At 73.4% G+C, this 230686-nt stretch carries 197 protein-coding genes, 2 tRNA genes, 3 pseudogenes and 2 riboswitches (2 of these 204 cut by a window edge); of the genes and pseudogenes, 123 read left to right on the forward strand and 79 right to left on the reverse strand.

The annotated features are described in order from the left end of the window. The 4 genes from qcrA to JE024_RS25545 form a co-directional block, all read left to right on the forward strand. Positions 1 to 484, forward strand: the 3' portion of a protein-coding gene (gene qcrA / locus JE024_RS25530) for a cytochrome bc1 complex Rieske iron-sulfur subunit (RefSeq protein ID WP_205375827.1). It extends 593 nt beyond the left edge of the window; 484 of the gene's 1077 nt are visible here — the last part of the coding sequence; its start codon lies off the left edge, out of view; its stop codon occupies positions 482 to 484. Then, the gene (gene qcrB / locus JE024_RS25535; RefSeq protein WP_205375828.1) at positions 481 to 2106 is read left to right on the forward strand and encodes a cytochrome bc1 complex cytochrome b subunit; all 1626 of its coding nucleotides are present in this window, start codon (positions 481 to 483) and stop codon (positions 2104 to 2106) included. The genes qcrA and qcrB overlap by 4 nt, the downstream gene beginning before the upstream one ends. Positions 2107 to 2248: 142 nt before the next feature. Beyond that, positions 2249 to 3313, forward strand: a complete 1065-nt coding sequence (trpD, locus tag JE024_RS25540; RefSeq protein ID WP_205375829.1) for an anthranilate phosphoribosyltransferase — start codon at positions 2249 to 2251, stop codon at positions 3311 to 3313. A 73-nt stretch (positions 3314 to 3386) separates the two neighbouring features. Continuing rightward, a riboswitch (SAM riboswitch) is annotated at positions 3387 to 3504 on the forward strand. Between the two features lie 183 nt (positions 3505 to 3687). Further along, positions 3688 to 5133, forward strand: a complete 1446-nt coding sequence (locus JE024_RS25545; RefSeq protein ID WP_244883072.1) for an aminotransferase class V-fold PLP-dependent enzyme — start codon at positions 3688 to 3690, stop codon at positions 5131 to 5133. 4 nt (positions 5134 to 5137) lie between these two features. Here the strand turns inward: JE024_RS25545 and JE024_RS25550 are convergent, their stop codons facing one another. The 7 genes from JE024_RS25550 to JE024_RS25580 form a co-directional block, all read right to left on the reverse strand. Continuing rightward, positions 5138 to 6298 (reverse strand): glycerate kinase family protein, encoded by a 1161-nt coding sequence (locus tag JE024_RS25550; protein WP_205375830.1) that lies wholly within the window; start codon positions 6296 to 6298, stop codon positions 5138 to 5140. Between the two features lie 118 nt (positions 6299 to 6416). Continuing rightward, entirely contained in the window at positions 6417 to 7838 is a 1422-nt protein-coding gene (locus tag JE024_RS25555; RefSeq protein WP_205375831.1) for an SLC13 family permease, read from the reverse strand. Positions 7839 to 7925: 87 nt separating this feature from the next. Next, complete coding sequence (locus JE024_RS25560) at positions 7926 to 8585, reverse strand: response regulator transcription factor (protein ID WP_205375832.1); 660 nt, start codon at positions 8583 to 8585, stop codon at positions 7926 to 7928. Continuing rightward, positions 8582 to 9952 (reverse strand): sensor histidine kinase, encoded by a 1371-nt coding sequence (locus JE024_RS25565; RefSeq protein WP_205376725.1) that lies wholly within the window; start codon positions 9950 to 9952, stop codon positions 8582 to 8584. The genes JE024_RS25560 and JE024_RS25565 overlap by 4 nt, the downstream gene beginning before the upstream one ends. 49 nt (positions 9953 to 10001) lie before the next feature. Beyond that, positions 10002 to 10316: a small hydrophilic protein gene (locus tag JE024_RS25570; RefSeq protein ID WP_205375833.1), complete on the reverse strand. Its 315-nt coding sequence runs from the start codon at positions 10314 to 10316 to the stop codon at positions 10002 to 10004. 143 nt (positions 10317 to 10459) lie between these two features. Beyond that, positions 10460 to 10741, reverse strand: coding sequence for an Lrp/AsnC family transcriptional regulator (locus JE024_RS25575; RefSeq protein ID WP_065488891.1), 282 nt, complete (start codon positions 10739 to 10741; stop codon positions 10460 to 10462). Between the two features lie 56 nt (positions 10742 to 10797). After that, complete coding sequence (locus JE024_RS25580) at positions 10798 to 11535, reverse strand: rhomboid family intramembrane serine protease (protein ID WP_205375834.1); 738 nt, start codon at positions 11533 to 11535, stop codon at positions 10798 to 10800. Between the two features lie 150 nt (positions 11536 to 11685). Between JE024_RS25580 and JE024_RS25585 the strand changes: the two genes are divergently transcribed. The 5 genes from JE024_RS25585 (at position 11686) to JE024_RS25605 (ending at position 17254) form a co-directional block, all read left to right on the forward strand. Beyond that, positions 11686 to 11928 (forward strand): hypothetical protein, encoded by a 243-nt coding sequence (locus JE024_RS25585; RefSeq protein ID WP_147990240.1) that lies wholly within the window; start codon positions 11686 to 11688, stop codon positions 11926 to 11928. Positions 11929 to 11966: 38 nt separating this feature from the next. Continuing rightward, the gene (locus JE024_RS25590; protein ID WP_205375835.1) at positions 11967 to 13331 is read left to right on the forward strand and encodes an NYN domain-containing protein; all 1365 of its coding nucleotides are present in this window, start codon (positions 11967 to 11969) and stop codon (positions 13329 to 13331) included. Between the two features lie 319 nt (positions 13332 to 13650). After that, on the forward strand, positions 13651 to 14676 hold the full coding sequence (locus tag JE024_RS25595; RefSeq protein WP_205375836.1) for a C40 family peptidase: 1026 nt from the start codon (positions 13651 to 13653) through the stop codon (positions 14674 to 14676). Between the two features lie 228 nt (positions 14677 to 14904). Then, positions 14905 to 15939, forward strand: a complete 1035-nt coding sequence (locus tag JE024_RS25600) for a C40 family peptidase (protein WP_205375837.1) — start codon at positions 14905 to 14907, stop codon at positions 15937 to 15939. A gap of 82 nt (positions 15940 to 16021) precedes the next feature. Next, positions 16022 to 17254, forward strand: coding sequence for a hypothetical protein (locus JE024_RS25605; protein ID WP_205375838.1), 1233 nt, complete (start codon positions 16022 to 16024; stop codon positions 17252 to 17254). Here JE024_RS25605 and JE024_RS25610 read toward each other — a convergent pair. Next, positions 17211 to 18440 (reverse strand): glycosyltransferase 87 family protein, encoded by a 1230-nt coding sequence (locus JE024_RS25610; RefSeq protein ID WP_205375839.1) that lies wholly within the window; start codon positions 18438 to 18440, stop codon positions 17211 to 17213. The two genes, JE024_RS25605 and JE024_RS25610, sit on opposite strands and share 44 nt — an antisense overlap. 94 nt (positions 18441 to 18534) lie before the next feature. Here JE024_RS25610 and JE024_RS25615 point away from each other — a divergent pair, with 94 nt between their 5' ends. Continuing rightward, positions 18535 to 19677: a glycosyltransferase family 4 protein gene (locus JE024_RS25615; RefSeq protein ID WP_205375840.1), complete on the forward strand. Its 1143-nt coding sequence runs from the start codon at positions 18535 to 18537 to the stop codon at positions 19675 to 19677. A 181-nt stretch (positions 19678 to 19858) separates the two neighbouring features. Here the strand turns inward: JE024_RS25615 and JE024_RS25620 are convergent, their stop codons facing one another. Then, positions 19859 to 21655 (reverse strand): AMP-dependent synthetase/ligase, encoded by a 1797-nt coding sequence (locus JE024_RS25620; RefSeq protein WP_205375841.1) that lies wholly within the window; start codon positions 21653 to 21655, stop codon positions 19859 to 19861. Positions 21656 to 21954: 299 nt separating this feature from the next. On the opposite strand from JE024_RS25620, the gene JE024_RS25625 reads away from it, so the two are divergent. From JE024_RS25625 to JE024_RS25650, 6 genes are all read left to right on the forward strand, one after another. Beyond that, positions 21955 to 22710: a metallophosphoesterase family protein gene (locus JE024_RS25625; RefSeq protein ID WP_205376726.1), complete on the forward strand. Its 756-nt coding sequence runs from the start codon at positions 21955 to 21957 to the stop codon at positions 22708 to 22710. A 127-nt stretch (positions 22711 to 22837) separates the two neighbouring features. Further along, a complete protein-coding gene (locus JE024_RS25630; protein WP_205375842.1) occupies positions 22838 to 23287 on the forward strand; it encodes an SRPBCC family protein in 450 nt (149 codons plus the stop codon). Next, positions 23287 to 24471, forward strand: coding sequence for an ArsA family ATPase (locus tag JE024_RS25635; RefSeq protein ID WP_205375843.1), 1185 nt, complete (start codon positions 23287 to 23289; stop codon positions 24469 to 24471). The genes JE024_RS25630 and JE024_RS25635 overlap by 1 nt, the downstream gene beginning before the upstream one ends. A 65-nt stretch (positions 24472 to 24536) precedes the next feature. Continuing rightward, positions 24537 to 24977, forward strand: a complete 441-nt coding sequence (locus tag JE024_RS25640; RefSeq protein ID WP_205375844.1) for a DUF5304 domain-containing protein — start codon at positions 24537 to 24539, stop codon at positions 24975 to 24977. Positions 24978 to 25042: 65 nt separating this feature from the next. Beyond that, positions 25043 to 25984: an ROK family glucokinase gene (locus JE024_RS25645; RefSeq protein ID WP_205375845.1), complete on the forward strand. Its 942-nt coding sequence runs from the start codon at positions 25043 to 25045 to the stop codon at positions 25982 to 25984. A gap of 73 nt (positions 25985 to 26057) precedes the next feature. Beyond that, on the forward strand, positions 26058 to 26819 hold the full coding sequence (locus JE024_RS25650; RefSeq protein ID WP_205376727.1) for an endonuclease/exonuclease/phosphatase family protein: 762 nt from the start codon (positions 26058 to 26060) through the stop codon (positions 26817 to 26819). An 82-nt stretch (positions 26820 to 26901) separates the two neighbouring features. On the opposite strand, the gene JE024_RS25655 is transcribed toward JE024_RS25650, so the two are convergent. Both JE024_RS25655 and JE024_RS25660 read right to left on the reverse strand, forming a co-directional pair. Then, positions 26902 to 27468, reverse strand: coding sequence for a hypothetical protein (locus JE024_RS25655; protein WP_205375846.1), 567 nt, complete (start codon positions 27466 to 27468; stop codon positions 26902 to 26904). Continuing rightward, on the reverse strand, positions 27461 to 28267 hold the full coding sequence (locus JE024_RS25660) for an alpha/beta hydrolase (RefSeq protein ID WP_205375847.1): 807 nt from the start codon (positions 28265 to 28267) through the stop codon (positions 27461 to 27463). The genes JE024_RS25655 and JE024_RS25660 overlap by 8 nt, the downstream gene beginning before the upstream one ends. A gap of 194 nt (positions 28268 to 28461) precedes the next feature. Between JE024_RS25660 and JE024_RS25665 the strand changes: the two genes are divergently transcribed. The 5 genes from JE024_RS25665 (at position 28462) to JE024_RS25685 (ending at position 33431) form a co-directional block, all read left to right on the forward strand. Next, positions 28462 to 29214, forward strand: a complete 753-nt coding sequence (locus JE024_RS25665) for a lysophospholipid acyltransferase family protein (RefSeq protein WP_205375848.1) — start codon at positions 28462 to 28464, stop codon at positions 29212 to 29214. Between the two features lie 34 nt (positions 29215 to 29248). Continuing rightward, positions 29249 to 30454: a MacS family sensor histidine kinase gene (gene macS / locus JE024_RS25670; protein WP_205375849.1), complete on the forward strand. Its 1206-nt coding sequence runs from the start codon at positions 29249 to 29251 to the stop codon at positions 30452 to 30454. Next, positions 30451 to 31125, forward strand: coding sequence for a response regulator (locus JE024_RS25675; RefSeq protein WP_205375850.1), 675 nt, complete (start codon positions 30451 to 30453; stop codon positions 31123 to 31125). The genes macS and JE024_RS25675 overlap by 4 nt, the downstream gene beginning before the upstream one ends. Positions 31126 to 31267: 142 nt before the next feature. After that, positions 31268 to 32296, forward strand: a complete 1029-nt coding sequence (locus JE024_RS25680; protein WP_205375851.1) for a 6-phosphofructokinase — start codon at positions 31268 to 31270, stop codon at positions 32294 to 32296. A 124-nt stretch (positions 32297 to 32420) separates the two neighbouring features. After that, positions 32421 to 33431 (forward strand): 2-hydroxyacid dehydrogenase, encoded by a 1011-nt coding sequence (locus JE024_RS25685; protein WP_205375852.1) that lies wholly within the window; start codon positions 32421 to 32423, stop codon positions 33429 to 33431. Positions 33432 to 33471: 40 nt separating this feature from the next. On the opposite strand, the gene JE024_RS25690 is transcribed toward JE024_RS25685, so the two are convergent. From JE024_RS25690 to JE024_RS25695, 3 genes are all read right to left on the reverse strand, one after another. After that, the gene (locus JE024_RS25690; protein WP_205375853.1) at positions 33472 to 35391 is read right to left on the reverse strand and encodes an anthranilate synthase family protein; all 1920 of its coding nucleotides are present in this window, start codon (positions 35389 to 35391) and stop codon (positions 33472 to 33474) included. 100 nt (positions 35392 to 35491) lie between these two features. Continuing rightward, positions 35492 to 35593, reverse strand: a complete 102-nt coding sequence (locus tag JE024_RS42660; RefSeq protein ID WP_507232746.1) for a trp operon leader peptide — start codon at positions 35591 to 35593, stop codon at positions 35492 to 35494. Between the two features lie 67 nt (positions 35594 to 35660). Next, complete coding sequence (locus JE024_RS25695) at positions 35661 to 38450, reverse strand: N-acetylmuramoyl-L-alanine amidase (protein ID WP_205375854.1); 2790 nt, start codon at positions 38448 to 38450, stop codon at positions 35661 to 35663. 160 nt (positions 38451 to 38610) lie between these two features. On the opposite strand from JE024_RS25695, the gene JE024_RS25700 reads away from it, so the two are divergent. Both JE024_RS25700 and JE024_RS25705 read left to right on the forward strand, forming a co-directional pair. Further along, positions 38611 to 39963: a class II 3-deoxy-7-phosphoheptulonate synthase gene (locus JE024_RS25700; protein ID WP_205375855.1), complete on the forward strand. Its 1353-nt coding sequence runs from the start codon at positions 38611 to 38613 to the stop codon at positions 39961 to 39963. A 162-nt stretch (positions 39964 to 40125) separates the two neighbouring features. Next, entirely contained in the window at positions 40126 to 40392 is a 267-nt protein-coding gene (locus JE024_RS25705) for a (2Fe-2S)-binding protein (protein ID WP_372449839.1), read from the forward strand. A 97-nt stretch (positions 40393 to 40489) separates the two neighbouring features. Here JE024_RS25705 and bfr read toward each other — a convergent pair whose 3' ends face one another. Next, positions 40490 to 40969 (reverse strand): bacterioferritin, encoded by a 480-nt coding sequence (gene bfr, locus JE024_RS25710; protein WP_018486665.1) that lies wholly within the window; start codon positions 40967 to 40969, stop codon positions 40490 to 40492. A gap of 153 nt (positions 40970 to 41122) precedes the next feature. Here bfr and JE024_RS25715 point away from each other — a divergent pair, with 153 nt between their 5' ends. Further along, positions 41123 to 41755, forward strand: a complete 633-nt coding sequence (locus tag JE024_RS25715; protein ID WP_205375857.1) for a sulfite oxidase-like oxidoreductase — start codon at positions 41123 to 41125, stop codon at positions 41753 to 41755. A 13-nt stretch (positions 41756 to 41768) separates the two neighbouring features. On the opposite strand, the gene JE024_RS25720 is transcribed toward JE024_RS25715, so the two are convergent. The 6 genes from JE024_RS25720 to thiO all read right to left on the reverse strand — a co-directional run bounded on the left by JE024_RS25720 (position 41769) and on the right by thiO (position 47808). Next, the gene (locus tag JE024_RS25720; protein ID WP_205375858.1) at positions 41769 to 42374 is read right to left on the reverse strand and encodes a DUF4396 domain-containing protein; all 606 of its coding nucleotides are present in this window, start codon (positions 42372 to 42374) and stop codon (positions 41769 to 41771) included. 89 nt (positions 42375 to 42463) lie between these two features. Continuing rightward, positions 42464 to 43312: a deoxyribonuclease IV gene (locus JE024_RS25725; RefSeq protein ID WP_205375859.1), complete on the reverse strand. Its 849-nt coding sequence runs from the start codon at positions 43310 to 43312 to the stop codon at positions 42464 to 42466. A gap of 225 nt (positions 43313 to 43537) precedes the next feature. Further along, the gene (gene pknB / locus JE024_RS25730; protein ID WP_205375860.1) at positions 43538 to 45493 is read right to left on the reverse strand and encodes a Stk1 family PASTA domain-containing Ser/Thr kinase; all 1956 of its coding nucleotides are present in this window, start codon (positions 45491 to 45493) and stop codon (positions 43538 to 43540) included. A gap of 132 nt (positions 45494 to 45625) precedes the next feature. After that, the gene (locus JE024_RS25735; protein WP_205375861.1) at positions 45626 to 46420 is read right to left on the reverse strand and encodes a thiazole synthase; all 795 of its coding nucleotides are present in this window, start codon (positions 46418 to 46420) and stop codon (positions 45626 to 45628) included. A 3-nt stretch (positions 46421 to 46423) separates the two neighbouring features. Next, entirely contained in the window at positions 46424 to 46624 is a 201-nt protein-coding gene (gene thiS / locus JE024_RS25740; RefSeq protein WP_205375862.1) for a sulfur carrier protein ThiS, read from the reverse strand. Next, positions 46621 to 47808: a glycine oxidase ThiO gene (gene thiO, locus JE024_RS25745; protein WP_205375863.1), complete on the reverse strand. Its 1188-nt coding sequence runs from the start codon at positions 47806 to 47808 to the stop codon at positions 46621 to 46623. The genes thiS and thiO overlap by 4 nt, the downstream gene beginning before the upstream one ends. Next, positions 47805 to 47919, reverse strand: a riboswitch (TPP riboswitch). It overlaps the preceding gene by 4 nt. Positions 47920 to 48004: 85 nt before the next feature. On the opposite strand from thiO, the gene JE024_RS25750 reads away from it, so the two are divergent. The 6 genes from JE024_RS25750 to JE024_RS25775 all read left to right on the forward strand — a co-directional run bounded on the left by JE024_RS25750 (position 48005) and on the right by JE024_RS25775 (position 53006). After that, positions 48005 to 48346, forward strand: coding sequence for an avidin-fold protein (locus JE024_RS25750; protein ID WP_205375864.1), 342 nt, complete (start codon positions 48005 to 48007; stop codon positions 48344 to 48346). A gap of 161 nt (positions 48347 to 48507) precedes the next feature. Beyond that, the gene (locus tag JE024_RS25755) at positions 48508 to 49701 is read left to right on the forward strand and encodes an NAD(P)/FAD-dependent oxidoreductase (RefSeq protein ID WP_205376728.1); all 1194 of its coding nucleotides are present in this window, start codon (positions 48508 to 48510) and stop codon (positions 49699 to 49701) included. Between the two features lie 147 nt (positions 49702 to 49848). Beyond that, the gene (locus tag JE024_RS25760) at positions 49849 to 50214 is read left to right on the forward strand and encodes an Rv2175c family DNA-binding protein (protein WP_205375865.1); all 366 of its coding nucleotides are present in this window, start codon (positions 49849 to 49851) and stop codon (positions 50212 to 50214) included. Positions 50215 to 50326: 112 nt separating this feature from the next. Next, positions 50327 to 50971, forward strand: coding sequence for a thiamine phosphate synthase (thiE, locus tag JE024_RS25765; protein ID WP_205375866.1), 645 nt, complete (start codon positions 50327 to 50329; stop codon positions 50969 to 50971). 169 nt (positions 50972 to 51140) lie between these two features. Continuing rightward, positions 51141 to 52058, forward strand: a complete 918-nt coding sequence (gene metF, locus JE024_RS25770) for a methylenetetrahydrofolate reductase [NAD(P)H] (RefSeq protein ID WP_205375867.1) — start codon at positions 51141 to 51143, stop codon at positions 52056 to 52058. A 51-nt stretch (positions 52059 to 52109) separates the two neighbouring features. After that, the gene (locus JE024_RS25775; RefSeq protein ID WP_205375868.1) at positions 52110 to 53006 is read left to right on the forward strand and encodes a hypothetical protein; all 897 of its coding nucleotides are present in this window, start codon (positions 52110 to 52112) and stop codon (positions 53004 to 53006) included. Positions 53007 to 53055: 49 nt separating this feature from the next. Here JE024_RS25775 and JE024_RS25780 read toward each other — a convergent pair whose 3' ends face one another. The 7 genes from JE024_RS25780 to JE024_RS25810 form a co-directional block, all read right to left on the reverse strand. Then, positions 53056 to 54549, reverse strand: coding sequence for a phytoene desaturase family protein (locus tag JE024_RS25780; RefSeq protein WP_205375869.1), 1494 nt, complete (start codon positions 54547 to 54549; stop codon positions 53056 to 53058). A gap of 29 nt (positions 54550 to 54578) precedes the next feature. Beyond that, positions 54579 to 55199: a DUF4126 domain-containing protein gene (locus tag JE024_RS25785; protein ID WP_205375870.1), complete on the reverse strand. Its 621-nt coding sequence runs from the start codon at positions 55197 to 55199 to the stop codon at positions 54579 to 54581. 363 nt (positions 55200 to 55562) lie between these two features. Continuing rightward, complete coding sequence (locus tag JE024_RS25790) at positions 55563 to 56177, reverse strand: TetR/AcrR family transcriptional regulator (RefSeq protein WP_205375871.1); 615 nt, start codon at positions 56175 to 56177, stop codon at positions 55563 to 55565. 29 nt (positions 56178 to 56206) lie between these two features. Beyond that, a complete protein-coding gene (locus JE024_RS25795; protein WP_205375872.1) occupies positions 56207 to 58294 on the reverse strand; it encodes a YhgE/Pip family protein in 2088 nt (695 codons plus the stop codon). Continuing rightward, on the reverse strand, positions 58266 to 59264 hold the full coding sequence (locus JE024_RS25800; protein ID WP_205375873.1) for an ATP-binding cassette domain-containing protein: 999 nt from the start codon (positions 59262 to 59264) through the stop codon (positions 58266 to 58268). Before JE024_RS25800 ends, JE024_RS25795 begins: the two co-directional genes overlap by 29 nt. A 243-nt stretch (positions 59265 to 59507) precedes the next feature. After that, a complete protein-coding gene (locus JE024_RS41240) occupies positions 59508 to 60815 on the reverse strand; it encodes an MASE1 domain-containing protein (RefSeq protein WP_307840715.1) in 1308 nt (435 codons plus the stop codon). 52 nt (positions 60816 to 60867) lie between these two features. Continuing rightward, positions 60868 to 61707 (reverse strand): PP2C family protein-serine/threonine phosphatase, encoded by an 840-nt coding sequence (locus JE024_RS25810; protein WP_205375874.1) that lies wholly within the window; start codon positions 61705 to 61707, stop codon positions 60868 to 60870. A 164-nt stretch (positions 61708 to 61871) separates the two neighbouring features. Between JE024_RS25810 and JE024_RS25815 the strand changes: the two genes are divergently transcribed. The 3 genes from JE024_RS25815 to JE024_RS25825 all read left to right on the forward strand — a co-directional run bounded on the left by JE024_RS25815 (position 61872) and on the right by JE024_RS25825 (position 64022). Next, on the forward strand, positions 61872 to 62417 hold the full coding sequence (locus JE024_RS25815; protein WP_205375875.1) for an SAV_6107 family HEPN domain-containing protein: 546 nt from the start codon (positions 61872 to 61874) through the stop codon (positions 62415 to 62417). 246 nt (positions 62418 to 62663) lie between these two features. Further along, entirely contained in the window at positions 62664 to 63380 is a 717-nt protein-coding gene (locus JE024_RS25820; RefSeq protein WP_205376730.1) for a class I SAM-dependent methyltransferase, read from the forward strand. 246 nt (positions 63381 to 63626) lie between these two features. Further along, positions 63627 to 64022 (forward strand): SCO2097 family morphological protein, encoded by a 396-nt coding sequence (locus tag JE024_RS25825; RefSeq protein ID WP_205375876.1) that lies wholly within the window; start codon positions 63627 to 63629, stop codon positions 64020 to 64022. Positions 64023 to 64648: 626 nt separating this feature from the next. Here the strand turns inward: JE024_RS25825 and JE024_RS25830 are convergent. From JE024_RS25830 to JE024_RS25845, 4 genes are all read right to left on the reverse strand, one after another. Next, positions 64649 to 67153, reverse strand: coding sequence for a transglutaminase TgpA family protein (locus JE024_RS25830; protein ID WP_205375877.1), 2505 nt, complete (start codon positions 67151 to 67153; stop codon positions 64649 to 64651). Continuing rightward, positions 67150 to 68526, reverse strand: coding sequence for a DUF58 domain-containing protein (locus JE024_RS25835; protein ID WP_205375878.1), 1377 nt, complete (start codon positions 68524 to 68526; stop codon positions 67150 to 67152). The genes JE024_RS25830 and JE024_RS25835 overlap by 4 nt, the downstream gene beginning before the upstream one ends. After that, a complete protein-coding gene (locus JE024_RS25840) occupies positions 68526 to 69572 on the reverse strand; it encodes an AAA family ATPase (protein ID WP_205375879.1) in 1047 nt (348 codons plus the stop codon). Before JE024_RS25840 ends, JE024_RS25835 begins: the two co-directional genes overlap by 1 nt. Before the next feature lie 200 nt (positions 69573 to 69772). Continuing rightward, entirely contained in the window at positions 69773 to 70318 is a 546-nt protein-coding gene (locus JE024_RS25845; protein ID WP_205375880.1) for a beta-class carbonic anhydrase, read from the reverse strand. 346 nt (positions 70319 to 70664) lie between these two features. Between JE024_RS25845 and rsmH the strand changes: the two genes are divergently transcribed. The 16 genes from rsmH to JE024_RS25925 all read left to right on the forward strand — a co-directional run bounded on the left by rsmH (position 70665) and on the right by JE024_RS25925 (position 88490). Continuing rightward, positions 70665 to 71639: a 16S rRNA (cytosine(1402)-N(4))-methyltransferase RsmH gene (gene rsmH, locus JE024_RS25850; RefSeq protein ID WP_205375881.1), complete on the forward strand. Its 975-nt coding sequence runs from the start codon at positions 70665 to 70667 to the stop codon at positions 71637 to 71639. Between the two features lie 55 nt (positions 71640 to 71694). Next, positions 71695 to 72207 carry a cell division protein FtsL gene (ftsL, locus tag JE024_RS25855; RefSeq protein WP_244883074.1) on the forward strand — a complete coding sequence of 171 codons (513 nt, stop codon included), beginning with the start codon at positions 71695 to 71697 and terminating at the stop codon, positions 72205 to 72207. 4 nt (positions 72208 to 72211) lie between these two features. Then, complete coding sequence (locus JE024_RS25860; RefSeq protein ID WP_205375882.1) at positions 72212 to 74167, forward strand: peptidoglycan D,D-transpeptidase FtsI family protein; 1956 nt, start codon at positions 72212 to 72214, stop codon at positions 74165 to 74167. A gap of 15 nt (positions 74168 to 74182) precedes the next feature. Continuing rightward, positions 74183 to 75883 carry a UDP-N-acetylmuramoyl-L-alanyl-D-glutamate--2,6-diaminopimelate ligase gene (locus JE024_RS25865; RefSeq protein ID WP_205375883.1) on the forward strand — a complete coding sequence of 567 codons (1701 nt, stop codon included), beginning with the start codon at positions 74183 to 74185 and terminating at the stop codon, positions 75881 to 75883. A gap of 4 nt (positions 75884 to 75887) precedes the next feature. Beyond that, positions 75888 to 77306 carry a UDP-N-acetylmuramoyl-tripeptide--D-alanyl-D-alanine ligase gene (locus JE024_RS25870; protein ID WP_205375884.1) on the forward strand — a complete coding sequence of 473 codons (1419 nt, stop codon included), beginning with the start codon at positions 75888 to 75890 and terminating at the stop codon, positions 77304 to 77306. Further along, on the forward strand, positions 77303 to 78373 hold the full coding sequence (gene mraY, locus JE024_RS25875) for a phospho-N-acetylmuramoyl-pentapeptide-transferase (protein ID WP_205375885.1): 1071 nt from the start codon (positions 77303 to 77305) through the stop codon (positions 78371 to 78373). Before JE024_RS25870 ends, mraY begins: the two co-directional genes overlap by 4 nt. After that, the gene (gene murD / locus JE024_RS25880) at positions 78355 to 79782 is read left to right on the forward strand and encodes a UDP-N-acetylmuramoyl-L-alanine--D-glutamate ligase (RefSeq protein ID WP_205375886.1); all 1428 of its coding nucleotides are present in this window, start codon (positions 78355 to 78357) and stop codon (positions 79780 to 79782) included. The genes mraY and murD overlap by 19 nt, the downstream gene beginning before the upstream one ends. Positions 79783 to 80007: 225 nt before the next feature. Continuing rightward, positions 80008 to 81339: a putative lipid II flippase FtsW gene (gene ftsW / locus JE024_RS25885; protein WP_244883223.1), complete on the forward strand. Its 1332-nt coding sequence runs from the start codon at positions 80008 to 80010 to the stop codon at positions 81337 to 81339. Between the two features lie 6 nt (positions 81340 to 81345). Further along, the gene (murG, locus tag JE024_RS25890) at positions 81346 to 82440 is read left to right on the forward strand and encodes an undecaprenyldiphospho-muramoylpentapeptide beta-N-acetylglucosaminyltransferase (protein ID WP_205375888.1); all 1095 of its coding nucleotides are present in this window, start codon (positions 81346 to 81348) and stop codon (positions 82438 to 82440) included. Between the two features lie 13 nt (positions 82441 to 82453). Beyond that, positions 82454 to 83266: a cell division protein FtsQ/DivIB gene (locus tag JE024_RS25895; RefSeq protein WP_205375889.1), complete on the forward strand. Its 813-nt coding sequence runs from the start codon at positions 82454 to 82456 to the stop codon at positions 83264 to 83266. Between the two features lie 285 nt (positions 83267 to 83551). Beyond that, positions 83552 to 84751, forward strand: coding sequence for a cell division protein FtsZ (ftsZ, locus tag JE024_RS25900; RefSeq protein ID WP_205375890.1), 1200 nt, complete (start codon positions 83552 to 83554; stop codon positions 84749 to 84751). Continuing rightward, positions 84748 to 85497: a peptidoglycan editing factor PgeF gene (gene pgeF / locus JE024_RS25905; RefSeq protein ID WP_205375891.1), complete on the forward strand. Its 750-nt coding sequence runs from the start codon at positions 84748 to 84750 to the stop codon at positions 85495 to 85497. The genes ftsZ and pgeF overlap by 4 nt, the downstream gene beginning before the upstream one ends. Further along, a complete protein-coding gene (locus JE024_RS25910) occupies positions 85494 to 86213 on the forward strand; it encodes a YggS family pyridoxal phosphate-dependent enzyme (protein ID WP_205375892.1) in 720 nt (239 codons plus the stop codon). Before pgeF ends, JE024_RS25910 begins: the two co-directional genes overlap by 4 nt. Before the next feature lie 124 nt (positions 86214 to 86337). Beyond that, positions 86338 to 86943: a cell division protein SepF gene (locus JE024_RS25915; protein WP_147990296.1), complete on the forward strand. Its 606-nt coding sequence runs from the start codon at positions 86338 to 86340 to the stop codon at positions 86941 to 86943. Between the two features lie 70 nt (positions 86944 to 87013). Continuing rightward, positions 87014 to 87310, forward strand: coding sequence for a YggT family protein (locus JE024_RS25920; protein ID WP_018848748.1), 297 nt, complete (start codon positions 87014 to 87016; stop codon positions 87308 to 87310). 49 nt (positions 87311 to 87359) lie between these two features. Beyond that, positions 87360 to 88490, forward strand: a complete 1131-nt coding sequence (locus JE024_RS25925; protein ID WP_205375893.1) for a DivIVA domain-containing protein — start codon at positions 87360 to 87362, stop codon at positions 88488 to 88490. 506 nt (positions 88491 to 88996) lie between these two features. Here JE024_RS25925 and ileS read toward each other — a convergent pair. Beyond that, the gene (gene ileS, locus JE024_RS25930; protein ID WP_205375894.1) at positions 88997 to 92149 is read right to left on the reverse strand and encodes an isoleucine--tRNA ligase; all 3153 of its coding nucleotides are present in this window, start codon (positions 92147 to 92149) and stop codon (positions 88997 to 88999) included. 576 nt (positions 92150 to 92725) lie between these two features. Here ileS and JE024_RS25935 point away from each other — a divergent pair. From JE024_RS25935 to JE024_RS25955, 5 genes are all read left to right on the forward strand, one after another. Further along, a complete protein-coding gene (locus JE024_RS25935) occupies positions 92726 to 93574 on the forward strand; it encodes a TraR/DksA family transcriptional regulator (RefSeq protein WP_205375895.1) in 849 nt (282 codons plus the stop codon). 248 nt (positions 93575 to 93822) lie between these two features. After that, the gene (lspA, locus tag JE024_RS25940; protein ID WP_205375896.1) at positions 93823 to 94383 is read left to right on the forward strand and encodes a signal peptidase II; all 561 of its coding nucleotides are present in this window, start codon (positions 93823 to 93825) and stop codon (positions 94381 to 94383) included. Positions 94384 to 94400: 17 nt separating this feature from the next. Continuing rightward, positions 94401 to 95342 carry an RluA family pseudouridine synthase gene (locus JE024_RS25945; RefSeq protein ID WP_187740015.1) on the forward strand — a complete coding sequence of 314 codons (942 nt, stop codon included), beginning with the start codon at positions 94401 to 94403 and terminating at the stop codon, positions 95340 to 95342. After that, positions 95339 to 95818 carry a GNAT family N-acetyltransferase gene (locus tag JE024_RS25950; protein WP_205375897.1) on the forward strand — a complete coding sequence of 160 codons (480 nt, stop codon included), beginning with the start codon at positions 95339 to 95341 and terminating at the stop codon, positions 95816 to 95818. The genes JE024_RS25945 and JE024_RS25950 overlap by 4 nt, the downstream gene beginning before the upstream one ends. Before the next feature lie 218 nt (positions 95819 to 96036). Further along, on the forward strand, positions 96037 to 97623 hold the full coding sequence (locus JE024_RS25955) for a Na+/H+ antiporter (RefSeq protein WP_205375898.1): 1587 nt from the start codon (positions 96037 to 96039) through the stop codon (positions 97621 to 97623). Between the two features lie 53 nt (positions 97624 to 97676). Here the strand turns inward: JE024_RS25955 and JE024_RS25960 are convergent, their stop codons facing one another. Beyond that, positions 97677 to 98846 carry a mechanosensitive ion channel family protein gene (locus JE024_RS25960; protein ID WP_205375899.1) on the reverse strand — a complete coding sequence of 390 codons (1170 nt, stop codon included), beginning with the start codon at positions 98844 to 98846 and terminating at the stop codon, positions 97677 to 97679. Between the two features lie 108 nt (positions 98847 to 98954). Here JE024_RS25960 and JE024_RS25965 point away from each other — a divergent pair, with 108 nt between their 5' ends. After that, positions 98955 to 99533, forward strand: coding sequence for a dienelactone hydrolase family protein (locus tag JE024_RS25965; protein ID WP_205375900.1), 579 nt, complete (start codon positions 98955 to 98957; stop codon positions 99531 to 99533). 68 nt (positions 99534 to 99601) lie between these two features. Here the strand turns inward: JE024_RS25965 and JE024_RS25970 are convergent. Then, positions 99602 to 99919, reverse strand: a pseudogene (locus JE024_RS25970) (M43 family zinc metalloprotease); the annotation flags it as partial. Here JE024_RS25970 and JE024_RS25975 point away from each other — a divergent pair. Continuing rightward, the gene (locus tag JE024_RS25975; RefSeq protein WP_205375901.1) at positions 99848 to 99994 is read left to right on the forward strand and encodes a hypothetical protein; all 147 of its coding nucleotides are present in this window, start codon (positions 99848 to 99850) and stop codon (positions 99992 to 99994) included. The pseudogene JE024_RS25970 and the gene JE024_RS25975 overlap by 72 nt on opposite strands. A gap of 50 nt (positions 99995 to 100044) precedes the next feature. On the opposite strand, the gene JE024_RS25980 is transcribed toward JE024_RS25975, so the two are convergent. The 4 genes from JE024_RS25980 to JE024_RS25995 form a co-directional block, all read right to left on the reverse strand. Beyond that, entirely contained in the window at positions 100045 to 101688 is a 1644-nt protein-coding gene (locus tag JE024_RS25980) for an alkaline phosphatase D family protein (RefSeq protein ID WP_205375902.1), read from the reverse strand. A 126-nt stretch (positions 101689 to 101814) separates the two neighbouring features. Further along, positions 101815 to 102630, reverse strand: a complete 816-nt coding sequence (locus tag JE024_RS25985) for a DsbA family protein (protein WP_205375903.1) — start codon at positions 102628 to 102630, stop codon at positions 101815 to 101817. 66 nt (positions 102631 to 102696) lie between these two features. Then, positions 102697 to 103389: a hypothetical protein gene (locus tag JE024_RS25990; protein ID WP_205375904.1), complete on the reverse strand. Its 693-nt coding sequence runs from the start codon at positions 103387 to 103389 to the stop codon at positions 102697 to 102699. 63 nt (positions 103390 to 103452) lie between these two features. Further along, positions 103453 to 104799 (reverse strand): DUF2252 domain-containing protein, encoded by a 1347-nt coding sequence (locus tag JE024_RS25995; RefSeq protein ID WP_205375905.1) that lies wholly within the window; start codon positions 104797 to 104799, stop codon positions 103453 to 103455. Positions 104800 to 105005: 206 nt separating this feature from the next. Between JE024_RS25995 and dnaE the strand changes: the two genes are divergently transcribed. Further along, on the forward strand, positions 105006 to 108545 hold the full coding sequence (dnaE, locus tag JE024_RS26000) for a DNA polymerase III subunit alpha (protein ID WP_205375906.1): 3540 nt from the start codon (positions 105006 to 105008) through the stop codon (positions 108543 to 108545). 90 nt (positions 108546 to 108635) lie between these two features. Here dnaE and JE024_RS26005 read toward each other — a convergent pair whose 3' ends face one another. After that, positions 108636 to 108806: a hypothetical protein gene (locus JE024_RS26005; protein WP_205375907.1), complete on the reverse strand. Its 171-nt coding sequence runs from the start codon at positions 108804 to 108806 to the stop codon at positions 108636 to 108638. A 312-nt stretch (positions 108807 to 109118) separates the two neighbouring features. Between JE024_RS26005 and JE024_RS26010 the strand changes: the two genes are divergently transcribed. Genes JE024_RS26010 through JE024_RS26025 form a run of 4 tightly spaced genes read left to right on the forward strand, consistent with a single transcriptional unit; the run spans position 109119 to position 112894 of the window. Then, positions 109119 to 110390, forward strand: coding sequence for an NYN domain-containing protein (locus JE024_RS26010; RefSeq protein WP_372449840.1), 1272 nt, complete (start codon positions 109119 to 109121; stop codon positions 110388 to 110390). Between the two features lie 11 nt (positions 110391 to 110401). Then, positions 110402 to 111385: an ABC transporter ATP-binding protein gene (locus tag JE024_RS26015; RefSeq protein WP_244883075.1), complete on the forward strand. Its 984-nt coding sequence runs from the start codon at positions 110402 to 110404 to the stop codon at positions 111383 to 111385. Further along, the gene (locus JE024_RS26020; RefSeq protein WP_205375909.1) at positions 111382 to 112206 is read left to right on the forward strand and encodes an ABC transporter permease; all 825 of its coding nucleotides are present in this window, start codon (positions 111382 to 111384) and stop codon (positions 112204 to 112206) included. The genes JE024_RS26015 and JE024_RS26020 overlap by 4 nt, the downstream gene beginning before the upstream one ends. Positions 112207 to 112240: 34 nt before the next feature. After that, complete coding sequence (locus tag JE024_RS26025) at positions 112241 to 112894, forward strand: ABC transporter permease (protein WP_205375910.1); 654 nt, start codon at positions 112241 to 112243, stop codon at positions 112892 to 112894. 33 nt (positions 112895 to 112927) lie between these two features. On the opposite strand, the gene ybaK is transcribed toward JE024_RS26025, so the two are convergent. The 4 genes from ybaK to JE024_RS26045 form a co-directional block, all read right to left on the reverse strand. After that, positions 112928 to 113425: a Cys-tRNA(Pro) deacylase gene (gene ybaK, locus JE024_RS26030; RefSeq protein ID WP_205375911.1), complete on the reverse strand. Its 498-nt coding sequence runs from the start codon at positions 113423 to 113425 to the stop codon at positions 112928 to 112930. Between the two features lie 17 nt (positions 113426 to 113442). Next, positions 113443 to 114183 (reverse strand): LON peptidase substrate-binding domain-containing protein, encoded by a 741-nt coding sequence (locus JE024_RS26035; protein ID WP_205375912.1) that lies wholly within the window; start codon positions 114181 to 114183, stop codon positions 113443 to 113445. A gap of 5 nt (positions 114184 to 114188) precedes the next feature. Continuing rightward, a complete protein-coding gene (locus JE024_RS26040; protein WP_205375913.1) occupies positions 114189 to 115223 on the reverse strand; it encodes a hypothetical protein in 1035 nt (344 codons plus the stop codon). Between the two features lie 122 nt (positions 115224 to 115345). After that, positions 115346 to 116944: an oxidoreductase gene (locus JE024_RS26045; protein ID WP_205375914.1), complete on the reverse strand. Its 1599-nt coding sequence runs from the start codon at positions 116942 to 116944 to the stop codon at positions 115346 to 115348. Between the two features lie 202 nt (positions 116945 to 117146). Here JE024_RS26045 and hisD point away from each other — a divergent pair, with 202 nt between their 5' ends. The 9 genes from hisD to JE024_RS26090 all read left to right on the forward strand — a co-directional run bounded on the left by hisD (position 117147) and on the right by JE024_RS26090 (position 124346). After that, the gene (gene hisD, locus JE024_RS26050) at positions 117147 to 118469 is read left to right on the forward strand and encodes a histidinol dehydrogenase (RefSeq protein ID WP_205375915.1); all 1323 of its coding nucleotides are present in this window, start codon (positions 117147 to 117149) and stop codon (positions 118467 to 118469) included. Continuing rightward, positions 118466 to 119587 carry a histidinol-phosphate transaminase gene (locus JE024_RS26055; protein WP_205375916.1) on the forward strand — a complete coding sequence of 374 codons (1122 nt, stop codon included), beginning with the start codon at positions 118466 to 118468 and terminating at the stop codon, positions 119585 to 119587. Before hisD ends, JE024_RS26055 begins: the two co-directional genes overlap by 4 nt. Next, positions 119584 to 120186: an imidazoleglycerol-phosphate dehydratase HisB gene (hisB, locus tag JE024_RS26060; RefSeq protein WP_205375917.1), complete on the forward strand. Its 603-nt coding sequence runs from the start codon at positions 119584 to 119586 to the stop codon at positions 120184 to 120186. The genes JE024_RS26055 and hisB overlap by 4 nt, the downstream gene beginning before the upstream one ends. A gap of 4 nt (positions 120187 to 120190) precedes the next feature. Beyond that, positions 120191 to 120358, forward strand: a complete 168-nt coding sequence (locus tag JE024_RS26065; protein ID WP_187283383.1) for a CG2302 family histidine operon protein — start codon at positions 120191 to 120193, stop codon at positions 120356 to 120358. 4 nt (positions 120359 to 120362) lie between these two features. Continuing rightward, entirely contained in the window at positions 120363 to 121007 is a 645-nt protein-coding gene (gene hisH / locus JE024_RS26070) for an imidazole glycerol phosphate synthase subunit HisH (protein WP_205375918.1), read from the forward strand. Beyond that, positions 121004 to 121732 (forward strand): bifunctional 1-(5-phosphoribosyl)-5-((5-phosphoribosylamino)methylideneamino)imidazole-4-carboxamide isomerase/phosphoribosylanthranilate isomerase PriA, encoded by a 729-nt coding sequence (priA, locus tag JE024_RS26075; protein ID WP_205375919.1) that lies wholly within the window; start codon positions 121004 to 121006, stop codon positions 121730 to 121732. The genes hisH and priA overlap by 4 nt, the downstream gene beginning before the upstream one ends. Continuing rightward, complete coding sequence (locus tag JE024_RS26080) at positions 121729 to 122133, forward strand: RidA family protein (protein WP_205375920.1); 405 nt, start codon at positions 121729 to 121731, stop codon at positions 122131 to 122133. The genes priA and JE024_RS26080 overlap by 4 nt, the downstream gene beginning before the upstream one ends. Continuing rightward, the gene (gene hisF / locus JE024_RS26085; RefSeq protein WP_205375921.1) at positions 122130 to 122885 is read left to right on the forward strand and encodes an imidazole glycerol phosphate synthase subunit HisF; all 756 of its coding nucleotides are present in this window, start codon (positions 122130 to 122132) and stop codon (positions 122883 to 122885) included. Before JE024_RS26080 ends, hisF begins: the two co-directional genes overlap by 4 nt. Positions 122886 to 123095: 210 nt before the next feature. Next, the gene (locus JE024_RS26090) at positions 123096 to 124346 is read left to right on the forward strand and encodes an MFS transporter (protein ID WP_244883077.1); all 1251 of its coding nucleotides are present in this window, start codon (positions 123096 to 123098) and stop codon (positions 124344 to 124346) included. Between the two features lie 233 nt (positions 124347 to 124579). Here JE024_RS26090 and JE024_RS26095 read toward each other — a convergent pair whose 3' ends face one another. Further along, complete coding sequence (locus tag JE024_RS26095; RefSeq protein ID WP_205375922.1) at positions 124580 to 125212, reverse strand: TIGR03085 family metal-binding protein; 633 nt, start codon at positions 125210 to 125212, stop codon at positions 124580 to 124582. 165 nt (positions 125213 to 125377) lie between these two features. Here JE024_RS26095 and hisI point away from each other — a divergent pair, with 165 nt between their 5' ends. The 11 genes from hisI (at position 125378) to lgt (ending at position 134780) form a co-directional block, all read left to right on the forward strand. Next, on the forward strand, positions 125378 to 125749 hold the full coding sequence (gene hisI, locus JE024_RS26100; protein ID WP_244883224.1) for a phosphoribosyl-AMP cyclohydrolase: 372 nt from the start codon (positions 125378 to 125380) through the stop codon (positions 125747 to 125749). A gap of 11 nt (positions 125750 to 125760) precedes the next feature. After that, on the forward strand, positions 125761 to 127245 hold the full coding sequence (locus JE024_RS26105) for an anthranilate synthase component I (protein ID WP_205375924.1): 1485 nt from the start codon (positions 125761 to 125763) through the stop codon (positions 127243 to 127245). A gap of 17 nt (positions 127246 to 127262) precedes the next feature. Beyond that, a complete protein-coding gene (locus tag JE024_RS26110) occupies positions 127263 to 127916 on the forward strand; it encodes a TIGR02234 family membrane protein (RefSeq protein ID WP_205375925.1) in 654 nt (217 codons plus the stop codon). Positions 127917 to 128043: 127 nt separating this feature from the next. Further along, positions 128044 to 128295: an HGxxPAAW family protein gene (locus tag JE024_RS26115; RefSeq protein WP_205375926.1), complete on the forward strand. Its 252-nt coding sequence runs from the start codon at positions 128044 to 128046 to the stop codon at positions 128293 to 128295. 36 nt (positions 128296 to 128331) lie between these two features. Next, complete coding sequence (locus JE024_RS42360) at positions 128332 to 129201, forward strand: DUF2752 domain-containing protein (RefSeq protein WP_372449841.1); 870 nt, start codon at positions 128332 to 128334, stop codon at positions 129199 to 129201. Positions 129202 to 129317: 116 nt separating this feature from the next. Beyond that, entirely contained in the window at positions 129318 to 130127 is an 810-nt protein-coding gene (trpC, locus tag JE024_RS26125; RefSeq protein ID WP_205375927.1) for an indole-3-glycerol phosphate synthase TrpC, read from the forward strand. A gap of 7 nt (positions 130128 to 130134) precedes the next feature. Further along, positions 130135 to 130416, forward strand: a complete 282-nt coding sequence (gene trpM / locus JE024_RS42140) for a tryptophan biosynthesis modulator TrpM (RefSeq protein WP_307840716.1) — start codon at positions 130135 to 130137, stop codon at positions 130414 to 130416. A 254-nt stretch (positions 130417 to 130670) separates the two neighbouring features. Further along, positions 130671 to 131963, forward strand: a complete 1293-nt coding sequence (trpB, locus tag JE024_RS26130; RefSeq protein WP_205375928.1) for a tryptophan synthase subunit beta — start codon at positions 130671 to 130673, stop codon at positions 131961 to 131963. Then, the gene (gene trpA / locus JE024_RS26135) at positions 131960 to 132775 is read left to right on the forward strand and encodes a tryptophan synthase subunit alpha (RefSeq protein ID WP_205375929.1); all 816 of its coding nucleotides are present in this window, start codon (positions 131960 to 131962) and stop codon (positions 132773 to 132775) included. The genes trpB and trpA overlap by 4 nt, the downstream gene beginning before the upstream one ends. 63 nt (positions 132776 to 132838) lie before the next feature. Further along, a complete protein-coding gene (locus JE024_RS26140; protein WP_205375930.1) occupies positions 132839 to 133687 on the forward strand; it encodes a thioredoxin domain-containing protein in 849 nt (282 codons plus the stop codon). Between the two features lie 106 nt (positions 133688 to 133793). Then, positions 133794 to 134780 carry a prolipoprotein diacylglyceryl transferase gene (lgt, locus tag JE024_RS26145; protein ID WP_205375931.1) on the forward strand — a complete coding sequence of 329 codons (987 nt, stop codon included), beginning with the start codon at positions 133794 to 133796 and terminating at the stop codon, positions 134778 to 134780. A 123-nt stretch (positions 134781 to 134903) separates the two neighbouring features. On the opposite strand, the gene JE024_RS26150 is transcribed toward lgt, so the two are convergent. From JE024_RS26150 to JE024_RS26180, 7 genes are all read right to left on the reverse strand, one after another. After that, positions 134904 to 135704: an HpcH/HpaI aldolase/citrate lyase family protein gene (locus JE024_RS26150; protein WP_205375932.1), complete on the reverse strand. Its 801-nt coding sequence runs from the start codon at positions 135702 to 135704 to the stop codon at positions 134904 to 134906. Further along, the gene (locus tag JE024_RS26155; RefSeq protein ID WP_205375933.1) at positions 135701 to 136915 is read right to left on the reverse strand and encodes a CaiB/BaiF CoA transferase family protein; all 1215 of its coding nucleotides are present in this window, start codon (positions 136913 to 136915) and stop codon (positions 135701 to 135703) included. Before JE024_RS26155 ends, JE024_RS26150 begins: the two co-directional genes overlap by 4 nt. Beyond that, entirely contained in the window at positions 136912 to 137799 is an 888-nt protein-coding gene (gene rbsK / locus JE024_RS26160) for a ribokinase (RefSeq protein ID WP_205375934.1), read from the reverse strand. The genes JE024_RS26155 and rbsK overlap by 4 nt, the downstream gene beginning before the upstream one ends. After that, on the reverse strand, positions 137796 to 139502 hold the full coding sequence (locus JE024_RS26165; RefSeq protein ID WP_205375935.1) for an ADP-ribosylglycohydrolase family protein: 1707 nt from the start codon (positions 139500 to 139502) through the stop codon (positions 137796 to 137798). The genes rbsK and JE024_RS26165 overlap by 4 nt, the downstream gene beginning before the upstream one ends. Further along, positions 139499 to 140692 carry an ADP-ribosylglycohydrolase family protein gene (locus JE024_RS26170; protein WP_205375936.1) on the reverse strand — a complete coding sequence of 398 codons (1194 nt, stop codon included), beginning with the start codon at positions 140690 to 140692 and terminating at the stop codon, positions 139499 to 139501. Before JE024_RS26170 ends, JE024_RS26165 begins: the two co-directional genes overlap by 4 nt. A gap of 202 nt (positions 140693 to 140894) precedes the next feature. Continuing rightward, positions 140895 to 142262: an ADP-ribosylglycohydrolase family protein gene (locus JE024_RS26175; protein ID WP_244883078.1), complete on the reverse strand. Its 1368-nt coding sequence runs from the start codon at positions 142260 to 142262 to the stop codon at positions 140895 to 140897. Further along, the gene (locus JE024_RS26180; RefSeq protein WP_244883079.1) at positions 142259 to 143314 is read right to left on the reverse strand and encodes an ADP-ribosylglycohydrolase family protein; all 1056 of its coding nucleotides are present in this window, start codon (positions 143312 to 143314) and stop codon (positions 142259 to 142261) included. Before JE024_RS26180 ends, JE024_RS26175 begins: the two co-directional genes overlap by 4 nt. A gap of 233 nt (positions 143315 to 143547) precedes the next feature. Between JE024_RS26180 and JE024_RS26185 the strand changes: the two genes are divergently transcribed. The 4 genes from JE024_RS26185 to JE024_RS26200 all read left to right on the forward strand — a co-directional run bounded on the left by JE024_RS26185 (position 143548) and on the right by JE024_RS26200 (position 151826). Further along, positions 143548 to 144276 carry a VIT1/CCC1 transporter family protein gene (locus tag JE024_RS26185; protein WP_205375937.1) on the forward strand — a complete coding sequence of 243 codons (729 nt, stop codon included), beginning with the start codon at positions 143548 to 143550 and terminating at the stop codon, positions 144274 to 144276. 500 nt (positions 144277 to 144776) lie between these two features. Next, positions 144777 to 149336 carry a glutamate synthase large subunit gene (gene gltB, locus JE024_RS26190; protein WP_205375938.1) on the forward strand — a complete coding sequence of 1520 codons (4560 nt, stop codon included), beginning with the start codon at positions 144777 to 144779 and terminating at the stop codon, positions 149334 to 149336. Then, positions 149329 to 150789: a glutamate synthase subunit beta gene (locus JE024_RS26195; RefSeq protein WP_205375939.1), complete on the forward strand. Its 1461-nt coding sequence runs from the start codon at positions 149329 to 149331 to the stop codon at positions 150787 to 150789. Before gltB ends, JE024_RS26195 begins: the two co-directional genes overlap by 8 nt. 296 nt (positions 150790 to 151085) lie before the next feature. Next, positions 151086 to 151826: a VWA domain-containing protein gene (locus JE024_RS26200; protein ID WP_205375940.1), complete on the forward strand. Its 741-nt coding sequence runs from the start codon at positions 151086 to 151088 to the stop codon at positions 151824 to 151826. A gap of 24 nt (positions 151827 to 151850) precedes the next feature. Here the strand turns inward: JE024_RS26200 and JE024_RS26205 are convergent, their stop codons facing one another. Beyond that, complete coding sequence (locus tag JE024_RS26205; protein WP_205375941.1) at positions 151851 to 152141, reverse strand: hypothetical protein; 291 nt, start codon at positions 152139 to 152141, stop codon at positions 151851 to 151853. A 390-nt stretch (positions 152142 to 152531) separates the two neighbouring features. Here JE024_RS26205 and JE024_RS26210 point away from each other — a divergent pair, with 390 nt between their 5' ends. Then, positions 152532 to 152735, forward strand: a complete 204-nt coding sequence (locus tag JE024_RS26210; RefSeq protein ID WP_005318814.1) for a cold-shock protein — start codon at positions 152532 to 152534, stop codon at positions 152733 to 152735. 97 nt (positions 152736 to 152832) lie between these two features. Further along, complete coding sequence (locus JE024_RS26215) at positions 152833 to 154674, forward strand: DEAD/DEAH box helicase (protein WP_244883080.1); 1842 nt, start codon at positions 152833 to 152835, stop codon at positions 154672 to 154674. 421 nt (positions 154675 to 155095) lie between these two features. On the opposite strand, the gene JE024_RS26220 is transcribed toward JE024_RS26215, so the two are convergent. Both JE024_RS26220 and JE024_RS26225 read right to left on the reverse strand, forming a co-directional pair. Then, positions 155096 to 156664 (reverse strand): ankyrin repeat domain-containing protein, encoded by a 1569-nt coding sequence (locus JE024_RS26220; protein ID WP_205375942.1) that lies wholly within the window; start codon positions 156662 to 156664, stop codon positions 155096 to 155098. Positions 156665 to 156688: 24 nt separating this feature from the next. Beyond that, entirely contained in the window at positions 156689 to 157582 is an 894-nt protein-coding gene (locus JE024_RS26225) for a hypothetical protein (RefSeq protein ID WP_205375943.1), read from the reverse strand. Between the two features lie 261 nt (positions 157583 to 157843). Between JE024_RS26225 and JE024_RS26230 the strand changes: the two genes are divergently transcribed. Next, positions 157844 to 158617: a serine protease gene (locus JE024_RS26230; protein ID WP_205375944.1), complete on the forward strand. Its 774-nt coding sequence runs from the start codon at positions 157844 to 157846 to the stop codon at positions 158615 to 158617. Positions 158618 to 158803: 186 nt separating this feature from the next. On the opposite strand, the gene JE024_RS26235 is transcribed toward JE024_RS26230, so the two are convergent. Then, entirely contained in the window at positions 158804 to 160579 is a 1776-nt protein-coding gene (locus tag JE024_RS26235; protein WP_205376737.1) for a glycoside hydrolase family 35 protein, read from the reverse strand. A gap of 218 nt (positions 160580 to 160797) precedes the next feature. On the opposite strand from JE024_RS26235, the gene JE024_RS26240 reads away from it, so the two are divergent. From JE024_RS26240 to JE024_RS26260, 5 genes are all read left to right on the forward strand, one after another. Further along, positions 160798 to 161685, forward strand: coding sequence for a helix-turn-helix domain-containing protein (locus JE024_RS26240; RefSeq protein WP_205375945.1), 888 nt, complete (start codon positions 160798 to 160800; stop codon positions 161683 to 161685). A gap of 11 nt (positions 161686 to 161696) precedes the next feature. Then, on the forward strand, positions 161697 to 162023 hold the full coding sequence (locus JE024_RS26245) for a chorismate mutase (RefSeq protein WP_205375946.1): 327 nt from the start codon (positions 161697 to 161699) through the stop codon (positions 162021 to 162023). A 135-nt stretch (positions 162024 to 162158) separates the two neighbouring features. Next, positions 162159 to 164681 carry an aminopeptidase N gene (gene pepN / locus JE024_RS26250; protein ID WP_205375947.1) on the forward strand — a complete coding sequence of 841 codons (2523 nt, stop codon included), beginning with the start codon at positions 162159 to 162161 and terminating at the stop codon, positions 164679 to 164681. Between the two features lie 408 nt (positions 164682 to 165089). Beyond that, complete coding sequence (locus tag JE024_RS26255) at positions 165090 to 166463, forward strand: pyridoxal phosphate-dependent decarboxylase family protein (RefSeq protein ID WP_205375948.1); 1374 nt, start codon at positions 165090 to 165092, stop codon at positions 166461 to 166463. Then, on the forward strand, positions 166463 to 167902 hold the full coding sequence (locus JE024_RS26260; RefSeq protein WP_205375949.1) for a lysine N(6)-hydroxylase/L-ornithine N(5)-oxygenase family protein: 1440 nt from the start codon (positions 166463 to 166465) through the stop codon (positions 167900 to 167902). Before JE024_RS26255 ends, JE024_RS26260 begins: the two co-directional genes overlap by 1 nt. Before the next feature lie 49 nt (positions 167903 to 167951). Here the strand turns inward: JE024_RS26260 and JE024_RS26265 are convergent, their stop codons facing one another. After that, positions 167952 to 169760 (reverse strand): bifunctional metallophosphatase/5'-nucleotidase, encoded by a 1809-nt coding sequence (locus JE024_RS26265; RefSeq protein ID WP_205375950.1) that lies wholly within the window; start codon positions 169758 to 169760, stop codon positions 167952 to 167954. Positions 169761 to 169882: 122 nt separating this feature from the next. On the opposite strand from JE024_RS26265, the gene JE024_RS26270 reads away from it, so the two are divergent. Together JE024_RS26270 and pyk are read left to right on the forward strand one after the other, a co-directional pair. Next, on the forward strand, positions 169883 to 170557 hold the full coding sequence (locus JE024_RS26270; RefSeq protein WP_205375951.1) for an SIMPL domain-containing protein: 675 nt from the start codon (positions 169883 to 169885) through the stop codon (positions 170555 to 170557). 155 nt (positions 170558 to 170712) lie between these two features. Next, the gene (gene pyk, locus JE024_RS26275; RefSeq protein WP_205375952.1) at positions 170713 to 172140 is read left to right on the forward strand and encodes a pyruvate kinase; all 1428 of its coding nucleotides are present in this window, start codon (positions 170713 to 170715) and stop codon (positions 172138 to 172140) included. Positions 172141 to 172353: 213 nt separating this feature from the next. Here pyk and JE024_RS26280 read toward each other — a convergent pair. Beyond that, a tRNA-Leu gene (locus JE024_RS26280) sits at positions 172354 to 172436 on the reverse strand. Positions 172437 to 172527: 91 nt separating this feature from the next. Between JE024_RS26280 and JE024_RS26285 the strand changes: the two genes are divergently transcribed. From JE024_RS26285 to JE024_RS26310, 6 genes are all read left to right on the forward strand, one after another. Next, positions 172528 to 173184, forward strand: a complete 657-nt coding sequence (locus tag JE024_RS26285) for an ANTAR domain-containing response regulator (protein ID WP_205375953.1) — start codon at positions 172528 to 172530, stop codon at positions 173182 to 173184. A 687-nt stretch (positions 173185 to 173871) separates the two neighbouring features. Beyond that, a complete protein-coding gene (locus JE024_RS26290) occupies positions 173872 to 175029 on the forward strand; it encodes a branched-chain amino acid ABC transporter substrate-binding protein (protein WP_205375954.1) in 1158 nt (385 codons plus the stop codon). 198 nt (positions 175030 to 175227) lie between these two features. Further along, complete coding sequence (locus JE024_RS26295) at positions 175228 to 176151, forward strand: branched-chain amino acid ABC transporter permease (protein ID WP_205375955.1); 924 nt, start codon at positions 175228 to 175230, stop codon at positions 176149 to 176151. Next, positions 176148 to 177533 (forward strand): branched-chain amino acid ABC transporter permease, encoded by a 1386-nt coding sequence (locus JE024_RS26300; protein WP_205375956.1) that lies wholly within the window; start codon positions 176148 to 176150, stop codon positions 177531 to 177533. Before JE024_RS26295 ends, JE024_RS26300 begins: the two co-directional genes overlap by 4 nt. Then, positions 177533 to 178624 (forward strand): ABC transporter ATP-binding protein, encoded by a 1092-nt coding sequence (locus JE024_RS26305; protein WP_205375957.1) that lies wholly within the window; start codon positions 177533 to 177535, stop codon positions 178622 to 178624. Before JE024_RS26300 ends, JE024_RS26305 begins: the two co-directional genes overlap by 1 nt. Further along, positions 178621 to 179385 (forward strand): ABC transporter ATP-binding protein, encoded by a 765-nt coding sequence (locus JE024_RS26310; RefSeq protein ID WP_205375958.1) that lies wholly within the window; start codon positions 178621 to 178623, stop codon positions 179383 to 179385. The genes JE024_RS26305 and JE024_RS26310 overlap by 4 nt, the downstream gene beginning before the upstream one ends. A 115-nt stretch (positions 179386 to 179500) precedes the next feature. On the opposite strand, the gene JE024_RS26315 is transcribed toward JE024_RS26310, so the two are convergent. Together JE024_RS26315 and JE024_RS26320 are read right to left on the reverse strand one after the other, a co-directional pair. Continuing rightward, positions 179501 to 179959, reverse strand: coding sequence for a PaaI family thioesterase (locus tag JE024_RS26315; protein WP_205375959.1), 459 nt, complete (start codon positions 179957 to 179959; stop codon positions 179501 to 179503). Positions 179960 to 180011: 52 nt separating this feature from the next. Beyond that, complete coding sequence (locus JE024_RS26320; RefSeq protein ID WP_205375960.1) at positions 180012 to 182291, reverse strand: FdhF/YdeP family oxidoreductase; 2280 nt, start codon at positions 182289 to 182291, stop codon at positions 180012 to 180014. A gap of 122 nt (positions 182292 to 182413) precedes the next feature. Between JE024_RS26320 and polA the strand changes: the two genes are divergently transcribed. After that, on the forward strand, positions 182414 to 185122 hold the full coding sequence (gene polA, locus JE024_RS26325) for a DNA polymerase I (protein ID WP_205375961.1): 2709 nt from the start codon (positions 182414 to 182416) through the stop codon (positions 185120 to 185122). Here the strand turns inward: polA and JE024_RS26330 are convergent. Then, positions 185035 to 185943, reverse strand: a complete 909-nt coding sequence (locus JE024_RS26330; RefSeq protein ID WP_205375962.1) for a DUF4184 family protein — start codon at positions 185941 to 185943, stop codon at positions 185035 to 185037. The two genes, polA and JE024_RS26330, sit on opposite strands and share 88 nt — an antisense overlap. Positions 185944 to 186173: 230 nt before the next feature. Here JE024_RS26330 and JE024_RS26335 point away from each other — a divergent pair, with 230 nt between their 5' ends. After that, entirely contained in the window at positions 186174 to 187898 is a 1725-nt protein-coding gene (locus JE024_RS26335) for a lytic transglycosylase domain-containing protein (RefSeq protein ID WP_205375963.1), read from the forward strand. 277 nt (positions 187899 to 188175) lie between these two features. Here JE024_RS26335 and JE024_RS26340 read toward each other — a convergent pair whose 3' ends face one another. Next, positions 188176 to 190800 carry an ATP-dependent RNA helicase gene (locus JE024_RS26340; protein ID WP_205375964.1) on the reverse strand — a complete coding sequence of 875 codons (2625 nt, stop codon included), beginning with the start codon at positions 190798 to 190800 and terminating at the stop codon, positions 188176 to 188178. A gap of 209 nt (positions 190801 to 191009) precedes the next feature. Beyond that, positions 191010 to 191828 carry a class I SAM-dependent methyltransferase gene (locus JE024_RS26345; RefSeq protein WP_205375965.1) on the reverse strand — a complete coding sequence of 273 codons (819 nt, stop codon included), beginning with the start codon at positions 191826 to 191828 and terminating at the stop codon, positions 191010 to 191012. Between the two features lie 350 nt (positions 191829 to 192178). Between JE024_RS26345 and rpsA the strand changes: the two genes are divergently transcribed. Then, positions 192179 to 193675 carry a 30S ribosomal protein S1 gene (rpsA, locus tag JE024_RS26350; RefSeq protein ID WP_187739947.1) on the forward strand — a complete coding sequence of 499 codons (1497 nt, stop codon included), beginning with the start codon at positions 192179 to 192181 and terminating at the stop codon, positions 193673 to 193675. Positions 193676 to 193781: 106 nt separating this feature from the next. On the opposite strand, the gene JE024_RS26355 is transcribed toward rpsA, so the two are convergent. Further along, positions 193782 to 194750 (reverse strand): right-handed parallel beta-helix repeat-containing protein, encoded by a 969-nt coding sequence (locus JE024_RS26355; protein WP_205375966.1) that lies wholly within the window; start codon positions 194748 to 194750, stop codon positions 193782 to 193784. A 241-nt stretch (positions 194751 to 194991) separates the two neighbouring features. Here JE024_RS26355 and JE024_RS26360 point away from each other — a divergent pair, with 241 nt between their 5' ends. The 3 genes from JE024_RS26360 to JE024_RS26370 all read left to right on the forward strand — a co-directional run bounded on the left by JE024_RS26360 (position 194992) and on the right by JE024_RS26370 (position 197146). Then, entirely contained in the window at positions 194992 to 195933 is a 942-nt protein-coding gene (locus JE024_RS26360; RefSeq protein WP_205375967.1) for a PAC2 family protein, read from the forward strand. A 134-nt stretch (positions 195934 to 196067) separates the two neighbouring features. Continuing rightward, complete coding sequence (coaE, locus tag JE024_RS26365) at positions 196068 to 196670, forward strand: dephospho-CoA kinase (RefSeq protein ID WP_205375968.1); 603 nt, start codon at positions 196068 to 196070, stop codon at positions 196668 to 196670. 110 nt (positions 196671 to 196780) lie between these two features. After that, positions 196781 to 197146, forward strand: a complete 366-nt coding sequence (locus tag JE024_RS26370) for a tetratricopeptide repeat protein (protein WP_205375969.1) — start codon at positions 196781 to 196783, stop codon at positions 197144 to 197146. Positions 197147 to 197226: 80 nt separating this feature from the next. Here JE024_RS26370 and JE024_RS26375 read toward each other — a convergent pair whose 3' ends face one another. Then, a complete protein-coding gene (locus tag JE024_RS26375; RefSeq protein WP_205375970.1) occupies positions 197227 to 197484 on the reverse strand; it encodes a DUF6343 family protein in 258 nt (85 codons plus the stop codon). A 209-nt stretch (positions 197485 to 197693) separates the two neighbouring features. Here JE024_RS26375 and JE024_RS26380 point away from each other — a divergent pair, with 209 nt between their 5' ends. From JE024_RS26380 to JE024_RS26390, 3 genes are all read left to right on the forward strand, one after another. Beyond that, positions 197694 to 198749 carry a slipin family protein gene (locus JE024_RS26380; RefSeq protein ID WP_244883081.1) on the forward strand — a complete coding sequence of 352 codons (1056 nt, stop codon included), beginning with the start codon at positions 197694 to 197696 and terminating at the stop codon, positions 198747 to 198749. Positions 198750 to 198943: 194 nt separating this feature from the next. Further along, complete coding sequence (locus tag JE024_RS26385) at positions 198944 to 201814, forward strand: SCO1167/SCO6262 family helicase (protein ID WP_205375971.1); 2871 nt, start codon at positions 198944 to 198946, stop codon at positions 201812 to 201814. Further along, entirely contained in the window at positions 201811 to 203079 is a 1269-nt protein-coding gene (locus tag JE024_RS26390; protein ID WP_205375972.1) for an SWIM zinc finger family protein, read from the forward strand. Before JE024_RS26385 ends, JE024_RS26390 begins: the two co-directional genes overlap by 4 nt. A gap of 153 nt (positions 203080 to 203232) precedes the next feature. Here JE024_RS26390 and JE024_RS26395 read toward each other — a convergent pair whose 3' ends face one another. Next, the gene (locus JE024_RS26395; protein WP_372449842.1) at positions 203233 to 203736 is read right to left on the reverse strand and encodes a DUF3574 domain-containing protein; all 504 of its coding nucleotides are present in this window, start codon (positions 203734 to 203736) and stop codon (positions 203233 to 203235) included. Between the two features lie 363 nt (positions 203737 to 204099). Here JE024_RS26395 and JE024_RS26400 point away from each other — a divergent pair, with 363 nt between their 5' ends. Further along, complete coding sequence (locus tag JE024_RS26400) at positions 204100 to 204828, forward strand: chaplin (RefSeq protein ID WP_205375973.1); 729 nt, start codon at positions 204100 to 204102, stop codon at positions 204826 to 204828. 490 nt (positions 204829 to 205318) lie between these two features. Here the strand turns inward: JE024_RS26400 and JE024_RS26405 are convergent. Further along, positions 205319 to 206066 (reverse strand): annotated as a pseudogene (locus tag JE024_RS26405) (DUF2293 domain-containing protein). Positions 206067 to 206101: 35 nt separating this feature from the next. Here JE024_RS26405 and JE024_RS26410 point away from each other — a divergent pair. Further along, positions 206102 to 207082 carry a D-2-hydroxyacid dehydrogenase family protein gene (locus JE024_RS26410; protein ID WP_205375974.1) on the forward strand — a complete coding sequence of 327 codons (981 nt, stop codon included), beginning with the start codon at positions 206102 to 206104 and terminating at the stop codon, positions 207080 to 207082. A gap of 11 nt (positions 207083 to 207093) precedes the next feature. Here the strand turns inward: JE024_RS26410 and kilB are convergent, their stop codons facing one another. Then, the gene (kilB, locus tag JE024_RS26415; RefSeq protein ID WP_205375975.1) at positions 207094 to 207552 is read right to left on the reverse strand and encodes a plasmid transfer protein KilB; all 459 of its coding nucleotides are present in this window, start codon (positions 207550 to 207552) and stop codon (positions 207094 to 207096) included. Between the two features lie 62 nt (positions 207553 to 207614). On the opposite strand from kilB, the gene JE024_RS26420 reads away from it, so the two are divergent. Next, positions 207615 to 208346 carry a DUF7873 family protein gene (locus JE024_RS26420; RefSeq protein ID WP_205375976.1) on the forward strand — a complete coding sequence of 244 codons (732 nt, stop codon included), beginning with the start codon at positions 207615 to 207617 and terminating at the stop codon, positions 208344 to 208346. Between the two features lie 31 nt (positions 208347 to 208377). Continuing rightward, positions 208378 to 208464 (forward strand) — tRNA-Phe (locus JE024_RS26425). 285 nt (positions 208465 to 208749) lie between these two features. On the opposite strand, the gene JE024_RS26430 is transcribed toward JE024_RS26425, so the two are convergent. After that, on the reverse strand, positions 208750 to 209961 hold the full coding sequence (locus JE024_RS26430) for a pyridoxal phosphate-dependent aminotransferase (RefSeq protein ID WP_205376739.1): 1212 nt from the start codon (positions 209959 to 209961) through the stop codon (positions 208750 to 208752). A 69-nt stretch (positions 209962 to 210030) separates the two neighbouring features. On the opposite strand from JE024_RS26430, the gene JE024_RS26435 reads away from it, so the two are divergent. Together JE024_RS26435 and JE024_RS26440 are read left to right on the forward strand one after the other, a co-directional pair. After that, entirely contained in the window at positions 210031 to 210699 is a 669-nt protein-coding gene (locus tag JE024_RS26435; protein WP_205375977.1) for a winged helix-turn-helix transcriptional regulator, read from the forward strand. A gap of 138 nt (positions 210700 to 210837) precedes the next feature. After that, a complete protein-coding gene (locus tag JE024_RS26440) occupies positions 210838 to 211476 on the forward strand; it encodes a nucleoside/nucleotide kinase family protein (RefSeq protein WP_205375978.1) in 639 nt (212 codons plus the stop codon). Between the two features lie 117 nt (positions 211477 to 211593). Here the strand turns inward: JE024_RS26440 and JE024_RS26445 are convergent, their stop codons facing one another. From JE024_RS26445 to JE024_RS26465, 5 genes are all read right to left on the reverse strand, one after another. Continuing rightward, complete coding sequence (locus tag JE024_RS26445) at positions 211594 to 212538, reverse strand: carbohydrate kinase family protein (protein ID WP_205375979.1); 945 nt, start codon at positions 212536 to 212538, stop codon at positions 211594 to 211596. Further along, positions 212535 to 213458, reverse strand: a complete 924-nt coding sequence (locus JE024_RS26450) for a pseudouridine-5'-phosphate glycosidase (RefSeq protein WP_205375980.1) — start codon at positions 213456 to 213458, stop codon at positions 212535 to 212537. The genes JE024_RS26445 and JE024_RS26450 overlap by 4 nt, the downstream gene beginning before the upstream one ends. 130 nt (positions 213459 to 213588) lie before the next feature. Continuing rightward, positions 213589 to 214833, reverse strand: coding sequence for an MFS transporter (locus JE024_RS26455; RefSeq protein ID WP_205376740.1), 1245 nt, complete (start codon positions 214831 to 214833; stop codon positions 213589 to 213591). Between the two features lie 208 nt (positions 214834 to 215041). Continuing rightward, positions 215042 to 215572, reverse strand: a complete 531-nt coding sequence (locus tag JE024_RS26460; protein ID WP_205375981.1) for a methylated-DNA--[protein]-cysteine S-methyltransferase — start codon at positions 215570 to 215572, stop codon at positions 215042 to 215044. A 136-nt stretch (positions 215573 to 215708) separates the two neighbouring features. Beyond that, a complete protein-coding gene (locus tag JE024_RS26465) occupies positions 215709 to 216596 on the reverse strand; it encodes a glycerophosphodiester phosphodiesterase (RefSeq protein ID WP_372449843.1) in 888 nt (295 codons plus the stop codon). Between the two features lie 349 nt (positions 216597 to 216945). Here JE024_RS26465 and JE024_RS26470 point away from each other — a divergent pair, with 349 nt between their 5' ends. From JE024_RS26470 to JE024_RS26495, 6 genes are all read left to right on the forward strand, one after another. After that, positions 216946 to 217818 carry an MHYT domain-containing protein gene (locus tag JE024_RS26470; protein ID WP_205375982.1) on the forward strand — a complete coding sequence of 291 codons (873 nt, stop codon included), beginning with the start codon at positions 216946 to 216948 and terminating at the stop codon, positions 217816 to 217818. 332 nt (positions 217819 to 218150) lie between these two features. Then, on the forward strand, positions 218151 to 220277 hold the full coding sequence (gene uvrB, locus JE024_RS26475) for an excinuclease ABC subunit UvrB (protein WP_205375983.1): 2127 nt from the start codon (positions 218151 to 218153) through the stop codon (positions 220275 to 220277). Between the two features lie 134 nt (positions 220278 to 220411). Next, positions 220412 to 220990 (forward strand): TerD family protein, encoded by a 579-nt coding sequence (locus tag JE024_RS26480; RefSeq protein ID WP_104789925.1) that lies wholly within the window; start codon positions 220412 to 220414, stop codon positions 220988 to 220990. Between the two features lie 170 nt (positions 220991 to 221160). Beyond that, on the forward strand, positions 221161 to 223104 hold the full coding sequence (locus JE024_RS26485; protein WP_205375984.1) for a TerD family protein: 1944 nt from the start codon (positions 221161 to 221163) through the stop codon (positions 223102 to 223104). Positions 223105 to 223353: 249 nt separating this feature from the next. Then, on the forward strand, positions 223354 to 224373 hold the full coding sequence (locus JE024_RS26490; RefSeq protein WP_205375985.1) for a TerC family protein: 1020 nt from the start codon (positions 223354 to 223356) through the stop codon (positions 224371 to 224373). Positions 224374 to 224612: 239 nt separating this feature from the next. Continuing rightward, complete coding sequence (locus tag JE024_RS26495; RefSeq protein ID WP_244883228.1) at positions 224613 to 225287, forward strand: alpha/beta family hydrolase; 675 nt, start codon at positions 224613 to 224615, stop codon at positions 225285 to 225287. Between the two features lie 35 nt (positions 225288 to 225322). Here the strand turns inward: JE024_RS26495 and JE024_RS26500 are convergent. Further along, a pseudogene (locus JE024_RS26500) lies at positions 225323 to 225511 on the reverse strand (MBL fold metallo-hydrolase); the annotation flags it as partial. A gap of 15 nt (positions 225512 to 225526) precedes the next feature. Between JE024_RS26500 and JE024_RS26505 the strand changes: the two are divergent. Beyond that, on the forward strand, positions 225527 to 227071 hold the full coding sequence (locus JE024_RS26505) for a recombinase family protein (RefSeq protein ID WP_372449844.1): 1545 nt from the start codon (positions 225527 to 225529) through the stop codon (positions 227069 to 227071). A gap of 71 nt (positions 227072 to 227142) precedes the next feature. On the opposite strand, the gene JE024_RS26510 is transcribed toward JE024_RS26505, so the two are convergent. The 4 genes from JE024_RS26510 to JE024_RS42665 form a co-directional block, all read right to left on the reverse strand. Further along, the gene (locus tag JE024_RS26510) at positions 227143 to 227721 is read right to left on the reverse strand and encodes a recombinase family protein (protein ID WP_205375989.1); all 579 of its coding nucleotides are present in this window, start codon (positions 227719 to 227721) and stop codon (positions 227143 to 227145) included. Between the two features lie 238 nt (positions 227722 to 227959). Continuing rightward, positions 227960 to 228328: a hypothetical protein gene (locus JE024_RS26515; protein ID WP_205375990.1), complete on the reverse strand. Its 369-nt coding sequence runs from the start codon at positions 228326 to 228328 to the stop codon at positions 227960 to 227962. 676 nt (positions 228329 to 229004) lie between these two features. Further along, positions 229005 to 230660 (reverse strand): DNA primase family protein, encoded by a 1656-nt coding sequence (locus JE024_RS26520; protein ID WP_205375991.1) that lies wholly within the window; start codon positions 230658 to 230660, stop codon positions 229005 to 229007. Continuing rightward, a protein-coding gene (locus JE024_RS42665; protein WP_507232747.1) for a DUF2742 domain-containing protein crosses the window boundary here: on the reverse strand, positions 230660 to 230686 show its 3' portion. 378 nt of this gene lie beyond the right edge of the window; 27 of the gene's 405 nt are visible here — the last part of the coding sequence; its start codon lies beyond the right edge, outside the window; its stop codon occupies positions 230660 to 230662. The genes JE024_RS26520 and JE024_RS42665 overlap by 1 nt, the downstream gene beginning before the upstream one ends.

Genomic DNA, 230686 nt, shown 5'->3' on the forward strand with positions numbered 1-230686 from the left:
CAAGCTCCGCAAGACGCTGTGGGCCAAGGGCAAGCTGCTCATCAACATGAACACCAACGAGCCGCTGCGTCCCGAGGACGTCGTCGTCGGTTCGCTCACCTTCGTCAAGCCCGAGGGCCTGGAGGAGAGCAACCACGACTTCAACAACGAGATCGCCAAGGCCGCCGTCATGATCGTCCGGATCCAGCCGGAGGAGATCAAGGACAAGCGCGAGCTCGAGTGGTCCGTCGACGGCATCGTCGCGTACTCGAAGATCTGCACCCACGTCGGCTGCCCGATCAGCCTGTACGAGCAGCAGACGCACCACGTCCTCTGCCCGTGCCACCAGTCCACCTTCGACCTCTCCGACGGCGCCCGCGTCATCTTCGGTCCGGCCGGTCACCCGCTCCCGCAGCTGCGGATCGGCGTGAACGCCGAGGGCAACCTCGAGGCGCTCGGCGACTTCGAAGAGCCCGTCGGTCCTGCCTTCTGGGAGCGCGGATGAGCACTGTGACAGACACGAAGAAAAAGGCACCGGCCGGCGAGAAGGTCGCCGACTGGGCCGACGGCCGGCTCGGGATCTACTCCCTGGCCAAGGCCAACATGCGCAAGATCTTCCCGGACCACTGGTCCTTCATGCTCGGCGAGATCTGCCTCTACAGCTTCATCATCATCATCCTCACGGGTGTGTACCTGACGCTGTTCTTCCACCCGAGCATGAACGAGATCGAGTACCACGGCTCGTACGTGCCGATGCAGGGCATCCGGATGACCGAGGCGTACGCCTCGACGCTGGACATCAGCTTCGACGTCCGCGGTGGTCTGCTCATCCGGCAGATCCACCACTGGGCCGCGCTGATCTTCCTCGCCGGCATGTTCGTGCACATGATGCGCGTCTTCTTCACCGGCGCGTTCCGCAAGCCGCGTGAGATCAACTGGCTGTTCGGCTTCCTGCTGTTCGTCCTCGGCATGTTCACCGGTTTCACCGGCTACTCGCTCCCGGACGACCTGCTCTCCGGCACCGGTGTCCGCTTCACGCAGGGCGCGATCCTGTCGGTGCCGATCGTCGGCACCTACATCTCGATGTTCCTGTTCGGCGGGGAGTTCCCGGGCCACGACATCATCGCCCGGTTCTACTCGATCCACATCCTGCTGCTGCCGGGCATCATGCTCGGCCTCGTGGTGGCCCACCTGATCCTGGTCTTCTACCACAAGCACACGCAGTTCGCGGGTCCCGGCAAGACCAACAAGAACGTCGTCGGCATGCCGCTGCTGCCGGTCTACATGGCGAAGGCCGGAGGCTTCTTCTTCCTGGTCTTCGGTGTCATCGCGATCATCTCCGCGCTGTTCACGATCAACCCGATCTGGGCGCTCGGCCCCTACCGGCCGGACCAGGTGTCCACCGGCGCGCAGCCCGACTGGTACATGGGCTTCGCCGAGGGTCTGATCCGTGTGATGCCGGGCTGGGAGATCAACCTGTGGGGCCACACGCTGGTCCTGGGCGTGTTCGTCCCGCTGGTCGTCTTCGGTGTGGTCCTCGGGGCCATCGCGATGTACCCGTTCATCGAGTCCTGGATCACCGGCGACAAGCGCGAGCACCACATCCTGGACCGCCCGCGCAACGCCCCGACGCGCACCGCCCTCGGTGTCGCCTGGGTCGTCGGCTACGTGATCATGCTGCTCGGCGGCGGAAACGACATCTTCGCGACGCACTTCCACATGTCGATCAACGCGATCACCTGGTTCGTGCGCATCACGTACTTCGTCGGGCCCGTCCTCGCGTTCATCATCACCAAGCGGATCTGCCTGGGTCTCCAGCGCCGCGACAAGGAGAAGGTGCTGCACGGACGCGAGTCCGGCATCATCAAGCGCCTGCCGCACGGTGAGTTCGTCGAGATCCACGAGCCGCTGGGTGCGGGCGACCGATACAAGCTGACCGCCCACGAGCAGTACAAGCCCGCGGAGATCGGCCCCACGGTCGACGAGAACGGCGTGAAGCGCAAGGTCGGCGTCATGGAGAAGATGCGCGTCCGGCTGAGCAAGTCGTACTACGGCGGCGACAGCCAGATCGCCAAGCCGACCGCCGACGAGTACAAGGAGATCACCAGCGGCCACGGCCACCACTGATCACCTGACCTGAGAGTCGCCACACGCCCCCCAGGGGGCACCGAAGGGCCCCGTCCATCCGCTGGACGGGGCCCTTCGGCGTGCCCGGGGCTGGATAGGGTGGAGACCATCCTGTTCGTAGCTGTGGACCCTGGAGCGGACCATGAACGTTGTGACCCCGATCGGCGGCGACAGCGTGGCGGCACACTCCTGGCCCAAGGTGCTGGACGCCCTGCTGGACAACCGCGACCAGAGCGCGGACGCGACCGCCTGGGCCATGGACCGCATCCTCAGCGGGGAGGCGACCAACGCGCAGATCGCCGGCTTCGTGACCGCGCTGCGGGCCAAGGGCGAGACCGTGGAGGAGATCTCCGGCCTGGTCCGCACCATGTACGAGCACGCCAACCTGATCGACGTGCCCGGCCCCAGCGTCGACATCGTCGGCACCGGCGGCGACGGCGCCCGGACGGTCAACATCTCCACCATGTCGGCGATCGTCGTCGCCGGCACCGGGGCCAAGGTCGTGAAGCACGGCAACCGCGCCGCCTCCTCCGCGAGCGGCTCGTCCGACGTGCTGGAGAAGCTCGGCGTCAATCTGGAGCTGACCCCCCGGCGGGTGGCCGAGGTGGCCGCGGAGGCGGGCATCACCTTCTGCTTCGCGGTCAAGTTCCACCCGGCGCTGCGGCACGTCGCCGTCGCCCGCAAGGAGCTCGGCATCCGCACCGTCTTCAACTTCCTCGGCCCGCTCACCAACCCCGCCCGGGTCACCGCGCAGGCCACCGGTGTCGCCGACACCCGGGTGGCTCGGATCGTCGCGGGCGTGCTCGCCGAGCGCGGCTCCTCCGCGCTGGTCTTCCGCGGCGACGACGGACTGGACGAGCTGACGACGACGGCCACCTCCCGGGTCTGGGTCGTCCGCGACGGCTCCGTGGACGAGCGGTCCTTCGACCCGCGGGACATCGGCATCGGCCTGGTGCCGGTGGAGGCCCTGCGCGGCGCCGACGCCTCCTACAACGCCGATGTGGCGCGCCGGCTGCTGGCCGGCGAGCAGGGCCCCGTGCGGGACGCCGTCCTGCTGAACTCCGCCGCCGCCCTCGCGGCCCTGGAGCCCACCGGTGCCGGTCTGGAGGAGCGGCTGGCGGCCGGGGTCGAGCGGGCCGCCGAGTCCATCGACTCGGGCGCCGCCCGGGCGACGCTGGAGCGCTGGGTGGCCGCGAGCAACGCCTGACGGCGCCGGGCGCGGTCCGGATCGTGGACCGCGCCCTTGCACAGGCGGGGACATGTGGCAGGATGCTCCCCAAGGTCATGAGTGACAGCGACTACGGCCCCGGCCCGCTGTCCGGCAACCCTCCGTCCGTGGCGGGGTGCCCCGGGTGAAGACCAGGCCGCAGGCAGCGAGGTCTGCGGCAAGCGCGGACCCCTTCACGGCTCTGGGGTCCTGGTCCTCGAGGAGCTGTCCCGTGAGCAAGCGAATGCGCTAGGGCGTTTCCGCCCCTTCTCCACCCTCCGCACGGTGATCCCCGTGCGTCGAGGCATCACACCCGTACCCCTTCCACGGGTGAGCAGAAGCCAATTCGCCCTTCTCCGCCGGGAGTTACCGCCATGTCCGTGCGCCCTGACGCCGTCGCCACCGTCGCCCCCGTTGCCACCGCCGAGCCCGCCACCACCGTCGTCCCCGCCCCGGTCGCCGCCGCCGCGTCCGACGCCGAACCCTGCTGCGCCGCACCGCTGCCGGTCCTCGGCCGCGACGTCACCGTGCCGCTGGTGACCGGCGGCGAGGTCACCTACGCCGCCCTCGACTACGCCGCCAGCGCCCCCGCCCTCCAGCGCGTGTGGGACGACGTGGCCGCGTACGCCCCCTACTACGGCAGCGTCCACCGCGGCGCCGGGTACCTCTCGCAGCTCTCCACCGACCTGTTCGAGAACAGCCGCCGCACGGTGCACGAGTTCCTCGACTGCCGCGACGACGACCAGGTCGTCTTCACCCGCTCCACCACCGACTCCCTCAACCTGCTCGCCGCCGCGCTGCCCGCCGGGTGCCGGGTCTTCGTCTTCGAGACCGAGCACCACGCCTCGCTGCTGCCCTGGAGCGACGCCGACGTCACCTACCTCGACGCGCCCCGCACCCCGGCCGACGCGGTGCGCACCCTGGAGCGGGCGCTCGCCGACCGGGAGCCGTACGGCCCCGCCCTGGTGTGCGTCACCGGCGCCTCCAACGTCACCGGCGAGCTGTGGCCGGTGCGCGAACTCGCCGCCGCCGCGCACGCCCACGGCGCCCGGATCGTGCTCGACGCGGCGCAGCTCGCCCCCCACCACCCGGTGTCCGTGCGGGACCTGGACGTCGACTGGGTCGCCTTCTCCGGGCACAAGCTGTACGCGCCCTTCGGCTCCGGGGTGCTCGCCGGACGGGCCGACTGGCTCCAGGCGGCCGAGCCCTACCTCGCGGGGGGCGGCGCCTCCCGCACGGTGGCCCGGCGCGCCGACGGCGGGGTGGACGTCGAGTGGCACACCACGGCCGCCCGCCACGAGGCCGGCTCCCCGAACGTGATCGGCGTCTACGCGATCGCCTCCGCCTGCAAGGCCCTCACCGAGGCCGGTTTCGACGCGCTGGTCGCCCGCGAGCGGCACCTGATCGACACGGTGCGCGCCGGTCTCGCCGAGGTGCCCGAGGTGCGGGTGCTCTCCCTCTTCGGCGACGACGCGCCCCGGGTCGGCGTCATCTCCTTCGTCGTCGACGGCTGGAACAGCTCGCACTTCGCCGCCGCGCTGTCCGCCGAGTACGGGATCGGTGTCCGCGACGGACTCTTCTGCGCCCACCCGCTGGTGCGCACCCTGCTCGGCAGCGACCCGCAGGACGTCGGCGAGTGCGGCGCCCCGGACGCGGCCCCGGGGGAGCGGTCGCTGAACGCGATCCGGGTCAGCTTCGGCGCCGGCACCCCCGACGAGCACGTCGAGCGCTTCGTGACGGCGGTGCGGGAGCTGGTGAGCCAGGGCGCGCAGTGGAAGTACCGCACCGAGAACGGCCGCTGCGTGCCGGACCGCGGCTGAGCCCTCAGGCCGCGAGCCGGGTGCCCACCAGGACCATCCGCAGGGTGCGTTCGGCGGCGTCGGCGAGGAACTCGCCCGCGCGGTCCAGTGCTTCGGGCAGCGCCACGGGCGCGGGCAGGATCGACCCGTAGGCGTCCACTCCCGCGGCCGTGACCTCGTCGACCCCCTGGCCGAGGGTGCCCGCCAGCGCCAGCACGGGCACGCCCAGGGCCTTCGCCCGGCGGGCCACCTCGGCGGGCACCTTGCCGCGCACGGTCTGCCGGTCGAGCGAGCCCTCGGCGGTGATGACCAGGTCGGCGCGGGCGAGCCGGGCGTCGAGGTCGACGTGGCCGAGCAGGACCTCGAAGCGCGGCAGCAGCCGGGCGCCGAGCGCGGCGAGGCCCGCGCCGAGCCCGCCCGAGGCCCCCGTGCCGGGCGCGGTCCGCGGGTCGACCCCGGGCGCGAGGTCGCGGGTCAGCACGGCTGCCCACTGCTCCAGGGCCGCCGACAGCCGCTCGACGTCGGCGGGGCCGGCGCCCTTCTGCGGCCCGAAGACCCGGGCCACCCCCCGCTCGCCGCAGAGCACGTTGTACGGATTGCAGGCCACCAGGATCTCCGCCCGGCGCAGCCGCGGGTCCAGCCCCGAGGCGTCGATCCGCGCGAGCCGGGCCAGCGCCGCCCCGCCGTGCGGCAGTTCGCGCCCCTCGGCGTCCAGCAGCCGGGCGCCGAGGGCCTGGAGCGCCCCGGCGCCGCCGTCGCTGGTGCCGGAGTCGCCGCAGCCCACGAGGATCCGCCGGGCACCGGTGCCGAGGGCCGCCCGGATCAGTTCGCCGACGCCGAAGGTGGTGGTGGCGCACGGGTCGCGGCGGTCGCGGGGCACCATGCCGAGGCCGGCGACGGCGGCCATCTCCACGACGGCGGTGCCGTCGCCGAGCACGGCGAAGTGGGTGCGCACCGGCAGCCCGACGGGCCCGGTCGCCGTGCACGGCACCAGCCTGCCGCCGGCCGCCTGGGCCAGCGCCTCCGCGGTGCCCTCGCCGCCGTCGACGAGCGGGATCAGGTCGAGTTCGGCGTCGGGGACCACCCTGCGCAGGCCCTCGGCGATGGACAGGGCCGCCTGACGGGCGGACAGGGACTCCTTGAAGCCGCTCGGTGCGACGGCGACACGGTAGGGGCGGTGGCTCATGGCGGGGCCTTTCGTGTGGATCCCGGCGGGTCCGGGGGCCGGCCGCGCCCCGGGGCGCGGGAGAGCTGCCGGTGCGGTGCCCCGGCAGGGGGCGGGGAGCGGCCGGGGCCGCCGGCCCCTACTCCTGGAGGACGGGCACGCCGAGCAGCGGCCAGACGAGGAGCACGAACAGCAGCACCACCGCCGCGCTGAGCGGCGCGAGGAGCGCCGAGAGCCGGAGCAGGTCGCGCGGGGTGAAGGTGGGCACCTTCTCCGGTGGTTCGAAGAAGAGGGCGACGGGCTTGGCCGAGGCGGGCAGGGTGTGGCAGAAGCCCGCGGCGGCCGTCGACGCCAGCGCGGCGGCCACCGGGTTGACGCCCGAGCCGACGGCCGCCGCCACCACCAGGGGCACCAGCACCGAGGAGCGGGCCGAGCGGGACTGGAGCACCAGATGGGCCGCCGTGCTGACGAGCACGACCACGGTGAGGAAGAACCACGGCGGCAGCGAGCCGGGCAGCCCGCCCACCAGATGGCCCGCGGCGCCCGAGTCGACCAGCGCCACGCCCATCGCGGTGGTCGCCGCCATGAACAGCAGCAGCGGCCAGGGCACCGTCCGCAGCCCGTCCTTCAGCCGCACCGTGCCGAGCGCGGGGGAGGCGGCGACGACGGCGCCGATCAGCGCGACCAGCGCCGGCGGCACCCCGTGCAGCGGTTCGCTGCACCACAGGGCGACCACGGTGGCGAGCAGCACCGTGCAGCGGGCCTCCGCCGTGCTGAGCGGTCCGGTGACGGGGGTGGGGGAGTGCTCCTGGAGCTGGGCGGCCGTGATCCGGACGGGCCCGGAGCGGTCGGCGCGGGAGGTCGTCGTCAGCAGGACCGCCTCGGCCGCCAGGTGCGAGGCGACCACCGCGAGCGGCAGCCCGAGCACCAGCCATTCGACGAAGCCGATCCGCTGACCGGTCTGCTCGAACAGCACGCCCACCGTGATCAGGTGCGCGCCCGCGCCGATGAGGGTGGCCACCGCGGAGAGCAGGATCACCGTGGGGAAGAGCAGCGCCAGCATCACCACCAGCCGCCGCCGCTCCGCCAGCGCCCGGGCGAGCGCCAGGAACACCGGCAGCGCGAGGGCCGCCCGGCCGGAGGTGGCGGGTACCGCGAACGCGGTCACCACCAGCGCGGCCGTGGTCAGGTGCACGAGCTGCCGCACGCTGCGCGCCCCGCTCACCAGGAAGGCGGCCGCCCGTCCCGCGAGCCCGGTCCTGGTGACCGCGGCGGCGATGACGAACGCGCAGATCAGCAGCCAGATCGTCGCGTCCCCGAGGGTGGCGAAGAGGGTGTCGGAGCTGATCACGCCGGTCGCGGTGAGCGCCAGGCCGGCGCCCAGGGCGACATAGGTGTCGTCGACCGGGGCCGCGATCCAGGCGCAGGTGGCGAGCGCGAAGACGGCGAGGGTGAGCCGGGCGTCACCGCCCAGCGACGGGAAGGTGCCGGGGACGGCGAGCACGGCGCAGATGCTGAGCGCCGCGCAGAGCCAGGCCGCCTGGCGCAGGGAGAGGTTCACGGCATTCAGTCTTCGGCCCGGCCGTGAGCCGCCGATGAGCCGTCGATGAAGGGAAGTTCATCCCCCGGCCCGCGCCGCGGGCGCGGGTCAGGGCAGCCGGTAGCCCATGCCCCGTACCGTCTCCAGCCGGTGCGCGCCGAGCTTCTTGCGCAGCGCCCTGACGTACACGTCCACGATGTTGGAGCCCGGGTCGAAGTCGTAGCCCCAGACGTGGGACAGGATCTGCTCCCGGGACAGCACCTGCCCCGGATGCCGCAGGAACAGCTCCAGCAGCACGAACTCACGGGCCGTCAGGTCGACGGTGCGCTCCGCCGCCCGGGCCCTGCGGGTGCGCAGGTCGAGGGTGAGGTCACCGCTGCGCAGCACCGTGACCTCGGGCGCGCGGGCCGCGGTGCGCAGCCGCAGCCGCACCCGGGCCAGCAGTTCCTCGAAGCGGAACGGTTTGGTCATCCAGTCGTCGGCCCCGCCCTCCAGACCGGCGACGGTGTCCCGCACCGAGTCGCGGGCGGTGAGCACGACCACGGGCAGGGTGACCCGGGCCTCGCGCAGTTCCCGCAGCACGGTGAACCCGTCGCGTCCGGGCAGGCCGATGTCCAGCAGCATCAGGTCGAAGCCGCCGCTGACGGCGTAGTCGAGCGCGGTGTCGCCGTCGGCGGCGACGGTGGTCGTGAAGCCGTTGGCCCGCAGCCCCTTCTCCACGAAGGAGGCGATCCGGTCCTCGTCCTCGGCGATCAGAATGCGGTTCACAGGGCTTCCTCCATGACGAGTACGAACACGGCGCCGCTGCCCGCGCCCTCGGCGGGGCGCAGTTCCACCCGGCCGCCCCGGTGGCCCTCGGCTATGGCGCGGACGATGGACAGGCCGAGCCCCGCGCCGCTGGTGCGGGCGCCGCGGCGGGCCGTGCCGCGGCGGAACCGTTCGAAGATCACCTCGGCGTCCTGGGGCTGCACACCCGGTCCGCTGTCCGCCACGTACAGCTCGACGCGGCCCTCCTGCTCGCGGGAGCCGATGCGGATCCTGGCCCCGGGCACGGTGTGCTGCACGGCGTTCTGCGCGAGCTGCACCATGGCCTGGGTGATGCGCTGCGGGTCGAGCCAGGCCTCCCGGTCGGCGACCTGGTCGAGCACCCAGTCGCGTTCGCCGAGCGCGCGTGCCTTGACGAAGACGTCCGCGGTCAGCTCGCCGAGCTGGACGGGTTCGGGGCGGACGAAGTCCGGCCGCTCGGCCTTCGCCAGCAGCAGCAGGTCCTCCACGATCCGGCTCATCCGGTCCAGCTCGTCGGTGACCAGCCGGACGGTCTCGCGCTGCTCCGCCGGGTCGTCGCCCATCAGCTCCAGATGGCCGCGCACGATGGTGATCGGGGTGCGCAGCTCGTGCCCGGCGTCGTCGACGAACTGGCGCTGCCCGGCGAACGCGCTCTCCAGCCGGTCCAGCATGGCGTTGAAGGTCTCGGCGAGCGCGGCGATGTCGTCGCGGCCCTGCACGGGGATGCGCCGGGTCAGGTCCTGCTCGGTGAGCTTCTCGGCGGTGGCCCGGACCACCCGCACGGGTGCCAGGATGCGGCCGGCGACCGCCCAGCCGATGCCGGTCACGGTGATCAGGGCGACCCCGGAGATGGCGAGCAGGGTGCGGAACGCCTCGTCGGCGATGGCCCGCTCGCTCTCGGAGTGGAAGGCGACGACGAAGGCGGCCTCGGCGCCGGGGGCGGCGGCCCGGATCGGCACCTTCGCCCAGCGGACCTCGCCCTGGGGCCGGGACAGCACCCCGGCGCCGCCCTCCGCGTCGAGGATCGCGGTGAGCGAGGCCCGGTCGGGGTGGAGGGCGATGTCGGGACGGATCTCGCGGGACTGCCGGATCACATGGACGCGCTGCCCGGGGGCCCGGGTCAGGCCGAGCAGTTCCTCGTCCGGGTCGGAGTACTGGCGCTGGAGGAAGACCCTCAGCAGCTTGTCCGGGTCCGTGAAGGTACGGCCGGTGTCCGGGTCGACACCCTGCGGCACGAAGTTCGCGAACTCCTGGGTCTCCTGGGTGAGGAGCTGGTTGATCCGGTGGTCGATGTCGCGCAGCAGCAGCGACCTGGTGGTCATGGCGACGGCGGCGAGCGCCACCGTCATGACCAGCAGGAGCCAGAGCAGGATGCGGACCCGTGCGGATATCCGGCGGTCAGTTCTCTTCACCGGCGTCGTCGGCGTCGTCGTTGCTGTCGTCGTCGTCGGTCGCCGCCGGCCCGGGGACGACCGCGTCGCCGGTGGGCGCGGGGGTCGTCGGGACGCCGGACGGGCCCGACGGCGTGCCCGAGGGGTTCCCCGTGGGGTCCGCCGAGGGCGGCGGGGCGGGGCGCGGGGTCGCGTCCAGCTCGACCGCGGGCGGGACCTCGGGGGTCCCGGGCGCGTCGGTCAGGGCGTAGCTGGTCGCGGCGATGCCGAGCGGGATGGCGACGACTGCGGCGAGCGTCACCATGCGGTGGGTGAAGGCCATGCCCGTCATCCTGCGCGGCGCCGGGAAACGCCGGATGAGGCGGGGATGAGGATTCCTTCATGTGCGGAGCGGCGGGCCTGTGTGTGCGGCGGCCATGTGCGGTGCGGCGGGCCCGCCGGGGGCGCGGATCCGGCCGGACGGCCTCAGGCGTCGAGGCCGATGGCGAACGCCGCCTCCAGGTCGTGCTGGGAGTAGGTGCGGAACGCGACATGGGTGTCGGTGCCCTCCACACCCGGGATCTTGCTGATCCGGCCGGGGATCACGTCCGCCAGGTCGTCGTGCCTGGCCACGCGCACCATGGCGATCAGGTCGTAGGTCCCGGTGACGGAGAAGACCTCGCTGACGCTGTCCAGCGCGGCGATCGACTCGGCGATCTCGGGGATGCGGTCCACGCTGGTCTTGATGAGCACGATCGCGGTGATCACGGCTGTCCTTCTCCCTCGGTGGCCGCTGCAGATGAGCCGCTGCAGACGGGGCCAGCCTACTCGCCGGCCGGGCGGCTCCGGCCGGGGGAAGCGCCGGGCGCGGGGCGCCGGAACCGGGCCCACGCCCACAGGAAGCCGGCGGAGAATCCGGCCAGGTGCGCCAGGTACGCCACTCCGGGCCCGCTCCCGGCGTTCTGGGCCGCCACCCACTGGAGGGCGAACCAGAAGACCAGCACCGCCCAGGCGGGGAAGCGCAGCGGCAGGAACAGGAGAAAGGGGAAGAGGCTGGTGACCCTGGCGCGGGGGAAGAGGAAGAGGAACGCGCCGAGCACCGCCGAGATCGCCCCCGAGGCGCCCACCAGCGTCTGCGCCGACTCCGCGTTGGCGACGGCGAACGCCAGCAGCGCCACGTAGCCGGTGGCCAGATAGAAGAGGGCGAAGCCCACACGCCCCATCCGCTCCTCCGTCATCGCGCCGAAGACGTAGAGGAAGAGCATGTTGCCCAGCAGATGGAGCCAACTGCCGTGGATGAACAGCGCGGTGAGGGGGGTGAGCAGGGCCCGGGGATCGGCGGACATCAGTTCGGCCGGGATCACCCCCCAGCGCTCGAAGTACGCGGCCTGCGCCGCCAGCACCTCGTCGCCGATGCCGTACGCCGGGTTCAGACCCGAGACGGGACTGACGGCGAACACCGCGCAGCACAGGGCGATCAGCCCGTACGTCACCGACGGGCCGCTCACCGCCGACCGGAGCGCACCGCGCGCCGCCTCCGCCGAGACCCACCGACTGATCATGGACAGAGCATGGCGTAGCGGGACCGAACGGTACAGAGCGCCTCGCCGTGACCACGCGTACCCGTGAGGCCGTAGGGTTGCAGGCAGTACATCCGCAGTTCGACGGCGCACCGCGGGTACCCGGTTCCGTACGACGAAAAGGACGGCACGATGACGACGGTTCCCTCGCCGACAGCCGACACCAGGTGGCGCTGCACGCTCTGCGGCAACCTCACGCGCTTCGACGTCACGCGGTCGTCCAAGGTCGTCGAGTACGTCCATCTGGACCTCGCGGGCGAGCCGACCGTCGAGGAGCGGGACGTCGTCAGTGAGACCATCGAGTCGGTCCGCTGCCGCTGGTGCAACGCGGTGGACCAGATCGAACTGGTGGACAGGCCGGGCGCCGCTTCCTGAGAGGGGCGGCCCCGCACGGGTGGCAGGGGTGACGGATCGTGGAGCAGCCCGCGAGTGGCGCGGAGCCGGCCGGCGCGGCCGGTGACGCCGCCGAGGCGCTCGACCGGCCCCTGCCGGAGGGTGTCAGGCGCCGTGTCGTCGCGCTGGTCTCGGACGCCTTCGGCGGTCTGACCGTCACCGAACTGCCGCCCCAGCTCCGGCAGTACGCCCGCTTCACCCCGAGCCGCCGCGCCAAGTTCGCCGGGAACGCGATGGCCGCGGCGCTGGAGAACGACCCCGTCTTCCGGCAGCGGATCGGCGAGCGGCTCGGCAAGGGCCAGCCCGAGCTCGCCGGTGCCCTGGAGTCCGGGGCCCCGCCCGCGGCCGCCGATCCGGTGGACGTGGCGGCCGCCGCCTATGTGCTGAGACCCACCGGATGGGTGAAACTCGTCGCCGCCGCGGGCGAGGAGGTCCAGCGGGCGGACGCCGAGCGGGCCGACGAGGAGGGCCGGCGCGAGCTGGAGCGGCTGCGCGAGGAACTGGCCGAGGCCCGCACCCAGATCAAGTCGGAGACCGACCGGCTGCGCGCCGAGCTGGAGGCCGCCCGCAAGGACGGCGAGTCGCTCGCCCGCAAGCTGCGCAGCGCCCAGGCCGACCTCAAGCGCGGCGAGGCGGCCCTGCGCCGCAGCGCGGGCGAGACCGAGTCGGTGCGGGCGCAGGCGGCGGCCCAGGTGTCGGCGGCCGAGAGCGAGACCCGGCGGCTGAAGGCCCGCCTCGGGGAGGCGGAGGCCGCGGTGGAGGCCGGGCGCCGCGCGGCGCGCGAGGGCCGCTCCGTCGAGGACATGCGGCTGCGGCTGCTGCTGGACACCGTGCTGGACGCCGCGCAGGGGCTGCGCCGCGAACTGGCGCTGCCGCCGGCGGGGATGCACCCCGCCGACACCGTGGACGCCGTCGAGCCGGGCCGGATGTCCCCCAAGGACATCGCCAACCGGGCCCTGTCGGAGACGGACCCGGCCCTGCTGGACCAGTTGCTCGCGCTGCCCCAGGCCCATCTGGTGGTCGACGGCTACAACGTCACCAAGACCGGCTATCCCACCATGCCGCTGGAGAAGCAGCGGCTGCGGCTGCTCGGCGGTCTCTCGGTGCTGGCCGCGCAGACGGGCGCCGAGGTCACCTGTGTCTTCGACGGCGCCGAACTGGCGGCGCCGGTCCTGCTGGCGCCGCCGCGCGGTGTGCGGGTGCTGTTCTCCAAGGCCGGGGTCACCGCCGACGAGCTGATCCGCCAGCTGGTGCGCGCCGAGCCGCCCGGCAGGCCCGTGGTCGTCGTCTCGACCGACCGCGAGGTGGCCGACGGGGTCGCCAAGGCGGGGGCGCGTCCGGTTGCGTCCGCCCTGCTCCTCAAGCGGCTTTCGCGCGTCTCGTAACATCCGTACGCAATGCCCGGATTGGGCTCGATGGCGGGGGACGGTGCGTCAAGTGGCCGCTACTGCACGTGTGATGTGAGTAAAGAATGCCCTCGCGGGCCGAGATTTTTCCTATGAGGATTTGAACTGATCACAAGAAGGTCACTAGGGTCGGCCTTCGAACCTTCGCGCGGTTGATCACCCACCCGGGGTGGCAGCGAAGGAACCGCCGAGTTCGTGCAGTTCGACCCTATTTCCCCCAGGGACCCGACGTGCGGACGCCGGGGTCCCGACCCCCCACTGCCCGGTAGGCGGCTCGAGGAAGAAGGAGCTCGCCTTCGTGGCGTCCCACCGTCGTCCCAAGCAGCCGAGCCGCACCCGTGTGACCGTGCTCACCGCGACCGCCGCAGCCGCCGTCGCCCTCTCCGCCCAGACCGCTCAGGCCGACCCGAAGCCGACCAAGAGCGAGGTCAAGGAGAAGGTCGACAAGCTCTACGAAGAGGCGGAGCAGGCCACCGAGAAGTACAACGGGGCCAAGGAGAAGCAGGAGAAGCTCAACGAGGAGATCGGCGCGCTCCAGGACAGGGTCGCGCGCGGTCAGGACGAGCTCAACACCCTGCGCGACAGCCTCGGTTCGGTCGCGAGCGCCCAGTACCGCTCCGGCGGGATCGACCCCTCGCTCCAGCTCTTCCTCTCCGGCGACCCGGACACCTACCTGGACAAGGCCTCGGCCCTGGACCAGCTCGGCGCCAAGCAGACCGACGCCATCCAGGACATCCAGGCCAAGCAGCGCACCCTCGCGCAGCAGCGCCAGGAGGCCCAGGGCAAGCTGACGGACCTGGCGGACACCCGCGAGGAGCTCGGCAAGAAGAAGAAGGAAGTCCAGGGCAAGCTCGCCGCCGCGCAGAAGCTGCTCAACTCCCTGACCGCCGCCGAGCGCGCCTCCCTCGCCGCCGACGACACCCGCGCCAACCGCGCCAGCTCCCGCGCCGACCTGGGCAACTCCGTCCCGGCCTCGCAGCGCGCCGCCGCCGCCTTCGCCGCCGCCCAGTCCAAGATCGGCACCCCGTACGTCTACGGCGCCTCCGGCCCGAGCTCCTTCGACTGCTCCGGCCTCACCTCCTGGGCGTACGCGCAGGCCAACGTCTCCATCCCGCGCACCTCGCAGGCGCAGGCGAACGCCGGCACCCGCATCTACTCGCAGGGCCAGCTCCAGCAGGGCGACCTCGTCATCTTCTACGGCGACCTGCACCACGTCGGCTTCTACGCCGGCAACGGCCAGGTGCTGCACGCCCCGAAGCCGGGCGCCAACGTGCGCTACGAGTCGATCAACAACATGCCGTTCCAGTTCGGCGTGCGTATCTGACGGAACGTCCGGCACGGGGTGGGAGCGACTCCCACACCCGTCCGAACGGGGGAATTCCGTCGCTTCCCGCTGACCCCGCGCCCCGCCGGTGACCTGTGGTTCCGGCGGGGCGTCACTGTGCGTGCCCAGGGCGGTCGTTGGCCGCCGTGTGGTCGCCCGGCTACTGTCTGCCGCGCAACACCCCCAGTCCTTCGCGTTCAGCGACGTGTGCGGAAGGGAGCGCGGCCCGTGGTCTCCCACCGCCGACCCTCACAGACCGGTCTCGCATCGAGTGCCCGGACCACCGTGCTGTCCGCCGCCGCGGCGGCGACGGCCGCCGCCGGCCTCGGCGCGACGCCCGCGGGGGCCGAACCCCGCGAGCCCGCCCGGGCCACCCGCGCCCAGGTCGACCTGCTCCACCAGCAGGCGGAGCAGGCCACCGAACGCTTCAACAAGGCCCGCGAGGACGTCGGACGGCTGCGCGAGCGGGTCGCCCACGCCCAGGACAGCGTCGCCCGCGGGCAGGAGCGCATCAACCGGATGCGGGAGGAGCTGGGCACCGTCGCCGGCGCCCAGTACCGCTCCGGCGGCGTCGACCCCGCGCTCGAACTCCTCCTCTCCGCCGACCCGGACACCTACCTGGAACGGGCCTCCCTCCTCGACCGCGCCGGCGACCGCCAGGCGCACACCCTGCGCCAACTCCGGCGCGAACAGCGCGACCTCGGCCAGGAACGCGCCGAGGCCGACCGCGACCTCACCGAACTGGAGCGCAGCCGCGCCGAGGTCGCCCGGCACAAACGCGGCGTCGAGCGCAAGCTCGCCGAGGCCCGCCGGCTGCTGAACAGCCTCACCGACGCCGACCGCGCCGCCTTCGACCGCGCCTCGCGCGGCGGCCGCGACGGCGCCCTGCCCGGCCTCGACGGCCTCACCGCGAGCTCCCGGCACGCCTCGGCCGCCGCGCTCGCCGCCCGCGGCGCGGTGGGCCGCCCGTACGTGTGGGGCGCCAACGGGCCCTCGGGCTTCGACTGCTCGGGCCTGGTGCAGTGGTCCTACGCCCAGGCGGGGGTGGGCCTGCCGCGTACCTCCCAGGCCCAGGCGAACGCCGGCCGCCGCGTCCCGCTCTCCGAGGCGCGCCCCGGCGACATCGTCACCTACCGCGGCGACGCCAGCCATGTCGGGATGTACATGGGCAACGGGCAGGTCGTCCACGCGCCCTACCCGGGCGCCTCGGTGCGCTACGACCCGGTCGGGATGATGCCGATCCACGCCGTCACGCGCGTCTGACCGCCGCCGGCGGGGCCCGTGCGGGCCCCCGGAGAGGCGCTCGGGCCGCCCCCTCGCCGCCGGGTTACGTACGATCGGCAGCGTGGCAGGTCAGGGGCGCGCGGCGCGCACGGCGGCACGGCGTACGGCGGGGCTCGGCCTCGCCGTGATGCTGCTGCTGCCCGCGTGCACCTCCGACACCGCCCCCGTGGACCCGACCGCCGATGCCGTACGGCGCACCCTGGACGCCCGCGCGGACGCCGTCGTCCGCCACGACCGGGACGCCTGGCTCGCCGTCCTCGACCCCGGGGCCACCGCCCTGCGCGAGGCCCAGGGCACCGAGTTCGACAACCTCGGCGACGTGCCCGTCGGAAGCTGGGAGTACCGCGTCGAGGGCGTCCGCCACCAGGACGGCAGGGCCGTCGCCGACACCGAGCTGCGCTACCGCATCGACGGCTACGACCCGGCCCCCGTCGTCGCCTCCCGCATCGTGGAGCTGACCGAACGCGACGGCCGCTGGTACATCACCGCCGACCGGCCCGGCAGCGGGGCCCCTCAGCAGCTCTGGCAGCAGGGCGACGTGGAGGCCGTGCGCGGCGCCCGCAGCCTGGTCCTCGGCGTCGGGCAGGACCCGGAGCGGCTGCGCGACCTGGCCCGGGCCGCCGACCTCGCGGTGCCCGCGGTCGGCGACGCCTGGCCCGGGGAGTGGGCGGGCCGGGTGGTCGTCCTCGTACCGCCGTCGCTGGAGGACATGGGGCGGCTGCTGGGCGCCCCCGCGGCCGGGTACCGGGGCATCGCCGCCGTGACCACCGGCGAGAGCGGCGGCGGCCCGGACGCGCCCGCCGACCGGGTGGTCGTCAACCCCGAGGCGTACGGGCTCCTCGGCGCCTTCGGCCAGGACGTCGTGCTCACCCACGAGACCGTCCACGTCGCCACCCGGGCGCACACCTCCGCCGCCACCCCCATGTGGCTCTCCGAGGGCTTCGCCGACTGGGTCGCCTACCGCGGCAGCGCCCGCGGCGCCGAGGAGATCGCGCCCGAGCTGCGGGACGCCGTCCGGGCCGGCGATCTGCCGGCCACGCTCCCCGACGACGGGGCGTTCTCCTTCGGCGGCGACGCCGAAGCGCTGGCACGGGCCTACGAGGGCGCCTGGCTGGCCTGCGAGCTGATCGCCGAGCGCTGGGGCGAGGAGCGTCTCACCGACGTCTACCGCACCGTCGGGGAGGCCGAGCACCGCGACGGAGCCGTCGAGCACGCCCTGGCCCGGGAGCTGGGCGTCACCGTGGAGGACTTCACCGCGCAGTGGCGCGACCATCTGCGCGAGCGGCTGGGCTGACCCCGGCCGGGGCCGCCGCCGGGCCCCGCCACAGCCGCCGCCCGGCGACCACGGCCGCCGCCACCAGCAGCCCGTTGCGCGCCACGAGCAGGCCGATCCCCAGCGCGTCGCTCGCCACCACATGGCCGAACCAGACCGGGAACTCCAGCACGGTCACCGCGGTGGCGGCCAGCACCAGCAGAGCGGGACGGCCCATCCGGGTCTCCGGGCGCACCAGGCACACCGCCGCGAGCCCCACCAGCCAGACCAGGTACTGCGGGCTGATCACCCGGCTGGTGACCGTGAACAGCAGCACCGCGGTGAACGCCGCGTCCGCCGTCGTGGCCGGCCCCCACTCGCGCGCCCGCAGCCGCCACACCAGCAGCCAGACGAGCGCGGCCGCGCTGAGCGCCAGCGCGAGGGTGCTCACCAGCCCCACGTACGGGCCCATGAACTCGACCGAGCCGTAGTTCAGCAGCACCTCGCCGCGCCACCCCAGATGCCGGGCCACGTGGAAGACCAGCGCGCCCAGCGACTCGACCTCGGTGCCCCGGTCGCGCTGGAAGCCGAGGAAGGCCGTCGCGCCCGGCATCGCCAGGGCGAAACCGGCCGTCAGGGCCGCCGCCGTCACCGCCGCCGTCCCCCACGCCCGCCGGGACGCCCGGCCGCGCTCCACCCCCACCAGCAGCAGCACCGGCCACACCTTCAGCAGCGCCCCGAACGCCGCCAGCGCGCCCAGCACCCGGGGCCGCCGGGCGCCCGCGAGCAGGGCGGCCACCGCGACCGCCGTGACCATCAGGTCGTACCGGGCGTACACCGTCGGCCCGAGCAGCGGCACCCCGGCCACCCATGTCCACAGGGCCCACGGCGCGGTCCCCGGGCGCCGCGCGGCCCGCAGCATCAGCAGGACCAGCAGGTCGCACAGGAACACCAGCACGTAGAAGGCCGTGTCGTACGGCAGCCACGGCAGCAGCCCTGGGGAGAGGATCGCGAGCGCGGCGGCCGGCGGGTACTGCCAGGTGACGTCGTCCAGCGGGAACGTGCCGGTGCGCAGCACCTCGTACCAGCCCCGGTAGATCACCGACACGTCGGTGGTGACGTCCGGCCCCGGGAAGGTGAGCGGCCCGAGCACGAACAGCAGCAGGGCCGTCCGGGTCAGCACCCACACCGCCAGGGGAAGGGCCGTGCCCCGGGGCGCCCTCGCCATCCGCTGCCTCTCCGTCGCCCGCCGCCGTGGCTGCCCATCATGCCGGGCGGGGCCCCTGAGGCCGTGCAAGGCGCATTCGGTACTGTCGGCGGCGATGCACAAGACGCTGATCGTGACGAACGACTTCCCGCCCAGGCCGGGCGGCATCCAGGCCTTCCTGCACAACATGGCGCTGCGGCTGGACCCGGGCCGGATCGTCGTCTACGCCTCCACCTGGAAGCGCGGGCGCGAGGGCGAGGAGGCGACGGCGGCCTTCGACGCGGAGCAGCCGTTCACCGTCGTGCGCGACCGCACGACGATGCTGCTGCCCACCCCGCGGGTCACCCGGCGGGCCGTGGGCCTGCTGCGCGAGCACGGCTGCGCGTCCGTGTGGTTCGGGGCGGCCGCGCCGCTCGGACTGATGGCCCCGGCCCTGCGCCGGGCCGGCGCCCGGCGGATCGTCGCCACCAGCCACGGCCACGAGGCGGGCTGGGCGCAGCTCCCCGCGTCCCGGCAGCTCCTGCGCAGGATCGGCGAGGGCACGGACACGATCACCTATCTGGGCGAGTACACCCGCTCGCGGATCGCCGCCGCGCTCACCTCCGAGGCCGCCGCCCGCATGGTGCAGCTCCCGCCCGGCGTCGACGAGAAGACCTTCCACCCCGGCTCCGGCGGCGACCGGGTCCGCGAGCGCCTCGGGCTCAGCGACCGGCCCGTCGTCGTCTGCGTGTCCCGGCTGGTGCCGCGCAAGGGCCAGGACACGCTGATCGAGGCGATGCCGGCGATCCTGGCGGAGGTGCCGGACGCGGTGCTCCTCGTCGTGGGGGGCGGCCCCTACGAGAAGGACCTGCACGCCCTCGCCGAGCGCACCGGCGTGGCGGACTCGGTGCGCTTCACCGGGGCGGTGCCCTGGTCGGAGCTGCCCGCGCACTACGGCGCCGGCGACGTCTTCGCGATGCCGTGCCGCACCCGGCGCGGCGGACTCGACGTGGAGGGCCTCGGCATCGTCTACCTGGAGGCCTCGGCGACCGGCCTGCCGGTCGTCGCCGGCGACTCCGGCGGCGCGCCGGACGCCGTGCTCGACGGCGAGACGGGGTGGGTCGTGCGCGGCGGCGAGCCCGCCGAGTGCGCCGAGCGCGTGGTGGCCCTGCTCCGGGACCCGGACCTCCGCCGCCGCATGGGCGAGCGCGGCCGCGCCTGGGTCGAGGAACGCTGGCGCTGGGACCTCCTCGCGGAGAGGCTGCGCGAGCTGCTCTGAGGGGGGTGTCGCCGGGGGCTCCGGTTACCGGGGTGCTCGCCTGTCGGGGTGCCTGCTTGTGGGGGTGCCTGCTTGTCGGGTGGGCCGCCTCCGCCGCACCGTCGCCCGCGGGCGCGCCGCCTCTCCGGGGGCTCCGCCCCCGGAGAGGCGCGCCTCGAACGCCGGCGGGGCTGGGGGCGCGTCAGCCGCGGTACAGGGACTCGATCTCGTCCGCGAAGTCCTTCGCCACCACGTTCCGCTTCAGCTTCAGCGACGGCGTGATGTGCCCCGCCTCCTCCGTGAACTGCGTCGCGAGGATGCGGAACTTGCGGACGGACTCCGCCTTGGAGACCGCCGCGTTGCCGTCGTCGACGGCCCGCTGGATCTCGGCGAGGAGCTGCGGGTCCTCGCGCAGGGCGGCCGCCGTGGAGCCGGCGGGCTTGCCGTGGTCGGCGGCCCAGCGGACGAGGAAGTCCTCGTCGACGGTGACCAGCGCGCCCACGAACGGGCGGCCGTCGCCGACGACCATGCACTCGGCGACGAGCGCGTGCGCCCGGATGCGGTCCTCGATGACCGCGGGGGCGACGTTCTTGCCGCCGGCGGTCACCAGGATCTCCTTCTTGCGGCCGGTGATGGCGAGGTAGCCGTCCTCGTCGAGGGTGCCGATGTCGCCGGTGTGGAACCAGCCGTCGGCGAGCGCCTCCGCGGTGGCGGCCTCGTTGTCCCAGTAGCCGGAGAAGATGTGCTCGCCGTGCAGCAGGACCTCGCCGTCGTCGGCGATGCGCACGACCGAGCCGGGCAGCGGCTGGCCGACCGTGCCGATCTTCTGGCGGTCCCACGGGTTGAACGCGGTGGCCGCGCAGGACTCGGTGAGCCCGTAGCCCTCCAGCACGGTGAAGCCGATGCCGCGGAAGAAGTGGCCGAGCCGCTCGCCGAGCGGGGCGCCGCCGGAGATGGCGTACTCGCCGCGTCCGCCGAGGACCGCGCGGAGCTTGCCGAAGACCAGCTTGTCGAAGAGCTTGTGCTTCAGCCGCAGGCCGAGGGAGGGGCCGGACGGCGTCGCCAGGGCCTGGCTGTAGGCGATCGCGGTGTGCGCGGCCTTGTCGAAGATCTTGCCCTTGCCGTCGGCCTGGGCCTTGGCGCGGGCCGAGTTGTAGACCTTCTCGAAGACGCGCGGCACGCCGAGGATGAGCGTCGGCCGGAAGGACGCCAGCTCGTCGGTGAGGTTCTTGATGTCCGGTACGCAGCCCAGCTTGATGGGCGCCATCACCGAGGCGACCTCGACCAGGCGGCCGAAGACGTGCGCGGTGGGCAGGAACAGCAGGACCGAGCACTCGCCGGTGCGGAACAGCGGCTTCAGGCGCTCCACCACGTTGCCGCACTCGGCGAAGAACGCCCGGTGGGTGAGCACACAGCCCTTGGGGCGGCCGGTGGTGCCGGAGGTGTAGACGATGGTGGCCGGGTCGTCCGCCTTGGCGGAGGAGCTGCGCTCGTCGACGACCTCGTCGGTGACCGAGGCGCCCGAGGCCTCCAGCTCCGCGACCGCGCCGGCGTCGAGCTGCCAGACGTGGCGCAGCTCCGGCAGGGTGCCGCGGACCGACTCCACGGCGGCGGCGTGCGCCTCGCTCTCGACGACGACGGCGACGGCGCCGGAGTTGCCGAGGATCCACTGGACCTGCTCGGCGGAGCTGGTCTCGTAGACGGGGACGGTGACCGCGCCCGCGCTCCAGATCGCGAAGTCGAGCTGCACCCACTCGTAGCGGGTGCGCGACATCAGGGCGACCCGGTCGCCGGGGCGGATGCCGGCGGCGATGAGCCCCTTGGCGGCGGCCCGCACCTCGGCGAGGAACCGCACGGCGGTGACGTCGGTCCACGCTCCGGCGACCTTGCGGCTCATGACGGCCACGTCTGGATGCTGAGCGGCATTGCGGCGGATGAGATCCGTCAGGTTGCCGTCCGTCGGGACCTCGTACAGGGCCGGAAGGCTGAACTCGCGCAAGACTGCTGCTCCTCATCGGGCTCCGGCGCCACGGCTCTGTGTGATGCACCGGCTGCGGTCCACGTCGGGCAGGTGCTCGGTGGGGATGAGCACGACTGGACTTCCCGGACGTTACCCATCAGTAGACGGTTCCCGGTAGGGGGTCCCGGCCAATGTTCCCTGCGTCACACGGCTGCGGCTGGACGTCGGGGAAAGTATTCCATCCTCAGATGTCGGGCGAGTAACCGCAGGTAGAGCCCTCTGTCCAGGGCGTGTGGACGGGTCGTAGGGTGCTCGCCATGGCAGGTATGCGAGTGAACGTGGTCAGCGATGTGCACGGCAATGCGAAGGATCTCGCCACCGCGGGCGACGGCGCGGACGCCCTGATCTGCCTCGGCGACCTCGTGCTCTTCCTCGACTACGCCGACCACTCCCGCGGCATCTTCCCCGAGCTGTTCGGCACCGCCAACGCCGACCTGATCGTGGAGCTGCGCACCGCCCGCCGCTTCGACGAGGCCCGCGAGCTGGCCCGCGGCCTGTGGGCCGGGCTCGGCATCGACCGGGAGACGGCCGTCGTCTCCGCGGTACGGCGGCAGTACGCCGAGCTGTTCGCCGCCTTCCCCGCCCCGACGTACGCGACCTACGGCAATGTCGACATCCCGACCCTGTGGCCCGAGTTCGCCCTGCCCGGCACCACCGTCCTCGACGGCGAACGGGTGGAGATCGGCGGCCGGGTCTTCGGATTCGTCGGCGGCGGCCTGCGCACCCCCATGCGCACCCCGTACGAGATCTCCGACGAGGAGTACGCGGCCAAGGTCGAGGCGCTCGGCGAGGTCGACGTGCTCTGCTCGCACATCCCGCCGGAGGTGCCCGACCTCACCTACGACACGGTGGCCCGCCGCTTCGAGCGCGGCAGCCGCGCCCTGCTCGACGCGATCCGGCGGACCAGGCCCCGGTACGCCCTCTTCGGGCACGTCCACCAGCCCCTGGCGCGGCGCATGCGGATCGGCGCCACCGAGTGCGTCAACGTGGGGCACTTCGCCTCCACGGGGAAGCCGTGGACCCTGAGCTGGTGACGGCACGGCGGCGGCCGGGCGATCGGCGGGGTGGTGAGGGCACCGCGACAGCGGGTCACGAGGGCGCGGTAGCCTGCACACCACCACCCGACCCCGGACATCACCGCACTGTTGAGGAGCCGCAGCGATGGCGGAACACACCAGCTCGAGCATCACCATCGATGCGGCGCCGGCCGACGTCATGGGCGTGATCTCCGACTTCGCGCGCTACCCCGAGTGGACCGGCGAGGTGAAGGAGGCCGAGGTGCTCGCCACCGACGCCCAGGGCCGCGCCGAGCAGGTCCGGCTCGTCCTCGACGCCGGAGCGATCAAGGACGACCACACCCTCGCCTACACCTGGCACGGCGACAACGAGGTGAGCTGGACGCTGGTGAAGTCCCAGATGCTCCGGGCCATCGACGGCTCCTACAGCCTCGCGCCCGTCGGCGGCGGCGACCGCACCGAGGTGACCTACCGGCTCACCGTCGACGTCAAGATCCCGATGCTCGGCATGATCAAGCGCAAGGCGGAGAAGGTCATCATCGACCGCGCCCTCGCCGGTCTGAAGAAGCGCGTCGAGAGCGGCGCAGCCGCCTGATGTTCCGGGTCCTCGTCACCGGCCTCGGCGGCGCGGGCCGCACGACCGTCGCGGCGGCCACGGCGCTCGCCGCCGCCTCGTCGGGCCACCGCACCCTGCTGCTCTCCGCGGGGGCCGACGCCGTGCTCGGCGTCCCCGTCGGCGGGCCGCCCGAGCGGCCCGACCGGGTCGCGGACGGCCTGTGGGCGGCCCGCGTCGACGCCGCCGGCGACTTCCGCGCCGAGTTCCTCGACCTCCAGGACCGCGTCTCGGCCGCCCTGGACCTGCTCGGCGCCACCCCCTTCGAGGACGAGGAGCTGACCGAGCTGCCCGGCAGCGGCGAGTTCGCGCTGCTGCGCGCGCTGGCGACCGCCTCCCGGGGCGACTGGGACGTCGTCGTCGCCGACCTGCCCCCGCTCGACGAGGCCGTGGCCCTGCTCGCCCTGCCCGAGCGGCTCCGCCGCTATCTGCGCCGGCTGCTGCCGCCCGAGCGGCAGGCCGCCCGCGCGCTGCGGCCCGTGCTCGCCCAGCTCGCCGGCGTCCCCATGCCCGCGCAGTGGCTGTACGAGACGGCCGCACGCTGGGACAGCGCGCTCGCGGACGTCCAGGCCGCCGTCGAGGACCCGGGCACCCGGCTCACCGTCGTCGCCGAACCGGGCCCCGCCGCCGCGGAGCGGCTGCGCGCCGTGCGCCCGGGCCTCGGTCTCTTCGGCCACGCCGTGCACGCCGTGGTCGCCAACCGTCTGGTGCCCGGTGACTCCGCGGACCCCTGGGTGGCCTCCCTCGCCGCCCAGCAGGCCCAGTGCCTCAAGGAGTGGGACGGGCTCTGGCCCCCGGCGGCCGCCGTCGGCTCCCTGCCGCACCTGGGACGCGACCCGCGCGGCCTCGCCGACCTCGCCCGGCTGGCCGCCCTCCCCGTCCTCGCCCCGCCCACCGCCGCCGGTGCCCGCGAGGGCCTCCCCGAGCCGGTGCACGGCGACGGCGGCACCCTCGTCTGGCACCTGCCGCTGCCCGGCGCCGTCAAGGAGGAGCTGTCCCTGGTACGCCGTGGGGACGAACTCCTCGTCACCGCCGGTCCGTTCCGCAGGATCCTGCCGCTGCCGCCCGTGCTGCGCCGCTGCACGGTGGCCGGCGCGGGTCTCGCCGACGGGACGCTGGGCGTACGGTTCACGCCGGACCCCGGTCTCTGGCCGCGGACACGCTGAGGACGGCGGGGCCGTTCGGGTACCGTCGAAGACAAGCAACCCTCAGCCTGCCGCAGGAGTACGCCATGAGCGATGCCACCGAGCGTCCCGACGTCGACGACGACGCGTGGGCCACGGCGTGCGAGGAGGACTTCCGCGCCGAGCAGGCCCGCCGCAGGGCCGAGTCCGGGCAGTCGCCCGACTCCGCGGCCGAGGAACTCCGCAAGCTGCTGGGCGCCGTCGCCGACAAGGTGAGCGCCTTCCAGTCGTCGCTGCCGGGCAGGGCGGCGCAGAGCGCCGTGCACCAGTTCGTCAGCCAGGCCAAGGCCGCGGTCGAGCCCGTGATCGAGCGGAACCCGCAGGTCTTCGACCACCTCGCGGCGGCCGGCGGCGAGCTGCTGGCCGCCTACCGTTCCGCGGTGCAGTCGCAGGAGAGCCGCTGGACCAAGCAGAGCGGGCCCGCCGAGAAGCGCGACGACCCGCGCGACGAAGGGCCCGGCCCGAGCGAGCACATCGACCTCGACTGACCTTCGGGGCCCCGCCCTCGGGTACCGTTGCCCCTAGCGGGGCTCGACCGAATACTGAGGGACACATGGGACTCACCATCGGCGTCGACATCGGCGGCACGAAGATCGCGGCGGGCGTGGTCGACGAAGAGGGCACCATTCTCGAGACGCACACCGTGCCCACGCCGTCGACTCCCGAGGGCATCGTCGACGCGATCTGCTCGGCCGTCGCCGGTGCCGGCGGGGGGCACGAGATCGAGGCCGTCGGCATCGGCGCGGCCGGATACGTCGACGACAAGCGCGCCACCGTCCTGTTCGCGCCCAACATCGACTGGCGGCACGAGCCGCTCAAGGACAAGGTCGAGCAGCGCGTCGGCCTCCCCGTCGTGGTCGAGAACGACGCGAACGCGGCGGCCTGGGGCGAGTACCGGTTCGGTGCCGGGCAGGGACACGACGACGTCATCTGCATCACCATCGGCACCGGTCTCGGCGGCGGCATCATCATCGGCAACAAGCTGCGCCGCGGACGCTTCGGCGTGGCCGCCGAGTTCGGCCACATCCGGGTGGTGCCCGACGGCCTGCTGTGCGGCTGCGGCAGCCAGGGCTGCTGGGAGCAGTACGCCTCCGGCCGGGCCCTGGTCCGGTACGCCAAGCAGCGGGCCAACGCCACCCCGGAGAACGCCGCCGTACTGCTCGGGCTCGGCGACGGCACCGTCGACGGGATCCAGGGCAAGCACATCAGCGAGGCCGCCCGGCAGGGCTGCCCGGTGGCCGTCGACTCCTTCCGGGAGCTGGCCCGCTGGGCCGGCGCGGGGCTGGCCGACCTGGCGTCGCTGTTCGACCCGTCGGCGTTCATCGTCGGCGGCGGGGTCTCCGACGAGGGCGACCTCGTCCTCGACCCGATCCGCAAGTCCTTCCGCCGCTGGCTGATCGGCGGCCACTGGCGGCCCCACGCCCAGGTGCTCGCCGCCCAACTCGGCGGCAAGGCCGGTCTTGTGGGCGCCGCCGACCTGGCCCGCCAGGGCTGAGTCCCACCGCCGTGTGCCCGCCGCGTCCTCACCGGATCGCGGCGGGCACCGTCGTATCTTGATCCGCATGGCCATGAGCGTGAACGAGCTGCCCGCGCTGCCCAACTCCCGTACGGAGGAGGACGGTTCGGCCGTCATCCGGGTACTGGGCTACAACATCCGGTCGCTGCGCGACGACGAGGAGGCCCTCGTCCGGGTCATCCGCGCCTGCGCGCCCGACCTCGTCCTCGTGCAGGAGGCCCCGCGCTTCTTCCGCTGGCGCAAGCACGCCGCCCGCCTCGCCGCCGCCGCCGACCTGGTGATGCTCTCCGGCGGGGCGACCGCCGCGGGCCCGCTGCTGCTCTGCTCGCTGCGGGCGACGGTGGAGCACACCGAGGACATCCTGCTGCCGCTCACCCCGCGGCAGCACCGGCGGGGGCTCGCCACGGCGGTGGTCCGCTTCGGCGGGGCGCGGCTCGGCGTGGTGAGCTGCCATCTGAGCCTGACCTCCGCCGAGCGCTTCGACCAGGCGCGGATGCTGCTGGACCACCTCGCGGCCCTGGACGTGCCGCACGCGGTCGTCGCCGGGGACATCAACGAACGCCCCGACGGCCGCAGCTTCCGGATGCTCGCCGGGGAGCTCCAGGACTGCTGGACGGTGAACCCGTGGGGTGCGGAGCACACCTCCACGCCGGCCGACCCCCACCAGCGGATCGACGCCGTGTTCGCGACCGAGGGGGTGGAGGTCCTGGGCTGCGGCGTCCCCCGGGGCCTGCCGGGGGTCACCCCCGAGGACCTGCGCGCCGCCTCCGACCACCTGCCGGTCCTCGCGGCCCTGCGCGTCCCGGCCTCCTGACACCCCGCGGCGGTGCCGGGGACACGCGAGGGGCGGGCCGGGGACCTCGTCCCCGGCCCGCCCCTCGGAGGGCGGCGCCGCGCTACACGACCGCGCCGCGCCCCGGGTCGTCCATGTCCTCGTCGTCGTCGGGCGACATCCGGGCGACGAGGGTGGCGAAGCCGCCCAGGAAGCCGCCGACGCAGACCGTGGTCAGCCACCACGTCATGTCCCAGCGCAGCAGCACCGCCAGCAGCATCAGCACCGGGCCGCCGATCACCGCCAGCCAGGCGAACTTCGCCGTGACGTCGGCCTCCGGCAGGGGAGGCGGCTCGGGCGGCACGAAGTGGCCCTCGTCCGACTCGTCGAGGTCCTCCTCCCGGGCCTGGGCGACCTGGTAGTCGCGGGGGCCCGCGACGCCCGGCGCGAAGGTGATCGAACTGCCCAGCGCGGGCTTCTCCTCCGGTTCCTTGTCCGCCGCCGTGTCCCGGGACGCGTCGGGCGCGTCGTTCGTCTCGGTCTCCAGCAGTGCGAGGTCCTCCACCGACTTGAACGGCTTCGCCCCCGGCGGGTCGGCCGGTTCCTCTCCGTATCCCGCGACGATGGCGGCCCAGGCGGCCTCCTCGTCGATCGGCTGCGGCTCTCGGTCCGCGTCGTGCTGTTCAGCCACCGGTCGTACTCCCTCCCCGTGCCTCGGCTGCGCGGGACCCGGCGGTCCCGGCCTCCGGAGCGAGCCGGCCGATGAACGCGTAACTCTCCTCGAAGATCCGCTCCGCATCGTTGTCCAACGTCGCGACGTGGTAGCTGTGTTCCAGGAGGACCTCGGTGACATCCGTGGAGGACACCCGGCGCAGGATCCGCGCGGAGTCCGCGGGGGGCACCACATGGTCCTCGGGGCTGTGCAGCAGCAGCATCGGCTGGGTCACCTGGGGGAGCTCGCCGTCGACCAGCCGGAAGAACCGGCGCACCGAGTGGGCCGCGTGCAGCGGCACCCGGTCGTAGCCGACCTCCTCGACGCCCTGCCTGGCGATGTCGCTGGTCAGCCCCTTGGTGGAGGGCACGAGGTGGCGGACGGCCGGCAGCAGCGAGGCCATCGCGCCGTGCACCTTGTTCGCCGGGTTGACGACGACGACGCCGCGTACGGCGTCCCCGTGCCGCGCCGCCAGCCGCAGGGTCAGCGCGCCGCCCATGGAGAGGCCGAAGACGAAGACCACCCGGCAGCGCTCGCGCAGGGCGCCCAGCTCGCGGTCCACCTCCGCGTACCAGTCCTGCCAGCCGGTCACCTGCATGTCCTGCCAGCGGGTGCCGTGCCCCGGCAGCAGCGGCAGCGACACCGACAGGCCGCGCTCCGCCAGGTACTCGGCCCAGGGACGCAGCGACTGCGGTGAACCGGTGAATCCGTGACAGAGAAGGACGCCGACCTCGCCGCCGTCGTGGCGGTACGGCTCGGCTCCGGGAAGGACCGGCACCGGGGTCTCCTGTTCGTGAGGTGTGCGGAGCGTACGGGGGACGCGCTGGGCCGAAGGCCCGAAGGGTGTACTTCACGGTACGCGACCGGGCGGACACCGACCAGGGCCGTCACGGCCCGGGCCGTGACCGGAAAGGGGGATCGGCCGCCCGTACGGGATAAAGTCTGTTCGAGAACACACAGGAGGATTTCGAGTTGATCTACGGCGCCATGAAGTTCTCCATCGGGGGATCGCTGAAGCTCGCCTTCAGGCCCTGGGTGGAGGGCCTGGAGAACATTCCGGCCGAGGGCCCCGCGATCCTCGCGAGCAACCACCTGTCCTTCTCGGACTCCTTCTTCCTGCCCGCGGTGCTCGACCGCAAGGTCACCTTCATCGCCAAGGCCGAGTACTTCACCTCGCCCGGGGTCAAGGGCAGGCTGACCGCCGCCTTCTTCAAGGGCGTCGGGCAGCTCCCGGTCGACCGCTCGGGTGCCCGGGGCGCCGGCGAGGCGGCGATCAAGGCGGGCATCGAGGTCGTCGAGTCGGGCGGCCTCTTCGGCATCTACCCGGAGGGCACCCGCTCGCCCGACGGGCGGCTCTACCGCGGCAAGCCCGGCGGCCTCGCCCGGGTGGCGCTCGCCACCGGGGCGCCGGTCATCCCCGTCGCCATGATCGACACGGAGAAGATCCAGCCGCCCGGCAAGGTCGTCCCCAAGCTGATGCGCCCGGGCATCCGGATCGGCGCGCCGCTCGACTTCAGCCGTTACCACGGCATGGAGGGCGACCGCTTCATCCTGCGCTCGGTGACCGACGAGGTCATGTACGAGATCATGAAGCTCTCCGGCCAGGAGTACGTCGACATCTACGCCACGGCCGCCAAGCGGGCCATCGCCGAGGCGGAGAAGGCGGAGAAGGCGGCCCGGGCCGAGGCCGAGAAGGCGCAGAAGTCGCAGCGGCCGGCCGCGTAGCGGGACCCGTCGCGGGGACCTGGGGGTGGGGGAGATGACCGGACGCGAACGCGTCGTGCGGATGTCGGTGGAGCTGCCGCTGTGGCGCGCGCTCGTCGGCTACCGCCTGCTGACCATGGTGTACGCGGTGCTGCTCTTCGTCTTCTCCCGGGAGAAGTTCGAACGGCCCCAGGTCGCGGTCGGCTTCCTCGCCGTGATGGTCGTCTGGACCCTGGCCACGCTGCCCCGGGTGAAGAACGCGGCCCGCTGCACCCGCCCGTTCCTGATCGCCGACCTCACCGTGGCGCTCACCGGCATCCTGCTGACACCCCTCGCCGACGAACAGGCGCAGAGCGTGGACGGCCCCACCCTGCCGTCGATCTGGACGGCGGGCGCCGTGCTCGCCTTCGCGCTCAAGGGCGGCTGGCGGTGGGCCGGCATCGCCTCGTCGCTGGTCGCCGTCGCCAACATCGTCGAACGCGGCGAGCCGAGCCGGGACACCCTGCACAACGTGCTGCTCGTCTGGGTCGCCTCCATCGCCATCGGCTACGTCGTCGAGGTCGCCCGGGCGTCCGAGCGCACCCTCGCCCGGGCGCTGGAGATCGAGGCGGCGACCCGGGAGCGCGAGCGGCTCGCCCGGGACATCCACGACAGCGTCCTCCAGGTGCTGGCCATGGTGCAGCGGCGCGGCACGGCGCTCGGCGGCGAGGCCGCCGAGCTGGGCCGGATGGCGGGCGAGCAGGAGGTCGCGCTGCGCAGCCTGGTCGCCGGCGGGCTGGTGCCCCCGTCCCGGCTGAGCGACGACGAGTCGCTGGGGGCCGTCGTGCGCACCGTGGAGGTGCCGGACGACGACGATCCGGGCCCGGTCGACCTGCGCACCCTGCTGACGCCGCACGCCGGCGCCCGGGTGACCCTGTCCGAGCCGGGCGCCCCGGTGCTGCTGGAGCGCCCGGTCGCCCGGGAACTGGCGGCGGCGGCCGCGGCCGCGCTGGACAACGTGCGCCGGCACGCGGGACCGGACGCCCAGGCGTGGATCCTGGTCGAGGAGTGGCCGGGCGAGGTGATCGTCACCGTCCGCGACGACGGGCCGGGCATCGCGGCGGGCAGGCTCGCCCAGGCCGAGGGCGAGGGGCGGCTGGGGGTGGCCCAGTCCATCCGCGGCAGACTGCGTGACCTGGGCGGCACGGCCGAGCTGATCTCGGTACCCGGCCAGGGCACCGAGGTCGAGTTGAAGGTTCCACGGGGGAAGGCGGAGAGATGAGCGAGACGCAGACGATCAAGGTGATGGTCGTCGACGACCACCCGATGTGGCGGGACGCGGTGGCCCGCGACCTGGCGGCGGCCGGCATGGAGGTGGTGGCCACGGCGGGCGACGGCGCCCAGGCGGTCCGCCGGGCCAAGGCGGTCGTCCCCGATGTGCTGGTCCTCGACCTCAACCTGCCCGAGCTGCCGGGCGTGCGGGTCTGCAAGGAGCTGGTCGCCGCGCTGCCGGGGCTGCGGGTCCTGGTGCTCTCGGCCAGCGGGGAGCACGCGGACGTGCTGGAGGCGGTGAAGTCGGGCGCGACCGGCTATCTGCTGAAGTCGGCCAGCACCGAGGAGCTGACGGACGCGGTCCGGCGCACCGCGGTCGGCGACGCGGTCTTCACCCCGGGGCTCGCCGGCCTCGTCCTCGGCGAGTACCGCCGGCTGGCCTCCGAGCCCGGCCCCGCCCCCGGGGCCGACCAGCCGAAGGCCCCGCAGCTCACCGACCGGGAGACCGAGGTGCTGCGCCTGGTCGCCAAGGGGCTGTCGTACAAGCAGATCGCCGAACGGCTGGTGATCTCGCACCGCACCGTGCAGAACCACGTGCAGAACACGCTCGGCAAGCTCCAGCTCCACAACCGCGTCGAGCTGGTGCGGTACGCCATCGAGGCCGGCCTGGACGACGTCTGACGGGCACGGCCCGGGGCCGGACGGGGGCGCGGGCGCCCCGCCGGCCACGCGCCCGGGAATTCGCCATTCGCCGCATATCCGAGTGACCTGGCTCACCATGAGCGTGACGGTTATCGGGCTCACCCGGCGAAGGGAAGCTTCCATGCGCGTCGGAGTACTGACCGGGGGCGGCGACTGCCCCGGTCTCAACGCTGTCATCCGCGGTCTCGTCCGCAAGGGCGTCCAGGAGTACGCGTACGAGTTCGTGGGCTACCGCGACGGCTGGCGCGGACCCCTCGAAGGCGATCTGATCCCGCTCGACATCCCCGCCGTCCGGGGCATCCTGCCCCGCGGCGGCACGATCCTCGGCTCCTCGCGCACCAACCCCCTGGGGCAGCCCGACGGCATCCGCCGCATCAAGGACAACCTCGCCAAGGACGAGATCGACGCCCTGGTCACCATCGGCGGCGAGGACACCCTGGGCGTCGCGGCCAAGCTGTACGAGGAATACGGCATCAAGTGCGTCGGGGTGCCGAAGACCATCGACAACGACCTCTCCGCCACCGACTACACCTTCGGCTTCGACACCGCCGTCGGCATCGCCACCGAGGCGATCGACCGGCTCCACACCACCGCCGAGTCGCACATGCGCGTCCTGGTCGTCGAGGTGATGGGCCGTCACGCGGGCTGGATCGCCCTGCACTCCGGTCTCGCGGGCGGCGCCAACGTCATCCTGATCCCCGAACAGCGCTTCGACGTCGAGCAGGTGTGCGCCTGGGTGTCCTCCCGCTTCCGGGCGAGCTACGCGCCGATCGTCGTGGTGGCCGAGGGCGCGATGCCGCAGGACGGCGACGCGGTCCTCAAGGACGGCTCGCTCGACTCCTTCGGCCATGTGCGGCTCTCCGGCGTCGGCGAGTGGCTCGCCAGGGAGATCGAGCGGCGGACCGGCAAGGAGGCCCGGACGACGGTTCTCGGCCATGTGCAGCGCGGCGGCACCCCGAGCGCCTTCGACCGCTGGCTGGCCACCCGCTTCGGGCTGCACGCCGTCGACGCCGTGCGCGACGGCGACTTCGGCATGATGGTCGCGCTGCGCGGCACCGACATCGTCCGCGTCCCGATCGCCGAGGCCACCGCGCGGCTGAAGACCGTGGACCCCGCCCTGTACGAGGAGGCCGGCGTCTTCTTCGGCTGAACCGCGCCGGGCCGTGCGCCCTTCCCGCGCCGCGGGCCGTATATTCGCGATGTCCGGTCCGCCCGCATTCGCGCCGTACGGCTCGCGGTACGCGTCACCCGCAGTACGCACCAGGGGAGAAACCGTGGAAGTCCTTGCCTTCGGGGTCCAGGCCGACGAGAAGCCGCTGATCGAGGCGGCGTTCGACGGACACCACGAGGTGCGCTGCGTCGGTGTCTTCCTCGACGCGGACACCGCGGCCATGGCGGCGGGCTACGAGGCGATCTCCACCAGCGTGAACGCCCGCCTGGACGCCGGGGTCCTCCAGACCCTGGCCGTCGGCGGCACGGCGATGATCGCCCAGCGCTCCACCGGCTTCAACAACATCGACCTCGACGTCGCCGAACGCCTCGGACTGACCGTGGCCCGGGTGTCGTACTACTCCCCGTACTCCGTGGCCGAGTTCGCCTGGACGCTGGCGATGGCGGTCAACCGGCGGATCGTCCGCGCGTCCAACCGGACCCGGGACTTCGACTTCCGCCTCGACGGGCTGATGGGACGCGACCTGCGCGGCCGCACCGTCGGCGTGGTCGGCACCGGCAAGATCGGCGAGGCGTTCGCCCGGATCGCCCACGGCTTCGGCATGCGCCTGCTGGGCTGGGACATCGCCCCCAACCCCGCCTGCGCCGAACTGGGCATGACCTATGTGCCCAAGGAGGACCTGTTCGCCGCCTCCGACGTGATCAGCCTCCATGTGCCGCTGCTGCCCGCCACCCAGCACCTGATCGGCGCCGACGCGCTCCGCCTGATGAAGGACGACGCCATCCTGGTGAACTCCAGCCGCGGCGGCCTGATCGACAGCGAGGCCCTCGTCACCGAGCTGCGCAAGGGCCGCTTCACCGGCGTCGGGCTCGACGTCTACGAGGCGGAGGCCGGGCTGTTCTTCCTCGACAAGTCGCTGGAGGCCGTCGACGACGACACCCTCGCCCGGCTGGTCACCTTCCCCAACGTGGTGGTCACCTCCCACCAGGCGTACTACACGACGGACGCGGTCACCCAGATCGTGGACACCACCGTCGCCAACATCGACGACTGGGCGGCCGGCAGGCGCAGCGAGAACGTGCTGGTCCCCGCCGCGCCCGCGCCCCCGGCCTGAGCGGGGCACCGCGCCCGGCCGGGCCGGCCGGGCCGGCCGGTCAGCCCACCAGGACACCGGCCAGCAGCGTCGCCGTGAGCGCGGCGCCGTTCATCGTCAGCACCGACTCGGGGTGGAACTGCACCCCCGCGAAGCCCTCGCCGCGCAGCGCGTGCACATCGCCGCTCACCGGGTCGCGGCTCAGCTCGATCCGGTGCATCGCCAGCTCCGCCGCCGTCCGCTCGTCGCAGCGCGCGGTGAAGCTGTTGTAGAACCCGACCGTCTCGGGCCGCCCGAAGAAGTCGATCCGCTCCTGCGCGCCCTGGTGGGGGGCGTCCTTGCGGATGATGTCCAGCCCCAGCTCCGCCGCCAGCAGCTCGTGCCCCAGGCAGACGCCGAGCAGGGAGGGGCGGGCCGCGGTGCCCGGGACGGGCGGCAGGGCCCCGGGCCGGTGGCCCGTCAGCAGATCGCGGGTGAGCCCCCGCAGGAACGCCATCCGGGGGTCGGTGACGTCCGACGGGTCGCCCGGACCGGGCCCCAGGACGACCGGTCCCCGGTGGGCGAGCGCCGCCTCCCGCAGTCCCGGCGCGTCGAAGCGCGCCACGGTCACCTCCAGCCCGGTCGAGCGCAGCAGATGCGCCAGCATCGCCGTGAAGGTGTCCTCGGCGTCCACCACCAGGCAGTGCCCTTCGAGATCGGCCGACCGCTGCTGCATCCGCAGCCAGAACGGCGCGAGCTGGGACCTGCGGGCGTCCAGCGCCGCGCGCACCCGCGGGTCGTCCGCCAGCCGGGGCGGCTCCCCGTCGCCCGCGGGCCGCCCCGGCCGCACGCCCAGCGCGGCGAGCACCGCCGCGGCCTTGGCGTGGGTCTCGGCCACCTCGCCCAGCGGATCGGAGTGCCGCACCAGGGTCGCGCCCACCGGCACCCGCAGCGCGCCGTCCGCGCCGATGTCGGCGGTCCGGATCAGGATGGGGGAGTCCAGCGTCTGCGCGCCCGTCGCGTCCCGCCCGATCAGGGCCAGCGCCCCCGCGTAGTAGCCGCGGGCCACCCCGTCCGGGCCGACCGGCTCGTGGCGTTCGATGACCCGGCAGGCGTTCTCCAGGGGAGAGCCGGTCACCGTGGCCGCGAACATCGTCTCCTTCAGCACCTCCCGCACGTCCAGCGAGGACCGGCCGCGCAACTCGTACTCGGTGTGCGCGAGATGGGCCATCTCCTTCAGCCGCGGCCCGACGACCACCCCGCCCATGTCGCCGACCGTGCACATCATCTTCAGCTCCTCGTCGACCACCATGGAGAGCTCCTCGCGCTCCTTGCGGTCGTCCAGGAAGGCCAGCAGCGACTCGGCGTCGGGGCCGCCTTCCGGGTAGCGGAAGGTGCCGCTGATCGGGTTCATCACGACCGTCCCGCCGGACATCCGCACATGGACCTCGGGGCTCGCCCCGACCAGCGTGCGCTCGCCGGTGTGCACCACGAACGTCCAGTACGCGCCCCGCTCGCCGGCCAGCAGCCGCCGGAACAGGGCCAGCGCGTCCGCCCGCCCGAAGCCGGGGATGCTCCCGGTGAAGGTCCGCCGGATGACGAAGTTGGCGCCCTCGCCCCGGCCGATCTCCTCCTCGATCACCCGCCGCACGACACGGGCGTACTCCTCGTCGCCGGTGTCGAACGCGCCGCCCTCGACGCGCACCTCGTGGCGGGGGAGCGCCTCCAGCGCCTCGGCGAGGGGGAGTTCACGGGTCTCCTCGGCCACCAGCACGGCCAGCGGCGTGCCGTCGTCGGTCACCCGGAAGCCGCGCTCGGCGATCTGACGGAACGGGACGAGCGCCAGCGCGGGTGTGTCGCCGACCGGGATGTCGGCCAGGCGGCCCACCTCGTGGACGGCGCCGATCAGCACCTCGACGGTGTCGTGGTCGCGCCCCGGCGTCCTGCGGTGCAGCAGGGCGAACGGGGGGCAGTCGTCGTCGAGCAGTCTGCCGATGGTCATGCGGGGTGTTCCTTCCGGGTGGGAGGAACGGCCGCGGTCCCCGGAGAAAAGGGAGAAGGCCGCCCCTCGGGCGGCCTTCGTGATCCGGTGCTGCGCGCGATCAGGAGGTGGGCCGCCGAAGAGCGGGCCACCACCAGTTCTGGATCTGCTGCGCGAACATGACGCCGACCCTAACGCATCCGCCCGCGTCCGCGGGGCGCATCCCGTGGGAGGGACGGCCCCGCAGGCGCGGGCGGAGTGCTGCGGGCGGGCGGCGGGGCCGCCTCCGGTCAGATCAGGTTGTTGTAGATCTGCCAGCCGCCGCCGACCGAGGACCGGGCGGCGAAGGGGGCGGCCGGGTTGCCGGTGCCCTTGTAGAACCAGAGCGCCCCGGACGGCTCACGGCCGATCATGTCGGGGAAGCCGTCCTTGTTCAGGTCGCCGGTGGCCACCAGCGCGTTGAACATGTTCCAGCCGCCGCCGACCCGGACGCGCTTGGCGTACGGCGCGGTCGCGTTGCCGGTGCCCTTGTAGAACCACAGGTAGCCGGCGGTGTCGCGGCCGACGGCGTCGGTCTTGCCGTCCTTGTCGAGGTCGCCGAGGGCGAGGAGCATGTTGTAGGTCTGCCAGCCGTCGCCGATCTTCACCCGGCGGGCGAAGGGGGCGGCCGGGTTGCCGGTGCCCTTGTAGTACCAGAGCGCCCCGGACGGCTCACGGCCGAGCATGTCGGCGAGAGAGTCGCCGTCGAGGTCCTGCGACCCGACGATCATGTTGAACATGTTCCAGCCGGGACCGACCGCGACCCGCGCCTTGAACGGCTGGTTCCTGTTGCCGCTGCCCTGGTAGTACCAGAGGTTGCCCGAGGCGTCCCGCGCCACCAGGTCGCCGGTGCCGTCGGCGCGCAGCGGACCGAAGTCGGTGATCGCGGTGAAGCCCTGCCAGCCGCCGCCGATCCGGTAGCGGGAGTAGAACGGCGTCGTCGCGCTGCCGGTGCCCTGGTACTGGTACAGCGAACCGGAGGCGTCGCGGGCGAGCGCGTTGAAGCGGGTGGTGCCGTTGTCCGGGGCTGCGGGCGCGGCCTCGGTCAGGTCGGTGGACTTCACCCAGGCGAGCCGGTGGTTGTAGCGGATCGGGACGTAGGTGTCCGTCTTGCCGACCACCCGCACCTGCGCGGAGCCGAAGAAGTCGTCGCCCACGACCGCGTCGCCGGCCTTGGCGTACGCCTGGCCGCTCGCGACCGTGTACTTGGACAGGTGCGCCGGGTTGTCCGTCGGCGCGGACTGGCCGGTGCCGGTGTAGGCCGACGCCTCCGGGAAGGTGCGGCCGTAGATCTTCGCCCCGGCCACGGGCTTGACCAGGGTCCCTCCGGTGACCGGAGCGGTGTACTGGCCGCCCGGGTTGCGGAACCACGCCTTCTTCCCGCCGTACCAGATCGCCGTCCAGTCGTTCTTGGCCTCGGCGACGACGTAGGTGCCGCCCGCGACGACCTTGTTGCCCCAGTTCGGTCCCTCGGACCAGAGGTAGGACGGGAAGTACGGGTCGGTGATCGTCGCCGACGAGGTGGACGCCGAGGAGTAGAGGTACAGGAAGTTCGACGGGCGCGCGGCGACCGGCTTGGACGCGCCGCCGTAGGTCAGCGTGGGCTGGTTCGCCGTGGTGAACGGCGGCACCACGCGGACGAGCTGGCCCGCCTTGAGCGGACCGCCCGCGCCGCCGGCGCCGGTGGGCGCGCCGAGCAGCGACATGTAGTGGTTCCAGTCCCAGTAGGGGCCGGCGTCCCAGTGCATCCCGGCGACCTTGTCGTCGAGCTGCCCGGGGACCTCGTCGTGGCCGACGATGTGCTCGCGGTCCAGCGGCACCCCGTACTTGGCCGCCAGGAACTTCACCAGCGCGGCCGAGGACTCGTACTGCGGCTCGGTGTACCAGCTGCCCGCCTTGATGGCGTAGCCCTCGTGCTCGATGCCGATGTCGTGCATGTTCGCGGTCCAGTTGCCCGCGTGCCAGGCGATGTTCTTGTTCTCGACCATCTGCGTGACCAGGCCGTCGGAGGCGCGGATCAGGTAGTGCGCGCTGCCCCGGGCCGTGGCGCTCTGGAAGGCGCTGATGGTGCCCGCGTAGCTGCCCTCGGTGTCGTGCACCACGATCCGGCGGACGTCGAAGCCGCCGGCCGCGGCGGAACGGTTCGCCAGGGTGTAGTTGCGCTGCCCGGTGCTCGGGACCTCGGCGGGGACGTAGTTGCAGTTCAGTCCGGCCGGGCACTCGGGCGTCGGCACGGCCGTGGTGCTCGCGGTCGTCGCCAGCGGCACCTTCGACGGCTTGACCGGGTTCACCGAGGGGTCGGCGGGCAGGGTGAGCTGCTCGCCGTCGGCGGTGAGCCGCTTCTCGCCGGTGCGGATCGAGTCGAAGACGCGCTTCGCGAAGAGGTCGGCGCCCTTCTTGTCGGGCGACTGGCTGTACCGGGCCACGGCCGCGTACCACTGGTCCGCGTCGTCGGGCAGATCGCCGGTGGCCTGCTTCTGGTACTCCGCGAGCAGGGCGGCGCCGGCGCGGATGCTCTCCCCGGCGTCCGTCTTCACGGACTCCTCGGAGCCGTCGATCAGCTTCGCGGCCTCGTCCAGGGTGTGCAGCCGGGGGTCGTCGGTGTCGACCGTCTCGTCGGGCAGCGCCTTCAGGGCCGCCTCGCGGTCGAAGGTCTTCTCGATCTCGGGGTTGCCGCTCGCGTTCAGGTGCGCCAGGCGCTCCTTGGCGTCGTGCTGCTCGACGTCCCCGGGCTCGACGTTGGTGAGCCCCATGACGTTGTACGCGCCCGTGACGCTGGGCTCGCCGTCGTGCGACTCCCAGCGGGTCTGCCGGTAGGAGACCGCCATCAGCACGCTCTGGGGCACGCCGAACTCGCGGGCCGCGTCGGCGAACTGCGACTGGAGCGTCTCGGCGCGGGCCGGTCCCTTGTCGTCGCCGATCCCGACGAGGCCGGGCGAGGCCACCGCGACGGTGCCGATGGTCGCGGTGGCGACGACAGCGGCCGCCGCACCGTAAAAGAGTCGTTTCTTCTTGCGATCTCTGCGGTGACCCTGACTCACGCCCACCCCTGGTCTGTGTTGTGTTGTGTTCGGTTTCGACAGCGCGCCGCAGGGTAACACCACTCGTTCGAGCGAATGACCTCGGGGGACATTCCGGACGGCCGTCTCAGTGACTGGTCAGTGGGCCGGACACTTCCCGCGACCCCGTAATGTTGACAGCGTGACCGTGAACGCTAAGACCACCGCTACCGGTGGCAACACCTGGCGACACCTGCCCGCGGCGCAGCAGCCCGAGTACCCCGATGCCGAGGCTCTGCGCGATGTGATCGCGGACCTCGAGTCGTATCCGCCGCTCGTCTTCGCGGGCGAGTGCGACCAGCTGCGCGCCCGGATGGGAGCCGTCGCCAAGGGCGAGGCGTTCCTTCTCCAGGGCGGCGACTGCGCCGAGGCCTTCGATGCGGTGTCCGCCGACCACATCCGCAACAAGCTGAAGACCCTGCTCCAGATGGGTGCCGTGCTCACGTACGCCGCCTCGGTGCCGGTGGTCAAGGTCGGCCGGATCGCCGGTCAGTACTCCAAGCCCCGCTCCAAGCCGACCGAGACCCGCGACGGCGTCACGCTGCCGACCTACCGCGGCGACTCCGTCAACGGCTTCGACTTCACCGAGGCCGCGCGCATCCCGGACCCGGAGCGCCTGAAGCGGATGTACAACGCCTCCGCCTCGACGCTCAACCTGGTGCGCGCCTTCACCACCGGCGGTTACGCCGACCTGCGCCAGGTGCACGCCTGGAACCAGGACTTCGTGAAGTCGTCCCCCTCGGGCCAGCGCTACGAGCAGCTCGCCCGCGAGATCGACAACGCGCTGAACTTCATGAAGGCGTGCGGCACCGACCCGGCGGAGTTCCGCACGGTCGAGTTCTTCGCCTCCCACGAGGCGCTGCTGCTGGACTACGAGTCGGCCCTCACCCGGGTCGACTCCCGCACGGGCCACCTGTACGACGTCTCGGGCCACATGGTCTGGATCGGCGAGCGCACCCGCCAGATGGACGGGGCGCACATCGAGTTCGCCTCCCGGATCCGCAACCCGATCGGCATCAAGCTCGGCCCGACGACGACGGTCGACGAGGCCCTGGGCTACGTCGACAAGCTGGACCCGGAGCGCGAGCCCGGCCGGCTGACGTTCATCGTGCGGATGGGCGCCGACAAGGTCCGCGACAAGCTCCCCGAGCTGGTGGAGAAGGTCACCGCCTCCGGTGCGACCGTGGCCTGGGTGACCGACCCGATGCACGGCAACACCTTCGAGGCGGCCTCCGGGCACAAGACCCGCCGCTTCGACGACGTGCTCGACGAGGTCAAGGGCTTCTTCGAGGTCCACAAGGGCCTCGGCACCCACCCGGGCGGCATCCACGTCGAGCTGACCGGTGACGACGTCACCGAGTGCGTGGGCGGCGGCGACGAGATCTTCGTCGACGATCTGCACCAGCGCTACGAGACGGCCTGCGACCCCCGGCTCAACCGGAGCCAGTCGCTGGACCTCGCCTTCCTGGTCGCCGAGATGTACCGCGACCAGTAACGACGACACCACGACGACGGGGCGCGGATCGCTGTGATCCGCGCCCCATCGTCGTACTCCGGGCTTTTGCGCGCTCGGCGCGGCGGGTAAGGTTAGGTTAGCCTCACCGAAACAGGGAGGGGCTGACCCTTCGATCCGGCGCCGCCCCGGGAGGTGAACCGCGTGTACGTCTGCTCGTGCTTCGGCATCACGGAGAAGCAGGTCAAGGAACACGCGGCGGCCGGGGCCTGCACGCCCCGCCAGATCGCGTCGGTCTCCAAGGCGGGCACCGACTGCGGATCGTGCGTACGCCGCATCCAGGGCCTGCTCGGCCGGGGCGCCTGCCCCCGCCGTGAGCTGCTGGACCAGGGCGAGGCCGCCGGCGTACTGGCCGCCGATCCCCTGGCGCCCCCGCTGCCGGCCGCCGCCGCACTCGACGAAGCGGCCTGAGACCGCTCCGTGCGCCGAGGCGCGCCGGGCCGGTGCCGTGCGGGTGCCGCCGCCCCGAAGGACGTCACGGCAAACGCCGCCGCCGGGAAGACCGCCGTCAGCTCTCCGGCTGCTCGATGAGCTGGGCGATGTAGAGCGGTTCCCCGAGCTTCTCGACGAGTTCGAGCTGGGTGTCGAGGTAGTCGATGTGGTGCTCCTCGTCCTCCAGGATCGACTCGAAGATGTTGGCCGAGGTGATGTCCCCCTTGGCCCGCATGACCTCGATGCCCCGCTTGAGGCGGTCGATCGCCTCGACCTCCACCTGCCGGTCGGCCTGGAACATCTCCGTGACGGTCTGGCCGACGCGGACGTGGAACAGGCGCTGGTAGTTGGGCAGGCCGTCGAGGAAGAGGATCCGGTCGGTGAGGACCTCGGCGTGCTTCATCTCGTCGAAGGACTCGGCCCGGGTGTACTTGGCGAGCTTGGTCCAGCCGAAGTTCTCCTGCATCTTCGCGTGCAGGAAGTACTGGTTGATCGCGGTCAATTCGGCGGTCAGCTGCTCGTTGAGGAACTCGATGACCTCGGGGTCGCCCTGCATCGCAGAGGCTCCTTCCGCACGTATGACTGGGCAGGTCCCGCATCCTTGCATCGCGGCCGGTGACCGTCCAGTAAGTGCCTCCTTAGTAGGAGTTGCCCGAATGGGTCCGAACCTGGTCATGACCACCCCTCGCGGTCTGTCACCATGGATGACATGGGTCAGCCGGAGAGCCGGGAATACCGAGCACCACAGGGGTCCGAGCTTCCGCCGGGGCAGCGGCTGCAGCGCGGCTGGCCGGTCACCCACTACGGCCCCGTACCCAAGTTCAAGCCGGACCGCTGGGAGTTCAGGGTCTTCGGGGCCACCGCCGACGGCGACAAGCACTGCTGGAACCACGAGGAGTTCTCCGCCCTCCCGTTCGCCACCGTCGTCGCCGATCTGCACTGCGTCACGAAGTTCAGCATGCTGGGGGCCGAATGGGGCGGTGTGGCCGCCCGGACGGTGGTCGCCCTCGCCCCGCCGGCGCCGGCCGTCTCGCACGTCATGGTGTGGGCCGAGTACGGCTTCAGCGCGAACCTGCGGCTGGACGACTTCGTCTCCGAGCGCACCATCTTCGCCACCCACAAGGACGGTGAACTGCTCACCGCCGAGCACGGGTTCCCGCTGCGGCTCGTGGTCCCGCAGCTCTACGCGTGGAAGGGCCCCAAGTGGGTCCGCGGCATCGAGTACATGACCGCCGACCGGCGCGGATTCTGGGAGGAGCGCGGCTACCACAACGTCGGCGACCCCTGGAAGGAGCAGCGCTACTCCTACCAGGAGGAACCGGGGGACGGCCCGGAGCTCTGAGGCCCCGGGCGGCTCAGTGGTACCGGTGGACCACCGCGTGCCCCTTGCCGCGGCCGATCAGCCACTTGTTCACCGGGGTGGTGATCAGGAAGGCGACGAAGAAGGCGAAGGCCAGCGCGCCCCAGAACAGCGCGTCGGACAGATGGGCGTCCATGGCGCCGGGGACCAGCAGCAGGACACCGTTGTCGACGATCTCCATCACGGTGATCGAGAGGGTGTCGGCGGCCAGCGCGACGCCGACGGCGGCCCTGAGGCCCAGCCCGGCGCGGGTGACCGCCCACAGGGTGAGCGAGTAGCCGAAGAAGAAGGCCAGCACGATCGCGAGGACCATCGTGGGGGCGTTGCCCCAGCCCAGCGCCGTGCCGATGATCATGCCGAGCACCTCGCCGATGGCGCAGCCGGTGAGGCAGTGCAGGGTGGCCCGGACCGCGGTGCCCCAGCCGGTGGTGGCGTGAGCGGTGTGGTGGCCGTGGTCTCCGTGGCCGGTGTGGTCCCCGTGGGCTCCGTGCCCCTCGTGCCGGGCCCGGCCGCCGGTCTCGTCGTGACCGGTGCCGTGGCCGGTGCGGTGGCCGGTGTGGTGGTGCGACCGGTCCGGTTCGTGCTCTCCGTGCTGCTGCATGGCTCTGCCCCCACGTCGGATGACGGTTCCTGTCGAACACAGGAACCGTATACCCCCCTGGGGTATTCCCTCAAGCGGGGACACGCGGGTCAGCGCAGCGCCTTCAGCCGCGCCACGTCCGCGGCGTGCCCCTCCTTCCCGCCGGGCGTCTCGATGATCAGCGGCACCCCCGCCGTCGCCGGATGGGCCAGCAGCGCGGCGAACGGCCGCTCGCCGATCGTCCCCGCCCCCACGTTCGCGTGACGGTCCTTGTGCGCACCCGCCACGTCCTTGGAGTCGTTGGCGTGGATCAGCTTCAGCCGTCCCTCCCCGACCGTGGCCACCAGCTCGTCCAGGGTGCGCGCCACCCCGTCCGGCGCCGCGAGGTCGTGGCCCGCCGCGTGGATGTGACAGGTGTCCAGGCAGACGCCGAGCTTCGGGTGGGAGTCCAGCGCCGCGAAGTACGGGCCGAAGTCCTCGGCCAGCGCGCAGAGCGACGACCCCTGGCCGGCCGTGGACTCCAGCAGCAGGAAGGGGTCGTCGTCGTGGGTCAGCTCGTCCAGCAGCGGCAGCATCCGCTCCCGCACCTGCGCGAGCGCCACCTCCCGGGTGCGGCCCCCGGTCGCCGAGCCGGTGTGCACCACCACGCCGAGGGCGCCTATCCGCCGGGCCCGGCGCAGCGAGTGCCGCAGCGACAGCACCGACTGCTCCACCGTGGCCTCGGTGTGCGAGCCGAAGTTGATCAGGTACGGCGCGTGCACCCAGGCGGACAGCCCCTCCTCGGCGCACCCGGCCAGGAACTTCTCGTCCTCGGCGGGACGCCCCGCGGGCAGCGCCCACCCCCGGGGATTGGCGACGAACACCTGGACCGCCTCGGCCGCCAGCTCCCGCGCGTAGGCGAGACCGGTCGTGGCGAGGCCGCCGGCCACGGGGACGTGGCCGCCGACGGGGTTGCGCATGAGTGACCAGGGCCTCTCGTTCGGATCTTGGCGGGCTCGCGTGCCCTGGAACGTACTCTCCCAGCTACCGCTGGGAGGGGCCCCCATGCCGCGTTGTCGTCGGTCGCCGACGCTCCGCGTGGACTCTCCCCCTGGCCTTCGGCCGGGAGGTGCCCCCATCCTCCGCCTTGCGATCGCACGCACCAGAACTCGCTCCCTGATCCGCCCTGATCCAAACGAAAGACCCTAGAGTCCCTTGATCTTGATGACGATCTCACTGCCCTCGGGGGCCCGGCCGCCGCCCGCGACGGACTGGCTCTCCACCGTGTCGCCGAGGAACGGGAACTTCTTCTCGGCCTTCACCGTGAACCCGGCCGCCTCCAGCGCGGCGGTGGCGTCGTCCACGCCGTCGCCCACCACGTCGGGGACGGCGACCAGCCGCGGGCCCTTGGAGAGCGTCAGCGTGATCGTGTCGCCGCCCGCGAGCCGGGTGCCCTCGGCCGCCGACTGCCGGGCGACCGTACCGGCCTCGCCCGGGGAGTGGACGCGCTCGTCGGCGATCACCACCTTCAGGCCGGCCCCCTCCAGCTCCTCGGTGGCGGCCTCGGCGCTGTCACCCGTCACATCGGGGACGTCGACCGGGGCGCCGCGGCTGACCACCAGGGCGACCGCGGTGTCCGGGCCGCGGCTGCTGCCCGCCTCCGGGTCCGTGCGGATCACCGACCCCTGCTGCACGGTCTCGTCGAACTCCCGGGACACCGCGCCCGGCGCGAGACCCGCCTTGCGCAGTTCGCGCCGGGCGTCGTCGAGCGGGCGGCCGGCCACGTCGGGGACCTCCACGATCCGGGGGCCGCGGGAGACGATCAGCGTCACCGAGCCGTTGCCGCGGATGCGCGCGTTGGTGCCCGGGTCGCTGTTGATCACCGATCCGCGCGGCACCGTCTCGCTGAAGTCGTGCCGGACCGAGCGCACGTCCAGCCCGGCGGCGTCCAGCCGGCCGCGGGCGTCGCTCTCGGTCTTGCCGATCAGCGCCGGCACCCGGGTGAACTGCCCGGAGTTGATGTACCAGACGCCCGTGCCGATCCCGAGCACGGCGACGACGGCGATCACCAGCGCCAGCGTCCCGCGCCGCTGCCCCAGCGCGCCGAGCCCGGGCAGGGTCCGGCGCGGCGGACGCGACGGCGGAGCGGCCGGCGGCGGGACGGTGAGCCGGGCGGTGTGCCGGACACCCGGCTCCTCCCGGGGCACGGCGCGCGGCAGCACGTCCGTCCGCTCGTCCTCGGGCCCGGCGGCCGGCCGGGCCTCCCCGGGGCCGTCCGCGGCGAGCGTGTGCGGCGGCGCCGCGTCGAGCTGCGCGTCGTCCATGGCCGCCCGCGCCTCGCGGGCCTGCGCCAGCAGCGCGACCGCGTCGTGCGGGCGGACCTCCGGATTGCGGGCGGTCGCGCTCGCCACCAGCTCGTCGAGCTCGACGGCCAGCCCGGGGAAGGCTGCGGAAGGGGCGGGGACGTCCTCGTTGAGATGCAGATAGAGCACCTGGGCCGGCGTGTCGCCGCCGTGCGGCTTGCCGCCGGTCAGCATCTCGTACAGCACCACGCCGCAGGCGTAGACGTCGGCGCGGGTGTCGGCCGTGCCGTACTCGATCTGCTCCGGGGCGAGGTAGGAGACCGTGCCGAGGACCGTGCCCGAGGTGTTCGTCACCGAGTCCACCGCGCGGACGAGGCCGAAGTCGGCGACCTTCACCCGGCCGTCGTCCCCGATCAGCACGTTCTCCGGCTTCATGTCCCGGTGCACGAACCCGGCCCGGTGGGCCGCGCCCAGCGCGGCGAGCACCGGCTCCAGGATGTCCAGCGCCGCCCGGGGCGGCAGCGCGCCGCGCTCGCGCAGGACGTCCCGCAGGGTGCAGCCCTCGACGTACTCCATGGCGAGGTAGACGTACGCGCCCTCGGCGCCCTGGTCGAAGACGCCCACCACATTGGGGTGCGCCAGCCGGGCGACGGACTTGGCCTCGCGGATGAAGCGCTCGACGAAGGTCGCGTCCGCGGCCAGCGCCGGGTGCATCACCTTCAGCGCGAGCACGCGGTCGAGGCGGGTGTCGACGGCCCGGTAGACCGTGGCCATCCCGCCGACGGCGATGCGCCCCTCGACGCGGTAGCGGCCGTCGAGCAGCATCCCGACGAGGGGGTCCTTGAGGGTCGTGTCCACGGGGAGAGTCTACGAGCCGGTACGGGAGCGGTGGACGGGCCGGTGAGGGCTGCGACGGAGCTGTGACAGGGGACTCTCCGCCCCGTGACCCCGTGACCCCGTGCCCCCGCGCCCCCGGGCGGGGTCACGGGCTCAGAACGCGGGGCGCTCCGGATCCAGGTCCGCCCGGCCCTCGTGCGGGGAGGACGCCTCGGCGAAGTGCCGCACCGGGATCCGGCCCGCCCGGCGCGCCAGCCGGCCCGCCTCGACCGCGTGCCGCATCGCCTCCGCCATCAGCACCGGCTCCTGCGCCCGGGTCACCGCCGACGCCAGCATCACCGCGTCGCACCCCAGCTCCATCGCCACCGTCGCGTCCGAGGCCGTCCCGGCGCCCGCGTCGAGGATCACCGGCACACCGGCCTGCTCCACGATCAGCCGGAAGTTGTGCGGATTGCGGATGCCGAGCCCGGAGCCGATCGGCGAGCCGAGCGGCATGACCGCCGCGCAGCCCACCTCCTCCAGCCTCCTGGCCAGCACCGGGTCGTCGTTGGTGTACGGAAGCACCGTGAAGCCGTCGTCGACCAGCGTCTCCGCGGCCTCCAGCAGCTCGACGCCGTCCGGCAGCAGGGTGCGCTCGTCGGCCACCACCTCCAGCTTGATCCAGTCGGTGCCGAGCGCCTCCCGCGCGAGCCGGGCGGTGAGCACCGCCTCGCCCGCGGTGAAGCAGCCCGCGGTGTTCGGCAGCACCCGGATGCCCAGCCGGTCCAGCACGGACAGCACCGAGCCGTGCACCGTCGGGTCGAGCCGGCGCATCGCCACGGTCGTCAGCTCCGTGCCGCTGGCGGCCAGCGAGCGCTCCAGCACGTCGAGGCTCGGCGCCCCGCCGGTGCCCATGATCAGACGCGAGGAGAAGGCCGTGCCGCCGATGGTGAGCAGATCGTCCGCCATGGCTCAGCCCCCCTGCACCGCGGTCAGGACCTCGACCCGGTCGCCCTCGCCGAGCCGGGTCGCGGCCCACTCGCCGCGGGGCACCACGCTCTCGTTGACGGCCGCCGCCACCCCGGAGGGCGCGGCGCTCAGCGCGGCCACGACCGCGTCCAGGGTGGTGCCGGCGGCGAGCTCCCGGGCTTCGCCGTTGACGGAGATGTTCATACGGGCTGTTCCTGTCGTACGGAGGGGATGCGCGGGGGGCCGCCGGCGAAGCGGCCCGGGCGGAACGGGCGTGCCTCGTCGGGCACCTCACCGTCGGCGAGCGCGGTGGCCATCACATCGCCCGTCACCGGGGTGAGCAGCACGCCGTTGCGGTAGTGGCCGGTCGCCAGCAGCAGGCCGGGCAGCGCGGTGAAGCCCAGCAGCGGCGCGTTGTCGGGGGACGCGGGCCGCAGGCCGGCGCGGGTCTCGGTGAGCGGCAGCTCGGTGATGCCGGGCACCAGTTCATGGGCGTCGCGCAGGAGTTCGTACACCCCGCCGGCGGTGACCGAGGTGTCCCAGCCGAGCTCCTCGCTGGTCGCGCCGATCACCAGCTCGCCCGACTCCCGGGGCACCAGGTACACCTGGCTGCCGCGCACCACGGCGCGGACGGTGCGCGAGAGGAACGGCGCGAAGGCGGGCGGCACGGTCAGCCGCAGCACCTGGCCCTTGACGGGGCGCACCGGCGGCAGCACCTCGTCGGGCACCCCGTCGAGCCGGCCGCTCATGCTGCCGCCCGCCAGGACCACCTGCTCCGCCGCCAGGCGGGTGCCGTCCGCCAGCACCGCGCCGGTGGCCCGGTCGTGCTCCACGGTGAGCCGCCGCGCCCAGTGGCGCCTCAGCACGACGCCCGCCCGCTCGCAGGCCGTGACCAGCGCCGCGGCGAGCAGCCGCGGGTCCACCTGGTGGTCCCCGTCGACCCGCAGCCCGCCGCGCACACCCGGCGCGAGCATCGGTTCGAGCCGGCGGCACTCACGGCCGCTGAGCCAGGTGGACTCCAGCCCCGACCGGGTCTGCAGCGCGTGCAGTTCGCGCAGATGCGCCCGGTCGTCCGCGTCGAGGGCCACCGCGAGCGTGCCGCACGCCCGGTAGCCGACGCCCCGGCCGCTCGCCTCCTCCAGCTCCGCGGCGAAGTCCGGGTAGCGGCGCGCCGATTCGAGGTTGAGCGCGAGCAGCGTCTGCTCGCCGTAGTGGAGTTCGGTGACGGCGGCCAGCATGCCGGCGGCGACCCGCGCGGCCCCGCCGCCCGGACCCGGGTCGGCCACATGGACCGTGAGCCCCCGCCGCGCCGCGCGCCAGGCCGTCACGAGGCCGATGATGCCGCCCCCCACGACCAGGACGTCCGGCTGGTTCGCTGTACGGGACATGGGCGTCCAACCCCTCCCTTCGCCGGCATGACCCGGATCAGGTTCGTACGGTCGGAGGCCGCCCCAGCCTCCCTCTCAGCCCGGTGCGTCCGGGCTCCCGCGAGTGTCTTACGGTGGCCACCCTAAACCCCCGGCACACGGCTCGGTAAGGGAGCCGCCCGCTGCCGCGGGGCACGTACGGCACAGGAGGCCCCCCGTGGTGAGATCGCTCGACGGCCTGGTGATGGCACCGGTCGAGGACCAGTCGCCGGGCCAGGTCGGCACCCGCACCCGCTTCACGTACCACGAGCGGGACGGCCGGATCTGGGCCGGGTACGCGGGCGGCGACATCGTCCACGGGCATCTCGTCGGCACCCGCGAGGGCGACCGTCTCGACTTCCGCTACGTGCAGTTGAAGACCGACGGCACCACCTCCGGCGGGCACTGCGTCTCCGCCGTCGTGGCGCTGCCCGACGGCCGTGTGCGGCTGGAGGAGACCTGGGAGTGGGAGTCGCAGCCGGGCAGCGGCACCAGCGTCGTCGAGCAGACGGCCTCCTGACGTTCCGCCGGCCGTAGCCGGTCGCCCTCCCGTCCCGTCGCCCTCCCGTCCGGTCGTCCCGTCGGTCCGCCCACGGCGCCCGCCGGAGATTGCGGGACAGCCCTTAGGGTGGCCCGGTGGACGAGCGAATCGGCGGGACCTCGGAACGCGACGGCCGGACGGTGGTCGTGGTCGGCGCCGGCATGGCCGGGGTGCAGACGGCGGTCGCCCTGCGGGAGGCGGGCTTCACCGGACAGGTCACCCTGATCGGCGCCGAGCCGCACCAGCCGTACGACCGGCCGCCCCTCTCCAAGGCCGTCCTGCTCGGCACCGCGGAGGGCTCCGCCTTCGACATCGACTTCGACGACCTCGGCGTCGGCCTGCGCCTCGGCTGCGAGGTCACCGGTGTCCGCCCGGCCGACCACGAGGTGGACACCGAGGCCGGCCCCGTCCCGTACGACGTGCTGGTCCTCGCCACCGGCGCGGAGCCCGTCGACCTGCCCGGCGCCGAGGGGGTGCCCGGGGTGCACCTGCTGCGCACCCTCGACGACGCCGCCCGGCTGCGGCCCGTGCTGGAGAGGCGGCACGACATCGTGGTGGTCGGCGCCGGCTGGATCGGCGCCGAGTTCGCGACCGCCGCCCGGGAGGCCGGCTGCGCGGTCACCGTCGTCGAGGCCGCCGGACGGCCGCTGGCCGGCGCGCTGCCCGCCGAGGTCGTCGCGCCGATGACCCGCTGGTACGCCGAGGCCGGGGTGACCCTGCTCACCGGCGAGCGGGTGGCCGCGGTGACCGGGGAATCGGTCGTGCTGGCATCCGGGCGCACCCTCGCGGCCGACGCCGTCGTCGTCGGCATCGGAGCCCGTCCGGCGACCTCGGCGCTGGCGGGCAGCGGCATCGAGGTGGGGCCGGACGGCGCGGTCGTCGCCGACGACCGGCTGCGGACCTCCGCCCCCGGCGTCTACGCGGTGGGCGACTGCGCCTCCTACCCGTCCGCCCGCTACGGCCGGCGGCTGCTGGTGCACCACTGGGACAACGCCCTCCAGGGGCCCCGGACGGTCGCGGCGGACATCACCGGCGGCCCGGAGGGGGCCGCGGCGTACGACCCGGTGCCCTACTTCTGGTCCGAGCAGTTCGGCCGGTTCGTGCAGTACGCGGGCCACCACCAGGCCGCCGGGACCCCGCTGTGGCGAGGCGACCCCGACGCGGACGACGGCTGGTCGGTCCTGTGGCTGCGCGACGGCGCCCTGGCCGCCCTGCTCACCGTCGACCGGCCGCGGGACCTGGCCCAGGGCCGCAGGCTCCTCGCCTCGGGCGTCCGGCTGGACCCGGACCGCGCGGCCGACCCCTCGGTGCCGCTCAAGGCCGCCGCGCTCTGAGGCCGCTCACGGCCGCCGTTGCCCGGGGGCGGCCCGGCGGCGTGCGGGGAGGCGGGCGCGGGCCGGGCGACCGGGACCGGCGGATCAAGAGCCCGCTCGGAGGACGTCGGGTACCGACTGTCCGTCCAGGATGGCAGGCTTGTTCCCGTGACCGAGATTGACGCAAAAACCGATGCTCTCGTCCCCGCCTGGCTCCACCTGCCGGACATCGCGGACATGCTCGATGTCGAGGTGACGCGCGTGCGGCAGCTCGTCAAGGAGGGCCAGCTCATCGCCGTCCGCCGCGGTGAGAACCGGACCCTCCAGGTGCCCGCCGCCTTCATCGACGGCAACAAGGTGGTCAAGGGCCTCGCCGGCACCCTGACCCTGCTGCGGGACGACGGCTTCTCCGACGAAGAGATGCTGGAGTGGCTGTTCACCCCCGACCCGAGCCTGCCGGGCACCCCCGCGCAGGCCCTCGGGGAGAATCGCGGCACGGAGGTGAAGCGGCGGGCGCAGGCGCTCGCCGTCTGACACCTGCCGCAGCCCAGTTCGTCCAGCACCACCGGCACGCGGGTGCGGACCGGCCTCCCGGCCCGTCCGCACCCGTGCGCCGTCCGCCGCACCACTTCGGGGGGAAGCACCCATGTCCGTGTCCCAGCAGCTCGCCGACGCCCGGCTCTACCTGTGCACCGACGCCCGCAGGCGCCAGGGCGACCTGCCGGAGTTCCTCGACGCCGTGCTGGCCGGCGGGGTCGACGTCGTCCAGCTCCGCGACAAGGGCATGGAGGCGGGGGAGGAGCTGGAGCACCTCCGGGTCCTCGCCGACGCCTGCCGCCGCCACGGCCGCCTCCTCGCGGTGAACGACCGGGCCGACGTGGCCCACGCGATCGGCTCCGACGTCCTCCATCTGGGCCAGGGCGACCTCCCCGTGCCCGCCGCCCGCGCCATCCTCGGCGACGGTGTGCTGATCGGCCGCTCCACCCACGCCGAGGCCGAGGTGGACCGGGCCGCCGCCGAGCCCGGCGTCGACTACTTCTGCACCGGCCCCTGCTGGCCCACCCCCACCAAGCCCGGCCGCCACGCCCCGGGCCTCGGCCTGGTCCGGTACGCGGCCTCGCTCGGCACCGCCCGGCCCTGGTTCGCGATCGGCGGGATCGACGCGGGCAACCTCGACGAGGTGCTCGACGCGGGGGCCCGCCGGGTCGTCGTCGTGCGGGCGATCACCGAGGCGGACGACCCGGGGGCGGCGAGCGCGGAGCTGGCGAAGCGGATCCGGGCCCGGCTCTGACGACAGGGCCCGCCGCTGCCCGAGGACGGCGGGCCCGCTTCCGGAAAGCGCTCCCGGCGCCCCGGCGGGTGTCTCACGAGTGTCCAAGGGGTGGACGGGAGACCGGCAAACAGTGACAAAAAACCCCGATCCGGTTGGGTGACCCGCGCGGGGTGGCTAACCTGCCGTTATGGCCCTCGGCACTGCTTCCACCAGGACGGATCGCGCGCGCACCGTGCGCGACATGCTCGCCACCGGCGAGACCACGTATTCCTTCGAGTTCTACTCGCCCAAGAGCGACAAGGGCGAGCGGAACCTGTGGAACGCGCTGCGCAGGGTCGAGGCGGTCGGTCCCGACTTCGTCTCCGTGACCTACGGGGCCGGCGGCTCCACCCGCGCCGGCACGGTGAAGGCCACCCAGAAGATCGCCTCGGACTCCACCCTCACCCCGGTCGCCCACCTCACCGCCGTCGGCCACTCGGTGGCCGAACTGCGGAACATGATCGGCCAGTATGCGGACGCCGGCATCAGGAACATCCTCGCCGTGCGCGGAGACCCGCCGGGCGACCCGATGGCCGACTGGGTGAAGCACCCCGAGGGCGTCACCTACGCCGCCGAACTGGTCGAACTCATCAAGGACGCGGGCGACTTCTGCGTCGGGGTGGCCGCGTTCCCCGAGATGCACCCGCGGTCGGAGGACTGGGACACGGACATCCGGCACTTCGTGGACAAGTGCCGCGCGGGCGCGGACTACGCGATCACGCAGATGTTCTTCAGCCCGGACAACTATCTGCGGCTGCGTGACCGAGTCGTCGCCGCGGGCTGCGAGACGCCGATCCTCCCCGAGATCATGCCCCTGACCAGCGTCCGGCAGCTCGAACGCTTCCCCCAGCTCAGCAACGCGCAGATCCCCGGCGACCTGAAAGACAGGATCCTCGCGGTCAAGGACGACGCGGCCGCTGTACGCTCCATTGGCATCGAGTTCGCGACGGAGTTCTGCGCGAGGCTGCTTGCCGAGGGTGTCCCGGGGCTGCACTTCATCACGCTCAACAACTCCACCGCGACGCTCGAGATCTACGAGAATCTCGGACTGCACGAGCAGTTGTGACCGGCCGACTCCGCCCCGACCCGGGGCGGCGGCCGCTGGAGAGGGGCGGACATGGGCTGGACGGTCCTCTACATCGCGTTCGGCATCGTCGCGCTGTGGCTGCTGGGTGAGGTGCTCCTGCAGTACAAGGCGCGGCTGCGCTGGCGATTGCTCGCCTTCGGCGGCTTCCTCTGCGTCGTCATAGGCGTGCTGCTGCCGTCGGTGCTCGTGATCGCGCTCGGCGCCGCCGCCTTCGCGGTCGGGCAGACGTACGTGACGCTGTCCTTCCGCCGCGGCTTCTCCACGGGCTGGGCGATCGGCGGCAAGCCCGGCGCGAGCAGGCGCCGCAGGTCCGGCGGCGGACCGCAGGCCGAGCGCGAACCGACGCTGGAGGTCTCCGACCTCTCCTACGAGCAGGGCCCCGACGAGGGCCGCCCCGCCGCCGGCGCCCCCGAGGCCCCCGAGGTCTACGAGCCGGAGCCGATGCCCGACGACACGGGCCAGTACGGCGTCTACTCGCCCCAGGCGTACGGCCAGGACGGCGGCCACCGGCAGGGCGACCCCGGCCAGGACGCCGGCCACGGGCAGGACGGCGGCCACGCCTACGCGGCGGGGGCCGCGGGATACGGCGCGTACGACGCCTACGGCGACTACGGGCAGCAGCAGGAGGGCTATCCGTCCGCCCCGGCGGCCTCCTACGACTACGGCACCGGGCAGCAGCAGTACCCGGCCTACGACGACCCCTACGCGCAGGGCGGTCAGCAGCAGTACGCGGCCCAGGCCGGCTACTACGACGCCGGGTCCTACGCGGACCCGTACGCGCAGCACCCCACCGACACCCCGCCCGGCGGCGTGTGGGTGCCGCAGCAGCGCGACAACGGCCAGGGCGTCCCGCCGATGCCGCAGGGGCAGCCGTCCCCGTACGGCTACGACAACGGCTACGACGAGCAGCAGCAGTACCGCTACTGACCGGCCGCCGGCAAAACGCACCGGGCGCGCCGCCCGTGGCGGCGGCCGCTCACTGCGAGCCGCGGAAGCCGGACCCCTCGACGATCAGACCGGACACCAGCGCGCCGGACATGCCCGCGTGCGCCAGCCCGCCGCCCGGGTGGGCCCAGCCGCCGGCGAAGTACAGCCCGGGCAGCGGCGAGGTGTTGGCGGCCGGCAGCAGCGCGCCCGCGGCGCCGGCCAGGGCGGGCGGCGGCACCGCCGGCGACCCGGTCGCGGCGGCGACGTCGTCCGGGGTGCGCACCTCGCGCCACAGGATCCTGCCCCGCAGCCCCGGGACGGCCCGCTCCGCGGCCGCCACCATCAGATCCGCCACCCCGTCGCCGGCCTCGGCCCAGGACGTCCCCGCGGCGGGCACGGCGGGCACCGTCGCCGTCAGGGTGACGGCCTCATGGGCGTCGTCCGGGCGCAGCAGCGGATCGTCGGGGCGCAGCACCGTCACGGTGGGCCGCCGCGCGACCCGCCCGGCCGTCACGGCGTCCCACTCCCCGGCGGTGCCGTCGGCGTGCACCACCGTCCGGTGCGCGGTGTCCCCGGGGCGCGGGCCGCGCAGCGCGAGCAGCACCGTCACCCGGCCCGTCCGCACCCGCGACTGCCAGTGCGGCCACTCGTCCTGCCGCTCCCATCCGACGATCTGCTCCTCGTACAGCGAGGGGACGGGGGCGCCGGAGACCACCGCGTCCGCCTCCACGGCGCCCCCGGCGGTCGTGAGGCCGACCGCACGGCCGTCGCGCGTCTCGACGCCGGTCACCGCGCAGTCGAAGACGAAGCGCACCCCGCGCGCCAGGCACCGCGCGTGCACCGCGTCGGCGAGCGCCCGGATGCCGCCGGCCACGTACCAGGAGCCGAACGTCTGCTCCATGTAGGGCAGGACGGCGGCCGACGCGGGCGCGGTGCGCGGATCGAGTCCGTACACCGTGGCGTACGAGGCGAGCAGCGCGGCCAGGCGCGGATCGCCCAGCTCGCGCTCGCCGGCCTCGCCGAGCGTGCGCGCGCCGCGCCGCAACAGGCCCCGGCGCAGGGCCGGATAGGGGTCCTCGTGGGACGGGGAGCCGGTGGCGGGCTGCGGTTCCTCCAGCAGCGGCCGCCGCGAGCGCTCCCACGCCACACGCGCCCGGCCGAGGAACTCGCCCCAGCGCTCGCCCGATCCGGCGCCCAGGGCGGCGTCCAGGGCCGAGACGACCCCGCCGCGGGAGGCGTTGGGCAGGCTCACGGCGGTGCCGTCGGCGAAGACGTGCCGGCTCGACGGGTCCACCTGGGTCAGGGTGACGCTGCGCTCCAGCGGCTCCTTGCCCGTCTTGACGAAGAAGTCGCGCCAGACGGCCGGGAGATGGAGCAGCCCGGGGCCGGTGTCGAAGCCGAAGCCCTCGCGGGAGAATCCGCCCACCGAGCCGCCGTGGGACGCCGTGCGCTCGTACACCGTCACCCGGTGGCCCGCGGTGGCCAGCCGGGCGGCCGTCGCCATCGCGCCCATTCCCGCGCCGATCACCGCAATCCGTGCCATGCCCCGACCCTATCGACCGGGCCCCGCGCTCAGAGCCCCGGCCCGTGCCGGGCGCCCTCGCCGGCCAGGCGCCGCTCCTCCCGGCGCTGCGCCCGCCGCCGCAGGAAGCGCCGGATCCTGGACGCCAGGAAGACCACGGTCACGATGCCGGCCAGCAGCAGGCAGGCGGCGACCACCGCCGCGGCCACGGGATGGAATATCGCGAAGGTGACGATCCCCGCGACGCCCAGGTCCTCGGCGAGGCTCACGCCGATGTTGCTGAACGGCTCGGGGGAGGTGTTGACCGCCATCCTGGTGCCGGCCTTCACCAGATGGCTCATCAGCGCGGTGGAACCGCCCAGCACCCCGGCGGCGACCTCGGGCAGCGAGCCGCTCTCCCCGGCGATCAGGGCGGCCACGACGGCGCCGGCGAGCGGGCGGACGACCGTGTGGACGGAGTCCCACAGCGAGTCGACGTAGGGGATCTTGTCCGCCACCGCCTCGCAGAGGAACAGCACACCGGCGGCGATCAGCACGTCGGTGCGCTGGAGCGCGGCGGGCACCTCGTCGCTGACGCCGGTCACGCCGAAGAGGCCGAGGAGCAGGACCACCGCGTAGGCGTTGATCCCGCTGGCCCAGGCACTGGTGAAGGCGAGGGGGAGTACGGACACGGACGCGATCGTAACCAGTGCGGCCGCGCCGCGGGTGAGGACCGGGACAGCCGCCTGAGTATCCGTACCCAGCCCCCGGATGAGTAGGGGTGCGGATGGGCCACGACCTGCGGGGACGGAAGAGTAGGGGGCACGGCAGGGGCGCGGCTCCGCACCGGCGGCACGGGGCGCCGGAGCGAGGCGCACCCCGGCCGTGACGGGGAGAACGGCCGGAGAGCCCGCGACCACGGGGGAACGACGGGGGAACCGGGCTCTTCGGACCAGGGGGACAACGGGGGACAACGGGGTGCGCGCAGGGGCCCGGACCGGTCGGTGACCGGTCCGGGCCCCTGCGTCGTCCCGGCCCCGCGCCCGGGGGCGGCGTCAGTCGCGGCGGCCGCTCACCCGGCCGTGCAGCAGCAGCGAGAGCGCCCCGTGCACATCGTCCAGCGACCGTTCCCGCTGGAACGCCTGCCAGTCCAGGGCGGCCACCAGCACCATGCCGACCAGCGCGGCGGCGGTGAGCGGGATGTCGATCTCCTCGCTCAGCTCGCCCGACTCCACGCCCTCGCGCAGCACCGCCTCCACGACGGCGACGGCCTCCTGCCGGACCACCAGCAGCGTCGACTGCCAGGCCCGGTTGGTGCGCCACAGCTCCGCGACGTAGAGCTGGGTGAACGCCGGATAGCGGTCGATGAACACCAGGCCCGCGCGGATCATCCCGTCCAGCGCCTCGACCGTGGTGCCGCCGCGCTCCGACGCCTCGTCCGCGGCCTGCCGCAGGGACGCCGTCAGCAGGCCGACGCCGTGGCGGAGCAACTCCTCGAACAGCTCGGTCTTGCTCTTGAAGTTGTAGTAGACCGTGCCCTTGGCGACCCCGGCCCGCTCGGCGATCTCGTCCACCGTGGTGGCGGAGAACCCCTGCTCGGCGATGAGGGTCACCGCGGCCTCGTAGAGCTTGGCGCGGGTCGCCCGGCGTCTGGTGCTGCTGCTGTCCATGAGGTCGATTCTCACAGGTCGCAGCGCGCTCACAGGCTCAGCTCCGGGTGGAGCCGGTCCAGTGTCCACACCTGCCGGCGGCGGGCCGACAGGGCCGTCAGCGCGAGGGCCGCCGCGGTGAAGGCGGCCAGCACCGCCACCGCCTGCCAGACCGGGCCGAGCCCGCCGCCCGTGATCAGCCTGCGCAGCGCCTCCACCACGTAGCTCATCGGCAGGAACGGGTGGATCGCCTGGAAGAACGCGGGGCTCGTCTGCACGGGGTAGGTGCCGCCCGCGGAGGTGAGCTGGAGCATCAGCACGGCGAGCACCAGGATCCGCCCGGCCGCGCCGAAGCGGGCGTTGAGCCACTGCACGATCGCGGTGAAGCAGCAGGTGACCAGTGCCAGGAAGGCGACGGTGCCGGCCGCCCGCGCGGCCCGCAGGCCCAGCCCCCAGTGGAGCACCGCCATCAGCGCGGCGACCTGGAGCACGCCGACCGCCGCCACCGGCAGCCAGCCGGCCAGCGCGATCCGCCAGGCCGAGGCGCCCGCCGCGAGGGCCCGCCGGTTGAGCGGCGCGATGATCATGTAGGCGACCATCGCGCCCACCCACAGGGAGAGCGGGATGAAGTACGGGGCGAAGCCGGTGCCGTAGTTGGGGGCCTCGTGCAGGGAATCGGCCGCGAGCCGGACCGGATCGGCCATCACCTCGGTGCGGCGGTCGCGGTCGTCCTCGTCGTAGTCGGGGATCTTCCCGACGCCCGCGTTGAGGCCGCCGGCCAGCTCCTCGGAGCCGCCGGACAGCCGGAAGAGGCCGCCGTTCAGATCGCCCGCGCCCTTCTTCAGCCGGCCCACCCCGCCGTCCAGGTCCGCGGAGCCGGTGCGCGCGGTGGTGAGTCCGGTGTGCAGGGTGTCGGCGCCGCCGGCCACCTTGAGGGCACCCGCGTTGAGTTCGTTGATCTTCCCGACCGCGTACTCCAGGTCCTCGTCCAGCCGGGGCGCCCGCTCGGCGAGCAGACCGGCCTGCTTCTCCAGCGTCCGCAGGTGGCCGTCGAGAGTCTTCAGATCGCCCTTGCTCGTGGACACGAGGGCGTTGACGTCGTCGGCGACGGCCGCGACATCGGCCGCCGTGACCTCGGCGCGCTCCAGCGCGGGGCAGAACGACGGGTCCGGCAGCACGTTCTCCTCGCACCTGGTCCGGTACATCGCGCTCAGCTCGTCCGCCGACTTGTGGGCGAGCGCCGCGCTGCCCGGGGCGGTCTTCACCAGGATGCCGAGGTTGTGGCGCACGGCCCGCGAGGAGTCGGCCACCAGCCGCGCGGTGTCGCCGATCCTCTTCCCGTTGTCCTCGAGATACGGGCGGACGTCCTCGGCGACGCCGTTGACCCTGTCCGCGAGCTGCTGGGTGCCGGCCGCGACCTGCCGGGAGCCGGTCTCCAGCTCGGCGGCGCCCTTGTCGAGGCGCTTGAGGCCGCCGGCCAGCTTCCCGCTGCCGGCCTTGGCGTCCTTCAGCCCGTCCGCGAGGTCCTGCGAGCCCTTCTTCGCCCTGCCGACGCCGTCCTTCAGCTCGTCGGCGCCCTTCGCGGCCTCGGCGGTGGCGTCGTGGATGTCGGAGAACGAGATGAAGATGCGGTCCAGGAATCCGCGCGAGGCGTTCGTGGACGCCGCCGTGCGCACCTCGGAGAACACCGTCCGCGATATCTGGCCGACGATGTAGTTGTTCGCGTCGTTCGTCCGCACCCGGAGCGCGCCCGTCTCCGGGCTGTCGCCCGAACTGGAGGCGATACGGCGGCTGAAGTCCTCCGGCATGGTCAGCGAGAGGTAGTACGTGCCGTCCTCCACGCCCCTTTGCGCCTCTGCGGCGCCGACCTCGTGCCACTCGAAGACCTCGCTGTCGCGCAGGCCCTCGGTGATCTCGTCGCCCGCGTGGACCGTGCGGCCCGCGGCACTCGCCCCGCGGTCGTCGTTGACGAGGGCGACGGGGATCCGGTCGAGCCTGCCGTACGGGTCCCAGAACGACCACAGGTACAGCGCTCCGTAGAGCAGCGGCAGCAGCAGCACCGCCACCAGCGCCGCGCGCGGCAGCTTCCCCCTGCCGAACCGCTTCAGCTCAAGCGCGGCCAGTTTCGGCGAGCGCATCGGCCGCCCCCTCCTCGGTCGTGTCCTGCTCGGTGGTGGCGGTGGCGGGAGCCGCGTCGGTGCCGGGGGCGTCGCCGGTGGTGGCGGGGGTCGCCTCGGGGCCGCGGGCGGCCGCGGAGGCGGTGTCGTCGCCGGGGCCTGTTCCGGTGTCCGGTGCGGTCTCCGGTCCGGTGTCCGCTCCGGTGTCCGTTCCGGGGCCGTCGGCGGCCGGGGCCGCCGTCCCGGTGCCGGCGGGCCCCCCGTCCCCGCCGGCACCGGGGGTCTTCGCCGCGGGCGTGCCGGTGGTGCGGACCACCGTCGCGACGCCCTCGGGAGCCTGGCTGCACACGGCCAGCACCGTGGTCCCGGAGGCGGCGAGGCCGCTCAGCAGCTCCCACGCCTCGGCGCGCTCCGCGTCGGAGAGCTTGAGGTCCGTGTCGTCGACCGCCAGCAGCCGCGGCCGGCCGACGAGGGCCAGGGCGACGGAGAGCCGGAGCGCCTCCAGGCGCTCCAGGTCGCGCACCGCCGTGCGGCCCTGCTTCGGGAGGGTCTCCAGGTCGAGGCCGGCCGCCGCCAGCGCCTCGTCGAGCCGCGCCCGGGCCTCGGCCCGGGTCGCCCGCGGATGGAGCAGCGCGCGGAACGGACCGCCGAAGCGCCGCTGGAGCAGGGCGCGTTCCCGCAGGTGCTCGGCGACGGTCAGCGCCGGGTCGAGGTCGCTGACGCCCGGCACGGGACCGAGCGCGCTGATCCGCCGGACCGCCGCCATCCTGCGCGGCAGCGCCAGGCCGGCCACCTCGGCGCGGCCCTCGGACGGCCGCATCCGGCCGGTGAGGGCCAGCAGCAGACAGGTGCGCCCGGAGCCCGACGGGCCCTCGACCGCCACCAGCGTGCCCGCCGGGACGTCGAGGTCCACCGAGCGGAACGCCCATCCCCGGGGCCCCTTGAGGCCCAGCCCCTCGGCCGTGACGGCCGCTCCACGGGCGTTCTCCACGGCGCCCACCCCCTGTTTCCCCACCACTGCTTCCCCGCGGCACTCGTTTCTGCACTGACTGGTCAGTACAGAAACTACCCCTGAGTAGCCTCCGGGGGCAAAGCGGGGTCCGGCCGCACGGCGGAAACGCGCCGTGCGGCCGGACGGGACCGCTCAGCCGCCCCGCTGCCGCCTCTCGTCGTCGCGCCGGGCCTCAGCTCTCGTCGTCGCGCCGGGCCTCAGCTCTCGTCGTCGCGCCGGGCCTCAGCTCTCGTCGTCCCGCCGGGCCTCGGTTCCGCTGACGTCGGTCCTGCTCACGTCGGTGCCGCGGGCTTCGGTGCTGCGCACCTCCGCGCCCCGCACCTCCGCGCCCCGCACCTCCGCGCCCGCCGCGTCGGCGTCCCGCAGGTCCGCGTCCCGCAGGCCGGCCTCCCGGAATCCGGCGCCCTCCGCGTCGGCCGCCCGCCCGTAGGACGCGCGCCGCTCGTGCCGGTCCGGTCCCCCCGGGGACCGGACCGCCCCGGCCCCGGACTCGCCTTCCGCCCCGGCGGGGGGCTCCGCGCCGGAACCGTCCGCGACGGAGTCGCCGGCCTCGTACCCCGGCTCGTACCCGGTCCGGCCGTACGCCTCCGGGCGGGGCTCGATCTGGGCGACCACCTCGGCCAGCCGGGAGCACAGCCGCTTGATCTCCTGATGCGTCTCGTCGCGTTCGGTGACCACGGCCGCGAGCAGCAGGGCCGTGAGCGCGGCGGTCCCGTTGAACGCCTGGAGCGTCACCATGTTCGAGAACAGGTCGTGGCCGGCGAACGGCCCGCTCCCGCCCGCGGCGGCCAGGATGGCCAGCGTCGAGACCGCCAGCGTGCAGGTCGCGGCGCCGGGCTGCCGGAAGCGGTATGCCGCCCAGATCAGGAACGGGAAGACCAGGAACAGCAGCGAGGCGTTCGAGGTGCGGGTCGCCAGATGGGTCACGAGGACCGTGCCCGCCGCCAGGGCGGCCGCCTCCGCCCAGCGCGGCCACCCCGCCCCGACGGGCCGCCGCACCCTGCGCAGCATCAGCAGGAACGGGGTCACCACCAGCACGCCCATCGCGTCGCCGGTCCACCACACGGACCAGGTGGGCCAGAAGTCGCTGCCGTCGATCGCCCCCGAGACCAGCAGCACCGCCGAGCCGACCGTCGCGCTGACCAGCATCCCACCGAGGGCGCCGAGGAAGACCAGGGCGGGCACGTCCCGCAGCCGGTCCAGCTCCGTCCGGAACCCGGCCCGCCGCAGCAGCAGGTACGCGCAGACCGGGGCGAGCGTGTTGCCCGCGACGATCAGCAGCACCGCGGGTATCGAGGGGCCGAGCGACACGTTGGCGAGGAACGCGCCCAGGGCGATCCCGGGCCACACCCGCGGGCCCACCGCGAGCAGTCCGGCCACGGCCACCCCGGTGGGCGGCCACAGCGGGGTGACCTGGCCGCGCACGAGCTGCTGCTGGAGGCCCAGTTCGGCCGCCCCGTAGTAGAGCGCCGCCATCGCCGCGATCCGCAGCAGCACGAGTCCGGCCTCGCGGGACGTCAGGGCGCGCACGGCACCGGAGGCCGCACGGCGCCGGACCGCCGCGGGCCGCCGACGGGGGAGCTCAGGGCGCGGAGGCATCGGCATCCGGCCCGTCGTAGCGCACCACCAGCACGGCCGCGTCGTCACGGTGCCCCGTCAGGTCGGCCACCCGCACCACGGCCGACGCCAGCACACCGGGGTCGGCCTGCCGCCCCGCCTCCACCAGCCGCACCACCTCCGCGAGCCCGGCCTCGATCGGGTACCGGGGGCCCTCCACCACCCCGTCCGTGAGCAGGACCAGGACCCCGCCCTCGTTCAGCCGCCTGCGGGTCACCGGATAGGTCTCGCCCGGCATGATCCCGAGCGGCGCGCCCCCGAGATCGAGCGCCACCCCCGTACGGCCGCTCGCCGTCGCCCACACCATCGGCACGTGTCCGGCGCGCGACACCGTCAGATCCCGGCTGACCGGGTCGAACCGCAGGAAGCAGCAGGTTGCGAAGAGGCCGCAGCCCATCGAGATCAGCAGGTCGTTGGCGCGGGCCAGCACCTCCCGGGTGTCGGCCGTCGTCCCGGCGACCGCCCGGAGACTGGTGCGGACCTGGCCCATGAACGCGATCGCCTCGACGTCGTGGCCCTGGACGTCCCCGATCGCGAGCGCCAGCGACCCGTCCGCCATCACGAAGGCGTCGTACCAGTCCCCGCCCACGTCCAGCCCGTCCCGCGCCGGGGTGTAGCGGGCGGCGATGCGCAGTCCCGGCAGCTCCGGCAGCCCGGGCGGCAGCATGTGCCGCTGGAGGGCCATCGCGAGCTCGACCCGGGCGCGCTGGTACTTGATCCGCTCCAAGGCCTGATCGACGAGCTGCCCGAGGGTGACGAGGAGTTGCTGCGCACTGCCGGGCGGGTCGGGGTGTTCTCCACGCATGTCGGCTCCGGGGGTTTTTCACCCTCCTTCACCCTAGCCGCGACCCGTGTCCCCCTCCACAGGGAGAAGGACGGAAAAGTGCAGGTCAGGGCGATTGTCAGTGGTGGGCCTCACGATGGACACACACGGCCACAGCGCCGTCACACGACGACAGGAGGCTCGTCATGGCCAGCCACTCCGCAGCCGCCGCCGCGCGGCGCCGCGCCACCGGCCCTGCCCCCTCATCGACCGGACCGGCGCGTGACGTCCACCCGGTCCTGCGCCGGGAGTCCGCCCCGCCCGCCGCTCTCGACCTGCTCGCCCAGGCCCGTGCCGGCCTGGACGAGGCCGCGTCCCTCCCCGTCCCCAACGAGCGGTACGCCACGGCCCACCTCGCCGCCCTGCGCACGGCGGCGGCCGTGCTGGCGGCGCGCGGCCGGCCCGAGGCCAACTCCCGGCAGCGCCGGCGCATACGCAGCGTCTGGGAGGTCCTGCCGGAGACGGCGCCCGAACTGGACGAGTGGAGCCTGCTCTTCGCCGCCGGGGCCGAGCGGCGGGCGAGGGCCGAGGCCGGCATCCGGGGCGCCGCGAGCACCCGGGACGCCGACGACCTGCTGCGCGACGCGGGAATGTTCCTGCGCATCGTCGAGCGGCTGCTCGTGCTCCAGCCCGCACTGCCCCGCCCCCGGCACGACCTGCCCGATCCGGGAGGTGACGGCCCCGTGGGCTGACCGGGCGCCCGGGGCCTGCCCGGGGCCGCGCCCGGCGGGTGCCGCCGGACGGGGGCCGGGGGAGCGCGGGGGAGGAGCACGGGCCGGGTGCACTCGGGCACGGTCCGCGAAGGCAATAGGGTGGACGGCAGATCGCCAGCACAACGCCGCACACCGCCCGAGGAGCCAACTGCCGTGCCGGACCCATCTCCTGCCTCCGGTGGGGAGACCCCACCGCGACCCTCCCGCGCGTCCCTCCGCACCGCCGTGGTCTGGGAGGTCCTCCAGGAAGCCCTCGACCGCCGGGTCAAGGCCGCCGGGACGGACGGTCTGGACGTGCTCGACACCGGCGGCGGCACGGGCAACTTCGCGGTGCCCGTCGCCCGGCTCGGCCACCGGGTCACCGTCGTCGACCCCAGCCCCAACGCCCTGTTCGCGCTGGAGCGCCGCGCCGCCGAGGCCGGCGTCGCCGACCGGGTCCGCGGGGTGCAGGGCGACATCCACGGCCTGTTCGACGTGGTCGACCGCGGCGGGTACGACGCGGTCCTGTGCCACGGCGTCCTGGAGTACGTCGACGACCCGGCCGGCGATCTGCGCCACGCGGTCGAGGCGCTGCGCCCCGGCGGCGCCCTCAGCCTGCTCGCCGCCGGGCTCGGCGGCGCGGTGATCGCCCGCGCCCTGGCCGGCCACTTCGGCGAGGCCCGTCAGGCCCTGGACGACCCGGACGGACGCTGGGGCTCCGGCGACCCCGTGCCACGGCGCTTCACCGCCGACCAGCTCACCGGTCTGGTCGCCGGAGCGGGCGCCGAGGTCTCGGCCGTGCACGGCGTACGGGTCTTCGCGGACCTCGTCCCGGGCGTCCTCGTGGACACCGAGCCGGGCGCGCTGGACGCGCTGCTGAAGCTGGAGGCCGCCGCCGCGGAACTCGCGGCCTTCCACTCCGTCGCGACCCAACTGCACGTCCTGGGCGAGAAGCGCGCCTGATCAGCGGCGCAGCCGCAGATGGAGTACGCCACAGACCCCCCGATCGTGGACTTCGCCACGTATGATCGGGGGACACCGTCCGGCATGACGGATCGGAGGTTGGGGAATCAACGCCTCAGGACTTCGATCGGCATGGCGGCCCGGACTGGCGTTGGGCGAGAGGCGGGTTTCACGGGGGCGAATCCCTGCCTATCCTGAAAGGGCCGCATACCGGTCGCCCCCGCGACCGACGACGAGGAGGACTCCGTGCCGCTCTCGGAGCACGAGCAGCGCATGCTCGAGCAGATGGAGCGAGCGCTGTACGCCGAAGATCCCAAGTTCGCTACAGCGCTCGAGGGAAGCGGGCTGCGTACGTACACCCGGCGACGGGTCTACCAGGCAGTCGCAGGCTTCCTGGTGGGTATCGCGCTCCTCATGGCCGGAATGGTCGCGCAGCAGATCTGGATCAGCGTGGTGGGCTTCCTCGTGATGCTCGGCTGCGCGGTGCTGGCGGTCACCGGCTGGCGCAAGGCTCCCAAACCGGGTGAGCAGCAGACCCCGGGTGCCCCGGCCGCACGCCGGCAGCACCATCAGCGCAGGTCCATGATGAACAGGATCGAGCAGCGGTGGCAGCGCCGCCGCGACGAGCAGCAGGGCCAGTGACCCGCGTCCGCCGCCGTGTGCGGCGGACCGGCCAACGCGTCGGTTGACGCTTGCACTTATGGCTGAGGGGCGACGTGTACGCGTCGCCCCTCAGCCATGCCCGCGTTCCGCGGCCGGGGGCCGCGCGGGGACCGGGAGCCTCTGTCCGGGGGCCGGGCCCGCGTCCGGGGCCGCCCCCGTCCGGGCCCCCCGCGGGGGCCGCGCCCGAGGACCGGGCCTGCGTTTGGGGCCGGCTCGGATGCGGGCGCGGTCGCCCCGGCGCTGACTCCCCCGGGCAGGCCCCAGCCCCGAGCCGGGCCCCCGCGTCCGGGGCCGGTGCGCGCCCTGGCCCGCAGGGCCCGCGGAGCCCGTCCCGGGCCCGGTGCCGGTGCTCCACGGGCTGCGGTGCGTCGGGGCCGCCCCCGCCCGGGCTCCTGACCGTTGGTGCGGCGGCCTCCGCCCCGGGCCGACCTGCCTCCGGGACCGGATACGAGCCAGGGGGCCGGCTCGGATGCGGGCGCGGTCGTCCCGGCGCTGACGTCCCCGGGCAGGCCCCAGACCCGGCGCTGACGTCCCCGCCCGGGTCCGGCCCAGGACGCACGACGGCCCCGCCCCCACCAGGGGAGCGGGGCCCGTCGTCGCGCCGGCTAGCCGCGCTGTCTCGTCGGGCGGCGGAGCAGGGAGGTGAGCCGGTCGAGGGGGAGGCGGCGGGGCGACCAGCGGTCCGTGAGGTCCGACCAGCGCTCCGAGAGAGCCCACATCACCCGAACGGACGAACGAGGCAGCAGCAGAGCGCGCAGGCGGACCCAGGTGCTCACCTGCTCCCGCAGCCCCGACCGGATCAGCCGTGCGTCCTCGGCCAGGCCCGTGACGGGCCGGGGGTCGGGGGCGTACAGCACCTCCTCCACCGCACGGGCGGTGCGGTGCACCGCCGCCGCGGGCTCGTCCGTCAGCCCGCCCTCCGTGACCAGCCGCGCCGCCGCCCGGCGCGGGGTCAGCGACTCGTCGGGAACGATGCCCAGGTCCCAGGCGGTGTCGGTGATCTCCTGCCAGACGGCCAGGGTGCCCGCCGGGTCCTGGGGCACCGTCACCGTGCCGGTGACCTGCTTCCCGTCGGGCGTCCCGGCCGGCGGCGCCGCGCCCGGGGAACCGGGGGGCGGCGGTGCCGGCGCGCGCAGCGCGTTCAGCCGCCGGGTGCGGGCCATGATCCGCAGCAGCAGCGGCAGCAGGAGCAGCAGCACGACGGCCAGCACGCCGAGCCCGGTGAAGAGCACCGTGGTCCAGGGGAAGCCCTGGCCCTCCTGCTCCTCCACATCGCCCGGCGTCGCCGCCCCGCACTCGCCCAGACGCCGCTCGGGCTCGGGGCAGGCGTCGGGCGAGGCCGGCGCCTGGGACGGCTGGGCGCCGGTGTCCGTCTCCGGCTGCGCCGGGTCGGCCGTGTCGCCCGCCGGGGTCTCCTCCTGGGCGTACTCCGGTGTGGTGCCGCGGCTCGGGGTCGGCTCGAAGCGCGTCCAGCCGATGCCGTCGAAGTAGAGCTCCGGCCAGGCGTGGGCGTCGCGCAGGCCGACGGACATGGTGCCGTCGGACTGCGGGGTGCCCGGGGTGAAGCCCACCGCGACGCGCGCCGGGATGCCGAGCGTGCGGGCCATCGCCGCCATGGAGAAGGAGAAGTGGACGCAGAAGCCCTCCTTCTGCTCCAGGAAGCGGGTGATCGCCGCCGCGCCCGTGCCCGAACGGACCTGGGTGTTGTAGGTGAAACCGCCGTCCTCGGCGAACCACTTCTGGAGCTTGGTGGCCCGTTCGAAGTCGTTCGCCGAGCCCTCGGTGATCCGGCGGGCCGTCGCGGCGACGGAGTCCGGCAGGGAGTCCGGCACCTGGGTGTACTCGCGCTTCAGCTCCGACGGCGGGGCCAGGGCCTGGGCGAGCTGCTCCTTGGTCGGGCGGACCACCAGACTGCTCACCGAGTACTGGACGCCGCCCGTGGTCTGCCCGCGGTCGCCCACGAGCGTCCGGCCCGTGGGCTCGTAGCGCCAGCGGCCGTCGATGGTCACCTTCGTCGCCGGGTAGGGCATCGGCAGCCAGCTCTGCTTGTACGAGCCGGCCGCGGAGAGGTTCGTCCGGACCTCGGTGACGGCCACCGCGGGGCTGAGCCCGGACGGCTCGGGGAGCCGGTCCGGCACGTTCTCGACCTTGCGCTCCGAGGAGCGCCATGAGGTGCCGTCGAAGCGGTCCAGGGCGACGATCCGCAGGTACATGCCCTTGGTGTCGGGCGCGTTGGTGCGGTAGCGGAGCACCTCGCGGTTGGTCGGCTGGTTGAGGCTGTCCTGGAGCGAGACGAGGGGGTTGACGGCCGAGATCGTGCCGCCGCCGCCCGAGCCGCGGCCCGGGCCGCTGCCCGTGCCGTCGAACAGCCCGCCGTCCAGGGCGGGGAGCACGGCCGGCACCACCAGGGACACGCCGAGCGCGACCACGCCGATGCGGCGGCCCGTGCGGACCGGCGCGTGCGCGGGAGCGCTCGCGTCCAGAGCGGAACTCTGCCGGCCGCGGCCGCGCGGCGCGCCGCCGAAGACCCGGCCCCACTGGGAGAGCCGGTCGCGCCCCTCGGCGAGCAGCAGGAGCAGATAGCCCACGGCGGCCAGCACGAACCAGAGCCAGTTCGCACCGCCGTCGGACAGGCCGGCGGCGACCGTGTAGAGCGCGAGCAGCGGCAGCCCCGCGGGGGCGGCGCTGCGGTAGGTGACGGCGAGGGCGTCGACGACGAGGCCGACCACCAGCACACCGCCGATGATCATCAGCCGGATGCCGTCCGTCGCCGGGGCGGGGATGGCGTAGCGGCTGACGTCGTCGTAGCCGGCGGTGAAGAGATCGCCGAAGCGCGCGAACGCCTCCGGGCCCGGCAGCAGCCAGACCACGGCGAAGTCCCGGACGAACAGCACCGTCAGGGCGAGCAGCGTGACCAGCGCCTGGAGGGCGATCGTCAGCGGCCTGGCCAGCGGCACCCGCCGGGCCAGCGCGCCCGCCCCGCTCTGGAGCGCCAGCAGCACGGTCGCCTGGATCATCCAGCCGGACTCGTCGACCAGGGGCAGCAGGGCGCCCGCCGCCAGCAGTGTCGCCGCGTAGGCGCACAGGGCCAGCCTCACGCGACCGCTCATGACCAACCCCCTGTGTACCCGCCGGATCCGTCGGACATCCGGCTGCGTTCCTGGCCCGCCTGCTGCCACAGGTCACCGAGCGCCGCGCCGGGCCGCACGGGCAGGGCCGTCCAGCCGGCCTCGCGCAGTTGCCGCAGCCGCTTCTCGACCCCCGCGGACACCGCCCCGGTGCCCGCTCCGGAATCCGTGCGCGGAGCGTCCCAGTCCATCAGGAAGGCGACCGCGGCCCCGGTGCGCTGCCGCATCCGGGCCGCCAGTGCCGCCTGGCTCTCGTCCAGGTCGCCGAGGAAGGCGACCAGCAGTCCCTCGCCGCCGCCGCGCAGCGCGTCGTGGGCCCTGGACAGGCCCGCGCCGTCGGAGTGTTCGACGACCGCCAGGGTGTCGAGCATCAGGCCCGCGGAGTCGGCGGAGTCCTGGGGGGAGCCGGTGAATCCGTCGGCCCCCTCGCCGGGCACGGACGTCCCGGTGTCGGTCAGCAGCCGCACCGAGAAACCGCGCTCCAGCAGGTGCACCAGCGCGGACGCCGCGCCGGACACCGCCCACTCGAACGCGGAGTCGGGGCCGCCGCCCTCGTAGCCCGCCCGCCGGGTGTCCAGCAGGACCGTGCAGCCGGCCCGCTGCGGCTGCTCCTCCCGGCGGACCATGAGCTCGCCGTGGCGGGCGGTCGAGCGCCAGTGCACCCGGCGCAGGTCGTCGCCGTACCGGTAGGCGCGCGGAATGATGTCGTCGTCCCCGGCGAGCGCCAGGGAGCGCCGCAGGCCGTCGCCGTAGCCCGAGGCCTCGCCCGCCAGCCGCACGGGCGGCAGCGGCTCCGTCCGAGGGATGACGGTGAGCAGGTCGAAGGCGCTGAAGGAGCGGGTCAGTTCGCACATGCCGAAGGGGTCGCTCAGCCGGAGCTGGAGCGGGCCCAGCGGGTAGCGCCCGCGCAGGTCCGAGCGGACCCGGTAGGAGACCTCGCGCCGGCCGCCCGCCTCGACCCGGTCCAGCACGAACCGGGGCCGCGGGCCCAGCACGTAGGGCACGTGGTCCTGGAGCATCAGCAGGCCGGTGGGCATCCGCGAGATGTTGTCCATCCGCAGATGGACCCGCGCCTCGGCGCCCGCGGGCACCCGCCCCGGGGACAGCCGCCGGCTGGCGGCGACCCGGTAGCGGGTGCGGTAGAGCACCGTGACGCAGATCAGCGGGAGTACCGCCAGCAGCAGCCCGACCCGCAGCAGATCGCTCTGCCCGAGGGCGTAGGCGCAGGCCGCGGCGGCCACCCCGGCGGCGAGGAAGGAGCGTCCGCGGGTGGTGAGCCCGGACAGCGCCGCCCGCACCCCGCCCTTGTCGTCGCCCTCCGGACCGGCGGGTGCGCTGGGCCGTCCGGCGGACATCACAGCCGCCGGGCGCCGGGCTGCTGGCCGTAGAGCGGCTGCTGTCCCGGACGGCCCGGGACGTACGCGCCGTCGGCGCTGCCGGTCGTGGGCACCGGGGTGCGCTGCACGATGTCCTGCACGACCTGCTCGGCGGTGAGCCGGTTGAGCTGGGCCTGGGCGGTGGGGAGCAGCCGGTGGGCCAGCACCTGCGCGGCGAGCGCCTGGACGTCGTCGGGCAGGGCGTACTCGCGGCCGCTGAGGGCCGCGGACGCCTTGGCGGCGCGCAGCAGGTGCAGGGTGGCCCGCGGGGAGGCGCCCAGTCTGAGGTCCGGGTGGGTACGGGTGGCGGAGACCAGGTCCACCGCGTACTTCCGTACGGACTCGGCGACATGCACGCCGCGCACCGTCTCGATCAGCTTGACGATGTCGTGCGCGTGGGCGACGGGCTGGAGGTCGTCGAGCGGGTTGACCGCGCCGTGCACGTCGAGCATCTGGAGCTCGGCGCTCGCGCTCGGGTACCCGATCGACACCCGGGCCATGAATCGGTCGCGCTGGGCCTCGGGCAGCGGGTACGTGCCCTCCATCTCGACCGGGTTCTGGGTGGCCACGACCATGAACGGGTCGGGCAGCTCGTAGCTGTGGCCGTCGATGGTGACCTGGCGCTCCTCCATCGACTCCAGCAGCGCGGACTGGGTCTTCGGCGAGGCGCGGTTGATCTCGTCGCCGATCACGATCTGCGCGAAGACGGCACCGGGCTTGAACTCGAACTCCCGCCGCTGCTGGTCGAAGATCGACACACCGGTGATGTCGGACGGCAGCAGGTCGGGCGTGAACTGGATACGCCGCACCGAGCAGTCGATGGAACGGGCCAGCGCCTTGGCCAGCATGGTCTTGCCGACGCCGGGGACATCCTCGATCAGAAGATGTCCCTCGGCGAGCAGCACGGTCAGAGAAAGCCGTACGACCTCAGGCTTGCCCTCGATCACACTCTCCACCGACCGGCGCACCCGCTCCGCCGTCGATGTCAGATCAGTGAGGCTCGCTCGATCGTCATAGGTCGTCACCCGGCCCTCCTCGGCCACTTTCCTGGGCCTGCGCACCACGGACGGCGCGGCCCACCAAGAAATACGGACGCCGCCACCGGAACGTTCCGGACCGGCGTCACTTCCGCATTCTTGTTGGCCTCACCGTGTCGTGTCACTCGGCTGTGGACAACTGAGGGTGAAATGACGACTTTGATCTGATTTATCGCGTGCTCAGGTGCTCACGCAGCGGGGTCGACCTCGCGCAGCGCGCCGCTCTTCACGTCGAAGACGAAGCCGCGGATGTCGTCGGTGTGCAGCAGGAACGGCGAGGTCCGCACCCGCTGCATCGACTGCCGGACGTCCTGGTCGACGTCGCGGAACGCCTCGACGGCCCACGACGGACGCTGGCCGACCTCCTCCTCCAGCTCGTTGCGGAAGTCCTCGGTGATCGACTCCAGGCCGCAGCCCGTGTGGTGCACCAGGATCACGCTGCGGGTTCCGAGCGCCCGCTGGCTGATGGTGAGCGAGCGGATCACGTCCTCGGTGACGACACCGCCGGCGTTGCGGATGGTGTGGCAGTCGCCCAGCTCCAGGCCGAGGGCCGCGTGCAGGTCGAGCCGGGCGTCCATGCAGGCCACCACGGCCACCTGGAGGACCGGCCGGGCGTCCATGCCCGGGTCGGTGAAGGCGGCGGCGTAGCGTCCGTTGGCCTCGACGAGGCGGTCGGTCACGGTCGCGGCCCCGGGGGCGGGGGCGGCGGCGGGGGCGTTCGCAGAAGTCGACATGGCACGAAGGTAACCGTCACAAGGCGGTCGAGCTTGTAGTGAGAGCGGACAAAGAACATCAACGCGATGTGTTTGTGAGGTAACCCACAGGCCCCGCGGCGGACCCCACGACGCGCTGCCCGGTTGATTGACCGGCCGCACCTGTGGACTAAAGTGACGCGGAGTTCCGGGACGTCATCAGTGCATTCGCCGGCATCCCCGGTGAATCCCGGCATCCCGCAATCCGGATTCCGCTCCACCCCGGCAGTTTCCGCGGTTTCCGTTTCCACCGCATTCCCCGCATACCCGCGTGCGCGGCGTGACGCACGGCCCGGCCCTGCTTCACCCGCCGGACCTGAGAGGGCGCATGAGCCAGACCCGACACGTCCCGGTGATGCTCCAGCGGTGCCTGGACCTGTTGGCCCCCGCCCTCCAGCGGCCCGGCCAATCCGCCGGGACGGGCCCGGTCGTCGTGGACTGCACCCTCGGGCTCGGCGGACACAGCGAGGCCCTGCTGACCCGCTTCCCCGAGGCCCGGCTCATCGCCCTGGACCGCGACACGGAGGCCCTGCGGCTGTCCGCCGAGCGCCTGGCCCCCTTCGGCGACCGCGCCACCCTCGTGCACGCCGTCTACGACGAACTCCCCGACGTGCTCGACCGCCTCGGCGTGCCCCGGGTCGACGGTGTCCTCTTCGACCTCGGCGTCTCCTCCATGCAACTGGACGAGGCGGACCGGGGGTTCGCCTACGCCCAGGACGCCCCGCTGGACATGCGCATGGACCAGACGACGGGCGTCAGCGCGGCCGAGGTGCTCAACACCTACGCGCCCGGTGAACTGGTGCGCATCCTGCGGGCCTACGGCGAGGAGAAGCAGGCCAAGCGGATCGTCTCCGCCATCGTGCGCGAGCGCGACAGGGAGCCGTTCGCCAACAGCGCCCGGCTCGTCGAGCTGATCCGCGACGCGCTGCCCCAGGCCGCCAAGCGGACCGGCGGCAATCCGGCCAAGCGCACCTTCCAGGCGCTGCGGATCGAGGTCAACGGCGAGCTCACCGTCCTGGAGCGCGCCGTCCCCGCCGCGGTGGCCGCCCTCGGGGTCGGCGGGCGCATCGCCGTCCTGTCGTACCACTCGCTGGAGGACCGGCTGGTCAAGCAGGTGTTCGCGGCGGGCGCCGCGAACACCGCGCCGCCCGGGCTGCCGGTGGTCCCGGAGGAGTACCAGCCGCGGCTGAAGCTGCTCACCCGCGGCGCCGAACTCCCCACCGAGGAAGAGGTGGCCGAGAACCGCCGTGCCGCCCCCGCGCGTCTGAGGGCAGCGGAACGCATCCGCGAGGACGTGGCCTAGGAGCACAGAGGGCGGACGGGCGGCGCGGGCGGCACGGAGCGATGCGGAGGACACGGTGAGCACAGCGGCCAGGGAGCTGAGAGGGCGGGCCGCGCGACTGGCCCGGCTGATGCCGTCCGGGCCCAGCAGCGCCGCCCGGACCCCGTTCGTCCTGCTGGTCGTGCTGCTGCTGTCGGGCGGCCTGATCACCCTGCTGCTGCTCAACTCCTCGCTCAGCCAGGGCTCCTTCCGGCTCAGCGAGCTCAAGAAGCGGACCACCGAGCTGACCGACCAGGAACAGGCACTCCAGCGCGACGTCGACGGCCGCTCGGCCCCCGACGCGCTGGAGCGCCGGGCCAGGGAACTCGGCATGGTCCCCGGCGGCAGCCCCGCGTTCCTCGGCCCCGACGGCGCGGTCCGCGGCGTCCCCGGCCGGGTCACCGCCCAGCCGGATCCCACACCGCAGGCTGGCCCCTCGCCCACCGCGGGGCCCACCGCCACGCCCGGCACCGCGGCCACGCCCTCCGCGACCGCGCCGGGCGCCACGCCCTCCGGGCCGTCCCCGACGCCCACGACCACCGGCAGGTGACGCAGTGCCCCCCAAGGAACCTCCGCGGCGCCGCGTGCCGGGTCCCGCCCGGCGGCCCGCGCCCCCCTCGGGACGTCCGTACCGGCGCCCGCCCTCCCGCCCGGCCTCCCGGCCCGCGCCGCGCGTGATCCGGCTCGGCAGTCCGCGCCCGCGGCTGCGCCTGGTGAGCCTCGGGCTCACCCTCGTGATGATCGCGTTCGTGGTGCGGCTGCTCCAGGTGCAGGCCGTCGACGCCGAGGCGCTGGCCGCCAAGGCGGACAAGAACCGCTACGACAGCGTGACCCTCGCCGCCGAACGCGGCGGGATCACCGACCGGTCCGGCGTCGCCCTCGCCATCTCCGTCGACGCCCACGACATCACCGCCGACCCGAAGATGTTCACGCCCGAGGAGAGCAAGGCCCCCGACGCGCCGGAGCAGGCCGCCGCCCTGCTGGCGCCGATCCTCGGCACCGACGCCGCCGGCATCACCGCCAAGCTGAAGAAGCCCGGCTCCCGGTACGCCGTCCTCGCCCGGCGCCAGACGCCCCAGGTGTGGAAGCAGATCAAGGACCTCAAGAGCGTGTACGCCGAGAAGGCGGCGGCCGACCGGCGCGCGGGCGGCACGGGCGCCAACGTGCTGGCCGGCGTCTTCCAGGAGCCCAGCAGCAAGCGGGTCTACCCCAACGGCACGCTGGCCGCCGGGATACTGGGCTACGTCAACGCCGAGGGCCGGGGCGGCGGCGGCATCGAGTCGCTGCTCGACACGACGCTGGCCGGTCAGGACGGCACCGTCACCTACGTCCAGTCCGGCGGCCGGCGCATCCCGACCGCCGGGTCCAAGGAGACGCCCGCCGTCCCCGGGTCGGACGTCGAACTGACCATCGACCGGGACATCCAGTGGGCCGCCCAGAAGGCCATCGAGGACCAGGTGGCCACGTCCCGGGCCGACCGCGGCTACGTGATCGTGCAGAACACCCGCACCGGCGAGGTCCTCGCCATGGCCAACTCGCCCGGCTTCGACCCCAACGACCTCGGCCAGGCCGACGCCACCGCCATGGGCAACGCGGCGCTCCAGGACGCCTACGAGCCCGGCTCCACCGCCAAGGTCATGTCGATGGCCGCGGTGCTGGAGGAGAAGAAGGCCACCCCCGGCACCCATGTCGTCGTCCCCAACCGGCTGCACCGCGGCGACCGGCTCTTCAAGGACGACATCGACCACCCCACCTGGTACCTCACGCTCAACGGCGTCCTCGCCAAGTCCAGCAACATCGGCACCATCCTCGCCACCGGGCAGCTCGGGAAGACCCAGCAGGAGGCCAACCGGGTACTCCACTCCTACCTGCGCAAGTTCGGACTGGGCAGCACCAGCGGGCTCGGCTACCCCGGCGAGACCGCCGGCATCCTGGCCCCGCCGGCGGACTGGTCGACCTCGCAGCAGTACACGATCCCCTTCGGCCAGGGCCTGTCCATCAACGCCATGCAGGCCGCCTCCGTCTACTCCACCATCGCCAACGGCGGCGTCCGCGTCGAGCCCACCCTGGTGCGCGGCACCAAGGGCCCCGACGGCCGTTTCACCGCCGCGCCCGCGCCCGAGAAGACCCGGGTGGTCAGCGAGAAGACCGCCGACACGCTGGCGACCATGCTCGAATCCGTCGTCGACGACCGGGAGGGCACCGGCACCAAGGCGCGCATCCCCGGCTACCGCGTCGCCGGCAAGACCGGCACGGCCAACCGGGTGGACCCCGAACTCGGCCGCTACAAGGGCTACACGGCGTCGTTCGCCGGGTTCGCCCCCGCCGACGACCCGGAGATCACCGTCTACTGCGCCATCCAGAACCCCACCAAGGGCAGCTACTTCGGCGGCCAGATCTGCGGACCCGTGTACCAGAAGGTCATGGAGTTCGCGCTGAAGACCCTGCAGATCGCGCCGACCGGCAAGGCACCCGCCCGGCTGCCCGTGACCTTCGACCCCGGCGAGTGACCGGAGGAACCACCAGTGACAACGATCACCCCTGATCCCGGGAACCGCCCCGGGCCCCGCACCTCCTTTTCCCCCGGGCCGCCCGCGCCCGGTACGCTCACCGCCGTGCCACACGCTGATCAGCCCTCACCGCCCCAGCCCGCAGCCGACCGCCCGGGAGCACCCCGCCCGGACCGGCCCCGCCCCACGGACCTCGGGGAGCTGGCGGCCCGGCTGGACGTGCCGGCCCCGGCCGGGGCCCCCGTCACGGGCATCACCCACGACTCCCGGGCGGTACGGCCCGGCGACGTGTACGCGGCCCTGCCCGGCGCCCGCTTCCACGGCGCCGACTTCGCGGCCCAGGCCGCCGACCTCGGCGCCGCCGCGATCCTCACCGACCCGTCCGGCTCCGAACGCGCCGCCGCCACGGGCCTGCCCGTGCTCGTCGTCGACGACCCGCGCGGCCGGATGGGCGAACTCGCCGCCGAGATCTACGGCCGGCCGGGCGCCGATCTGCTCCAGATCGGCATCACCGGCACCTCGGGCAAGACCACCACGGCCTATCTGGTCGAGGGCGGTCTGCGCGCCGCGGGCCGGGCCACCGGTCTGATCGGCACCGTCGAGATGCGGGTCGGCGACGACCGGATCAAGTCGGAGCGCACCACGCCCGAGGCCACCGACCTCCAGGCGCTGTTCGCCGTGATGCGCGAGCGGGGCGTCGACTCCGTCGCGATGGAGGTCTCCAGCCACGCACTGGTGCTCGGCCGGGTCGACGGCTGCGTCTTCGACGTCGCCGTCTTCAACAACCTCAGCCCGGAGCACATGGAGTTCCACTCCGGCATGGAGGACTACTTCCAGGCCAAGGCGCAGCTCTTCACCCCGCAGCGCAGCCGCGAGGGCGTCGTCAACCTCGACGACGAGTACGGCCGCCGGCTGGTCGGGGAGGCGACCGTACCGGTCACCACCTTCTCCGCCGAGGGCCACCCGGACGCCGACTGGCGTGCCGAGGGGGTCGAAGTCACCGCCATCGGCTCGACGTTCACCGTCGTCGGCCCCAAGGGCGAGCGGCTGCGCGCCGCGGCGCCCCTGCCCGGCCCGTTCAACGTCGCCAACACCCTCGCCGCGATCGCCACCCTCGCCGTGGCCGGGATCGACCCGCAGACCGCCGCCGACGGCGTCGCCGCCGTCCCCGGCGTACCGGGCCGCCTGGAGCGGGTGGACGCCGGACAGCCCTATCTGGCCGTCGTCGACTACGCGCACAAGACGGACGCCGTCGAATCGGTCCTGCGCTCCCTGCGCAAGGTGACCGAGGGCAGGCTGCACATCGTCCTCGGCTGCGGCGGGGACCGGGACGTCACCAAACGCCGGCCGATGGGCGCCGCCGCCGCGCGCCTGGCCGACACCGCCGTCCTGACCTCCGACAACCCCCGCTCCGAGGACCCGCTCGCGATCCTCGCCACCATGCTCGCGGGCGCCGCCGAGGTGCCCGCGTACGAGCGCGGCGACGTCCTGGTCTTCGAGGAGCGCGCCGCCGCCATCGCCGCGGCCGTCGCCCGCGCCGGGGCCGGGGACACCGTCCTCGTCGCCGGCAAGGGCCACGAGCAGGGACAGGACATCGCCGGAGTGGTCCGCCCGTTCGACGACCGCCAGGTGCTGCGCGCGGCGATCGAGGACTCCGCCGCGCACCGGGACGCGTCGCCGGACCGCCCCGCCGGAAACGAGAACAGTCAGGGATGACCCAGTGATCGCCCTCTCACTCGCCGAGATCGCCGAAATCGTCGGCGGGAAGACGCACGACATACCGGATCCGGCCATTCTCGTCACCGGTTCCGTCGTCATCGACTCCCGTGCCGTCGAGCCCGGAAGCCTCTTCGCCGCCTTCAGCGGCGAGAAGGCGGACGGCCACGACTTCGCCGAACGCGCCGTCGCACAGGGCGCGGTCGCCGTGCTGGCCGCCCGCCCCGTCCCCGCGCCCGCGATCGTCGTCGACGACGTCCAGGCCGCGCTCGGCCGCCTCGCGCGGGCCGTGGTGGAGCGCCTGGGCACCCAGGTCGTCGCGCTGACCGGCTCGGCGGGCAAGACCAGCACCAAGGACCTCGTGGCCCAGGTGCTGCGGCGCAAGGCGCCGACCGTCTTCACCCCGGGCTCGCTCAACAACGAGATCGGGCTGCCGCTCACCGCCCTCACCGCCACGGCCGAGACCGAGCATCTCGTGCTGGAGATGGGGGCGCGCGGAATCGGCCACATCCGGTACCTCACCGGACTGACCCCGCCGCGGATCGGCCTGGTCCTCAACGTGGGCACCGCGCACATCGGCGAGTTCGGCGGACGCGAGCAGATCGCCGTCGCCAAGGGCGAACTGGTCGAGTCCCTGCCCCCGGCCGAGGAGGGCGGCATCGCCGTGCTCAACGCCGACGATCCGCTCGTGCGCGCCATGTCCACCCGTACCCGGGCCCGGGTCGTCCTCTTCGGAGAGGCCGCCGACGCCGCCGTACGTGCCGAGAATGTCCGGCTCACGGAGCACGGACAGCCCTCCTTCACGCTCCACACACCCACCGGGTGCAGTGACGTGACCATGCGGCTGTACGGTGAGCACCACGTGTCGAACGCGCTCGCCGCGGCCGCCGTCGCCCATGAGCTGGGCATGCCCGTGGACGAGATCGCCAGCGCGCTCTCGGAGGCGGGCTCCCTCTCCCGCTGGCGTATGGAGGTCACCGAGCGTCCGGACGGCGTGACGATCGTCAACGACGCCTACAACGCGAACCCCGAGTCCATGCGCGCCGCGCTGCGTGCGCTGGCCGCCATGGGCGAGGCAGCACGGGCCAAGGGGGGCCGTACGTGGGCGGTGCTCGGCATGATGGCCGAGCTCGGGGACGAGGCGCTCGCCGAGCACGACGCGGTCGGACGGCTCGCCGTCCGGCTCAATGTCGGCAAGCTCGTCGCGGTCGGGGGCAGGGAAGCGTCCTGGTTGCAACTGGGCGCATACAACGAGGGTTCGTGGGGTGAGGAGTCGGTGCACGTGTCCGACGCGCAGGCGGCGGTCGACCTGTTGCGCAGTGAGCTGCGCCCGGGTGACGTCGTGCTGGTGAAGGCGTCCAGGTCGGTGGGCCTGGAGAAGGTCGCCGAGGCGCTGCTCGAGGGTGAGGGTGCCGTCCGATGAGGCAGATCCTGTTCGCGGGAGCCATCGGTCTGTTCCTGACCCTGATCGGGACCCCGCTGCTGATCAAGCTGCTGGCCCGCAAGGGATACGGCCAGTTCATCCGCGACGACGGCCCGCGTACGCACGGCAGCAAGAAGGGGACGCCCACCATGGGCGGCATCTCCTTCATCCTCGCCACGCTCATCGCGTACGCCCTCGCCAAGGTGATCACGGGTGAGGACCCGACGTTCTCGGGCGTCCTGGTCCTCTTCCTGATGGCCGGCATGGGCCTCGTCGGCTTCCTCGACGACTACATCAAGATCGTCAAGCAGCGGTCGCTCGGCCTGCGGGCCAAGGCGAAGATGGCGGGACAGCTCATCGTCGGCATCGCCTTCGCGGTGCTGTCCCTCCAGTTCGCCGACAAGCGCGGCAACACCCCGGCCTCCACCAAGCTGTCGTTCATCACGGACTTCGGCTGGTCCATCGGCCCGGTGCTGTTCGTCATCTGGGCGCTGTTCATGATTCTCGCCATGTCCAACGGCGTGAACCTGACGGACGGCCTCGACGGTCTCGCCACCGGCGCCTCGGTGATGGTCTTCGGCGCCTACACCTTCATCGGGCTGTGGCAGTTCCAGGAGTCCTGCGCCAACGCGATGACCCTGACCAATCCCAACGCCTGTTTCGAGGTGAGGGATCCACTCGACCTCGCGGTCGTCGCCTCCGCCCTGATGGGCGCCTGCTTCGGCTTCCTGTGGTGGAACACCTCGCCCGCCAAGATCTTCATGGGCGACACCGGTTCGCTGGCGCTCGGCGGCGCGCTCGCGGGTCTCGCGATCTGCTCGCGCACCGAGTTCCTGCTCGCGCTGCTCGGCGGACTGTTCGTCCTCATCACCATGTCCGTGGTGATCCAGGTCGGTTCCTTCCGGATGACCGGCAAGCGTGTCTTCAGGATGGCGCCGCTCCAGCACCACTTCGAACTCAAGGGGTGGTCCGAAGTCCTTGTGGTGGTCCGCTTCTGGATCATCCAGGGCATGTGCGTCATCGTGGGTCTGGGCCTCTTCTACGCGGGATGGGCAGCCGACAAGTGAGCGACTGGCAGGGCAGGAAGATCACCGTCGCCGGCCTCGGCGTGAGCGGCGTCAGCGCCGCGCGCGCCCTGGCCGGGCTCGGCGCGCGGGTGACCGTCGTCGACGGCGGCGACGGGGACGCGCACCGGGCCCGTGCGGCCGAACTGGCCCCTCTGGGCATCGCGGTGCGCCTCGGCGACGCCGAGACGCTGCCCGAGGGCACGGACCTGGTGGTCACCTCGCCCGGCTGGAAACCCTCCAGCCCGCTGTTCGCCGCCGCCGCGGCCGCCGGTGTGGACGTCGTCGGCGATGTCGAGATCGCCTGGCGGCTGCGCGGCCCGGACGCGCCGCCCTGGCTCGCGGTCACCGGCACCAACGGCAAGACCACCACGACCCGGATGCTCGCCTCGATCCTGACGGCGGCGGGCCTGCGGACGGCGGCCATCGGCAACATCGGCACGCCGATCGTCGACGTCGTCACCGGGGACGAGCCGTACGACGTCCTCGCGGTCGAACTCTCCAGCTACCAGCTCCACTGGGCACCGTCCCTGCGGGCCCACTCCGCGGCCGTGCTCAACCTCGCCCCGGACCACCTCGACTGGCACGGCTCCATGGAGGCGTACGCCGCCGACAAGGGCCGCGTCTACGAGGGCAACACCGTCGCCTGCGTCTACAACGCGGCCGACAAGGCCACCGAGGACCTGGTGCGCGAGGCGGACGTGGAGGAGGGCTGCCGGGCGATCGGCTTCACCCTCGGCACGCCCGGCCCCTCCCAACTCGGCGTCGTCGACGGGATCCTGGTCGACCGCGCCTTCACGCCCGACCGGCACAAGCAGGCGCAGGAGCTCGCCGAGGTCGGCGACGTCGACCCGCCGGCGCCGCACAACATCGCCAACGCCCTGGCGGCCGCCGCGCTGGCCCGCGCCTTCGGCGTCCCGCCCGCCGCGGTCCGCGACGGGCTGCGCGCCTTCCGGCCCGACGCCCACCGGATCGAACACGTCGCGGACGTCGCCGGGGTGGCGTGGATCGACGACTCCAAGGCCACCAACACCCACGCCGCGCAGGCGTCGCTGGCCGCCTACGACCCGATCGTCTGGATCGCGGGCGGACTCGCCAAGGGGGCCGCGTTCGACGAGCTCGTCGCGGCGTCCGCGGGGCGGCTGCGGGGCGCGGTGCTCATCGGCGCGGACCGCGAGCTGATCCGCGAGGCCCTCGCGCGACACGCCCCCGAGGTCCCGGTGGTCGACCTCGACCGGACCGACACTGGGGCGATGTCCGCGGCGGTCGCCGAGGCGGCGGCCCTCGCCCGGCCGGGCGACACGGTCCTGCTGGCCCCGGCCTGCGCCTCGATGGACATGTTCACCGACTACAACAAGCGGGGCGAGGCGTTCGCGGAAGCGGTCCGCGCACTCGCCGCCGAGCGCGGCTGACAGCCACCGGGTCCGGCTGGCGCCGGGCACGACTGGAGGGGACAGCACCGATGCCGCCCACCCCCCCCCCCCCCACCCCCCCCCCCCCCCCCCCCCCCGCGCGCCCCCCCCCCCCCCCCCGCGGCCGCGGCGCGCCTCGCGGGGGCCGCACGGCGCCCCGGCGGGGTCTTGACGGGCCTGCGCGCCCCCGTAGCGGCGGGCGCACCCGCGTACGCCGGTGCGGGCCTGGCGCTGCGCAGCGGCGCCGGAGCGCGGGACGTCGCGCGTCCCAGCGCGCCGCGGGGCGGCGCGGGGGCGTCACCGGGCGGCGGGCCGGGCGGCCCCGGAGGCCCGCGGCGGCTGTTCGAGCAGGCGCGGCGCGCCTGGGACCGGCCGCTGACCGCGTACTACCTCATCCTCGGCAGCAGCCTGCTGATCACCGTGCTGGGCCTCGTCATGGTCTACTCCGCGTCGATGATCCAGGCGCTGGAGTACTCGCTGCCCGCCGCCTACTTCTTCCGCAAGCAGTTCCTCGCCGCCGCGATCGGCGCCGTGCTGCTCCTCCTGGCCTCCCGGATGCCCGTGCGGCTGCACCGCGCCCTGTCGTACCCGCTGCTCATGGGCGCGGTGTTCCTGATGGCGCTCGTGCAGGTGCCCGGGATAGGGCACGCGGTGAACGGCAACCAGAACTGGCTCTACCTCGGCGGCCCGTTCCAGCTCCAGCCCAGTGAGTTCGGCAAGCTCGCGCTGATCCTCTGGGGCGCCGACCTGCTCGCCCGCAAGCAGGACAGGCGGCTGCTGACGCAGTGGAAGCACCTGCTGGTGCCGCTGGTCCCGGTGGCCTTCCTGCTCCTCGGCCTGATCATGCTCGGCGGGGACATGGGCACGGCGATCATCCTCACCGCGATCCTCTTCGGCCTGCTGTGGCTGGCCGGCGCGCCCACCCGGCTGTTCGCCGGGGTGCTGGGCATCGCCGTCGCGGTCGGTCTGCTGCTGATCAGGACCAGCGAGAACCGGATGTCCCGGCTGGAGTGCATCGGCGCGACCGACCTCGGACCCCAGGGCGAGTGCTGGCAGGCCGTGCACGGCATCTATGCTCTGGCCTCTGGCGGATGGTTCGGTTCCGGTCTCGGTGCGAGTGTGGAAAAATGGGGCCAACTGCCCGAACCGCACACCGATTTCATCTTCGCCGTCACCGGTGAGGAACTGGGCCTGGCGGGCACACTGTCGGTGCTCGCCCTGTTCGCGGCTCTAGGCTATGCGGGTATCCGCGTTGCCGGACGCACGGAGGACCCCTTCGTGAGGTACGCAGCCGGAGGCGTGACCACCTGGATCACGGCGCAGGCCGTGGTCAACATCGGTGCGGTGCTAGGCCTGCTGCCGATCGCCGGAGTCCCGCTTCCGCTGTTCTCCTACGGCGGGTCGGCCCTGCTGCCGACGATGTTCGCCGTGGGGCTGCTGATCGCGTTCGCGCGGCAGGACCCCGCCGCGAAGGCGGCCCTGGCCGCGCGGAGGCCCGGGGTGAGATGGAAGTCGATGAGACGGCGCGTGAAGAAGCGTCCGTCCGGAGAGCGGTGAATTTCGGTGCATGTCGTACTCGCCGGTGGGGGGACCGCCGGCCACATCGAGCCCGCGCTCGCCCTCGCGGACGCCCTGCGCAGGCAGGACCCGACCGTGGGCATCACGGCCCTGGGCACGGAGCGCGGACTGGAGACCAGGCTCGTACCCGAGCGCGGTTACGAGCTGGCGCTCATCCCCGCGGTCCCGCTGCCCCGCAAGCCCACCCCCGAGCTGATCACCGTCCCGGGGCGGCTGCGCGGCACCATCAAGGCGGCCGAGCAGATCCTGGAGCGCACCAAGGCGGACTGCGTCGTCGGCTTCGGCGGCTACGTCGCCCTGCCGGGCTACCTGGCGGCCAAGCGCCTCGGCGTGCCGATCGTCGTCCACGAGGCCAACGCCCGCCCCGGCCTCGCCAACAAGATCGGCTCCCGCTACGCGGCCGGCGTGGCCGTCGCCACGCCCGACAGCAAGCTGCGCAACTCCCGCTACATCGGCATCCCGTTGCGCCACTCGATCGCGACCCTCGACCGCGCCCGGATGCGCCCCGAGGCCCGTGCGGCGTTCGGCCTGGACCCCAACCTGCCGACCCTGCTGGTGTCCGGCGGCTCGCAGGGCGCCCGCCGGCTCAACGAGGTCGTCCAGCAGATCGCGCCGGTCCTCCAGCGCTCCGGCATCCAGATCCTCCACGCGGTCGGCCCGAAGAACGAGGTGCCGCGCGTGGACAACATGCCCGGGATGCCGCCCTATGTGCCGGTACCGTACGTGGACCGGATGGACCTCGCGTACGCCGCGGCCGACATGATGCTCTGCCGCGCGGGCGCGATGACCGTCGCCGAACTCTCCGCCGTCGGACTGCCCGCCGCCTACGTCCCGCTGCCGATCGGCAACGGCGAACAGCGGCTCAACGCCCAGCCGGTGGTCAAGGCGGGCGGCGGCCTGCTGGTGGACGACGCCGAGCTGACCCCCGAGTGGGTCCACGGCAACGTCCTTCCCGTGCTGGCCGATCCGCACCGGTTGTACGAGATGTCGCGCGCGGCCGCGGAGTTCGGCCGCCGGGACGCCGACGACCTCCTCGTCGGCATGGTGTACGAGGCGATTGCGGCACGCCGCCAGGCGTGAGAAGGCAGGGAGCGTGGCCGGACCGACCACCGCCGAGCGCGGTGCTGACACCCCTCCCGACGGGTCGACCGGACCCGCCGGGCCGTCCGGCCCGTCCGGCCAGGACCCCGCCGTCCGGCGGCGGCTGCTCGTCCGGCGCGCGCTGATCGGGCTCGCCGCCGCCGCGCTCCTCGCCGCCGGCCTCCTGTGGGTCCTCTACGGCTCCTCGTGGCTGCGCACCGAGGAGGTGCGGGCGACGGGCACCGGGGTGCTCACCGCCCGCCAGGTCGAGGAGGTGGCGGCGGTCCCGGTCGGCGAGCCGATGGTCTCCGTCGACACCGACGCCGTCGAGGCACGGCTGCTCGCCGGGCTGCCGCGCATCGCCTCCGTCGAGGCCGTCCGGTCCTGGCCGGGCACCATCGAGCTGAAGGTCACCGAGCGCGTCCCGGTCCTGCTGCTGGAGAAGGGCGCCCGGTTCGCCGAAGTCGACGCGGAGGGTGTGCAGTTCGCCACGGTGGACAAGGCGCCCCGGGGCGTCCCCCTGGTGCGCCTCGACCTCGCCGGATCGCCCGGCGCCGCACGGTTCACGGCCGGCCGGCTGCTCGCCGAGGCGGTGACCGTGCGGGGCGATCTGCCCGCCCGGGTCGTCCGCGAGACGACCGCGCTGGAAGTGCGGTCCTACGACGACATCTCGCTGCGGCTGACGGGGGACCGGCGGGTGCTGTGGGGGAGTTCCGAGCACGGCGCGGCGAAGGCTCGCACACTCGGAGCGCTGATGAAAGCGTCTCCCGGTGCGCGTCAGTTCGATGTGAGCGCCCCCACCGCCCCTGCCGTGGCGGGGAGTTGACGCGCATCTGCCCAGGCCAGCACCCTGGTTGGGCATCGCGAGGCGTGATCACATAGGGTGAAAAGAAAAACGGGAGGTTCGGCGTGTTCGTTGAACGGGCGCCTCGTGTCGACTTAGTGTCCTGTTCGGAAGAGTCCAGGGAACAGACACACTGATAACCCTAAACTTCACCGTTAGGGTTCGGGTCGGCAGCCGGGCTGGTCGGGCCGTCCCCATTCGACATCAGTCGTCGCACCGCGGTCCCGCGAGGCGTCGACACGTAACTCGAGGCGAGAGGCCTTCGACGTGGCAGCACCGCAGAACTACCTCGCAGTCATCAAGGTCATCGGTGTCGGCGGCGGTGGTGTCAATGCCATCAACCGAATGATCGAGGTCGGTCTCAAAGGCGTCGAGTTCATCGCGATCAACACGGACGCGCAAGCGCTGTTGATGAGCGACGCCGACGTCAAGCTCGACGTCGGCCGCGAACTCACCCGGGGCCTCGGCGCCGGCGCCAACCCGGCCGTCGGCCGCAAGGCGGCAGAGGACCACCGCGAGGAGATCGAGGAGGTCCTCAAGGGGGCCGACATGGTCTTCGTCACCGCGGGCGAAGGCGGCGGCACCGGTACCGGCGGCGCCCCCGTGGTCGCCAACATCGCCCGGTCGCTCGGCGCACTGACCATCGGCGTCGTCACCCGCCCCTTCACCTTCGAGGGCCGCCGGCGCGCCAACCAGGCGGAGGACGGCATCGCCGAGCTCCGCGAAGAGGTCGACACCCTCATCGTGATCCCCAACGACCGCCTGCTGTCCATCTCGGACCGCCAGGTGAGCGTCCTGGACGCGTTCAAGTCCGCGGACCAGGTGCTGCTGTCGGGTGTCCAGGGCATCACCGACCTCATCACCACCCCCGGCCTGATCAACCTCGACTTCGCCGACGTCAAGTCCGTGATGTCCGAGGCCGGGTCGGCCCTGATGGGCATCGGCTCCGCCCGCGGCGACGACCGCGCGGTGGCCGCGGCGGAGATGGCCATCTCCTCCCCGCTGCTGGAGGCGTCCATCGACGGCGCCCGCGGCGTGCTGCTCTCCATCTCCGGCGGAAGCGACCTCGGTCTCTTCGAGATCAACGAGGCCGCCCAGCTCGTCAGCGAGGCCGCCCACCCCGAGGCCAACATCATCTTCGGCGCCGTCATCGACGACGCGCTCGGCGACGAGGTCCGGGTCACCGTCATCGCGGCCGGCTTCGACGGCGGCCAGCCGCCGACCCGCCGGGAGAACGTCATCGGCTCGGCCTCGGCCAAGCGCGAGGAGCAGGCCCCGCCGCAGCGCCCCGAGCCGGTGCGCCCGGCGAGCGGTCTGGGCACCGTGCCGGTGCGCGAGGAGCCCCCGGCGCCCGAGCCCGCCCCCGTCGCAGGCGACGCGGTCTCCTCGGCCCCGCCCCAGGTCCCCTCGGCCCGCCCGTACGACACCCAGGCCGAAGAGCTGGATGTCCCCGACTTCCTGAAGTGACCGTGGAGCACGACGCGATACACGCGAGCGGCGCCCACTTCGCCTTCACCGACAGGTGGGGCGGGGTGAGCGCCGTTCCGTACGAGGAGCTCAACCTCGGCGGCGCGGTCGGCGACGACCCGGACGCCGTGCGGACCAACCGTGCCGTCGCGGCACGGGCCCTGGGCCTCGACCCGGAGCTGGTCGTCTGGATGAACCAGGTGCACGGCAGGGACGTCGCCGTGGTCGACGGCCCGTGGGGGGACGCGCCCGTCCCCTCCGTCGACGGTGTCGTCACCGCCCGGCGGGGACTGGCGCTCGCGGTGCTGACCGCGGACTGCGCCCCCGTCCTGCTGGCCGACCCGGTGGCGGGCGTCGCCGCCGCGGCCCACGCGGGACGGCCCGGCACCGTCGCCGGCATCGTGCCGGCCACGGTCCGGGCGATGACCGGTCTCGGTGCCGAACCGGAACGCATCATCGCCCGCACCGGCCCGGCCGTTTGCGGTCGCTGCTACGAAGTTCCCGAGCAGATGCGGGCGGATGTCGCCGAAGCGGAACCGGCCGCATGGTCCGAGACGAGCTGGGGCACCCCGGCCGTCGACGTGACCGCGGCGGTGCACGCCCAGCTCGCCGCGCTCGGCGTCACCGACCGCCGCGCGTCCGGGATCTGCACCCTGGAATCGCGCGACCACTACTCGTACCGCCGTGACCGGACCACCGGGCGGCTCGCCGGATACGTCTGGCTCGAAGGCCGGGAAGAGTCATGACGGACCGCAGCACCGAACTCGCCGCCAACCTGGCCCGGGTGGAGGAGCGGATCGCCGCCGCCTGCGCCGCCGCAGGCCGCGACCGCGGCGAGGTGACCCTGATCGTGGTCACCAAGACCTACCCGGCGTCCGATGTGAGGATCCTGCACGGACTCGGGGTGCGGCACATGGCGGAGAACCGCGACCAGGACGCGGCGCCGAAGGCGACGGCCTGCGCGGATCTGGACATCCACTGGCATTTCGTCGGTCAGCTCCAGACCAACAAAGTCCGTTCCGTGGCGGGTTACGCCGATGTCGTGCAGTCCGTCGACCGCCCGAAGCTCGTCTCCGCCCTCTCGGCCGCCGCGGTCCGGGCGGAACGCGAGATCGACTGCCTGGTCCAGGTCGCGCTCGACGCCGAGTCGGGGCAGCAGGGCGAGCGCGGGGGCGTCGCGCCGGACCGCATCGAGGAGTTGGCCGGCGCGGTGGCCGCCGCGCCGGGGCTGCGGCTCGGCGGACTGATGACCGTCGCGCCGCTCGCCGGCCCCTTCGCGGGGCGGCAACAGGCGGCGTTCGAGCAGCTGATGGAATTCTCATCCGGCCTGCGCGCGACCCATCCGGCTGCGAACATGGTGTCAGCAGGGATGAGTGCGGACCTCGAGCAGGCCGTGGCAGCCGGAGCGACACATGTGCGCGTCGGTACCGCGGTACTCGGAGTCCGACCGAGGCTCCGGTAACGTCGCGAAGCAAGTCGGACCACAGTAGAAAATATGGTCATTCCCGTCGAAAGCGGGGCGGGCCGCGTGGATACGGGCACTTGGTGACGAATGCCGATCCACCACAGAGCGGAGGACTCAGAGAATGGCCGGCGCTATGCGCAAGATGGCGGTCTACCTCGGCCTCGTGGAGGACGATGGGTACGACGGCCGGGGCTTCGACCCCGATGACGACTTCGAACCCGAGCCCGAGCCGGAGCGCGACCACCGGCGGCACGCACCCCCGCACCAGATCGAGCGGGAGGAGCCGGTCCGCGTGGCCGCCCCGCCCGCACCGCGCGAGCCCATCGCCCTGCCGGTCGAGAGCCCGCGCCCGGCGCGCATCGCCCCCGTGGCATCCATCACACCTGAACGTCCGAGCCTGGAGAAGAACGCACCGGTGATCATGCCCAAGGCCGTGTCCGAGCGGGAGCCCTACCGCATCACCACGCTGCACCCCCGGACCTACAACGAGGCCCGTACCATCGGGGAACACTTCCGTGAGGGCACCCCGGTGATCATGAACCTCACGGAGATGGACGACACCGACGCGAAGCGACTTGTCGACTTTGCCGCGGGACTCGTCTTCGGCCTGCATGGCAGCATTGAACGAGTGACGCAGAAGGTGTTCCTGTTGTCGCCTGCTAACGTCGATGTCACGGCTGAGGACAAGGCCCGCATCGCAGAGGGCGGATTCTTCAACCAGAGCTGAGGAAAGACTCCGGGAACGACCCGGCCGCACGGCCGGCAACACGAAAGACCAGGGGAGAGGGAAGCGCGGGATGGGCGTCGCACTACAAGTGATCTACATCGCGCTGATGTGCTTCCTGGTCGTGTTGATCTTCCGGCTGGTCATGGACTACGTCTTCCAGTTCGCACGTTCATGGCAACCCGGCAAGGCGATGGTGGTCGTTCTGGAGGCCACCTACACTGTCACCGATCCACCGCTCAAGCTTCTTCGGCGGTTCATCCCGCCGTTGCGTCTCGGGGGCGTGGCACTCGACCTGTCCTTCTTCGTTCTGATGATCATCGTCTACATCCTGATCTCCGTCGTCCGCGGCGTGGGGAGCTCGATGTGAGCGATACGGTCCTGCCGACTGCCGACGACTACGTAGAGGTGAAGAAGAGATGCCGCTGACCCCCGAGGACGTGCGGAACAAGCAGTTCACGACCGTCCGCCTCCGAGAAGGCTATGACGAGGACGAGGTCGATGCCTTCCTCGACGAGGTCGAAGCCGAACTGACCCGCCTGCTCCGCGAGAACGAGGACCTGCGGGCCAAGCTGGCCGCCGCGACCCGTGCGGCCGCGCAGAACCAGCAGCAGCAGGGCATGCGCAAACCGCCGGAGCCGCAGGACGGCCGCGGTCCCGGCGCTCCCGTGCCCGCCGCCATATCCGGACCTCCGGTTCAGCAGCAGCCCCCGCAGATGGGTCCGCCCCAGCTGCCCGGTGGTGCTCCCCAGCTGCCGGCCGGTCCGAGCCACGGCGGCCCGCAGGGCCCCGGCGGCCCCATGGGCCCCGGTCCGATGCAGGGCGGCCCCATGGGCGGTCCGATGGGTGGCCCCATGGGTCACGGCGGCCCCCAGGGTCCCGGCCCGATGGGCCAGGGTCCGATGGGTCAGGGTCCGATGGGGCAGGGCCCGATGGGTCAGGGCCCCGGCGGCGACAGTGCCGCACGTGTGCTCTCGCTGGCCCAGCAGACCGCCGACCAGGCGATCGCCGAGGCCCGCTCCGAGGCCAACAAGATCGTCGGCGAGGCGCGTTCGCGCGCCGAGGGCCTGGAGCGCGACGCCCGCGCCAAGGCCGACGCCCTGGAGCGGGACGCCCAGGAGAAGCACCGCGTCGCGATGGGCTCCCTGGAGTCCGCGCGCGCGACGCTGGAGCGCAAGGTCGAGGACCTGCGCGGCTTCGAGCGCGAGTACCGCACCCGTCTGAAGTCGTACCTGGAGTCGCAGCTCCGCCAGCTGGAGACCCAGGCCGACGACTCGCTGGCCCCGCCGCGCGCCCCCGCGGCGGCGTCGCTCCCGCCGTCCCCGGCGCCCTCCATGGCACCGGCCGGCGCGAGCGCCCCGTCCTACGGCGGCAACCAGACGATGGGCGGCCACGGCCCCTCGCCGTCCGGCCCCTCGTACGGCGGCCAGCAGCAGATGTCCCCGGCGATGACCCAGCCGATGGCACCGGTGCGGCCGCAGGCGCCGCAGCCGATGCAGCAGGCGCCGTCGCCGATGCGGGGCTTTCTGATCGACGAGGACGACAACTGACGCCGCGCGCGTGACTGGTCGGCAGACCACAGGGCCGGGCCCGGAAGCACACCAGTGCTCCGGGCCCGGCCCTTTTGCGCGTCCCCCGGGGAGCCGCGCGGCGGGCGATCTTTGTGCCTGGGCGCGTGGGTGACCTTGCGGTCTCGTGGGTGGGTCGGTGGCCTCTCGGCCTGGGAGGCGGGTGGGTCGGTGGCCTCTCGGCCTGATAGGCGGGTGGGCCGGCGACTTCTCGGCCTCGCCGGCGTTTGAGGCGCGGGGGTGTGGGGGCGGAGCCCCTGCCGGGGGGTGTGGGGTTTTCGGGGTGCCTGGCCCCGGGTGGTGGGGTACGTCGCTGCGCGCCGTGTCCTCAATCGCCGGACGGGTTGGAGTGGCCGGCGCCGTGGTCCGGTGGCCGGTCGGGCTGGGGTGGCCGGCGGCGTCGTCCGGTGGCCGGTCGGGCTGGGGTGGCCAGGGACGGGCGAGGGCCCGGCAGCGGAGGCTGCCGGGCCCTCGGGACGCCGGGGGCGTCAGGCCTTGTGGAGGCGGAAGGTCAGGGAGAGGCTCTCGTCCGTGAAGCCGGGGCCGAAGGCCCCGTCCCCCTCGCCCTCGGCGAAGTCCGTCGCCAGCACCTCGTCCGCGATCAGCGACGCGTGGTCGGCCAGGGCCGAGGCGACCTCCGGGTCCGAGGAGGACCAGCGCAGCGCGATCCGGTCCGCCACGTCCAGGCCGCTGTTCTTGCGGGCCTCCTGGATCAGGCGGATCGCGTCACGCGCCAGACCCGCGCGCCGCAGCTCCGGCGTGATCTCCAGGTCGAGGGCGACCGTCGCGCCCGAGTCCGAGGCGACGGACCAGCCCTCGCGCGGGGTCTCGGTGATGATGACCTCCTCCGGGGAGAGGGTGATCGTCTCGCCGCCGACCTCCAGCGTCGCCTCGCCCGAGCGCAGCGCCAGGGAGAGCGCGGCGGCGTCCGCGGCCGCGACGGCCTTCGCCACGTCCTGGACGCCCTTGCCGAAACGCTTGCCCAGCGCGCGGAAGTTGGCCTTCGCCGTGGTGTCGACCAGCGAGCCCCCGACCTCGGAGAGCGACGCGAGCGAGGAGACGTTCAGCTCCTCGGTGATCTGCGCGTGCAGCTCGGGCGAGAGGGTCTCGAAGCCGGAGACGGCCACCAGGGCGCGTGACAGCGGCTGGCGGGTCTTGACGCCGGACTCCGCCCGCGTCGCCCGTCCCAGCTCCACCAGGCGCCTCACGAGCACCATCTGCTGCGACAGCGCCGGGTCGATCGCGTCCAGGTCGGCGACCGGCCACGAGGACAGGTGCACCGACTCGGGGGCGTCCGGGGTGACCGGGACGACCAGGTCCTGCCACACCCGCTCGGTGATGAACGGCGTGAGCGGGGCCATCAGCCGCGTCACGGTCTCCACGACGTCGTGGAGGGTGCGCAGCGCCGCCTTGTCGCCCTGCCAGAAGCGGCGGCGGGAGCGGCGCACGTACCAGTTGGACAGGTCGTCGACGAACGCCGAGAGCAGCTTCCCGGCGCGCTGGGTGTCGTACGCCTCCAGCGCCGAGGTCACCTGGTCCACCAGCGCGTGCAGTTCGCTCAGCAGCCAGCGGTCGAGGACCGTCCGGTCGGCGGGCGCCGGGTCGGCCGCCGAGGGCGCCCAGCCGGACGTGCGGGCGTACAGGGCCTGGAAGGCGACGGTGTTCCAGTACGTCAGCAGGGTCTTGCGCACGACCTCCTGGATCGTGCCGTGGCCCACGCGCCGGGCCGCCCACGGGGAGCCGCCGGCCGCCATGAACCAGCGGACCGCGTCGGCGCCGTGCTGGTCCATCAGCGGGATGGGCTGGAGGATGTTGCCCAGGTGCTTGGACATCTTGCGGCCGTCCTCGGCCAGGATGTGCCCGAGGCAGACCACGTTCTCGTACGAGGACTTGTCGAAGACCAGCGTGCCGACGGCCATCAGCGTGTAGAACCAGCCGCGGGTCTGGTCGATGGCCTCCGAGATGAACTGCGCCGGGTAGCGCTTCTCGAAGACGTCCTTGTTCTTGTACGGGTAGCCCCACTGCGCGAAGGGCATCGAACCGGAGTCGTACCAGGCGTCGATGACCTCGGGGACGCGCGTCGCGGTGGCGGAGCACTGCGGGCAGGCGAAGGTGACGTCGTCGATGTACGGGCGGTGCGGGTCGAGGCCCGACTGGTCGGCGCCGGTCAGCTCCGACAGCTCGGCGAGCGAGCCGACGCAGGTGAGGTGGTCGTCCTCGCAGCGCCAGATCGGCAGCGGCGTGCCCCAGTAGCGGTTCCGGGAGAGCGCCCAGTCGATGTTGTTGTTCAGCCAGTCCCCGTACCGGCCCTGCTTCACCGAGTCGGGGAACCAGTTGGTCGCCTCGTTCTCCGCGAGCAGGCGGTCCTTGACGGCGGTGGTGCGGATGTACCAGGACGGCTGTGCGTAGTAGAGCAGCGCCGTGTGGCAGCGCCAGCAGTGCGGGTAGCTGTGCTCGTACGGGATGTGCTTGAACAGCAGCCCGCGCGCCTGGAGATCGGCGGTCAGCGCTTCGTCGGCCTTCTTGAAGAAGACGCCGCCGACCAGCGGCACGTCCTCCTCGAAGGTGCCGTCGGGGCGGACCGGGTTGACGACCGGCAGCCCGTAGGCGCGGCAGACCTTGAGGTCCTCCTCACCGAACGCGGGGGACTGGTGGACCAGACCCGTGCCGTCCTCGGTGGTGACGTACTCGGCGTTGACCACGTAGTGCGCCTCGGCGGCCGGGAACTCCACCAGCTCGAAGGGCCGCTGGTACGTCCAGCGCTCCATCTCGGCGCCGGTGAACGACTGCCCGGTCGCCTCCCAGCCCTCGCCGAGCGCCTTCTCCAGCAGCGGCTCGGCGACGACCAGCCGCTCGGAGTCCTCGTCGCCGGTGCGGCGCGCCACCACGTAGGTGACCTCGGGGTGGGCGGCGACCGCCGTGTTGGACACCAGCGTCCACGGGGTGGTCGTCCACACCACCAGGGCCGCCTCGCCGGCCAGCGGGCCGGAGGTCAGCGGGAAGCGCACGTAGACCGACGGGTCCACGACCGTCTCGTAGCCCTGCGCCAGCTCGTGGTCGGACAGGCCGGTGCCGCAGCGCGGGCACCAGGGGGCGACCCGGTGGTCCTGCACGAGCAGGCCCTTGTCGAAGATCTGCTTCAGCGACCACCACACGGACTGGATGTAGTCCGGGTCCATCGTCCGGTAGGGGTCGTCCATGTCGGTCCAGTAGCCCATGCGCGTCGTCAGCTCGGCGAACGCGTCCGTGTGCCGGGTCACCGACTCGCGGCACCTGGCGTTGAACTCGGCGATGCCGTACGCCTCGATGTCCTTCTTGCCGGAGAAGCCGAGCTCCTTCTCGACGGCGAGCTCGACCGGCAGGCCGTGGCAGTCCCAGCCGGCCTTGCGGGCGACGTGGTAGCCGCGCATGGTGCGGAAGCGCGGGAAGACGTCCTTGAAGACGCGGGCCTCGATGTGGTGCGCGCCGGGCATGCCGTTGGCCGTGGGCGGACCTTCGTAGAAGACCCATTCGGGGCGTCCCTCGGACTGCTCCAGGGTCTTGGCGAAGATCTTGCCCTCGCGCCAGAAGTCGAGCACGGCGTGCTCGAGCGCGGGCAGGTCTACCTGGGCGGGTACCTGGCGGTACTGCGGCGGCGTCATCGGTCTCCTCCGGCGGACATCTCGCTTGTTCCGTCGGAGGGACGAGAGCCGAACGCTGCGCTCCCGCGGTACCACCCTCCTTGGCCCCGGGCCCGCAGGCCCCGGACCCCCTCATTGGGGTCGCGATGCCGGTTCTACTCGCCTGGGCGGCTTTCTTCCGGCGGCTCCGGGGTGATGCTTCGCCTCGCGCTCGCCCCCGGGCTCTCACCGTCCCCGGGTCGCTCATGGCTGCGTACGACGCTACTGGTCCCCATCCATGCCTTTCGCTGCGCCCAGTGTAAGGGCCCGGCGCCCTCGTCGCGGACCGCATTTCCGGGCACGGCGGGGGCGTGGGGAGGGCCGCCGGCGGGGGCGGCGGCGTTGACCCGAATGCCGCCCGGGGGGCGCGGGGGCGCGCCGCGCTCCCCGGCGGCGGATTACGGGGCGGGGAGCTGGGCACAACGGATGCAGACCCGGCATCCCGCAGCCGTGACCGGGCCCCACCGGCGGCGTGCCCCGTTGCCGCCGGGCTGGTGTCGATTTATCGTCCCAGCACGATTCGCGAGCAAGATCACAAAATGTGAAGGGGCCGCGGCCATGGTGGCGAAGAAGACCGCCGACACACCGGCGCACTCCCGTTCCGCCGCCGGTCCCGCGCCGGCCGGGGAGGGCGCGGGGAGGACCGCGAAGAAGGCTGCCGCGAAGAAGGCGGCGGCGAAGAGGACCGCCGCCGGGAAGACGGCGGCGGCCCCGGCGAAGAAGGCGGCGAAGAAGGCGGCGAAGGCCGCCGAGAAGGCTGTGAAGAAGCCCGCGAAGAAGGCGCCGGCGAAGACCGCGGCGGCGGGGGCCGCGAAGAAGGCGGCGCCGGGCAGGACCGCGGCGAAGAAGAGTCCGCCCACGACCGCGGTGGCCTCCGCCCCGGCGGCCACCGAGCAGGCCGCCGAGGCGGCCGCGAAGCAGACAGGAGCCAGGACGGTGGGAACCAAGAAGACCGCGGCCAGGAGTGCCGCAGGTGTGCCCACGGCCCGCGCGGCGGCCGCCACGGCGCCCGGTGAGCTGGCGGTCCGTCCGGGGGAGGACCCCTGGACCGCCGCCGAGGTGGACGAGGCGCGCACGGACCTGGAGAGCGAGGCGGTCCGGCTCACCGCCGAGATCACCTCGTCGGAGAGCGCGCTGGCCGGGCTGATGCGGGACTCCGGCGACGGCGCGGGCGACGACGAGGCGGACACCGGCACCAAGAACATCACCCGCGAGCACGAGATGGCCCTCGCCGCGAACGCCCGCGAGATGCTGGAGCAGACCGAGCGGGCGCTGGAACGGCTGGACGCCGGCACCTACGGACTCTGCGAGAGCTGCGGAAACCCGATCGGCAAGGCCCGGATGCAGGCGTTCCCCCGCGCGACGCTGTGCGTGGAGTGCAAGCAGAAGCAGGAACGCCGGGGCTGATGCCGCACTGGTGTGCCGTACCCTCGTGCGCAGGGACCCTGTCCGGCCGGTGATCCGCCGGACCGTGACGCCCGCACGACACCTCGCCGCGCCACCGGCGCGCCCCGGCGGCCCTGCCGCCCGGGACGCCGGGGCGCGGTGCGGCACGTCGTCGGCGCCTCACGGGGCCCGGACCGCGCGGGCCCGTCCCGGCAGCGGCCCGGTCCGCCGGACGGCCCGCTGTCAGGCACCTAGGTTGAGGGACTCACGTGGCAGAGGCGGAGCGCATCATCGGTACGCCGGATGGTGACGACGAGACGGCGGAGCCGGCCGAGCAGCCCAAGGGCAGGCGCAGGATCCTCGCGCTGTTCACGGTGGCGGTGGTGGCCTATCTGCTCGACCTGATCAGCAAGATCATCGTGGTCGAGAAGCTGGAGCACCACGCGCCGATCGAGATCATCGGCGATCTGCTCAGGTTCGAGGCGGTCCGCAACCCGGGCGCCGCGTTCGGCATGGGCGAGGCCTTCACGATCATCTTCACCTTCATCGCCGCGTCCGTGATCGTCGTGATCATCCGGCTCGCCCGCAAGCTCTACAGCCTGCCCTGGGCGATCGCGCTCGGTCTGCTGCTCGGCGGGGCGCTCGGCAACCTCACGGACCGCATCTTCCGCTCGCCCGGCGTCTTCGAGGGCGCCGTGGTCGACTTCATCGCGCCGGCCCACTTCGCGGTCTTCAACCTCGCCGACTCGGCGATCGTCTGCGGCGGCATCCTCATCGTGCTGCTGTCGTTCAAGGGCCTGGACCCCGACGGGACGGTCCACAAGGACTGACAAGGCATACTCGACGGGTGAGTACCCTTCCCGAGATCCGCACCCTGCCCGTACCCGACGGCCTGGAGGGCGAGCGCGTCGACGCCGCCATCTCCCGGATGTTCGGCTTCTCCCGCACCAAGGCGGCCGAGCTGGCCGCTGCCGGGAAGGTGCAGGTCGACGGGTCGGTCGTCGGGAAGTCCGAGCGGGTGCACGGCGGCGCCTGGCTCGAGGTCGAGATGCCGCAGGCGCCCGCGCCCGTGCAGATCGTGGCCGAGCCCGTCGAGGGCATGGAGATCGTCCACGACGACGACGACATCGTGGTGATCGTCAAGCCGGTCGGCGTCGCCGCCCACCCGAGCCCCGGCTGGACGGGGACGACCGTGATCGGCGGCCTGGCCGCGGCCGGCTACCGGATCTCCACCTCCGGCGCCGCCGAGCGCCAGGGCATCGTCCACCGGCTCGACGTCGGCACCTCCGGGCTGATGGTGGTCGCCAAGTCGGAGCGCGCGTACACCCTGCTGAAGCAGCAGTTCCGGGAGCGGACGGTCGACAAGCGCTACCACGCGCTGGTGCAGGGCCACCCCGATCCGCTCAGCGGCACCATCGACGCACCCATCGGCCGGCACCCGAACCTCGACTACAAGTGGGCCGTCACGGCCGAGGGCAAGCCCTCCGTCACCCACTACGACCTCATCGAGGCGTTCCGGGCGGCCTCGCTGCTCGACATCAAGCTGGAGACCGGCCGCACCCACCAGATCCGGGTGCACATGGCCGCCCACCGGCACCCCTGCGTGGGCGACCTCACCTACGGCGCCGACCCCACGATGGCCAAGCGGCTCGGGCTGACGCGGCAGTGGCTGCACGCCGTGCGCCTCGGCTTCGAGCACCCCGCCGACGGGCAGTGGGTCGAGTTCGCCAGCGACTACCCCGACGACCTCCAGCAGGCGCTGGAGAAGATCGCGGCGGAGAGCGCGTGAGCGGCTGGAGCCTTCGGGTGGCGGACGGCCCGGCCGACCGTGAGGCGTGCTTCGCGGTCCGCAAGGAGGTCTTCGTCGCGGAGCAGCGGGTGCCCGAGGAGATCGAGTACGACGCCCTCGACGCCGAGGACACCGGCACCGTGCACGTCCTCGCCGTCCGCGACGACGGGGTGCCGCTGGGCACCGGCCGGCTGCTGCACGGACCGGCGGCCGCGGACCGCACCGGCGGCGACCTCGCCGTCGGCTCGCTCGGCCGTCTCGCGGTGACCCGGGACGCCCGCGGTCTGGGCATCGGGGTGGCCCTGGTCGGCGCGATCGAGGACGCGGCCCGCGAGCGCGGGCTCCGTGCCGTCGACCTGCACGCGCAGTCGCACGCGCTGGGCTTCTACGAGCGCCTCGGGTACGTGGCGTACGGCGAGGAGTACCAGGACGCGGGCATCCCGCACCGCTCGATGCGGCGCGCGCTCGACGACTGAGCCGGGCCCGGGGCCGCGGGCGCCGCGGGTGATCCGCGGGGCGCCTCCTTGCGTGCACCGCCGCGGGTGACCTGTGCGGCGCCTCTTGCGCGCACCGCCGCGGGTGACCTGCGGGGCTCCGCCGCCGGGGCGCGGTGGCGTCGCGCCGGGTTCGGGCGGGCCCCGTGGCAGGGTTGGGACCTCGATCGCCGAGGTTCCGAGCCGCCGGAGGACGCACCGTGGACCAACTGGCGCTGCTGTTCGCGCTGTTGTTCGGGGCGGTGGTGACCGTACCGCTGGGCCGCCGGCTGGGGCTGCCGCCACCGGTGCTGATGACGCTCGGCGGCATCGTGCTGGCCTTCCTCCCGTTCGTGCCGAACATCGAGGTGCCGCCCGATCTGATCCTGCCGCTGCTGCTGCCTCCGCTGCTCTACGCCGCCGTCCAGCGGACGTCCTGGCGGCAGTTCGCCGCCAACGCCCGGCCGATCCTGCTGCTCGCCGTCGCCCTGGTCTTCGTGACCACCGCCGCGGTCGCCGCCGCCGCCCACGCCGTGGTGCCCGGGCTCCCGGTGGCCGCCGCCGTCGCGCTCGGCGCGCTCGTGGCACCGCCCGACCCGGTCGCCGCCACGGCGGTCGCGGGATCGCTCGGGCTGCCCCGGCGGCTGGTGTCGATCATGGAGGGCGAGGGGCTGTTCAACGACGTCACCGCCATCGTGCTCTACCACGTGGCGATCGCGGCGGCCGTGAGCGGTGAGTTCTCCTTCGGGCGGGCCGCGGGCGAGCTGGTGCTGTCGGCGGTCGTCGCCGTCGCGGTCGGCCTCGCGCTCGGCTGGGTCTCCAACAAGGTGATGGGCCTGCTCGGCGACCCGACCCTGCAGACCGGCCTCACCGTGATGGTGCCGTTCGCCGCCTACGTGCTCGCCGAGGAACTCCTGGGCTCCGGCGTGCTGGCCGTGCTGACCTGCGCCCTCTACCTCGCCGAGCACACCGCCGACGCCGACGACGTGATGGGCCGGCTGGCCGGGAACACCTTCTGGGACATCCTGGACACCCTGATCACCGGGATCGCCTTCGGCCTCATCGGCCTCGAACTGCACAACGTGTTCGGCACCGCGGAGGGCCATCTCGGCGAACTGATCGGCTGGAGCGCCGTGGTGGTCGCCGTCGTCGTCGGCGTACGGCTGGCGTGGCTGCTGCCGGCGGCCTGGCTCGCCAAACGCCTGCACCGGAAGCGGGACTACGACGAGGACGTGCCGACGAGCTGGCGGGAGACCGTCGTGCTGTGGTGGGCGGGGATGCGGGGCGTCGCCTCCGTGGCGCTGGCCCTCGCCATCCCGCTCACGACGGAGGCGGGCGACGAGTTCCCCAAGCGCGGGGAGATCGTCTTCATCGCGTTCGCCGTGATCATGGTCACCCTGGTGTGCCAGGGCATCAGCCTGCCGTGGCTGGTGAAACGGCTCGGCGTGCGCGCCGACGCCGGGGCCGAGCGGGAGCTGGAGCGCAGCCTCGCGGTGCGTGCCGCGAAGGCGGCGAAGCACCGGCTGCGGGAGATCGAGGAGACGGAGGAGCTGCCCGAGGAGGCCAGCGAGCGGCTGCTGCGCGGCGCCTTCGACATCGGGGCGAGGATCAGCCCGGACATCGTCGACGACGAGCGCCGGGAGTGGTTCGCCAAGCGCGTCGAGCGGTTCGCGACCGTGCAGCGCATCCAGCGGGAGATGCTGTCGGCCGCCCGCCACGAGGTCCTCGCGGCGCGCAGCGAACCGGGCGTCGACCCGGAGGTCGTCGACCGGGTGCTGCACCACCTCGACGTCCGCAGCCTGCGCTGAGGCGCGGGACGGCCCGGACGCGCGCGAACGCCCCCGGGCCCCCGCCGGCGGCGTCAGCCGCGGCCGGTGCGGGGGGCCTCGCCGTTCGACGCGGCGGTGTCGGCGGACAGGTACTCCTCGGAGTTGTTGCTGTGCACCTCGGAGGGGCGGGGCGCCCCGACACGGCCCGCCGGGCGGCCCGCCGGCCGTTCGGCCGCCGGGGAGGTGATCACCCGCGGCAGCGCGTACGGATGCTTCTCGCAGAGCCAGGCGAGCAGTTGCTCGCGCACCGTGCAGCGGGCCGTCCAGATGTCGTCGGCGTCCTTCGCGGTGACCACGGCCCGCACCTCGATGGTGCTCGGGGTGGTGTCGGTGACCGCGAGGCTCCAGTCCCGGCGGTCCCACGCGGCGCAGTCCTCCAGGATCTCGCGCAGCTTCTCCCGCATCAGCGGCAGCGGCGCCGAGTGGTCCAGGTGGAAGTAGACGGTGCCGGTCATCTGGGCGCCGCCGCGCGACCAGTTCTCGAACGGCTTGCCCGTGAAGTACGACACGGGCATGGTGATCCGGCGCTCGTCCCAGGTGCGGACCGCCAGGAAGGTGAGGGTGACCTCCTCGACCACACCCCACTCGCCGTCGACGACGACGGTGTCCCCGATGCGGACCATGTCGCCGAAGGCGATCTGGAAGCCGGCGAAGAGGTTGCCCAGCGTCGACTGCGCCGCGACACCGGCGACGATGCCGATGATGCCCGCGGAGGCCAGCATCGAGGTGCCGATCTTCTCCATGCCGGGGAAGGTCAGCAGCATCGCCGCGACCGCCACCACGGCCACCACGGCCGTGACGATCCTCATGATGAGCGTCACCTGGGTGCGCACCCGGCGGACCCGGGCCGCGTCCCTGGTGGCGGAGGCGTAGCGGGCGTAGGTGGACTCCACGGCGGCGGAGGCGATGTGGACGATCAGCCAGGCGCTCGCCGCGATCAGCACCAGCGAGAGCACATGACCGATCCCCGCCCGGTAGTCCACGACGAGGGGGTGGCGGATCTCACCGTAGGAGGCGCGCAGCATCGCGCCGAGCAGGACCACCTGCAGGGGCAGCCGGCAGCGGCGCAGCAGACCCCACAGCGGTGTCTCCGGGTGGCGTGCGTCGGCGCGGCGCAGCACCAGATCGACGGCCCAGCCGACGCAGAGCGTCAGCAGCACCGAGCCGCCGAGGACGATCAGCGGGCGCAGTACGTTCTCCATGTCTCCCTGACTCCGTGACGGGAAGGCTCCTCGCACGCGGCGCCCCGGTGGGCGGCCCGCGCACGGCCGGAGCCGCGGTCGTGCCCGGGGCCCTGGCAGGATGGCCGGATGAACATCGTTCTCCTCCACTCCAGCTACGGGCTGCGGCCTGCGGTGCACGCCGCCGCCGACCGTTTGCGGGCCGCCGGGCACGAAGTGCGCGTGCCCGACCTGTACGACGGGCAAACGACCGACTCGGGCGACGAGGGCCGGGAGATCACGGAGCGGATCGGTCACGAGGAGCTGCTGCGCCGGGCGGTCGCGGCCGCCGCGCCGTACTCGGAGGACGGTCTCGTCTACGCCGGCTTCTCGCTCGGCGGCGCCATCGCGCAGAACCTCGCCCTCGGCGACGAGAAGGCCCGCGGCCTGCTCCTCCTGCACGGGACCTCGGACCTTCCGGAGGACGCCCACACGGACGGGCTGCCCGTCCAGCTCCATGTCGCCGACCCGGACCCGGCGGAGTCGGACGACTGGCTGAACACCTGGTACCTGGGGATGCAGCGGGCCGGCGCCGACGTGGAGATCCACCGGTACGCGGGCGCCGGGCACCTGTACACCGACCCGGGGCTGGACGACTGGGACGAGGCGGCGGCGGAGCGGACCTGGCGGATCGCCCTCGCCTTCCTCGACTCGCTGGACGAGGGCTGACGCACCCGGCCGCCGGAACGCCGCCGGGCACGGCGCCGCTGTGTGCGGCACCGTGCCCCGGGGTGGGATCAGCCCGCGCGGTACGCGGTCCAGTGGTCCTTCATGCGCTGCACCTGGCCGGAGGTGAACTGGTACATGCAGGCGTCGTAGGTGTCGTCCATGAAGTTGTGGATCGGGTCCGCGCCCGTCTTCGACGTGCAGGTGTCACGACCCGTCGGGCAGGCGTAGGCGGCACTCTTCTCGGCCGGGGTGTCGCTGACGTAGTCCCCGTTGCCATTGCAGCCGCCCTGGAACGTGTGGTGGAGCCCCATCCAGTGGCTGGCTTCGTGGGTTCCGGTGTCGCCCTCGTCGTCGTCGGCGGCGGAGCCGCCGGGCAGCCGGCCGTCACGCAGGGGCGCCGGGCGCCGGGCGGTGTGTCCGCATCGGTGCCGCGGAACACCCCGCCCGTCACCGGGGCGTGATCATGCGTCAACAGCTCGAGGGCTGGCCGAGAATCGACGGTGCGGGTGGCCTAGCGCACCGGCTGGTTCACCCGCTCGACCTTCTGGGTGCCGCTCAGCGTGCGGTACGAGCGGGTCCAGGCGGCCGTCGCGTCCCGCCTCGTCTTGTCGGACACGGTGTAGTAGTCCATCTGCGTGCGCTCGGACGTCACGTCGAGCACGCCGTAGCCGTGCCCGTCCATGTCCACCCACTTCACATGGCGGTTGGCCGCCCGCACCGCGGCCTGGGCCACCAGCGAGACCGTGCCCGGCGCGACGTTCAGCACGTCGTCGAGGTTGTCCGAGGTCACCGAGGTGACCACGAACTCGGTCGCGGCGGAACGCGACAGGGGGTAGGTGGCGGCCTGCACCGGGACGTCGTTCGCCCAGGCCATGTGGATGTCCCCGGTGAGGAAGACGGTGTTGCGGACGGCGTGCGCGGTGAGGTGCGCGAGCAGCTCCCGGCGGTCGTCGGTGTAGCCGTCCCACTGGTCCACGTTGACGGCCAGGCCCTCCTTGGGCAGACCGAGCAACTCCACCAGGGGCCCCAGCAGATGGGCCGGCAGCGACCCGAAGGCGACCGGCGAGATCATCACCGAGGTGCCCACCAGGCGCCAGGCCGTGTCCGAGCCGGCGAGGCCCGCCTTCAGCCAGTCGAGCTGGGCCCGGCCGGTGATGGTGCGCTCCGGGTCGTCGGCGTCGCCGTCGCCTATGCTGGTCTGCTGGGAGCGGAAGGTGCGCAGGTCCAGCAGGTGCAGATCGGCCAGCCTGCCGAAGCGCAGCCTGCGGTAGACGGTGCCCTCGGTGGAGGCGCGGACCGGCATCCACTCGAAGTACGCCTGCCGGGCCGCCGCGGCGCGGGCCGCCCAGTCGCCCTCCGTGCCCGGCGTGTGGTTCTCCGCGCCGCCCGCCCAGGCGTCGTTCGCGATCTCGTGGTCGTCCCAGATCGCGATGACCGGATGGGCGGCGTGCAGCGCCTGGAGGTCGGGGTCGGTCTTGTAGGTGGCGTGCCGGGTGCGGTAGTCGGCGAGCGTGACGATCTCGTGCCGCGGCTCGTGCGCGCGGACGCCGCCGCCGGACGGGTAGCCGCCGGCCGCGTACTCGTAGATGTAGTCGCCGAGGTGCAGGACCGCGTCCAGGTCTGCCCGCGCGGCGAGGTGCCGGTACGCGGAGAAGAAGCCGGCCTCCCAGTTGGCGCAGGACACCACGCCGAAGCGGATGCCCGGGGCAGCCGCGTCGGCCGCCGGGGCGGTCCGGGTGCGCCCGGCGGGGGAGACGGCGCCGCCCGCGGAGAAGCGGAAGTGGTAGACGGTCGCGGGGCGCAGCCCGCGGACGTCGGCCTTGACGGTGTGGTCGCCCGCGGCGCGGGCGGTCACGTCACCCCGGGCGACGACCCGGGTGAAGTCCTTGTCCTCGGCCACCTCCCACCGCACCGGGGTGTCCGCGCCCCGGCCGGAGCCCGGGAGGGCGTCGGGGCCGGGGGTGACCCTGGTCCACAGCAGGACGCCGTCGGGCAGCGGGTCGCCCGATGCGACGCCGTGGAGGAAGGCGGGGGCCAGGTCCGCGGCGGTGGCCGGGACGGCGTGGGCCAGCGCGACGGGCGCGGCGGCAGCGGTGGCGGCGACGGCCTTGACGACCGTGCGGCGACGGGGAGTTGAGGAAAATCGACTGGTCACGGCCGATCAGACTACTGATCGGTAGGTCGAATGGGCGGGCGAACGGAAAAAGTTCGCCCGCCCATCGCGCGGGGTCGTCCGGACGTTCGCCCGCCGGTCCCCCGGCGGGCGGCCGGCCCGGGGAGGTCAGCCGGCCAGCGCCTTGTCCATCGCGGCGTCGAACTGCTCGGCCGTCATGGGCGCCGTGTCGCTGCCCTCGGCGGTCACCTTCTTGCCGTCCATCATCAGCGTGGGGGTGCCGCCCACGCCGCTGGCGTCGAACTTCCCGGACATCTTCATCGCCCAGGCGTCGAAGGTGCCCGCCTCCACGTTCTTGCGGAACTCGGCGTTGCCCTTCAGCGCGGGCACCGTGTCCGCGACCTCCAGCAGGTAGGAGTCCTTGGCGAAGGAGTCCTCGTTCTCCTCGGGGTGCCACTTCTCCGAGTACAGGGCCGTCTTGTACGCGGTGAACGCCTCGGGGCTCACGTCCAGCGCGGCGCCCAGGGCGCTCAGCGCGTTCTTGGAGCCCTCGCCGCCGGCGGCGTCGTCGATGAACGTGGCGCCGATGTAGGCGACCTTGTACGAGCCGTCCTCGACGCCCTTGTCCACGGACGCGCCGACCTCCTGCTCGAACACGGCGCAGACCGGGCAGCGGGAGTCCTCGTACAGCTCCAGGGTCTTCTTCGCGTCCGCCTTGCCGATCACGACCGTCGTGCCGTTCTCGCCCGAGGTGTTCTTCGGCGCGGTGATGTTCTTCGCGTCCGCCGCGGTCTCCCAGTGGGAGGGCTTGTTGGCCTGCATGATGCCGTAGCCGACGCCGCCCGCGAGGGCGAGGACCAGGACGCCGCTGCCGGCGACGATCAGCTGCCGGCGGGTCCGCTCCTTCTTGGCCTGGCGCTCGCGCTCCTCGCGCAGCCGCTCGCGGGCGGCAGCCTTGTTGGCCTGGTTGTTGCGCTTGCTCATGATCGATCACTCCGTACGGGGACGTGGGAAACTGCGGAAGGACTGGCTCCGGAAGGTGGCGCGCGCTTACGCGCAGAGCGCCACCGGACGCGGAGGTCCCCTCCGTCCCACGGAGTGCACCAGCGGCCGGGCGCGGGCCGGGCGCGGTGCGCGGTGCCCGGCACGGCCCGCGGGCCGGGCGGCGGGAGCGCCGCCGCACACGGCGGCGACGGCCAGCAGCAGCGGCCGGAAGGCGAGGGCGCCCGCGGCCCGCAGCAGGGCCGCCAGCGCCGCCTCGCCCCGCCGCAGCCAGGCGGCGGCGAACAGACCCACCCCGATGTGCGCGGCCAGCAGCACCAGCGGCACCGACGGGTCGGGGGAGGCGAGCAGCGCGGCGGGCCCGGCGGCGCCCGCCGGCTCGGCGACGCCCGGCAGCGCCGAGCCGAGGCTCCCGCCGCAGAGCACGTCGAGACCGAAGGTGCGCAGCGATCCGGCGACCGGGCCGCCGGTGGCGCCGTAACAGGTGTGCTGGCCGAAGGTGAAGACGGTGTCCGCCGCCAGTTCGAGCGGCACCAGCAGGGCCGCTATCCGCCAGAAGCCGCGCTCCCGGCCCGACAGGGCGTAGGCGGTGCCGAAGACGGCGGCGGCGAGCAGCGCCACGGTCGACAGCGGCAGCGGCGCCTGGGACAGCAGCACGTGGGACGCGGCGGACAGGGTCACGACCAGTGCCGTGAAGACCGCTGCCCGCAGCGTCCTGAGCTGCGTTCCCGATATGTCCATCGCCGGTGAGTGTGCCATGCCTTCCTGTAAGGACTCCTTAAACGGATGCCGCGGGGGACCTCGTCAGACCGCCCCGGACGCGCCCCGCAGCCCCGGGATCCTGCCGTTGCGGAAGAGGTCCACGAAGATCTGGTGGTCGCGGCGGGCCCGGGCGCCGTACTCGTGGGCGAAGCCCGTCAGCAGCTCGCCGAAGCCCTCCTCGTCGGCCGCGATCGCCGCGTCGATGGCCCGCTCGGTCGAGAACGGCACCAGCGAGTGGCCGCTCTCGTCGTCCGCCGCCGCGTGCATGGTGGCCGTCGCCCGGCCGAGGTCCGCGACGACCGCCGCGATCTGGGCCGGGTCGTCGAGGTCCGACCAGTCGAGGTCCACCGCGTACGGCGAGACCTCGGCGACGAGCTGGCCGGCGCCGTCCAGCTCCGTCCAGCCGAGCCACGGGTCGGCGTGGTCCTGGAGGGCGCGCTGGGAGATCACCGTGCGGTGGCCCTCGTGCCGGAAGTAGCCGCGGATCGCCTGATCGGTGATGTGCCGGGAGACCGCCGGGGTCTGCGCCTGCTTCATGTAGATCACGACGTCGTTCTCCAGGGCGTCGCTGTTGCCCTCCAGGAGGATGTTGTACGAGGGGAGCCCGGCGGAGCCGATGCCGATGCCCCGCCGGCCCACCACGTCCTTCACCCGGTACGAGTCGGGCCGGGTGAGGCTCGACTCCGGCAGCGTCTCCAGATAGCCGTCGAACGCCGCGAGCACCTTGTAGCGCATGGCGGCGTCCAGCTCGACCGCCCCGCCGCCCGCCGCGAAGCGGCGCTCGTAGTCGCGGATCTCGGTCATCGAGTCCAGCAGCGAGAACCTGGTCAGCGAGCGGGCCGTGCGCAGCGCCCCGAGCAGCGGCCCCTCGGCGGTGTCCAGCGTGAACGGCGGCAGCTCGTCCGTCTTGGCGCCCGCCGCCAGGGCGTGGATGCGCTCGCGGTAGGCCGCGGCGAAGATCCGCACCAGGTCCGTGATCTGGTCGTCGCCGAGCGCCTTGGTGTAGCCGATCAGGGCGAGCGAGGCGGCGAGCCGCTTCAGGTCCCAGGTGAAGGGGCCGACGTACGCCTCGTCGAAGTCGTTGACGTTGAAGATCAGCCGGCCGTTGGCGTCCATGTAGGTGCCGAAGTTCTCGGCGTGGAGATCGCCGTGGATCCACACCCGGCCGGTGCGCTCGTCCAGGAACGGGCCGCCGTGCCGCTCGGCCTCCAGGTCGCTGTAGAACAGGCAGGCCGTGCCCCGGTAGAAGGCGAAGGCGGAGGCGGCCATCTTGCGGAACTTGACCCGGAAGGCGGCCGGGTCGGCGGCCAGGAGCTCGCCGAAGGCGGTGTCGAACACGGCGAGGATCTCCTCGCCGCGCTGCTCGGCGGTGGGCTGCGGGACCGGCATCGCGGGGTGCCTCCTGGTGCATGGCGTACGGGACAGCGTTTCCGTCCGGTACCAACGCGCGGCGGCGCGCGGGAGTGCCCGCCCGGGGCGCGCCGGAGGGCCGGTGGTTCCCCCTCGGGCTGTCCGCCGGGCGTCGTAGACTTCCAGGCTGACCCCCCAGACCGCCTTCGGGCCGTCGACCGTCGTTCTCTCGGAGGCGCACCGCCGTGACCAAGCCGCCCTTCACGCACCTGCACGTCCACACCCAGTACTCGCTGCTGGACGGTGCCGCGCGGCTGGGGGACATGTTCAAGGCGTGCAACGAGATGGGCATGACGCACATCGCCATGTCCGACCACGGCAACCTCCACGGCGCCTACGACTTCTTCCACTCCGCGAAGAAGGCCGGGGTCACCCCGATCATCGGCATCGAGGCGTACGTCGCCCCCGAGTCCCGGCGCAACAAGCGCAAGATCCAGTGGGGCCAGCCGCACCAGAAGCGCGACGACGTCTCCGGCTCCGGCGGCTACACCCACAAGACCATCTGGGCGGCGAACGCCACGGGTCTGCACAACCTCTTCCGGCTCTCCTCCGACGCCTACGCCGAGGGCTGGCTCCAGAAGTGGCCGCGGATGGACAAGGAGACCATCGCCCAGTGGTCCGAGGGGCTGATCGCCTCCACCGGCTGCCCCTCCGGCGAGCTCCAGACCCGGCTGCGGCTCGGCCAGTTCGACGAGGCGCTGAAGTCGGCCTCCGAGTACCAGGACATCTTCGGCAAGGACCGGTACTTCCTGGAGCTGATGGACCACGGCATCGAGATCGAGCGCCGGGTCCGCGACGGGCTCCTGGAGATCGGCAAGAAGCTCGGCATCCCCCCGCTGGTCACCAACGACTCGCACTACACCTACGCGCACGAGGCCACCGCCCACGACGCGCTGCTGTGCATCCAGACCGGCAAGAACCTCTCCGACCCGGACCGCTTCCGCTTCGACGGCACCGGCTACTACCTCAAGTCGACCGACGAGATGTACGCCATCGACTCCTCGGACGCCTGGCAGGAGGGCTGCGCGAACACCCTGCTGGTCGCCCAGCAGGTCGACACCGAGGGCATGTTCGTCGAGCGCAACCTGATGCCGAAGTTCGACATCCCCGAGGGCCACACCGAGGTGAGCTGGTTCCGCGAGGAGACCATGCGCGGCATGCACCGCCGCTACCCGGACGGCATCCCGGACGACCGGATGAAGCAGGCCGAGTACGAGATGGACACCATCATCTCGATGGGCTTCCCGGGGTACTTCCTCGTCGTCGCCGACTTCATCATGTGGGCCAAGAACCAGGGCATCGCCGTCGGCCCCGGCCGCGGCTCCGCGGCCGGTTCGATCGTCGCCTACGCCATGGGCATCACCGACCTCGACCCGCTCACCCACGGTCTGATCTTCGAGCGGTTCCTCAACCCCGAGCGCATCTCCATGCCCGACGTCGACATCGACTTCGACGAGCGCAGGCGCGTCGAGGTGATCCGTTACGTCACCGAGAAGTACGGCGCCGACAAGGTCGCCATGATCGGCACCTACGGCAAGATCAAGGCGAAGAACGCCATCAAGGACTCGGCCCGGGTGCTCGGCTACCCGTACGCCATGGGCGACCGCCTCACCAAGGCGATGCCCGCGGACGTCCTCGGCAAGGGCATCGACCTCAACGGCATCACCGACCCCTCGCACCCGCGCTACAGCGAGGCCGGCGAGATCCGCGGGATGTACGAGAACGAGCCCGACGTGAAGAAGGTCATCGACACCGCCAAGGGCGTCGAGGGCCTGGTCCGGCAGATGGGCGTGCACGCCGCCGGCGTGATCATGTCCAGCGAGACCATCACCGAGCACGTCCCCGTCTGGGTGCGGCACACCGACGGCGTCACCATCACGCAGTGGGACTACCCGCAGTGCGAGTCGCTCGGCTTGCTGAAGATGGACTTCCTCGGCCTGCGCAACCTCACGATCATGGACGACGCCATCAAGATGGTGAAGTCCAACAAGGGCATCGACCTGGAGATGCTCGCCCTGCCGCTGGACGACCCCAAGACCTTCGAGCTCCTCCAGCGCGGCGACACCCTCGGCGTCTTCCAGTTCGACGGCGGGCCCATGCGGTCCCTGCTCCGCCTGATGAAGCCCGACAACTTCGAAGACATCTCCGCCGTGTCCGCGCTGTACCGCCCGGGCCCGATGGGCATGAACTCGCACACCAACTACGCCCTGCGCAAGAACAAGCAGCAGGAGATCACCCCGATCCACCCGGATCTGGAGAAGCCGCTCGAAGAGGTCCTCGCGGTCACCTACGGCCTGATCGTCTACCAGGAGCAGGTCCAGAAGGCCGCCCAGATCATCGCCGGGTACTCCCTCGGCGAGGCCGACATCCTCCGCCGGGTGATGGGCAAGAAGAAGCCCGAGGAGCTGGCGAAGAACTTCGTGCTCTTCCAGGCGGGCGCCCGGGACAAGGGCTACACCGACGAGGCCATCCAGGCCCTGTGGGACGTGCTGGTCCCGTTCGCCGGCTACGCCTTCAACAAGGCCCACTCCGCCGCGTACGGCCTGGTGTCCTACTGGACGGCCTACCTCAAGGCCAACCACCCCGCCGAGTACATGGCCGCGCTGCTCACCTCGGTCAAGGACGACAAGGACAAGTCGGCCGTCTATCTGAACGAGTGCCGCCGGATGGGCATCAAGGTCCTGCCGCCCAACGTCAACGAGTCCATGTCGAACTTCGCCGCCCAGGGCGACGACGTGATCCTCTTCGGCCTCACCGCCGTCCGCAACGTCGGCACGAACGTCGTCGAGTCGATCATCAAGTCGCGCAAGGCGAAGGGGAAGTACAGCTCCTTCCCGGACTTCCTCGACAAGGTCGAGGCCGTCGTCTGCAACAAGCGCACCGTCGAGTCCCTGATCAAGGCCGGCGCCTTCGACGAGATGGGCCACACCCGCAAGGGGCTCGTCGCCCACCACGAGCCGATGATCGACAACGTGGTGGCGGTCAAGCGCAAGGAGGCGGAGGGCCAGTTCGACCTCTTCGGCGGCATGGGCGAGGAGGAGTCCAGCGAGCCGGGCTTCGGCCTGGACGTGGAGTTCTCGGACATCGAGTGGGAGAAGTCCTACCTCCTGGCGCAGGAGCGGGAGATGCTCGGCCTCTACGTCTCCGACCACCCGCTCTTCGGCATCGAGCACGTGCTGTCCGACAAGACGGACGCCGCGATCTCCCAGCTCACCGGCGGGGAGCACGCGGACGGCGCGGTCGTCACCATCGGCGGCATCATCTCCGGGCTCCAGCGCAAGATGACCAAGCAGGGCAACGCCTGGGCCATCGCCACCGTCGAGGACCTCGCGGGCTCCATCGAGTGCATGTTCTTCCCGGCGACGTACCAGCTCGTCTCCACCCAGCTCGTCGAGGACACCGTGGTCTTCGTCAAGGGCCGCCTCGACAAGCGGGAGGACGTGCCCCGGCTGGTCGCCATGGAGCTGATGGTCCCCGACCTGTCGTCCGCCGGGACCAACGCCCCCGTGGTGGTGACCATCCCGACGGTCAAGGTCACCCCGCCCATGGTCACCCGCCTCGGCGAGATCCTCAGCCACCACAAGGGCAACACCGAGGTGCGGATCAAGCTCCAGGGCCCCCGCAAGACCACCGTGCTGCGCCTCGACCGGCACCGGGTGCAGCCCGATCCGGCCCTCTTCGGCGATCTCAAGGTGCTGTTGGGCCCGTCCTGCCTGGCCGGCTGACCACCGTCCGCGCGCGGCCCTGATCAGCAGAAGGGGCGCGCCCGTCGTCACGGGCGCGCCCCTTCTGCTGATCAGGCCTTCGGCCCGGCCTCAGTTGTGGCCGAAGCGCTTCTGCCGGCCCTTGTGCGCGATGTCCGAGGGCGTGACCTGCGACATGCGCTGCTCGGCCTGCGCCTCCATCGAGGACTTCTCGGCGTCCTGCCGGCCGCGCTCGGCCGGGGACGCCTTCTGACTGCGCTCGCGGTTCTTGTTCTTGGCCATGGTGGTGCCTCCTGTGAGGGTCTAGGGGCCAGGGCCGGGACCAGACTCACATATGCGTATTTACAGCGCATTTTGGATCATTGCGGACCGTAGTCGCCGAAGGTGAAGGTCATCGGGCCGGATCCGCCACGCCGATGATCGAGTTCCGGCCGTTAACCCACCCGTGGTCGGGCAGACTCGAGGGAAACCCGGAACAATCCCCGATCCGGACCTCCGCCGACCCCGCGCTCCCCGGAGCGCGGATGGACCGGGCGCCCACCGCCGAGGGCCCCGGAAGAGCACCTGACGAAGTCCCGAAAGAGGGTGGAACGCGTGGACCGCTGCGTCGTCCTGGTGGACGCCGGATATCTGCTGGGTGCCGCCGCGAGCCTTCTCGCGGGAGAACCGGCGCGCTCACGGATCACCGTCGACCACGCCTCCCTCATCCAGGGCCTGCGGGAACTCGCCGAGGCCGACACCGGCCGGCCCCTGCTGCGCATCTACTGGTTCGACGGGGCGCCCGACCGGGTGCCCCAGCCCGAACACCGCAGGCTGCGCGTGATGCCCCGGGTCACCGTCCGCCTCGGCGCACTGACCCGCAGCGACGGCCGCTGGGCCCAGAAGGGCGTCGACGCGGCCATGCACGCCGAGCTCACCGAACTGGCCAGAAATTGCGCCTGTTCCGACGTCGTTCTCGTCACCGGCGACGGAGACCTGCTCCCCGGGCTGATGTCCGCCAAGGAACACGGAGTCGCCGTCCACCTCTGGGCCGTCCAGGCCGCCGACGGCGACTACAACCAGTCCGAGGACCTGGTCGCCGAGGCCGACGAACGCCGGGTCCTCGACCGGATCTGGATCACCCGCGCCGTCCGCGCCAAGGACCTCAGCGGCGTCTGCGCGCCCCAGCCCGCCACCCGCCCCGACATCGCCGCCATCCTCTCCGCCCCGCTGCCCGAGTCGGCGCTCGCCTCGGCGGCCGGCCGGCGCGCCGAGGCCGCCGGGCGCAACGGCGCCGCGACCGCGCCCGCCGACGAGGACACCGAGAGCGCCCCGCCGCCCGCCGCCAAGGGCGTCCCCACACCCAAGGACCTCGCCTCGCTGCGCTCCCACGGCCCGCACCACGCGCCGCACCACCCGCCGAACGCCACCCTGCGCTGGTCCTCCGACCGGGGCTGGATCGAGCGGTCCGGCGGCGCCCTCGGCGAGCCGCCGGAGAGCGCGTCGCTGCCCACCCTCGCCCAGCTCACCAGCGCCGAGCAGCGTTGGGCGGACCGCGAGGAGGACATCACCACCGTCGGGGGCGACCCCTTCGAGGTGGGGCAGGTGTTCGCCCGGCGGTGGATGGAGCGGCTGCCGGAGAGCGGCCATGTGCAGAAGCTGTCCGCCATGTACCCGCGCATCCCGCACCGCATCGACGGGGAACTGCTGCGCTACGCCGCCCGGTTCGGCCTCCTCGCCCACAAGGACGACCAGATCGACGAGCACGACCGCTACGCGATCCGGGCGGGATTCTGGCGCGAGATCGACGTCTGCACGGCCGCCGAACACCCCGCCGCCGCGGACCAGCCGGGGCCCGAGGGCATCCGGGGCGGGCGGACCCCGTAGTCTCGTACCTCGTGAGTACGGTGTGTGTGGTGCGGGATCTGGTGAAGACGTACCCGGCCGCACGAGGACGAAGGGGTACGCCGGGGACACCCGAGGTGCGGGCCACCGACGGGATCAGCCTCGACGTCGGGCACGGCGAGATCTTCGGCCTGCTCGGACCCAACGGCGCGGGCAAGTCCACCCTGGTGCGTCAGCTCACCGGGCTGATGCGCCCCGACTCCGGCAGCGTGGAGCTCCTCGGCCACGACCTCGTACGCCACCCTGAACGCGCCGCACGGCTGATCGGCTACCTCGGGCAGGAGTCCACCGCCCTCGACGAGATGACCGTGGCCCTCGCCGCGGAGACGACCGGCCGGCTGCGCGGGCTGAGCGCACGGCAGGCCCGCGAGGAGCGGGACGGCGTCCTCGACGAGCTCGGCCTCGGCGACCTCGCCTCCCGTCCCGTCCGCAGGCTCTCCGGCGGCCAGCGTCGCCTCGCCTGCTTCGCCGCGGCCCTCGTCGGGCACCGGCCCGTGCTCGTCCTGGACGAGCCCACCACCGGGATGGACCCGGTCGCCCGGCGTGCCGTGTGGGCGGCCGTCGACCGGCGCCGCGAGGAGCACGGCGCGACCGTGCTGCTCGTCACCCACAACGTCATCGAGGCCGAGTCGGTGCTCGACCGGGTGGCCGTCCTCGACCGGGGCCGGGTCATCGCCTGCGACACCCCGGCCGGGCTGAAGGAACGTGTCGCCGGGGAGGTGCGCGTCGAGCTGGTGTGGCGCGAGGGCCCCCCGCTCGACGTGCCGGAGGTCGCCGCCCTGCGCGACGCCGCCCAGGAGTCCGGCCGGCGCTGGACCCTGCGGCTCGCTCCCGAGGAGGCCAGGGCGGCCGTCGCCGCCGTCACCGGGGGCGCCGCCTTCTCGGCGCTCGACGACTTCACCCTTGCCACCCCCAGCCTGGAGGACGTCTACTTGGCACTCGGCGGAAACGCGACGAAAGGGCTGGTCAAGGCGTGAGCACGGTGTCCGCTGAGTCCACCGGGACGACCACCGCACCCACGGGCACGCCCGGGCGGGCCGCCCCCGCGCCGCTGGCACCCGCCGCGCGGCTGCTGCCCGCCCTCGGGGCCGTCTACCGGGCGCAGCTCTCCCGGGCCAGGGTGGCCCGGATCCCGCTGCTGTTCGTCGCCACCTTCCAGTCCGTCGGGATCATGGTGCTGATGCGCGGGGTCGTCGACGGCGGCACGGAGGCGCGCGCCGTCGTCGCGGGCGCCAGCGTGCTCGTGGTCGCCTTCGTCGCGCTCAACCTGCTCGCCCAGTACTTCGGGCAGCTCCGGGCGCAGGGCGGCCTCGACCACTACGCCACCCTGCCCGTGCCGCCCGCAGCGGTCGTCCTCGGCGCGGCCGGCGCCTACGCCTCGTTCACCGTGCCCGGCACGATCGTGACCGCGGTGATCGGCTCGGTCCTCTTCGGGCTGCCGCTGACCCACCTGTGGATCCTCGTGGCCGTGATCCCCCTCGCCGGGGCCGCCCTCGCCGGACTCGGCGCGGCCCTCGGGCTGCTCGCGCCCCGCCAGGAACTCGCCACCCTGCTCGGCCAGCTCGGGATGTCCGCCGCGCTCCTCCTCGGCGTGCTCCCGGCCGAACGCATGCCCGAGCCCATCGTCTGGGCCCGCGACCTGCTGCCCTCGACCTATGGCGTCGAGGCCATGGCCCGGACCTTCGACGCCCACCCGGACTGGCCGGCCGTCGCCCTCGACCTGGCGGTCTGCGCCGGTGTCGGCGTGGTCTCGCTGGCCGTCGCGACCTGGGCCTACCGGCGGGCAGCGGTCCGGTGAGGCGTCGCCCCACCGGGCCTGGCACGATGGCGGTGTGACCGCACCTCTGACACCGCCCCACCAGCCTGACCGGCCGTCGTCCTCGTCGGGTCCGCCCGCCCCGTACGCCTCGGCCTGGACGGACGACGCCCGCCTGGCGAAGCAGGCGGAGCTCCGGCGCGACCTGCGGGACGGCGCCGTGGTGGTCGCCGCGGTGACGGTGCTCGGGGTCGCGCTCGGACTGCTGTGGCTGTGGCTCGCGCCCCGGGTGCCGCTGGTCTCCAACGGGGACGCCGTCTTCCTGAGGAACAGCGAGGGCGAGGAGGCCATCGCGGCCGACGGAACGTTCGTCCTGATCGCCGTCGCGCTCGGCGCGCTGAGCGCCGCGGGCGTCTTCCTGTTCCGCCGCCGCGGAGGCATCGCCCTGGTGATCGCGCTCGCCGTGGGCGGGCTGCTCGCCTCCCTGCTCGGCTGGGGCATGGGCGTCTGGCTCGGCCCGTCCCAGGACGTGGTGGAGCACGCCCGCCGGGTGGGGGAGGGCGTCACCTTCGACGCCTACCTCCAGCTCCGGGCCAAGGGCGCGCTGCTGGCCTGGCCGCTCGCGGCGATGGCGGTGCACCTGGGGCTGACCGCCCTCTTCGCCCCGCGCGACCCGGAGCCCGTCCACGACCCGTACGCCACCCCGGCGTGGCCCCCGCGCGCTCCCTGACGCGCCGTACCGACGTCCCCGATCGCCCGTGTGTCAGGCGCGGGCGATCGGGGCGCGGACGGCGGAGGTGAGGGTGCGCAGCGCCTCGGCGGCGAGTTCGACCTCCAGGCCGCGCCGCCCCGCCGATACGCAGATCGTCTCGTGCTCCCAGGCCGACGCGTCCAGCACCGTCGGCAGCCGCTTGCGCTGGCCGAGCGGCGAGATGCCGCCCCGGACGTAGCCCGTGGTGCGCTCCGCCGCCGCCGGGTCCGCCATGGTGGCGCGCTTGCCGCCCACCGCCGAGGCGAGCGCCTTGAGGTCGAGCTGGCCCGCGACGGGCACGACGGCCACCGTCAGGGCGCCGTCGACATCGGCCACCAGGGTCTTGAAGACCCGGGCGGGCGGCACCCCGAGCGCCTCGGCGGCCTCCTCGCCGTACGACGGCGAGGCCGGGTCGTGGTCGTAGGAGTGCACGGTGAAGGGGGTGCCGGCCGCGGTCAGGGCCACCGTCGCCGGCGTGCCCCCGGCCTGCTTCTTCGGCTTCTTCGCCACCGCTGGTGATCCTCGCGTCAGTTGGGGTTCGTCGGCTGCCGGGTCAGCTCCACGGCCGGCAGCGAGGGCAGGTGCCGCAGCACCGCCGTCTCGGCGCGCAGCAGCTTCAGTTCCTCGCGCAGCCGCGTCGCCGTGTCGGGGGCCTGGAGCAGCCGCTGCTTGGCCGGCGTGTCGAGGATCGCCGCGGCGGCGACCAGATAGGACACCACCGAGGGGTCGTCCGGCAGGTCGGCGCCGGTCGCCATCGACCGCTCCCTGGCCCCCGCGAGCCGCTGCTGATAGCTGCGGAACGCGCGCAGCACGCCCTCCGCGAGTGCCGCCGCGCCGTCGCCGGGCTCCTCGGGGAGCTCCTCCAGCTCGGCGGTGAGGAAGGGGCCGCTCGCGTCCACGGACAGCAGCCTGACCCGGGTGGTGCCGGTCGCCAGGACCTCGAAACCGCCGTCGGGGCGCTCCCGGATGGTGGCCGCGTCCGCGACGCATCCCACCCGGTGGAAGGCCTGCACGGGGTCGGGCCCGAAGCCCGCCGCCGGGCCGCGGGCCACCACCGTGGTCGGGTCCGGCATGCCCGGCTCGGTCGGGGCGACCTCCCGTCCGTCGCGGATCGCGACGACGGCGAAGCGCCTCGGCTCCTCGTCCGCCGTCTTGAGCAGCTCGCGCATCATGGCGCGATAACGCTCCTCGAAGACGTTCAGAGGCAGCACGAGCCCGGGGAACAGCACCGAGTTCAGCGGGAAGAGCGGCAGGCGAGCGGTGGTCACAGCGGTCAAGCGTAATGGGCGGCGGACCGGCCCCCGACCCTGCGCAGCGGCATCGTGGACGCGACCTCGACGCGGACCCCGTCCCGGGCGCGCAGGAACTGGCCCAGCGGGTCGTCCGTCACCGAGGTCCACGGGAAGGAGGTCGCGTACGGGCCGATCCGCCGGAACTGCTCCAGCGCGTCGTTCCAGCGCCCCCGGGCCACCAGCACATGGGCGAGCACGTTGCGCACCTCGGCGGGCCACGGGTCGCCCCGCTCGTAGCCGGCGGACAGCTCGACGGCGAGGTCGGCCGCGCCGTCGATGCGGTCGTCCTGCACGGAGGTGGTCGGCTCGCCGGTGAGGAGCTGCGCGAACGCGGCCCGCACGGGCAGGGCGCGGACCAGGGAGCCCGGCAGCGCGTCCTCGGCCGCGCCCTCCGCGAAGTCGAAGCACTCCCGGTGCGATCCGTACCACTGCGCGGACAGGTACTGGAGCGCCGCCACATGGCAGCCGTAGTGGTGCGAGGACCGCCGCACCGCCTGCTCCCACAGCCGCTCGAACGCGGTGTGGGTGGCATGGGTCCCGCGCGCGTGGTCGAGCGCGAGGCGCCAGGGCACCGGGTCGCCCGGCTCCGCCGCCGCGGCGGCGTCGATCAGCGGGCCGACCTCGCGCAGCCGCTCGGCGCGGGCGGGCGACTCCCAGGCCCGGTCCACCGCGAGCTGCGCCTTCAGCAGCAGGGCGTCGGCGTCACGCGGCGACGCGGCGAGCCAGCCGGTGAGCCATTCGTCCCGGTTGCGGGCGAACGCGGCGAGCCGCGCCACATAGCGGTCGCGGTTCTCCCATTCGGCTGATTCCCGTGTGGTCGCGAGCAGCTCCGCCGCCGTGTCCCACTCGCCGGCGGCGGCCGCCACGAGCGCGGGGCCGAGGCGCTCGTCGGGTGCGTCGAGCAGTACCGCGTCGTCGGGAACGAGCCCCTGACGCGTGGCGGCGAGGTGGGGGGTATGCCGGATCATGCGCGCGAAGCGCATCGCGGCGTGCATCAATGACATGGTGCGGACCATTGAAAACCGCAGGTGAACGAGTGCGCCAGAGGCCCTGCTGTGAAGCTTTGGTGGTGGCGTGAAGGTTGCCCGCCGCTCGGTCAAGGGCGGGCAAAGAAGTGCGCGCTCGTGTTTCCGCGGCCTCAGCCGCGCCGCAGCAGCCGGGACGCCCCGGCCGCCACCGTGGTCGCCAGGATCCACCCGAGGAGCACCAGCACGGCCGCGGCCCACTGCCACCGTCCGTCCAGCCGCCAGTAGCCGTCCTGGCCGAGATTGATCACCGGGACGAGCAGATCGAGGGCGTAGAGGGCCGGATTCCAGACAGGGTGCTCCTCCTTCTTCATCGGCTCCGGTTCGACCGCGGCGAAGGCGAAGGTCCCCGCCGCCCACAGCACCGCCATCCACAGCGCCGCCCGCCCCGGCCGGTACCCGTAGGCCACCGTCCAGTCCTGGAGGTACCCCCAGAGCTTCGCCGCCAGCGGCAGCGTCTCGCGCCGGCGGCGCTGCTTGGCGAGCAGCACCTCGCGCGCGTCCGCGTCCTCGCCGCTGTTGCGCAGCACCGTGGCCAGCCGCTCGTACGGCTCCGGCGAGTACTCCGGCGTCGCCGACGCCACCCATTCCAGGCGGCGCGAGAGCGGGAACTCCTCGTGCGGCACGAGGTTCTCGTAGACGAAGCCGCCCATCGCCAGGCCGCCGGGCCCCGGCCAGCTCGACGCCCGGTCGATCAGCGTCACGACCTTGGCGCCGTTCAGCACCACCCGGCCCTCCTCGGGCCGCTCCGCGTGGAACCGCAGCTCGGGAGCGGTGATCCGGCGCAGCGACAGCTCCTCGCGCGGGCCGAGGACGAAGCGGGCTCCGTCCAGGTCGACCGAGTCGCCGAACCGACCGTCGTCCAGCCGCGCCCCGCCGTGGCACTCGAAGTTCTGGAGCCGCGACCCCCGCGCCAGGCCGCCCGCGTTGATGCCGAACGGGGGAGTGGCGCCCTGGTTGCCGGTCGCCTCGCTCACCCACGCCCCGTTCAGGTAGAGCGTCCGCTCCACGCTGAGCTGCGGCGCGTTGAGCGCGCGCCGGTCGCCGGCCGCGCGCAGCCGGGAGCCGCGCAGGCTCAGCGACACGCCCACCTTCGCGCCCCGCAGGCTGACCTCGCCGTAGGTCTCGATCAGCTCGGCCTGGAGGTCCTGGGCGACCGACAGTCCGTCCGCGGTGATGGCCCGGCCCCGCCTGTCGGGCCGTACGTGGATCTGGTTGATCAGCAGATCGGTGCCGATCTGCGCGTCGGTGAGGCGGATGCCGTGCTCCACCCGGCAGCGCGGCAGATGCAGGTCGCCCTCGGTGCGCAGCCGCGCCGCCTCGATCCGCGGCACGGCGCAGCTGATCAGCCGCAGGGTGGCGAAGTGCGCCTCCGGCATCAGCAGTTCGCTCTCGAAGCGGCAGCCGTTGAGCTCCACGTAGGGGGCGATGCTGCCGCCGGCCAGCTTGAGCGTGCCGGTGATCTGCAGGCCGCGGAGCTTGAGCGCCGCGACCCGGCCCGGTCTCGCCTCCGGGCCGTTCAGCAGGAGCCGCGCCACCACCCAGGCGCGGACGATTCGTTCGGGACCCCAGGGGAAAGGCGAGAAGGGATTGTTCTGCAAGGGGTCGGTGTCGCTGAGGTCGAATGTGCTGCCGTCCCGGAACGCGTTCCACATGGCTGCTTCGGCAGGGCTCACTCCGTCCGGAGGCCCGCCGTCCAGCGGCTCGGTCACTGCCGCCCTCCGCTTCCTTGGCTCGTACAGCTGTTCTTCCCGCTGAGTGACGGCCTGAACGCTAGTGGTGATGGTCGTCCCCCGGGAAACGGGGTGACTCGATCGAGCCGCCGTGAGGGACGGTGCGCCTGGGGCGGGCGGTTTCGTATCAGCCACTGATACGGAAAACGACCGCCCGCCCCGGTCTGCGAGAATTGACCCCGTGATCTCGCGAATCGACCTGCGCGGCGACGCCCTCCCCGAGGGTGGCGCTCTGCGCGACCTGCTGCCCCGTGCCGACTTCGACGTCGCGGCCGCCCTGGACAAGGTGCGGCCGATCTGCGAGGACGTGCATCATCGGGGCGACGCGGCGCTGATCGAGTACGCGAAGCGGTTCGACGGCGTCGAGCTGGACCGGGTCAAGGTCCCGGCCGCCGCCCTGACCAGGGCACTCGCCGAGCTCGACCCGGACGTACGGGCCGCTCTGGAGGAGTCGGTGCGGCGCGCCCGGATCGTGCACCGCGCCCAGCGCCGCAAGGACCACACCACCCAGGTCGTGCCCGGCGGCACCGTCACCGAGAAGTGGATCCCGGTCGACCGCGTCGGGCTCTACGCGCCCGGCGGCCGGTCCGTCTACCCCTCCTCCGTGATCATGAACGTGGTCCCGGCGCAGGAGGCCGGCGTCCCGTCCATCGCGCTCGCCTCCCCGGCCCAGCAGGAGTTCGGCGGCCTGCCGCACCCCACGATCCTCGCCGCCTGCGCCCTGCTCGGCGTCGACGAGGTGTACGCGGCCGGCGGCGCCACCGCCGTCGCGATGTTCGCGTACGGCACCGAGTCCTGCCCCCCGGCGAACATGGTGACCGGCCCCGGCAACATCTGGGTCGCCGCCGCCAAGCGGTACTTCACCGGCCGCATCGGCATCGACGCCGAGGCCGGCCCCACGGAGATCGCCGTCCTCGCCGACGACACCGCCGACCCGGCGCACGTCGCCGCCGACCTGATCAGCCAGGCCGAGCACGACCCGCTCGCCGCCGCCGTCCTGGTCACCGACTCCGAGGAGCTCGCCGAGGCCGTCGAGCGCGAGCTGGAGCCGCAGGTCGCCGCCACCAAGCACGTCGAGGACCGGATCAAGCCCGCCCTCGCCGGACGCCAGTCCGCGATCGTGCTCGTCTCCTCCGTGGAGGACGGCCTCAAGGTCGTCGACGCGTACGGCGCCGAGCACCTGGAGATCCAGACGGCCGACGCCGCGGGGATCGCCGCCCGGGTGCGCAACGCCGGCGCGGTCTTCGTCGGGCCGTGGTCCCCCGTCTCGCTGGGCGACTACGCGGCCGGCTCCAACCACGTCCTGCCGACCGGCGGCTGCGCCTGCCACTCCTCGGGCCTGTCCGTGCAGTCGTTCCTGCGCGGCGTCCACATCGTCGACTACACCCGCGACGCGCTCGCCGACGTCGCCCACCACGTGGTCACCCTGGCCGAGGCGGAGGACCTGCCGGCGCACGGCGCGGCCCTCAAGGCGCGCTTCGGCTGGAAGGTGCCGGTCCGGTGAGCGAGCGCGCATCCCTCGGCATCGACGACCTGCCGATCCGCGACGAGCTGCGCGGCAAGTCGCCCTACGGCGCCCCGCAGCTCGACGTCCCCGTCCGGCTGAACACCAACGAGAACCCCTACCCGCTGCCGGAGCCGCTCGTCGAGCGGATCGCCGAGCGGGTGCGCGAGGCCGCCCGGGGGCTCAACCGCTACCCCGACCGGGACGCGGTCGAGCTCCGCGAGGGCCTCGCCGCCTACCTCACCCGCACCACCGGCCACCCGGTCACCCGGGAGATGGTCTGGGCGGCCAACGGCTCCAACGAGGTCCTCCAGCAGCTCCTCCAGACCTTCGCCGGCCCGGGCCGGCTGGCGATCGGCTTCGAGCCCTCGTACTCCATGCACGGACTGATCGCCCGCGGCACCGGCACCGGCTGGATCTCCGGGCCGCGGCGCGCGGACTTCACCGTCGACACCGGCGCCGCCCGCGCCGCGATCGCCGAGCACCGCCCGCACGTCGTCTTCGTCACCTCGCCCAACAACCCCACCGGGACGGCCGTCGACGCGGACACCGTGACCGCGCTGTACGACGCGGCCCAGGCCGCCCGCCCCTCGCTGGTGGTCGTCGACGAGGCGTACGTGGAGTTCAGCCACCGCCCCTCGCTGCTGCCGCTGACCGAGGGCCGGCCCAACCTGGTGATCTCCCGCACCATGTCCAAGGCGTTCGGCGCCGCCGGACTGCGCCTCGGCTACCTGGCCGCCCACCCCACGGTGGTGGACGCCGTCCAGCTCGTGCGCCTGCCGTACCACCTCAGCGCCGTCACCCAGGCCACCGCCCTCGCCGCGCTGGAGCACACCGATACGCTGCTCGGGTACGTGGAGCAGCTCAAGACGGAGCGCGACCGGCTGGTCGCCGAGCTGCGCGCCACCGGCTACGAGGTCACCGACTCGGACGCCAACTTCGTGCAGTTCGGCCTCTTCGAGGACGCGCACGCGGTCTGGCGGCAGATCCTCGACCGGGGCGTCCTCGTCCGCGACAACGGCGTACCGGGCTGGCTGCGGGTCACCGCGGGCACCCCCGAAGAGAACGACGCGTTCCTCGACGCGGTTCGTGAGTTGAAGAAGGAGCAGAGCGCATGACGCGCGAGGGTCGTATCGGAAGGGTCGAGCGGACCACCAAGGAGACCTCGGTCGTCGTCGAGATCGATCTCGACGGCACCGGCAAGGTCGACGTCGCCACCGGCGTCGGCTTCTTCGACCACATGCTGGACCAGCTCGGCAGGCACGGTCTGTTCGACCTCACCGTCAAGACCGACGGCGACCTGCACATCGACACCCACCACACCATCGAGGACACCGCCCTCGCCCTCGGCGCCGCCTTCCGGCAGGCCCTCGGCGACAAGGTCGGCATCTACCGGTTCGGCAACTGCACCGTGCCGCTCGACGAGTCCCTCGCCCAGGTCACCGTCGACCTCTCCGGCCGCCCGTACCTCGTGCACACCGAGCCGGAGAACATGGCGCCCATGATCGGCGCCTACGACACGACGATGACCCGCCACATCTTCGAGTCCTTCGTCGCCCAGGCCCAGGTCGCGCTGCACATCCACGTCCCGTACGGCCGCAACGCCCACCACATCGTCGAGTGCCAGTTCAAGGCCCTCGCCCGGGCCCTGCGGTACGCGTCGGAGCGCGACCCCCGCGCCGCCGGCATCCTTCCCTCCACGAAGGGCGCGCTGTAATCCGATGACGGGCCTCTCCACCATCCTCATCGTCGTCGGGCTGTTCCTCGCCGGCGGCGTGTACTCCTTCTCCAAGCAGGGCATGCCCAAGGGCGTCATCGTGCTGCTCGCCGGTGCCTCGTTCATGTGTCTGCTCGCCGGTGTCCTGCGGATCCAGGGAATCTGGGGGTAGCGCCATGAGCGCAGCAGCCAAGAAGGTCGTCGTCTTCGACTACGGCTTCGGCAACGTCCGCTCCGCCGAGCGGGCCCTCGCCCGGGTCGGCGCCGACGTCGAGATCACCCGCGACTACGACACCGCCATGAACGCCGACGGACTGCTCGTCCCCGGCGTCGGCGCGTTCTCCGCCTGCATGGACGGACTGCGCAGGGCCCGCGGCGAGTGGGTCGTCGGCCGCCGGCTGGCCGGCGGGCGCCCCGTCATGGGCATCTGCGTCGGCATGCAGATCCTCTTCGCCCGCGGCATCGAGCACGGCGTCGAGACCGAGGGCCTCGACGAATGGCCGGGCACCGTCGGCCCGCTGAAGGCCCCCGTCGTGCCCCACATGGGCTGGAACACCGTCGAAGCCCCCGCGGACAGCGACCTGTTCGCCGGGGTCGGCGCCGACGAGCGCTTCTACTTCGTGCACTCCTACGCGGTGCACGACTGGGAGCTGGAGGTCACCAACCCCGCCATCCGCGCCCCCCGGGTCACCTGGGCGACGCACGGCGAGCCCTTCGTCGCCGCCGTCGAGAACGGCGCGCTGTGGGCCACCCAGTTCCACCCCGAGAAGTCCGGCGACGCCGGAGCCCAGCTCCTCACCAACTGGATCGGAACACTGTGAGCAGCACGCTTGAACTCCTCCCCGCCGTCGACGTCCGCGACGGCCAGGCCGTCCGCCTGGTGCACGGCGAGTCGGGCACCGAGACCTCCTACGGCTCCCCGCTGGAGGCCGCGCTCGCCTGGCAGCGCTCCGGCGCCGAGTGGCTGCACCTGGTCGACCTCGACGCCGCCTTCGGCACCGGCGACAACCGGGAGCTGATCGCCGAGGTGGCCGCCGCCATGGACATCAAGGTCGAGCTCTCCGGCGGCATCCGCGACGACGCCTCGCTGGCCGCCGCGCTCGCCACCGGCTGCCGCCGCGTCAACCTCGGCACCGCCGCGCTGGAGACCCCCGAGTGGGTCGCCAAGGTCATCGCCGAGCACGGCGACCGGATCGCCGTCGGCCTCGACGTCCGCGGCACCACGCTGCGCGGACGCGGCTGGACCCGCGACGGCGGCGACCTCTACGAGACCCTCGCCCGGCTCGACTCCGAGGGCTGCGCCCGCTACGTCGTCACCGACATCGCCAAGGACGGCACCCTCCAGGGCCCCAACCTGGAGCTCCTGAAGAACGTCTGCGCGGCCACCGACAAGCCCGTCGTCGCCTCCGGCGGCGTCTCCTCCCTGGACGACCTGCGCGCCCTCTCGGGCCTGGTCCCGGTGGGCGTCGAGGGCGCCATCGTGGGCAAGGCCCTGTACGCGAAGGCGTTCACCCTGGAGGAGGCACTCGCGGCGGTGGCGGTATGAGCCGCGCCGTGCGCCGCGTCGGCTCGGGCGGCCCGTGGGAGGAGGCCTTCGGCTACTCCCGCGCCGTCGAACTGCCGAACGGCCTGGTCCTGGTGGCCGGCTGCACCTCCGTCGTCGACGGCGAGATCGCCGCGGGCAGCCCGTACGAGCAGACCCTCACCGCGTTCGGCGTCGCCGTCGACGCGCTGAAGCAGCTCGGGCTCGGCGCGGCCGACGTGGTGCGCACCCGGATGTACATCACCCACGCCCGTGACGCCGAGGACGTGGGCCGGGCCCACAAGGAGCTCTTCGGCGAGGCGCGGCCCGCGGCCTCGATGATCGTCGTCTCCGGCTTCGTCGACCCCTCGCTCGTGGTCGAGGTCGAGGTCGAGGCGTACCGTCCCGCCGGAGGTGACGCATGACCGTCGCGGTACGCGTCATCCCCTGCCTGGACGTCGACGCCGGACGCGTCGTCAAGGGCGTCAACTTCCAGAACCTGCGCGACGCCGGTGACCCGGTCGAGATGGCCAAGCTCTACGACGCCGAGGGCGCCGACGAACTGACCTTCCTCGACATCACCGCCTCCTCCGGCAACCGGGAGACCACCTACGACGTGGTGCGCCGCACCGCGGAGCAGGTCTTCATCCCCCTGACCGTGGGCGGCGGCGTGCGCTCCGCCGACGACGTCGACCGGCTGCTGCGGGCGGGCGCCGACAAGGTCGGCGTCAACACCGCGGCGATCGAACGCCCGGAGCTGATCCGCGAGATCGCCGAACGCTTCGGCCGCCAGGTGCTGGTGCTCTCCGTCGACGCCCGGCGCACCCCGTCCGGCACCTTCGAGGTCACCACCCACGGCGGCCGCCGGGGCACCGGCACCGACGCCGTCGAGTGGGCGCACCGCGCGGCCGAGCTCGGCGCCGGCGAGATCCTGCTCAACTCGATGGACGCCGACGGCACCAAGGACGGCTACGACACCGAGATGATCGCCGCCGTGCGCACGCACGTGTCGGTCCCCGTGATCGCCTCCGGCGGCGCGGGCCGCCTCGCCGACTTCCCGCCCGCGGTCGCCGCGGGCGCGGACGCGGTCCTCGCCGCGTCGGTCTTCCACTTCGGCGACCTGCGCATCGGCCAGGTCAAGGACACCCTCCGCGAAGCCGGCCACCCGGTCCGCTGACCCCGGCCCACCCGCCCCCGCCCCGGTCCGCCCGGGCGGGGGCGTCGCCTTGCGGGCGCGGGGCCGCGCGCCCGCAGGCGCGGGCGGCCGCGGCGGGTGGGAGGCGGTCCCGTACATTCGTGCGGGGTCGCCGCCGCACGGCCCGCTCCGGGGCGCGCGCCCCGCGCCGCCCCCGTTCCCCCTGTTTCCGTTCCGAGAGGCCCCACCGCTGTGCCCGCCGATGTGGGGCTGCCCGCCCATCGTGATCCCCAGGTGCTGCGCTGGCTCGGTGCGTACGGACTGTCGGCCACCGGCGACAGCGTCTACCACGTCGCCCTGACCTGGGCCGCCACCCGCGGCGGCAGCGCCGCCGAGGCGGGGGCCGTGCTGGCGGCGGGGGCCGTCCCGCGGGCGCTGCTCATGCTGGGCGGCGGCGTGCTCGCCGACCGGGTCGGGCCCCGGACGGTGGTCGTCGTCAGCGACACCGCCCGCTGCCTGGTCGTGCTGGGCCTCGCCGCCCTGCTGTGGCTGGCCACGCCGGGACTGTGGGTGCTGGCGGCGGTCGCCGTCGTGTTCGGCGTCCTCGACGCCGTCTTCATGCCGGCGGTCGGCGCGCTGCCCCCGCGCATCGCGTCCCGCGGCCAGCTCGCCCGGGTCCAGGGGCTGCGCGGTCTCGCCGGCCGCGGGGCGACCGTCGCCGGAGCCCCGCTCGGCGGGGCGGCCACCGCCCTGTCCGGCGCACCCGCGGCGTTCGCCGCCGCGGCGGCCCTCTTCGCGCTCTCGCTCCCGCTGCTGCTCACCCTCCGCATCGCCCCGCTCCCGCCGCCGGATACGGCCCCGCCCCCCGGGCCGGCCCGTACCGGTCGCCTGAAGCGCCTGGCAGGGGACCTGGGGGACGGGCTGCGCCATGTGCGCGGTCACCGGGTGCTCGGCCCGCTGATCGTGGTCATCGCCGTCAGCGACCTCGGCTTCGTCGGCCCGCTCGGCGTCGGCCTCGCCCTGCTCGCCGAGGCCCGCGGCTGGGGCGCCCCGGGACTCGGCTGGCTGCTCGCCGGCTTCGCCGCCGGATCGGCCGCGGCCTCCCTGCTGCTGGCCGTCCGGGGCCGGATACCGAGGGCCGGGCTCGTCATGGGTCTGGCGCTGGTCACCGGCTCCGCCGCGATCGCCGCGCTCGCCCTCGTGCCCGGCCTCCCCGCCGCCGTGGCCGTCGCGGCCCTGGTCGGCGTGCTGACCGGGGTCAGCGGCTCACTCTGCGGTGCCCTGCTCCAGACCGCGTCGGACCCCGCCCACCTGGGCCGGGTCACCTCGCTGGCGACCTTCGTCAGCCTCGGCCTCGCGCCGCTGAGCTTCCCGCTCACCGGCGCCGCCGTCGGCCTGTGGGGCACCACCCCCGTCTTCGCGGTCAGCGCCCTGGTGTGCGCGGCGGGGGCGGTGTACGGCCTCTGCTCGGCGCACCTGCGCCGGGCGGAGCTCCCGCACTGACCGCCCCCGATCCGCCACCGGGTCTTCCGGAAGCGTCCCGGCGCGGCGAACCACCTCGCAGGACGGGCCCCTCCCGGGGAAGCCGGGGAGCCCTGGGGCGCGCCCGGCCGGGCGGGGGCCGCCGGATCCGCCGCGCCCACCCGGGAAGCCCCGGGCCCTCGCCCCGGCCGGTGCGCCAGGCTGTCCCGGGGCCGCCCGGCGGGGGAGCCCGCACCCCGACCGGGCCGGAGGGCCTACACCCCGAGCCGCGCCGTGCGCACCCGTGCGATCGCGTCCTTGTCGCCCTCCAGGTCCACCCGGGCGGCGTCCTGCCTGCCGAACGCGAACAGCGTCAGCTCGCCCGGCTGACCCGTCACCGTCACCACCGGCGCCCCCCGGTGCGCCACCACCGTCTGACCGTCGGGCCTGCGCAGCACCACGCCGAGCGGGGCCCGCCGGCCCAGCAGCCGCGCGCCCTTCTCCAGCCGCGACCAGAGCACGTTCTCGAAGACCGGGTCCAGGTCACGCGGGGTCCAGTCCGGCTGCGCCCGGCGCACGTCCTCGGCGTGCACGAAGAACTCGATCGTGTTCGCCGCCTCGTCGATCTGCTTGAGGGAGTACGGCGACATCCGGGGCGGGCCGCTGCGGATCATCCGCAGCAGCTCCTCGTACGGCTGGGCCGCGAACTCGGCCTGGATCCGCTCCGCCCGGTCCGCGAGGGCCTTCAGCAGCACCCCGCCCGCCGCGTCGGGCCGCCGCTCCCGCATCACGACGTGCGCGGCGAGATCACGCGCCGTCCAGCCGTGGCACAGGGTCGAGGCATCCGGGCCCGCCGCCTCCAACAGGTCGGCGAGCAGAAGTCGTTCACGCTTGGCATGGGTCGACATGCCCGCCAGCGTACGGGGCCCCGCGACCGGGCGCCCGGTGTGAGGGGCCCCGATCCGGGGCGCGCGCGCCGGTCCGACGGCCCTGGGCGGCACACCGTGCGCGCGCTCCCGCCACCCGGTCCGGCCCGTGGACGCCCGTCCGCCGGGCCGGTGCGACACGGCACAATGGCCGGCATGACCAGCAGCGTCCCGCCGAGCTCCCTCGACCCCGCCGTCGCCGCCCGCCTCAAGCGCAGCGCCGACGGCCTCGTGCCCGCCATCGCCCAGCAGTACGACACCGGCGAGGTGCTCATGCTCGGGTGGATGGACGACGAGGCGCTGCACCGCACCCTGACGACCGGCCGCTGCACCTACTGGTCCCGCAGCCGCGGCGAGTACTGGGTGAAGGGCGACACCTCCGGCCACGTCCAGCACGTCAAGTCCGTCGCCCTGGACTGCGACGCCGACACCCTGCTGGTGAAGGTCGACCAGGTCGGCGCGGCCTGCCACACGGGGGCCCGCACCTGTTTCGACGCCGACGTGCTCCTGGACAAGTAGGGTCTGCCGCCATGGATCTCGAGACCTTCCGCAAGCTGGCGGCGGACCGCCGCGTCATCCCCGTCGGCCGCCGGCTGCTCGCGGACGGCGACACGCCCGTCGGCCTGTACCGCAAGCTCGCCGCCGAACGCCCCGGCACCTTCCTCCTCGAATCCGCGGAGAACGGCCGCTCCTGGTCGCGCTACTCCTTCATCGGCGTGCGCTCCGACGCCACGCTGACCGCCCGCGACGGCGAGGCCCACTGGATCGGCACCCCGCCCGTCGGCGTGCCCACCGCCGGGGACCCGCTGGTCGCGCTGCGGGAGACCGTCGAGGCCCTGCACACCACGCGGGACCTGGCCGCCGGCATGCCCCCGTTCACCGGCGGCATGGTCGGCTACCTCGGCTACGACATCGTCCGCCGCCTGGAGCGCATCGGCCCCGGCGAGCGCGACGACCTCCGCCTCCCCGAGCTGACCATGCTGCTCACCTCGGACCTCGCGGTGCTCGACCACTGGGACGGGACGGTCCTGCTGATCGCCAACGCGATCAACCACAACGACCTCGACACCGGCGTCGACGAGGCGTACGCGGGCGCCGTCGCCCGCCTCGACGCCATGGAGGCCGACCTCTCCCGGCCGCTCGCCTCGGCGCCCGCCGTCCTGCCGCCCTCCGAACTGCCGGAGTTCTCCGCCCTGTGGGGCGGCCCGGACTACCAGGCGGCCGTCGAGGACATCAAGGAGCGCATCCGCGCGGGCGAGGCCTTCCAGGTCGTCCCCTCGCAGCGCTTCGAGACACCGTGCGCGGCGAGCGCGCTGGACGTCTACCGGGTGCTGCGGGCCACCAACCCCTCCCCGTACATGTACCTCTTCCGCTTCGACGGCTTCGACGTCGTCGGCTCCAGCCCCGAGGCGCTGGTCAAGGTGGAGGACGGCCGGGCCATGGTGCACCCCATCGCGGGCACCCGGCCGCGCGGCGCGAGCCCTCAGGAGGACCACGACCTCGCCGAGGAACTGCTGGCCGACCCCAAGGAGCGCGCCGAGCACCTGATGCTCGTCGACCTCGGCCGCAACGACCTGGGCCGGGTCTGCGCGCCCGGCAGCGTCGAGGTGGTCGACTTCATGTCGATCGAGCGCTACTCCCATGTGATGCACATCGTCTCCACCGTCACCGGCCGGGTCGCCGAGGGCCGCACCGCCTTCGACGTGCTCACCGCCTGCTTCCCCGCCGGCACCCTCTCGGGCGCGCCCAAGCCGCGGGCCATGCAGATCATCGACGAACTCGAACCCTCGCGGCGCGGCCTGTACGGCGGGGCCGTCGGCTACCTGGACTTCGCCGGAGACTCCGACACCGCCATCGCCATCCGCACCGCGGTCCTCCGCGACGGCACCGCCTACGTCCAGGCGGGCGCGGGCGTGGTCGCCGACTCCGACCCGGTCGCCGAGGACACCGAGTGCCGGAACAAGGCCGCCGCGGTGCTCCGTGCCGTCCACACGGCCAACCGGCTGAACGGCTGACCGGCCGGTAGGGGATAGTGGGACGGGTGAGTGCCGTTCCCGTACCCCAGCCCCGTACCTCGGCCGCCGCACCGCCGGCGGCGAGCGGCAGCCGCCGCAGCCTCGCCGCCGCGCTGCTCCTCGGCGCCGCCGGTGCCACCGTCGTCCTCCTCGCCGCCGGCCGCGTCTGGGCCGAGGGCACCGCGTCCGTCGGCGGCGGGACCGTCGGGCTGGAGGCCAAGGGCGGCGACGTCACCGGCGTCCCGACCGCCCTGGCCGTCGTCGGCCTGGCCGCGCTCGTGGCGGTCTTCGCGGCCCGCCGCGGCGGCCGGCTGCTCGTCTCCGCCCTGCTCGCGCTCAGCGGCGCCGGCGCGGTGGCTGCGGCGCTGCTCGGCGCCTCCGACACCGACGCCCTCGACGAGAAGGCGGCCCGCACCACCGGTGACGCGGCGGCCGCCGTGGACGGGCTCACCCACACGGTCTGGCCCTATGTGACGGCCGCCGGCGGACTGCTGATCCTGCTGGCCGGTCTGCTGGCCCTGCGGTACGGCAGGCTCTGGCCCACCATGTCCGGCCGCTACGAGCGCGACGGCACCCCCCGGCCCCGGCGGGCCGCCGCCGTCGATCCCGACCGCCCCGAGGATCTGTGGAAGGCACTGGACCGCGGCGAGGACCCGACGCGCGAAGGGTGACCCCACCGGATCCACCGTCCCGGCGTACGGGACAATGGCATCGGACCCCCGGCCCGACCACGGGCACCGGCCCCACCGGCGCCGGGGCCCAGCTCACGACAGCGCACCAGAAACGAGGAGCACACTCATGGCGGGAAGCCACGGACACACCCCGGCCGCCTGGACCGGCGTCATCATCGCCTTCATCGGCTTCTGTGTCGCAGGCGTCTTCATGGTCGCGGACAGCCCGGCCGGTTTCTGGGCCGGGTCGGCCCTCATCGTGCTCGGCGCCGTCGTCGGCGGAGCGATGAAGATGGCGGGCATGGGCACCCCCAAGGAGCCGCAGGCCGTCGTCGACGCCCGCGCCCGCGCCGCCGCGCGCGAGGGTGCAGCGGCCTGACGCGGCCGCCGTCGTGCACCCGGCACAATCACGCCCGTGACCCCGACCTCCCCGTCACCCGCCCCCGCCCCCGAGCCCACCCCCGCCGGCCGCCCGGCCACCCCGGCCGAGCCCGCACCGTCCCCGGATCCGGCGGCCGGCGTGGCCGCCGCGCCGCACCCGGCCTGCGCGCCGACCGGCGGGCATCCCGGGGCCGCCCTGCCCGGCGGTCCCGCCGAGCAGCCCGGGCCCGCTCGATACGGCGCGCCCCGCGCGAGCGAGCCCGCCCAGCGCGGCGGGCGGTCGGCGACCGCGTCGGCCGAGCCCGTGCAGGACGGCGCTCCTGCGCGCCCCGGCCCGCCCCGCGACGCCCAGCCCGCCCAGCGCGACGGCCGGTCGGCGACCGTATCGGCCGGGCCCGCGCCGCAGGGCACCCCGGCGTCACCCCCGGCTCCCGCGCCGCACGGCGCACCCCCCGGGGGATGGGGGCACGGCGCCCCCGGGCAGCAGGCCGCCCACGCGGGTCCGGCGACGTTGGGGCGGCGGATCGCCGGGCCGGTGGTGACGTTCGCCGGGGTCGCCGCGGCCTTCGCATACGTGGGGAGCGTCGACCCCAACGAACCCGGCCACTACCCGGTCTGCCCGCTGTACGGCGTCACCGGCGTGCTCTGCCCCGGCTGCGGCGGGCTGCGCAGCGCGCACGCGTTCGTCCACGGTGATCTGGCGACCGCGCTGGGTGCCAACGCCGTCGCCGTCGCCGGCTATCTGGTCTTCGCCGTGGTGTGGGTGATCTGGCTGGTTCACGCCGTCCGGGGGCGGCCGTTCCGGCCACGGGTCAGCCCCCTCGTGGGGTGGTCCGTCGGCGCCCTGGCGTTGATCTTCGCCGTGGTGCGGAACCTGCCGTTCGGGTCCGCGCTGGCCCCCTGAAAGTCCCAGCCAGTGGGACGCCGGCCATCCGGATGCGGAGCCTCGGCCCTGGTGCGGATACCATCGAGATGGCTGATCCTGAACTGTCATCACCGTCCCGGAAGGGGGCCGCTCGCGTGAGTGTGCTCGACGAGATCATCGAAGGTGTGCGCGCCGACCTGGCTGAGCGGCAGGCGCGTGTCAGCCTCGACGAGCTCAAGGAGCGCGCCGCCAAGGCCCCCGCCGCCAAGGACGGGGTCGCCGCACTGCGCGGCGACGGCGTCAAGGTGATCTGCGAGGTCAAGCGCTCCAGCCCGTCGAAGGGCGCCCTCGCCGCCATCGCCGACCCGGCGGGTCTCGCCGCGGACTACGAGGCGGGCGGCGCGGCGGTCATCTCCGTGCTGACCGAGGAGCGCCGCTTCGGCGGCTCCCTCGCCGACCTGGAGGCCGTCCGGGCCCGGGTCGACATCCCCGTGCTCCGCAAGGACTTCATCGTCACCGCGTACCAGCTCTGGGAGGCCCGCGCCTACGGTGCCGACGTGGTGCTGCTGATCGTCGCCGGGCTGGAGCAGGAGGCGCTGGTCTCGCTGATCGAGCGCGCCGAGTCCATCGGGCTCACCCCGCTCGTCGAGGTCCACGACGAGGACGAGGTCGAGCGCGCCGTCGACGCCGGAGCGAAGATCATCGGCGTCAACGCGCGCAACCTGAAGACCCTCAAGGTCGACCGCTCCACCTTCGAGCGCGTCGCCCCCGAGATCCCGGCGCACATCGTGAAGATCGCCGAGTCCGGCGTGCGCGGCCCCCACGACCTGATCGCCTACGCGAACGCGGGCGCCGACGCCGTGCTCGTGGGCGAGTCCCTCGTCACCGGCCGCGACCCGAAGTCGGCCGTGGCCGACCTCGTCGCCGCCGGCGCCCACCCGGCCCTGCGCCACGGGCGGGGCTGACCTCTCCGTGACCGCCGCGCGCCGCCACCGCCGACCCGCCCCGGGCGTCCGCCCGGGCAGGTCCGGCGTGCCCGCGGCGCCCGGCCACGCGTACGCCCGGCTCGCCCGCGGCTGCCGTCCGCGGGGCTGCCGCGCCCCGGCCCGCAGGGTCCACGGCCGGCGGGTGCGGTACGTGATCGGCGACGAACCGGGCCAGGTCAACGGCATGCGATGGCGCCGCGCGCTCTCGCGCGCAGGCCGACAGGCCGTGCGGAGCGGGGTCACCGCCCCGACCCGCCTCCTTCCCTGACCGGGCCCGGCCCGGTACACCGCCGCGTCCGCGCGGCGCCCCCGCACTCCCGGCGGCCCCGGCGGCCGTCGCCATCGGCACCCGGACGGCGTCCGGCCGCGCCGGTGGCCGGACACGGCGGGGCGGCGGCGTAGCCTCCGTACGGGAAGGGCGTGGGCGCGGCGGGCTCCGGCCGCGGGCGCGACGCCCCGTCACCCATCACCCGACACGTCCCGGAGCGGCACACCCGCCCGGATACGAGGAGTCCCGTCGCCATGTCCAGCGACTTCTTCATTCCCGACCCCGACGGTCATGTCCCCACCCCCCAGGGCTACTTCGGAGCCTTCGGCGGCAAGTTCATCCCGGAGGCGCTCGTCGCCGCCGTGGACGAGGTCGCCGTCGAGTACGAGAAGGCCAAGGCCGATCCGGAGTTCACCGCCGAACTCGGCGGACTGCTCGCCGACTACACCGGCCGCCCCAGCGCCCTCACGGAGGTGCCCCGCTTCGCCGAACACGCCGGCGGCGCGCGGGTCTTCCTCAAGCGCGAGGACCTGAACCACACCGGCTCGCACAAGATCAACAACGTGCTGGGCCAGGCCCTGCTCACCCGGCGCATGGGCAAGACCCGGGTCATCGCCGAGACCGGCGCGGGCCAGCACGGTGTCGCCACCGCCACCGCCTGCGCCCTGTTCGGCCTGGAATGCACCGTCTACATGGGCGAGATCGACACCCGGCGCCAGGCGCTCAACGTCGCCCGGATGCGGATGCTGGGCGCCGAGGTCGTCGCCGTGAAGTCCGGCAGCCGCACCCTCAAGGACGCCATCAACGAGGCGTTCCGCGACTGGGTCGCCAACGTCGACCGCACCCACTACCTCTTCGGCACGGTCGCCGGCCCGCACCCCTTCCCCGCCATGGTGCGCGACTTCCACCGGGTCATCGGCGTCGAGGCCAGGCGGCAGCTCCTGGAGCGGGCCGGACGGCTCCCCGACGCCGCCGTCGCCTGCGTCGGCGGCGGGTCGAACGCCATCGGCCTCTTCCACGCCTTCATCCCCGACTCGGGCGTCCGCCTGATCGGCTGCGAGCCCGCCGGCCACGGCATCGCCACCGGGGAGCACGCGGCCACCCTGACCGCGGGCGAACCGGGCATCCTGCACGGTTCCCGGTCCTACGTCCTCCAGGACGACGAGGGCCAGATCACCGAGCCGTACTCGATCTCGGCCGGACTCGACTACCCGGGCATCGGCCCCGAGCACTCCTACCTCAAGGACTCGGGCCGCGGCGAGTACCGCGCGGTCACCGACGACGACGCGATGCAGGCGCTGCGCCTGCTGTCGCGCACCGAGGGCATCATCCCGGCCATCGAGTCGGCGCACGCGCTGGCCGGCGCGCTGGAGGTCGGCCGCGAGCTCGGCAAGGACGGGCTGATCGTGGTCAACCTGTCCGGCCGCGGCGACAAGGACATGGACACCGCCGCCCGTTACTTCGGGCTGTACGACACGGACGCCCGGGTCGAGGCCGACGCCTCGGCGGACGACGGCGCCGCAGAGATCCAGGGGGACGCCTCGTGAGCGGCAATCTCGACCTGCTGAACAGCACCCTCGCCGCGGCCCGGGAGGAGAACCGGGCCGCGCTGATCGCCTACCTCCCGGCCGGCTTCCCCGACGTCGACACCGGCATCGAGGCGGTCAAGGCCGCCTTCGAGGGCGGCGCCGACGTCGTCGAGGTCGGGCTGCCGCACAGCGACCCGGTCCTGGACGGCCCGGTGATCCAGACCGCCGACGACATCGCGCTGCGGGGCGGCGTGCGCATCGCCGACGTGATGCGCACGGTGCGCGAGGCACACGCGGCGACCGGAAAGCCGGTGCTGGTGATGACCTACTGGAACCCGATCGACCGCTACGGCGTCGAGCGGTTCACCGCCGAGCTCGCCGAGGCCGGGGGCGCCGGGTGCATCCTGCCCGACCTGCCGGTCGAGGAGTCCGGCCTGTGGCGGGAGCACGCCGAGAAGCACGGTCTCGCCACCGTCTTCGTCGTCGCCCCGAGCAGCAAGGACGCGCGGCTCGCCACCATCACGGCGGCCGGCAGCGGATTCGTGTACGCCGCCTCCCTGATGGGCGTCACCGGCACCCGGGCGTCCGTCGGCGAGCAGGCGGCGGACCTGGTGCGGCGCACCCGCGCCACCACCGACCTCCCGGTCTGCGTGGGCCTCGGCGTCTCCGACCCCGCCCAGGCCGCCGAGGTGGCCGGCTTCGCGGACGGGGTGATCGTCGGCTCCGCGTTCGTCAAGCGGATGCTCGACGCGGCGGACGACACCGCCGCCGTCGCGGCGGTACGGGAACTGGCGGGCGACCTCGCCCGGGGCGTGCGCGGCACCGCGTAGCTCGAACGGGTGGAAACGGGACCGGGGAGGCGCGCAGACGCCTCCCCGGTTCGTTTGCGGTGCGTGAGCGACAACCAAGAACGGAAGCGGACCGCACGCGAGCGGATCCAGCGGGAACGGCAGTTGGACAAGGCCCGCGAGCGGCGCCGCAGGACCTTGATCGTGGCCTCGGCCGTGGTCGGCGTCCTCGGCCTGGCCGCCGTCGTCGGCCTGGTCGCGGCCAACAGCGGCAAGGACAAGGACGGCTCGTCGGAGGCCGGTCCGCTCAGCGCGCCCAGCGGGGTGCAGGGGGAGGAGCAGCTCGCCATCCCCGTCGGCGCGAGCGACGCGCCCTCCACCCTCACCGTGTGGGAGGACTTCCGCTGCCCGGCCTGCGCCCAGTTCGAGAACGCGCTGCGGTCCACGATCCACGACCTCGTGGCGGCCGGGAAGATCAAGGTCGAGTACCACCTCGCCACCATCATCGACGGCAACATGGGTGGCAGCGGCTCCCTGCGCGCGGCGAACGCGGCGGCCTGCGCCCAGGACGTGGGCAAGTTCCCCGAGTACCACGACGTGCTCTACACCAACCAGCCCCCGGAGCCGGACGACGCCTTCGCCGACAACGACCGGCTGATCGAGCTGGCCGGCAAGGTCGAGGGCCTCGACACCCCCGCCTTCCGCACCTGTGTCAACGACGGCACCCACGACAGCTGGGTCGAGAAGTCCAACACGGCCTTCCAGAACGGCGGCTTCCGCGGCACCCCGACGGTCCTGCTCAACGGCGAATCGATCTTCCCCACCAAGGGCGAGGAACAGATCTCGGTGCCCAACTTCAAGAAGTGGGTCGAGGAGGCCAACAAGGGCAAGCAGCCCGGCACCCGGCAGCCCTCGCCCGCCGGCAGCGCCGCCACCGGATCCCCCGCGTCCTGACGTCCGGGGCCGCCGCGCCACCCCGCTTCGCCGGGGCCCTCGTTATGCAGACGTTGCCGGGTGGGTTGCCGCACGCCCCACCCGGCAGGGTAGCGTCAGTGCTGCCATGGAAATCGCCTTCATCCCGAGCCCGTCGACCGGAGTGATCCACCTCGGACCGCTTCCGCTGCGCGGCTACGCCTTCTGCATCATCATCGGTGTCTTCGTCGCCGTCTGGTTCGGCAACAAGCGCTGGGTCGCCAGGGGCGGCAAGGCCGGCACGGTGGCCGACATCGCCGTGTGGGCCGTGCCCTTCGGCCTGGTCGGCGGACGCCTCTACCACGTGATCACCGACTACCAGCTGTACTTCAGCGAGGGTGAGAACTGGGTCGACGCCTTCAAGATCTGGGAGGGCGGCCTCGGCATCTGGGGCGCCATCGCGCTCGGCGCGGTCGGTGCCTGGATCGGCTGCCGCCGCCGTGGCATCCCGCTGCCCGCCTGGGCGGACGCCCTCGCGCCGGCGATCGCCTTCGCGCAGGCGATCGGCCGCTGGGGCAACTGGTTCAACCAGGAGCTGTACGGCAAGGCGACCGACCTGCCGTGGGCCGTCAAGATCTCCGAGGGCGCGGGCCGCGAGGCCGGCACCTACCACCCGACCTTCCTCTACGAGTCGCTGTGGTGCATCGGCGTGGCCCTGCTGGTCATCTGGGCCGACCGCCGCTTCAAGCTGGGCCACGGCCGGGCCTTCGCGCTCTACGTCGCCGCGTACTGCGCGGGCCGCGGCTGGATCGAGTACATGCGCGTCGACGAGGCGCACCACGTCCTCGGCCTCCGGCTGAACGTGTGGACGTCGATCCTGGTCTTCGTCCTGGCCGTCGCCTACATCGTCGTCTCGAACCGGCTGCGTCCGGGCCGTGAGGAGATCGTCGAGCCGGGCGCCGTGACCCTGGCGAAGCCGTCCCCGGAGGACGGCAAGGACGAGAAGGCCACGGACGACAAGGGCAAGGACGAGAAGGCCGACGCCGAGGCCGCCTCCGACGACACGGCGGACGCCGGCGCGGGGTCGGACGACACGGCCGACGCCGGCGCGAAGCCGGCCGGTGGCAAGGGCTAGGACCAGGGGCCGCCACGACGCCGCGACGGCGGCGACGGACGGCCGGCACGAGGGCCGCAGCGGGCACACTGCCCGCGGCGGCCCTCGTCCGTGTCCGCCCCGCTCCCCGGTGCCGGCTGCCGGTCAGGGGATCTCGCGGGCGGCGATCGCCAGGGTGCGCCGCGCCGCCGCGACCACCGCCGCGTCCACGAAGCGGCCGTCCGGGAGGGCCATGGCCCCGGTGTCCGACGCCGCCGCCTTGACGATCTCCTCCGCCGCGTCGATCTCCTCCGGCGTCGGCCGGTAGGCGCGTTCGATCACCGGGAGCTGGCGGGGGTGGATCGCCGCCCGGCCGAGGAAGCCGATCGAGCGGCCGTGCGCGCAGGAGGCGTGCAGCCCGTCCAGGTCGAGGATGTCGGGGAAGACGGACTGGGTGGGCGGTGCGAGCCCCGCCGCACGCGCCGCGACCACGATCCGGGTGCGCGGCCAGTCCAGTCCGGTGTCCCCGCGCACCCCGAGGTCCGCCCGCAGGTCCGACTCCCCGAGCGCGATGCCGCGCAGCGCCTCGTGCGCGGTGGCGATGGCATAGGCGTGCTCCACGGCGAGCGCCGACTCCAGCAGCGCGTACAGCCCGACGCCCGGCGCCTCGGCGGCGATCCGCTGCACATCGGTGGCGTAGGCGACCTTGGGGATGCGCAGGGCGGCCAGACCGGGCAGCCCCGCCAGCGCCGCGACGTCCCCGGGGGAGTCGATCCGCACATGGACGGGGAGCGGCAGATGCTGCGACAGCAGTTCGGCCGTGGCCGCGAGGGCGTACTCCTTGCGGTGCCCGGCCACCGCGTCCTCCAGATCGACGATGACGACGTCCGGACGGGCGGCGATCGCCTTGTGCACCACCTCCGGCCGGTCCCCGGGGGCGTAGAGCCAGGTCAGCGGGATGGTCATAGCGCTCCTTCGGTACGGAGTGCGGCGATGTCGGCGGGGGACATCCCGATCTCGGCCAGCACCGCGTCGGTGTCCGCGCCGTGCGGCCGGCCGGCCCAGCGGATGGAGCCGGGCGTCTCGGAGAGCCGGAAGAGGACGTTCTGCATCCGCAGCGTGCCGAGTTCGGGGTCGGGCACCTCGGTGATCGTCCCCAGCGCCTGGTACTGGGGATCGGCGTACACGTCCCGGATGTCGTAGACGGGGGCGATGGCCGCCTCGGCCTTCTCGAAGGCGGCGATCGCGTCGGCGCAGCTCTGCCGGGCGATCCAGCCGCCGACCGCCCCGTCCAGCTCGTCCGCGTGGTCGGCCCGCCCGCTGCCGGTGGCGAACCAGGGCTCGTCGACCAGCTCCGGCCGGCCGACCAGGTGCATCACCCGCTCCGCGACGGACTGGGCGGACGTGGAGACGGCCACCCAGCCGCCGTCCGCCGTGCGGTAGATGTTCCGGGGCGCGTTGTTGCGGGAGCGGTTGCCGGTGCGGGGCTGCACATAGCCGAGCTGGTCGTACCAGAGCGCCTGCGGGCCGAGCACGGCCAGGATCGGCTCGATGATCGCCATGTCGACGACCTGGCCCCGGCCGGTGACGCCGCGCGCGGCCAGCGCGGTCATCACCGCGTACGCGGTGGCCAGCGCGGCGACCGAGTCGGCGAGACCGAACGGCGGCAGCGTGGGCGGCCCCTCGGGCTGTCCGGTCGCCGCCGCGAAACCGCTCATCGCCTCCGCGAGGGTGCCGAAACCGGGCCGGTGGGAGTACGGGCCGAACTGCCCGAAGCCCGTGATCCGGGCCAGCACCAGCCGGGGATTGGCCGCGCTGAGCTCCTCCCAGCCCAGCCCCCAGCGCTCCAGGGTGCCGGGGCGGAAGTTCTCGACGACCACGTCCGCGGTGGCCGCCAGGCGCAGCAGGGTGTCGCGGCCGCCGGGGGTGGAGAGGTCCAGCGTGATGGTGCGCTTGTTGCGGCCGAGGACCTTCCACCACAGGCCCACGCCGTCCTTGGCCGGCCCGTGCCCGCGGGAGGGGTCGGGGCGGGTGGGGTGCTCGACCTTGACGACCTCGGCCCCGTAGTCGCCGAGCATCGTGGCGCACATCGGGCCGGCGAAGAGGGTGGCCAGGTCGAGGACGCGCAGGCCGCTCAGCGGCGGCGCGCCGTTCGGGGCGCTGCTCGGCGGCGTCATGACGCGGAGTCGATCTCGGGGCGGTACGGCATGGAGGTGGACGCTCCCGGGCGCTGGACGGACAGGGCCGCTGCGGCGCACGCCCAGGCGAGGGCCTGCTCCACGGGCCGGCCCTCGCCGAGGGCGACGGCGAGCGTGCCGACGAAGGTGTCCCCGGCGGCGGTGGTGTCGACGGCCGTGACCCGCGGGGCGGGCACGGTGACGGGCGCGGTGTCCCGGGCGGCGTGGAGACAGCCCGCGGAGCCGAGCGTGATGACCACCTCGGGCACGCTGCGCAGCAGGGCGGCGGCGGCCTCGTACGGGTCGGCCACACCGGTGAGCGCGGCGGCCTCGTGCTCGTTGGGGACGAGCAGGTCGACCGCGGCGAACAGTTCGGGCGGCAGGGGCTGCACCGGTGAGGGCGTCAGCACGGTGCGCACCCCGTGCCGGCGGCCGGCCAGGGCGCCGTCGAGCACGGCGCCGAGGGGGAGTTCGAGCTGGAGCAGCAGCAGGTCGGCCGCGGCGATGACGGCCTCGTCGCCCGGGGCCAGCGCGGTGACGGTGCCGTTCGCGCCGGGGACGACGACGATCGAGTTCCCGCCGTCGTCGTCGACGACGATGTGCGCGGTGCCGGACGGGCCGTCCGCGGTGCGCAGCAGGTCGGTGTCGACTCCGGACGCCTTCAGGGTGTGCCGCAGCAGTGCGCCGAACTCGTCCGCGCCGACCGCCCCGATCATGGTGACGTCGCCGCCCGCGCGGGCCGCGGCGACGGCCTGGTTCGCCCCCTTGCCGCCGGGGACGGTGGCGAACTCCCTTCCGGTGACGGTCTCTCCGCGCTTCGGCGGCTTCGCCACGTAGGCGACGAGGTCCATGTTGGTGCTGCCGAGCACCACGATGCCGGTCATGGGCGCAGTGCCTCCTCCACAGTCAGACGGGCGAGGGTGTCGAATCCGACGCCGTCGAAGCCGGCGACCGAGGTCGCGAGCCGGTTCTTCAGCGGCGTCGTCCAGCGTTCGGGCAGCGCGTCGGGGGCGCCGGCCAGCAGCCCGGCGACCGAACCGGCGGTCGCCCCGTTGGAGTCGGTGTCCAGACCGCCGGACACCGCACGGCAGACGGACCCGGTGAAGTCGCCGTCCGCGTGGGTCAGCGCGGCGGCGAGCAGCGCGGCGTTCGGGACGGCGTGGACCCAGTGCAGCGCGCCGTACGCGTGGTGGATCCGGTCGACCGCCCGGTCGAAGTCCGCCTCCGCGCGGGCGGCGGCGATGCCGAAGCGGACGGCCCCGGCCAGCCGGGAGCGCGGCGGCACCACCGCGAGGCCGGCGGCCAGCGCCTCGTGCACCCCGGCGTCGCCGCCGGCCGCGGCGGCCACCGTGGCGGCGACGAACATGGCGCTGTAGACGCCGTTCGCGGTGTGGCTCAGCGCGGCGTCCCTGAAGGCCTGCTCCGCGGCGGCGGCCGGGGCCCCGGGGTTGGTCCAGCCGTGCACATCGGCACGGATCGCGGCGCCGATCCACTCCCGGAACGGATTGCGGCGGACGGCCGTGAGCGGCGGCTCGACGCCGCACAGCAGGTTGCGGTAGGCGACGCGTTCCGCGGTGAAGGTCCGTCCGGCGGGGAGTTCGTCCAGCCACAGCGCGCCCACGTCGGCGGTGGTGAAGCGGCGGCCGTGCCGCCGCAGCAGCACCAGGCCGAGCAGCGGGTAGTTGAGGTCGTCGTCCTCCGGCATGCCGTCGATGTTCTCGGCCAGGCTGGTGGCGGCGCTGCGCCGGTTCCACGGGTGGGCGGCGGCCAGCTCCGCCGGCACCCCGCGCGCGGTGAACCAGTCGGCCAGCGGCCAGTTGCCCGTCGCACGGGCCAGCGCGCGGATGGCGTCCAGCGGCAGCTTCTCCACGGGCTTCCCCAGCAGACACCCCGCCGCCCGCCCGAGCCACGCGGCATGCAGCGCGTCCTCGCCGGGCGCGGCGGCGGTGCGGGGCGGGTGGGCGTGCGGGGCGTGTTCGGTGGGCCCGGCGGCGGTGCGGGGCGGCCGCCCGGGCCGGTCGGTCTGCGGCGCATCGCCGGGCGCGGCCCCGGTGCGGGGCGGCTGCCCGGACGGGCGGGGGTGGAGCGCGTCGCCGTGCGTGTCGTCGGGGCGGGGGGCCCGTCCGGGCCACGCGGTGCGCGCGGCGTCCTCGGTCGGCGCGGCACCGGCCGCCGCGCGGGACCGGGCCACCTCGCCGGCGTCGCCGCGCGGGGGACCGGCGGAACCGGACGCGTCCCCGCCGGGGAGCCCGGGGGTTCCCCGGCGGTCCGGCCCGGGACCGGCAGCCGACAGGTGCCCCAGGGCCGGGCAGGCCGCCGCGATCGACGACCAGTCCAGCGGTTCGGCGGCGGCCAAGGGAGAGGGGAGCGCGGCGAGTTCGTCGAGGAGGCGCTCCGCGAGCGCCCGGAGCCGGGGCGGGGCCGGCTCGGCGGAGGCGCCCGCACGCGCGGGCGCGGGGGCGCCGCCCGCCGCCCGCCAGCGGTCGCGGACATCGCCCGCGTCCCGCCCGTCCTCGTCCGCCTGCCGCAGCTCGTGCCCGATGAGGTCCTCGGGCTGGACCCAGGTCAGCCGCAGCGTCCCGGTCATCGGGCGTCCGCCAGCGCGGCGAACGCCGCCTCGTGGGCGCGGCGGCGGGCCAGGTCGCGCGCGTGGATCTCCCGGGCCACCGCCACGAGTTCGGCCGCGGGGGCGCGCAGGTCGATCCGGCTGGCCCGGGCCACCTGCCGCGCCCAGTCGTCCGGCACCGCCCGCTCCCCGTGCATCGCCCCCACCAGGGCTCCGGCCATCGTCGCGATCGAGTCGCAGTCGCGGCCGTAGTTGACGCAGGCGAGCACGGTCCGCCGGAAGTCGCCCGCGCCGACGAGCAGCATGCCCAGGGCGATGGGCAGTTCCTCGATGGAGTGCAGCCGCGAGGGGCGGCGGGCGCCCAGCGACGGGGCCCGGTAGTCGGGGCCGACGGTGTCGAAGGGGGCCACCGCCGCGCGCAGCGGCGCGAGCGCCGACTCGAAGTCCGTGTGGCGGACGGCGGTCTCCGCGACGGCCTCGATCGCGGCCTGGGTGCCGTCCTTGGCCAGCGCCAGCGCCGTCTCCACGACAGTGGCCGGGGTCGCCCCCGGCGCCGCCGCCGCCGCGACGGCGGCCGCGAACACGCCCGCCGCCTCCCGCCCGTAGGAGGACTGGTGCGCCCCCGCGACGTCCAGCGCCTCGTGGTAGGCGGCGTCCGGGTCGGCGGCGTTGACGAGGCCGACCGGCGCCATGTACATCGCGGCACCGCAGTTGACGATGTTGCCGACCCCGGCCTCGCGGGGGTCGTTGTGGCCGTAGTGCAGCCGGTGCACCAGCCACTTCTCGGCGAGGAAGATCCGCTGGAGGGGGAGGGCCTCCGCCTCCAGTTCGGGGATCCAGCGGGGGGTGGAGATCAGGTCGGGCACCAGATGGTCGGCGACGGCGTAGGCGTCCAGGTGGTCGCGGACCGCCGCGTAGACGCGCACCAGGGCGTGGGTGAGCAGGGTGTCGTCGGTGATGTGCCCGTTGCCCTTGTGGTACGGGGCGATCGGGCGCGCGGTGCGCCATGCGTCGCCGTTCCAGGGGCCGACGATGCCCTCGACCCGGCCGCCGTGCCGCTCGACGATCTGCTCCGGGGTGTAGCCCTCGACCGGCCCGCCGAGCGCGTCGCCGACGGCGGCACCGACCAGGCTGCCCGTGAGCCTGTCGTCGAGGGAGGGGGAGTCGGGGTTCGCCGATGGGGTGGCCGCGTTCGCCGTCGCTGTGGTCATGGCCGGATTGTCCCCCTTGTTCCGTCGCGCGCGGCGTACCTCGCCCGGGGATTCGGCCACTCTCCCCGCCCCGGCCGCCCCGCGGACCTCCTGCCCGCGCGCGATGCGCGGCACGCGGCCGGGCGGCGCCCGCCCGGGGCGCGGAGGCCCGGGCGGCGGACCGGCCGGGGCGGCGCACGACGCCCGGGGGAGGCCCCGTCCGCTACCGGGGAAGCCCTCCGTCCCCGGGCCCGGTGTCCTCCGGGGCGGCGAGGAGGGCGGCCAGGGCCACCAGGTCGGTCCCGGCGAGGTGGGGGAGGACGCAGCCGGCGAGGGTGCGGCAGGCCTCGCGCCAGCCGGCGGGGACGCGGTCGCCGCCGCCCAGGACACCGGTCAGCGCCCCGGCCAGCGCGGGCGCGGAGTCCGCGACCCGGGAGAGGCACGCCGCCGTGGGCACGGCCTCGGACACCCGGCCCCGGGCGGCGAGGGTCACGGCGAGCGCCACCGGCACCGTCTCGGCGGCGGCGATGCCGTAGCTGTAGACGTGGTCGACGATCTGGTGCTCCAGCAGGGGCACCAGATCGAAGGCGCAGCCGGCCTCGCGGGCGAGGGCGAGCGCGTGCCGGGCGTTGCGGCCGATCTCGGTGGACTCGGGCAACTGGCCGAGCGCGGCGGCCACGGCGCCCTCGACGTCCGCGCCGCCGAGGGCGGCCGCGACGGCGGCGGCCATCGCCCGGGCGCCGTGCACCCCGTCCCCGTCCTGCGTGTAGCGGGCGTCGAACTCGGCGAGGGCGGCGGCCGCCGCCGGGTCGCCGGGGTGCACGACGGCGAGCACGGCGGCCCGTACACAGGCGGCGTCGTCGAAGTAGTGCGGATTGTCGTGGCCGGTCGCCGGCGGGCGCAGGCCGGTGGCGAGGTTGCCGAGCCCCGCGCGCACGGAGATCCGGGCCCGCAGCGGCAGCACCGCCGACTCGACCTCCGGGGCCCGTGCGGCGGCCGCGGCGACCTGGCTCGCGAGGGCGTTCCACGCCAGGTCGACGGCGGCCCGGACCCGGCGGGCCGGCGACGGTCCGCGGACGTCGTCGCCGCGCGCGGTGAGCACGATCTGGGCCGCGAACGCGGCCCACTCGGCGTCGTCGGAGGGGCCGAGGCGCAGCGGCTCCGGCGGCTGGTTCAGCGCGATCGGCACCGGGAGCGTGGTGGTGGCGTTCTGTTCGGCGAACGTGTCGAGTTCCCGGGTGAGCCGGCGGGTCCACTCGGGCATCCGGCCCGCCCGGTGCCTCGCCGCCGGCCAGCCCGCGGCATCCCCGGCGGCGAGCCCGAGCAGCAGCCCTTCGAGCGGTCGCGCCACCGCCGTGCCGTGCCGTGCGGTCTCCGTCGCGGTGTGCCGGGCCGCTTCCGCTGTGCCGTGCGACCCCGTCTCCGTCGTGCCGTGCCGGGCCGCTTCCGCTGTGCCGTGCGACCCCGTCTCCGTCGTGCTGTGCCCGGCAGCTGCCGCCGTGCCGTGCCGGGCCGCCTCCTCCCCGGGGCCGGCGGGGCCCGTGCCCGCGCGGGCGGTGTCCAGGGGGCCGTGCGACGCGGGGGCGGTCATGAGGCCGACGGGGTCAGGAGCGCGGCCACGTCGAGGACGTGGTGGCCGCGCATCGAGGGGAGGCAGCTCCCGCGCACCGGGCCGATCGCGCCGGCCCATTCGGGCGGGATCGCGCCCGCGCCCTGGACCGCTCCCGCGAGCGCGCCCGCGACGGCCGCGGTGGTGTCGGCGTCGCGGCCCATGTTGACGGCCGTCAGCACCGAGGTGCGGAAGTCCCCGCGGGCCGCCGCGAACGCGCCGAACGCCAGCCCCACCGCCTCCGGCGCCAGGTCGGTCCACGGGTAGCCGCCGATCACGACGGCCGAGCGCACCGCCCGCTCCATGGACAGCGCGTCCGGGTAGGTGCGGCCCGCCGCGATCACCCCGCGCCGCAGGGTGCGGGCGGTCCAGGAGTCCATCGGGACGACGGACAGCGCCGCCCCGATCACCCCCGCGGGCCCCGCGCCGCCCATCGCGGCCGCGACCCCCGCCGCCACCGCCCGGCCGCCGTGGATGCCCTCGCCGTCGTGGCTGACGCTGCCGTCGACGGTCACCAGCCGGGCCGCCTCCTCGGGGCAGCCGGCGGCGAAGACGCCGAACGGGGCCGCGCGCATGGCGAGCCCGTCGCTCCAGGCGTGCCGGTGCTGGGCGGAGATCGGCGCGGCCAGCCCCCGCCGCAGGTTCTCCAGCGTGCCGCGTTCGCTGAAGCCGGCTCCCCGGAACGGGCCCTCGTCCCGGTCGGCGATCCACTCGTGCCAGGCGGCCTCGACGTGGGCGACGGTCAGCTCCGAGCCGTGCCGGGCGAGCAGCAGGCCCGAGAGGATGGCGTACTCGGTGTCGTCGGTGCCGGCCGGATCGTCGCTGACGAAGCCCTCGATGCGGCCCCAGCGGCGGCGGATCTCGGACGGCCGCATGTTCTCGGCGGGGGCGCCGAGCGCGTCGCCCACCGCGAGGCCGAGCAGCGCCCCGCGTGCCCGGTCGGCACGGTCCGCGGGCGGGGTGACGGCCGTGGCGGGCGCCGACACCGGGACGGTGGCCGGCCCGCCGGTGGACGACTCGGTCAGCAACTCCATGTGGGGCCCTTTCGCGCGCGCGAGCCTGGTCCCCGATGTGTGCCACGCGCCGCCCGGCCCTCATCAGAGAAACGTTTCTGTCACCCGACCCGGTGTATGCCGGGACCCCTTCGAGGGCGCCTCCCGGCCCCAGGTAAGTACGGCCTGCCTTGCTGGCGCGCCCCTTACATCCGGCGTACGTTCGAGGTCAGAGGGCCGCGGTGCACGAGCATCGCGGTCGAGAGGGGAGAGCTGTGTCCATCATCGAGACCGAGGCCGCGCTGCACGAGGCGCACCGCGACAACCACACCCACCGCGACGTGAACGGCGGCTGGCTGCGTCCTGCGGTGTTCGGGGCGATGGACGGACTCGTCTCCAACCTGGCGCTGATGACCGGCGTCGCAGGCGGCGCCGCCTCCCAGCAGACCATCGTCGTCACGGGCCTCGCCGGCCTGGCCGCGGGCGCGTTCTCCATGGCGGCCGGCGAGTACACCTCGGTCGCCTCGCAGCGCGAACTGGTCCAGGCCGAGCTCGACGTCGAGCGCCGTGAGCTGCGCAGGCACCCGGTGGACGAGATGGAGGAGCTCGCCGCGCTGTACACCGCCCGGGGCGTGGAGCCCGAGCTCGCCCGCGAGGTGGCGATGCAGCTCTCCAGGGACCCCGAGCAGGCGCTGGAGATCCACGCCCGCGAGGAGCTCGGCATCGACCCGGACGACCTCCCGTCGCCCACCGTCGCCGCCGTCTCCTCCTTCGGCTCGTTCGCCCTCGGCGCGCTGCTGCCGGTGCTGCCGTACCTGCTCGGCGCGAGCGCCCTGTGGCCCGCCGTGCTGCTCGCCCTCGCCGGGCTGTTCGCCTGCGGAGCCCTGGTGGCGAAGGTCACGGCCCGCGGCTGGCTGTTCAGCGGGATGCGCCAGCTCGCGCTCGGCGGCGCCGCCGCGGCGGTCACCTACGGGCTGGGCATGCTGATCGGCGCCGCGGTCTGACGACCGCGCGACCCGCGCCCCGGTACCCCCGCGCCCCCGTCCCCGCCCGGCTCCCCACCGGGCCCGCCCTCCCGGCGGACACGACCGCACCGGCCCCAGGTCAGGGGCCGGTGCGGTCGCGCTTTCGCGTTCCATCGCCGACCCTGTGACGTACGTCCCCTCCGCCGAGCGGCGCAACAGTGAGACACTATGCAAGGCACGACATACATAGCCGTTACCCGGTGGTTTCGTCTCCGCAACCACCGGGCATGAGCCGAAAGCGCTCCGGGCAACGAAGCCTGTCCGCGCCGGTCCTCCGGTACCGCGATCCGTTTCCTTCACCAGGTTCTCCCGGTTCGTACGCCCCAGGGCCCCCTGTCACCGCGCTCAGCGGTGTCCGCATGCTGGAATGGTCTATCCGCTTTCCGAGAAGCACTCCATCATGTAACCTGCACGAAATTTCGCCAGGGCCAACGTCGTCCCTCGGCACTGCACATGCCACGACGACGACGGGAGAGCCGATGCGTTCCGACGCCTGGTCGCCCATGGACGGTCGCCCCGCCCCCCAGGGGATGTACGACCCCCGTAACGAACACGACGCCTGCGGTGTCGGGTTCGTGGCCACCCTCACCGGTGTAGCCAGCCATGAGCTGGTCGAGCAGGCGCTGACCGTACTGCGGAACCTCGAGCACCGCGGCGCCACCGGCTCCGAGCCCGACTCCGGCGACGGCGCGGGCATCCTCCTCCAGGTCCCCGACGCCTTCCTGCGCGAAGTGGCCGGATTCGATCTTCCCGAGGCCGGCTCCTATGCCGTAGGCATCGCCTTCCTCCCGGCCGAGGACAACACCGAGGCCGTCTCACGGATCGAGACGATCGCCGCCGAGGAGGGCCTCACCGTCCTCGGCTGGCGTGAGGTCCCCGTCGCCCCCGAGCTGCTCGGCAACGGCGCCCGCGCCACGATGCCGGCCTTCCGCCAGCTCTTCGTCGCCGACGGGGTGAACTCGGGCATCGCCCTGGACCGCAAGGCGTTCGTGCTGCGCAAGCGCGCCGAGCGCGAGGCCGGCGTGTACTTCCCGTCGCTCTCCGCCCGCACCGTCGTCTACAAGGGCATGCTGACCACCGGCCAGCTCGAACCCTTCTTCCCGGACCTGTCCGACCGGCGCTGCGCCACCGCCGTCGCCCTCGTGCACTCCCGGTTCTCCACCAACACCTTCCCGAGCTGGCCGCTGGCCCACCCGTACCGCTTCGTCGCGCACAACGGCGAGATCAACACGGTCAAGGGCAACCGCAACTGGATGCGCGCCCGGGAGTCCCAGCTCGGCTCGGACCTGTTCCGCGAGGGCAGCCTGGAGCGCATCTTCCCGGTCTGCACCCCGGACGCCTCCGACTCCGCCTCCTTCGACGAGGTGCTGGAGCTGCTCCACCTCGGCGGCCGTTCGCTGCCCCACTCGGTGCTGATGATGGTCCCCGAGGCGTGGGAGAACCACGACTCCATGGACCCGGCCCGGCGTGCCTTCTACCAGTACCACTCCACGATGATGGAGCCCTGGGACGGCCCGGCCTGCGTCACCTTCACCGACGGCACCCAGGTCGGCGCGGTCCTCGACCGCAACGGTCTGCGCCCCGGCCGCTACTGGGTCACCGACGAGGGCCTCGTCGTGCTCTCCTCCGAGGTCGGCGTGCTCGACATCGACCCCGCGAAGGTCGTCCGCAAGGGCCGCCTCCAGCCCGGCCGGATGTTCCTCGTCGACACCGCCGAGCACCGCATCATCGAGGACGACGAGATCAAGTCGGGCCTCGCCGCCGAGCACCCCTACGAGGAGTGGCTGGAGACCGGCGAGATCGAGCTCGAGGACCTGCCCGAGCGCGAGCACATCGTCCACACCCACGCCTCCGTCACCCGCCGCCAGCAGACCTTCGGCTACACCGAGGAGGAGCTGCGCGTCATCCTGGCGCCGATGGCCCGCACCGGCGGCGAGCCGCTCGGCTCCATGGGCACGGACTCCCCGATCGCGGCCCTGTCCGAGCGCCCCCGGCTGCTCTTCGACTACTTCACCCAGCTCTTCGCACAGGTCACCAACCCGCCGCTGGACGCCATCCGCGAGGAGCTCGTCACCTCGCTGTACTCCTCGCTCGGCCCCCAGGGCAACCTGCTGGAGCCGACCTCCGCGTCCTGTCGCAGCGTCACCCTGCCGTTCCCGGTGATCGACAACGACGAGCTGGCCAAGCTCATCCACATCAACGCCGACGGCGACATGCCCGGCATGAAGGCCGCCACGCTCTCCGGTCTCTACCGGGTCTCCGGCGGCGGCGACGCGCTCGCCGCCCGGATCGACGAGATCTGCGCCGAGGCCGACACCGCCATCGAGAACGGCGCCCGGCTCGTCGTGCTCTCCGACCGGCACTCCGACGCCGAGCACGCCCCGATCCCGTCGCTGCTGCTCACCTCCGCCGTGCACCACCACCTCATCCGCACCAAGCAGCGCACCCAGGTGGGCCTGCTGGTCGAGGCCGGCGACGTCCGCGAGGTGCACCACGTCGCCCTGCTCATCGGCTACGGCGCCGCCGCGGTCAACCCGTACCTGGCGATGGAGTCCGTCGAGGACCTCGTGCGCGCCGGCACCTTCATCGACGGCCTGGAGCCCGAGAAGGCGATCCGCAACCTGATCTACGCCCTCGGCAAGGGCGTCCTCAAGGTCATGTCCAAGATGGGCATCTCCACCGTCGCCTCCTACCGCGGCGCGCAGGTCTTCGAGGCCGTCGGCCTGGACGACGCCTTCGTGGAGAAGTACTTCAACGGCACCGCCACCAAGATCGGCGGCGCCGGCCTGGACGTCGTCGCCAAGGAGGTCGCCGCCCGGCACGCCAAGGCGTACCCGGCCACCGGCATCCCCTCCGCGCACCGCGCGCTGGAGATCGGCGGCGAGTACCAGTGGCGCCGCGAGGGCGAGCCGCACCTGTTCGACCCGGAGACCGTCTTCCGCCTCCAGCACGCCACGCGCACCAAGCGGTACGACATCTTCAAGAAGTACACGGACCGGGTGAACGAGCAGTCCGAGCGCCTGATGACGCTCCGCGGCCTGTTCGGCTTCACCTCCGACCGCCCGTCGATCCCCGTCGACGAGGTCGAGCCCGTCTCCGAGATCGTCAAGCGCTTCTCCACCGGCGCCATGTCGTACGGCTCCATCTCCAAGGAGGCGCACGAGACGCTGGCCATCGCCATGAACCAGCTCGGCGGCAAGTCCAACACCGGCGAGGGCGGCGAGGACCCGGAGCGCCTGTACGACCCGGAGCGCCGCTCCTCCATCAAGCAGGTCGCCTCCGGCCGCTTCGGCGTCACCAGCGAGTACCTCGTCAACGCCGACGACATCCAGATCAAGATGGCCCAGGGCGCCAAGCCCGGCGAGGGCGGACAGCTCCCCGGCCACAAGGTCTACCCGTGGGTCGCCAAGACGCGTCACTCGACGCCCGGCGTCGGCCTCATCTCGCCGCCGCCGCACCACGACATCTACTCCATCGAGGACCTCGCCCAGCTCATCCACGACCTCAAGAACGCCAACCCGGTCGCCCGCATCCACGTGAAGCTGGTCTCCGAGGTCGGCGTCGGCACGGTCGCCGCGGGTGTCTCCAAGGCCCACGCGGACGTCGTCCTCATCTCCGGCCACGACGGCGGAACGGGCGCCTCCCCGCTGACCTCGCTGAAGCACGCGGGCGGCCCCTGGGAGCTCGGCCTCGCCGAGACCCAGCAGACGCTGCTCCTCAACGGCCTGCGCGACCGCATCGTGGTGCAGACCGACGGCCAGCTCAAGACCGGCCGCGACGTCGTCATCGCCGCGCTGCTCGGCGCCGAGGAGTTCGGCTTCGCGACCGCCCCGCTCGTCGTCTCCGGCTGCGTCATGATGCGCGTCTGCCACCTGGACACCTGCCCGGTCGGCATCGCCACCCAGAATCCGGTGCTGCGCGAGCGGTTCTCCGGCAAGGCCGAGTTCGTCGTCAACTTCTTCCAGTTCATCGCCGAGGAGGTCCGCGAGATCCTCGCCGAGCTGGGCTTCCGCAGCGTCGAGGAGGCCGTCGGCCACGCCGAGCTGCTGGACACCACCCGTGCCGTCAGCCACTGGAAGGCCCAGGGCCTCGACCTCGCCCCGCTGTTCCACGTGCCCGAGCTGCCCGAGGGCGCGGTGCGCCACCGGATCACCGAGCAGGACCACGGTCTGGAGAAGGCGCTCGACAACGAGCTGATCGAGCTCGCCGCCGAGGCGCTGAACGCCGCCGGCGTCGAGGACGCCCGGCCGGTGCGCGCCCAGATCGGCATCCGGAACATCAACCGGACCGTCGGCACCATGCTCGGCCACGAGGTGACCAAGCGGTTCGGCGGCGCGGGCCTGCCCGACGACACCATCGACATCACCTTCACCGGCTCCGCGGGCCAGTCCTTCGGCGCCTTCGTGCCGCGCGGTGTCACGCTCCGCCTGGAGGGCGACGCCAACGACTACGTCGGCAAGGGCCTCTCCGGCGGCCGGGTGATCGTCCGCCCGGACCGCGGCGCCGACCACCTCGCCGAGTACTCGACCATCGCCGGCAACACCATCGGCTACGGCGCCACCGGCGGCGAGATGTTCCTGCGCGGCCGCACCGGCGAGCGCTTCTGCGTCCGCAACTCCGGCGCACTGGTCGTCTCCGAGGGCGTGGGCGACCACGGCTGCGAGTACATGACCGGCGGACACGCGGTCGTCCTCGGCGAGACCGGCCGCAACTTCGCGGCGGGCATGTCCGGCGGCATCGCCTACGTCGTCGACCTCGACCGGGACAACGTCAACTCCGGCAACCTCCAGGCGATCGAGACCCCGTCCGACGCCGACCGGCAGTGGCTGCACGACGTCGTGCGCCGCCACCACGAGGAGACGGGCTCCACCGTCGCCGAGAAGCTCCTCGCCGACTGGGAGACGAACGCCGCCCGGTTCAGCAAGATCATCCCGACCACGTACAAGGCAGTGCTCGCCGCCAAGGACGCCGCTGAGCTCGCCGGTCTCACCGAGCAGGAGACCACCGAGAAGATGATGGAGGCGGCGACCAATGGCTGACCCCAAGGGCTTCCTGACCACCGGCCGCGAGGTCGCCGAGACCCGCCCCGTCGAGGAGCGCGTCAAGGACTGGAACGAGGTCTACGTCCCCGGCTCCCTGCTGCCGATCATCAGCAAGCAGGCCGGCCGCTGCATGGACTGCGGCATCCCGTTCTGCCACAACGGCTGTCCGCTCGGGAACCTCATCCCCGAGTGGAACGACTACGCCTACCGCGAGGACTGGTCGGCGGCGTCCGAGCGCCTGCACGCGACCAACAACTTCCCGGAGTTCACCGGGCGGCTGTGCCCCGCGCCCTGCGAGGCGGCGTGCGTCCTCGGCATCAACCAGCCGGCCGTCACCATCAAGAACGTCGAAGTCTCCATCATCGACAAGGCGTGGGACTCCGGCGACGTCACCCCGCAGCCGCCGGACCGCCTCTCCGGCAAGACCGTCGCCGTCGTCGGCTCCGGCCCGGCCGGTCTCGCCGCCGCCCAGCAGCTCACCCGGGCCGGCCACACCGTCGTCGTGTACGAGCGCGCCGACCGCATCGGCGGCCTGCTGCGCTACGGCATCCCCGAGTTCAAGATGGAGAAGGTGCACATCAACCGCCGCATCGAGCAGATGCGCGCGGAGGGCACCAAGTTCCGCACCGAGGTCGAGATCGGCACCGACATGCCGTCCGACGCGCTGCGCCGCCGCTACGACGCGGTCGTCATCGCCGCCGGTGCCACCGTCTCCCGCGACCTGCCGGTCCCCGGCCGCGAGCTGAACGGCATCCACTTCGCCATGGAGTACCTGCCGCTCGCCAACAAGGTGCAGGAGGGCGACTTCGTGGCGCCCCCGCTCACCGCCGAGGGCAAGCACGTCGTCGTCATCGGCGGCGGCGACACCGGCGCCGACTGCGTGGGCACCGCCCACCGTCAGGGCGCCGCCTCGGTCACCCAGCTGGAGATCATGCCCCGCCCGGGCGAGGAGCGGATCGCCGGCCAGCCCTGGCCGACCTTCCCCATGCTCTACAAGGTCACCTCGGCCCACGAGGAGGGCGGCGAGCGGGTGTACTCCGTCTCCACCACCCACTTCGAGGGCGACGAGGACGGCAACGTCCAGGCCCTCCACCTGATCGAGGTGGAGTTCGTGGACGGTAAGCTGACCCAGAAGCCCGGAACCGAGCGGCGGATTCCGGCGCAGCTGGTCACGCTGGCGATGGGCTTCACGGGCACGGACCAGTCCAACGGCCTGGTCCAGCAGTTCGGCCTGGAGCTCGACGAGCGCGGCAACATCGCGCGCGACGCCGACTTCGCCACCAACGTCGACGGCGTCTTCGTCGCCGGCGACGCGGGCCGCGGCCAGTCGCTGATCGTCTGGGCGATCGCCGAGGGCCGCTCCGCGGCACGCGGCGTCGACCGCTTCCTCACGGGAGCGAGCGCGCTGCCGGCGCCGATCCGCCCGACCGACCGCGCGCTCACGGTCTGACGACCGGAGCACGACCCGGCCCCACGGGGCCGGCGTCGCGCGGACAACTCCATGACGTCCCGTACAACGGCGTGCGGAACTGAACACGGCGCCTGCCTCGTCCCCGACCGGATCCGGCAGGCGCCGTGGTGTGTCCGGGGGCGGGAGCGGCCGGGCGGACGGTCTTGTGCGCCCCTGCTCGGAGACCGGCGGACCACCCCGCCCAACCGACCCCGTCGGGGCCCTCGTTGGCGGTGCGGGTGACCGGATATCGTCGGACGAACAGGACAGTGGACGCGAACACGGAGGCACGCCCCATGACCACGCGGACCACACCGGGGCCGGCGATCAGTCTGCGCAAGGTCGAGGAGCGGGCGCCCGGGATCGTGTCGTTGTACAAGAGCGCCGGGGCCGGTCTGCGCAAGCGGGGGATGGAGGGGCAGCGCGCGGCGGTGTACCTGGTGGTCGACTACTCCGGGTCGATGAAGGACTACTACCGCGACGGCAGCGTGCAGGCGCTCGCCGACCGGGTGCTCGGGCTGTCCGCCCATCTCGACGACGACGGCGTGGTGCCGGTGGTCTTCTTCTCCACGGACGTCGACGCCGTCACCGAGATCGCGCTCGACGACCACCAGGGCCGGATCGACCGGATCGTCGCCGGGCTCGGGCACATGGGGAAGACCAGCTACCACCTCGCGATGGACGCCGTCCTCGACCACTACGTCGACAGCGGTTCCACCGCCCCCGCGCTCGTCGTCTTCCAGACCGACGGCGGACCGGTCAGCAAGCTCGCGGCGGAGCGCTATCTCTGCAAGGCCGCCAGGATGCCGCTGTTCTGGCAGTTCGTCGGATTCGGGGACAAGCGCAGCACTCAGTTCGACTTCCTGCGCCGGCTCGACGAGCTCGCCGTGCCCGCCAAGCGGCCCGTCGACAACGCCGGCTTCTTCCACGCGGGGGCGGACCCGAGGCGGGTGCCGGACGACGAGCTGTACGACCGGCTGCTGGCCGAGTTCCCGGGCTGGCTGGCGGACGCGCGCGCCCAGGGGATCGTGCGCTGAGCGGACGCCGCGGCGCCCAGGAGGTCAGCCGCTCCCGGGGATCCAGAAGTTGTGCACCTGCCGCACCCGGGGGCGGTCGGGCCCGGCGGGCAGCCCCTGCTTCTCGGCCACCGGCATGATCACCGCGGCGAACTTGTCCATCGCCTCCTCGGACTCCCACACGTCGTAGATCTCGACGCCCGCCTCCGACGGCACACAGGTGTGCGAGAGGCATCCCGCGAAGGTGTCGCCCGGCAGGGACCGCAGTTCCGCGTTGAGCGCGTCGTACTGCGCGGGCGTGACACCCGGCAGAGTCGCGTGCATGAAGATCGTCATCGCGTCTCTCCTCGCTGGCGGGCCCCACGCCTCCCCGTCGCCCCGGCGGCGGCCCGGTACCCGACTTCCAGCACATCACCCCGGGCCGCCGCCTGCATCCCTCCGGGCGAAAACCCGGGACGAGGGCGGCCGCGTTCCGGGACCGCGGCGGCGGATCGGCGGTGTGACCTGGTCACCTTTGCCGGGCGTGAGGGGGAACACAGGTGTCCGTGGCGATTCGTGCTACGGTGGCTGCGTTGCAGTTTTGGTACCCATGAACTCTGTGTGCGCCTGACGGGAATGCTTCGTCAGGCGCATGTTTTGTTTCCGGATTCTCCGGATGGGGTCAATGCAGCGACGGGGAGTCCACGAGGTGTGGATTCCCGGCTTGCCCCGTTCAAGGAGAATGACATGGCAACTGGAACCGTGAAGTGGTTCAACTCGGAAAAGGGCTTCGGCTTCATCGAGCAGGACGGCGGCGGCGCCGACGTCTTCGCCCACTACTCCAACATCGCCACCTCGGGCTTCCGTGAGCTCCAGGAAGGCCAGAAGGTGACGTTCGACGTCACGCAGGGCCAGAAGGGCCCGCAGGCGGAGAACATCCTCCCGGCCTGATCGCCGGAGGACCCGCTTCATCGCAGCCGGGGCCCGCACCGCACGGTGCGGGCCCCGGCTCGTCCCTGTCCCAGGGCCTGGAAGGCATTTCTCGTACATGAACCGCTCCGAACGCCCGGCACGCAAGCGCCCCACCGAATCCCGTACGGACTCCCGTCCCGCGCGCGGCACCGCGCGCTCCCAGGGATCCGCCGGCAGGGGCGGCCGCTCCAAGGGCGCCGCGCGCCCCGTGGCGCCGCCGCAGGAATTCACCCTGCCCGAGACCGTCACCCCGGCACTGCCCGCCGTGGCGGCGTTCGACGAGCTGGAGATGCCCGCCGCCCTGCTGAAGACACTCGCGGCCCAGGGCGTCACCGAGCCGTTCCCCATCCAGGCCGCCACCCTGCCGAACTCGCTCGCGGGCCGCGACCTCCTGGGGCGCGGACGCACCGGCTCCGGCAAGACGCTCGCCTTCGGGCTCGCGCTGCTCGCCCGCACCGCCGGCCGCCGCGCCGAGTCCGGTGCGCCGCTCGCGCTCGTCCTGGTGCCCACCCGTGAGCTCGCGCAGCAGGTGACCGACGCGCTCACCCCGTACGCGACCTCCGTGCAGCTCCGTCTCGCCACCGTGGTCGGCGGTCTGTCGATCAACAAGCAGGCGGGCGCCCTGCGCCGGGGCGCCGAGGTGCTCGTGGCGACCCCCGGGCGGCTGATCGACCTCGTCGACCGGGGCGACTGCCGGCTCGACAGCGTGTCGGTGACCGTCCTGGACGAGGCCGACCAGATGGCCGACATGGGCTTCATGCCGCAGGTCACCAAGCTGATCAAGCAGGTCGAGCCGGACGGGCAGCGGATGCTGTTCTCGGCGACGCTGGACAAGAACATCGACCGGCTCGTGCGGATGTTCCTCACCGACCCGGTGGTCCACTCGGTCGACCCGTCGGCCGGTGCGGTGACGACGATGGAGCACCATGTGCTGCACATCGCCGACGAGACCGAGAAGAAGGCCGTCGCCCTGCGGATCGCCGCCCGTGACGGGCGGGTGATCCTCTTCGTGGACACCAAGCGGTCCGCCGACCGCTTCGCCAAGCGTCTGCTGGCCAGCGGTGTCCGGGCGGCCGCCCTGCACGGCGGACGTTCGCAGCCGCAGCGCAACCGCACCCTGGACCAGTTCAAGAACGGCCAGGTCACCGCGCTGGTCGCGACCAATGTGGCGGCCCGCGGCATCCACGTCGACGACCTCGACCTGGTCGTCAACGTCGACCCGCCCGTCGACCACAAGGACTATGTGCACCGCGGCGGGCGCACGGCCCGCGCGGGGGAGTCCGGCAGCGTGGTCACGCTGGTGCTGCCCGCCCAGAAGCGGGAGATGACCCGGCTGATGTCGGACGCGGGCATAGCGCCTCGGACGGCGCGGGTCTCCTCCTCCGACGAGGAACTCGCCCGGCTGACCGGCGCCCGTGAGCCGTCCGGCGTGCCGGTGACCATCGAGATTCCGCAGCAGGCCGCCGCGCCCGCGGAGGCCGCCGGGGCCACGTCCCGCCGGCGCTCCTCGCGCGGCGGACGCGGCCGGCGCGCGGAGAGCGGCACGGCGCAGCGCCAGACGCCCAGGGCGGGACGCGGCACGTCCGCTTCCGGCGGGGCGTCCGCCGGCGCGGGGCGTGCCTCCGCCGCCGGTGGCCAGGGCGAGGGTCGCGCCCGTCGCGCCGTGCGGCGTCCGCGGGTGCGGGCCGCGCCGGCGGGCAGGGCGAGGCCCGCCGCGGCGCCGCCTCCGCCCCGCAGGGCGAGGCGCGGGCCCCCGCTCCCGCACCCGCCGCGCCCGGGGCACCGGCGCGGCCTGAGCGGCACACCGAAACGGCGCGGGCCGGACTCCCGTCGGGGGGTCCGGCCCGCGCCGTTGTGCGTACCGGCCGGGCACCGGGCACCGGGTTCGTGGGATGTCACCGCCGCGCGGCGGCGGTGACGCGGGCGCCGTGCTGTCCGGGTGCGGGGCCGGGACCGCGAGGAGCGGTCGGGGATCGCCGGGGGCCTCGGGCCGTCTGTGCCGTCCCGTCGTGGCCGGCGGGGCGGGTCGGGGGTGGCGGGGGACGGTGGAGGCGAGGCGGGTGCGGAGGCGGGGGTCCGTGAGGTGGGCGTGGGGCTCCGGGGGCCGGGGGCCTCGGGCTGTCTCTGCCGCCCCTGCCGTGGGCGGCGGGGGACGGTGGACGCCGGGCGGGGGCCGTGTGGTGAGTGGGGGTCTCCGGTGTCCGGGCCGCCTCGGGCTGTCTCTGCCGCCCCTGCCGTGGGCGGCGGGGGACGGTGGACGCCGGGCGGGGGCCGTGTGGTGAGTGGGGGGCTCCGGGGGCCGGGGGCCTCGGGCCGTCTCCGCCGCCCTGCCGTGGCCGTCAGGGGCGGCGGGGGACGGTGGAGGCGAGGCGGGTGCGGAGGCGGGGGTCCGTGAGGTGGCGGACGGCGTCCGTGGCCGTGCGGTGGGCGTGGGTCTCCGGGGGCTGGTCGGTGAGCAGGCGGGAGAGCGCCGCCTCGGCCCGCGGGTCCTGGCGGACCGCCAGGCCCCGGGCGGCCTCGGCGGCGGTGTCCGGGTGGGGGTCGTCGAGGCGGGCGGCCAGGGCCGCGCGTATCTCCGGGGTGTCGGCGGCGACCCCCGCCAGGGCGGTCGTCGCCCAGTCCCTGACCTCGGTGTCCGGGTCCCCGCCGAGAGTGATCAGCGCCGCGAGGCCCTCCGCGTCGTCGCCGGGGACCAGCCCGCACAGCGCGGTGGCCACCCGCCGGCGCACCGGCGCCTCGGGGTGGGCGGCGTGGCGCACGATGTCCGGGACCGCCGCCGGGTCCGCGTGGTGGCCGAGCGCGTTCACGGCGGCCTGGACCAGCTCCGGGTCACGGGCCTCCCGGGACAGCTCGCGCAGCAGCGGCAGCGCCCGTGCCGCGAACGGGCGCTCCACGCCGTCCGCGTGGCGCACCGTCCCGTCGCGGTCGCGCAGCACCCGCCCCGCCGCCGGGTCCGCGCCGGCACCCGCGAAGCCGAGTTCGGACAGCACGTCCGCCGCGAACGCCCGGCGCAGCGGGTCGTCGCTCGCGCACCAGGCCGCCGCGGCCTGGAACGTCTCCTCGTCGCCGCGCCGCCACAGCGCCGCCACCGACGCGGTCCAGTCGTCGCGCTCCGGGTCGCCCTCCCGCAGGGCGCGTTCGGCGAGGGTCGCGTACGGGGTGCGGACCCCCAGCTCCGCCTCCAGGAGGGTGGCGATCGCGCCGTGACCGGTCTGCTGCTCGTTGCCCGCCGCCGGGCGGCCGTCGCGCAGCACCTCCACGATCACGGTGGACCCGCCGTCCTCGGCCACCCGCCGCGCGACCGTCTCGGCGTCCTGCCCGTACGCGGTGAGCAGCGCCTCGCGCAGGGAGGTCTCCACGTCGCGCTCCAGCCATGAGCGGGCCTCGTGGAGGGCCTCGGTCCGGCTGCCCGCCCCGTGGCGCAGCAGGGCGCGGACGGTCGACGGGGAGCCGCGCCGGGCCGCGACCACCAGGGGCGCCTCGCCGCCGGGGCAGGTCAGGTCGGGGTCCGCGCCGTGCTCCAGCAGGGCCTCGACGGTGCCGGCGTGGCCCTGGCCGACGGCCCAGGCGAGCGCCGTGAAGCCGAGGGCCTCCCGGAGGTCGGGCGTGGCGCCGCCGGTGAGCAGGGCCCGGACCACCTCGGTGTGGCCGCCGACCGCGGCCCCGCACAGCGGCAGGTCGTCGCGGTCGGGTCCGCAGGCGCGGTCCGGGTCGGCGCCCGCGACCAGCAGCAGCCGTACGATGCCGGGCTCGCCCGCCACGGCCGCCAGATACAGCGGCGTCTGCCCCTCCTCGTCCGTCGCCTCCGCCGGCGCGCCCGCGCGCAGCAGCGCTAGGACGCTGTCCTCCGTGCCTCCGTACAGCGCGTCGAAGAGTTCGCCCGCCCGGTCGGTCTGTGCCTCGTCCATACCCTCGACCCTACGGATCCGGGGTCAGGTGTCGCATTCGAGTACCGTCCGGCACAGGCCGCAGCGGGCCCGTACCCGGCCGCTGACCGGGACCCGGATCCGCTGGTGGCAGGTGGTGCACGGGAAGGAGACCCGCAGTCCGCCGGGCCCCTGCTCGAAGGCGTAGGCGTCCTTGGGCCCCGCCCCGGCGCGGTCGCCCGCGAGGGCCTGGCGGCGCCGGCCGGCGTAGCGGAGGCGGCCGACCCGTCCCGCGCTGGTCAGCGGCGGCTGCCGGGCGTCGCGCAGCGCCTCGGTGCGGCCGGCCGTGTAGGCGCGGTAGCCCTGGGGGCTGGTGAACCAGGCCGAGGGGTCCTCGCCGAAGACCATGGCCCGTCCGGCCAGTACGTAGCCGAACTCCTCCGGGGTGAGGTAGCCGAGTTTCTGGCTGGTCAGCGCGTCCTCGCGGAACGCGTCGAGCAGCAGCCAGCCCGCGCCGAGATAGGTGGTCACCGTGTCGGTGAGGATCTCGTTGTCCCGGGTGCCGGGGAACGACAGCCCGAGCCGGTGCAGCAGGACATGGGTGATCTCGTGGGCGAGGGCGGCGCCGATGTCGCGGCGGTGGGTGCGGAAGCGGCTGTTCAGCTCGATGAAGTACTCGGGGCCCGCGGTCAGTTCCACGCTCGCGGCGTGCTCCATCTCGCGGAAGCCCACGATCATCCGGGCGTCGGGCAGGCGGAGATGGGAGACGAGGGCGCGGGCCACCCGCTGGGTGCCCAGGTACAGGTCGTCGTCGGGGGAGAAGGCCACGTCGGCGGGGGAGACGCTGGACGCGAACCGCTGCACGCCGTCGGCGGAGAGCCTGCGGTAGAGGGCGGTCACGGCGGACCTGACCGTGTCGAGGTGCGGGAAGCCGCGCACCACCTCGCTGCCGTTCGCCACGTCCGCACCCCCATGCACACGACCGCCCGCGGTCCACTCTACGACCGCCGTCCGGGCCCGCCGGGGCGGGCCGCGCCGGTACGGGCGTGCCCCGTGGGGCGCGTGGCCGAAACCGGCTTCTTGTCGGGCCCCTGATCCACTGCCCATAATCCGGACACGTCTTTGTCGGGCGCATGTCATGAACGGGTCCTGGCGCACGGACACGTGACTCCGCGCGCCCGGCGCGGACGCACCGGTCAACCCCCCACGAAAGGCAGTCCGTTGAAGCAGCTTCTGCGTGCACTCAAGAGATGTGCCGCCGCCGGCGCGGTGATCCTCGCCGCCGTCAGCCTCCAGCCCTCGTCCGCCTCGGCCGCCGCCCCGCCCGTCGTCGGCGGAACCCGCGCCGCCCAGGGCGAGTTCCCCTTCATGGTCCGGCTCTCCATGGGCTGCGGCGGTGCCCTCTACACCCAGAACATCGTCCTCACCGCCGCCCACTGCGTGAACGGCTCCGGCAACAACACGAGCATCACCGCCACCGCCGGTGTGGTCGACCTCAACAGCACCGGCGCCGTCAAGGTCCGCTCCACCAAGGTCCTCCAGGCCCCCGGCTACAACGGCGTGGGCAAGGACTGGGCGCTGATCAAGCTCGCCCAGCCCATCAACCTGCCCACCCTCAAGATCGCCGAGACCACCGCGTACAACAGCGGCACGTTCACCGTCGCCGGCTGGGGCGCGGCCCGCGAGGGCGGCGCGCAGCAGCGCTACCTGCTCAAGGCGCAGGTCCCGTTCGTCTCCGACACCTCCTGCCGCCAGTCCTACGGCAGCGACCTGGTCCCCGCCGAGGAGATCTGCGCGGGCTACTCCCAGGGCGGTGTCGACACCTGCCAGGGTGACTCCGGCGGCCCGATGTTCCGCCGGGACAACGCGGGCGCCTGGATCCAGGTCGGCATCGTGAGCTGGGGCGAGGGCTGCGCACGGCCCGGCTACCCCGGCGTCTACACGGAGGTCTCGACCTTCGCGGCGGCCATCAAGTCGGCGGCCGCGACCCTGTAGGGACGCACCGCGGCACACCCCGCCCGGCGCCGGCACCCCCGGCGCCGGGCACCCGCGCCCCGCGGGCACGCGCACCGGGGCCGCGCACCGCCCACCGTGGCCCGCCAGCCGCCAGCCGCCAGCCGCCAGCCGCCAGCCGCCAGCCGCGCGCCCCGCCCGCGCCCGGCCCCCGCGCGCCACGTCCGCTCAGCGCAGCCGGAGTTCCCCGCACGCCCCGGCGTCCTCCAGTTCCAGCACGCGCACCTCGTTCGCGCCGGCGCGCAGCACCGGCCCCGGGACGAACAGCGCCGACTGCGGCCCCGCCGACCAGTAGCGGCCCACGCAGAATCCGTTCACCCAGACGAAGCCCCGCGTCCAGCCGGGCAGTTCCAGCCACGCGTCACCTGGTTCCGCCACCTCCACCACCGCGCCGAACAGACCTCTCGGGTGCGCGGCGCCCCCGTCGCCCTGGGCGCCCTCCGGGAGTGCCCGCCACGGCAGACGCTCCACCGCCGCCCGGTCGTCGAACGCGTCCAGCCGCAGTCCGCGCGCCCGCACCCCGTGCACGTACTGCCGCTCGTGCAGCACGCCCCCGCAGATCCCCTTCGGTTCACCCGTGCGCGGCCCGTAGTTGACCCGCCCCAGGGACTCCACCCACAGCTCGACCGCCGCCGGGCCCGCCACCGGCTCCGGCAGCACGGGCCGCTCCTCGTCGAGGATCCCGGCCCGCACCCCGTCGACGTGCACCACGGCACGGTCCCGCAGGCCCCGCACCCGCAGCGGATACGGCTGCCGCGGCCCCGGCACCTCCAGGCGGTAGTGGACCAGTCCCCGGTCGACGTCCAGCTCCTCGAACGTCGGTGGAACGGGCCCCTCCCACTCCTTGCCGCCCAGCTCCCCGACCACGTCCTCCAGCGGCGTCCACCGCGCGGGCCGCGCGGCGGCCGGGGCGCCCAGGCGCACCGGCGGCGGGGGCACGTCGGGCAGCGGCCCGTCCGCGTACTCGGCGAGGACCTCGCGGAAGCGCCAGAACTTCTCCGTCGGCAGCCCCGCCTCGTCCACCGGCGCGTCGTAGTCGTACGACGTCACCGTCCCCGACAGCGCCCCGTCCTGGAGCGGGCCCGACCGGTTGGCCCCCGCCCAGCCGCCGAAGCTCGTCCCGCCGTGCGCCATGTAGACGTTCACCGACGCCCCGGCCGCCAGGATCTCGCGCAGCGCCGCCGCCGCGTCCAGCGGATCGCGGACCACCCGCTCGCTGCCCCAGTGCTCGAACCAGCCGCACCAGAACTCCATGCACATCAGCGGCCCGTCCGGCCGGTGCCGGCGCAGCGCGGCGAAGGCCTCCGCGGCCCCGGACCCGAAGTTCACCGTCGCGAGCACACCGGGCACCGAACCGCCCGTGAGCATGTGGTCCTCCGGCCCGTCGGACGTGAACAGCGGCACCGTCACCCCGCAGCGGCGCAGCAGGTCCACCACCTCGCGCAGATACTCCGCGTCGCTGCCCCAGCTCCCGTACTCGTTCTCCGCCTGCACCATGATCACGGGGCCGCCGCGCCCGATCTCGCGCGCCACGACCTGGGGGAGCAGCCGGGCGAACCAGCGTTCCACATGCCCCAGGTACTCCGCGTCCCGGGTGCGCACCCGGCGCCCCAGCGGCCCGGTCAGCCAGTGCGGCAGACCGCCGTTCTCCCACTCGGCGCAGATGTACGGCCCCGGCCGCACCACGGCCCACATCCCCGCCGCCCGCACCGCGTCCAGGAAGCGGCCGAGCGCGCCCTCGTCCGCCCAGCGCCCCGGCTCCGGCTCGTGCAGGTTCCACGGGACGTACGTCTCGACGCAGTTGAGGCCCATCGCCCGCAGCATCGCCAGCCGGTGCGTCCACTGGTCCTCGTGCACCCGGAAGTAGTGCAGCGCGCCCGACAGCAGCCGGACCGGCCGCCCGTCCAGCAGGAAGTCCGTCCCGCCCACCGTGAAGTCCGCCACCGGCCCGTCCGTCTCTCTCGTGCTCACCCGCTGAACGATCGCCCCCTGGCGTGCGGCGCGTCCATGGACAAAGATCGCCCTGACTTGGACTCGGCACGCCACGGCCCCCGGCCGGACACACCACCCGCCGGGGACGGGGACGGGGACGGGGACGCGGGGGACGCGACAATCGAACCGGCACCATCGCGGCGAACCGGTGCGAAAGGAGAGAAGACGCCATGTATCACACCTGGATGCGGTACTTCACCCCCAGCCCGGTCCACCACCGCCTCGGCCTCGTCTGTCTCGGCGTCGGCCTCCAGCACGGCCGGCTGCCCACCGTCGGACCCCGCACCCTCGACCACCACGTCGCCGTGGTGATCAGCGCCGGCAGCGGCTGGTACCGCACCGCGGACGGACGGCGCACCAAGGTCACCGCACCCGCCGTGATCTGGCTCACCCCCTCCGTCCCGCACCACTACGGGCCCGACGCCGAGACCGGCTGGGACGAGTGCTTCGTCGACTTCACCGGCCCCGCCACCGCCACCTACACCGAACTCGGCTGCATCGAGGCCGACCGGCCCGTCGTCCCGCTGTCCGACGCCGCCGGGGCCCGCGCCGTCGTCGGACGCATCGCCCGCGCCGCCCGCCGCGGCAACCCGCTGATGGAGATCGAGACCGCGGCGGCCGTCCACGAGCTCCTCGTCGCGCTGCGCCGCGCCCGCGCCGACACCGACGCCGACGGCGACCCCGTCCTCACCGCGCTCACCCGCGACGCCTGCCGGCCGCTGTCCGTCGCCGACCACGCGGCACGCCACGGCATGACCCCCGCCGCGCTGCGCACCGCCGTGCGACGGGCCGCCGGATGCAGCCCCAAGGACTTCCTCCTCTCCATCCGGCTCGGCCGCGCCAAGGAACTCCTCGCCGGCACCGACCTGCCCGTCGCGGCCGTCGCGCGGCGCGTCGGCTACGAGGACCCGGCCTACTTCTCCCGCCTGTTCACCCGCCGTGTGGGCCTCGCGCCCATCCGCTTCAGGGAGCAGCAGGGCCGTGTCGTGCCCGGCGGCTGGAGCAACCGCGTCCCAGACCCCGAACACCCCCCGACCGTCCTCGGCCCCGCCACGTAAGCTCGCTGACCATGACCACCAGGGACATCGACGAGGGCGTCCGCGCCGAACTGACCCGCCTGCGCGAGAGCATCGACAACATCGACGCCGCGGTTGTGTACATGCTCGCGGAGCGCTTCAAGTGCACCCAGCAGGTGGGCCACCTCAAGGCCGAGCACCGGCTGCCCCCGGCCGACCCCGCCCGCGAGGCACGCCAGATCGAGCGCCTGCGCCAGCTCGCCGGGAGCGCCCGGCTGGACCCCGCCTTCGCGGAGAAGCTGCTCAACTTCATCATCGCCGAGGTGATCCGCCACCACGAGACCATCGCGGAGAGCACCCCGACCACCCCCGAGGGCTGAGCCCCGGGGCCGCACGCCCCCGAGGGCTCCCGGGCCCCCGGCGGGCCCCGCCCGGCGCCGGGCCCGCCGCTCGTCCGCTGACCGCGCAATCCTCCCCCGTGTACCGGACAGCGCCGATCGGGCAGCATGACACCCATGTCCGTACTGACGCGCGACGAAGCGCAGACCCGAGCCCAGCAGATCGACGTGCACCGCTACACGATCGAACTGGACCTGACGACCGGCGACGACACCTTCGACTCCCGCACCGTGATCCGCTTCACCGCGCGCACGGCGGGAGACACCTTCGTCGAGCTCAAGCCCGCCGAGCTGCGCTCGCTCACGCTGGACGGACAGCCCCTCGACCCCGCCGCCCTCGACGGCAACCGCTACCCCCTCACCGGCCTCACCGCGGGCGAGCACGAACTGCGCGCCGACGCGGCCATGCGCTACTCCCGCACCGGCGAGGGCATGCACCGCTTCACCGACCCGAGCGACGGCGAGACCTACGTTTACACCCAGCTCTTCATGGAGGACGTCCAGCGCGTCTTCGTCGCCTTCGACCAGCCCGACCTCAAGGCCGTCTTCGACATGGCCGTCACCGCCCCCGGCGACTGGACGGTCCTCGGCAACGGCATCGCCACCCCCGACGGCAGCGGCCGCTGGACCTGTGCGCCGACCCCGCCGCTCTCCACCTATCTCGTCGCCGTCGCCGCCGGACCCTGGCACTCCGTGCGGGTCCACCACGCCGGACTGCCCTTCGGCCTCCACGTCCGCCGCTCCCTCGCCGCCCACCTGGACGCCGACGCGGACGAACTCCTCGACGTCACCCGCCGCTGCTTCGACCGCTACCACGAGAAGTTCGAGGAGCCGTACCCCTTCGACTCCTACGACCAGGCCTTCGTCCCCGAGTTCAACGCCGGAGCGATGGAGAACCCCGGCCTCGTCACCTTCCGCGACGAGTTCGTCTTCCGCTCGGCCGTCACCGGCACCCAGCGGCAGACCCGCGCCATGGTCATCGCCCACGAGATGGCCCACATGTGGTTCGGCGACCTCGTCACCCTCCGCTGGTGGGACGACATCTGGCTCAACGAGTCCTTCGCCGAGTACATGGGCTACCAGACCCTCAACGAGGTCGCCGCCGCCGGGACCGCGGGCACCCCGCTCGCCGACTGGTGCACCGACACCTGGGTCGAGTTCGGCGTCTCCCGCAAGTCCTGGGGCTACGAGGCCGACCAGCGGCCCTCCACCCACCCCGTCGCGCCCGACCCCGAGGCCGTGCCCGACACCGCGTCCGCCATGCTCAACTTCGACGGCATCTCCTACGCCAAGGGCGCCTCCGCCCTCCGGCAGCTCGTGGCCTGGATGGGGGAGAAGGACTTCCTCGCCGGCATCAACACCCACTTCGCCCGGCACAAGTTCGCCAACGCCACCCTCGCCGACTTCATCGACTCCCTCGCCGGGGCCACCGACCGCGACGTCCACGCCTGGGCCGACCGCTGGCTGCGCACCACCGGCGTCGACACCCTCACCCCCGCCGTCACCCAGACCGACGGCGGCTGGACCCTCGGCGTCACCCACGACGGCAGCCGGCCCCACCGCATCGGCGTCGGCGCCTACGACCGCGACCCGGTCGAGCCCGGCGCCCTCGTCCTGCGCGAACGCATCGACCTGGACGTGCCCCTGGACGCACCGGTCACCCACCCCGGCCGCCGGCCCGCGCTGGTCCTCCTCAACGACGCCGACACCACCTACGCCAAGGTGCGCCTGGACACCGAGTCCTGGGCCACCGTGCTCACCTCTCTGTCCGGCATCCCCGACCCGCTGACCCGTGCCGTCGTCTGGAACGCCGCCCGCGACATGGTCCGCGACGGCGAACTCGCCCCCACCACCTACCTGGAGGCCGCCCGCGCGCATCTGCCGCGCGAGACCGACCTCGCCGTCGTCCAGGGCGTCCTCGCCTTCGCCGCGGGGCAGATCGCCGACTGCTACCTGCCCGCCGAGCAGCGCCCCGCCGCGCTCGCCCTCCTCACCGACACCTGCCGCGCCCTGCTGCGCCGCACCGAGGACGGCAGCGACCCCGGGCTGCGCCTCACCGCCGTCCGCCACTTCGTCGACGCGGCCACCCAGCCGCACTCCCTCCAGGAGTGGCTGAACGACGGCAACGTCCCCGGCGGCCCCGAGCTCGACCCCGAGCTGCGCTGGCGGGTCCTCACCCGGCTCAGCGTGCTCGGCGCCGTGGGCGAGAAGGAGATCGCCGCCGAACTGGAGCGCGACCCCTCCGCTACCGGCCAGGAAGGCGCGGCCCGCTGCCGTGCCGCCCTGCCCACCGCGGAGGCCAAGGCCGCCGCCTGGTCCCGGCTCTTCGACTCCGACGACCTGTCGAACTACCTGTTCGCGGCCACCGCCCAGGGCTTCTGGCAGCCGGAGCAGGCGTCCCTGACCCGGGAGTACGTCAGCCGCTTCTACCCCGACGCCGTCGCCGTCGCCGCCCGCCGCGGGCCGGTGATCGCCGAGGCGGCGGGGCGCTTCGCCTTCCCGTCCCACGCGGTCGACCACGAGTCGCTGCGGCTGGGGCGGACCTGCCTGGAGGCGGAGGACCTCCTTCCGGCGCTGCGCCGCAAGCTCACCGACCAGCTCGACGACCTGGCGCGCGCCCTGCGGGTGCGGGGGGCCTGAGCTCCCGCCGGGGCCGGGCCGCCGTCCCTCCGCCGGGCCGGGGGCGCGGCACGGCCCCGCGACCGTGACCTCGGGCGCCGGGCGGGCTGCGTTCGCCGGCCCGTCCGGCGTTCCGGGGCATCGCGCGGAGCGCGGTACGCGGCCACCGGGGTACCGGGGGCTCTCGCGCCCCCGGTTCCCGCCCGAGCGCGCCGCGGGCACCCCCGGCGTGCGCCCGCACATGCGGAACGCCCCCCGCGCGGGAAGCGCCCCGCCCCGTGCCGGAAACCCCCGCGCACCCCCAATACCCCTTCCGCTCCGGATCGTTGAGTCTCCCGAGGCGCAGCGCGGCACCCCCGCGCCGTGCCTGTGCGGGCGCACGCACCCCCGCGTGCCCCGGGACGACCCGCGCCGAAGGACCCAGGCCCCATGCGTACGCCCCCGACACCGCCCCTCGCCGGTGGCACCGCCGGACCGGACGCCCTGCGGCCGCTCGTCGACATCGTGCTCGGCGCGCTCGGGGACGGCGCCGCGGCCCGCGGCGGTCCGCTCCCCGCCGGCGGCCCCGACGCCGTCGCCGCCCGGGTGCGCGACCTGCTGCGCGACCCTCTCCCCGCGCACGGCCACCCCCACGAAAGCACCCTCCGCGACCTCGTCCGCACCCTCGCCGAGGGCTCCGCCGACCCCGCGGACCCCCTCTGCGCGGCCCATCTGCACACCCCGCCCCTCGCGCTCGCCGTCGCCGCCGACCTGGCCGCCGCCGCGCTCAACCCGTCCATGGACTCCTGGGACCAGGCCCCCGCCGCCTCCGAGATCGAGCACGGCGTCACCCGGGCGCTGGCCGCCGAGGTCTACCCCGCGCGGCCCGCCCCCGACGCCCTCGTCACCACCGGCGGCACCGAGTCCAACCAGCTCGCCCTGCTGCTCGCCAGGGAACGCGCCCCCGGCGCCCCGCTGCGCGTGGTCTGCGGCCCCGACACCCACCACTCCGTGCACCGCGCCGCCTGGCTCCTGGGGCTGCCCGCCCCGGTCACCGCCCCGCTCGACGACCCGGCCGCCCTGCACCGCGTCCTCGCGTCGACGCTCGGCCCCGCCCTCGTCGTCGCCACCGCCGGCACCACCGACACCGGACGGATCGACCCCCTGAGCGCCGTCGCCGACGTCACCGCCCACCACGGCGCCGGCCTCCACGTCGACGCCGCCTACGGCGGTCCCCTGCTGTTCAGCGACACCCGGCGCCGGTTGCTCGACGGGCTCGACCGGGCCGACTCCGTCACCCTCGACCTGCACAAACTCGGCTGGCAGCCCGTCGCCGCCGGACTCCTCGCCGTCCCGAGCGCCGACCGCGCCGCCCCCCTCGCGCACACCGCCGAGTACCTCAACGCCGCCGACGACACCGACGCCGGCCTCCCCGACCTCCTCGGCCGCTCCCTGCGCACCACCCGCCGGCCGGACATCCTCAAGATCGCCGTCACCCTCCGGGCCCTCGGGCGCGCCGGGCTCGGCGACCTCGTCGACCGCGTCTGCGCCACCGCCCAGGACCTCGCCGACCTCGTCGACAAGCACCCCCGCCTCGACCTCTACGAGCGGCCCACCCTCTCCACCGTCCTGTTCCGCCCGGCCGGCGCCACCGACGAGCGCACCGCGGACATCCGCCGCGCCCTGCTCACCGAAGGACGCGCCGTCCTCGGCCGCGCCCGCGCCGACGGGCGCGTCTGGCTCAAGGCCACCGTGCTCAACCCGCACACCACCGCCGAACGGCTCGACACCCTGATCGCCCTCGTGGAAGGCAGCACCCCCTGATGAACGCCCCGCCCGCCACGCCCGCACCCGAGCCCGCCCCGGCGGGTGCCGACACCGTCCGCCCCCATGACCTCGTGGGCATCGGCATCGGCCCGTTCAACCTCTCCCTCGCCGCCCTCGCCGACGGCGTGCCCGGCGGCCTCGCCACCGCCTTCTACGAGCAGCGGCCCGCCTTCCGCTGGCACCCCGGGCTGCTCATCGAGGGCGCCACCCTCCAGGTGCCCTTCCTCGCCGACCTCGTCACCCTGGCCGACCCGTCCAGCCCCTGGTCGTTCCTCAGCTACCTCCGCTCACGCGAGCGGCTGTTCCCCTTCTACTTCGCCGAGACCTTCCACATCCAGCGCGCCGAGTACGACGCCTACTGCCGCTGGGCCGCCGACCGCATCCCCGGACTCCACTTCGGCCACCAGGTCGACGCCGTCCGCTGGAGCCCCGAACGCGACCTCTTCGAAGTCGACTACACCCAGCTCGACCCGACCGGCGAGGCCGAGGCGCTCGGCCGCGCCTACACCCGCAGCATCGCCCTCGGCGTTGGCACCGAACCGTTCGTGCCCGAGCCGCTGCGGCCGCTCGCCGAGGCCCCCGGCGTGCCCGTCATCCACTCCGCCGACTACCTCGACCACCGCGACACCCTCGCCGCCGCCGGCCATGTCACCGTCATCGGCTCCGGCCAGTCCGGCGCCGAGATCTTCCTGGACCTGCTCAGGACCAGGCCCTCGGGCGCCGAACGCCTCCACTGGCTCGCCCGCACCGAGTCGTTCGCGCCCATGGAGTACTCCAAGCTCGGCCTCGAACACTTCACCCCCGACTACACCCGCTACTTCCACGCCCTGCCGGAACGCGTGCGCGACGACCTCGTGCCCCGCCAGTGGCAGCTCCACAAGGGCATCGACGCCGCCACCATCGACGCCATCCACCAGGAGCTCTACCGCCGCACCCTCGGCGGCGGCTGGCCCGACGCCGTCCTCACCCCCGGTGTCACCGTCCGCACCGCCGGCCGCGTCGCCACCACCAAGGTCGAGCTCCACCTCGAACACGCCCAGCAGGGCACCCGGTCCCGGCTCACCACCGACGCCGTCGTCCTCGCCACCGGCTACCGCGAACGCCCCCTCGGCAGGCTGCTCGCCGGCATCGACCCCTACATGCGCCGCGACAGTGCCGGCCGTCCGATCGTCGACGACCGCCACCGGCTGAAGCTCGACCCCTCGGTCACCGGGACGGTCTACGTCCAGAACGCCGAGCGCCACACCCACGGCGTCGGCGCCCCCGACCTCGGCCTCGCCGCCTGGCGCAGCGCGTCCATCCTCAACACCCTCACCGGCAAGGAGCCCTACCCCCTGCCGCGGCGCACCGCGTTCACCAGCTTCGGCCTCGAACGGCGCGAAGCCCCCGGCATCCCCGGGCAGGGGCCCGCACTCACCCCCCTCCGGCAGCACTGAGACACCGCGGGGCCCCGGGGGACGCACCCCCGGGGCCCCGCGACACGCCCTAGAAGACCGGCACACCCTCCCGGGTCAGCCGCCAGCCCACCGAGGCGAACGCCGCGGGATCGACGGTGCCCTCCGTCTGCACCCAGCCGATGATCGTGTTCCTGATCTCCTCCGAGTTCGCCCACACCTGCTGCGCCCCCGCGACGTGCGGGAAGTTCCCGCCACCGCTCGCCCGGTAGTTGTTCACCGCCAGCACGAACCGCGCCGCCGGATCGACCGGCGCGCCCTCGAAGGCCAGATCCACGATCCGCGACCCCGCGGGCCGCGAGATGTCGATGTCGTACACCAGGCCCGAGACGGCGTCGTAGTTGTAGTCCGGCGTCCCCTCCGCGTTGGTGAGCTGCGCGGTGTCCACCGGCGCGCCCGGGGCCGTCCGCACGAAGTACCGCGCCGAGAACTCCAGATAGTCCTTGAGCTGGGCGCCCGTCAACACCCGCGCCTCCAGTGTGTTCTCGAAGACGTACAGGCCCGCCGCGTCCCGGATCGTCACCTCGCCCGCCGGGATCGCCGCCGTACGGGAGAAGCACGACGCCTGCGAGAGCACCGGAAGCGCCCCGTACTCCCCGCCGGCCAGCGCCGCCCGGACGGTCTCGGTCTGCACGTGGTTGATCAGGTCGATGATCGGCTCGTCCTTCCACGCGGCCTCGGCCGTCGTCATCGCCGCCGCCGACGTACCGATCACCTGGTTGACGTACGCCACCACCTTGCGGTGCTCGTCGCCCAGCAGCCGCCCGATCCGCGGGTCCTCGTCCACCGCGTTCGAGTTCAGCACCTGCGCGCCCGCCCGCTCCACCGTCCAGCGGCCCCGGCTCCACACCAGGTCGAAGTCGAACAGCGTCAGCCGCTGCCCCCACTTCAACGGCTCCGAGAGCACCACCTGCGCACCCGTCTCCTTGTTGGTGACGAAGTGCTCGGCGATCTCCGTGTGCGCGTGGCCCACCAGGATCGCGTCGATGCCCGGCACCTGCTCGGCCACCAGACCGGCCGCGTTCTCCACGTACGGCAGCTGGTCCCCGTACGAGGAGGTGCCGCTCGACCCCGAGTGCGCGGACACGATCACCACGTCGGCGCCCATCGAACGCAGCCGCGGCACCCACTTCGCCGCCTGCTCCTCCAGGCCCGGGAACACCATCCGGCCACCCACGTTCTGCTTGTCCCAGATCGCGATGCCCGGATTCGTCAGCCCCAGGACCGCCACCCGCACATCACGCCCGTGCGGCGTGCGCAGCCGGTGCATGCTGTACGGCGCGAACGCCGGGCGCAGCGTCTTCGCGTCCAGCGCGTTCGCCCCCAGCAGCGGGAAGTCGCACTGCTCCTCGAACTTGCGCAGCACCGGGATGCCGTAGTTGAACTCGTGGTTCCCGAGCGCCGCGGCGTCGTAGCCGATGGCGTTCATCGCCTGCGCCATCGGGTGCACCGGGCCCCGCCGCGCCGTGATCGGGTCCACCTTGGCGTAGTAGTACGACAACTGTGTGCCCTGGATGGTGTCACCGGCGTCGATGAGCAGGGTGTTGCCCCGGCCGCGCTCCGCCCGCACCCGGTCCACCAGGGTCGAGATCTTCGCCAGGCCCACGTCGTTGTGCGCCTTGTCGTCGAACTCCTTGTCCGTGAAGTAGTCCCAGTTGAAGACGTTGCCGTGCAGGTCGGTCGTCCCCATCACGGTGAAGGAGTACCGCTTCGTCCCCCGGCCCCGGTCCTGCTCCCGCGCCCCGGCCGCCGAGGCGGGCGCGGCGGCGCCCCCGGCGATGGCCGCACCGGCCCCCGCGGCGGCCGACCGCTCCAGGAACTTCCTGCGGTTCAACGGCATGTTCGTCTCCTTCGCTCACGTGCACAACGCGCGTAGATAATGGCGCAGCACCCCCTCGGTGGGGAAGGCTTCACCTCACACCGAACGCGCGCAGACCCGGCAACCCCCCACCGAGGAGCCCCATGACCGCCGACGGAACCCCGCCCGCAGCGCCCCGCGTCCACGTCCGCGGCGAAGCCCGGCTGGAACGCGACCCCGAGATCGCCACCATCGCCGTCCAGGTGGCCGCCCGCGGCAGGGACCGCCGCGCCGCGCTCGACGACCTCACCCGCCGCAACACCGCCGTGCTCGACCTGATCAGGTCCTGCGGCGACGCCGTCGAGCAGGTCTCCACCGGCGCCTTCTCCATCAGCCCCGAACTCGGCCAGCACGGCCGCGGCGAACGCGTCCGCGCCTACCACGGCACCGTCCACACCACTGCCGTGCTCACCGACTTAGCCGCGCTCGGCGAACTCACCACCCGTCTCGCCGACCTCGAACTCACCACCGTCACCGGCCCCTGGTGGGCTCTGCGCCCCGACTCGCCCGTCCACGCCGAGGCCCGGCGCGCCGCCGTCCACGACGCCGTCCGCCGCGCCCGCGAATACGCCGACGCGCTCGGCAGCGGGCTCGACACCCTCCTCGAACTCGCCGACACGGGCACCGAGGACCCCTTCGGCCCGCCGGCCGGCGCCCTGCGCGCCTTCGGCGGCCCCGCGACGACCGAGGCCGCACCCGCCCTCGACCTCGAACCCCGGCGCCAGACCGTCTTCGCGCAGCTCACCGCGCGCTTCACGATCACCCCGCCGCGCCTCTGAGGCCGCCCGCCGGACCGGTGCGGCGCGGTCACGGCATGCTCATCGGAGCGGCCCCATGCACAATTCAACACTTGTCAACAACCCTTCATGCAAAGGTTGTTGAACAGTCATGCCGGGCCAATTCTCTACCCGTCGGTAAGCCATAGGCTCGAACCATGCGCCGAGCCAAAATCGTCTGTACCCTGGGCCCCGCCACCGACACATACGACCAGATCAAAGCTCTGGTCGAAGCCGGAATGGACATTGCCCGACTCAACCTCAGCCACGGTGTCTACGCCGACCACGAGGAAAGATTCCGGCACGTCCGCAAGGCCGCCGAGGAAACCGGCCGCAGCGTCGGTGTCCTCGCCGACCTTCAAGGCCCGAAGATCCGGCTCGGCCGCTTCCAGGAAGGCCCCGTACTTCTCGAACGCGGCGATGAATTCACCATCACCGTCGAAGACGTCGAAGGCGACCGCCACACCTGCGGCACCACCTACGGCGGACTCGCCGGCGACGTCACCCCGGGCGAGCGCATCCTGGTCGACGACGGCAAGGTCGCCCTCGAGGTGACCGGCGTCGACGGCCCCCGTGTGCGCACCGTCGTCATCGAGGGCGGCATGGTCTCCGACCACAAGGGCCTGAACCTCCCCGGCGTCGCCGTCTCCGTCCCCGCCCTCTCCGGGAAGGACATCGAGGACCTCCGCTGGGCCCTGCGTACCGGCGCCGACGTCATCGCCCTCTCCTTCGTCCGCAACGGGCGCGACATCGAGGACGTCCACCGGGTCATGGACGAGGAGGGCCGCCGCGTCCCCGTCATCGCCAAGGTCGAGAAGCCCCAGGCGGTCGACAGCATCGAGGACATCGTGGCCGCCTTCGACGGCATCATGGTCGCCCGCGGCGACCTCGGCGTCGAGATGCCCCTCGAACAGGTCCCCATCGTCCAGAAGCGCGCCGTCAAGCTCGCCAAGCGCAACGCCAAGCCGGTCATCGTCGCCACCCAGATGCTCGACTCGATGATCGACAACAGCCGCCCCACCCGCGCCGAGGCGTCCGACGTCGCCAACGCCGTCATCGACGGCACCGACGCCGTGATGCTCTCCGGCGAGACCAGCGTCGGCAAGTACCCGGTCGAGACCGTCCGGACCATGAGCCGCATCGTCGAGGCGGCCGAGGAGGACGTCCTCGCCAAGGGCCTGCCGCCGCTCACCGAGCGGAACAAGCCCCGCACCCAGGGCGGCGCCGTGGCCCGGGCGGCCGCGGAGATGGGCGACTTCCTGGGCGCCAAGTTCCTCGTCGCCTTCACCCAGTCCGGGGACACCGTCCGCCGTCTCTCCCGGTACCGCTCCCCGATCCCGCTCCTCGCCTTCACCCCGGACCCGGCCACCCGCGCCCAGCTCAACCTCACCTGGGGCGTCGAGACCTTCCTCGGCCCCCACGTCGACTCCACCGACGCGATGGTCGCCCAGGTCGACGAGGAACTCCTGCGCATCGGCCGCTGCCGCAAGGGCGACATCGTCGTCATCACGGCCGGCTCCCCGCCCGGCGTCGCCGGCTCGACCAACCTGGTGCGCGTGCACCACATCGGCGAGAGCGTGAAGTAGCCGGACCGCCCGTGCCGCGGCCCGTCCCCGCCGCGGCCCGGCCCGGCCGCGCGTCCACCGGTACCGCGGACGCGCGCCGTCGGGCGGGATGCCGGTGGATCCTCCGCCGGAACGGGGGCTGGAATGCGCCTGCCCTCACTGTGCGTGAGGAAATTCCGCGGCGGACAGACAAAAGCGGATATTCACAGGAAGTGAACATCCGCTTTTCGCCGGTACCGGGTGCGGGACTCGAACCCGCAAGCCCTCACGGGCAGAGGTGTTTGAGACCTCCGTGTATACCGTTCCACCAACCCGGCTCGGTGCTCGTTGGAGTGTACCTGGTGACCGCCCCCGCGTTCAGCTGGGTAGGCTGTGAGAGCAGCAGATCTGCCATTAACGAGGAGTCCCGTGACCGCCCCCGAGTCGCCCCAGCCGATCGCAGACGACGACGACAAGTCGCACGTACCGCCGCTGACGACCCGTGTCGTCATCGCCGAGGACGAGGCCCTGATCAGGCTCGATCTCAAAGAGATGCTGGAGGAGGAGGGCTACGCGGTCGTCGGCGAGGCCGGTGACGGGCAGCGGGCCGTCGAGCTGGCGCGGGAGCACCGTCCGGATCTGGTGATCCTGGACGTGAAGATGCCCGTGCTGGACGGTATTTCGGCGGCGGAGAAGATCGCCGAGGAGTCCATCGCCCCGGTGCTGATGCTGACCGCCTTCTCCCAGCGGGACCTGGTCGAGCGGGCCCGGGACGCCGGGGCCATGGCGTACCTGGTGAAGCCGTTCAGCAAGAGCGACGTGGTGCCGGCCATCGAGATGGCGGTGTCGCGTTTCACCGAGCTGCGGGCGCTGGAGCAGGAGGTCGCCGACCTCTCCCAGCGGCTGGAGACGCGGAAGCTGGTGGACCGGGCGAAGAGCATTCTGCAGACGCAGTACGGCCTGACGGAGCCGGCGGCCTTCCGGTGGATCCAGAAGACGTCGATGGACCGGCGGCTTTCGATGCAGCAGGTCGCCGAGGCGGTCATCGAGGACGCCGAGGAGAAGAAGGCGGCCAAGGGCCAGTAGCACGGGCCCTGTCGGGCCGTGTGGTGCCGGAGCCCCCGGCGCACCCCGTTTGGGGTGTGCCGGGGGCTTTTGTCGTTCCCGGGGCGCGTGGTGCGGCACGGAAGGGCGGGGGAAGTTGTGAAGGTTGACGTCGCGGTGGGGGCGCGGGGGAGGGGTGGCCACTACTGTGGCACTCTCCGCGTTCTGACGGGTTGTGGCCTTGTGGTGACTCTGTGTAATCGCTTCGGGAAGGGGTCCCGCGGGGTCCGGCCGGTGCTCCGGGATGAGACGTTCCGCTCAGCGGACGCGGGGTGCGGGGCCCGTGAGGGGTCGGGTTCCGGCCAATGTGCGGGAGTCGTGGCGGCGGTCGGCGCCAGGTCTCCCGGAGGTGCCCAGGGGTGTTGACCTGGGGGATTCCGGTGGCTCCGGAGGGGTGCCGGGGAGCGGGCGCGGCGGTCGCGAGGCCCCCTGCGCGAGTTGTCGGGAAGCTGTGGATCACGCATGACATGTCCGGTCGCCGGTAAGGAGTGTTCTGTTTCCGGCGCATGACTCAGGTCACAGGGCGATCACACATCCTCCGGTCACCTATCGGTGCGCACGAACGCGCGATTACATTCCCGGCACACCGCGCGGACAAGCGGTGTCCTGCGAGGCGTCGGCAACTGCGCCCGCAGACAAGATCGTTCGGGCGGCTCCAAGGGGTTCGTAGTGCTGAACAAGACCATCGTCAAGCTGGCCATACCGCTTGCAGTGGGTGCTCTCGCGTTGACGGGATGCGGATCGGATTCCGGCAGCGACGGTGCCGTGAAGATTGCCTTCCAGGGCCCGCTCTCCGGTGACAACGTCGCACTCGGCGAGAACATGCAGAACGGCGTCAAGCTGGCCATCGAGCAGGCCAACGCCAAGGGCGACCTCGACTTCGAGCTCGAGTACGTCGCGGGTGACGACCAGGGTCTGCCGGACAAGGCCACGGCCGCCGCGCAGAAGATCATCGACGACGAGGGCGTCGTCGCGGTCGTCGGTCCCGCCTTCTCCGGTCCGACGAACACCTCGTCGCCGCTGTACGCGGAGTCCGGTCTGGTGACGGTTTCCCCGTCCGCGACCAACCCGCTGCTGACGGACAAGGAGAACGGCTTCACCTCCTTCCTGCGCGGTGTCCCCAACGACAACCAGCAGGGCGCCGGCATGGCGACCTACTACGCCAAGAAGCTGCAGGCGAAGAAGGTCTACCTGATCGACGACAAGACCGACTACGGCGTGGGCCTGGCGACTGTCGCCGAGAAGAGCCTGAAGGACGCCGGCATCGAGGTCGTCAAGAAGTCCGTTCCCGCGAAGACGCCGGACTACTCGGCCACCGCGAAGGACGTCGTCAACTCCAAGGCCGACGCGCTGATCTACGCCGGCTACTACCAGGACGCGGCGCCGTTCGCCAAGAAGCTGAAGGACGCGGGCTACAAGGGTGCCGCGATCTCCGGTGACGGCACGAACGACGCGAAGTTCGTCGAGCTGGCGGGCGACGCCTCCGAGAACTGGTTCCTCACCTGCCCCTGCACCGACGCCACCGTCGAGGCCGGGACGAAGAAGTTCGCCGAGGACTACCAGAAGGAGTTCGGCCGGGCGCCCGGCACGTACTCCGCCGAGGCGTACGACATCACCAACATGATCATCGAAGAGGTCAAGAAGTCGGGTGCCGACGTCGAGCGCGAGGCGCTGCGCGACGCGCTGGCGAAGGCCTCCTACAAGGGCCTGACCAAGACGTTCGCCTTCGGTGAGAACGGCGAGTTCAAGGGCACCGACGTCTACCTGTACCAGGTCAAGGGCGGCAAGATCGGGTACCAGGGCAACATCAACGAGCTGGCCGGCTGACGCTGGGGCTTAGTGGCCGAGCCACGCGACCGAGTGGCTGACGCCATGCGACTGGGGGCCGGGAGGCAGCAGTTCTCCCGGCCCTCGTCTGCGAAGTGAGGGGCCCTCGGCCCCCGCTGTTTCGAAAGTTCCGCCCGCGGGCCGCCCTCGTCGCCACGAGCGCCGGGTCCGCTCAGCTCCCACAAGGAAGTCTGCTCCATGTCCCTTCAGGAATTCTGGGACTATCTCGTCCTAGGGGTGATGCTCGGCTCGCTGTACGCCGTCATCGCCATCGGCTACACACTTGTCTACGGTGTGCTGCAGCTGATCAACTTCGCGCACAGCGAGGTCTTCATGCTCGGCGCCTACGGCAGCCTCATCGTCCTTCAGCTCGTCAGTCCGGGGGACAACCCGTCCGCTCTGGCGTCCATCGGCTTCGTCGCCCTCGCCATGGCGGGATCGGCGCTGTTCGGCGGTGTCACGGCGTACGGCCTGGAGAAGGTCGCGTACCGGCCTCTGCGCAGACGCGGTGCTCCTCGCCTGATCTTCCTGATCACCGCGATCGGCGCCTCGTTCTTCCTGTACAACCTCGCCGGCAAGCTGTTCGGGCGTGACCCGCTCCCGCTTCCGGAGATGTACCAGAACCGCGAGGTGTTCTCGATCTTCGGCGCGGGTGTGAACATCACCCAGATGCTGCAGTTCGGCACCGCCGTGGTCATGATGATCGCGCTCGACATGCTGGTGAACCGCACCAAGCTCGGCAAGGGCATCCGCGCCGTGGCGCAGGACGCCGAGGTCGCCGGCCTCATGGGTGTCAACATCGACAAGGTCATCTCCCGGACGTTCATCGTCGGCGGCGTCCTGGGCGGTGTGGCGGGCTTCCTGTTCGCCAACCTGAACCAGGTCTCCTACACGATGGGCTTCATCCCGGGCATCACCGCGTTCGCGGCCGCCGTCGTCGGCGGTATCGGCAACATCCGCGGCGCGATGTTCGGTGGCATCCTGATCGGCATCGTGGAGACGATGACCGTGCCGCTGCTCGGTGACGAGTGGCGTGCGGTGTCGGCCATGGTCGTGCTGATCCTGGTGCTGATGTTCCGCCCGATGGGCATCCTCGGCGAGCGAGTGGGGAGGGCGGCATGAGCACGGTCCAGACTTCCAAGAACCTGACGCCGTCTGCTGCGGCGAAGCTGCGCCGTACGGCGTGGTACCGGACGGAGCGTTTCACGCGCCTGTGGGCGATGATCGCGCTCGGTGTGCTGCTCGCGCTGGTGACGGGTGAGCAGGGCAACACCCGCGACATCTTCTACTCGATCGAGCACACCTTCACCGGCCTGAACCTGTGGATCTGCCTGGCGCTGACGGTCGGCGTGTGGGCGCTGCGGGAGTTCGTGGCCGCGCCCATCAAGGGCGGCGTGGCGAAGGCGAAGGCGGCGGCGCAGTCGACGGCTTCGAGCGGCCCGGTGGGCGGCCTCGTCGCCCGCTTCAAGGCGGACAAGCGCCTGCGGATGGGTGCGCTGGCGGTCCTGCTGATCCTGGTGCTCGTCATTCCCTCGGGTCTGGAGCGGACCTGGCAGACGGTGCTGGTGGACCAGATCGCGATCTTCGCGCTGCTGGCGATCGGTCTGAACGTGGTGATCGGCTGGGCGGGTCTGCTGGACCTCGGCTTCTTCGCCTTCTTCGCGGTCGGCGCCTACTCGACGGCGTACTGGACGGGCCGGCTGCCGGTCGAACCGCCGGTGGTCCTGAACAACTTCTGGGTCATCCCCGTCGCCGTGGTGACGTGTCTGATCTGCGGTCTGCTGCTCGGTGCTCCGACGCTGCGGCTGCGGGGCGACTACCTGGCGATCGTGACCCTCGGCTTCCACGAGATCATCTACCTGGTCGCGAAGAACGCCGACGGCCTGACGGGCGGCCCGCAGGGCGCGCGTCTGATCCCGGACTTCTCGATCGACTTCGCCGGTATCGAGTACAAGTGGTCGATCAAGCCGCTGCCCTACTGGTACCTGCTGGTCTTCTTCATCGTGCTCGTCATCTTCCTGTTCGCGCGCCTGGAGCACTCCCGGGTGGGCCGCGCGTGGACGGCGATCCGCGAGGACGAGATCGCGGCGGCGGCCAACGGCGTGGACACGGTCCGCTTCAAGCTGATGGCCTTCGCGATCGGCGCCTCGACGTCGGGTGTCGCGGGCGTGATCTTCACCAGCAAGTACGGGTACATCAACCCCGAGGTCTTCCCGCTGCTCCAGTCCATCCTGATCCTGGCCTACGTCATCTTCGGCGGTATGGGCTCGATCCCGGGTGTGCTGATCGGCACGGCGCTGCTGGTGTGGCTGCCGGAGGCACTGAAGGACTGGGTGGACCCGTCCGACCGTTACATGTACCTGGGCGCGCTGCTGGTGGTCATGATGATCTACCGGCCGCAGGGCGTCTGGCCGTCCCGCCGCAGGCAGCGTGAGCTGAAGATGGCCGAGGAAGGCATCGGTGACGCCGACGCGATGACCGAGCCGGCGGGAGGCAAGTTCTGATGGGCACCGACGTGAAGAACGAAGCGACGGCGGGCTCCGGGTCCGCGGACGCCGGTGCGGACCTGGTGCTGCACGCGTCGGACCTGACGCTGCGGTTCGGCGGTCTGACCGTGCTCGACAAGGTCGACGTGCGGATGCGCCGCGGCGAGGTCCTCGCGGTGATCGGGCCGAACGGCGCGGGCAAGACCTCGCTGTTCAACTCGCTCACCGGGGCGTACACCCCGCAGGAGGGGAAGATCCTCTTCCGCTCCAAGGACGGCGACCAGAAGTCGCTGCTCGGCAGCAAGCCCCACATCGTCAACCGGGTGGGCCTGGCGCGCACGTTCCAGAACATCCGGCTGTTCTCGGCGCTGACGGCGCTGGAGAACGTGAAGATCGCGGCGGAGACCCGGCTGAAGGCCGGCCCCGTGTCGATCATGCTGGGTCTGCCGAACGCCCGTAAGGCGGAGCGGCAGAGCGACGAGCGGGCGCACCGGCTGCTGCGGTTCGTGGGCCTGGAGAGCAAGCTCAACGAGATCGCGGGCAGCCTGTCCTACGGTGACCAGCGCAGTCTGGAGATCGCCCGGGCGCTGGCGACCGACCCGCAGGTGCTCCTGCTGGACGAGCCGGCCGCCGGTACGAACCCGACGGAGAAGCTGGAGCTGGAGCAGCTCATCCGCCGGATCAACACCGAACTCGGCGTGAGCGTGCTGCTGATCGAGCACGACATGCGTCTGGTGATGTCGGTGGCGGACCGGGTGATGGTGCTGAACTTCGGCAAGCGGATCGCCGAGGGGTCGCCGAGCGAGGTGCAGCAGCACCCGGCGGTCATCGAGGCGTACCTCGGTGCCTCCTCGGAGGACGCCGAGGTGGTGCAGGCCGTGATCGCCGAGCAGCGCGCGTCGGAGGAGAACGACGTGGCCCGGCCGGCGGCCGCGCCCGCGGTCGCCGCCGGTGGCGCGGACGCCTCCGGTGACGCGGCGTCGGACGGCGCCGAGGCGTCGGACGAGGACGCGCCGGAGGAGGCCGCCTCGGCCGAGGCGGCGCCGTCCGGGGCGACGACGGATCAGGCGGCGGACGGCGCTTCGCCGGACGAGGAGAGCGGCAAGTGAGCACCACGACCGAGCTGCAGAAGGACGCCGGTACCGGCGGTTCCGCGGAGGAGACCCTCCTCGAACTCAAGGGCATGCACGTCTTCTACGGCGCCATCGAGGCCCTCAAGGGCATCGACCTGACCGTGCGCAAGGGCGAGATCGTCGCCCTGCTGGGCGGCAACGGCGCGGGCAAGACGACGACGCTGCGCACCATCTCGGGCATGCTCCAGCCGCGGATCGGCGAGGTGCTGTACCGCGGTGAGCGCATCGACGGGATCAAGTCGCACGAGCTGGTGCAGTTCGGCATCGGGCATGTGCCCGAGGGCCGGCGGGTCTTCGCGACGATGACCGTGCGCGAGAACCTGGAGATGGGCGCGTACAAGTTCAACTCGGTGGACGCCGCCGACCTGGACCGCGCGTTCACCCTGTTCCCGCGCCTGGCCGAGCGGCGTACGCAGCTCGCGGGCACGCTCTCCGGCGGTGAGCAGCAGATGCTCGCCATCGGCCGCGCGCTGATGGGCCGGCCGGAGCTGCTGCTCCTGGACGAGCCGTCGATGGGTCTCGCGCCGCTGATCGTGCAGCAGATCTTCGAGATCATCGAGGAGATCAACAAGCAGGGCACGACCGTGCTGCTCGTCGAGCAGAACGCCACGCAGGCCCTGGGCCTGGCCGACCGCGGCTACGTCCTGGAGACGGGCGCGGTGGCGATGTCGGGCCCGGCGACCGAGCTGCTGTCCGACACGCGGATCCGTGCGGCGTACCTCGGAGAGGGCGCCTGACGGCCGCGGCCGTCAGCACGTAGCAGGGAAGGCAAGGGCCAGGGGACCGAGGTCTCCTGGCCCTTCGCCGTGTGCGGTGCCGTTCATGGTGTGCGGGGCCGGGGCGGCCCGTTCGTCAGCCCTGGGCGTCGCGGAGCAGGCAGGTGAGGCGGGCGGTGCACACACGCCGGTCCTGCTCGTCGGAGATCACGATCTCGTAGGTGGCGGTGGAACGGCCGCGGTGGACGGGGGTGGCGACACCGGTCACCAGGCCGTCGCGGACGCCGCGGTGGTGGGTGCAGTTGAGGTCGACGCCGACGGCGACCTTGGACGGGCCGCCGTGCAGCATGGAGCCGACCGAGCCCAGGGTCTCGGCGAGCACCGCGGAGGCGCCGCCGTGCAGAAGCCCGTAGGGCTGGGTGTTGCCCTTGACGGGCATGGTGCCCACGACGCGGTCCGCGGCGGCCTCGACGATGGTCACGCCCATGCGTTCGCCGAGGTCTCCGGCGGAGAACAGGGCGGGCAGGTCCACGCCGAGCTCGGCGTACTGGTCGATGACTTCCTGCGGGAACTGCACGGTGGTCTGCTCGCCCATGGGGCCGGCTCCGATCGTCGAACGTCGTTGTCCCTGCTGCCTGAGCAAACGCTTAGGCGGACGGTGATTGTTCCAGACGCACGACGACGGACTTGCTGGCGGGGGTGTTGCTGGTGTCGGCGGTGGAATCCAGCGGGACCAGGACGTTCGTCTCCGGGTAGTAGGCGGCGGCGCAGCCGCGGGCCGTGGGGTAGTGGACGACCCGGAAACCGGGGGCGCGGCGCTCCACGCCGTCCTTCCACTCGCCCACGAGGTCGGCGTACGCGCCGTCGGCGAGGCCGAGCTCCCGGGCGTCGTCGGGGTGGACGAGCACCACCCGCCGGCCGCCCTTGATGCCCCGGTAGCGGTCGTCCAGGCCGTAGATCGTGGTGTTGTACTGGTCGTGGGAGCGCAGGGTCTGGAGCAGCAGCCGGCCCGCGGGGACCTTCGGGTACTCCACGGGGGCGGCGGTGAAGTTGGCCTTGCCGGTGGCCGTGGGGAAGCGGCGCTCGTCACGGGGCGCGTGGGGGAGGGCGAAGCCGCCCGGCCGCGCGATCTTCGCGTTGAAGTCCTCGAAGCCGGGCACGACCCGGGCGATCCGCTCGCGGATGGTGCCGTAGTCCTTCTCGAACTCCTCCCACGGGGTGCGGGAGCCGGCGCCGAGGACGGCACGGGCCATCCGCGCCACGATCGCCGGCTCGGAGAGCAGATGGCGGCCGGCGGGGGCGAGGTTGCCGCGGGAGGCGTGGACCATGCCCATCGAGTCCTCGACCGTCACGACCTGCCGGCCGCCGGCCTGGACGTCCTTGTCGGTGCGGCCGAGGGTGGGCAGGATCAGGGCCCGGCGGCCGGTGACGGCGTGCGAGCGGTTCAGCTTGGTCGACACATGGACGGTGAGCCGGGCGCGCCGCACGGCGGCCTCGGTGACGGCGGTGTCGGGGGTGGCGGCCACGAAGTTGCCGCCCATGGCGAAGAACACCTTGGCCCGGCCGTCGCGCAGCGCCTCGATGGAGCGGACCACGTCGAGCCCGTGGTGGCGTGGCGGCGCGAAGCCGAACTCGGCCTCCAGCGCGTCGAGGAACGCGGCGGAGGGCCGCTCGAAGATCCCCATGGTGCGGTCGCCCTGCACGTTGGAGTGGCCGCGCACGGGGCAGACACCGGCGCCCGGGCGGCCGATGTTGCCCCGGAGCAGCAGGAAGTTGACCACTTCGCGGATGGTGGCCACGGAGTGCTTGTGCTGGGTGAGGCCCATCGCCCAGCAGACGATGGTGCGCTCCGAGGCGAGGACCATGGCGAGCGCCCGCTCGATCTCCTCGCGGCCGAGCCCCGTGGCGGCGAGCGTCTCCTCCCAGTCGGCGGACCGGGCGGCCTCGGCGAACTCCTCGAAGCCGTGGGTGTGCGCGGCGACGAAGGTCTCGTCGACCGCGCCGTCGCGTTCCAGGATCAGCTTGTTCAGCAGGCGGAAGAGGGCCTGGTCGCCGCCGATGCGGACCTGGAGGAAGAGATCGGTCAGGGAGACGCCCTTGACCAGGCCGGAGACGCTCTGCGGGTTCTTGAAGCGCTCCAGGCCGGCCTCGGGGAGCGGGTTGACCGAGATGATCTTCGCGCCGGAGGCCTTCGCCTGCTCCAGGGCGGTCAGCATCCGGGGGTGGTTGGTGCCCGGGTTCTGACCGGCGACGATGATCAGGTCGGCCTGGTGGAGGTCCTCCAGCGAGACGCTGCCCTTGCCCACCCCGATGGTCTCGGTGAGCGCCGATCCCGAGGACTCGTGGCACATGTTGGAGCAGTCGGGCAGGTTGTTGGTGCCGAACTCGCGGGCGAAGAGCTGGAGCAGGAACGCGGCCTCGTTGCTCGTGCGGCCGGAGGTGTAGAAGAGGGCCTCGTCGGGGGAGCCGAGGGCGCCCAGCTCCTCGGCGATGATCGCGAACGCCTTCTCCCAGCTCACCGGCTCGTAGTGGGTGGCGCCCTCGGCGAGGTGCACGGGCCGGGTGATCCGGCCCTGCTGGCCGAGCCAGTAGCCGCTGCGCTCCGCGAGATCGGACACGGGGTGCGCGGCGAAGAACTCCGGGGTGACCCGGCGCACCGTGGCCTCCTCGGCGACCGCCTTCGCGCCGTTCTCGCAGAACTCGGCCAGGTGGCGCTTGTCGCCCTCGGGCCAGGCGCAGCCCGGACAGTCGAACCCGTCCTTCTGGTTGACCTTGAGCAGGGTGCGGGCGGTGCGGGCGACGCCCATCTGCTCCTGGGCCATGCGCAGGGTGTGGGCGATGGCCGTCAGCCCGGCGGCCGCGTGCTGCGGGGCCGCGACCTGCGGCGCGTCCTGGACGGGGTCCTGGGCGGGCGGCTTGCTGGGCATCGCGCTCTCCTTCGAGCGGGCGGCTTTGCGGTACACCTCAGATCTTGTCACGCGCCGCCGACAGCGTCCCGGGCCGGTCGGGCCGGTCGGGATTGTCGGCGGTACGTGGCAGGATCGGGACCGTGGCTGAGACGGCATCGAAGAAGACGGCAGACAACCGACCCCGCCTGCTCCTCATGGACGGGCATTCCCTGGCGTACCGGGCGTTCTTCGCCCTGCCCGCGGAGAACTTCACCTCGGCGAGCGGCCAGACGACCAACGCCGTCTACGGCTTCGCCTCGATGCTGGCGAACACGCTGCGCGACGAGGCGCCCACGCACTTCGCGGTGGCCTTCGACGTCTCGCGCAAGACGTGGCGCTCCGCGGACTTCCCCGAGTACAAGGCGAACCGCTCCAAGACCCCCGACGAGTTCAAGGGCCAGGTCGAGCTGATCGGCGAGCTCCTGGACACGATGAACGCGGTCCGCTTCGCGGTCGACGGCTTCGAGGCCGACGACATCATCGCGACCCTCGCCACCCAGGCCGAGGCGGCCGGCTTCGAGGTGCTGATCGTCACCGGCGACCGGGACTCCTTCCAGCTCGTCAGCGAGCACACCACGGTGCTCTACCCGACGAAGGGCGTCTCCGAGCTGACCCGCTTCACCCCGGCCAAGGTCGAGGAGAAGTACGGGCTCACCCCCCGCCAGTACCCGGACTTCGCCGCCCTGCGCGGGGACCCGTCGGACAACCTGCCCGGCATCCCCGGCGTCGGCGAGAAGACGGCCACGAAGTGGATCTCCCAGTTCGGCTCGTTCGCCGAGCTGGTGGAGCGCGCCGACGAGGTCAAGGGCAAGGTCGGCCAGGCGCTGCGCGACCACCTGGAGTCGGTCAAGCTCAACCGGCACCTCACCGAGCTGGTGCGCGACGTGGAGCTGCCGAAGGCCGTCGCCGAGCTGGAGCGCGCCCCCTACGACCGCACGGCGCTGAAGGGCTTCCTGGAGGTCCTGGAGATCCGCAACCCCAGCCTGCGCGAGCGCCTGCTCGCCGTGGACCCGGGTGCCGCGGAGGAGGAGGCGCCGCCGCCGGCCGCCGGTGTCGAACTCGACGGCAGCGTCCTCGCCACCGGTGAACTCGGCCCCTGGCTGGAGGAGCACGCCGGTCAGCCGCTCGGTGTCGCCACGGTCGCGAGCTGGGCCCTGGGCGTCGGCAACGTCAGCGAGATCGCGCTCGCCGGAGCGGACGGCAAGGCCGCGTGGTTCGACACCACGACCCTGGGCGAGGACGACGAGCGTGCCTTCGCCGAGTGGATCGCCGACCCGGCCCGCCCCAAGACCATGCACAACGCCAAGGACGCCCTGCGGGTGTTCCCCGAGCACGGCTGGCGGATCGACGGGATCACCATGGACACGGCGCTCGCCGCGTACCTGGTCAAGCCCGGCCGCCGGTCCTTCGCGCTGGACGCCCTCTCCGTCGAGTACCTGCACCGCGAGCTGGCCCCGGCCGCCGCCGACGGCCAGCTCGCCTTCGGCGCCGACGAGGACGCGGAAGCCGACGCGCTGATGGCGCAGGCCCGCGCCGTCCTCGACCTCGGCGACGCCCTCGGCGAGAGGCTCACCGAGGTCGGCGCCACGGAACTGCTGCACGACGTGGAACTGCCCACCTCGCTGCTGCTCGCCCGGATGGAGCGGCACGGCATCGCCGCCGACCGCGGTCATCTGGAGGCGATGGAGCAGCAGTTCGCGGGCGCGGTGCAGCAGGCGGTCAAGGAGGCGCACGCCGCCGTCGGCCACGAGTTCAACCTCGGCTCGCCCAAGCAGCTCCAGGAGGTCTTCTTCGGCGAGCTCAACCTGCCCAAGACGAAGAAGACGAAGACCGGCTACACGACGGACGCCGACGCCCTCGCCTGGCTGGCCGGCCAGACGGACCACGAGCTGCCCGTCATCATGCTGCGCCACCGGGAGCAGGCCCGGCTGCGCTCCACGGTCGAGGGGCTGATCAAGACGGTCGCGGCCGACGGCCGGATCCACACCACCTTCAGCCAGACCGTCGCCGCGACCGGCCGCCTCTCCTCCACCGATCCCAACCTGCAGAACGTGCCCGTCCGCACGGACGAGGGCCGGGCGATCCGGCGGGGCTTCGTCGTCGGCGAGGGCTTCGAGTCGCTGATGACCGCCGACTACAGCCAGATCGAGCTGCGCGTCATGGCCCATCTGTCGGAGGACGAGGGGCTGATCGAGGCCTTCACCTCCGGCGAGGACCTCCACACCACCGTCGCCTCCCAGGTGTTCGCCGTGGAGCGGTCCGCCGTCGACGCGGAGATGCGCCGCAAGATCAAGGCCATGTCCTACGGGCTCGCGTACGGGCTCTCCGCCTTCGGCCTCTCCCAGCAGCTCAGCATCGAGCCCGCCGAGGCCCGGGTGCTGATGGACACCTACTTCGAGCGCTTCGGCGGGGTGCGCGACTATCTGCACCGTGTCGTCGAGGAGGCCCGGGCGACGGGCTACACGGCCACCATGCTCGGCCGCCGCCGCTACCTGCCCGACCTCAACAGCGACAACCGGCAGCGCCGGGAGGCCGCCGAGCGGATGGCGCTGAACGCCCCCATCCAGGGCACCGCGGCCGACATCGTCAAGGTCGCCATGCTCCAGGTGGACCGGGCGCTGACGGAGGCGAAGCTGCAGTCACGGCTGCTGCTCCAGGTCCACGACGAAATCGTGCTGGAGGTCTCCCCGGGCGAGCGCGAGCAGGTCGAGGCGCTGGTGCGTCAGGAGATGTCGTCCGCCGTCGAACTGCGGGCACCGCTGGACGTCTCGGTGGGCGTGGGCCCCGACTGGGAGTCCGCCGCGCACTGAGCGTCCGGCACGGGCGGGGGCACCACGGCCCCCGCCCCGAGCCGTACCGCCGCCGCGTACAGCACCAGGCCCGCGGCGAGCCCGGCGCCCGCGCCGAAGCAGGCCGTCGGGATGATGTCGAGCGGCGTCTCGACGGCACCCCAGTACTGGTACCAGCGAAGGCAGCGGTGGGCGGTGCCGCCGAGCACGCACAGCGCGATCAGCGCCCACCCCGCACGCCGGGCACCCGGGCGGAGCACCGGCAGCGACGGAGCCCCGGTGGGCTCGGCCCGCCGCAGCGCCGAGGCCGCGAACCACACCAGCGCCACCAGCGCCACCGCCGAACTGCCGTACTGCGTGAACGTGTAGAGAGGGAAGCCGGCCACGGTCTCGTCCAGGACGGGCACCAGGCGCACGCCCCACCGGTCGATATGGGTGAACGCGTCCCACACCACATGGGTCGTCGCACCGAGCACCGCGGACACCCAGAACCAGAACACCACCGCGGGCAGCGGCCGGGTGCCCCAGGCGCTTCCCCGCAGGACCGGGTGGACCCTGCCCCGCCACGTCCGCGGCAGCAGCGCCACCAGCGGGTCGCGCACCAGCAGCCAGAGCGCGACGAGCAGCGCCGTCACCGCCACGTCCACGGTGAGCACACCCAGCGGCCCGTGGGTCACCGTCCCGAACTCCATGGCCCCGGGCACGAAACTCGCCGCGAAGTACGTCATGTCGGGGGCGAGCGAACCGAGCACGAGCGCCGAGGCCAGCAGGGGGCCGCGGGCCGTTCCGTCCCTGCGGACGCCGGGCAGCACGGCCGCCGCATGACTGAGAGTGAACGGCATCCCGGCAGGCCCCCTGTGACGATCGACGCGGTCGGCGCGTCCAGTATGCGTGACACACCGGAGGCCTTCCGCTTCCGCAATCCGGACGGCCCCGGGGACGTCCCCATAGGTGGCGAACCGGTGAACACCGGTCAGGGACCGGTGTTCCGGGGCCCCGAGTTGCACTAGGGTCACGTGAGACCGCGCCCTGGGGAGCGCGACACGCCGCCGACCGGGGAGGGTCCAGACGTATGGCAGCGCACATCGGCCGCCGGCTCTACAAGGGGGCGGCAACCACCGCCGTGGCCGCGCTCGCGGTGGCCGCACTCTCCGCGTCACAGGCACCCGGGGCCGCCCCGACGCCCTCCGGCGGCAGTCTCGAGGCGACCGACAACACACCGTCGTCCGACACGCCGGTCACCGGCAACTCCCCCTACTACACGGACCTTCCCCCGCTGAACACCCCGGACAACGCCGGCGCCGCGGTGGGCACCCCCGTCACCGGAGCCGGTGAGGCGGGCATACCCGCGACGGTCCTCGCCGCCTACAAGCAGGCCGAGCGGACCATCGCCGAGAGCGACCCGGACTGCCGCCTGCCGTGGCAACTCCTCGCGGCCATCGGCAAGGTGGAGTCCGGCCAGGCCCGCGGCGGCCGGGTCGACGCCAACGGCACCACGCTCACGCCGATCCTGGGCCCCGTCCTCAACGGCGTCGGCTTCGCGAACATCTCGGACACGGACAACGGCGCCTTCGACGGCGACACCGTGCACGACCGTGCCGTCGGCCCCATGCAGTTCATCCCCTCCACCTGGCAGACCTGGGGCCAGGACGCCAACGGCGACGGCCGCAAGGACCCCAACAACATCTACGACGCCGCCCTCGCGGCCGGCCGCTACCTCTGCCACGGCGGCCGGGACCTCACCGTGCAGGAGGATCTGGACAAGGCGATCCTCGGCTACAACCACTCACGCGAGTACCTGCGCACCGTCCTCTCCTGGTTCGAGTACTACAAGCGCGGCACCCACGAGGTCCCCGACGGCGCCGGTGTGCTGCCCGTCGGCAACGGGCCCGACAGCGCGGGAACGGTGCCGGGCGGGAGCCCCACCCCGGGGCCGAGCCCTTCGCCCACGCCGGCCCCGGGCAATCCGGGCGGGGGAAGCCCCCCCGGCCCGTCGACTCCTCCGCCGTCCACGCCGGGCGGCGGCTCCGGCGAGGCGACCCCGCCCAGCGTCCCGCCGCGTGTCTCCGGGATCGAGAACGACGGCACCGGCCGGCTGACGGCCACCGCGGGCGAGGAGTTCACGGCCCGCGCCAAGGTCAAGGTGAAGAACACCGCCGGCGAGGCCGTCGCCCGCCAGGCCGTCCGCTTCACCGTCATCGGCGACACCGACAGCCGCTTCCCCGACGGGAAGAGCAGCATCGTCCTCCCGACCGGCGCCGACGGCACGGTGACCGCTCCCGCCCTGCGCGCGGGGGAGAAGACCGGCACCTTCACCGTCCGCGCCACCGTCGACGGGCGCACCCTCGCCCCCGTGGACCTCGTCGCCACGGTGACCCAGCGGGTCGCCGACCATCTGGAGCGGACCGACGAGACGACGTTCACCGCCGCCCCCGGCGCCGTGTTCGCCGAGCGGCTCACCGTCGCGGCCGCCTGCAAGGGAGCCGCGGCGCCCAACGCGGACGTGACCGTCACCGTCCTCACCGCGGACGGAGAGCCGGCCGGCGCCACGAGCCCGTCCTTCCAGGGCGACGACGGCGCCGTCCGCACCCTCACCCTGCGGACCGGGGCCGGCGGGCTGCTGAAGCTCCCCGAACTCACGGCGGGCGAGGCGACGGGCACCTTCCTGCTCCGTCTCACCACGCCGGGCGGCGCCTCCCTCGACGTCAAGGTGACCGTCGAGGCACCCGAAGCGCCCGAAGCGCCCGAAGCGCCTGAGGAGGCCAGCCCCTCCCCGTCGCCGTCGGCGACCGGCTGACCCGGGACGGCATCCGCCGACCGCCCCTCGCGCCCCGCGGCCGCTCTCCGCGCCCGGCCGGCGGAGGGGCGGCCGCCGTTCTGGGGCTGCTCCCGGGCGGGGGCCTCAGCGGCTTCCACCGGAGCCGGCGGTCTTCTGCGGGGCCGCTCCCGGCAGTTGCCCTCTGCCCGTTCTCCGGCTCCGGGGCGCCGTCCGCGGGGCCGCTCCCGGGCGTCGCCCGCCGGATGCCCGCTGCAGGCCCGCCGCCGTCCGCCCCTGGCCCGCGGGTGACGTGGTGTCAGCTCCCTCCCGTGAGACGGCTCTGGCGCGCCTTGGTGTGCCGGGTCGGCTCCGCCGTCGACGGGTCCTCCGGCCACGGGTGCCGCGGGTAGCGGCCGCGCAGCTCGGCGCGCACGGCCCGGTAGCCCTCCCGCCAGAACGAGCCCAGGTCGGCCGTGACCGCCGCGGGCCGCCCCGCGGGGGAGAGCAGGTGCACCAGGACCGGGGCGCCCGCGACCCGAGGGGTCTCCCGCAGCCCGAACAACTCCTGCACCTTCACGGCGAGCACCGGCTGCTCCCCGCCGTAGTCCACGCGGACCCGGGACCCGCTCGGCACCTCGATCCGCTCGGGGGCCAGCTCGTCCAGGCGGGCCGCCTCCCCGGTCGCCCAGGGCAGCAGCCGGCGCAGCGCCTCGCCCGCGGACACCCTGCCGAGGTCCGAACGCCGCCCCGCCCGGGACAGCTCGGGCTCCAGCCAGTCGTCCGCCCGTGCCAGCAGTGCCTCGTCCGACACGTCGGGCCACGGCGCGCCCACCACCCGGTGCAGGAACGCCAGCCTGTCGCGCAACCCCCGCGCCTCGCGCGTCCACAGCAGCAGGTCCGGCCCCTCCCGCCGCAGCCCCTCCAGCAGCGCCTGCCGGACGAGCCCCCGGTCCGCGTTCTTCAGTGGCCGTGCCGCCAGCTCCACGGCGCCCAGCCGCTCCACCCGCCGTGCGACGACGTCCCCGTCCTCCCAGTGGACCTCCTCCGCCTCGGTCCGCAGATGCCCCGCGGCCGCGCGGGCGCTCTCCTCGTCCACCGCCGCCGCCAGCCGCACCCGGGCCGATGCGGCGCTCGCCGGCCGGTCCGCGACGGCGACCGCCAGCCACGGGACACCCCGCAGCGCCGACGTCTCACCGAGCTCCGCCCCGGTGCCCGACACCATCAGGAACGACCGCTCGCCCCGGGCCCGTGCCACCCGTTCCGGGAAGGCCAGCGCGGCCACCAGCCCCGCCGCCGCGTCGTCGCCGAGAGCCGCCGCGCCGCCGGCCGCACCGCCCGTGCCGCCACCCCTCCGGCCGTCGCCCGCCCCGCCCTCGCCCCGGCCGGGACGCCCCGGCTCCCGGGCCGCCGCCGCGTCGTTCCCGCCGGCCAGGGCCGCCGCCAGGCGCCTCGTCTCGGCGCTCCAGCGCGCGCTGTACGCGTCGCCGCCCCGGCGCGCCGCGCGCCAGGCCGCCGCGAGATCGTCCCCGTACTCCCGCGGCGGCTCCTCACCGAGGAGGGCGACCAGCTCTGACGTCCGCCGGGCCCCCAGCCGGGGCGCGGCGTCCAGCAGGGCCCTGGCCAGCCGGGGGTGCACACCGATCCGGCTCATCCGCTCCCCGCGCGGTGTGGCGCGACCTTCGGCGTCGACGGCGCCGATCGCGGTCAGCACCGACCGGGCGGCCACCATCGCGCCCGGCGGCGGTGCGTCCGGCAGCGACAGCCCCGACGCGCCGGGGTCGCCCCAGCACGCCGCGCGCAGGGCGAAGGACGTCAGATCGGCGATCGCGATCTCCGGGGACGGGTACGCGGGACGCCGGGCGTCGTCGGCCGTCTGCCAGCAGCGGTACACCGTGCCGGGCGCCTCGCGGCCCGCCCGGCCGGCCCGCTGGGCGGCCGCCGCCGCCGAGACGGGCACCGTGGCCAGTGAACCCAGCCCCCGGGCGTGGTCGACCCTGGGCTCCCGGGCGAGACCGGAATCGACCACCACCCGCACGCCCGGCACCGTCAGGCTCGACTCGGCGACCGAGGTCGCGAGCACGACCCGCCGGCCCGAGCCGCCCCGCAGCACCGCGTCCTGCACGGCCGCGGGTGCCCGGCCGTGCAGTTGCAGCACCTCCGCCGCCACCCCGTCGAGCATCCCGGCGGTGCGCGCGATCTCGCCGGTGCCGGGAAGGAAGCAGAGCACGTCGCCCTCGTGCCGGGCTAGCGCCAGCCGGACCGTCGCCGCGACGTGCCGCAGCAGCGCCGGGTCGACCCAGGTGCCGTGGGCGGGCCGGACACCGCTCGGCGGCGGGGCGTGGTGGGTCTCGACGCCGTGCCCCTGGCCCTCGCTGCGGACGACGGGGACGGGCCCGGTGCCGTCGGGGCCTGCCAGCAGGGCGGCCCAGGTCCCGGCGTCGGTCGTCGCGGAGGCGGCCACCAGCCGGAGCTCCGGCCGCAGGGCGGAGCGGACGTCCATCAGGAAGGCCAGGGCCGTGTCGGCGTCGAGGTGCCGCTCGTGGCATTCGTCGAGCAGGACCGTGTCCACGCCGGGCAGCTCCGGATCGCGCTGCAGCCGCTGGAGGAGGACGCCCGTCGTCACCACCTCGACACGTGTGCGCGGCCCCACCCGCCGCTCGCCGCGCACCGAGAAGCCGACCTCGTCGCCGACGTCCTGCCCGAGCAGCCACGCCATCCTGCGCGCGGCCGCGCGCACGGCCATCCTGCGGGGCTCCGCGACCAGCACCCGGTGCCTGTCTCCCTGTCCTATGAGCCCGGCCAGGGCCAGCGGCACCAGTGTGGTCTTGCCGGTGCCGGGCGGAGCGTGGAGGACGGCCGCACCGCGGTCGCCGAGCGCGGACAGCAGTCCGGGAACGGCGTGACGGACGGGGAGACGGTCGAGAGCGTCGGTTCGGATCACGGCCTCAGTCTCGTACGGTGCGGGCGATGCCGTCTCCGGCCCGTCCACAGGCGCGACCGTTCATCGTCTCGTACGACCGGAAGCGCCCGTTCGGGAGACGTGCCGCCCCGTCTCCGGGAGGCGTCCCGGGTGGCGACCAGCCGTTCCGGGCGGGGCCCCGGCGGGCGACCAGCCGTGCCGGGCGGGGGCCCGGGGGCGGGCCGCGCCCCTCAGGCGGCGGCGGACCCGTCGCGCTCGCAGACGAAGATCGCCGTGCCCGGGATCAGGTTCCCGCGCAGGGGCGACCAGCCGCCCCACTCCTGTCCGTTCCACGCCGGCCACTCCGGCTCGACCAGGTCCACCAGGCGGAAGCCGCCCGCCACCACGTCGCGCACCCGGTCGCCCAGGGTGCGGTGGTGCTCGACGTAGACCGCGCGGCCCTCCTCGTCCTGTTCGACATAGGGGGTCCGGTCGAAGTAGGAGGCCGAGACGGACAGCCCCTCGGGGCCCGGCTCGTCGGGAAAGGCCCACCGCAGCGGATGGGTCACCGAGAACACCCACCGGCCGCCGGGCCTGAGCACCCGCCGCACCTCGCGGAAGACCCTGACGGGATCGGCCACGAACGGCACGGCGCCGTAGGCGGAGCAGGCGAGGTCGAAGGTCCCGTCCCGGAAGGGCAGCGTCCCGGCGTCCGCCTGGACGAGCGGGAGGTCCCCGCCGATGCGCAGGGCGTGCTGGAGCTGCCGGTGCGAGAGGTCGAGGGCCACCGGCATCGCGCCCTGCGCGGCCAGCCAGCGCGAGCACTGCGCGGCGCCGGCGCCGATCTCCAGGACGCGCAGCCCCTTCAGTGAGGACGCCGGCCCGAGCAGCGCGGCCTCGGCCTCGTCGAGGCCCTCGGGGCCCCAGACGAACCGGTCGTCGCCGAGGAAGGTGCCGTGGTCCTGCTGGTACTCGTCCGCGTTCCGGTCCCACCAGCCGCGGTTCGCCCGGCTGCTCTCCGCGTCCCCGGCGTCACGGCGGGTCGCTTCCGGTTCAACATCTTGGCTCATGGTCACCGTCGTTGTAGTTTGCGTACCCCGCGCCACGGACGGCCCGGACGGGGCCATCGTGGCCTCGGAAGACATTAGTTGTGCCGGGATTGCGGACTTCCACCCCGGGTGGGCGGCTTCGCGCATTGACCCTGTCCGGCTGCCCCCGTATGCTACAAGTTGCGCTGCGGGCCTGCGCGCCTCAGACGGAGCAGGCCGCGCTCGCATCTGTATGTATCCCTCGGTTCACGAGGCGCCCCGGGTTCTCCCGGTCGGCGCTTCCTAAGCTGTCCGGCTTCTGCAGCTGCGATACGGGCTCTCGGCGTAGCAGTACCTACGACTTCAATGTCCGTACCGGAGCCCTTTCCCACATGACGAGCAGCACCGAGACCACCGCCACCACCCCGCAGGTTGCGGTCAACGACATCGGTAACGAGGAAGCCTTCCTCGCCGCGATCGACGAGACGATCAAGTACTTCAACGACGGCGACATCGTCGACGGCGTCATCGTGAAGGTCGACCGGGACGAGGTCCTGCTCGACATCGGTTACAAGACCGAAGGTGTCATCCCGAGCCGCGAGCTCTCGATCAAGCACGACGTCGACCCGAACGAGGTCGTCAAGGTCGGCGACGAGATCGAAGCCCTTGTTCTCCAGAAGGAGGACAAGGAAGGCCGCCTGATCCTCTCGAAGAAGCGCGCCCAGTACGAGCGTGCCTGGGGCACCATCGAGAAGATCAAGGAAGAGGACGGCATCGTCACCGGTACCGTCATCGAGGTCGTCAAGGGTGGTCTCATCCTCGACATCGGCCTCCGTGGCTTCCTGCCGGCCTCCCTCGTCGAGATGCGCCGTGTCCGCGACCTCCAGCCCTACGTGGGCAAGGAGCTCGAGGCCAAGATCATCGAGCTGGACAAGAACCGCAACAACGTGGTCCTGTCCCGCCGTGCCTGGCTGGAGCAGACCCAGTCCGAGGTCCGCCAGACGTTCCTCACCACCCTGCAGAAGGGTCAGGTCCGGTCCGGCGTCGTCTCCTCGATCGTCAACTTCGGTGCCTTCGTGGACCTGGGTGGCGTCGACGGTCTCGTGCACGTCTCCGAGCTGTCCTGGAAGCACATCGACCACCCGTCCGAGGTTGTCGAGGTCGGCCAGGAGGTCACCGTCGAGGTTCTCGACGTGGACATGGACCGCGAGCGTGTCTCCCTGTCGCTGAAGGCGACGCAGGAGGACCCGTGGCAGCAGTTCGCCCGGACGCACCAGATCGGTCAGGTCGTCCCGGGTAAGGTCACCAAGCTGGTTCCGTTCGGTGCGTTCGTCCGCGTGGACGAGGGCATCGAGGGTCTGGTCCACATCTCCGAGCTGGCCGAGCGCCACGTGGAGATCCCGGAGCAGGTCGTCCAGGTCAACGACGAGATCTTCGTCAAGGTCATCGACATCGACCTCGAGCGCCGCCGCATCAGCCTCTCGCTGAAGCAGGCCAACGAGTCCTTCGGTGCCGACCCGGCCTCGGTCGAGTTCGACCCGACCCTGTACGGCATGGCCGCGTCCTACGACGACCAGGGCAACTACATCTACCCCGAGGGCTTCGACCCCGAGACCAACGACTGGCTCGAGGGCTTCGAGACCCAGCGTGAGGCGTGGGAGACGCAGTACGCCGAGGCGCAGCAGCGCTTCGAGCAGCACCAGGCCCAGGTCATCAAGTCCCGCGAGGCCGACGAGGCCGCTGCTGCCGAGGGTGGCGCCGCCGCTCCGGCCGCCGCGCCCGCCGGTGGCGGCTCCTACTCCTCGGAGTCGGACGACAACTCCGGCGCCCTGGCGTCGGACGAGGCGCTCGCCGCGCTGCGCGAGAAGCTGGCCGGCGGCCAGAGCTGACGCTCTGATCCCGGGCTGTCACAGCAGCTGACGCACAAGGCCCGCTCCCTTCGGGGGGCGGGCCTTGTGCCGTTTACGCACAGGGGGCGACGGGAGCGCCGCCCGGTCAGGGCGTGACGGCGATGTTCGTCAGCCCCTTGCCGCCGGTGACCGTGTTGCTCGCGTGGACGGTCGTGGTGCAGCCGGCGCTCTGGTTGGTGACGTACACGGCGAGTTGCTTCGCGCCGCTCGCCCCGCTCAGGTCGGAGCGGTTGCCGCGGAAGACGGTCCCGCAGCCCCAGCCGCTCTGCTGTGTGTGCGTCTCGAAGCCGTTGTTCGTGGTGTTCTTCCCGGTGTTGTTCTCGACGAGGACGCCGTTGCCCTTCACGTCGACCCAGGAGTCGTCGTAGTTCGCCCCGGTCAGGCCCCGCCCGTCGAAGGTGTTGCCGATGATCCTCGCCCCGGTCGTCCCCTCCTTGATGTCCACCGCCTCGCCGCCGACGTCCGGGCCGATGACGTTGCCGATGATCTGGGCGTTGTCGCTGCGGTCGGACGTACCGCCGGCCGAGCCGACGTAGATCCCCTCGCCCATGCCCCGGCCGTCGTTGCCGGTGTCGTATATGCGCGAGTTCCTGACGATGCCGTCGCGGCTGGACGTGCGGAAGTGGATCCCCTCCATGTCCAGGCCGTGCACGGTGACCGACTCGATGATCACGTTGTCGGCCGCGTCCGTCATGATGCCCTTCTGGCCGCCTGTGACGGTGACACCGCGGACGGTCCAGTACGAGGCGCCGTTGAGGTGCAGCCCGTAGCCGCCGCCGGCCTTCAGCACCGCTCGTGACGAGCCGGTCAGGGTGATGCGGGAAGCGGACGTGCCGTCGACCGTGGCCTTGAAGTTTCCGGTGTAGGTGCCGTCGGCGAGCTGGATGGTGTCGCCCGGCCGGGCCGCCGCCAGAGCCGACTTGAGCTCCGCCGCGGTGTCCACGTCGATGACCGCGGACGCCGTGGACACCGTGGCAGCAGGCGCGGTCAGTACCGGACCGGCGACCGCGAGGGCGGGGGCGAGGAGCAGGGGGAGCAGGTCTCGGGTGCGCATGGGGGTGCCTTCCTGTCGGTTCGAGAGTTCTCGTACATGAACAGAGGGCGCGTCCGTGAATGTGTGCTGCTCCGAGACGGTAAGGACACCCCGTGGGGGTGTCAAGGTCTAGACCAGAGCGGGAGGCCCGTGCCGCCCCGCCCGAACCCGCCGCCCGTCGGCGGGTGTTCGGCTCGCGTCCCGGGAATGCGCGGCCCCGACCAGGTGTTACGTCTGTTGGACACGAGGAGGAGCGGTAACCGTGGATGATCCGCAGGGGCTGTACGAATGGGACCCGAAGGGGCTCGCGGTCGTCGACACGGCGCTCGCGCAGGAGTCGGCGGGCCTCGTCATGCTGTACCACTTCGAGGGCTACATCGACGCGGGAGAGACCGGCGAGCAGATCGTCGAGAACGTACTGGACTCGCTTCCGCACCAGGTGGTGGCGCGCTTCGACCACGACAAGCTGGTGGACTACCGTGCCCGCCGGCCGCTGCTGACCTTCCGCCGTGACCGCTGGGCCGCCTACGACACCCCGACGCTGGAGGTCCGGCTCGTCCAGGACGCCACCGGTGCGCCCTTCCTGCTGCTGTCCGGCCCCGAGCCGGACGTCGAGTGGGAGCGCTTCGCGGCCGCGGTCCGCCAGATCGCAGAACGCCTGCGGGTCAGGCTGGCCGTCAACTTCCACGGCATTCCCATGGGCGTGCCGCACACCCGGCCCGTCGGGCTCACCCCGCACGGCAACCGCACGGACCTCGTGCCGGGCCACCGCAGCCCGTTCGACGAGGCGCAGGTGCCCGGCAGTGCCGAGGCGCTCGTCGAGTACCGGCTGATGGAGGCGGGGCACGACGTGCTCGGCGTGGCCGCGCACGTCCCCCACTACGTCGCGCGCTCCTCCTACCCGGACGCCGCGCTCACCGCCCTGGAGGCCATCACGGCCGCGACGGGACTGGTGCTGCCCGGCATCGCCCATGCCCTGCGTACCGCCGCCCACCGGACCCAGACGGAGATCGAGCGGCAGATCGGCGAGGGCGACGAGGAACTGATCGCGCTCGTCCAGGGGCTGGAGCACCAGTACGACGCAGTCGCCGGGGCCGAGACCCGGGGCAGCCTGGTGGCCGAGCCCGTCGACCTGCCCTCCGCCGACGAGATCGGCCTCGAGTTCGAGCGCTTCCTGGCGGAGCGCGAAGGCGACTCCGGCTGATCGGCTAGGCTGCGTCCGCCGTCCTCCGCCCTCTCCCGGCGGAGCCGGCGGGATCGGTGCGCGGACACGCGGCCGCCGGTCCGGCAGTCGCCCCGCGCCGGACGGGGAATCGTCGAACGAGTGGAGGCGCGGCCGTGCTGACCGTGGGCCTGACCGGAGGCATCGGTGCCGGGAAGAGTGAGGTGTCCCGGCTGTTCGTCTCGTACGGCGCCGTACTCGTCGACGCCGACAGGATCGCGCGCGAGGTCGTGGAGCCCGGTACGCCCGGCCTGGCGGCCGTCGTCGAGGCGTTCGGCCGGGAGGTACTCACTCCGCAGGGCGCGCTCGACCGGCCGAAGCTCGGCTCCGTCGTCTTCAGCGACCCCGAGCGCCTCGCGACGCTGAACGCGATCGTCCACCCCCTGGTCGGTGCGCGCTCGCGCGAGCTGGAGGCCGCGGCCGGCCCGGACGACGTGGTCGTCCACGACGTGCCCCTGCTCATGGAGAACGGTCTGGCGGAGCTCTACGACGTCGTCGTGGTCGTCGACGCCTCCCCGGAGACGCAGCTCGACCGGCTGGTCCGGCTGCGCGGAATGTCCGAATCCGACGCCCGGGCCCGGATGGCGGCGCAGGCCACGCGGGAAGAGCGGCGGGCGGTCGCCGACCTCGTCATCGACAACGACGGGCCGCTGGGCGAGCTGGAGCCCCAGGTCCGCAAGGTCTGGGACGAGCTCAGCCGCCGGGCCGCCGCGCGGTAGGGCGCTCGGGCGCCTCGGCGTCCCGTGCTCCGCTGCCTGCTTCCCCGGCGGCGGAATACCGTCGTTCCCGCCGGTGTTGGAAAGCGGCGAGCGAGGGGAAGGATCCGAGCGTGCCCGACACCACTCCGGAGACGCACGTCATCGACTACCGCGCGGCCGAGCAGTTGCTGGCCGCGAGGGACCCGCGTGGCGCCGTGAAGCTGCTCGACTCCGTCATCGCGGCGCACCCCGAGCACACGGCCGCCCGCCTGCTCCGCGCCCGTGCCTTCTTCGCGGCCGCCCAGCTGCGGCCGGCCGAGCTGGAATTCGAACTCGTCCTGGAGCGCGAGCCGGACAACGCCTTCGCCCACTTCGCGCTCGCCCGGACCTTCGAGCGCTCGGGCAGGCCCGAGCAGGCGAGGCGCCACTTCCGGCTCGCCGCCGCGCTGGACCCGAACCCGGAGTACCTGCGAGCCGCGCGCTTCGACGCCGACTGAGCCGCCGCACGGCCCGGGACGGCCGACGGCCGGGTCAGTGGTGGTCCGGTTCGTGGGGCGGCACCGCCGCACGGTCGGGGTCAGTGGTGGTCCGGCTCGTACGGAGGCACGTCGCGGCCCGGCTGGTAGTGGGGACCCTGCCGGATGTGGCGTGTCACCAGGGTGATGTCCACGACCGTGACGAGGAAGATCACCCCGCAGAGGACGGCCCACCCGGGATGGTCCGTGAGCGCGAAGGCGGCCGTCGCCGCTCCGGCCCAGACGAGCCCCCAGATCCCGAGCCCCAGCCGGAGCCGCAGCGGACTGCGGGCGTTGACCGGTTCGTTTCCACTGCGCATCGCAATCGCCCCTTCCCCTCCAGCATGGACCCGTGCACCCCCTGTGCGGCAGGGGTGGCGGGGGCCGCGCGATCCACGGCGCGGGCCGGGTGGTCACGGGTCGGGACGGTCGTACAGGCGTGAACCTTCAAGATGGGGGCATAACGGGCATACCGTAGTAGTGAACCCAGTCGTTGGGAACCGTGGTCGGACGACAGGGGGTGCCTCCCATGGTCGAGGAACTGGTGGTGGCGGGATGCGCCGCCGTGGCCGGGTGCGCCGTGTACGCGATGGCCGCCGCCCGGGTCGTCAAGCAGTACGAGAGGGGCGTGATCTTCCGCCTCGGGCGGCTGCGCCGGGAGGTGCGCGAGCCGGGGTTCACGCTCATCGTTCCCGCGATCGACCGCATGCACAAAGTCAACATGCAGATCGTGACGATGCCCGTGCCCGCCCAGGAGGGCATCACCCGGGACAACGTCACCGTGCGCGTGGACGCGGTGGTCTACTTCCGCGTCATCGACGCGCCGAACGCCCTCGTGGAGGTCGAGGACTACCGGTTCGCCGTCTCGCAGATGGCCCAGACGTCGCTGCGGTCGATCATCGGCAAGAGCGACCTGGACGACCTGCTGTCCAACCGCGAGAAGCTCAACGAGGGACTGGAGCTGATGATCGACAGTCCCGCGGTCGGATGGGGCGTGCAGATCGACCGTGTGGAGATCAAGGACGTGTCGCTGCCCGAGGCGATGAAGCGCTCCATGGCACGCCAGGCCGAGGCCGACCGTGAGCGGCGCGCCCGTGTGATCAACGCCGACGCGGAGCTCCAGGCGTCGAAGAAGCTGGCGGAGGCGGCGGGGGAGATGTCCCGCCAGCCCGCCGCCCTGCAACTGCGGCTGCTGCAGACCGTGGTCGCCGTCGCGGCCGAGAAGAACTCCACCCTCGTCCTGCCGTTCCCGGTGGAACTGCTGCGGTTCCTGGAACGGGCCCAGCAGCCCGCGGGCGCCCAGCCGGCGCCCCCGGCGTCCCCGGGTGCCGGGCCACCGGAGGGCACGCCCGCCGCGGAGACCGGGACGGAGGCAACCACCGCGCCCCCGCAGGCGATCGGGCCGCCGGTCGCGGCGCCCGGGCTGGCCGGCGGACTCACCGAGGCGCTGTCCGAGGGGTTCCGCCGGGCCATGGCCGACAACCGTACGGAGGCCGCCCCGGCGGCGCCCCGGCCCCGGGCCGAGCCGCCCGGTGAGCAGCCGCCCGACGGAGCGGCGCCGCCCTCCGCACCGTCCGCCGCGTGAGACGTGCCCGGCCGTCCGCCGTGTGTGCCGCCCCGCGCCGGCCCCGCAGCCTGCGGGGTCGGCGCGGCGCGGTGTCCCGGGCCGGGTGAAGTACCAGGTCAGCGACGTGTGCCGAAGCATTGTCAGACCCCGCCCGTATGGTCGTCGAGTCGGTGTGGTGCCGCACCGGCAGATCCTGTGAGGGGGTGATCCCGATGGCCGCGGACGTCGCGTCGCCGACCGAGCCGCCCGCCGGTGCGACGAGCGCCGCGCTGCGGCGCTGCGCAGCAGTCTTCCTCCCCGGCGCGCTGCCGCGTGACGGCCGGATCGCCTTCTGGGACCCGGAGGGCGGCGAGGTCCCCGGCGCCGACGGCCGGATCACCGTCGTGCGGCCGCACGGCACCGGAGTGCGCAGCCGCAGCGTGCCCGCCCGCACCCTGCCCGTCGCCGAAGCCGCCCCCCTCCTCGCCCGGGCCCGCCGGGATCCCGCCGCCCACCCGGCCGCGGCCTGCTGGGGCGCCGCGGTGCTCCACGCCCTCCACCTCGCCGCCCGCGGAAGGCTGCTCCCCGGCCTGACCGCGAGCGACCACGACGCCTGGCGCGCCGGCCCGCTCGACGCCGACGACATCGCGCACCTGCGGGCGGTGGCCGCCGCCATGCCGCCCGAGGCCCACGCCGTCCCCCTGCCCGGCTTCTCTCCGCTCCAGCTGCCCGAGCCGGAGGCGCTCGTACGGCAGCTCTTCGACGCCGTCGCCGACAGCCTCCCGCGCACACCGGCGGCCGCCCACGCGGCGGGCGAGCCCTTCGCGGCCCAGGCCGCGCAGCACCTGCCCCGGGCCCGGGCCTGGGCGGCCGAGGCCGCGGCCGGCATGGACGCGGGGGTGCGGGTGTCGCTGCGCCTCGACCTCTCCGCCTACGACCTCTTCGACACCAGCGCGGACGGCGGCGAGGAGCCCCGCCGCGCCGCCACCGCGCTGGTGCAGGTGCACAGCCTCGCCGATCCGACCCTGGTGACGGACGCCGGCCGGCTGTGGGCGGGCGAGGGCGAGGAGCACTTCGGGCCGCGCGCCCGGGTCGACGCCATGCTGGCGCTCCGCAGGGCCGGCCGGGTCTGGCCCCCGCTGAACAGGCTGCTGGAGCAGGACGTCCCCGACGTCCTGCCGCTGTCGGAGGACGAGCTGTACGAGCTGCTGGGCCCCGGCGCGGCCCGCCTCGACGCGGCGGGAATCGCCGTGCACTGGCCCAGGGAGCTGGTCCGCTCGCTCACCGCCGCCGCGGTGGTGAGACCCGCGCCCGGGTCCGCGACCGACGGCACCGCCTTCTTCGACAGCACCGCCCTGCTGGCGTTCGACTGGCAGCTCGCCCTGTCCGGCGACCCGCTCACCGAGGGCGAGATGGACGCCCTCGCCGAGTCCCACCGCCCCATCGTGCGCCTGCGCGACCAGTGGGTCGTCGTCGACCCGGACCTCGTACGCAAGGCCCGCAAGAGGGAGTTGGGCCTGCTCGAACCCGTCGACGCGCTGGCCGTCGCCCTCACCGGGACGGCAGAGGTGGACGGCGAGACGGTGGAGGCCGTGCCCACCGGAGCGCTCGCCGCCCTCCGGGACAGGCTGACCACGGGCGCCGCCCCCGTGCGGGCTCCCGCAGGGCTCGCGGCCACCCTGCGCGACTACCAGCTCCGCGGCCTGGCATGGCTGGACATGATGACCGGGCTCGGCCTCGGCGGCTGCCTCGCCGACGACATGGGCCTGGGCAAGACCGTCACCGTGATCGCCCTGCACCTGCGCCGGGCCCGGCAGGCGCCGACCCTGGTCGTCTGCCCGGCCTCCCTCCTCGGCAACTGGCAGCGGGAGATCACCCGGTTCGCCCCCGGCGTCCCCGTGCGCCGCTACCACGGCGCCGACCGCTCCCTCGACGGCACCGCCGGCGGCTTCGTCCTCACCACCTACGGCACCCTGCGCACCAGCGCCGAACAACTCGCCGCACAGAGCTGGGGCATGGTCGTCGCCGACGAGGCCCAGCACGTGAAGAACCCGTTCTCCGCGACGGCCAAGGCCCTGCGGACCATCCCCGCCCCCGCCCGCGTCGCCCTCACCGGCACCCCCGTGGAGAACAACCTCTCCGAGCTGTGGGCCCTGCTGGACTGGACGACCCCCGGGCTGCTCGGCCCGCTCAAGGCGTTCCGCGCACGTCATGCCCGCATCGTCGAGAACGGAGAGGACGATCAGGCCGCCGACCGCCTCGCCCGGCTCGTCCGCCCCTTCCTGCTGCGGCGCCGGAAGTCGGACCCGGGCATCGTCCCGGAGCTGCCCCCGAAGACGGAGACCGACCACCCGGTCCCCCTCACCCGCGAGCAGGCGTCCCTCTACGAGGCCGTGGTGCGCGAGACGATGGCGGCCGTCGAGGCGGCGGAGGGGATGGCACGCCGCGGCCTGGTGATGAAGCTCCTCACCGCCCTCAAGCAGATCTGCAACCACCCCGCCCAGTTCCTCAAGGAGCACGGCAAGGGCTACGGCACACGCTTCGCCGCGGGCGCCGGCACGACCAGACTCACCGGCCGCTCAGGCAAACTCGCCCTCCTCGACGAACTGCTGGAGACCATCCTCGCCGAGGACGGATCGGTCCTGGTCTTCACCCAGTACGTGGCCATGGCCCGCCTGCTCTCCGACCACCTGTCCTCCCGGGCCGTCCCCAGCCAGCTGCTCCACGGCGGCACCCCCGTCGCCGAACGGGAGCGCATGGTCGACCGCTTCCAGTCCGGCGAGGTCCCGGTGTTCATCCTGTCGCTCAAGGCCGCGGGCACCGGGCTCAACCTGACCCGGGCCGGTCATGTCGTCCACTTCGACCGCTGGTGGAACCCCGCGGTCGAGGAGCAGGCCACCGACCGTGCCTATCGCATCGGCCAGACCCAGCCGGTACAGGTGCACCGGCTCGTCGCCGAAGGCACGGTCGAGGACCGCATCGCCGAGATGCTTGCCGCCAAGCGGGCCCTCGCCGACGCGGTGCTCGGTTCCGGGGAGGCCGCGCTCACCGAGCTGACCGACCGCGAGCTCGCCGATCTCGTCTCCCTCCGGAGGCCGTCATGACGCCCCGCCCCGGCGGGCCCCGCCGTTCCGCCCTCCGGGCCCACCCGTCGCACGACGACCTGCGCCGCACCTTCTCCGCCGCCGAGCTCGCCGGCGACCTGCCGCCCGCCACCTGGTGGGGCCACGCCTGGGTCGAGGCCCTGGAGGACACCGCCCTCGACCCGGCCCGCCTCGAACGCGGCCGCGGCTACGCGGGACGCGGCAACGTCGCGTCGATCACCGTGACACCCGGCAGGGTCACGGCCTATGTGCAGGGCAGCCGGGCGCGCCCGTACCGCGCCGAGATCCGCATGCGCACCCTCGGCGACGACGAGTGGGAGGAACTCCTCGACGCCGCGGCGGCCCGCCCCGACCACATCGCCGCACTGCTCGACAAGGACGTCCCGCACACCCTGGCCGCTGCCGCCGACCTGCTCCCCGCCCCGGGCGACCTCGTCCCGGACTGCTCCTGTCCCGACGACGGCTACCCGTGCAAGCACGCCGCGGCGCTCTGCTACCGCACGGCCGCGATCCTCGACGAGGATCCGTTCGTCCTGTTCCTGATGCGCGGCCGGGGGGAGCGCGAGATCCTCTCGGCCCTCGCCCGCCGCAACGCGGGCCGGTCCGTCGCGGAGCGCGCTCCCTCCGCGGCCCCGACACCCGGCGTCTCCGCACGCGATGCCGTCCGTACGGCCGGCCGGCCGCCGCTGCCCCCGCCGTTCCCGCCGCCCGCCCGGCCGGGCCGCCCACCCGCCTACCCCGGCGCGCCCGGAGCTCCCGACCCCTTCGCGCTCGACCTCCTCGCCACCGAGGCCGCCGCCCGCGCCCACGCCCTGCTCACCACCGGCACCGACCCGGTCGCCGGACTGACCCCCTGGCAGGACGCCGTCCGCCTGGCCGCCGCGCACCCGGGCTCGGGACTGACCGCCTCCACCCGTGCCCTGTACCGCGACCTCGCCGCGGCGACGGACCGCACGCCCACGGATCTGGCCCGGGCCGTGGCCGCCTGGCGCCAGGGCGGCGAGGCCGCCCTGCGCGTGCTGGAGGAGCCGTGGGACCCGCCGGCCGGCCCCTTCGACCGTGCCCGCCCCGCCCTCGCCGCCGCCGGTCTGCCGCCCTTCCGGCCCTGGCGCAACCAGCTCTCCGCGCCGGCGCTCCAGCTCCGCCTCGGCAGGGACGGCCTCTGGTACGGCTACGAGTCCGACACCGGCCGTGAGGACTGGTGGCCCCGGGGTTCGCCCGACGCGGACCCGGTCGGCGCCCTCACCACGCTCATGGCCCGCTGAGCGGGGTGCGGCGCCCGTGGGCGCCCGGCGGCCGCCCCGGTCCGCCCGGCAGCCGACCGTGACCGCCCCGGAGCGAGCCGCCCCGGCCCGCCCGGCAGCCGACCGGGTCGGTCCTGGGGTCGGCCCGGTGGGTCGCCCCGGTCCGCCCCGGGATCAGAAGTCCGCGAGGGTCGGCTCGTCGAGACGGGCCACCGAGTCCTGGGTGTAGGAGCGCACATAGGCGTCCCGGATCGCCTCGATGACGGGGAAGCGCCGCGACGCCTCGGACGCCGGGTAGAGCAGGATCAGTTCGTAGGACCGCTCCCGTTCGATGGCGCCCCGGGAGTCCCGCCACTGCCCGCGGCCCTCCTGGATGGTGAGGCCGTCCGGGAAGCCGGGGGTGACATGGCGGTCGACGAAGGCCATGAACTGCGCGTCCGTCACGTCGGGGCCGCCGTCGGGGCGCTCGGTCCCGAAGAAGAGCCGTGTCTCGACGTAGCGTTCGCCCCGCACGGCGGTGGTGGCGGGGGCGATGGACACGGTGCGGTCGGTTCCCAGACCGGCCTGCGCGGTGGGTGCGGCCACGGCCAGGACGGCGATGGCCGCGCCCACGCCGGCGAGCAGCGTGCGCTGCTTCACGGAGCGCGGCAGCGGACGCGACAGCTTCGGGGAGGGCACGGATCGATCCCTTTCGTTCGGTTCCGGCCGAACGGCCCGGTGCCGGCCGGCGCCCCACTGTGTCAACGCCCGTGCCCCGCAAGCCGGTCGGATCACCGGGGGCGGGGGTAAACCACCCGCATGAGCGCAAGCCGCTCCCACCTGCGTGACGAGGACCGCCCGGCCCCTGCGGGGCGAATCGGCGCCCTGCGGGCGGAGTTGGCGGAAGCGAAGATTCCGCCCGATCGGTGCGACGGCGGGCGCGTTCGACACCACGCTCACACGGACGGGTGAATGCCTCGTGCGGCAGAACCCATGGGTGCCCGCCGCGTTATTCCCGGTGCGGGCGAGTGTCCCGCGAACCAGATGCGAAGGCAGGGAACCATGAGGCAGGTTCACCGCAAGGGCCTGGCCACCGTGATGCTCACGGGTGGCGTGCTGGCGATGGCCACCGGTCACGCGCAGGCGGACTCCCACGCGGGCGGCGCCGCCGCCGGATCGCCCGGTGTGCTGTCCGGCAACGCGGTGCAGCTTCCCGTGCACGTCCCGGTCAACGTCTGTGGCAACACCGTCAACGTCGTCGGCCTGCTCAACCCCGCCGCGGGCAACTCCTGCGCCAATGTGTCGCGGGGCGGGGGCGGCGGTGCGCAGTCAGGCCACACCGACGAGGCCGTGGAGGGCGGCGGCACCGGGACCTCCGGCGTGGGTACCCACAACGGCGGCGGCGCGGCGGCGGAGGGCGACAGCGCCGGTTCCCCGGGCGTGCTCTCCGGCAACGGCGTCAAGCTGCCGGTCGACCTCCCGGTCAACCTCAGCGGCAACTCGGTGAACGTCGTCGGCATCGGCAACCCGTCCATCGGCAACACCTCGGTGAACGACTCGGGCGAGCCCCCGAAGACGCTGCCGATCACGCCCCCGAAGGCCGTCCCGCCGGCGAAGCCCGCCCCGCAGGGCGACGACGTCGTCGAGGCGCCGGAGCCCGCGGGCGAGTCTCTCGCCCAGACCGGTGCCGGCGCGCTCGGCCTCGTCGTGCCCGCCGGTGCGGCCATGCTGCTCGGCGGCGCGGTTCTCTACCGGCGCTTCCGCCCGTCCCAGGGCGGCCTCGGAGCCTGATCGGTCCCGTGCCGCCGGGGCTGCCGGCGGCACGGGAGCAGCCGGTGCACGCCAGGGGGCGCGGGCGCCCCGAGGGCCGGGCGGACCAGCCGCGGCGGCCAAGCGGTCCAGCGATCATGCGGCCCGGAGGCCGCGCCCCGGCCGCCCCCGATTGCCAAGCGGCCCGGAGGCCGCGCCTCCGGCCGCCCCGGCCCCCAGCCCTCGGGCCTCCAGGCGGCTTGATTGCCGCCCCCAGCCCCCAGCCCCCAGCCCCCGACCGCCGAGGGCCCGGCGACCGAGTTCCCGGCCTCCGACCGCCAAGGGCCCGGCGACCGAGCCCCCGGGCCCCGACCGCCAGGCGGCTCGACGGCGGAGTCCCCGGCCTGAGCCCCCCGGGCCTCCGGGTCCCGATGGCTGAGTCCCCGGCCTACGCCCCCGGGCCTCCGGGTCCCGACGGCTGAGTCCCCGGCCTACGCCCCCCGGGCCTCCACGCAGCTCGACGCCGCGCCGGTCACCCGGAGTGCCCCCGGCGGGAGTCGTCCGCCGGGGACTCCGCCGTCGGGCGGCCGGTGCGAGCAGCGTGACCCGAGGTGCCGGTGGTGCCCGGGGTGCCGGTGGCGCCTGCGCGCCAGGCGGCCAGCACCGCGTCGATCGTCGCGGCGACCCGGGACCGTGCCGCGCGGCGCTCCACGCCGGCCATGAGCATCGCGTCGTACGGGGTGTCCAGATGGCGCACCGACGCCCGCACCGCGGCCGTGACCGCCCCTTCGTCGAGCGACCGGCCGGCGGCGGTACGCCCCACCCGCCCGCTGCCGCGCACCGAGGCGTGGGCGGCGATCTCCGCGGCCCGTTCGGCCGGGGAACAGCCGCCGGATCTCGGCGGCCAGACCGGCGGTGACGTGCGCGTCCGCCGCCGCCCGCCGCTCCGCGTCACGGGCCCGCCGCCGCGCACGCGCCTCGGCGTCGGCGAGGCACGCCGCCTCCGCGGCGGCGAGCGCCTGCTCCTCCACCAGCAGCCCCTGGCGCTCCCAGCGACGGCGGCGGCGGTTGCGGCGGACGACGACCGCGTGCAGCGAACCGGCCTCACGGGCCCGTCGGGTGAGCGCGGCGTCGCCGCGCGGCAGGAACACCAGGTGGCCGAGGTCGGCGCAGTCCAGGCAGACGGGCAGCCCGGCTTCGACCGCGTGCATCGGCAGCGGCCCCCGGCGGCACTCGGCGCAGTGCCTGCCCCTCGACGGCCTCACGACCACCAGGCCCATACCGGGAAGATACCCACGGTCTAGGCTCGGCTCCCATGACCCTGCGCTGTGCCGTGCTCGACGACTACCAGGACGTCGCGCTCTCCCTCGCGGACTGGTCCGCGCTCGCCCCCTCCGTCGACGTCCGTTCCCTGAGCCGGCATCCGGCCACGGAGGACGAGGTGGTGGAGGCCGTCGGGGACTGCGAGATCCTCGTCGTGATGCGCGAACGCACCCCCCTCACCGCGTCCCTGCTCGCCCGGCTGCCCCGGCTGCGGCTGGTCGTCACCTCCGGTATGCGCAACGCCTCGATCGACCTGGACGCCGCCACCGGGCAGGGCGTCACCGTCTGCGGCACGTCCAGCGGTTCGGCGCCGCCCGCCGAGCTGACCTGGGCACTGATCCTCGGGCTCGCCCGCCAGGTGGTGCCCGAGAGCACGGCACTGCGCGAGGGCGGACCCTGGCAGTCCACGCTCGGCACCGACCTGCGGGGCAGCACCCTCGCCCTGCTGGGGCTCGGCAGGATCGGGGCGCAGGTGGCGGCCGTCGGCCGGGCGTTCGGCATGGAGGTCACCGCGTGGAGCCGCAACCTCACCGAGGAGCGGGCCGCCGCCTGCGGGGCGGTACGCGCCGGATCCCTCGAAGAGCTGCTGGAGGGGGGCGACTTCGTCTCCGTGCACCTGCAGCTCGGCGACCGGACCCGCGGGCTGATCGGTGCCCCGGAGCTGCGCAGGATGCGGCCGAGCGCCTATCTGGTCAACACCTCACGGGCCGCGATCGTCGACCAGGACGCACTCCTCACGGCCCTGCGCGAGGGGTGGATCGCGGGGGCCGGAGCCGATGTCTTCGCCGAGGAGCCGCTGCCCGCCGGCGACCCGCTGCGCACCGTGCCGCGCTTCCTCGGCCTGCCCCACCTCGGCTACGTGACCCGGAACAACTACACGGCCTACTTCCGCGAGGCCGTCGAGGACATCGCCGCCTATCTGGCGGGCGGCCCCGTCCGCGTCCTCGCCGCGCCCGCCGGGACGACCGGCTAGCGCACACCCGGCTAGCGCACCCCCGGCGCCGCGGCGCCGATGAACTCCGAGAGCGTCTCCCGGGCCTGCTCCGAGCGCCGGGAGCGCTCCGGCTCGTCCGGGGCCTCGTGCATGCAGTTGGTGACCTCGAACGCCTCGGCGGCCAGCGCCAGCGCCTGCGGATCGTCGCAGACCAACTGCACCCGGATGAGCGCCTGGTGTGCGCCGGAGCGCAGACGGTAGGAGTCGATGCGCGCGGCCTCGGCGACCGCGCTGCCCGGTGTCTCCTGCGCCCGGTGCCAGCGGTCGTTCTGCCCGCGCCGGTAGTCCACCAGCGCGCCGGCGAAGGCGCTGTAGGCGGTGATCCGTTCCTGGCGGAGCTGCTCCTCGCGGGCGAGCGCGGCGGTGCGTTCGGTGGTCCGGTGCTGGAACAGGTGGGTCGCCACCGAACCCAGCAGGGTGCCCGCGACCGCGATGACGGTGGTCCACATGTGCTTGCTCCAGAGCGGATAATCGTTCGATCAGGCCCCAGCAATCTTGCTACGTTCCTGTCGTGGCGAAACTCAATCAGATCATCGCAGTGGAGAAGGGCGTCAAGTCCAAGGCGCACCAGGACCTGACGGCGGCCCACCACGGGCTCCAGAAGCCCGCGCTGCTCGCCGGTATCTCGCGGACCTACCAGCCCAAGGACGAGGAGGGCGAGCAGTTGCCGCCCGAGTCCACCCGGGTCCAGGTGAAGGCCGAGGACGTGCTGCGCGAGACGGCGAAGACGCTGACCAGGCTCTTCGATGTGACCGCCACCAAGGACTGGGCCAACTGCGCGGCCCGCGCGGACGTGAGCGTGGACGGCCGGGTGCTGGTGGGCGACGTGCCCGTGTCGTATCTGCTCTTCCTGGAGAAGCAGCTCACCGACATCAACACCTTCGTCCGGAAGCTGCCGGTGCTCGACGCGTCCGAGTCCTGGACGCAGGACCCGTCCACCGACGACTGGAAGACGGACGCGGTCCGCACGCTGCGCACCAAGAAGGTGCCCCGCAACCACGTCAAGGCCGAGGCCACCGAGAAGCACCCGGCGCAGGTCGAGGTGTACTACGAGGACATCCCGGTCGGGTACTGGACGACGGTGAAGTTCTCCGGCGCGCTGCCGGCCCGACGGGTCAACGAACTGCTGGAGCGGGTGGAGAAGCTCCAGCAGGCGGTGAAGTTCGCCCGCGAGGAGGCCAACGGCGCCGAGGTCACCGACCAGCGGGTGGGTGACGCCGTGTTCGGCTATCTCTTCGGATAGCCCCATGACTCCCCGGTCCGCCTGTGCGCGGGCCGGGGTGCGCGAGGAGCGCAAAGCTGAAACTGAAGTTCGTCGTGATCACGCGGTGGTGGTGGAGGTTCGAATCCTCCCCCCGGCACTCGTGCCGGGGTGGCCCAAGTCAGGCAGAGGCAGACCGCGTTCAATCTCAGACTATTGCTCCAGACTCAGCATTCGCCGCCGATCGCCGGATCGACCGGACCTGGGCTCCGGACGTCGAATTGCCGGTTCAAGTCCGGCCCGCGCAGCTCGATGCGCGGTGGTCCAAAGGCAGGACGCGACGACATCATGCTGACCCGGGTCCTCAAGCGTGCCGGCGTGCCGAATGGGCGGCATCACAGGGCTCGGGGGTCGGCTACACCCCCGGGCCCGCTCCGTTTCCGCGCTACTGGCGGTAGCCCGCGAGGAACCGGCCGATGCGGCTGATGGCCGCGTCCAGATCGTCGGCGTACGGCAGGGTGAGGATCCGGAAGTGGTCGGTCCGGGGCCAGTTGAAGCCCGTGCCCTGCACGACCTGGATCTTCTCCCGGAGCAGCAGGTCCAGGACGAACTTCTCGTCGTCGTGGATCGGGTGCACCTTCGGGTCGAGCCGCGGGAAGGCGTACAGCGCTCCCTTCGGCTTGACGCAGGAGACGCCGGGGATCTCGTTGAGCTTCTGCCAGGCCCGTTCCCGCTGCTCGTACAGCCTGCCGCCGGGGGCGACCAGTTCCCCGATCGACTGGCGGCCGCCCAGCGCGGCCTGGATGGCGTACTGCGCGGGCGCGTTGGCGCACAGCCGCATCGAGGCCAGCATGGTGAGGCCCTCGATGTAGTTGCGGGCGTGCCCGCGCGGACCGCTGACGACCAGCCAGCCGGAGCGGAAGCCGGCGACCCGGTACGTCTTGGACAGGCCGCCGAAGGTCAGCACGACGAGGTCGGGCGCGAGGGAGGCGGCCGGATAGTGGACCGCGTCGTCGTAGACGATCTGGTCGTAGATCTCGTCGGCGAACACCATCAGGCCGTGCCGGCGGGCGAGGTCGAGGATGCCCTCGACGATCTCGCGCGGGTAGACCGCGCCCGTGGGGTTGTTCGGGTTGATGATCACGACGGCGCGGGTCCGGTCGGTGATCTTCGAGGCCATGTCGGCCAGATCCGGGTACCAGTCCGACTCCTCGTCGCACAGGTAGTGCACCGCCTTGCCGCCGGCGAGCGTGGTCACGGCCGTCCAGAGCGGGAAGTCGGGCGCGGGGATCAGCACTTCGTCGCCGTCCTCCAGCAGCGCCTGGACGGCCATCGAGACGAGTTCGGAGACGCCGTTGCCCAGGAAGACGTCGTCGACGTCGACACCGGTCAGGCCCATCGCCTGGTAGCGCTGCGCCACGGCGCGGCGGGCGGACAGGATGCCGCGCGAGTCCGTGTAGCCGTGCGCCTGCGGCAGCATCCGGATCATGTCCTGGACGATCTCCTCCGGCGCCTCGAAGCCGAAGAGCGCGGGGTTGCCCGTGTTGAGCCGCAGGACGCTGTGACCCGCCTCCTCCAGCGCGTTGGCGTGCTCGATCACCGGACCGCGGATCTCGTAGCAGACCTCGCTGAGTTTGCTCGACTGCCGGAACTCCATGCCGTGGCCTCCCCAGGACTGAATGTCGTACTTGGTTTTACCAAGCATGAGCTTGGAAAGTCCAACAACATGTCTACACTGCGTCGCATGCCACGTGAGACCCGCCGCCGGAGCTACGACCAGTACTGCGCCGCGGCCCGCGCACTCGACGCCGTCGGCGACCGGTGGACGCTGCTCGTCGTCAGGGAGCTGCTGGCCGGTCCCCGCCGCTACACCGACCTCCACGCGGACCTCCCGGGCGTCAGCACCGACGTCCTGGCGTCGCGCCTGAAGGACATGGAGCTGACCGGCCTCGCCGAGCGCCACCGCCTGCCGCCGCCCGCCGCCGCCCACGTCTACGAACTCACCGAACGCGGCCGGGCCCTGCTGCCGGTCCTCGACGCCCTCGCCGTCTGGGGGGCGCCCGCACTCGCCGAGCGCCGCGCCACGGACGCGGTGCGCGCGCACTGGTTCGCGATCCCCCTGCTGGGCGTCCTCGGCGCGACCGCCGCGGGCCGCAGCGGGACGGTCGAGGTCCGCATCGACGAGGGCGTGTTCCATCTGCGCCTGTCCGCGGACGCCCCGCCGTCGTACGGCGACGGCCCCGCCGACGCCCCTGCCGCCGTCCTGACCCTCGCCACGGAGACCTGCACCGCACTGGCCGGCGGGGAGATCACGCCGGCGGAAGCGGTGCGCGCCGGGCGGATCACCGTGGAGGGGGACGCGGCGCTCGTCGGCCTGCCGGACGGAGGGCCCTGACCGCACCGGGGGCCGCCGGCTCCGGTGCCATGGCCCGGCCCGACCGCACCGGGGGCCGCACCGCGCCGGGGCCCGGCCCGCCGGGTCCGGCCGCCCCCGCGTCACAGGGTCCGGCCGCTCCCGCGTCATGATGGGCGGGTGCGCGTCGAACCGATCACCTGGGAACTGCTGGCCGGACACCTCGCCGAGCACGTGCTCGCGTCACCGGCCGCCGACGGCAGCCCGTGGCTGCGCATCGGCGTCGACGGCGCGCCCGCCGCACGCCCGGACGAACTGGCGTCCCGCGTCGCCGACGAGCTGCGGCTGCGCGGACACGGCGTCCTCGTGGTGGGCACCGGCGGCTTCCTGCGGCCGGCCTCGCTCCGGTACGAGTACGGCCGCGAGGACCCCGACACGTATCTCAGCGGCTGGTTCGACACCGGCGCGCTGTGGCGGGAGGTCCTGGGGCCACTGGACGCGGGCGGGAACGGGCGGGTGCTGCCCGACCTCTGGGATCCCGCCACCGACCGGGCCACCCGCTCACCGCACGTCGAACTGCCCCACGGGGGAGTGCTGTTGCTGCACGGCCCGTTCCTGCTGGGCCACTGGTTCCCGTTCGACCTGACGGTGCATCTGCGGCTCTCCCCGGGAGCGCTGGAACGCCGGACCGCGGAGGCGGACCGCTGGACGCTGCCGGCCTTCGCCCGCTACGAGGACGAGGTGGCGCCCGGCCGCGCGGCGGACGTCGTCGTCCGCGCCGACGACCCGCGCCGTCCGGCCTGGAGCGGCCTGCCCTGACCGGCCCCGGGTGCGGCGCCGCCCGCCCCCGCGCAAGGGCCCGGACGCCCAGGACCGCGGCGCACGGCCGGCCGCTGGATGCGTCGTGCGGACCGGTCCCGGTCCGGTCTGCCCGTGTCAGGGGCGGCCGCCGACGAGGGTGACCGCCTGGGCGCCCGCCCGGCAGCCCGCCTCCGCGGCGGCCGGCGCGTCCGCCCCGCAGAGGCGCGCCGCGAGGAACGCGCCGGTGAACGCGTCCCCGGCGCCCGTCGAGTCCACCGGCTCGGCCGGGAGCGCCGGGACCCGCGCCGTGACCCGGCCCGACTCCGCGATCACGGCCCCCTCGGCGCCGAGGGTGACCACGGTGAGCGGCGCCAGCCGGCTGAGCTCGGCCGCCGCGTCCGCCGGATCCTCGGCGCCGGTGAGCAGCCGCGCCTCGTCCGCGTTCGGGAGGAGGATGTCCACGCCGTCGAGGGCCGACAGCGTCCTGTCCACGCCCTGGGCGGTGATGAAGCCCGCGGACGCGGGATCCACGCTCACCGGCACACCCCGCGCCCGCGCCGCGTCCATCGCCAGCCGGGCGACCTCCCTGCTGGAGTCGGCGAAGAACAGGTAGCCGGACAGATGGAGATGCCCCACCCCGTCCAGCAGTTCCGGCGACCAGTCCTCCGGTGCCAGCCGCAGCACCGCTCCGCTGTCCGTGAGGAACGTGCGCTCGGCCGAGGTGTCGACGAGCGCGATGACCGTGGCGGTCCGCAGCTCGGCGTCGGTCACCAGCATCGGCCGGACCCCCGCCGCCCGCAGCCGCTCCGCGTGCCAGGCCACGTCGTCCTCGCCCACCCGGGCCAGGATCCGGACGTCGCCGCAGCCCCGGTCGGCGGCCCAGCAGCAGACGTTGGCCCCCGCGCCGCCCGGCACGATCCGGATGTCGGCGTCGGTGTCGGTGCCCCGGGCGAGCGGTGCCGAGTGGCGGGCCACCACGTCCGTGACCACGTCGCCGACGACGAGCAGCCCGGGCGGCTCCTGACCGCGGGCGTCGTGCGGCCACGGCGCCCGGTGCGCCTTCCTGGTCCAGGACGTCATGCCCGGGCCGCCGCGTACGCCGCCGCCACCCGCGCCGCCAGCGTCACGTTCCCGCGCACGGCCGCCAGGTTGGCCTCCAGCGAGGCCCCCTCCGTGTACCGGGTGAGGCGTTCGAGGAGGAAGGGGGTGACGGCCTGGCCGGTGACGCCCTCGTGCTCCGCCTCCTGGAGGGCGCGGGCCAGCACCCGGTCGTGCAGGGCCGGTTCGAGCTGCTCCGCCTCGGGCACGGGGTTGGCCACCACCAGCGAGGTGCACGGCGGACCGAGCCGGTCCTGCGCGCGCATCACGGCGGCGACCTCCTCGGGCGTGTCCACGCTCCAGTCCACCGGCTCGCCCGACGAGGACAGGTAGAAGCCGGGGAAGTGGGCGGTCCCGTAGCCGACGACCCCCACGCCGAGCGTCTCCAGACGCTGGAGCGTGGCCGGTACGTCGAGGATGGACTTGACGCCCGCGCAGACCACGGCGACACCGCACTCCGCGAGCAGACGCAGATCGGCGGACTCGTCCTGGGTCTCCGTCCAGCCCCGGTGGACGCCGCCGAGACCGCCGGTGGCGAAGACCCGGATGCCCGCCTTCTCCGCGGCGAGCGCGGTCCCGGACACGGTGGTCGCCCCGCTGGCGCCCGTAGCGAGCGCGGGCGCGAGGTCGCGGTGCCCCAGCTTCCGGATCGCGGGGTCGCCGGCGATCCGTTCCAGCCCCTCCTTGTCGAGGCCCACACACAGCCGCCCGTCGAGGACGGCGACGGTGGCGGGCACGGCGCCCTGCTCCCGTACCAGGTCCTCCAGTTCGCGGGCGACGGCGAGATTGCGCGGGCGCGGCAACCCGTGCGCGATGATCGTCGACTCCAGGGCCACCACCGGGGCGCCGGAGTCGAGGGCGCTGCGTACCTCTGCGGACACTTCCACGGCACTGTTCGGCATGTCCTCATCCCTGGCGCGGTGGCGGGAGCCGCAAACACCGGCGTGCTCCGGGCGTCCGTCGGCGGCCCGCGGCGACACGGGGCGTGTGACGTCTCCGGTCACCGCCGCCCGCCCGCGGGGCGGGTCCGGATCAGGCGCGGTTCAGGGCCCGGCGGACGGTCAGGGCCGCCATCGGCAGCAGCAGCGCGGCGCCGAGCGCGTTCAGCCACGGGTAGCCGGCCTGCGCCACCACCAGGCCCGCCGCAGCGCCGCCGATCCCCGCCGCCGTGTTCATGGTGAGGTCCGACAGGCCCTGGACCGCCGCGCGGACCGGCTGCGGCACGGAGTCGGTGAGCAGGGCCGAGCCGGCCACCAGTCCGGCCGACCAGCCGAGGCCCAGCAGGAACAGGCCGGTCGCCGTGCGCCCGTGGCTCGCGCCGGCCGTACCGGCCAGCAGTGCCGCGACGGCGATCAGCCCGGCCGCCAGTCCGATGACCGACAGCCGGCCGAGCCGGTCCGCGAGCCTGCCCATCAGCGGGGCGAAGGCGTACATGCCCGCGATGTGGCCGCTGATCACCAGGCCGATCAGCTCGATCCCGGCGCCGTGGTGACCGAGGGCGACGGGGGTCATCGACATGATCGAGACCATCGACGTGTGCGAGACGGCGACGGTCACCAGTGCCAGCCGGGCCATGGGGGAGTCGCGTACCGCGCGGACCGCCGCCCGCAGCGAACGTCCCTCGGGGGAGCGGTCCTCCGGGGAGAGGGCGCGGGCGGTCAGCAGGGGATCCGGCCGCAGCAGGACGAGGACCAGCACGGCGGCCGCCAGGAAGACGCCCGCCGCCCACAGGAACGGCCCGGCCGCCGCCGGTATGCCCAGCCCGGACACGCTGTGCCCGGCGGGCGCGGCGATGTTCGGGCCGAGGACCGCGCCGATCGTGGTCGCCCAGACGACCAGGGAGATCGCCCGTGCCCGGTGCTCGGGCTCGGCCAGGTCCGCGGCGGCGAACCGGGCCTGGAGATTGGCGGAGGACGCCGCCCCGAAGCCCGCCATGCCGAGGAGGAGCAGCGGGAAGCTGCCGGCCACGGCGGCGACCACGACCACGCCCGCCCCGAGCGCGCCGACGGCGTAGGCGAGCACCAGCCCCGGACGCCGCCCCCTGGCGGTCATCAGGGCGGCCAGCGGCACCGAGAGCAGGGCGGTGCCCGCGACGCTCGCGGTCGGCGCGAGACCCGCCAGCGCCTCGGTGCCGCTGATCTCCTGTGCGAGCACCGTGGCGAGCGCGACGCCGGTGGCGACCCCGAGGCCGCCGAGGATCTGACTGGCGATGAGCACCGCGTTCACCCGGCGCCGCAGCGCGGGGAGTCCGGAGACGCCGGGCGCGGTGCCGGGCACGAGGGCGCCCGGCGCGGCGCCGGGCGCGGTGTCCTGCGCTTCCTGCGTGTCCTGCGTGGTGTCGGATATGCCGGGGGTGTCCGGGCCGTCGGGCGTGCCCGGCTGGAGGGTCGTCACCGGGGCAGTGTGGCAGCCCCGCCCGGGCGCGCTCCCCGCTCCGGTCGCGCTCGTCCGGGCAGGGGCGGGCTCCCGGCGGACAGGCCCTCGGTCAGAACAGCGGCTCCGGCAGCACGCCCTCCAGGGCGAGCAGCCGGCGCTTGGTCTCCAGGCCCCCGCCGAAACCGCCGAGCCCGCCGTCCGTCTCCACCACCCGGTGGCACGGCACCACCACGGGTATCGGATTGGAGCCCATCGCCGCCCCGACGGCCTGTGCGGCACCGGGCTGCCCCACCCGGGCCGCCAGATCCCCGTACCCGACGACCGTCCCGTAGGGCACACCGGCGAGCAGTTTCCGCAGCACCTCGCGGTTGAACCCGCCGCTCAGCGACCAGTCCAGCGGCAGGTCGAACTCCCGCAGCCCGCCCCCGAAGTACGCGCGGAGCTGGCGTATCGGCTCGGCCAGGCGCACACCGGTCTCCGCGACCGGCTCCGCGCCGAGCCGCTCGGCCAGCCGCGCCAGCGTGCGGTCGCGGACGGCGGGCCGGGCGTGGAAGGCCACCGTCACCAGACCCCGCCCGCTCGCGGCGAGCAGCAGCGGACCGATGTCCGTGTCGACCACGCCCCACTCGAAGGTGTTCATGCGCCCACCGTAGGACCCGGCACCGACAACGAGGCCCGCCCGGTTCCCGGCCCGTCACCGACTCCCGGTCCCGGCCCGTCACCGAGGCCCCCCGCCCCGTCGGCCGGCCCCGTCGGCCGCCCCCGCCCCGCCGGCGTCAGCCGATGGCGTCCCGCACCACGTCCGGGTTGTTGGTGATGATCCCGTCGACGCCGAAGCCGGCCACCCGGGCCGTGCCGGCCGCGTCGTTCACGGTCCAGGTGTTGACCCGCAGCGGCTTGCCGTGGGCCCCCTTGAGCGCCTGGACGGCCGCGACGTACTCCGCGGTGAGCGAGGTGTGCGTCGGGTTGATCTGGTCGGTGAAGGCCGCGTAGGCGGGGAGGTCGGCCACGGCCGGGGTGCCGAGGAAGCCGGTGGTCACGTCCGGCCGCTGCTCGTGGACGGCCCTGACGCTGTCGGCGCCGAAGCTCTGGACGACCAGGCGGCTGCGGACGTGCCGCCGGTCCAGCCAGCCCTCCTCGCCCAGGACCCGCAGGGTGTCCCGCTCGATGCCCGGGTAGAGCTCCGGCTTCTTGATCTCCAGCAGCAGCTTCTGGCCGTTGGCGTCGACCCGCCGCAGGTACTGCTGGAGCGTGGGCACCCGGGCGCCGGCCCAGCGCTCGCCGAACCAGCTCCCGGCGTCGAGCGTGGCGATCTCCGCGGCGGTGAAGTCCCTGACCTTCCAGGGCGCGCGGTCGGGGAAGCGCTGCTCCACGTCGGTGGTGCGGGCCAGCGAGTCGTCGTGGACGACGACGAGTTCGCCGTCGCTGGTGCGCTGCACGTCGTTCTCCACCCAGGCGAACCCCATCGCGTCGGCCGTGTCGACGGCGGCCAGGGTGTTCTCGGGCGCGTAGCCGGAGGCGCCGCGGTGCGCGATCACCAGGGGCGCGTCGCGGTGCCCGGCGGCCTGGTGCGGGCCGGCCCACGCCGGACCCGGCACGAGCAGCGCGGTGACTCCGACGGCGGTGGCGGCCAGGGCGGCGGCGGGGCGCGGGCGAAGGTGCACAGAAACTCCTCATGTCGTGGCGGTGATGCGCGGACGGGCCGACGCTCGCAGCGCTCGGAGAACGCGGGACAGGAGAAATATGGCCACAACGTGAACACGGTCGCCCGCAGCCGGTCATCACCGGTCTCCCGTGTCGACAAATGGCTCCCCCGCCGTTTGCAGGGACCGCCGCGGCCCGTACGCTCGCCGGGAAACGGACGTTCCATCAGGCGGCACCGGAATGGCGTGAAATCATCGGTGCCCCAGACCCCCGCACCCGCGGGGAGCCGGCCCCGGGCCGGATGACCGAGGGCGGCGGGACCGGCTTGACCAGGGGACACCGGGACTCACACGGGGCGGAAGGTACGCGATGCAGGGCACGGTGGACGGATTCGGCTACGGCCTCGTCACGCCCGTGGCGGCCTATCTCATGGCTTGTCTCGGGGGTGCGCTCGGTCTGCGCTGCACCACCAGATCCGTGCGCAACGGCGGCCGTTCCCGGCCCGGCTGGCTCGCCCTCGGCAGTGCCGCGATCGGCTCCGGCATCTGGACCATGCACTTCATCGCGATGATGGGCTTCACCGTCGCCGAGGCGCCGATCGGCTACGACCGCACCGTGACGTTCGCCTCGCTGGCGGTGGCCGTCGTCATGGTGGGGGTGGGGGTCTTCATCGTCGGGTACCGGGGGGCCACCGTGATGGCCCTGGTCACCGGCGGCACGCTGATGGGCCTCGGCATCGCGTCGATGCACTACCTGGGAATGGCCGGAATGCGGCTGCGGGGGACGATCGAGTACGACACCCTCACGGTCGCGCTGTCCGTCGTCATCGCGGTCGTCGCGGCGACCGCCGCCCTGTGGGCGGCCGTCTCCGTCCACCGGTTCTCGGCGAGTCTCCTCGCGAGCCTGGTCATGGGCATCGCCGTGAGCGGCATGCACTACGTGGGGATGGCCGCCGTCAGCGTCCATCTCCACCCGACGGCCGGGGTGCCGGACCCGGGGGAGTCTCCGGCCACCCTGCTCGCCCCCGTGCTCATCGGGCCGCTGGTCTTCCTGCTGCTGGCCGCCGCCGTGGTGATGTTCGACCCGCTGCTGGTGCTCGGCGAGCCGGAGCGCGGCGCGGCCGACGAACGCCGGCGCCCGGGCATCCCCGCCCAGCGGGCGACCGCGCCGCCCCGGCGGACCGCGGCCTGGGCGGCGGAGCCCGGCCGCCGGCGCGGCCTCGCGGAGCGCGACGGCCGCTGACCCGCCCGGGCCCCGTCGGCAACGGCCGCTGACCCGCCCCGGCCACCCGTCGGCACGGCGGCCGAACCTCAGGCCCCGTCGGCAACGGCGGTGAACCCCCGGCCACCCGTCGGCACGGCGGCGAGCCGCCAAGCGGCACGTCCGCTCCCGCCACCCCGTCGGCACGGCCGCTGAGCCGCCCCCGCCGCCCGGCAGGACGGCCCCTCCCGCGGCCCGTCAGCCGCGGCCACCGGCGGACCCGCCCGGCCTGACACGCCTCCGACCTGCGGTTTCGGGGGGCCGCCGCGGTCGGCGCGTCCCGGTTGTCGGTGGCGGGTCGTACGGTGGGATCCATGCGGCCCGTTTCCAAGATCGAACGTTCGGTGGCGCCCTTCGAGGTCGTCAGCCCCTACCAGCCCAGCGGCGACCAGCCGACGGCCATCGCCGACCTGGAGCGCCGCGTGCGCGCGGGCGAGAAGGATGTCGTCCTCCTCGGCGCCACGGGCACGGGCAAGTCCGCGACCACCGCGTGGATGATCGAGAAGCTCCAGCGCCCGACCTTGGTGATGGCGCCCAACAAGACCCTCGCCGCCCAGCTCGCCAACGAGTTCCGCGAGCTCCTCCCGAACAACGCGGTCGAGTACTTCGTCTCGTACTACGACTACTACCAGCCCGAGGCGTACGTCCCGCAGTCGGACACCTACATCGAGAAGGACTCCTCGATCAACGAGGAGGTCGAGCGGCTGCGCCACTCGGCGACCAACTCGCTGCTCACCCGGCGCGACGTGATCGTGGTCGCCTCCGTCTCCTGCATCTACGGCCTCGGCACCCCGCAGGAGTACGTGGACCGCATGGTCCAGCTCAAGGTCGGCGACGAGATCGACCGCGACCAGCTCCTCCGCCGCTTCGTCGACATCCAGTACACCCGCAACGACATGGCCTTCCAGCGGGGCACCTTCCGGGTCCGCGGCGACACCATCGAGATCTTCCCGGTCTACGAGGAGCTCGCCGTCCGGATCGAGATGTTCGGCGACGAGATCGAGGCGCTGTCCACGCTCCACCCCCTCACGGGCGAGATCATCAGCGAGGACAGCTCGCTCTACGTCTTCCCCGCCAGCCACTACGTCGCCGGCCCCGAGCGCATGGAGCGCGCGGTCAACGACATCGAGACGGAGCTGGAGCAGCGCCTGGCCGAGCTGGACAAGCAGGGCAAGCTGCTGGAGTCCCAGCGGCTGCGCATGCGCACCACCTACGACATCGAGATGATGCGCCAGATCGGCTCCTGCTCCGGCATCGAGAACTACTCGATGCACTTCGACGGCCGTGAGCCAGGCTCCCCGCCGAACACCCTCCTCGACTACTTCCCCGAGGACTTCCTGCTCGTCATCGACGAGTCCCATGTCACCGTGCCCCAGATCGGCGCGATGTACGAGGGCGACGCCTCCCGCAAGCGGACCCTGGTCGACCACGGCTTCCGGCTGCCCTCCGCGCTGGACAACCGCCCGCTGAAGTGGGAGGAGTTCCAGAAGCGGATCGGCCAGACCGTGTATCTGTCCGCCACCCCCGGCACCTACGAGCTGTCGCGCGGCGACGGGTTCGTGGAGCAGATCATCCGCCCCACCGGCCTGGTCGACCCGGAGGTCGTGGTCAAGCCCACCGAGGGCCAGATCGACGACCTCGTCCACGAGATCCGGCTGCGCACCGACCGGGACGAGCGGGTCCTGGTGACCACCCTCACCAAGAAGATGGCCGAGGACCTCACCGACTACTTCCTCGAACTGGGCATCCAGGTCCGCTACCTCCACAGCGACGTCGACACCCTGCGCAGGATCGAGCTGCTGCGCGAGCTGCGGGCCGGCGAGTACGACGTGCTCGTGGGCATCAACCTCCTCCGGGAGGGGCTGGACCTGCCGGAGGTGTCCCTGGTGGCCATCCTCGACGCCGACAAGGAGGGCTTCCTGCGGTCGGGTACCTCCCTCATCCAGACCATCGGCCGCGCGGCCCGCAACGTCTCCGGCCAGGTCCACATGTACGCGGACAAGATCACCCCGGCGATGGAGAAGGCCATCGAGGAGACCAACCGCCGCCGCGAGAAGCAGATCGCGTACAACACCGAGAAGGGCATCGACCCGCAGCCGCTGCGCAAGAAGATCAACGACATCGTCGCGACCATCGCGCGTGAGGAGATCGACACCGAGGAACTGCTCGGCACCGGCTACCGGCAGGCGAAGGCGGAGAAGCCCGGCAAGGGAGCGCGGACCCCGGTGCCCTCGCTCGGCGGAGCGGGCGGTCCCGGGAAGAAGGACGGCGGCCTCACCGACCGCCCCGCGGCCGAACTCGCGGGCATCATCGAGGAGATGACCGACCGCATGCGGGCGGCCGCCGCGGAGCTCCAGTTCGAGGTCGCCGCGCGACTGCGCGACGAGGTGGGCGAGTTGAAGAAGGAGCTGCGCCAGATGAGGGAGGCGGGGCTCGCGTGATGCACACCGGGCGCCTGTGTTGCAAGACCGACACAAAATCGGGCGCCCGGTGCTGCACGGCACCAATCACTGCGTAGGGTGCAGCTCAACCGTGCGAAAGAGCGGTTGAGGAATTTCGAAGAAGGGGACAGCGCGTGACGGTCAACATGACCAAGGGGCAGGCGATCAGCCTGCAGAAGAGCGACGGGGGCACCCTCACGGCTGTGCGGATGGGGCTCGGCTGGCAGGCCGCTCCTCGCCGCGGTCTGTTCGGCTCCCGGACCCGCGAGATCGACCTGGACGCGTCGGCCGTGCTCTTCGCCGACAAGCAGCCGGTGGACGTGGTCTTCTTCCGCCACCTCGTCAGCGACGACGGTTCGGTCAAGCACACCGGTGACAACCTCGTGGGCGGCGCCGGTTCCGGCGGCGACGACGAGGCGATCCTCGTGGACCTCCAGCGGGTCCCGGTCCACATCGACCAGATCGTCTTCACGGTGAACTCCTTCACCGGCCAGACGTTCCAGGAGGTGCAGAACGCCTTCTGCCGCATCGTCGACGAGACCAACGGCCAGGAGCTGGCCCGCTACACGCTCGACGGCGGCGGCCAGTACACGGCGCAGATCATGGCCAAGGTGCACCGGGCCGGCAGCGGCTGGCAGATGACCGCCCTGGGCAACCCGGCCAACGGCCGTACCTTCCAGGACCTGATGCCGGCGATCCTGCCGCACCTGTAGGACCCGCCCGCGGGTGCGGGACCGGCCACGGCCGGTCCCGCACCCGGCGGACCGCAGCTCCCGGAGGCGCAGCCCCCGGGAGCTGCACCGATTCGGGCGCGCACGGCACCACCGCATCACCAGCGACACCACCAGCACCGCACAGCACAGGACCGAGGGGAAAGAGAGCGATGACGGCCGAGCTGGTCCGGGGGCAGAACCACCCCTTGCCCCACACCCGACTGGACATACGGGTGTCGGCCGGACACCCGGTCGTGGCCTGTGCCACCTTCGTGGACGACCGCGGCACCGCCCGCGAGGAGTGGATCGCCCGCCCCGGCGCACCGGTGCTGCCCGGTGTCGAGGTTCCCCCGGGTGCCGAGAGCGCCCCCCGTTTCCGGCTCGACCTGGACGCCGTCCCCGCAGAGGCCCACCAGATCAGCGTGCTGCTCGCGCTGGCGGGCCCGCCGGAGCGCTTCGGCGCCACGGCCGCGCCGTTCGTCGCCGTCGTCGCGGACAGCGGCGAGGAGATCGCCAGCTTCACCGTCACCGGGCTGGAGAGCGAGACCGCCGTCGTCGCCCTGGAGGTGTACCGGCGGCAGGGCGCCTGGAAGGTCCGCGCCGTCGGCCAGGGCTACGCGGGCGGCCTCGGCGACCTGCTGGCCGACCAGGGCGTGGCCCGGGCCCGGGAGATCGCCGACGCGGTCCGCGCCGTCGTCGCGCCCGCCGTGCCGCGCACCGAGCCCGCCCGGCTGTCCACCCGCACCGACGGCGGCGTCCCCGCCGCACCGGGACCGGACCAGAGCCCCGCGCCGGACGCCGCCCTGGCCGGCGGCCGCACGATCCCCGACGGCCCCTCGGCGCCCGTCGGCCCCCCGCAGACCCCGGTCCCCGACGGGCCCCAGGTGCCCGCGGGGCCGATCAACTACTCCCACCCGCGCCGCAGGCCCGCTGCCCCGCCCCCGCCGGTGGCCGCGCCCGCCGGCGAGCCGGGCCGCCCCGCGGGCCCCGTGGCCGGCGACGCCACCGGCTGGTCCATGGACGAGCGCCTCTACAACCAGGTCTGGGGGATGTTCGAGGACCTCGCCCGCGCCGTGGCCGCCTACCGCAGCGCGGTGGAGTTCGCCGAGTCCCGGATGGACAAGGAGCTCGACCAGGTCCTCTCCGACCCCCGCAGCCGGATCGGCAGCGGCGGGGACGCGGCCCGTGCCGCCGCCCGTGCCAAGTTCGAGCAGCTCCGCGACCAGGCGCGCCAGGTGCTCGACCGCGACCTGGCGCAGCTCACCGCGGAGTCCGAGGTCGTGGAGCCCGCGCTGCCCGCCTCCTACGCCCGCTGGGACAACCCGGTCTGGCACGCCTACCGGGTGCCCATGGAGATCCCCATGGCGCTGCGGATCGGCGACATCCACCTGCCCGAGAGCCCCGAGCTGCGGATCCCGCTGCTGGTGCGCCTGCCGCTGGAGCGGGGCCTGTGGGTCGACAGCGGCCGGTCCAGCTCGGACGCCGCGCTCGCCATGGACGAGGGCGCGCTGCGCAGGCAGGCCGCCGACACGGCGGTGGCCCTCGCGGCCCGGCTGATCGCGGTCTACCCGCCGGGGGAGTTCACCGTCCATGTGATCGACCCGGCGGGCTCGGCCGCCGGCCCCCTCGCGCCGCTCGTCGAGACCGGTGTGCTGGCCACGCCCCCGGCCCCCGGCGCCCAGGGCGTGCACAGCGTGCTCTCCCGGCTCACCGAGCGCGTCGACCTGGTCTCCATGGCCATGCGCGGCGGCGCCGCCGACGCCCTGCCGCCGGACCTCGACCGCGCCGAGCAGCTGCTGATCGTCAACGACTTCCCGCACGGTTTCGACGACCGCGCCGTCACCCAGCTCCGCTACCTGGCCGACGAGGGCCCCGCCGTCGGCGTCCATCTGCTGATGGTCGCGGACCGTGAGGACGCCAGCGCCTACGGCCCGGTGCTGGACCCGCTGTGGCGTTCACTCCTGAGGATCACTCCCGTCCCCGACGACCATCTGGCCGACCCCTGGGTGCGGCACGCCTGGACGTACGAACCGGCGACCGTTCCGCCGGGCAGCGCGATCCTGCGGCAGGTTCTCGAACAGGTTGCCGCCGCCCGGCGCTCCTGGGGTCGCTGACCTGGCCTTTCGACAGGCGCTGTTCGATATCCGGGCAGCGCCTTTGGTCTCGGCTTTACCTTTTCTTGGTCCTCCCTGTACTGTTCCTTGAGCGGAGGGGAGTACTCCCGACTTGCGGCGTGCCCGTCAATACGGACCGAAAGAGAGGTCCCGGGGCGCCGGCCCGTGGTGCGGTGGGACGCCGCCCGGGTGGAGGAGACCTCCGGCAGCGACGACGCTGATCAGTAGCCGTACGACGCCGGAGGCGCAGTGGACGTTTCAATGACTCTCTGGGTGCTGACCATTCTCGGTCTCAGCGCCCTGATCGCCGTCGACTTCTTCATCGGGCGCAAGCCCCATGACGTGTCGATCAAGGAAGCCGGAATCTGGACCATCGTCTGGGTCGTCCTCGCCGTGCTCTTCGGCATCGGACTTCTCGTCGCGGGCGAGAGCCAGGCATCGGGCGAGTTCTTCGCGGGCTTCATCACCGAGAAGTCCTTGAGTGTGGACAACCTCTTCGTCTTCGTCCTGATCATGGCGAAGTTCGCGGTGCCGTCCCACCTCCAGCAGCGGGTGCTGCTCATCGGTGTGCTGATCGCCCTGGTGCTCCGCGCGATCTTCATCGCGGCCGGTGCCGCGATCATCGCCAGCTTCTCCTGGGTCTTCTACATCTTCGGCGCGTTCCTGATCTACACGGCCTGGAAGCTCATCCAGGAGGCGCGTGCCGACGACGAGGAGGAGGAGTTCGAGGAGAACAGGCTCCTCAAGTCGGTCGAGAAGAAGTTCGGCGTCGCGGACAAGTACCACGGCACCAAGCTCTTCATCAAGGTCAACGGCAAGCGCGTGATGACCCCGCTGATGGTGGTCATGCTCGCCATCGGCACCACCGACGTGCTCTTCGCGCTCGACTCGATCCCCGCGATCTTCGGCCTCACCCAGGACCCGTACATCGTGTTCACGGCGAACGCCTTCGCCCTGATGGGTCTGCGCCAGCTCTACTTCCTCATCGGCGGTCTGCTCAAGAAGCTGGTCCACCTCAGCTACGGCCTCTCGGTGATCCTCGGCTTCATCGGCGTCAAACTCGTGCTGCACGCGCTGCACGAGAGCGGCGTGCACGTGCCGGAGATCTCCATCCCGTTCTCCCTGGCCGTCATCTGCGGTGTGCTGATCATCACGACGATCACCAGCCTGATCGCGTCCAAGAAGCAGTCGGAGAGGGAGGCGGCCGAGGCCGCCGCCGCGGGCCCGGCGGACGACTCGGGCAAGGACAAGGACAGCGTCGAGGCCTGACCGGCCACCGGCGGGCAACGACCTGAGGCCCCGGCCGGGAGCGGACGCGAGAGCGTCACGCCCCCCGGCCGGGGCCTTCGCCGTGCGCGGACCGATCCGCGGCGGCCGCGGCTGCGAATACCGTGACAGGACCGCATCGCCGGCCCCGTGGCAAGGGGCCGGCCGCACCGAGGGACGTGACCGTCATCGCCGTACGCCCGCAGCCGCACACCGCACCGCCCGCCCTTGTGCTCGACCGCATGCCGGACCGCCCGGCGGCGGCCGTGCTGGTGCTCCACGGGGGCCGCGCCGACGGGCTCGCCCCGCCGTCCGCCCTGAGCCTGGCCGGCGCCCGGATGCGGCCCTTCACGGCCGCGATCACCCGGGCGACGGCGGGCCGGGACATCGCCGTGGGCCGCGTCCGCTACGTCCACCGCGGCTGGAACGGGGAGCGGGCCGACGCCGCCCGGGACGCCTCGCGCGCGCTCGGCGAACTGGCCGCCGTCTGCGGAAGCGTCCCCGTCGTCCTCGTCGGCCACTCGATGGGCGGCCGGGCCGCGCTGAGCGCCGCGGCGGATCCCCTGGTGCGGGGGGTGGTCGCCCTGGCCCCCTGGTGCCCCGAGGACGAGCCCGTGGACCATCTCGCCGGTACCGACGTCGTGCTCGTCCACGGCGACCGCGACCGGGTGACGGACCCACGGGGCTCCTGGAGCGTGGCCCGCCGCGCCCGCGCCGCCGGTGCCAGGACCTGCGCCCTGCGGATGCCGGGCGGCGACCACGCGATGCTCCGCGGGGCGACCGCCTGGCACGCGCTCACCGCCCGCCTGGTGACGGGCCTGCTCGGTCTCGGCCCCCTGCCGCCCGGGGTGGTCCGTGCCTTCACCGGAGCCGGCGACGCCGGACCCGTGGACGCCACCGCGCTCGACCGGGCCTGACCCGGGCGCCGCGGGGCGCCTGCCGTGCGGGCGGCCTACCAGCCGCGGCTGCGCCACTCGGGGAGCTGGGGGCGCTCCGCGCCGAGCGTGGTGTCCCGGCCGTGGCCCGGGTAGACCCAGGTCTCGTCGGGCAGCGCGCCGAAGAGCTTCTCCTCGACGCCGTCCAGCAGCGAGGCGAAGGCCGCCGGGTCGTCGTGGGTGTTGCCCACGCCGCCCGGGAATCCGTAGGGTTCTCTACCGTGAACACCAAGACGCTCCCTCGCCGTACGGTCGTCCTCCTCTACGCCCGGATCTCCGAGGATCCCCGCGACCGCCGGCGAGGCGTCAACCGGCAGATGGCCGACTTGCGCGGGTTCGCCGAGGAGAACGGTTGGGAGGTCGGCGGCGAGTACATCGAGAACGACGTCTCGGCCCACTCGGGAGAGGAGCGGCCCGAGTACGACCGGTTCATGGCCGCTGCCATCGGGGTCGCCCGCGAGCCCGGCGTCCGCGTCGTCGTCGCGGGTTATCACCCGTCGCGCGTCTGGCGTCGCCGCGTCGAACGGGCGCAGGCGATCGAAGATCTGCGGCACGCGGGGTGCTGGGTCGCCTTCGAGACCGGAGGCCTGTTCAACATGGCGAAGGCGTCGGATCGCTCGCAGCTCGCCAACCTCGGAGAGTCGGACACCGCCGAGTCCGAGGTGAAGAGCGAGCGCGTCGCTCGTGCGGCCCTGGAGCGGGCACAGGAGGGGCGCGCCAACGGTGCCGTGGCGTACGGGTGGAGGCGTCAGTACGAGTACGACGCTCGGGGTCAGGTCGACGGATTCCACGACGTGGAGGACCCGGAGCAAGCGGCCGTGGTGCGCGACATCGTGACCCGGCTCCTCGCGGGGGAGTCGCTTCTCGGGGTCACCGCCGACCTGAATGCCCGGGGCGTCCCGAGCCCCGGGGCAGGCCGCGTCCTGAAGCGGCGCGCCGTCGGGCAGACCGACGACGGTTCACTCTGGAACAAGACCAGCGTGAAGAAGCTCGCGCTGCGGCCCGCCAACGTCGGTATCCGCGTTCACCAGGGCGTGGAGTACAAGGCGGCATGGCCGGCACTGATCACGGACGAGCAGCATGCCCAGCTCCGGAACATGTTCGCCGGACGCGCCGTGGTGCGCGAACTCCCGGGGGCGCGAAAGTACCTCCTTACCTGGGGCGAAGTCGCCACCTGCGGGCCGTGTGGGGCGGTCCTCCGGGTGGCGACGCGGGGGAACGCGAAGCGGGGGAAGAAGCAGCCCACGTACGTCTGCGACGGAGCCGGGTGTGTAGGCAGGAATGTGGAGGCCCTGGATCGGTACGTGGGCCGTGTCGTGGTCGGAGTGCTGTCCCGGCCGGACGCGGCCGACGTCTTCCGGGGCGACAGCACGGCGGCCCTAACGGCCCTGGAGCGGGCCGAGGGGCTGAAGGCGAGGCAGGCTACGGCGGCCGACGACTACGCAGCGGGGCTCATCACGCGTGAACAACTCCTCCGCATCACGAGCACACTGGCGGGTCAGATCACCGAGGCGCAGAGCGAGGCGCGCCGACTGCGCCCCTCATTCGACCTGGACGCGTTCGACGGTCTCGTAGGCGAGCGGGCGGCCGATTCGTGGGAGGCGCTGGGGGTGGCGCAGAAGCGGCGGGTGCTCGACGGGCTCGGACTCCGTGTCCGCGTCGATCGGGTATCCCGTCGGGGTCCGGGATTCGATGAGTCCACCATCGCCCTGCGGTGGGCGCGCACGGATGGTTGGCCGGGGACGCGACAAGAGACCCTCGGGTAAATGGGCGGCCATGCAGACGAGAGCGCCCCTCTCCCGCAATCGGGAGAGGGGCGCTTCGCCGTGCTCGTCGGTCAACCGACCCGGTCCGGATCGAGCGCCCGGTAGATCGTGGCGCGTCCGACCCCCAGTTCGTCGGCGATCTCCTGGACGGTGTGCCGAGGCCGACCATCCTCGTCCCGCTCGTCGCGCATGAACCGGGCATGCCGGACCTGCGCCGGGGTGAGCGCGTTCTTCCGGCCGCCCACCTTCCCCTTGGCCCGAGCGGAGGCGAGCCCGTCCATGGTCCGCTCCACGTTCAAGCTGCGCTCGAACTCGGCAACGGCTCCGAGGATTTGGAACATGAACCGCCCCACCGGGGTGGAGGTGTCCAAGCCCTGATCCAGGACGACGAGGTCCACGGCGCGCGCCTCCAGCTCGGCGGACACCTCCAACAGGTGCTTCAGGGAGCGCCCGAGCCGGTCAAGCTTCGTGATCACGAGGGTGTCCCCGGCGCGCAGCCGGGTCATGACCTTGTCCAGCTCGGGGCGGTTCGTCAGCTTGCCGCTGATCTTGTCGAGGTAGATCTCCTCGCAGCCAGCCGCTTCCAGGGCGGCGCGCTGCACGTCAAGGTTCTGATCCGTGGTGGACACGCGTCCGTAGCCGATCCTCATGCCAACTACTCTATCAAAAACGGGGGTTAGCGATACATTGATTCGGACACGGGTTGTGAGACGCGAAAACCCTGGAGTCATCGTCCAGCGCGGGAGCGTCTCGCAAACGATCGTTTACGGACGGAGCCCCAATCGGGTTCCACTGCAAGGGAGTTGACCACCACACTTGCACCAGAGCCCCGCCAGCACGATGGCTGGCGGGGCTCTGGTGTCGCAGGCAGCTACGCCTGTCGCAGTCTCAGGCGGTACGCAGAGACTGCGGACTGACGCCGATGGGCGGGTTCAGGCCGTCGAGCTTCACCGGGACGCCCACCAGGAGCGCCGCCGCGATGAGCGCCCCGTTCGTCACGTACCGCCCCGTCGCCTCCTCCATCACGTGCTTCAGGTGGTAGCTGGACGGAGAGTCGTCGGATGTGGCACTGGTCCAACCCAGTTCGCCGATCCAGTCAGCGGCCTGCTGGACAGAGGTCAAATCGGAGGCCAGGTCGGCGCGAAGGTCAGGCTCTTTGTCGGCAGGGACGAGCGTGGAGCGACCGTACCCCTCGGAAGTGAGCGTGGGGTGGGCGGTCATGAGCTGGTCGAGGTCTGACTGCGTGATGGCGGGCATGCGTACTCCTTCGGACGGGCCGGCCGGATGCCCCATGATCCCGGAAGCGGGGGGCTGTGTCCGGCGAAAGGGAACGGCAGGGGCGAGGCTCCGGGGCGGTCACGAGAACCGAGGGCGGCCACGGCCACCCCGGGGCGTCGGCCCCCCGGGGTGGCCGTGGCGGGGCCCCACGACCCGCTCTCCGTCCGTACGGCCCCTCGGGGTCCGGGGATTGCCATGGGGGCGGGAATGGGGCGCAGCGGGCGACGTGTGGCACCGGTGTCAGCGTCGACCCTCTCTCTGCGGCTCCCCACCACGGGCCGCCACGGCGACGAGGGCGGAACCAAGTGGATGTGCAGGGCTGTGCAGGGGGCTGTGCAGGGGGTGTGCAGGGGGAGGGTGCACGGAAATGATCTCTATCGCCCCATGCCAGAAGGGGTTCCGACTCCGCTGTGCAGGGCGTGCAAGGCATTTCGAAGAAACTACGCGCTATAAGAGATGAGGGGATGTCTAGTGGCTCCTAAGGGCTGCAATGGAGATTTGCCCTGCACACCCTGCACAGCGGGGCCCTAGATGCCTCCTGAACTGCGGAAACGCTGTGCAGGGTACCCCTGCACGGCCCCTGCATAGCGGCCGATGCCTGCCCGGAACGCAAGAAAGCCCCCTGCCGCATCGGCAGGGGGCTTCCGGGTGACTGCTAGCCGGTGGATGACCACGCGTCGGGGTCCGGGGCCGGCGCGGCCGTAGGGTCAAGGTGTACGCCTACGTAGTACTGCTGCTGTTTCCCTCCGTCGCGCATCCTCTTGGCGACGATCCCTGGGTACGCGGCGTAGAGATCCTGAGCGAACGTCGGCTCGGTACCCACCTTGTCGCGGCCGACCTCGTCGGTGCACCACGCCTGCCACGCCCTGAAAAGATCAGCCTTCAGGATGCGTGACTCCGGGCTGAGAATGCAGCGCTCCTCGATGAACGCGCGCACCGGCTGCGCCTTGGCCCGGTACAGGTCCCATGCGTTCTGCGCGGAACCGGGCGCCGTGAACCGCAGCCCGTTGGCTACGAGCCGGTCGTATCCCTCCAAGGCCCACCGGAGCACCCCCGGGAGTTCGCTGGCGAGGATGCGGGGCTCGATCGTGCGGTCCTCGGCGCCCTGGAAGCTCTGAGTCGTGGTCGCCACCAGCATGCGGGCGGCGAGCGCACCTGACTCGTCGGCAAACGTCGGGATGTTGTTGGACAGGATCGCGAGCCGGACCGGCAGGCGCCCGTTCCACGGATCCTTGTGCTTCACGTCGACCTGGACCGTGTCCTCACCCGTGATCATGAGGAGCTTTTCGAGGATCTGATCCTTGTCGCGAGTGGGCACGCGAGCGTCGGCGATGACCGCGAGCGACTTGCCGATGAGCTGCGACATGCCGAAGTTGGACGCGAACGCCCCCATGGTCGGGCCGGCCGTGGCCGCCGCGCCGATCATCGCGGTGAGGATCCGCATCATGAGTCCCTTGCCGGACCGGGGCGGACCGAGGAGTACGAGCATCTTCTGAAGGTCGGTACGTCCCGACAGGACGTAGCCGAACCACTCCTGGATCAGGGCAATGGAATCGGGGTCGTCACCCCAGACGCTGGCCAGGAACCCGAGCCACACGGTCGGCTCGCGTGCGTCCACCACGTAGTCGTACGGCACCGAATGCAGGTTGAACAGCTTGGGCGTGCACGGACGCATCTCCCGCGTCTCCAGGTTCAACAGCCCGTTCGCGCAGGGGAGGTACGTGCGCGCCGGCACCTCGCTCGGGTGCCCGCGCCGCCACATGGGCGCGTCGCCCCGGTCGCTCTCCTTGACCTTCGCCTGAAGGGCCTCGTTCAGGTCGGCGATCCGGCTGCGGTTGGGCGTCCACGCCACGGGGACTAACACCTCACCCTTCGCGGTGCGCACGATGTCTGGCCGGCCCACCTCAGCGTCCTTGGCCGGACGCAGGTACAGCGCATCCTCGGTGCGCTCGTACAGCCGAGCCCGCATGTCGTCGTCCGACACCGCCTCCCAGTGCGCGCCCGTCCACTCCCAGTACTGCCCGAGCCGGTAGACCAGCGTGGTCACGGCATTCCGGGAGTGCTCGATCGCGATTCTCGTCGCGACCCGGGAGGGGTACACGGGTGACGGGAGATACGGGCCGAGGTCGTCGCCGTCCCGGGACGCCATCCACGCCGTGAGGGTGTCCAGGGAGTCGTCATCGTTCGGAAGGATCGCGACCGGCGCCGACACCTCGGCCGGGGTGAACTCGTGCCCGCTGCCCGGAAGGTGGAACGGCGCGGGCTCGCCGCAGGTGGCGCACGCCTGAGGCGCCTCGTCCATGACGGTCATCAGGCGGCCCACCGCATCTCGTCGCG

Source organism: Streptomyces zhihengii (assembly GCF_016919245.1).
Classification (GTDB): domain Bacteria; phylum Actinomycetota; class Actinomycetes; order Streptomycetales; family Streptomycetaceae; genus Streptomyces; species Streptomyces zhihengii.

Excerpts from the sequence above, each read along its gene's own strand:
- JE024_RS25640 (WP_205375844.1), top strand. The coding sequence starts at position 24,537 with ATGAGCGATGCCACCGAGCGTCCCGACGTCGACGACGACGCGTGGGCC.
- JE024_RS25725 (WP_205375859.1), bottom strand. The coding sequence starts at position 43,312 with ATGCGCAACCCCGTCGGCGGCCACGTCCCCGTGGCCGGCGGCCTCGCC.
- JE024_RS25565 (WP_205376725.1), bottom strand. The coding sequence starts at position 9,952 with ATGACGGTGGCGCTCGCCGCCGTCGCCATGACCACCAGGTCGCTGCTG.
- JE024_RS26335 (WP_205375963.1), top strand. The coding sequence starts at position 186,174 with ATGGCAGCGCACATCGGCCGCCGGCTCTACAAGGGGGCGGCAACCACC.
- JE024_RS26150 (WP_205375932.1), bottom strand. The coding sequence starts at position 135,704 with ATGACCATCCCGCTGACCTGGCTCTACGCCCCCGGGGACCGGCCGGAG.
- JE024_RS26270 (WP_205375951.1), top strand. The coding sequence starts at position 169,883 with ATGACCGCCGACGGAACCCCGCCCGCAGCGCCCCGCGTCCACGTCCGC.
- JE024_RS26260 (WP_205375949.1), top strand. The coding sequence starts at position 166,463 with ATGAACGCCCCGCCCGCCACGCCCGCACCCGAGCCCGCCCCGGCGGGT.
- JE024_RS25585 (WP_147990240.1), top strand. The coding sequence starts at position 11,686 with ATGACGACGGTTCCCTCGCCGACAGCCGACACCAGGTGGCGCTGCACG.
- JE024_RS26375 (WP_205375970.1), bottom strand. The coding sequence starts at position 197,484 with ATGCGCAGTGGAAACGAACCGGTCAACGCCCGCAGTCCGCTGCGGCTC.
- JE024_RS25830 (WP_205375877.1), bottom strand. The coding sequence starts at position 67,153 with ATGAGCGGTCGCGTGAGGCTGGCCCTGTGCGCCTACGCGGCGACACTG.
- JE024_RS26320 (WP_205375960.1), bottom strand. The coding sequence starts at position 182,291 with ATGCCCAGCAAGCCGCCCGCCCAGGACCCCGTCCAGGACGCGCCGCAG.
- murD (WP_205375886.1), top strand. The coding sequence starts at position 78,355 with ATGGGCAGCCGACAAGTGAGCGACTGGCAGGGCAGGAAGATCACCGTC.
- JE024_RS26345 (WP_205375965.1), bottom strand. The coding sequence starts at position 191,828 with ATGAGCCAAGATGTTGAACCGGAAGCGACCCGCCGTGACGCCGGGGAC.
- JE024_RS25645 (WP_205375845.1), top strand. The coding sequence starts at position 25,043 with ATGGGACTCACCATCGGCGTCGACATCGGCGGCACGAAGATCGCGGCG.
- thiE (WP_205375866.1), top strand. The coding sequence starts at position 50,327 with ATGTCCGTGTCCCAGCAGCTCGCCGACGCCCGGCTCTACCTGTGCACC.
- JE024_RS25775 (WP_205375868.1), top strand. The coding sequence starts at position 52,110 with ATGGGCTGGACGGTCCTCTACATCGCGTTCGGCATCGTCGCGCTGTGG.
- hisH (WP_205375918.1), top strand. The coding sequence starts at position 120,363 with ATGAGCGCAGCAGCCAAGAAGGTCGTCGTCTTCGACTACGGCTTCGGC.
- JE024_RS25835 (WP_205375878.1), bottom strand. The coding sequence starts at position 68,526 with ATGTCCGCCGGACGGCCCAGCGCACCCGCCGGTCCGGAGGGCGACGAC.
- JE024_RS26510 (WP_205375989.1), bottom strand. The coding sequence starts at position 227,721 with ATGAGGATCGGCTACGGACGCGTGTCCACCACGGATCAGAACCTTGAC.
- trpD (WP_205375829.1), top strand. The coding sequence starts at position 2,249 with ATGAACGTTGTGACCCCGATCGGCGGCGACAGCGTGGCGGCACACTCC.
- JE024_RS25610 (WP_205375839.1), bottom strand. The coding sequence starts at position 18,440 with ATGGCGAGGGCGCCCCGGGGCACGGCCCTTCCCCTGGCGGTGTGGGTG.
- JE024_RS25960 (WP_205375899.1), bottom strand. The coding sequence starts at position 98,846 with ATGGAGAACGTACTGCGCCCGCTGATCGTCCTCGGCGGCTCGGTGCTG.
- JE024_RS26265 (WP_205375950.1), bottom strand. The coding sequence starts at position 169,760 with ATGCCGTTGAACCGCAGGAAGTTCCTGGAGCGGTCGGCCGCCGCGGGG.
- JE024_RS26380 (WP_244883081.1), top strand. The coding sequence starts at position 197,694 with ATGGTCGAGGAACTGGTGGTGGCGGGATGCGCCGCCGTGGCCGGGTGC.
- JE024_RS26215 (WP_244883080.1), top strand. The coding sequence starts at position 152,833 with ATGAACCGCTCCGAACGCCCGGCACGCAAGCGCCCCACCGAATCCCGT.
- JE024_RS26210 (WP_005318814.1), top strand. The coding sequence starts at position 152,532 with ATGGCAACTGGAACCGTGAAGTGGTTCAACTCGGAAAAGGGCTTCGGC.
- JE024_RS26105 (WP_205375924.1), top strand. The coding sequence starts at position 125,761 with ATGGATCTCGAGACCTTCCGCAAGCTGGCGGCGGACCGCCGCGTCATC.
- JE024_RS25915 (WP_147990296.1), top strand. The coding sequence starts at position 86,338 with ATGGCCGGCGCTATGCGCAAGATGGCGGTCTACCTCGGCCTCGTGGAG.
- JE024_RS26470 (WP_205375982.1), top strand. The coding sequence starts at position 216,946 with ATGCAGGGCACGGTGGACGGATTCGGCTACGGCCTCGTCACGCCCGTG.
- JE024_RS26495 (WP_244883228.1), top strand. The coding sequence starts at position 224,613 with ATGCCGGACCGCCCGGCGGCGGCCGTGCTGGTGCTCCACGGGGGCCGC.
- JE024_RS26175 (WP_244883078.1), bottom strand. The coding sequence starts at position 142,262 with ATGACCGCCCCCGCGTCGCACGGCCCCCTGGACACCGCCCGCGCGGGC.
- JE024_RS25795 (WP_205375872.1), bottom strand. The coding sequence starts at position 58,294 with ATGCGCTCGCCGAAACTGGCCGCGCTTGAGCTGAAGCGGTTCGGCAGG.
- JE024_RS25680 (WP_205375851.1), top strand. The coding sequence starts at position 31,268 with ATGCGCGTCGGAGTACTGACCGGGGGCGGCGACTGCCCCGGTCTCAAC.
- JE024_RS25635 (WP_205375843.1), top strand. The coding sequence starts at position 23,287 with ATGTTCCGGGTCCTCGTCACCGGCCTCGGCGGCGCGGGCCGCACGACC.
- JE024_RS26435 (WP_205375977.1), top strand. The coding sequence starts at position 210,031 with ATGTCTACACTGCGTCGCATGCCACGTGAGACCCGCCGCCGGAGCTAC.
- JE024_RS25815 (WP_205375875.1), top strand. The coding sequence starts at position 61,872 with ATGGCCAGCCACTCCGCAGCCGCCGCCGCGCGGCGCCGCGCCACCGGC.
- hisB (WP_205375917.1), top strand. The coding sequence starts at position 119,584 with ATGACGCGCGAGGGTCGTATCGGAAGGGTCGAGCGGACCACCAAGGAG.
- rbsK (WP_205375934.1), bottom strand. The coding sequence starts at position 137,799 with ATGACCGGCATCGTGGTGCTCGGCAGCACCAACATGGACCTCGTCGCC.
- rsmH (WP_205375881.1), top strand. The coding sequence starts at position 70,665 with ATGAGCCAGACCCGACACGTCCCGGTGATGCTCCAGCGGTGCCTGGAC.
- JE024_RS26355 (WP_205375966.1), bottom strand. The coding sequence starts at position 194,750 with ATGCGCACCCGAGACCTGCTCCCCCTGCTCCTCGCCCCCGCCCTCGCG.
- qcrB (WP_205375828.1), top strand. The coding sequence starts at position 481 with ATGAGCACTGTGACAGACACGAAGAAAAAGGCACCGGCCGGCGAGAAG.
- JE024_RS25650 (WP_205376727.1), top strand. The coding sequence starts at position 26,058 with ATGAGCGTGAACGAGCTGCCCGCGCTGCCCAACTCCCGTACGGAGGAG.
- pepN (WP_205375947.1), top strand. The coding sequence starts at position 162,159 with ATGTCCGTACTGACGCGCGACGAAGCGCAGACCCGAGCCCAGCAGATC.
- JE024_RS26460 (WP_205375981.1), bottom strand. The coding sequence starts at position 215,572 with ATGAACACCTTCGAGTGGGGCGTGGTCGACACGGACATCGGTCCGCTG.
- mraY (WP_205375885.1), top strand. The coding sequence starts at position 77,303 with ATGAGGCAGATCCTGTTCGCGGGAGCCATCGGTCTGTTCCTGACCCTG.
- rpsA (WP_187739947.1), top strand. The coding sequence starts at position 192,179 with ATGACGAGCAGCACCGAGACCACCGCCACCACCCCGCAGGTTGCGGTC.
- JE024_RS26040 (WP_205375913.1), bottom strand. The coding sequence starts at position 115,223 with ATGGTCCGCACCATGTCATTGATGCACGCCGCGATGCGCTTCGCGCGC.
- hisI (WP_244883224.1), top strand. The coding sequence starts at position 125,378 with ATGGCCGGCATGACCAGCAGCGTCCCGCCGAGCTCCCTCGACCCCGCC.
- JE024_RS25630 (WP_205375842.1), top strand. The coding sequence starts at position 22,838 with ATGGCGGAACACACCAGCTCGAGCATCACCATCGATGCGGCGCCGGCC.
- JE024_RS26155 (WP_205375933.1), bottom strand. The coding sequence starts at position 136,915 with ATGACGCCGCCGAGCAGCGCCCCGAACGGCGCGCCGCCGCTGAGCGGC.
- JE024_RS25965 (WP_205375900.1), top strand. The coding sequence starts at position 98,955 with ATGAACATCGTTCTCCTCCACTCCAGCTACGGGCTGCGGCCTGCGGTG.
- thiS (WP_205375862.1), bottom strand. The coding sequence starts at position 46,624 with ATGAACATCTCCGTCAACGGCGAAGCCCGGGAGCTCGCCGCCGGCACC.
- JE024_RS25690 (WP_205375853.1), bottom strand. The coding sequence starts at position 35,391 with ATGACCATCGGCAGACTGCTCGACGACGACTGCCCCCCGTTCGCCCTG.
- JE024_RS26240 (WP_205375945.1), top strand. The coding sequence starts at position 160,798 with ATGTATCACACCTGGATGCGGTACTTCACCCCCAGCCCGGTCCACCAC.
- JE024_RS26180 (WP_244883079.1), bottom strand. The coding sequence starts at position 143,314 with ATGGAGTTGCTGACCGAGTCGTCCACCGGCGGGCCGGCCACCGTCCCG.
- JE024_RS26390 (WP_205375972.1), top strand. The coding sequence starts at position 201,811 with ATGACGCCCCGCCCCGGCGGGCCCCGCCGTTCCGCCCTCCGGGCCCAC.
- JE024_RS25545 (WP_244883072.1), top strand. The coding sequence starts at position 3,688 with ATGTCCGTGCGCCCTGACGCCGTCGCCACCGTCGCCCCCGTTGCCACC.
- JE024_RS25615 (WP_205375840.1), top strand. The coding sequence starts at position 18,535 with ATGCACAAGACGCTGATCGTGACGAACGACTTCCCGCCCAGGCCGGGC.
- bfr (WP_018486665.1), bottom strand. The coding sequence starts at position 40,969 with ATGCAGGGCGACCCCGAGGTCATCGAGTTCCTCAACGAGCAGCTGACC.
- JE024_RS26445 (WP_205375979.1), bottom strand. The coding sequence starts at position 212,538 with ATGACGTCCTGGACCAGGAAGGCGCACCGGGCGCCGTGGCCGCACGAC.
- JE024_RS25990 (WP_205375904.1), bottom strand. The coding sequence starts at position 103,389 with ATGGACATATCGGGAACGCAGCTCAGGACGCTGCGGGCAGCGGTCTTC.
- JE024_RS25735 (WP_205375861.1), bottom strand. The coding sequence starts at position 46,420 with ATGGCGGACGATCTGCTCACCATCGGCGGCACGGCCTTCTCCTCGCGT.
- metF (WP_205375867.1), top strand. The coding sequence starts at position 51,141 with ATGGCCCTCGGCACTGCTTCCACCAGGACGGATCGCGCGCGCACCGTG.
- JE024_RS25920 (WP_018848748.1), top strand. The coding sequence starts at position 87,014 with ATGGGCGTCGCACTACAAGTGATCTACATCGCGCTGATGTGCTTCCTG.
- JE024_RS25925 (WP_205375893.1), top strand. The coding sequence starts at position 87,360 with ATGCCGCTGACCCCCGAGGACGTGCGGAACAAGCAGTTCACGACCGTC.
- JE024_RS25985 (WP_205375903.1), bottom strand. The coding sequence starts at position 102,630 with ATGAGCAAGCGCAACAACCAGGCCAACAAGGCTGCCGCCCGCGAGCGG.
- JE024_RS26080 (WP_205375920.1), top strand. The coding sequence starts at position 121,729 with ATGAGCCGCGCCGTGCGCCGCGTCGGCTCGGGCGGCCCGTGGGAGGAG.
- JE024_RS26330 (WP_205375962.1), bottom strand. The coding sequence starts at position 185,943 with ATGCCGTTCACTCTCAGTCATGCGGCGGCCGTGCTGCCCGGCGTCCGC.
- JE024_RS25845 (WP_205375880.1), bottom strand. The coding sequence starts at position 70,318 with ATGTCGACTTCTGCGAACGCCCCCGCCGCCGCCCCCGCCCCCGGGGCC.
- JE024_RS26305 (WP_205375957.1), top strand. The coding sequence starts at position 177,533 with ATGGGCACCGACGTGAAGAACGAAGCGACGGCGGGCTCCGGGTCCGCG.
- JE024_RS26195 (WP_205375939.1), top strand. The coding sequence starts at position 149,329 with ATGGCTGACCCCAAGGGCTTCCTGACCACCGGCCGCGAGGTCGCCGAG.
- ileS (WP_205375894.1), bottom strand. The coding sequence starts at position 92,149 with ATGACGCCGCCGCAGTACCGCCAGGTACCCGCCCAGGTAGACCTGCCC.
- JE024_RS25715 (WP_205375857.1), top strand. The coding sequence starts at position 41,123 with ATGGGTCAGCCGGAGAGCCGGGAATACCGAGCACCACAGGGGTCCGAG.
- JE024_RS25790 (WP_205375871.1), bottom strand. The coding sequence starts at position 56,177 with ATGGACAGCAGCAGCACCAGACGCCGGGCGACCCGCGCCAAGCTCTAC.
- JE024_RS25720 (WP_205375858.1), bottom strand. The coding sequence starts at position 42,374 with ATGCAGCAGCACGGAGAGCACGAACCGGACCGGTCGCACCACCACACC.
- JE024_RS26430 (WP_205376739.1), bottom strand. The coding sequence starts at position 209,961 with ATGGAGTTCCGGCAGTCGAGCAAACTCAGCGAGGTCTGCTACGAGATC.
- JE024_RS26485 (WP_205375984.1), top strand. The coding sequence starts at position 221,161 with ATGACGGCCGAGCTGGTCCGGGGGCAGAACCACCCCTTGCCCCACACC.
- JE024_RS26300 (WP_205375956.1), top strand. The coding sequence starts at position 176,148 with ATGAGCACGGTCCAGACTTCCAAGAACCTGACGCCGTCTGCTGCGGCG.
- JE024_RS26410 (WP_205375974.1), top strand. The coding sequence starts at position 206,102 with ATGACCCTGCGCTGTGCCGTGCTCGACGACTACCAGGACGTCGCGCTC.
- JE024_RS26515 (WP_205375990.1), bottom strand. The coding sequence starts at position 228,328 with ATGCCCGCCATCACGCAGTCAGACCTCGACCAGCTCATGACCGCCCAC.
- JE024_RS26005 (WP_205375907.1), bottom strand. The coding sequence starts at position 108,806 with ATGGCCAAGAACAAGAACCGCGAGCGCAGTCAGAAGGCGTCCCCGGCC.
- JE024_RS26385 (WP_205375971.1), top strand. The coding sequence starts at position 198,944 with ATGGCCGCGGACGTCGCGTCGCCGACCGAGCCGCCCGCCGGTGCGACG.
- JE024_RS26315 (WP_205375959.1), bottom strand. The coding sequence starts at position 179,959 with ATGGGCGAGCAGACCACCGTGCAGTTCCCGCAGGAAGTCATCGACCAG.
- JE024_RS25935 (WP_205375895.1), top strand. The coding sequence starts at position 92,726 with ATGGTGGCGAAGAAGACCGCCGACACACCGGCGCACTCCCGTTCCGCC.
- JE024_RS26255 (WP_205375948.1), top strand. The coding sequence starts at position 165,090 with ATGCGTACGCCCCCGACACCGCCCCTCGCCGGTGGCACCGCCGGACCG.
- JE024_RS26220 (WP_205375942.1), bottom strand. The coding sequence starts at position 156,664 with ATGGACGAGGCACAGACCGACCGGGCGGGCGAACTCTTCGACGCGCTG.
- JE024_RS25550 (WP_205375830.1), bottom strand. The coding sequence starts at position 6,298 with ATGAGCCACCGCCCCTACCGTGTCGCCGTCGCACCGAGCGGCTTCAAG.
- trpB (WP_205375928.1), top strand. The coding sequence starts at position 130,671 with ATGTCCAGCGACTTCTTCATTCCCGACCCCGACGGTCATGTCCCCACC.
- JE024_RS26065 (WP_187283383.1), top strand. The coding sequence starts at position 120,191 with ATGACGGGCCTCTCCACCATCCTCATCGTCGTCGGGCTGTTCCTCGCC.
- lgt (WP_205375931.1), top strand. The coding sequence starts at position 133,794 with ATGGAAATCGCCTTCATCCCGAGCCCGTCGACCGGAGTGATCCACCTC.
- pyk (WP_205375952.1), top strand. The coding sequence starts at position 170,713 with ATGCGCCGAGCCAAAATCGTCTGTACCCTGGGCCCCGCCACCGACACA.
- thiO (WP_205375863.1), bottom strand. The coding sequence starts at position 47,808 with ATGTCCCGTACAGCGAACCAGCCGGACGTCCTGGTCGTGGGGGGCGGC.
- JE024_RS26450 (WP_205375980.1), bottom strand. The coding sequence starts at position 213,458 with ATGCCGAACAGTGCCGTGGAAGTGTCCGCAGAGGTACGCAGCGCCCTC.
- JE024_RS26400 (WP_205375973.1), top strand. The coding sequence starts at position 204,100 with ATGAGGCAGGTTCACCGCAAGGGCCTGGCCACCGTGATGCTCACGGGT.
- hisF (WP_205375921.1), top strand. The coding sequence starts at position 122,130 with ATGACCGTCGCGGTACGCGTCATCCCCTGCCTGGACGTCGACGCCGGA.
- JE024_RS26520 (WP_205375991.1), bottom strand. The coding sequence starts at position 230,660 with ATGACCGTCATGGACGAGGCGCCTCAGGCGTGCGCCACCTGCGGCGAG.
- JE024_RS26205 (WP_205375941.1), bottom strand. The coding sequence starts at position 152,141 with ATGACGATCTTCATGCACGCGACTCTGCCGGGTGTCACGCCCGCGCAG.
- macS (WP_205375849.1), top strand. The coding sequence starts at position 29,249 with ATGACCGGACGCGAACGCGTCGTGCGGATGTCGGTGGAGCTGCCGCTG.
- JE024_RS26115 (WP_205375926.1), top strand. The coding sequence starts at position 128,044 with ATGGCGGGAAGCCACGGACACACCCCGGCCGCCTGGACCGGCGTCATC.
- uvrB (WP_205375983.1), top strand. The coding sequence starts at position 218,151 with ATGCGGCCCGTTTCCAAGATCGAACGTTCGGTGGCGCCCTTCGAGGTC.
- JE024_RS26165 (WP_205375935.1), bottom strand. The coding sequence starts at position 139,502 with ATGACCGGGACGCTGCGGCTGACCTGGGTCCAGCCCGAGGACCTCATC.
- JE024_RS25780 (WP_205375869.1), bottom strand. The coding sequence starts at position 54,549 with ATGGCACGGATTGCGGTGATCGGCGCGGGAATGGGCGCGATGGCGACG.
- JE024_RS25580 (WP_205375834.1), bottom strand. The coding sequence starts at position 11,535 with ATGATCAGTCGGTGGGTCTCGGCGGAGGCGGCGCGCGGTGCGCTCCGG.
- JE024_RS26245 (WP_205375946.1), top strand. The coding sequence starts at position 161,697 with ATGACCACCAGGGACATCGACGAGGGCGTCCGCGCCGAACTGACCCGC.
- JE024_RS25910 (WP_205375892.1), top strand. The coding sequence starts at position 85,494 with ATGACGGACCGCAGCACCGAACTCGCCGCCAACCTGGCCCGGGTGGAG.
- JE024_RS26170 (WP_205375936.1), bottom strand. The coding sequence starts at position 140,692 with ATGACCACAGCGACGGCGAACGCGGCCACCCCATCGGCGAACCCCGAC.
- JE024_RS26200 (WP_205375940.1), top strand. The coding sequence starts at position 151,086 with ATGACCACGCGGACCACACCGGGGCCGGCGATCAGTCTGCGCAAGGTC.
- kilB (WP_205375975.1), bottom strand. The coding sequence starts at position 207,552 with ATGTGGACCACCGTCATCGCGGTCGCGGGCACCCTGCTGGGTTCGGTG.
- JE024_RS26095 (WP_205375922.1), bottom strand. The coding sequence starts at position 125,212 with ATGTCGACCCATGCCAAGCGTGAACGACTTCTGCTCGCCGACCTGTTG.
- JE024_RS25810 (WP_205375874.1), bottom strand. The coding sequence starts at position 61,707 with ATGCGTGGAGAACACCCCGACCCGCCCGGCAGTGCGCAGCAACTCCTC.
- JE024_RS25570 (WP_205375833.1), bottom strand. The coding sequence starts at position 10,316 with ATGGCCTTCACCCACCGCATGGTGACGCTCGCCGCAGTCGTCGCCATC.
- JE024_RS25995 (WP_205375905.1), bottom strand. The coding sequence starts at position 104,799 with ATGCCGGTCCCGCAGCCCACCGCCGAGCAGCGCGGCGAGGAGATCCTC.
- JE024_RS25675 (WP_205375850.1), top strand. The coding sequence starts at position 30,451 with ATGAGCGAGACGCAGACGATCAAGGTGATGGTCGTCGACGACCACCCG.
- JE024_RS42660 (WP_507232746.1), bottom strand. The coding sequence starts at position 35,593 with ATGCGCCCCGCGGACGCGGGCGGATGCGTTAGGGTCGGCGTCATGTTC.
- gltB (WP_205375938.1), top strand. The coding sequence starts at position 144,777 with ATGCGTTCCGACGCCTGGTCGCCCATGGACGGTCGCCCCGCCCCCCAG.
- JE024_RS26295 (WP_205375955.1), top strand. The coding sequence starts at position 175,228 with ATGTCCCTTCAGGAATTCTGGGACTATCTCGTCCTAGGGGTGATGCTC.